The organism is Brevundimonas sp. (genome assembly GCF_035999125.1).
Classification (GTDB): Bacteria; Pseudomonadota; Alphaproteobacteria; order Caulobacterales; family Caulobacteraceae; genus Brevundimonas.
In genome coordinates, this window is the sequence record NZ_DASYGX010000016.1 from 116,442 (window position 1) to 283,169 (window position 166,728).

At 69.7% G+C, this 166,728-nt stretch carries 160 protein-coding genes, 1 tRNA gene and 1 other RNA gene (1 of these 162 cut by a window edge); 76 read left to right on the forward strand and 86 right to left on the reverse strand.

The features are described 5' to 3' along the window. Positions 1-35, forward strand: partial view of a polyphenol oxidase family protein gene (locus VGN45_RS13680; RefSeq protein WP_327463412.1) — the 3' end only. It extends 739 nt beyond the left edge of the window; the window shows 35 of its 774 coding nt (coding positions 740-774); its start codon lies off the left edge, out of view; its stop codon occupies positions 33-35. A gap of 53 nt (positions 36-88) precedes the next feature. On the opposite strand, the gene VGN45_RS13685 is transcribed toward VGN45_RS13680, so the two are convergent. From VGN45_RS13685 to murC, 11 genes are all read right to left on the reverse strand, one after another. Then, the gene (locus VGN45_RS13685; RefSeq protein WP_327463414.1) at positions 89-472 is read right to left on the reverse strand and encodes an endonuclease domain-containing protein; all 384 of its coding nucleotides are present in this window, start codon (positions 470-472) and stop codon (positions 89-91) included. An 82-nt stretch (positions 473-554) separates the two neighbouring features. Then, a complete protein-coding gene (gene lpxC, locus VGN45_RS13690; RefSeq protein ID WP_327463415.1) occupies positions 555-1,454 on the reverse strand; it encodes a UDP-3-O-acyl-N-acetylglucosamine deacetylase in 900 nt (299 codons plus the stop codon). A 231-nt stretch (positions 1,455-1,685) separates the two neighbouring features. Next, the gene (gene ftsZ, locus VGN45_RS13695) at positions 1,686-3,266 is read right to left on the reverse strand and encodes a cell division protein FtsZ (RefSeq protein WP_327463416.1); all 1,581 of its coding nucleotides are present in this window, start codon (positions 3,264-3,266) and stop codon (positions 1,686-1,688) included. 217 nt (positions 3,267-3,483) lie between these two features. Continuing rightward, positions 3,484-6,816, reverse strand: coding sequence for a TonB-dependent receptor domain-containing protein (locus VGN45_RS13700; RefSeq protein WP_327463417.1), 3,333 nt, complete (start codon positions 6,814-6,816; stop codon positions 3,484-3,486). Positions 6,817-7,018: 202 nt separating this feature from the next. Next, on the reverse strand, positions 7,019-8,335 hold the full coding sequence (ftsA, locus tag VGN45_RS13705) for a cell division protein FtsA (RefSeq protein ID WP_327463418.1): 1,317 nt from the start codon (positions 8,333-8,335) through the stop codon (positions 7,019-7,021). Next, positions 8,322-9,248 carry a cell division protein FtsQ/DivIB gene (locus tag VGN45_RS13710; RefSeq protein WP_327463419.1) on the reverse strand — a complete coding sequence of 309 codons (927 nt, stop codon included), beginning with the start codon at positions 9,246-9,248 and terminating at the stop codon, positions 8,322-8,324. The genes ftsA and VGN45_RS13710 overlap by 14 nt, the downstream gene beginning before the upstream one ends. Beyond that, positions 9,236-10,174, reverse strand: a complete 939-nt coding sequence (locus tag VGN45_RS13715) for a D-alanine--D-alanine ligase (RefSeq protein ID WP_327463420.1) — start codon at positions 10,172-10,174, stop codon at positions 9,236-9,238. Before VGN45_RS13715 ends, VGN45_RS13710 begins: the two co-directional genes overlap by 13 nt. Positions 10,175-10,269: 95 nt before the next feature. Beyond that, entirely contained in the window at positions 10,270-11,181 is a 912-nt protein-coding gene (gene murB / locus VGN45_RS13720; RefSeq protein WP_327463421.1) for a UDP-N-acetylmuramate dehydrogenase, read from the reverse strand. Beyond that, entirely contained in the window at positions 11,178-11,573 is a 396-nt protein-coding gene (locus tag VGN45_RS13725; protein ID WP_327463422.1) for a type II toxin-antitoxin system VapC family toxin, read from the reverse strand. Before VGN45_RS13725 ends, murB begins: the two co-directional genes overlap by 4 nt. Further along, complete coding sequence (locus tag VGN45_RS13730; protein ID WP_327463423.1) at positions 11,573-11,818, reverse strand: type II toxin-antitoxin system VapB family antitoxin; 246 nt, start codon at positions 11,816-11,818, stop codon at positions 11,573-11,575. Before VGN45_RS13730 ends, VGN45_RS13725 begins: the two co-directional genes overlap by 1 nt. A gap of 68 nt (positions 11,819-11,886) precedes the next feature. Beyond that, complete coding sequence (murC, locus tag VGN45_RS13735) at positions 11,887-13,332, reverse strand: UDP-N-acetylmuramate--L-alanine ligase (protein ID WP_327463424.1); 1,446 nt, start codon at positions 13,330-13,332, stop codon at positions 11,887-11,889. A gap of 57 nt (positions 13,333-13,389) precedes the next feature. On the opposite strand from murC, the gene VGN45_RS13740 reads away from it, so the two are divergent. The 5 genes from VGN45_RS13740 (at position 13,390) to VGN45_RS13760 (ending at position 19,499) form a co-directional block, all read left to right on the forward strand. Beyond that, positions 13,390-13,854 carry a GyrI-like domain-containing protein gene (locus VGN45_RS13740; protein ID WP_327463425.1) on the forward strand — a complete coding sequence of 155 codons (465 nt, stop codon included), beginning with the start codon at positions 13,390-13,392 and terminating at the stop codon, positions 13,852-13,854. 85 nt (positions 13,855-13,939) lie between these two features. Beyond that, entirely contained in the window at positions 13,940-14,863 is a 924-nt protein-coding gene (locus VGN45_RS13745) for a hypothetical protein (protein ID WP_327463426.1), read from the forward strand. Between the two features lie 64 nt (positions 14,864-14,927). Then, on the forward strand, positions 14,928-16,007 hold the full coding sequence (locus tag VGN45_RS13750) for a site-specific DNA-methyltransferase (protein ID WP_327463428.1): 1,080 nt from the start codon (positions 14,928-14,930) through the stop codon (positions 16,005-16,007). A 134-nt stretch (positions 16,008-16,141) separates the two neighbouring features. Next, positions 16,142-17,254 carry a glycosyltransferase family 4 protein gene (locus tag VGN45_RS13755; protein WP_327463430.1) on the forward strand — a complete coding sequence of 371 codons (1,113 nt, stop codon included), beginning with the start codon at positions 16,142-16,144 and terminating at the stop codon, positions 17,252-17,254. Between the two features lie 97 nt (positions 17,255-17,351). Next, on the forward strand, positions 17,352-19,499 hold the full coding sequence (locus tag VGN45_RS13760) for an amylo-alpha-1,6-glucosidase (RefSeq protein ID WP_327463432.1): 2,148 nt from the start codon (positions 17,352-17,354) through the stop codon (positions 19,497-19,499). 3 nt (positions 19,500-19,502) lie between these two features. On the opposite strand, the gene VGN45_RS13765 is transcribed toward VGN45_RS13760, so the two are convergent. Both VGN45_RS13765 and mutY read right to left on the reverse strand, forming a co-directional pair. Continuing rightward, complete coding sequence (locus VGN45_RS13765; RefSeq protein WP_327463434.1) at positions 19,503-20,162, reverse strand: RNA methyltransferase; 660 nt, start codon at positions 20,160-20,162, stop codon at positions 19,503-19,505. Between the two features lie 61 nt (positions 20,163-20,223). After that, positions 20,224-21,228 carry an A/G-specific adenine glycosylase gene (gene mutY / locus VGN45_RS13770; RefSeq protein ID WP_327463436.1) on the reverse strand — a complete coding sequence of 335 codons (1,005 nt, stop codon included), beginning with the start codon at positions 21,226-21,228 and terminating at the stop codon, positions 20,224-20,226. Between the two features lie 114 nt (positions 21,229-21,342). Here mutY and VGN45_RS13775 point away from each other — a divergent pair, with 114 nt between their 5' ends. The 3 genes from VGN45_RS13775 (at position 21,343) to smc (ending at position 26,286) form a co-directional block, all read left to right on the forward strand. Next, positions 21,343-21,876 carry a DUF721 domain-containing protein gene (locus tag VGN45_RS13775; protein WP_327463438.1) on the forward strand — a complete coding sequence of 178 codons (534 nt, stop codon included), beginning with the start codon at positions 21,343-21,345 and terminating at the stop codon, positions 21,874-21,876. A gap of 283 nt (positions 21,877-22,159) precedes the next feature. Continuing rightward, on the forward strand, positions 22,160-22,819 hold the full coding sequence (locus VGN45_RS13780) for a thioredoxin domain-containing protein (protein WP_327463440.1): 660 nt from the start codon (positions 22,160-22,162) through the stop codon (positions 22,817-22,819). 29 nt (positions 22,820-22,848) lie between these two features. Further along, complete coding sequence (gene smc / locus VGN45_RS13785) at positions 22,849-26,286, forward strand: chromosome segregation protein SMC (protein ID WP_327463442.1); 3,438 nt, start codon at positions 22,849-22,851, stop codon at positions 26,284-26,286. Here smc and VGN45_RS13790 read toward each other — a convergent pair. Further along, positions 26,283-27,134 (reverse strand): WecB/TagA/CpsF family glycosyltransferase, encoded by an 852-nt coding sequence (locus tag VGN45_RS13790; RefSeq protein WP_327463444.1) that lies wholly within the window; start codon positions 27,132-27,134, stop codon positions 26,283-26,285. The two genes, smc and VGN45_RS13790, sit on opposite strands and share 4 nt — an antisense overlap. A gap of 234 nt (positions 27,135-27,368) precedes the next feature. Here VGN45_RS13790 and VGN45_RS13795 point away from each other — a divergent pair, with 234 nt between their 5' ends. Continuing rightward, entirely contained in the window at positions 27,369-27,728 is a 360-nt protein-coding gene (locus tag VGN45_RS13795) for a hypothetical protein (protein WP_327463445.1), read from the forward strand. 21 nt (positions 27,729-27,749) lie between these two features. Continuing rightward, the gene (locus tag VGN45_RS13800) at positions 27,750-28,127 is read left to right on the forward strand and encodes a hypothetical protein (protein WP_327463447.1); all 378 of its coding nucleotides are present in this window, start codon (positions 27,750-27,752) and stop codon (positions 28,125-28,127) included. 3 nt (positions 28,128-28,130) lie between these two features. Here VGN45_RS13800 and murG read toward each other — a convergent pair whose 3' ends face one another. The 10 genes from murG to VGN45_RS13850 all read right to left on the reverse strand — a co-directional run bounded on the left by murG (position 28,131) and on the right by VGN45_RS13850 (position 39,522). After that, the gene (gene murG / locus VGN45_RS13805; RefSeq protein ID WP_327463449.1) at positions 28,131-29,201 is read right to left on the reverse strand and encodes an undecaprenyldiphospho-muramoylpentapeptide beta-N-acetylglucosaminyltransferase; all 1,071 of its coding nucleotides are present in this window, start codon (positions 29,199-29,201) and stop codon (positions 28,131-28,133) included. Further along, positions 29,198-30,394 (reverse strand): putative peptidoglycan glycosyltransferase FtsW, encoded by a 1,197-nt coding sequence (locus tag VGN45_RS13810; RefSeq protein WP_327463451.1) that lies wholly within the window; start codon positions 30,392-30,394, stop codon positions 29,198-29,200. The genes murG and VGN45_RS13810 overlap by 4 nt, the downstream gene beginning before the upstream one ends. Positions 30,395-30,400: 6 nt before the next feature. Then, the gene (gene murD, locus VGN45_RS13815) at positions 30,401-31,840 is read right to left on the reverse strand and encodes a UDP-N-acetylmuramoyl-L-alanine--D-glutamate ligase (RefSeq protein ID WP_327463453.1); all 1,440 of its coding nucleotides are present in this window, start codon (positions 31,838-31,840) and stop codon (positions 30,401-30,403) included. A 1-nt stretch (position 31,841) separates the two neighbouring features. Continuing rightward, positions 31,842-32,951 (reverse strand): phospho-N-acetylmuramoyl-pentapeptide-transferase, encoded by a 1,110-nt coding sequence (mraY, locus tag VGN45_RS13820; RefSeq protein WP_327463455.1) that lies wholly within the window; start codon positions 32,949-32,951, stop codon positions 31,842-31,844. Then, on the reverse strand, positions 32,951-34,354 hold the full coding sequence (locus tag VGN45_RS13825) for a UDP-N-acetylmuramoyl-tripeptide--D-alanyl-D-alanine ligase (RefSeq protein WP_414643435.1): 1,404 nt from the start codon (positions 34,352-34,354) through the stop codon (positions 32,951-32,953). The genes mraY and VGN45_RS13825 overlap by 1 nt, the downstream gene beginning before the upstream one ends. 177 nt (positions 34,355-34,531) lie before the next feature. Next, positions 34,532-35,992: a UDP-N-acetylmuramoyl-L-alanyl-D-glutamate--2,6-diaminopimelate ligase gene (locus VGN45_RS13830; RefSeq protein ID WP_327463459.1), complete on the reverse strand. Its 1,461-nt coding sequence runs from the start codon at positions 35,990-35,992 to the stop codon at positions 34,532-34,534. Beyond that, entirely contained in the window at positions 35,989-37,713 is a 1,725-nt protein-coding gene (locus VGN45_RS13835; RefSeq protein ID WP_327463461.1) for a penicillin-binding protein 2, read from the reverse strand. Before VGN45_RS13835 ends, VGN45_RS13830 begins: the two co-directional genes overlap by 4 nt. Beyond that, entirely contained in the window at positions 37,710-38,114 is a 405-nt protein-coding gene (gene ftsL / locus VGN45_RS13840) for a cell division protein FtsL (protein ID WP_327463463.1), read from the reverse strand. Before ftsL ends, VGN45_RS13835 begins: the two co-directional genes overlap by 4 nt. Then, positions 38,111-39,052: a 16S rRNA (cytosine(1402)-N(4))-methyltransferase RsmH gene (rsmH, locus tag VGN45_RS13845; RefSeq protein WP_327463465.1), complete on the reverse strand. Its 942-nt coding sequence runs from the start codon at positions 39,050-39,052 to the stop codon at positions 38,111-38,113. The genes ftsL and rsmH overlap by 4 nt, the downstream gene beginning before the upstream one ends. Then, a complete protein-coding gene (locus VGN45_RS13850) occupies positions 39,049-39,522 on the reverse strand; it encodes a division/cell wall cluster transcriptional repressor MraZ (protein ID WP_327463467.1) in 474 nt (157 codons plus the stop codon). The genes rsmH and VGN45_RS13850 overlap by 4 nt, the downstream gene beginning before the upstream one ends. Before the next feature lie 321 nt (positions 39,523-39,843). Between VGN45_RS13850 and VGN45_RS13855 the strand changes: the two genes are divergently transcribed. Next, a complete protein-coding gene (locus VGN45_RS13855; protein WP_327463469.1) occupies positions 39,844-40,596 on the forward strand; it encodes an SIMPL domain-containing protein in 753 nt (250 codons plus the stop codon). 47 nt (positions 40,597-40,643) lie between these two features. On the opposite strand, the gene glyS is transcribed toward VGN45_RS13855, so the two are convergent. The 7 genes from glyS to VGN45_RS13890 form a co-directional block, all read right to left on the reverse strand. After that, a complete protein-coding gene (gene glyS / locus VGN45_RS13860; RefSeq protein ID WP_327463471.1) occupies positions 40,644-42,899 on the reverse strand; it encodes a glycine--tRNA ligase subunit beta in 2,256 nt (751 codons plus the stop codon). Next, positions 42,900-43,394, reverse strand: a complete 495-nt coding sequence (locus VGN45_RS13865; protein ID WP_327463474.1) for a YegJ family protein — start codon at positions 43,392-43,394, stop codon at positions 42,900-42,902. It lies immediately after the preceding gene. Further along, the gene (locus VGN45_RS13870) at positions 43,394-44,305 is read right to left on the reverse strand and encodes a glycine--tRNA ligase subunit alpha (protein ID WP_414643436.1); all 912 of its coding nucleotides are present in this window, start codon (positions 44,303-44,305) and stop codon (positions 43,394-43,396) included. Before VGN45_RS13870 ends, VGN45_RS13865 begins: the two co-directional genes overlap by 1 nt. Before the next feature lie 79 nt (positions 44,306-44,384). After that, positions 44,385-45,161, reverse strand: coding sequence for a fasciclin domain-containing protein (locus tag VGN45_RS13875; RefSeq protein ID WP_327463478.1), 777 nt, complete (start codon positions 45,159-45,161; stop codon positions 44,385-44,387). Positions 45,162-45,362: 201 nt separating this feature from the next. Next, complete coding sequence (locus VGN45_RS13880) at positions 45,363-46,253, reverse strand: 4-(cytidine 5'-diphospho)-2-C-methyl-D-erythritol kinase (RefSeq protein ID WP_327463480.1); 891 nt, start codon at positions 46,251-46,253, stop codon at positions 45,363-45,365. 4 nt (positions 46,254-46,257) lie between these two features. Further along, a complete protein-coding gene (locus VGN45_RS13885; RefSeq protein WP_327463483.1) occupies positions 46,258-48,054 on the reverse strand; it encodes a tetratricopeptide repeat protein in 1,797 nt (598 codons plus the stop codon). Positions 48,055-48,109: 55 nt separating this feature from the next. Next, on the reverse strand, positions 48,110-49,867 hold the full coding sequence (locus tag VGN45_RS13890; RefSeq protein ID WP_327463485.1) for an electron transfer flavoprotein-ubiquinone oxidoreductase: 1,758 nt from the start codon (positions 49,865-49,867) through the stop codon (positions 48,110-48,112). Between the two features lie 89 nt (positions 49,868-49,956). Here VGN45_RS13890 and VGN45_RS13895 point away from each other — a divergent pair, with 89 nt between their 5' ends. Further along, the gene (locus tag VGN45_RS13895) at positions 49,957-50,754 is read left to right on the forward strand and encodes a uracil-DNA glycosylase (protein ID WP_327463716.1); all 798 of its coding nucleotides are present in this window, start codon (positions 49,957-49,959) and stop codon (positions 50,752-50,754) included. Between the two features lie 124 nt (positions 50,755-50,878). Continuing rightward, the gene (locus VGN45_RS13900; protein ID WP_327463487.1) at positions 50,879-52,507 is read left to right on the forward strand and encodes a lytic transglycosylase domain-containing protein; all 1,629 of its coding nucleotides are present in this window, start codon (positions 50,879-50,881) and stop codon (positions 52,505-52,507) included. 216 nt (positions 52,508-52,723) lie between these two features. Here VGN45_RS13900 and VGN45_RS13905 read toward each other — a convergent pair whose 3' ends face one another. Further along, positions 52,724-53,389 carry a glutathione S-transferase gene (locus VGN45_RS13905; protein WP_327463489.1) on the reverse strand — a complete coding sequence of 222 codons (666 nt, stop codon included), beginning with the start codon at positions 53,387-53,389 and terminating at the stop codon, positions 52,724-52,726. Positions 53,390-53,525: 136 nt separating this feature from the next. Here VGN45_RS13905 and purB point away from each other — a divergent pair, with 136 nt between their 5' ends. Together purB and VGN45_RS13915 are read left to right on the forward strand one after the other, a co-directional pair. Continuing rightward, a complete protein-coding gene (gene purB / locus VGN45_RS13910; protein ID WP_327463491.1) occupies positions 53,526-54,827 on the forward strand; it encodes an adenylosuccinate lyase in 1,302 nt (433 codons plus the stop codon). 117 nt (positions 54,828-54,944) lie between these two features. Beyond that, positions 54,945-55,562: a fasciclin domain-containing protein gene (locus tag VGN45_RS13915; RefSeq protein ID WP_327463493.1), complete on the forward strand. Its 618-nt coding sequence runs from the start codon at positions 54,945-54,947 to the stop codon at positions 55,560-55,562. A gap of 128 nt (positions 55,563-55,690) precedes the next feature. Here VGN45_RS13915 and VGN45_RS13920 read toward each other — a convergent pair whose 3' ends face one another. Next, positions 55,691-56,014: a DUF1476 domain-containing protein gene (locus VGN45_RS13920; protein ID WP_327463495.1), complete on the reverse strand. Its 324-nt coding sequence runs from the start codon at positions 56,012-56,014 to the stop codon at positions 55,691-55,693. A gap of 249 nt (positions 56,015-56,263) precedes the next feature. Here VGN45_RS13920 and purC point away from each other — a divergent pair, with 249 nt between their 5' ends. Genes purC through purQ form a run of 5 tightly spaced genes read left to right on the forward strand, consistent with a single transcriptional unit; the run spans position 56,264 to position 58,627 of the window. Then, the gene (purC, locus tag VGN45_RS13925; RefSeq protein WP_327463497.1) at positions 56,264-57,022 is read left to right on the forward strand and encodes a phosphoribosylaminoimidazolesuccinocarboxamide synthase; all 759 of its coding nucleotides are present in this window, start codon (positions 56,264-56,266) and stop codon (positions 57,020-57,022) included. Further along, a complete protein-coding gene (gene purS, locus VGN45_RS13930; protein WP_327463499.1) occupies positions 57,022-57,252 on the forward strand; it encodes a phosphoribosylformylglycinamidine synthase subunit PurS in 231 nt (76 codons plus the stop codon). Before purC ends, purS begins: the two co-directional genes overlap by 1 nt. Before the next feature lie 39 nt (positions 57,253-57,291). Beyond that, complete coding sequence (locus VGN45_RS13935) at positions 57,292-57,756, forward strand: YbhB/YbcL family Raf kinase inhibitor-like protein (protein ID WP_327463501.1); 465 nt, start codon at positions 57,292-57,294, stop codon at positions 57,754-57,756. 3 nt (positions 57,757-57,759) lie between these two features. Continuing rightward, positions 57,760-57,936, forward strand: a complete 177-nt coding sequence (locus tag VGN45_RS13940; protein WP_327463503.1) for a hypothetical protein — start codon at positions 57,760-57,762, stop codon at positions 57,934-57,936. Positions 57,937-57,964: 28 nt separating this feature from the next. Then, positions 57,965-58,627, forward strand: coding sequence for a phosphoribosylformylglycinamidine synthase subunit PurQ (purQ, locus tag VGN45_RS13945; RefSeq protein ID WP_327463505.1), 663 nt, complete (start codon positions 57,965-57,967; stop codon positions 58,625-58,627). A gap of 56 nt (positions 58,628-58,683) precedes the next feature. Here the strand turns inward: purQ and VGN45_RS13950 are convergent, their stop codons facing one another. Next, positions 58,684-59,022, reverse strand: coding sequence for a hypothetical protein (locus tag VGN45_RS13950; protein WP_327463507.1), 339 nt, complete (start codon positions 59,020-59,022; stop codon positions 58,684-58,686). Positions 59,023-59,176: 154 nt separating this feature from the next. Between VGN45_RS13950 and VGN45_RS13955 the strand changes: the two genes are divergently transcribed. The 5 genes from VGN45_RS13955 to VGN45_RS13975 are packed head-to-tail and all read left to right on the forward strand — an operon-like array spanning position 59,177 to position 65,711. Further along, entirely contained in the window at positions 59,177-59,989 is an 813-nt protein-coding gene (locus tag VGN45_RS13955) for a hypothetical protein (protein WP_327463509.1), read from the forward strand. A 33-nt stretch (positions 59,990-60,022) separates the two neighbouring features. Then, positions 60,023-62,239 (forward strand): phosphoribosylformylglycinamidine synthase subunit PurL, encoded by a 2,217-nt coding sequence (gene purL, locus VGN45_RS13960; protein ID WP_327463511.1) that lies wholly within the window; start codon positions 60,023-60,025, stop codon positions 62,237-62,239. Continuing rightward, positions 62,239-62,667, forward strand: a complete 429-nt coding sequence (locus VGN45_RS13965) for a DUF305 domain-containing protein (RefSeq protein WP_327463513.1) — start codon at positions 62,239-62,241, stop codon at positions 62,665-62,667. Before purL ends, VGN45_RS13965 begins: the two co-directional genes overlap by 1 nt. A gap of 44 nt (positions 62,668-62,711) precedes the next feature. Beyond that, positions 62,712-64,088 carry a cytochrome P450 gene (locus VGN45_RS13970; RefSeq protein ID WP_327463515.1) on the forward strand — a complete coding sequence of 459 codons (1,377 nt, stop codon included), beginning with the start codon at positions 62,712-62,714 and terminating at the stop codon, positions 64,086-64,088. A gap of 54 nt (positions 64,089-64,142) precedes the next feature. Further along, on the forward strand, positions 64,143-65,711 hold the full coding sequence (locus VGN45_RS13975; protein WP_327463517.1) for an alkaline phosphatase D family protein: 1,569 nt from the start codon (positions 64,143-64,145) through the stop codon (positions 65,709-65,711). 3 nt (positions 65,712-65,714) lie between these two features. Here VGN45_RS13975 and VGN45_RS13980 read toward each other — a convergent pair whose 3' ends face one another. From VGN45_RS13980 to VGN45_RS14010, 7 genes are all read right to left on the reverse strand, one after another. After that, complete coding sequence (locus VGN45_RS13980; protein ID WP_327463718.1) at positions 65,715-66,077, reverse strand: BlaI/MecI/CopY family transcriptional regulator; 363 nt, start codon at positions 66,075-66,077, stop codon at positions 65,715-65,717. Then, complete coding sequence (locus VGN45_RS13985; RefSeq protein ID WP_327463519.1) at positions 66,026-66,481, reverse strand: MotA/TolQ/ExbB proton channel family protein; 456 nt, start codon at positions 66,479-66,481, stop codon at positions 66,026-66,028. Before VGN45_RS13985 ends, VGN45_RS13980 begins: the two co-directional genes overlap by 52 nt. 56 nt (positions 66,482-66,537) lie before the next feature. Next, positions 66,538-67,362, reverse strand: coding sequence for a TIGR00282 family metallophosphoesterase (locus VGN45_RS13990; RefSeq protein WP_327463521.1), 825 nt, complete (start codon positions 67,360-67,362; stop codon positions 66,538-66,540). After that, complete coding sequence (locus tag VGN45_RS13995; RefSeq protein ID WP_327463523.1) at positions 67,359-67,916, reverse strand: 5-formyltetrahydrofolate cyclo-ligase; 558 nt, start codon at positions 67,914-67,916, stop codon at positions 67,359-67,361. The genes VGN45_RS13990 and VGN45_RS13995 overlap by 4 nt, the downstream gene beginning before the upstream one ends. 211 nt (positions 67,917-68,127) lie before the next feature. After that, a non-coding RNA gene (ssrS, locus tag VGN45_RS14000) (6S RNA) lies at positions 68,128-68,289 on the reverse strand. Positions 68,290-68,375: 86 nt separating this feature from the next. Beyond that, positions 68,376-68,693, reverse strand: a complete 318-nt coding sequence (locus VGN45_RS14005) for a cell division protein ZapA (protein ID WP_327463525.1) — start codon at positions 68,691-68,693, stop codon at positions 68,376-68,378. Beyond that, entirely contained in the window at positions 68,693-68,947 is a 255-nt protein-coding gene (locus VGN45_RS14010; protein ID WP_327463527.1) for a hypothetical protein, read from the reverse strand. The genes VGN45_RS14005 and VGN45_RS14010 overlap by 1 nt, the downstream gene beginning before the upstream one ends. Before the next feature lie 97 nt (positions 68,948-69,044). On the opposite strand from VGN45_RS14010, the gene tkt reads away from it, so the two are divergent. From tkt to purT, 3 genes are read left to right on the forward strand one after another with little or no spacing between them, the layout of a single operon-like run. Further along, positions 69,045-71,036: a transketolase gene (tkt, locus tag VGN45_RS14015; RefSeq protein ID WP_327463529.1), complete on the forward strand. Its 1,992-nt coding sequence runs from the start codon at positions 69,045-69,047 to the stop codon at positions 71,034-71,036. Between the two features lie 57 nt (positions 71,037-71,093). Further along, positions 71,094-71,873, forward strand: a complete 780-nt coding sequence (locus VGN45_RS14020) for a hypothetical protein (RefSeq protein WP_327463531.1) — start codon at positions 71,094-71,096, stop codon at positions 71,871-71,873. Continuing rightward, positions 71,870-73,063: a formate-dependent phosphoribosylglycinamide formyltransferase gene (gene purT / locus VGN45_RS14025; RefSeq protein WP_327463533.1), complete on the forward strand. Its 1,194-nt coding sequence runs from the start codon at positions 71,870-71,872 to the stop codon at positions 73,061-73,063. The genes VGN45_RS14020 and purT overlap by 4 nt, the downstream gene beginning before the upstream one ends. Before the next feature lie 33 nt (positions 73,064-73,096). Here purT and VGN45_RS14030 read toward each other — a convergent pair whose 3' ends face one another. Beyond that, entirely contained in the window at positions 73,097-73,753 is a 657-nt protein-coding gene (locus tag VGN45_RS14030; protein WP_327463535.1) for a glutathione S-transferase family protein, read from the reverse strand. A 91-nt stretch (positions 73,754-73,844) separates the two neighbouring features. On the opposite strand from VGN45_RS14030, the gene VGN45_RS14035 reads away from it, so the two are divergent. Beyond that, positions 73,845-74,225 (forward strand): hypothetical protein, encoded by a 381-nt coding sequence (locus VGN45_RS14035; protein ID WP_327463537.1) that lies wholly within the window; start codon positions 73,845-73,847, stop codon positions 74,223-74,225. A gap of 7 nt (positions 74,226-74,232) precedes the next feature. Here VGN45_RS14035 and VGN45_RS14040 read toward each other — a convergent pair whose 3' ends face one another. From VGN45_RS14040 to VGN45_RS14050, 3 genes are all read right to left on the reverse strand, one after another. After that, complete coding sequence (locus tag VGN45_RS14040; protein ID WP_327463539.1) at positions 74,233-75,108, reverse strand: hypothetical protein; 876 nt, start codon at positions 75,106-75,108, stop codon at positions 74,233-74,235. 155 nt (positions 75,109-75,263) lie between these two features. Further along, positions 75,264-76,031, reverse strand: a complete 768-nt coding sequence (locus VGN45_RS14045; protein ID WP_327463541.1) for an ABC transporter permease — start codon at positions 76,029-76,031, stop codon at positions 75,264-75,266. Next, on the reverse strand, positions 76,031-76,966 hold the full coding sequence (locus VGN45_RS14050) for an ABC transporter ATP-binding protein (RefSeq protein ID WP_327463543.1): 936 nt from the start codon (positions 76,964-76,966) through the stop codon (positions 76,031-76,033). The genes VGN45_RS14045 and VGN45_RS14050 overlap by 1 nt, the downstream gene beginning before the upstream one ends. Positions 76,967-77,061: 95 nt before the next feature. Between VGN45_RS14050 and VGN45_RS14055 the strand changes: the two genes are divergently transcribed. The 3 genes from VGN45_RS14055 to VGN45_RS14065 all read left to right on the forward strand — a co-directional run bounded on the left by VGN45_RS14055 (position 77,062) and on the right by VGN45_RS14065 (position 79,881). Further along, positions 77,062-77,958: a DUF1206 domain-containing protein gene (locus tag VGN45_RS14055; RefSeq protein ID WP_327463545.1), complete on the forward strand. Its 897-nt coding sequence runs from the start codon at positions 77,062-77,064 to the stop codon at positions 77,956-77,958. A gap of 61 nt (positions 77,959-78,019) precedes the next feature. After that, the gene (locus tag VGN45_RS14060) at positions 78,020-78,559 is read left to right on the forward strand and encodes a lipocalin family protein (RefSeq protein WP_327463547.1); all 540 of its coding nucleotides are present in this window, start codon (positions 78,020-78,022) and stop codon (positions 78,557-78,559) included. 8 nt (positions 78,560-78,567) lie between these two features. Then, positions 78,568-79,881 carry a sorbosone dehydrogenase family protein gene (locus VGN45_RS14065; RefSeq protein WP_327463549.1) on the forward strand — a complete coding sequence of 438 codons (1,314 nt, stop codon included), beginning with the start codon at positions 78,568-78,570 and terminating at the stop codon, positions 79,879-79,881. Positions 79,882-79,936: 55 nt separating this feature from the next. On the opposite strand, the gene VGN45_RS14070 is transcribed toward VGN45_RS14065, so the two are convergent. Then, positions 79,937-80,503 (reverse strand): hypothetical protein, encoded by a 567-nt coding sequence (locus tag VGN45_RS14070; protein WP_327463551.1) that lies wholly within the window; start codon positions 80,501-80,503, stop codon positions 79,937-79,939. Between the two features lie 345 nt (positions 80,504-80,848). Between VGN45_RS14070 and VGN45_RS14075 the strand changes: the two genes are divergently transcribed. From VGN45_RS14075 to VGN45_RS14105, 7 genes are all read left to right on the forward strand, one after another. Continuing rightward, positions 80,849-82,648 carry a long-chain-acyl-CoA synthetase gene (locus VGN45_RS14075; RefSeq protein ID WP_327463553.1) on the forward strand — a complete coding sequence of 600 codons (1,800 nt, stop codon included), beginning with the start codon at positions 80,849-80,851 and terminating at the stop codon, positions 82,646-82,648. A gap of 84 nt (positions 82,649-82,732) precedes the next feature. Next, positions 82,733-83,602, forward strand: coding sequence for a flagellar motor stator protein MotA (motA, locus tag VGN45_RS14080; protein ID WP_327463555.1), 870 nt, complete (start codon positions 82,733-82,735; stop codon positions 83,600-83,602). 60 nt (positions 83,603-83,662) lie between these two features. Continuing rightward, positions 83,663-83,914, forward strand: a complete 252-nt coding sequence (locus VGN45_RS14085) for a hypothetical protein (RefSeq protein ID WP_327463557.1) — start codon at positions 83,663-83,665, stop codon at positions 83,912-83,914. Between the two features lie 8 nt (positions 83,915-83,922). Next, positions 83,923-84,177 carry a hypothetical protein gene (locus VGN45_RS14090; protein ID WP_327463559.1) on the forward strand — a complete coding sequence of 85 codons (255 nt, stop codon included), beginning with the start codon at positions 83,923-83,925 and terminating at the stop codon, positions 84,175-84,177. A gap of 116 nt (positions 84,178-84,293) precedes the next feature. Beyond that, the gene (locus VGN45_RS14095; protein ID WP_327463561.1) at positions 84,294-84,557 is read left to right on the forward strand and encodes a hypothetical protein; all 264 of its coding nucleotides are present in this window, start codon (positions 84,294-84,296) and stop codon (positions 84,555-84,557) included. A gap of 101 nt (positions 84,558-84,658) precedes the next feature. Further along, positions 84,659-86,458 carry a tRNA (5-methylaminomethyl-2-thiouridine)(34)-methyltransferase MnmD gene (mnmD, locus tag VGN45_RS14100; RefSeq protein ID WP_327463563.1) on the forward strand — a complete coding sequence of 600 codons (1,800 nt, stop codon included), beginning with the start codon at positions 84,659-84,661 and terminating at the stop codon, positions 86,456-86,458. A gap of 18 nt (positions 86,459-86,476) precedes the next feature. After that, positions 86,477-86,893: a DUF6491 family protein gene (locus VGN45_RS14105; protein ID WP_327463565.1), complete on the forward strand. Its 417-nt coding sequence runs from the start codon at positions 86,477-86,479 to the stop codon at positions 86,891-86,893. Between the two features lie 3 nt (positions 86,894-86,896). Here VGN45_RS14105 and scpA read toward each other — a convergent pair whose 3' ends face one another. From scpA to VGN45_RS14120, 3 genes are read right to left on the reverse strand one after another with little or no spacing between them, the layout of a single operon-like run. Next, positions 86,897-89,047, reverse strand: a complete 2,151-nt coding sequence (scpA, locus tag VGN45_RS14110) for a methylmalonyl-CoA mutase (RefSeq protein ID WP_327463567.1) — start codon at positions 89,045-89,047, stop codon at positions 86,897-86,899. Beyond that, positions 89,044-90,435 (reverse strand): methylmalonyl-CoA mutase family protein, encoded by a 1,392-nt coding sequence (locus tag VGN45_RS14115; RefSeq protein ID WP_327463569.1) that lies wholly within the window; start codon positions 90,433-90,435, stop codon positions 89,044-89,046. Before VGN45_RS14115 ends, scpA begins: the two co-directional genes overlap by 4 nt. Positions 90,436-90,482: 47 nt before the next feature. After that, positions 90,483-92,033: a right-handed parallel beta-helix repeat-containing protein gene (locus tag VGN45_RS14120; protein ID WP_327463571.1), complete on the reverse strand. Its 1,551-nt coding sequence runs from the start codon at positions 92,031-92,033 to the stop codon at positions 90,483-90,485. Between the two features lie 120 nt (positions 92,034-92,153). Between VGN45_RS14120 and VGN45_RS14125 the strand changes: the two genes are divergently transcribed. Both VGN45_RS14125 and VGN45_RS14130 read left to right on the forward strand, forming a co-directional pair. Further along, on the forward strand, positions 92,154-92,726 hold the full coding sequence (locus VGN45_RS14125) for a DNA-3-methyladenine glycosylase (RefSeq protein WP_327463573.1): 573 nt from the start codon (positions 92,154-92,156) through the stop codon (positions 92,724-92,726). A gap of 111 nt (positions 92,727-92,837) precedes the next feature. Next, complete coding sequence (locus tag VGN45_RS14130; RefSeq protein WP_327463574.1) at positions 92,838-93,248, forward strand: hypothetical protein; 411 nt, start codon at positions 92,838-92,840, stop codon at positions 93,246-93,248. A gap of 59 nt (positions 93,249-93,307) precedes the next feature. On the opposite strand, the gene VGN45_RS14135 is transcribed toward VGN45_RS14130, so the two are convergent. The 3 genes from VGN45_RS14135 to cpdR all read right to left on the reverse strand — a co-directional run bounded on the left by VGN45_RS14135 (position 93,308) and on the right by cpdR (position 94,524). Continuing rightward, entirely contained in the window at positions 93,308-93,859 is a 552-nt protein-coding gene (locus VGN45_RS14135; protein ID WP_327463575.1) for a hypothetical protein, read from the reverse strand. 110 nt (positions 93,860-93,969) lie between these two features. Beyond that, positions 93,970-94,044 (reverse strand) — tRNA-Val (locus VGN45_RS14140). Between the two features lie 123 nt (positions 94,045-94,167). Beyond that, positions 94,168-94,524 (reverse strand): cell cycle two-component system response regulator CpdR, encoded by a 357-nt coding sequence (gene cpdR, locus VGN45_RS14145; protein WP_327463576.1) that lies wholly within the window; start codon positions 94,522-94,524, stop codon positions 94,168-94,170. A gap of 96 nt (positions 94,525-94,620) precedes the next feature. Here cpdR and VGN45_RS14150 point away from each other — a divergent pair, with 96 nt between their 5' ends. Continuing rightward, the gene (locus VGN45_RS14150; RefSeq protein ID WP_327463577.1) at positions 94,621-95,442 is read left to right on the forward strand and encodes an N-formylglutamate amidohydrolase; all 822 of its coding nucleotides are present in this window, start codon (positions 94,621-94,623) and stop codon (positions 95,440-95,442) included. Positions 95,443-95,670: 228 nt separating this feature from the next. Here VGN45_RS14150 and VGN45_RS14155 read toward each other — a convergent pair whose 3' ends face one another. Next, a complete protein-coding gene (locus VGN45_RS14155) occupies positions 95,671-96,369 on the reverse strand; it encodes a DUF599 domain-containing protein (RefSeq protein ID WP_327463578.1) in 699 nt (232 codons plus the stop codon). 189 nt (positions 96,370-96,558) lie between these two features. On the opposite strand from VGN45_RS14155, the gene ppa reads away from it, so the two are divergent. The 7 genes from ppa to cobT all read left to right on the forward strand — a co-directional run bounded on the left by ppa (position 96,559) and on the right by cobT (position 107,259). Next, positions 96,559-97,128 (forward strand): inorganic diphosphatase, encoded by a 570-nt coding sequence (ppa, locus tag VGN45_RS14160; RefSeq protein ID WP_327463580.1) that lies wholly within the window; start codon positions 96,559-96,561, stop codon positions 97,126-97,128. A gap of 4 nt (positions 97,129-97,132) precedes the next feature. Further along, positions 97,133-98,002, forward strand: a complete 870-nt coding sequence (locus VGN45_RS14165; protein WP_327463582.1) for a TIGR01459 family HAD-type hydrolase — start codon at positions 97,133-97,135, stop codon at positions 98,000-98,002. Positions 98,003-98,154: 152 nt separating this feature from the next. Beyond that, positions 98,155-100,617 carry a PhoX family protein gene (locus tag VGN45_RS14170; protein WP_327463584.1) on the forward strand — a complete coding sequence of 821 codons (2,463 nt, stop codon included), beginning with the start codon at positions 98,155-98,157 and terminating at the stop codon, positions 100,615-100,617. A gap of 91 nt (positions 100,618-100,708) precedes the next feature. Then, positions 100,709-101,170, forward strand: a complete 462-nt coding sequence (locus VGN45_RS14175; RefSeq protein WP_327463586.1) for a MaoC family dehydratase — start codon at positions 100,709-100,711, stop codon at positions 101,168-101,170. A 2-nt stretch (positions 101,171-101,172) separates the two neighbouring features. Beyond that, a complete protein-coding gene (locus tag VGN45_RS14180) occupies positions 101,173-102,120 on the forward strand; it encodes a bifunctional riboflavin kinase/FAD synthetase (protein WP_327463588.1) in 948 nt (315 codons plus the stop codon). A 175-nt stretch (positions 102,121-102,295) separates the two neighbouring features. Beyond that, on the forward strand, positions 102,296-105,223 hold the full coding sequence (gene ileS, locus VGN45_RS14185; RefSeq protein WP_327463590.1) for an isoleucine--tRNA ligase: 2,928 nt from the start codon (positions 102,296-102,298) through the stop codon (positions 105,221-105,223). 143 nt (positions 105,224-105,366) lie between these two features. Further along, a complete protein-coding gene (cobT, locus tag VGN45_RS14190) occupies positions 105,367-107,259 on the forward strand; it encodes a cobaltochelatase subunit CobT (protein WP_327463592.1) in 1,893 nt (630 codons plus the stop codon). 113 nt (positions 107,260-107,372) lie between these two features. Here cobT and VGN45_RS14195 read toward each other — a convergent pair whose 3' ends face one another. Beyond that, positions 107,373-107,873 carry a group 1 truncated hemoglobin gene (locus VGN45_RS14195; RefSeq protein ID WP_327463594.1) on the reverse strand — a complete coding sequence of 167 codons (501 nt, stop codon included), beginning with the start codon at positions 107,871-107,873 and terminating at the stop codon, positions 107,373-107,375. Between the two features lie 3 nt (positions 107,874-107,876). After that, positions 107,877-108,758: a DUF3034 family protein gene (locus VGN45_RS14200; RefSeq protein ID WP_327463596.1), complete on the reverse strand. Its 882-nt coding sequence runs from the start codon at positions 108,756-108,758 to the stop codon at positions 107,877-107,879. A 166-nt stretch (positions 108,759-108,924) separates the two neighbouring features. Here VGN45_RS14200 and VGN45_RS14205 point away from each other — a divergent pair, with 166 nt between their 5' ends. Both VGN45_RS14205 and VGN45_RS14210 read left to right on the forward strand, forming a co-directional pair. Next, positions 108,925-109,542 carry a methylamine utilization protein gene (locus VGN45_RS14205; RefSeq protein ID WP_327463598.1) on the forward strand — a complete coding sequence of 206 codons (618 nt, stop codon included), beginning with the start codon at positions 108,925-108,927 and terminating at the stop codon, positions 109,540-109,542. Next, on the forward strand, positions 109,539-111,860 hold the full coding sequence (locus VGN45_RS14210; RefSeq protein WP_327463600.1) for a putative bifunctional diguanylate cyclase/phosphodiesterase: 2,322 nt from the start codon (positions 109,539-109,541) through the stop codon (positions 111,858-111,860). Before VGN45_RS14205 ends, VGN45_RS14210 begins: the two co-directional genes overlap by 4 nt. Here the strand turns inward: VGN45_RS14210 and VGN45_RS14215 are convergent. Further along, a complete protein-coding gene (locus VGN45_RS14215) occupies positions 111,857-113,095 on the reverse strand; it encodes an NAD(P)/FAD-dependent oxidoreductase (RefSeq protein WP_327463602.1) in 1,239 nt (412 codons plus the stop codon). The genes VGN45_RS14210 and VGN45_RS14215 overlap by 4 nt on opposite strands. A gap of 172 nt (positions 113,096-113,267) precedes the next feature. Between VGN45_RS14215 and zwf the strand changes: the two genes are divergently transcribed. The 5 genes from zwf (at position 113,268) to VGN45_RS14240 (ending at position 118,667) form a co-directional block, all read left to right on the forward strand. Then, complete coding sequence (gene zwf, locus VGN45_RS14220; protein ID WP_327463604.1) at positions 113,268-114,725, forward strand: glucose-6-phosphate dehydrogenase; 1,458 nt, start codon at positions 113,268-113,270, stop codon at positions 114,723-114,725. Then, positions 114,718-115,443: a 6-phosphogluconolactonase gene (gene pgl / locus VGN45_RS14225; RefSeq protein ID WP_327463606.1), complete on the forward strand. Its 726-nt coding sequence runs from the start codon at positions 114,718-114,720 to the stop codon at positions 115,441-115,443. The genes zwf and pgl overlap by 8 nt, the downstream gene beginning before the upstream one ends. Then, positions 115,440-117,332 (forward strand): phosphogluconate dehydratase, encoded by a 1,893-nt coding sequence (edd, locus tag VGN45_RS14230; protein ID WP_327463608.1) that lies wholly within the window; start codon positions 115,440-115,442, stop codon positions 117,330-117,332. The genes pgl and edd overlap by 4 nt, the downstream gene beginning before the upstream one ends. A 10-nt stretch (positions 117,333-117,342) precedes the next feature. Then, positions 117,343-118,320, forward strand: a complete 978-nt coding sequence (gene glk / locus VGN45_RS14235; protein ID WP_327463610.1) for a glucokinase — start codon at positions 117,343-117,345, stop codon at positions 118,318-118,320. Between the two features lie 86 nt (positions 118,321-118,406). Continuing rightward, a complete protein-coding gene (locus tag VGN45_RS14240) occupies positions 118,407-118,667 on the forward strand; it encodes a hypothetical protein (protein ID WP_327463612.1) in 261 nt (86 codons plus the stop codon). An 87-nt stretch (positions 118,668-118,754) separates the two neighbouring features. Here VGN45_RS14240 and VGN45_RS14245 read toward each other — a convergent pair whose 3' ends face one another. Beyond that, on the reverse strand, positions 118,755-119,429 hold the full coding sequence (locus VGN45_RS14245) for a glutathione S-transferase family protein (protein ID WP_327463614.1): 675 nt from the start codon (positions 119,427-119,429) through the stop codon (positions 118,755-118,757). A gap of 56 nt (positions 119,430-119,485) precedes the next feature. Beyond that, complete coding sequence (locus VGN45_RS14250; protein ID WP_327463616.1) at positions 119,486-120,046, reverse strand: ester cyclase; 561 nt, start codon at positions 120,044-120,046, stop codon at positions 119,486-119,488. A 121-nt stretch (positions 120,047-120,167) separates the two neighbouring features. Here VGN45_RS14250 and VGN45_RS14255 point away from each other — a divergent pair, with 121 nt between their 5' ends. Then, complete coding sequence (locus VGN45_RS14255; RefSeq protein WP_327463618.1) at positions 120,168-120,743, forward strand: TetR/AcrR family transcriptional regulator; 576 nt, start codon at positions 120,168-120,170, stop codon at positions 120,741-120,743. A gap of 3 nt (positions 120,744-120,746) precedes the next feature. Here VGN45_RS14255 and VGN45_RS14260 read toward each other — a convergent pair whose 3' ends face one another. The 5 genes from VGN45_RS14260 to VGN45_RS14280 all read right to left on the reverse strand — a co-directional run bounded on the left by VGN45_RS14260 (position 120,747) and on the right by VGN45_RS14280 (position 126,757). Then, complete coding sequence (locus tag VGN45_RS14260; RefSeq protein WP_327463620.1) at positions 120,747-121,541, reverse strand: DUF1295 domain-containing protein; 795 nt, start codon at positions 121,539-121,541, stop codon at positions 120,747-120,749. A gap of 49 nt (positions 121,542-121,590) precedes the next feature. Beyond that, positions 121,591-121,941, reverse strand: coding sequence for a hypothetical protein (locus VGN45_RS14265; RefSeq protein WP_327463622.1), 351 nt, complete (start codon positions 121,939-121,941; stop codon positions 121,591-121,593). After that, a complete protein-coding gene (hmgA, locus tag VGN45_RS14270; protein WP_327463624.1) occupies positions 121,938-123,233 on the reverse strand; it encodes a homogentisate 1,2-dioxygenase in 1,296 nt (431 codons plus the stop codon). Before hmgA ends, VGN45_RS14265 begins: the two co-directional genes overlap by 4 nt. Positions 123,234-123,486: 253 nt before the next feature. Further along, positions 123,487-124,341, reverse strand: a complete 855-nt coding sequence (locus VGN45_RS14275; RefSeq protein WP_327463626.1) for a haloacid dehalogenase-like hydrolase — start codon at positions 124,339-124,341, stop codon at positions 123,487-123,489. Positions 124,342-124,453: 112 nt separating this feature from the next. Then, positions 124,454-126,757 (reverse strand): PAS domain-containing sensor histidine kinase, encoded by a 2,304-nt coding sequence (locus VGN45_RS14280; protein ID WP_327463628.1) that lies wholly within the window; start codon positions 126,755-126,757, stop codon positions 124,454-124,456. Positions 126,758-126,966: 209 nt separating this feature from the next. On the opposite strand from VGN45_RS14280, the gene VGN45_RS14285 reads away from it, so the two are divergent. The 3 genes from VGN45_RS14285 to VGN45_RS14295 all read left to right on the forward strand — a co-directional run bounded on the left by VGN45_RS14285 (position 126,967) and on the right by VGN45_RS14295 (position 129,401). Then, positions 126,967-127,365 carry a metallopeptidase family protein gene (locus VGN45_RS14285; protein WP_327463630.1) on the forward strand — a complete coding sequence of 133 codons (399 nt, stop codon included), beginning with the start codon at positions 126,967-126,969 and terminating at the stop codon, positions 127,363-127,365. Positions 127,366-127,518: 153 nt separating this feature from the next. Beyond that, positions 127,519-127,938: a DUF2141 domain-containing protein gene (locus tag VGN45_RS14290; protein ID WP_327463632.1), complete on the forward strand. Its 420-nt coding sequence runs from the start codon at positions 127,519-127,521 to the stop codon at positions 127,936-127,938. After that, positions 127,938-129,401, forward strand: a complete 1,464-nt coding sequence (locus VGN45_RS14295) for a carotenoid oxygenase family protein (protein WP_327463634.1) — start codon at positions 127,938-127,940, stop codon at positions 129,399-129,401. The genes VGN45_RS14290 and VGN45_RS14295 overlap by 1 nt, the downstream gene beginning before the upstream one ends. 84 nt (positions 129,402-129,485) lie before the next feature. Here the strand turns inward: VGN45_RS14295 and VGN45_RS14300 are convergent, their stop codons facing one another. Genes VGN45_RS14300 through ccmA form a run of 8 tightly spaced genes read right to left on the reverse strand, consistent with a single transcriptional unit; the run spans position 129,486 to position 134,057 of the window. Next, positions 129,486-130,262: a LytTR family DNA-binding domain-containing protein gene (locus tag VGN45_RS14300; RefSeq protein WP_327463636.1), complete on the reverse strand. Its 777-nt coding sequence runs from the start codon at positions 130,260-130,262 to the stop codon at positions 129,486-129,488. A gap of 40 nt (positions 130,263-130,302) precedes the next feature. Further along, positions 130,303-130,539: a hypothetical protein gene (locus VGN45_RS14305; RefSeq protein ID WP_327463638.1), complete on the reverse strand. Its 237-nt coding sequence runs from the start codon at positions 130,537-130,539 to the stop codon at positions 130,303-130,305. Between the two features lie 34 nt (positions 130,540-130,573). Then, complete coding sequence (locus VGN45_RS14310) at positions 130,574-131,125, reverse strand: DsbE family thiol:disulfide interchange protein (protein ID WP_327463640.1); 552 nt, start codon at positions 131,123-131,125, stop codon at positions 130,574-130,576. Further along, positions 131,122-131,268, reverse strand: a complete 147-nt coding sequence (gene ccmD, locus VGN45_RS14315; RefSeq protein ID WP_327463642.1) for a heme exporter protein CcmD — start codon at positions 131,266-131,268, stop codon at positions 131,122-131,124. The genes VGN45_RS14310 and ccmD overlap by 4 nt, the downstream gene beginning before the upstream one ends. After that, entirely contained in the window at positions 131,268-131,990 is a 723-nt protein-coding gene (gene ccmC, locus VGN45_RS14320) for a heme ABC transporter permease CcmC (RefSeq protein WP_327463644.1), read from the reverse strand. Before ccmC ends, ccmD begins: the two co-directional genes overlap by 1 nt. 9 nt (positions 131,991-131,999) lie before the next feature. Next, entirely contained in the window at positions 132,000-132,770 is a 771-nt protein-coding gene (locus tag VGN45_RS14325; RefSeq protein WP_327463646.1) for an LEM-3-like GIY-YIG domain-containing protein, read from the reverse strand. Between the two features lie 4 nt (positions 132,771-132,774). Then, positions 132,775-133,440, reverse strand: a complete 666-nt coding sequence (locus VGN45_RS14330; RefSeq protein WP_327463648.1) for a heme exporter protein CcmB — start codon at positions 133,438-133,440, stop codon at positions 132,775-132,777. Beyond that, positions 133,437-134,057 (reverse strand): heme ABC exporter ATP-binding protein CcmA, encoded by a 621-nt coding sequence (gene ccmA / locus VGN45_RS14335; protein ID WP_327463650.1) that lies wholly within the window; start codon positions 134,055-134,057, stop codon positions 133,437-133,439. Before ccmA ends, VGN45_RS14330 begins: the two co-directional genes overlap by 4 nt. A 311-nt stretch (positions 134,058-134,368) precedes the next feature. Between ccmA and acnA the strand changes: the two genes are divergently transcribed. The 3 genes from acnA to VGN45_RS14350 all read left to right on the forward strand — a co-directional run bounded on the left by acnA (position 134,369) and on the right by VGN45_RS14350 (position 138,124). Beyond that, positions 134,369-137,065 (forward strand): aconitate hydratase AcnA, encoded by a 2,697-nt coding sequence (gene acnA / locus VGN45_RS14340; RefSeq protein WP_327463652.1) that lies wholly within the window; start codon positions 134,369-134,371, stop codon positions 137,063-137,065. A gap of 113 nt (positions 137,066-137,178) precedes the next feature. After that, positions 137,179-137,646: an antitoxin Xre/MbcA/ParS toxin-binding domain-containing protein gene (locus VGN45_RS14345; RefSeq protein ID WP_327463654.1), complete on the forward strand. Its 468-nt coding sequence runs from the start codon at positions 137,179-137,181 to the stop codon at positions 137,644-137,646. A 1-nt stretch (position 137,647) separates the two neighbouring features. Next, positions 137,648-138,124: an RES family NAD+ phosphorylase gene (locus VGN45_RS14350; protein WP_327463656.1), complete on the forward strand. Its 477-nt coding sequence runs from the start codon at positions 137,648-137,650 to the stop codon at positions 138,122-138,124. A gap of 6 nt (positions 138,125-138,130) precedes the next feature. Here the strand turns inward: VGN45_RS14350 and VGN45_RS14355 are convergent, their stop codons facing one another. The 4 genes from VGN45_RS14355 to VGN45_RS14370 all read right to left on the reverse strand — a co-directional run bounded on the left by VGN45_RS14355 (position 138,131) and on the right by VGN45_RS14370 (position 142,958). After that, positions 138,131-139,027 carry a hydrogen peroxide-inducible genes activator gene (locus VGN45_RS14355; RefSeq protein WP_327463720.1) on the reverse strand — a complete coding sequence of 299 codons (897 nt, stop codon included), beginning with the start codon at positions 139,025-139,027 and terminating at the stop codon, positions 138,131-138,133. Positions 139,028-139,086: 59 nt separating this feature from the next. Further along, positions 139,087-141,324, reverse strand: coding sequence for a catalase/peroxidase HPI (gene katG / locus VGN45_RS14360; RefSeq protein WP_327463658.1), 2,238 nt, complete (start codon positions 141,322-141,324; stop codon positions 139,087-139,089). 196 nt (positions 141,325-141,520) lie between these two features. Continuing rightward, the gene (locus VGN45_RS14365) at positions 141,521-142,045 is read right to left on the reverse strand and encodes a hypothetical protein (RefSeq protein ID WP_327463660.1); all 525 of its coding nucleotides are present in this window, start codon (positions 142,043-142,045) and stop codon (positions 141,521-141,523) included. Between the two features lie 52 nt (positions 142,046-142,097). Then, positions 142,098-142,958 (reverse strand): glutamate racemase, encoded by an 861-nt coding sequence (locus VGN45_RS14370; RefSeq protein ID WP_327463662.1) that lies wholly within the window; start codon positions 142,956-142,958, stop codon positions 142,098-142,100. Positions 142,959-143,083: 125 nt separating this feature from the next. On the opposite strand from VGN45_RS14370, the gene VGN45_RS14375 reads away from it, so the two are divergent. Beyond that, entirely contained in the window at positions 143,084-145,252 is a 2,169-nt protein-coding gene (locus VGN45_RS14375) for a M3 family metallopeptidase (RefSeq protein WP_327463664.1), read from the forward strand. Between the two features lie 151 nt (positions 145,253-145,403). On the opposite strand, the gene VGN45_RS14380 is transcribed toward VGN45_RS14375, so the two are convergent. Then, positions 145,404-145,724, reverse strand: a complete 321-nt coding sequence (locus tag VGN45_RS14380; RefSeq protein ID WP_327463666.1) for a UrcA family protein — start codon at positions 145,722-145,724, stop codon at positions 145,404-145,406. 486 nt (positions 145,725-146,210) lie between these two features. On the opposite strand from VGN45_RS14380, the gene ffh reads away from it, so the two are divergent. From ffh to rimM, 3 genes are all read left to right on the forward strand, one after another. After that, positions 146,211-147,740: a signal recognition particle protein gene (gene ffh, locus VGN45_RS14385; RefSeq protein WP_327463668.1), complete on the forward strand. Its 1,530-nt coding sequence runs from the start codon at positions 146,211-146,213 to the stop codon at positions 147,738-147,740. Between the two features lie 25 nt (positions 147,741-147,765). After that, positions 147,766-148,380: a 30S ribosomal protein S16 gene (gene rpsP / locus VGN45_RS14390; RefSeq protein WP_327463670.1), complete on the forward strand. Its 615-nt coding sequence runs from the start codon at positions 147,766-147,768 to the stop codon at positions 148,378-148,380. A gap of 160 nt (positions 148,381-148,540) precedes the next feature. Then, positions 148,541-149,059: a ribosome maturation factor RimM gene (rimM, locus tag VGN45_RS14395; RefSeq protein WP_327463672.1), complete on the forward strand. Its 519-nt coding sequence runs from the start codon at positions 148,541-148,543 to the stop codon at positions 149,057-149,059. Positions 149,060-149,301: 242 nt separating this feature from the next. Here the strand turns inward: rimM and VGN45_RS14400 are convergent, their stop codons facing one another. Together VGN45_RS14400 and VGN45_RS14405 are read right to left on the reverse strand one after the other, a co-directional pair. Continuing rightward, the gene (locus VGN45_RS14400; protein ID WP_327463674.1) at positions 149,302-150,078 is read right to left on the reverse strand and encodes an EcsC family protein; all 777 of its coding nucleotides are present in this window, start codon (positions 150,076-150,078) and stop codon (positions 149,302-149,304) included. Beyond that, positions 150,075-150,251: a YegP family protein gene (locus VGN45_RS14405; RefSeq protein ID WP_327463676.1), complete on the reverse strand. Its 177-nt coding sequence runs from the start codon at positions 150,249-150,251 to the stop codon at positions 150,075-150,077. The genes VGN45_RS14400 and VGN45_RS14405 overlap by 4 nt, the downstream gene beginning before the upstream one ends. A gap of 412 nt (positions 150,252-150,663) precedes the next feature. Here VGN45_RS14405 and mdh point away from each other — a divergent pair, with 412 nt between their 5' ends. Next, complete coding sequence (gene mdh, locus VGN45_RS14410; RefSeq protein ID WP_327463678.1) at positions 150,664-151,626, forward strand: malate dehydrogenase; 963 nt, start codon at positions 150,664-150,666, stop codon at positions 151,624-151,626. 66 nt (positions 151,627-151,692) lie between these two features. On the opposite strand, the gene VGN45_RS14415 is transcribed toward mdh, so the two are convergent. The 3 genes from VGN45_RS14415 to VGN45_RS14425 all read right to left on the reverse strand — a co-directional run bounded on the left by VGN45_RS14415 (position 151,693) and on the right by VGN45_RS14425 (position 154,172). Beyond that, a complete protein-coding gene (locus tag VGN45_RS14415) occupies positions 151,693-152,100 on the reverse strand; it encodes a hypothetical protein (protein WP_327463680.1) in 408 nt (135 codons plus the stop codon). Further along, on the reverse strand, positions 152,101-152,892 hold the full coding sequence (locus VGN45_RS14420; protein ID WP_327463722.1) for an enoyl-ACP reductase: 792 nt from the start codon (positions 152,890-152,892) through the stop codon (positions 152,101-152,103). A gap of 83 nt (positions 152,893-152,975) precedes the next feature. Next, entirely contained in the window at positions 152,976-154,172 is a 1,197-nt protein-coding gene (locus tag VGN45_RS14425) for a cation:proton antiporter (protein WP_327463682.1), read from the reverse strand. 134 nt (positions 154,173-154,306) lie between these two features. On the opposite strand from VGN45_RS14425, the gene VGN45_RS14430 reads away from it, so the two are divergent. Then, positions 154,307-154,861, forward strand: a complete 555-nt coding sequence (locus tag VGN45_RS14430) for a hypothetical protein (protein WP_327463684.1) — start codon at positions 154,307-154,309, stop codon at positions 154,859-154,861. 135 nt (positions 154,862-154,996) lie between these two features. Next, positions 154,997-156,604: a response regulator gene (locus VGN45_RS14435; RefSeq protein ID WP_327463686.1), complete on the forward strand. Its 1,608-nt coding sequence runs from the start codon at positions 154,997-154,999 to the stop codon at positions 156,602-156,604. Between the two features lie 346 nt (positions 156,605-156,950). Here VGN45_RS14435 and fabB read toward each other — a convergent pair whose 3' ends face one another. From fabB to VGN45_RS14450, 3 genes are all read right to left on the reverse strand, one after another. Further along, entirely contained in the window at positions 156,951-158,180 is a 1,230-nt protein-coding gene (fabB, locus tag VGN45_RS14440) for a beta-ketoacyl-ACP synthase I (RefSeq protein WP_327463688.1), read from the reverse strand. A 62-nt stretch (positions 158,181-158,242) separates the two neighbouring features. Beyond that, on the reverse strand, positions 158,243-158,770 hold the full coding sequence (gene fabA / locus VGN45_RS14445) for a 3-hydroxyacyl-[acyl-carrier-protein] dehydratase FabA (RefSeq protein WP_327463724.1): 528 nt from the start codon (positions 158,768-158,770) through the stop codon (positions 158,243-158,245). A 49-nt stretch (positions 158,771-158,819) separates the two neighbouring features. Then, positions 158,820-159,383: an SH3 domain-containing protein gene (locus tag VGN45_RS14450; protein ID WP_327463690.1), complete on the reverse strand. Its 564-nt coding sequence runs from the start codon at positions 159,381-159,383 to the stop codon at positions 158,820-158,822. Between the two features lie 34 nt (positions 159,384-159,417). Between VGN45_RS14450 and VGN45_RS14455 the strand changes: the two genes are divergently transcribed. Then, entirely contained in the window at positions 159,418-160,401 is a 984-nt protein-coding gene (locus VGN45_RS14455) for a D-glycerate dehydrogenase (RefSeq protein ID WP_327463692.1), read from the forward strand. Positions 160,402-160,460: 59 nt separating this feature from the next. Next, complete coding sequence (locus VGN45_RS14460; protein ID WP_327463694.1) at positions 160,461-162,485, forward strand: alpha/beta hydrolase family protein; 2,025 nt, start codon at positions 160,461-160,463, stop codon at positions 162,483-162,485. Here the strand turns inward: VGN45_RS14460 and VGN45_RS14465 are convergent. After that, the gene (locus VGN45_RS14465) at positions 162,452-163,216 is read right to left on the reverse strand and encodes a HesA/MoeB/ThiF family protein (protein ID WP_327463696.1); all 765 of its coding nucleotides are present in this window, start codon (positions 163,214-163,216) and stop codon (positions 162,452-162,454) included. The two genes, VGN45_RS14460 and VGN45_RS14465, sit on opposite strands and share 34 nt — an antisense overlap. 31 nt (positions 163,217-163,247) lie before the next feature. After that, positions 163,248-163,637 (reverse strand): BLUF domain-containing protein, encoded by a 390-nt coding sequence (locus tag VGN45_RS14470; RefSeq protein WP_327463698.1) that lies wholly within the window; start codon positions 163,635-163,637, stop codon positions 163,248-163,250. A gap of 141 nt (positions 163,638-163,778) precedes the next feature. Here VGN45_RS14470 and hslV point away from each other — a divergent pair, with 141 nt between their 5' ends. The 3 genes from hslV to hslU all read left to right on the forward strand — a co-directional run bounded on the left by hslV (position 163,779) and on the right by hslU (position 166,182). After that, positions 163,779-164,330 (forward strand): ATP-dependent protease subunit HslV, encoded by a 552-nt coding sequence (gene hslV / locus VGN45_RS14475; protein ID WP_327463700.1) that lies wholly within the window; start codon positions 163,779-163,781, stop codon positions 164,328-164,330. An 82-nt stretch (positions 164,331-164,412) separates the two neighbouring features. Continuing rightward, positions 164,413-164,790 (forward strand): GxxExxY protein, encoded by a 378-nt coding sequence (locus VGN45_RS14480; RefSeq protein WP_327463702.1) that lies wholly within the window; start codon positions 164,413-164,415, stop codon positions 164,788-164,790. A 96-nt stretch (positions 164,791-164,886) separates the two neighbouring features. Further along, entirely contained in the window at positions 164,887-166,182 is a 1,296-nt protein-coding gene (hslU, locus tag VGN45_RS14485; RefSeq protein ID WP_327463704.1) for an ATP-dependent protease ATPase subunit HslU, read from the forward strand. The last annotated feature ends 546 nt before the right edge of the window (positions 166,183-166,728 follow it).

Consider the following 166,728-nt stretch of genomic DNA (forward strand, 5'->3'; position numbering starts at 1 on the left):
TCGGGCGGATGCTGAGCGCGATCAGGTTGGGGTGAGGACGGTCGATCACCTCTCCGCGCGCGAAGGCGCGTGGGGAGGACAGGCCGCGTCAGCGGCCAGGAGGGGGCGGCTCCGTCGCGGCCCGTCGTGCCCGAACCACTCGCAAGACGAAGTCCAGAACACCTTCCAGATCGTCCCGCACGTCCGTAGCCGCGACACGGATCACGCGCAGACCCCTAGCCTGAAGCCAAGCCGTCCGCCTTTGGTCGTGAGCGGCCTGCGCCGGATCGTCATGAAACGCTCCGTCGATCTCCAAAGCCAATGAGGCGACCGCGCAGTAGAAATCCAGGATGTAAGGTCCGATCGGGTGCTGTCGCTTCCACTTCAGGCCGTTCAGCCGGCCGGCGCGGACCGCGCTCCAGAAGCGGGCCTCCGGCGGCGTCATCCGCCTCCGCATGGCCTTGGCCCGGATGTAACTGATGCTGTCGGCCATGCGTGAGGTCGGCGTCGCCCCCTCCTGACGCTCTGCGAGCGTCTGTCCTCCCCACGCGCCTTCGCGCGCGGAGAGGTGATCCTTATCCCGCCATCGCCAGTTCCGGCACGCGTTCGACCTCGCGCCAGGCGTGGGGTGCGGCCAGAAGGGCGCGGACCAGTTTGTTGTTGATGGCGTGGCCCGCCTTCACGCCCTCGTACCGGCCCAGGATCGGCGCGCCGAGCACGTACAGGTCGCCGATGGCGTCCAGCGCCTTGTGCTTCACGAACTCGCGGTCCATGCGCAGACCGCCGGGGTTCAGGATCTGGTCGCCGTCGATGACGACCGCGTTCTCCAGCGAACCGCCACGGGCCAGGCCGGCCTGACGCAGGGCCTCGACCTCGTGCGCGAAGCCGAAGGTGCGGGCAGCCATGATGTCGCGGCGGAACGTCTCTTCGTTCACGACGAAATCGACGACCTGATTGCCGATGACCTTGGACGGGAAGTCGATCTCGAACCGCATCTCGTAGCGGTCGCAAGGCAGGAGCGCGGCCGACTTGTCGCCGTCAGTCACCCGCACAGGCTCCAGGATTTCGACGTAGCGCACGGCGCGCGGCTGGCGGCGGAAGCCCGCGCGGTCCAGCAGCTGGACGAACGGCAGGGCCGAGCCGTCGAGGATGGGCAGTTCCGGCCCGTCGACCTCCACGACCGCGTTCGACACGCCCAGCGCAGCGAACGCCGCCATCAGATGCTCGATGGTCGACAGGGAAGTACCCGCCGCATTGGCGATCATGGTGTTCAGGCGGGCGTCGACGACCGCCTCGCCCGACACGGGGATGCGGTTGTCCACGTCGGACACGTCGGTGCGGACGAAGACGATGCCGGTCCCGGTCGGCGCGGGACGCACGGCCAGGCGCACGCGACGGCCGGTGTGCACGCCCACGCCCGCGATGATCGCGGGGCCCACCAGGGTCTTTTCGCTATGGTCCTCGACGACCGCCACCAGGTTTCTCTTCGACTGCGCGACACCGCCTCTGCGTGCGGAATTTCGCCCCAAGCCTTCCTAGTCGAAGCGGGTCCAGCCGGTAACCAAAGTCCGGTTTCGGATTGTTTCGGGAGGGAAGGCGGTAGGCGGTAGGCGTCAGGCAGTAGGGAGCGCGGGATCACGAACGCGAAAAGGGCCGCCCTTTCGGACGGCCCTACTGCCTATTGCCTACTGCCTTGCTGATCGGCGTCAGTTCGCCAGTCGCCGCAGGAACGACGGGATCTGCAGGTCGTCGTCGCTTTCCGGCTCGGGCTCATAGGCCGGCTGCATCGCCACAGCGCCGCGGGTCGGCGCGTCGGCGTACTGCGAGGTCGTGCGGGTCGGAGCGCCGTAGCTCGAGGTCTGGGGCTGGGCGCGCTTCTTGCCGAACAGGCTCCAGCCCGACTTGCGGTGGTGATCGCGGTCGTCCCAGTCGTCCTCGTCGCGGGCCTGCGGTTCGGGCTGGGGCTCCGGTCGGGCCTGCGGAGCGGCCGCGTCCATGTACAGATCGCCCTGGGCGACGGCGGCGACCGGCGCGGCCTGGGCCACGGCGGGGCGGGCCTCGTACTCCTCCACCCACGGATCGACGATGGGCTCCAGCTCGCGGGGAGCCTCCTCACGGGCGACGGGCGCCGGCTGGGGAACCGGAGCGGCGGCGAAGGTCGGGACGACGGGCTCGCGGCGCGGCTCGGCCGGGCGGATGATCGGCTCGGGACGCGGCTCGACGCGCGGGGCCGGGGCCTCCATGCGCGGCGGCTGAACCGGCTGGACGCGGCCCAGGCCCAGACCGCCGCGAGCGGCGGTGGGTTCGATGGTCTGCTTGATCGCCTCGTCCATGCCGGTGGCCACGACCGAGACGCGGATCTTGCCGTCCAGGGCCGGGTCGAAGGCGGCGCCGAAGATGATGTTGGCGTCGGCGTCCACCTCGGCCGAGATGGCGTTGGCGGCCTCGTCGACCTCCAGCAGGGTCATGTCCATGCCGCCGGTGATGTTCACCAGCACGGCCTTGGCGCCCTTCAGGCTGGTCTCGTCCAGCAGGGGGTTGGCGATGGCGTTCTGGGCGGCCTGCAGGGCGCGGTCCTCGCCCGCCGCCTCGCCCGTGCCCATCATGGCCTTGCCCATCTCGGACATGACGGCGCGCACGTCGGCGAAATCCAGGTTGATCAGGCCCGGCAGGATCATCAGGTCGGTGATCGACCGCACGCCCGAATGCAGCACCTGATCGGCCATGCCGAAGGCGTCGGCGAAGGTCGTGCGCTCGTTGGCGACGCGGAACAGGTTCTGGTTCGGAATGACGATCAGGGTGTCGACGTAGCGCTGAAGCTCGGCGATGCCGGCGTCGGCCAGACGCATGCGGTGGCGGCCTTCGAAGGTGAAGGGCTTGGTGACGACGCCGACGGTCAGGATGCCGCGGTCGCGCGCCGCCTTGGCGATGACCGGCGCCGCACCGGTGCCGGTGCCGCCGCCCATGCCGGCGGTGATGAAGACCATGTGGGCGCCTTCCAGGTGCCCGGCGATCGTCTCGGCGGATTCCTCGGCGGCGTTCATGCCGACTTCGGGGTGGGCGCCGGCGCCCAGGCCTTGGGTGATCGTCTCGCCCAACTGGATGCGGCGGTCGGTCTTGGCGAAGCCCAGGTGCTGGGCGTCGGTGTTGGCCACCACGAACTCGACGCCTTCCAGACCGGCGTCGATCATGTTGTTGACGGCGTTCCCGCCGGCGCCGCCGACGCCGAAGACGACGATCCGGGGCTTCAGTTCCGTGGCTTGGGGGCGCACCAGCGACAGCGACATGTTGTTTCTTCCGACCTCTTGGACCCTGCCCGACCCGCCAAGCGATCCCCGCCGATTCGCATTGGTTATGAGCGCGTTAAGGAAACACCCCGAGCCGTTAACGGAGTGTTACTCCGCTTAGCGCGAGTCGCGCGAAGGCCAAGCGCGGCAAGGGCGGAAATGCAGAAAGGGCGGCTCTTTCGAGCCGCCCTTCCCGTTTCGACGGTGTCCGGACCGATCAGTACGGACGGTAGTTGAACCCGAAGAAGAAGCGGGTGCCGTACGGGTCGAAGTTCGACGCGAAGCCGAGGTAGGGCTTCTGCTCTGCGTCGAAGGCGTTGGTGACGCCGAGGCGGGCCGTCAGCTCGTCGGTCACGTTGTAGCGGACCGTGAAGTCGTGACGGGCGAAGTCGCCGGTGTCGATCGTGTCGTACGGACGGCTGTCCAGGTTGTTCAGGAAGTCGCGCGGCGAGACGATGTCCTGGGCGGTCTGCCAGTCCATGGTCCAGTTCACGCTCCAGGTGTCGTTCGGCGTGTAGGTCAGCGACGACGTCAGACGAACCCGCGGGAAGAAGACGCCCGAGGACAGCTCCGTTCCGTCCGTCGGATCCGCCGAGTTCAGGAACTGCTCCTGCTCGATCAGCCACAGGCCGCCGACGGAGTAGTCCAAACGGCCCCAGGCGAGACCGAAGGCCTCTTCCAGGTCCAGGCCATAGCGGACGGTGAAGTCCAGGCCGCGGGTGGTCAGGGCCGCGTAGTTGATCGAGCCCTGGATGAAGCCGCCGATCGGGTCGCCAGCCGGAGCGCCGACGTAGAACTGGCGGCCGGCGGTCGGGTCACGACGGAAGATGGTGGCGCAGGCCGCGCTGTTCAGGGTGGTCCCGTTCACGCAGTTGTTGGCCGCCGCCTGGGCCGTCACGGCCGCGATCACGTTCTCAAGCTCGATCTCGTAGTAGTCGAGGATGATCGTCAGGTCCGGGAAGAACCGGGGCGTGAGGACCGTCGAGAAGGTGAAGGACTCGGACTCTTCCGGCTGCAGGAACGGGTTGCCGCCGTTCACGCCGGCGATGCCCGAGGTGTAGACCGGAACGAAGTCGTCGACGTTGGTCGCAGTGGCGCCGGCGAAGTCATAGGCCAGCGTCGTGCCGTTCGCCGTGTTGTACTGCGACAGCAGAGCCGAGCAGTTGGCGATCCGGTTGTTGCGGATCTCCGTGTTGGTCTGGCCCACGATGTTGGCGGTGGCGCAGGGGTCGACGAAGCCGTTGGCGAAGGTCTGGGAGAACGGAGAGAAGTTCTCGGCCAGGTTCGGCACGCGGATCGAGGTGTTGAAGCTGGTCTTGAACGCGATGTCCTCGATCGGACGGTAGACGAAGTTGATGCCGTAGACGTCCTGCTCGCCCACCGTGGTGTAGTCGGCGGTGCGGTAAGAGCCAGACAGCTCGGCGTACTGGCCCAGCCACGAGTCCCGCAGCAGCGGCAGCGAGAGTTCGGCGAACAGTTCTTCCGACTCATACTCCGCGCCCGGGAAGTCCGCGCCGGTGTTCAGGAACAGCAGGCGGTTGCCGGTGGAGGCCGAGCGGCCGACGCCTTCGGCGTATTCACGACGGTATTCGGCGCCCAGGGCGACGCCGATCGGGCCGGCGCCGAAGAAGTCCCACAGCTGGCCGGAAACGACGGCCAAGCCCTGCTCCTGCTCGTTGGTGTGGGCCACGAAAATCGCCGCATCCACGTAGTCGAGCGCAGCTTGCGACTGGTTGCCGGCGCCGAAGACGTTCAGCGGCTGGCACTCGTTCAGCTCACGGCGGCCTTCCACCGTGGCCCGCAGATCGCCGCCGCGCAGGCGGTCGGAGATCAACGGCGTGCCGGTGGCGGCCAGCAGGCGGATGCGGCAGACGACCTCGCCCGGACGGCCGTTGACGGCGCCGGCGGTGTCGACCACGGCGTCGGCGCCGTAGGCGAAGCGCATCACGTCGACGCCGCGCTCGATGTTCTGGTTGCGGGCCTCACCGCGGACGTAGGAGAGTTCCCAGTCGATGTTGTCGACGAACAGGAAGCGGTCGAAGTTGCCGGTCAGGGCCGCGACGTAACGCTCGATCTCGCGGTGGTTGTCCTGGGTCCGCTGCGGGCCGAACATGGCGTGGCGGGCGCGCGGAATGGAAACCGGAGCGCCGGCCACAGACGGAGCCGTCGCGGTCGGCGGCGCGTAGGTGATCGCCGTGTTGGCGTTGATCGCGGCGCGCAGGTTGGCCGGCAGGAAGGCATTGTCGGCGATCCGCAGGTCGAACTGCGACGTCGAACGAACCACGTTCGACTGGGCGGCCGTGTAGGTTTCCTGACCGGTGCCCAGCAGGAAGACGTCGAAGAAGGTCGGCTGCGAGACGTCGAAGGTGTCTTCCTCGATGTACTTGGCCTCGGCGTAGAGCGAGACGTTCGACAGGACGTCGAAGGTCGAGCCCACCTGGAAGCGCTTGGATTCCGACTGCGGAACGCGCGATTCCTGGCCGAAGAAGTTCGGGTTTTCACCGTCGCCGTTGACGTTCAGCGTGCGGTTCAGGCCCGTCGAGCCGACGCGGGTGCCGAAGTCGGCCAGACGCGCGGTCGGGCCGTCGAACACCCAGGTCGAGCCGGGGGCGAGGTTGTAGCAGTTGGCGTTGGTGATGTTGGCCGTCGTCGCCGGGGCCAAGCAGGTGGCGTAAGCGATGTCCGGATCGTTAAGGGCGCTGCCCGGCTGGTTGTTGGCCAGGGTGGTCTGACCCCAGCGCGGACGCGACAGGGTGCGCACGCCCGAGAAGATGCCGGCGTCCAGAATGCCGTCGTTCGGCGTGGCGGCCGGGTCGGCGTCGGTGCCGGCCAGAACCCAGGCGTCACGCAGCCAGTCGACGTCAAGCGTCGTGACCTCGTCCAGCTTCTCGTATTCGCCGTGGACGTAGAAGTTCAGGCGGTCGTCGAGGAAGTTGGCGCCGGCCAGAACCGAGATGCGGCGGGTCAGCTCGCCGTTCTGGTTGATCATGCCCAGGTTGCCGTCGATCTCGAGGCCTTCGAAATCGTCGCGCAGAATGAAGTTCAGCACGCCCGAGACGGCGTCCGCGCCGTACACCGACGAGGCGCCGCCGGTGACGATCTCGATGTTCTCGATCAGCAGGCGGGGGATGGAGTCGATGTCGACCGACAGGCTGCCCTGGGCGGCGCCCACGTGGCGGCGACCGTCGACCAGCGTCAGAGTGCGGCCGGTGCCCAGCGAGCGCAGGTTCGGCAGCGACAGACCGCCGTCGTTAAGGTTCGAACCGGTCGTGTCCGACGGAACGACCGAGTTCGACAGGGCCGGGATGGTGGCCAGGTAGTCGATCACGGTCGACTGACCGGTGGTCAGCAGTTCCTCACGATTGACCTGGATCAGCGGCGTGGGGGCCGTGGCCGGGTCGCGGCGGATGCGCGAACCGGTGACGACGATTTCCTCGACCTCGGTGACTTCCGGGTCTTGAGCGTCCTGCGCGTAGGCCGGAGCCGCCGCGATAGCCATGACGCCCGCGAGGATCGTCGTTCCGAAGAGATGCTTGCGCTTCAACAGCATGAGTCTGGCCCCAATCAGCAATGAGAATGCAACGACGCGCACCTGCTCCCGCAGGCTGCGTCCCCATCGATCACGCTAGCAGCAACGAACCGCACCACAAGGGTTTGTGGCCCGAACATGACCATTGAGCCCGCGGGATGTTACAATCCGGACACACTCTCGCCACGGGAGCGAAACTTTCCCGCATTCGCGGCGTGGCGCTTCACAAGTTGTCGCGGAGCCAGCCGGCGACGCGCGCAGTGAACCCCACGGCCTGAGCGCGCGGTGCGTCGCCTGCGCCGATGCGCCGCGCCATCAGTTTGCGGGCGGAGACCGACTCGCGCGGACCGTAGGCGGCGCGCAGCAGCACGCCGGCGGCGGCGCAAAACGCCGGCCCCGAAGCGGCGTCCGCCAGGTGAGGCGCGCGGAACGGACGGGCCAGGCGGACCGGACGGTCGAACACCCTCAGAGCCAGCTCGCGCACCCCGTTCAACTGGCTGGCCCCACCGGTCAGGACCACCCCGGCCCCCGGCTCAGGGCCCACGCCGGCGGCCTTAAGTCGGTCGCGGATCAGCTCCAGCGTCTCTTCCACGCGCGGGGCGATCACGGTCTTCAGCATGGCGCGCGGCACGTGCACCGTGGCGGCGTCCGGATCCTCGCCCCGCTGCGGGGCCTCCAGCATCTCACGGTCCTCGTTCGCCGACGCCATGGCCGAGCCGTGCAACGTCTTCAGCCGCTCGGCCCCGGCACGCGACGTCGACAGGCCCCGTGCGACGTCCGCCGTCACATGGTCGCCGCCGACGTTCAGGCCGTCGACGTGCAGCAGGCTGCGCCCGCCCCACACCGCCGCCGAGGTCACGCCCGCACCCATGTCGACGCACACGCAGCCCAGGTCCATCTCGTCTTCTTCCAGCGCGGCCAGCGACGACGCCAGCGGGGCGGCCACCACGCCTTGCAGATCGAGGTGCGCCAGCTCCATGCAGTGGCTCAGCGCCGCGAAGGTCGCCTCGGCCATCGACACGACCAGCAGGTCCAGCCCCAGCGTGCGGCCCTTCATGTTGCGCGGGTCGCGCAGGCCGCGTGCGCCGTCGACCGACCAGGCCACCGGCATGACGTGGATCGGCCGGCGGTCCGGCATGTGGATCTCGTCCAGCGCCAGGGCGATGGCCCGCGCCAGATCGGCGTCGCCCACCGGATGGGCGCCCAGCGACACGCGGGTCTGCACCCGGCGGCTGCGCATCTGACCGATCGAGGTGGTCACCACCACGCCCGACACCGGCGAGGCGGCGGCCCTTTCGGCGCGTTCGACGGCGCGGCACACGGCCTGGGCCGCCTCCTCCATGTTGATCAGAGCGCCGCCCTGCACCCCGCGCGACTGCACATGGCCGAAGCCGGCGACGCGGACCGTGCGGTCGGCGTGGCGCGCGCCCTCGGGCTTCATGATGAAGCAGGCGACCTTCGACTGGCCCAGGTCCAGCGCCGCCGTCACCGGCGCGCGGCCGGCCGTTCCCTCGAGTTCCAGACCCTTACGCGGACGCACCCGACGCTCCCTCTTCCGACGGAACGGCCCCCGCCGCGCCGTCGCGAACCACCACCGCGCCCGCCGTGCGCATATCCACCAGATCGAAGCCGCGCTCGAACAGACCGCGCCGGGCGTCCAGGCCGTCCAGCGCGATCAGGGCCGCCTCCTCGTCCTGCGCCGGCAAACGGATCAGCGCGCCGTCCTTCAGCCGCACGTCCCAGCGGCGCTCGTCCACCCGGATCAGGGCGTCGACCCGCGCGGCCAGTCTCGGACGTTCGGCGATCAGCGGCAGGATGGACGGGGCGGCGACGTCCGCGCCCTGCCCCACCACCAGCGGCAGCTCGGCGTGGGCGCCGGCGTCGGCGCCGGGAATCGGTCGGCCCGAGCCGTCGATGACCCAGGCCCGCTCTCCGTCCTGCCAGACGGCCAGACGGTCGTGCTCGGCGACCTGCACCATCAGCAGATCGGGATACAGACGCACCACCCGCACGTCCCGCACCCAGCCGACGGTGCGCACGCGGTCCGCGACCGCGTCCAGATCCAGCGTCGTCATCGGCGCATCCAGCGTCAGGTCCAGCGCCGCCTGCACCTGGGGCCGCACGGCCTCGCTGGCGCCCTCGATCCGCACGCGCTTGAGCTTGAGTCCCATCGCCGCGGTCGCGTCGCCGTAGGCGCCGGAAGCGGCCTCGCCCAGCTTCTCGGCCCGCGAGCCCGTCGCCATGACGAGCGCCAGCACGGCCACGCCGGCCGCGATGGAGATCACCACCGCGCGCGGCGAGAGGTCCAGCCGTCCGATGGCCGCCAGCTTGCCCGGGACGCCGCCGGCCGATCCTTGTCCGCGCCCACGCTTGGGCGCGGGTCCGCGCGGCGCGCCGCTCCGGCCGCCGCCACGCCCTTCCTGCCGCCGACCGCCGCGAACTACCGCGGGCATGAGGCGTCCTCCACCATCCAGGTCACAAGGTCTTCGAACCCGATCCCGACGTACGCGGCCTGCTCGGGAACGAGCGAGGTCGGCGTCATGCCGGGCTGGGTGTTGACCTCCAGAAGGACCAGATCGTCCTTAACGCCGTCATAACGAAAGTCGGCCCGGGTCACCCCCCGACAGCCCAGCGCCGCGTGCGCCTTCTCCGCCTGCCGCAGGCAGGCCTCGAACACCGACGGCGGCAGATCGGCCGGCAGCTGATGCGTCGAGCCGCCGGGCGCATACTTCGCCTCGTAGTCGTAGAATCCCTTGGCCGGCGTGATGTCGGTGACCGTCAGGGCGCGGGGGCCCGAGGCCTCATCCAGCACGGTGACGCACAGCTCCTTGCCGGCGATGAAGGGCTCGACCATCACCTGCTCGCCCCAGGTCCAGCCGTCGGCGCCGACCTCTGCCACCGGAGCGTCGCCCTCGCGCACCAGATGGACGCCGACCGACGACCCCTCGGCGTTCGGCTTGATCACATAGGGGGGCGGGATCACGTGGCCGGCCCCGACCGCGCGCCGGTCGAACAGGCCGCCGCCCGGCACCGGCACGCCCGCGGCCTTCAACACCGCCTTGGACTTGTCCTTGTCCATGGTGAGCGCGGACGGCAGGACGCCGGAGTGGGTGTAGGGGATCTGGAGCGTTTCAAGGATGCCCTGGACACAGCCGTCCTCGCCCCACTCCCCATGCAGGGCGTTGAAGACGACGTCGGGCCGGATCAGCCCCGACAGCACGTTCGAAAGGTCGCGGCCGGCGACGACCTCGGTGACCTGGAAGCCCGCGCGGCGCAGGGCGGCGGCGCATTCCCGGCCGGAAACCAGCGACACCTCACGCTCGGACGACAGCCCGCCCATAAGGACGGCGACGTGGGTGTCGGCGGGATTGCGGGACATGGCGGAACACTCGGGCGCGGGCGAAGCGCCTGTTTCGACCCGGCTTGGTTTACGCCCGGTTTACCGAGCCGAAGATTCCGTGAATCCAGCTCGGGTCAGCCCTGCCGCCCGATGCGCTTGATCTCCCAGTCCAGCTGGACGCCCGTCTTGGCCAGCACGTCGGCGCGCACGGCCTCGCCCAGGCCCTCGATGTCCGCCGCGGTCGCCTCGCCGGGATTGATCATGAAATTGGAATGCAGCTCGCTGAACTTGGCCCCGCCGCCCGTGACGGCGTGCAGTTTCCCGCGCCAGCCCGCCTCGTCGACCAGCTTCCACGAGGAATGGCCGGGCGGATTCTTGAAAGTCGAGCCGCCGGTCTTCTCGCGGATCGGCTGGGTCTGCTCGCGCCGGCTGGTGATTTCGTCGATGCGCGCCTGCACGGCCTCCGGCGCGTCCGGCGTGCCGCGGAAGGTCGCCTCGACCCAGATGATCTCGTTCTCCGGGACGACCGAGTGTCGATAGGTGTAGCCGAAGTCGGCGAGCGAATAGTCGACCCGCTCGCCGCGCCGGGTCAGCCCCCAGGCCGAGACCAGCACGTCCTTCGTCTCCGCGCCGTAGCAGCCGGCGTTCATGGTCAAGGCGCCGCCGATCGTGCCGGGAATGCCGGCGTAGAACTCAAGGCCCGCGATCCCCGCCTTCGCACTGGCCTTCGCCACCATGGCGTCGAGCGCGCCCGCGCCTGCCGTGATGGTCGGGCCGTCCGCCGTCACCTGACCCCAAGCCCGGCCAGCCAAGCGGATCACCACGCCCTCGACCCCGCCGTCGCGGACGATCACGTTCGAGCCGACGCCCAGCACCGTCACGGGCAGGGCGGGGTCCAGGGCCTTCAGAAAGTCGGCCAGATCCTCGGCGTCCGCCGGAATGAACAGCGCGTCCGCCGCCCCGCCCACGCGGAACCAAGTGTAGGGCCCCAGCAGCTCGTTGAGCAGCAGCTTGCCGCGGACGGGAGGAAGGTCGGTCGGCGTCATGCGGCTTCGATGTCGGTTCGAGGGAAGTCACTGCCCTTGTAGAGCATGGGGGCTCGAGCGTGCCGGGCGCAGGCGTAGGCGAAGCAGTCGCCGAAGTTCAGTGCGGCCGGATGGCGACCCTTGCCGAAGCGGGCATGGGCCGAGAGCGCTTCGCGTCGCGCCTCCGCCGGAACGGCAAGAACTTCGATGCCGAAGGCCTGAAGAAACGCCTCAACGGACGCCTCACTTTCACCTAGCTCCAGCTTGAGGCGGCGGGTGACGGCCAACGTCGCTTCCCACACGGCCATGGGGGAAGTGACTCGGCGCGGGTAGGCCTCCATCCGCGCGTAAAGCTCGGCGGCATCGTCCTCGTCGGTCAGGATGGCCGTGAGCGCCGAAGCGTCCACGAACATCAGGAGTCCTCATAAAGGCTGTCGACCCAAGCCTTGTCCACGGGCTGGCCATGTTCAGGATTTCCCCGTGCGATCAGGGCGCGGGTGAACGCCAAACCTCGCTCCACGAACTCGGACGGCGCCTCAACGTGCTCAAGTTCGCGACGAAGGGCGCGACGGACCGCCTCGGTCTTGCTGATCCGGCCGATGCGGCTCAGGCGTTCGGCCATCCGATCGACTTCGGCGTCCTTCACATACAGAGCCATGACAGCCCTCTGGTATATTTAGATATGCGACGATTATATACCGCTTAAGCCGACAAGCAAGCCGTACCTCAGGACAAGGCCGCCAGCTGTCCGGGCAGGGCGTAGGCCCACTGGGTGATGTCGCCGGCGCCCAGCAGGACGACTAGGTCGCCCGGCTTCGCCTCGGCTCCGATTACGCCGGCCAACGCGTCCGGCCCCTCCAGCACCTGCACCGAGCGGTGGCCGAAGCGGCGGATGCCGTCGACCAGGGCGTGCTTGTCGATGCCCTCAAGAGGCTGTTCGCCCGCCGGATAGACGTCGGCCACGATGACCGCATCGGCGTCGCTGAAGCAGGTGGAGAAGTCCTCCATCAGGTCCCTCAGGCGGGTATAGCGGTGCGGCTGGACCACGGCGATCACGCGGCCGGAGTCCTCGCCCCGGTTCGCCACCTGCCGCGCGGCCTTCAGCACGGCGGCGATCTCGACCGGGTGGTGACCGTAGTCGTCGACCACGCGCACCCCGTTGACGACGCCGGTGGTGGTGAACCGACGCTTGACCCCGCCGAAGCCGGCCAGACCCTCGCGGATCGCCTCGTGCGACACGTCGAGCTCCAGCGCGACGGCGATCGCGGCCAAGGCGTTCGAGACGTTGTGCCAGCCCGCCATCGGCAGGTGCAGGGCCTCGATCCGCTCCGGCTCGTCCAGCGCGGCGACGCCCGGCCGCTGGATCAGCACGTCGAAGCGGCAGCCGTCCGGGCCCATGTCGCAGGCGTCGGCGCGCACCATGGCCTGCGGGTTCAGGCCGTAGGTGACCAGCCGCCGGTTGTCGATCGAGGCGACAAGCCGCTGCACCTCCGGATGGTCCAGGCACACCGCGGCGAAACCGTAGAAGGGGATGTTCTCCACGAAGTCGCAGAACGCCTTGCGCACGCCCTCGAAGTCGCCCCAGTGATCCAGGTGCTCCGGGTCGATGTTGGTGACGATGGCCACCGTCGACTTCAGGCGCAGGAAGCTGCCGTCGCTTTCGTCGGCCTCGACCACGATCCAGTCGCCATCGCCGACCTTGGCGTTGGTGCCGTAGGCGTTGATGATCCCGCCGTTGACCACCGTCGGGTCCAGCCCCCCGGCATCCAGGATGGCCGCCACCATGCTGGTGGTCGTGGTCTTGCCGTGCGTGCCGCCGACCGCGATCGAGAACTGCAGCCGCATCAGCTCGGCCAGCATCTCGGCGCGGCGCACCACGGGGATGCGCCGCTCGCGCGCGGCCCGCATCTCCGGATTGTCGGCCTTCACCGCCGTGGAATGCACCACGGCCGAGACGCCCTCGCCGACGTTCTCCGCATCGTGGCCGATGAAGACGCGCGCGCCCAGCTTCTCCAACCGCTCGGTGTTGGCGCTGTGTTTCGCGTCCGAGCCCTGCACCTGATAGCCGATCTTCAGCATGATCTCGGCGATGCCGCTCATGCCGATGCCGCCGATGCCGACGAAGTGGACGGGGCCGAGCTGGAACGGGACGGGACGAAGGCGGGCGATCATGCTGGCGCCTTAGCAAGGGACGTGCAGGATTGCATCACCCGGAAACGAGGCGTCCCCATGCGCGAACCCGACCGCTTTCAGGATCACCGGCCCATGCTGCTGGCCGGCCGCAAGGCGACCTACCCCTTCCGGACCGCCCATGAGGAAATTCCCCGCGACTGGGCCGCCTTCACCGCCGATCGACCCGTCCCGGGCGAGGTGGGCGATTTCAGCTACGGCGCCATGTTCGGCGTCGACATGGCGGCCGAGACCTTCGTCTATATGCCGGCGGTGGAGGTCGGGACCTTCGACGATCTGGACCAGAAATGGGGCCGCATGCGCGTGCCGCAGGCGCATTATGCGGTCTTCGTCCACCCCGGCCCGATCGAAGCCATCCGCGAGACGATCCAGGCCGCCCACGGCTGGCTGGCCGCCAACGGCGTCTGGAGGGACGGAGCCACGCCCGACTTCGAACGCTACGGCCCCGACTTCGACCCGTCCGGCGGCGGCGTCGAGATCTGGCTTCCCGTCGTCCCGGCCTGACGATCAGGTCCGGTCAGGCCGGGCCCGCTGGACCGGCGGCCCATTTCAGCTACCTCTGGTCGCATCACGCCATCCGGGGACTTCCATGCGTCTCATTGCCCTCGCCGCCCTCGCCGCCCTGTTCGCCGCGCCCGCCTCCGCCCAGGTCTTCGCCATCGACCAGCGCGTGCCGCTGAAGGTCGTGGGCGACACGGATGAGTTCGTGACCCTGGCCCAGATCGCGCCCGGCGGGCAGGCGCCGACCGCGCCCTTCGACTCCTGGGTCTGGACCTTCATGCGGGCGCCGCAGCTGTCGGGCGCCGCCCGCTTCGACGCCAGCGCCGTCCTCACCCGGTTCGACTGCCGCGCCGGCACGCGTCAGCGCCTCAGGTACGAGTTCTATCTGGGCGAGGTGGCGGTGAACGACACGGGCCACGACGAAGCGCCGGCCCGGCCGGTTGCGGGCTCTCCCGAGGCCGCCGCCCTGCGGACCGTCTGTGAGCCGACGTTCCAGCCCGAATCCGCCGTATACCCGAACGGCGCGCGGGGGGTCCGTCGCCAGGTGCAGCGGTTCTGGAGCGAGGTGGCGTCCGATGCGTCCGGCTGGGCCATGGACCGTCAGGCGCCGCTGAAGCCGACGGCCGAAACCGGAGAAGCGCTCGGTTTCGTCGAGGTTCCGGACGACGGTCGCGCGCCGACCTCGCCGTTCGAAGCGTGGACGTGGACCTTCACCAAACAGATGCGGCCAGGCCCGGACGGCGCCTGGAACGGGGTGGCCGTCCTGACGCAATACGATTGCGCCGCCGGCACGCGCCGCGCCCTGCGGATGCAGTTCTACGAGGGCGAGACCCTGATCCATGAGATGGAGGCCCCGGCGGAGGCCGCTGCGGCGCCGGCGGACGGATCCATGGACGATTTCGCGCTGAAGACCGCGTGCGACCCGACCTTCCAGTCGAACATGCCGGTGGATCGCCGCGGCTCCCGCGCCGTGCGCACCTCCGTGGCCGGCTACTTCGCGACTCTGCGCTGAGGCTAAACCCCGCCTTAACCGTGATGATTCAGGACTGACGGCTCAGTTTCCTTCCGGGGCCGTCATGTCCGAACTTCCCGTCGATCAGGTCCTGCGCGGCGATTGCCTGGCGGTGCTGCGGACCCTGCCGGACGCGTCGGTCGACATGGTCTTCGCCGACCCGCCCTATAACCTGCAGCTGGGCGGCGACCTGTTGCGGCCGGACAATTCGAAGGTCGACGCCGTCGACGACGACTGGGACAAGTTCTCGGACTTCGCCGCCTATGACGCCTTCACGCGCGCCTGGATGACCGAGTGCCGCCGCGTGCTGAAGCCCGAGGGCACGATCTGGGTGATCGGCAGCTATCACAACGTCTTCCGCCTGGGCACGGCGATCCAGGACCTGGGGTTCTGGGTGCTGAACGACGTGGTGTGGCGCAAGTCCAATCCCATGCCGAACTTCAAGGGCACGCGCTTCACCAATGCGCACGAGACCCTGATCTGGGCCGCGCGGTCGCGGGACCAGAAGCGCTACACTTTCAACTACGACGCGCTGAAGGCTTTCAACGAGGACGTCCAGATGCGGTCCGACTGGACACTGGCCCTGTGCACCGGCGAGGAGCGCATCAAGGGCGAGGACGGCAAGAAGGCGCATCCGACCCAGAAGCCCGAAGCGCTGCTGCACCGCGTCCTTCTGGCGGCGTCGAAGCCCGGCGAGGTGATCCTGGACCCCTTCTTCGGCACCGGCACCACCGGAGCGGCCGCCAGGCGCCTGGGGCGCCGCTGGATCGGCATCGAGCGCGATCCGACCTACGCGAAGGTCGCCGAGGACCGCATCGCCGCCGTGGTGCCCGCCGCGCCGGAGGACCTGGCCGTGATGGGCTCCAAGAAGCAGGAGCCCAAGGTGCCGTTCGGCGCCTTGGTCGAGGCCGGCCTGCTGCGGCCGGGCGACCGGCTGTATTGCCCAAAAGGCGAGCGCGAGGCGCGCGTGCGGGCCGACGGCTCCCTGATCGCCGGCTCACTGACCGGCTCGATCCACAAGCTGGGCGCCCTGATGGAGAACGCCCCGGCCTGCAACGGCTGGACCTACTGGCGCTTCAAGACCGACCAGGGCCTGAAGCCGATCGACGCTCTGAGGGCCGAGATCCGCGCCGGGATGCAATGACGGCCAGCCGATATAGCAGCTTCGCCATAAGCGGCTGAACTCTCGACCGAAAAAGTGATCCCGCGCCCGGGAACGCGGAGGCCCTTTCGCGCCTTATTGCAGCGCCGCATTTCCGCGCTCCGGACGCCCCCATCATGAAGATCGCCCAGGTCACCCCTCTGTACGAAGCCGTGCCGCCCAGGCTGTACGGCGGAACGGAGCGCGTGGTGGCGCACCTGACCGACGCCCTGGTCGATCTGGGTCATGACGTCACCCTGTTCGCCTCGGCCGACGCGGAGACGAAGGCGCGCCTGGTGCCCGTGCGCGATCAGGCCATACGTCTGGACCCCGCGCCGCTGAAGTCCGATCTGGCGGCGCACATGACCCTGCTGTCGGAGGTGCTGGCCCGCGCCGATCAGTTCGACCTGATCCACTTCCACACCGACATGATCCATTTCCCGTTCTTTTCGAAATGCGCGGACAAGACGGTGACGACCCTGCACGGGCGGTTGGATCTGAAGGATCTGCCCGGCGTCTATTCGCGCTGGAACGAGTTTTCGCTGGTGTCGATCTCGGATGACCAGCGTCGGCCCCTGCCGTTCGCCAACTATGCCGCGACCGTTCACCACGGCATGCCGTCCGAGCTGTACGTGCATTCGCCGCAGAGCCAGGGCTATTTCGCCTTCTTGGGCCGCATCTCGCCGGAGAAGCGCCCAGACCGCGCCATCGAGATCGCGACGCGCCTGGGCCGCCCGCTCAAGATCGCGGCCAAGGTCGACGCCGCCGACAAGGTCTATTGGGAGACGGTCATCAAGCCGATGGTCGACGCCAACCCGCTGGTCGAGTTCGTCGGCGAGATCGGCGATCACCAGAAGTCGGCCTTTCTCGGCGGGGCCGAGGCGCTGCTGTTCCCCATCGACTGGCCCGAGCCCTTCGGCCTGGTGATGATCGAGGCCATGGCCTGCGGCACGCCGGTGATCGCCTTCCGCTGCGGCTCGACGCCCGAGGTGATCGAGGACGGCGCCACGGGCTTCATCGTCGACACGATGGAGGATGCGGTGTCGGCCGCGGGTCGCGCCCATCTGCTGGACCGCGACGCCATCCGCGCCCGGTTCGAGCTGCGCTGGTCGGCGACGGCGATGGCGCGGCGCTATCTGGACGTCTACGGCGAGTTGCTGGCGCGCCGTCCGTTCGGCAAGCCCGTGCCCGCGCCCGACGCCTTCATGCTGAACGGCGCCGTCGCGCCCGAAATGCTGGCGACGGCCTGAAACCGACCAAGCTTCGCCGCATTCTGTCGAAGGTCGCCTCACGACCTCCGCATTGTGCGGTGAAGACGCGCCGCTCGCGCCAGCAGTCGGGAAGCCCATGGACGACGCCTATTCGGTACAGACGACCGCCCTCGACGCCGGCGAGCCGGAGCCGGTGGAGCAGCTTCAGGCGCTGAAGTCCGGCGACGCCTTCCTGGTGGCCGACGCCTTCGGCGACGTGCGGTCCGGGGCCGACGGCCTGTTCGACGACGACACGCGCATCCTGTCGCGGCTGGTCCTGACCCTGGGCGGGCGTCGCCCTTCCCGGCTTTCGTCGGGCGTCAGCCAGGACAACGTCTTCTTCACCTTCCACGGCACCAACCGGCCCCTGCCGCCGATGGGCGGACGAACCGCCCCGGCCGGCATCCTGCACATCGAGCGGCGGCGGTTCCTGCACGACCGCCGCCTGTTCGAGCGCGTCCGCGTGACCAATCACGGCGGCGAGGACGTCATGCTGCCGCTGGAGGTCGACTACGCCGCCGACTTCGTCGACATATTCCAGGTGCGCGGCACCGCGCGGGAGAAGATGGGCCGCATGCGGCCCATCCGGACCGACGGCCGCCACGCGCGGTTCGCCTACGACGGCCTGGATGCGGTGACGCGGACGGCCTGCCTGTCCTTCTCCGAGCCGCCGCACCGCATGACCGACGCACGCGCAGACTTCATGCTGACCCTGCGCACAGGACGCACGGTCGATCTGTTCCTGGAATGCGGCGCCGTGGCCTGCGACACCCCGTCGGAGGACCGCTTCCGCCGCAACGCGATGCAGGCCCGGTTGGCCATGCGGTCCAAGCGCCGCCGCGGCGCCTCGGTGCGCGGCCCGCGCAGTCCGCGCTTCAACGACTGGCTGGACCAGAGCCGCGCCGACGTGGCGCTGCTGACCACCGACCTGTCGACCGGGCCCTATCCCTATGCGGGAACGCCCTGGTTCTCGACGCCGTTCGGTCGCGACGGCATCATCACGGCCTGGCAGATGCTGTGGCTGGACCCCAGCCTGGCCAAGGGCGTGCTGACCTATCTGGCCGCGCGTCAGGCGACCGAGCGCTCGGCCTTTCAGGACGCCGAGCCCGGCAAGATCATGCACGAAACCCGGCGCGGCGAGATGAGCGCCTTGGGAGAGGTGCCGTTCGGCCTCTACTACGGCGGGGTCGACACCACCTGCCTGTTCGTGGCCCTGGCCGGCGCCTATGCCCGGCGCACCGGCGACCTAAACCTGATCCGCGCCATCTGGCCGAACCTGATCGCGGCCGCGGGCTGGATCACCGGCCCGGCGGACATGACCGGCGACGGCTTCGTCCGCTACGCCCGCGCCGCCGAGACGGGCCTGTCGAACCAGGGCTGGAAGGACAGTTTCGACTCCATTTTCCACGCCGACGGCCGCTTCCCGGACGGGCCGGTCGCTCTTGTCGAGGTTCAGGGCTACGCCTTCGCCGCCTTCCGGGCCCTGGCCGACCTGTCGCAGTTGCTGGGCCTGCCGGACGCCACGCGATGGCACGACCGCGCCGAAGCCCTGCGGACCCGGGTCGAGAAGGCCTTCTGGCAGGAGGACCTGGGATTCTACGCGATCGCCCTCGACGGCGCGGGGGCGCCGTGCCGGGCCATCGGTTCCAATCCGGGCCACCTGCTGTTCTGCGGCCTGCCTTCGAAAGTGCGCGCCCACGCCGTGACGAAACAGCTGATGAGCGCCCGCTTCCGCTCCGGCTGGGGCGTGCGAACCCTGGCGACCGGTCAGGCGCGGTTCAATCCGATGAGCTACCACAACGGCTCGGTCTGGCCGCACGACACCTCGCTGTGCGCCGCCGGCATGGCCCAGTACGGCGAACGCCACGCCGTGGCCCTGCTGCTCAGCGAGATCTACGCCGCCGCCGCCCATTTCCACCTGCGCCTGCCCGAACTGTTCTGCGGCTTCGAGCGCCAGACGGGCGAGCCGCCCATCGCCTATCCCGTCGCCTGCCTGCCCCAGGCCTGGGCGGCGGGTTCGGTCTTCCTGATGCTCCAGGCCGCGCTGGGCGTGTCCATCGACGCCTTCGACGGCCGCGTCGACGTGGACGATCCCGTCCTGCCACCGGGCATCGAGCGGCTGAACGTCTGGAACCTGAAGGTGGGCGACGCCACGCTCGACCTCGCCTTCCGCCGCCTGGACGACCATACGGTCGTCACCAGCCGCAACAAGGTCGGCGACGTGCGGGTCCGAAGTGCCCGCTGACGCTCATCGCCCTTCGCGCGGCGGCAAGACGGTGGGCAGCGGCTCCTCCCGGGCGCTGCGCTGGTTCCGCTTGCGATACTGGCTCTGATACTCCCGGCGCTGCTTTGCCACCTCGTACAGAACGATACCCGAACTGGTGCCCAGATTCAGGCTTTCGACCATGCCGAACATCGGGACGGAGACGCACATTTCCGCGCGTTCCACGGCGCGGTCGCTGATGCCCGTGTTCTCGCTGCCAAACCACACGGCCAGCTTGGCGTGGGTCGTAAAGTCACCCTCGTGGAGATAGATGCTGGCCTTGCCTTTCACATGAGGCGAGGTGACGATCGACCTGAAATTCTTGCTCTCCAGGTAGTCGAAGCACTCGTCCGTGCTGTCGAACCGCCGCACGAAGGTCCACTTCACGGCCGATACGGACGTCTTGGACATGACGCGGTTTTCACGAAGATCCTGCCATTCGTCAGGAAGGGTTTTGCGCGGATCTACGACGTAGACTTTCTCGACGCCCAGGGCATTAACGTTCCTGATCACCGTGCCGATGTTGCCGATGTCCGCAGGGTCTTCGATGACGGCTATGAGGTTCTTGCAGCGGAACGGCTTGATCTCATCGGCACGTTTTCGCACAGTCCGCTTGGAACGGGTCTCTTCCTGGTCGATCATCATGGCACGCTGAAACTGAAGGATTAGGCAGTCTGGCCGCCGTCTAGGACGGCGTCCAGCAAGGTCAGACCAGCGCTCGCTCCAGGGCTTTCCTGAACACCGTCGGCAAAACGGCCCGCGCCGCCTCAGCCTCGGTCCAGATCAGGTCGCCCCCGTCCCGCCCCACCTGCACCTCCAGCGTCAGACTGAAGTGGGTGAAGACGTGGGCCACCGACCCCGCGTCGCGCCACGGCCCAGAGCCCGGCGGCGCGTCCTCTCCCCCGCCCCAGCCGGCGGTGGGCAAGCCCAGCATGCCGCCCAGCAACCCCTTGTCCGGCCGGCGCACCAGCCCGACGCGGCCCGTCGCGTCCAGCGCCACCCAGACGACGCCCGTTCGCTCCGGCTTGGCCGCCTTCGCCGCCTTGACCGGAAACCGCTCCGGCGCCTCCGAAGCGAGACCCGCGCACCACCCTGACACCGGGCAGCGGGGGCAATCCGGCGAGCGGGGGCGGCACACCGTCGCGCCGAGGTCCATCAGCGCCTGGGCCCAGTCGCCGGGTCGATCGTCGGCGACCAGAGAGGCCGCGAGGCTCCGCAGTTCCGGTCGGGCGGCGGGCAGCGGCGTCTCCACCACGAACAGCCGGGACATGACCCGCTCCACGTTGCCGTCCACCACGTTCGTCGCGCGGCCGAAGGCGATGGCGGCGACCGCCGCCGCCGTGTAGGGCCCCAGCCCCGGCAGGGCGCGCAGTCCCTCCTCCGTGTCCGGAAAGACGCCGCCGTGCTCCCGCGCCACCGCCCGCGCGCAGGCCAGCAGGTTGCGGGCGCGGGCGTAGTAGCCGAGCCCGGCCCAGGCGCTCATGACGTCCGCGTCGTCGGCGGCCGCCAGATCGGAGACGGTCGGCCAACGCCGGGTGAAGGCCTCGAAATAGGGGGCGGCGTGCACCGTCGTGGTCTGCTGCAGCATCACTTCAGACAGCCAGACCCGATAGGGATCGATCGCCTCAGTCGAGCCCGGCGGCGCCCGCCACGGCAGGGTGCGCGCATGGGCGTCGTACCAGTCCAGCAAGGCGCGGCGCAGGCCAGTCATCTCCTCCCCCATATCCCGTCATGGCCGGGCTTGTCCCGGCCATCCAGGATCGGAGTCACCGACCGTTTTCATGGATCGCCGGGACAAGCCCGGCGATGACGGGTATGAAGCGGCATGCGCCGTCCCCTGCCGACCGATGCCGAAGCGCGCGAGATTCTGGCGCGGCGCCGCACGCGCCCGGCGCCCAGGCCCGCGCCCCGCGCCGGCCGGGCCTTGCAGGACTTCATCAAGGAGATGGACCAGCGGTTCGGCCGCGGCGCCGGCGCGCTGGAGCCCCGCTGGCGCGAGATCGTCGGCGAACGGCTGGCCCGCGTCTGCCGCCCGCAAAAGCTGAGCCGCGGCCGCGACGGCAAGGGCGGCGTGCTCGAGCTGCGCGTCGCCGGCGCCGCCGCCCTGCTGGTCCAGCACCAGGCGGAAGAGATCCTGGGCAAGGTGAACCTGTTCCTAGGCGCCGGCTCGGTCGAGAAGCTGCGCATCGCCCAGGGCCCTGTGCCCCCCCTGCCCGAACCGACCGCCCGTCCCGCCCGCCCGAAAGGCCCGCCGCCGCTGAGCGCCGGCGAGGAGGCCGAACTGAAGGCGTCGGTGGCCGCCGCCTCCGGCCCTCTGGCAGAGGCGCTCGCCAAGCTGGGTCGCGCGGTCAGAGTCTAGCGCAACGCCTCTCATTCCCCATCAGGGGAGGGATGTCGGCGCGCAGCGACGACAGGGTGGGAAGGGCCGGGCGATCGACCCTCGGACCTGCGCCATGGTCGCTGCGGCCCTCCCACCCGTCCGATGCTGCGCATCAGCCACCCTTCTCTGACGGGGAGGGAAACCCCGGACGCCGCCGTTCGCCGTTGACAAAACTTCGCCGCACCTGTTCTCGACATGGTCGGGTCGCGCGCTTCGTCGGGAATCGCGCGACGATCCTCGTCCGCATCACGGGAACCCCGCCATGACCTCGCGCTCCTCCTTCCGCTTCGCCGCCATGAGCCGCCGGGCGGCCATCACCGGCGCGGCTCTGGCCGCCATGGCCCTGTCGGCGTGCGGAGGATCGGGCGGGGGCGCGGGCGCGGCCGAGGGCGACATGGCCAAGGGCGCCGCCGAAGGCGCCAAGGTCACCGTGGTCGAATACGCCTCGGTCACCTGCGTCGGCTGCGCCGCCTGGCAGCGGGACGTCTGGCCGCAGATCAAGTCGAAATACGTCGACACCAATCAGATCCGCTTCGTCTTCCGCGAGTTCCCGACCCCCCCGCAGGACGTGGCCGTGGCCGGCTTCCTGCTGGGCCGCTGCGCTGCCGCCAAGTCGGGCAACAGCGAAGACTATTTCAAGGTCGTCGACGACATGCTGGCCAGCCATCCGGGCCTGACGCCCGGCCAGCCGGGCTTCGCCGAGACGCTGCAGCGCATCCGCACCGGCTTGGGCTTCAGTCAGGAAGAGTATCTGACCTGCGTCACCGACGAGGCCGCCATCGCCCAGATGGAGGAGCGAATCCGCGCCGGCCAGGCGGCGGGCGTGACCGGCACCCCGACCTTCATGGTCAACGGCACGGTCGTGGCCGACCGCTCGGTCGAAGGCCTGTCGGCCGCCATCGACGCCGAACTGGCGAAGTAAGACCCGGTCCGGAGGCGCATCCAGACCCGATGCAGTTCCAGCGCCTCCGGCTCGTCGGCTTCAAGTCCTTCGTCGATCCGACGGAGGTCTTCATCGAGCCCGGGCTGACCGGCATCGTCGGGCCCAACGGCTGCGGCAAGTCCAACGTGCTGGAATCCATGCGCTGGGTCATGGGCGCCAACTCCGCCAAGGCCATGCGCGGCCAGGGCATGGAGGACGTGATCTTCGCTGGGGCCAGCGACCGCCCGGCGCGGAACTGGGCCGAGGTCCAGCTGACCATCGACAACGCCCAGCGAAAGGCGCCCCAGCCCTTCACCGACAGCGCGGTGATCGAGGTGTCGCGTCGCATCGACCGCGGCCAGGGCTCGACCTATCGCATCAACGGCAAGGAGGTTCGGGCGCGCGACGTCCAGCTGCTGTTCGCCGACGCCTCGACCGGGGCGAACTCTCCGGCGCTGGTCCGTCAGGGCCAGATCAGCGAGCTGATCGCCGCCAAGCCGCAGAACCGCCGCCGCATTCTGGAGGAGGCCGGCGGCGTGGCCGGTCTGCACACCCGCCGGCACGAGGCGGAGCTGAGGCTGCGCGCGGCCGAGACCAACCTCGAGCGACTGGAGGACATCGGCCGCGAGATCGAGGGGAATCTGTCCCGGCTGAAGCGCGAGGCGCGGCAGGCGGAGAAATACAAGAAGATCAGCGCCGAGATCCGCGCCCTGCAGTCCGCCTTGGTCTGGGTGCGCTGGAACGACGCCCGTCTGGCCGACGAGCAGGCGCGCGAGGATCTGGGCCAGGCGGACCGAGCCGTAGCCGAGACGGCGTCGGCTACGGTTCGGGCCCAGACGGCCGCGCTGAACGCGCAGGAGGCAATGAAGCCGGCGCGGGAGGAGGACGCGGTGGCGGCGGCGCTCCTGCACCGCGCGACGCTGGAACGCGACCGGCTGGACATGGCCGAGCAGGCGGCGAAGGCGGAGATCGATCGGCTGACGTCCGAGCGCGCCCGCATCGCGGCCGACGTGGAGCGGGAGGAAGGCCTGGCCCGCGACGCGCAGGCCGAGCTGGCGCGGCTGGACGAGACGCTGAGCGCCCTGAAGGCCGAAATCGCCGCCGCACCGCAGCGGGGGCCGGAGCTGGAAGCCGCTCTGTCGCAAGCCGAAAGCGCCCGCGCCGAGGCAGACGCCCAGGTCGAGCGCCGCGCCGGGGCCGTCGCCGCCACCGAGGCGCGGGTCGCCGCAGAGACCGCCCGCCTGCGCGACGCCGAGGCGCGGGTGGCCCGGGTGCGCGGCCAGTTGGAGCAAACGACGCGCGAGCAGGAGGCTTTGGGCCCGCTGGAGACGCCGGAATTGGCCGAGGCCCGCGCCGCCGTCGGGACCGCCCAGGCCGAGCTGACCGCTGCCCGCGCCGCCGTGGAGGCCGCCGAGGCTCGGCGCGGCGACCTGGCCCGGGCCGAGCAGGAGGCGCGTACTGCCGCCCGCGCGGCCGAGGACCGGCTGGGCCGCCTGCAGACGGAGGCGCGCGGCCTGGCGCAGTTGCTGACCTCCGCCCGGCGAGACCACGCCCCGGCGCTGGATCAGGTCACGGCCGACAAGGGCTATGAGGCCGCCCTGGCCGCCGTGCTGGGCGACGATCTGGACGCCGCGCTGGACCCGAAGGCCGCCGTCCACTGGGCCGGAGCCGAGCCGACGGCGCCCGTCTGGCCCGCCGGCGTCGAGCCGCTGGCGAAGCACGTGACGGCCCCGCCGCAACTCGCGGCCCGGCTGGCCCTGTGCGGCGTGGCCGACACGAGCGAAGCGGCCGCGCTGGCGAAGTCCCTGCCCGTCGGCGCCCGGCTGGTCACGCGCGAGGGCGACCTCTTCCGCTGGGACGGCTTCGTCGCCCGCGCCGAGGCGCCGCGCCCCGCCGCCGTCCGTCTGGCCCAGCGCACCCGTCTGTCGGAGCTGGAAGCCGAGATCGACGCGGGCAAGCCGGCGCTGGAAACCCTTCAGGCCGAGCTCAGGGCTGCGGCCGACGCCTTCCGCGCAGCCGAGGAAGAGCTGAAGACCGTGCGCCAGGCGCCTTTCGTTGCCGACAAGGCGCTGGCCGCCGCGCGCGATCGCGCCGAGAGCCTGAACCGCGACCAGGCCCGCCGCGAGGCCCGCGCCCAAGCCCTGACGGAGACGACCGCTCGACTGGAGGCAGAACTGGCCGAGGCGGAGGCCGCATTGGCGGCCGCGCGATCGGGCGATGCCCCCTCCGAGACGCTGGACGCCCTGCGCGCCGAACTCGCCGAGGCCCGGACCGCCGCCGAGGCCGCGCGGCAGGCGGCGTCCGCCGCGCGCGCCGCGCGCGACGCGGAGGCCCGCGACCATGCCTCGCGCGAGCAACGCCTGACGGGCCTGGAGCGCGCCCGCGACGGCTGGGCCGCCCGGTCCAAGGACGGCGCGGGGCGGATCAAGGCGCTGGAGGCCGACGCCGCCCGCGCCCTGTCGCTGCTGGAGACCGCCCGCGCGGCGCCGGAGGCCTTGGCCCAGAAGCGGGCGGGCCTGATGGACGCACTGACCTCGGCCGAAACGCGCCGCAAGGCCGCCGCCGACGCCCTGTCCGTGGCCGAGGGCGCGGCCCAAGAGGCGGATCGCGCCGCCCGTGCCGCCGAGGCCGAAGCCGGCAAGGCGCGCGAGGTCCGCGCCGGTCTGGCCGCCCATGCCGAGGCCGCAGCCGCCCGCCTGGCCGAGGCCGACCAGAAGGTGCACGAAACGGCCCAGACGTCGCCGGAAGAGCTGGGCCAGAAGCTGACCGACGAGGCGGTGGCCCGCCCGCCCGACGCCGCCGGGGCGGAGAGCCTGCTGTACGGTCTGGAGCGGGAGCGCGAGGCGTTGGGCGCGGTCAACCTGCTGGCCGAGGAGGAGGCGCGAGAGAGCGAGGACCGGCTGCAGACCATGCGCGGCGAACGCGCCGACCTGACCCAAGCCATCGCCAAGCTGCGCGACGGCATCGACGAGCTGAACGCCGAGGGGCGCGAGCGCCTGCTGGCCGCTTTCGACGTCATCAACGAGAACTTCAAGACCCTGTTCGAGGCCCTGTTCGACGGCGGTCAGGCCGAGCTGAAGCTGGTCGAAAGCGACGATCCGCTGGAGGCGGGGCTGGAGATCTTCGCCTGCCCGCCGGGCAAGCGTCTGGCGGTCATGAGCCTAATGTCGGGCGGCGAGCAGGCCCTGACGGCGGCGGCCCTGATCTTCGCCGTCTTCCTGGCCAATCCGGCGCCCGTATGCGTGCTGGACGAGGTCGACGCCCCGCTGGACGACGCCAACGTCGATCGCTTCTGCCGCATGCTGAACGAGATGCGGAAACGGACCGACACCCGCTTCATCGTCATCACCCACAACCCGGTGACCATGAGCCGCATGGATCGCCTGTACGGCGTCACCATGCCCGAGCGGGGAGTCAGCCAGCTTGTGGGCGTCGACCTGAAACAGGCCGAGACGCTTGTAGCCTAGCGCCCCAGCGCCCGACGCACGTCAGCCAGCGCCGGCCCCGCCAGCGCCCACGGCTCAACCACATATCGGTGAAACAGTCGCTTCGGATCGGCGACCAGGCGGAACAGCCATTCCAGCCCCAGCCGCCCCATCCAGCGCGGGGCGGCCTTCTGCACCCCCGCCTCATAGTCGAAGGCCGCGCCGACGTTCAGCACCACGCAGTCCGGCAAGGCGTCGAGGTGGTCGGCGATCCACAGCTCCTGGCGCGGCATGCCCATTCCGACCATCAGCACGTTCGGTTTGAACGCCGCGATCTCGCGCAGGATCTCCGCATTGTCGGCCGATCCCGCGGTCGCATCGAAATGGCCGTGACGGGTCCAGATACGCGCGCGGGGACGCCGCCTGCCGATCCTCTGCGCCGCCTCTTCCGCCACGCCGGGTGCGCCGCCCAGATAGAAGACCCGCCAACCCTCGCGGTCGGCCAGGCTCCAGAAATGGTCGCGCCAGTCCAGATAGGTGCACCGGTGCATCGGCCGGGCCGACAGCTTCAGCAGGCGCGCAAAGGCCAGCAGGGGGCGGGAATCCACCTCGATCAAGTCCGCGCGCCCATAGAAGCGGCGAAGCTCGGGCCTGGACCGCACCAGGGCCAGGCTGTGCAGGTTGTGGTTGGCGACGACCGCCTTGCGCCCTTCCTGGATCCAACGGCGCAGCCACAGCATGACCTCTTCAGGTCGGACCAAGTCCATGGCCTCGCCCAGGATGGCGACGCGCTCCTCTGGCCGCCGTTCCTGACGATGCGGCGTGCGCGCCCGGCGGCGACGATCCGGAGCCGCGGCGGCGACGGTGAGGGCGAGAGTTTCCTCAAACATGGCCGAACCCTGCCACGCGGCGCTGAAGGTCGGGTTCCCGGACGCGGTTAACGGATCGTCGTCAGATCAGATCAGTGTCGGTCGCGACGCGGTACGGGTATGCGGGTCTTCAGGAGCGCGACGGCGAAGACACAGTCGGCGCGTCTCAACAGCCACGCTGCTGGGCAGAAGCTCACCAAGGCGCCATGGTGGCGTCAGACGCCCCAAGGGCCCGCATCATCGAAAGAGACGACCATGATCCTCGCCGCCCTCGCCGCCGCCGCGCTGTCGGCGCCCGCCCCGCTCGCTGCCGTGCAGGATCCACTGACGTTCGACCAGACCGTCAGCTGCGCCGCCATGTTCTTCGTCCAGTCCAAGCAGTTGACCGTGCCGGAGGAGGTCGAGGCCTTCGAAATGGGCATGGTTGAGATGATCACTCGCGCGGAGGGCATGAACTCCGGCCTGACTCAGGATCAGATCATCGAGCAGGCGGCCATCCAAGCCGACGACATGATGATGCGGATCGATGCCGCCTCGGACGCCGATGCCAAGGCCGGCGTCATCGTCAACTGGGGCCCCGGCATGGTGGCCTGCATCGACGCCGTCCTGGCCTGACCGAAGACGGGAACGATCGACATGTCCCTGACGGCCGCCGCCCTGGCCTCCGCACTCGCCTTCGGACCCCCGCCCGCCTCCGCGCTGGCGCAGGATCCGCTGACGTACGAGAACTACGTCTCTTGCGCCGCCCTGTTTTTCCAGGTCGCCGCCGACACCCAGGACGCCGAACTGAAGGAGGCGCTGGAATCCGCCGTCGGCGTCATGCTGGTCCGCGCCACCCCGCTGGGCGAGGCGAAGGGCAAAACCCAGGATCAGGTCGTAGAGGACGCCGCGATCGAGTCGGTCGGCCTTGAAGACGCCATCGCCAGCCTGTCCGGCGCGGCGCGGGACGACCGCGTCCGCTCGCACGGGCCGGGCATCGACGCCTGCCTGGACGAAGTTCTGACCGAACGCTGAGGTTCAGGCCGCCGCAGTCGCCTCCACCAGATCGGCCAAGCGGGCCGCCGCGTCCGGTATGGCGACCGACCGTGCCCCCGCCGACATGGCGGTCAGGCGCGACGGGTCGCCGAGAATGTCCTCCAGGATCGAGGTCAGCCGTCTCGGCGTCGCTTGTCCTTCCGGCAGGCTGACGGCTGCGCCCACGTCCACGAGAGATCGGGCGTTCAGCGTCTGGTGGTCGTCGGTGGCGATGGCCAAGGGAATCAAAACGGAGGGCATGGCCGCGACCGCCAGTTCGGCGCACGTCGAGGCGCCGGCGCGACCGATCAGAAGGTGCGTAGTGGCCAGCAGTGCTGCCATGTCCCGGAAGAAGGGCGCGACCTCGGCCTTGATCCCCGCCTCAAGATAGACCTGCCGCGCCGCCTCCAGGCTCTCGGTTCTCGACTGTTGGAAGACCTCCAGCCGCGACCTCAGCGTCGCAGGAAGGGCTGCCAGGGCGTGCGGCACGGCCTCGGACAGCAGCCGCGCGCCTTGGCTGCCCCCCGTCACCAGAACGCGGATCGGAGCGTCGCCCGTCGGCGGAGAATAGGCGCGGTCGAAAAGAGGTCGGATCTCCGGCCGCACGGGACTGCCGACGACATGCACCCCCGCACGTCCTCTGATCGAAAAGGTCGAGGCCACCGCGTTCACCCGCTCGGCCAGCATGCGGTTGGTGCGCCCCAGCACCGCGTTTTGCTCATGGATCACGGTCGGCCTTCGATCCATGAGGGCGGCGATCAGCGCCGGCGCCGATGGATAGCCGCCGAAGCCGACGACCACCCGTGCCTCGGCTTCACGGAAGGCCGTCCGCGCTTGACGGGCGCCTCTCAGGATCGCCAGCCCCGCCTTCATCAAACCCACCGGCCCCCGCCCGGTCGCCGCGTCCAGGAACAGCCGGTCGTCGGCGGGGAAGCCATGCGCGAACTTCTCGCCGCGATGGTCGGTGGCCAGGATGACGCGCCAGCCCCGCGCGGACATCTCGCGCGCCAACGCCTCGGCCGGGAACATATGGCCGCCGGTGCCCCCGGCGGCGACGACGCAGGTGCGGCTCATGCCCGGCGCATCCGCTTGGTCATCTCGTCCCACGGCCACTGCATCGGCCCCGGCTCATACGCCCCCGGCCGTTTGCGGGTCAGCGCCAGCGCCAGGCCCATGGTCAGGCCCATGGCCAGCATGGACGAGCCGCCGTAGCTTATGAAGGGCAGGGTCATGCCCTTGGTCGGGATGACGTTCAGGTTCACCGCCACGTTGATGCAGGCCTGCAGCCCGATCAGCATGAACAAGCCCGCCGCCGCCGTCTGCTCGTAGGGGTCGCGCAGCCGCAGCGCCCGGCTGAGCCCCCGCACGACGATGAAGGCGTACAGACCGATGATCAGCAGCGACAGCATCAGGCCGAACTCCTCGGCGCCGACGGAGTAGATGAAGTCGGTGTGCAGGTCGGGCACGTGGCGCTTCATGACGCCCTCGCCCACGCCGCGCCCGACCAAGCCGCCGGCGCGGATGGCCTCCGACGCCCGGTCGATCTGGTGGGTGTCCTCCACGCCCGGCGAAACGAACTTGGCCACCCGCGCCCGCACGTGGTCGAAGGCGAAATACAGGCCGAACACCCCCGCCAGCACCATGCCGCCCAGCGCCGCCATCCACTTGAAAGGCACCCCGGCCATGAAGAACACGGCCATGAAGGTCGTCGTGATCAGCAGGGTCTGGCCGATGTCCGGCTGCAGCAGCAACAGCCCCACGGTCAGGGCGTAGGCGACGAAGGCGATGGTCACGCCCGGCACCCCCTGCCCCTTCTGCGCCTCGGCGAACATCCAGGCGGAGAAGACGATGATGGCCGGCTTGGCGAACTCCGAGGGCTGCAGGCCGAAGGGGCCGATGTTGATCCACCGCGCCGCGCCCTTGGCCTCGTGCCCGATGAACGGCAGCAGGATCATCACCCCGATCGCGCCCAGCAGAGCCAGCACGGCGATCCGCCGCACGCCCCGCGGGCTGAGCAGCGAGGTGGTCAGCATGGCGCCCAGGCCCAAAGCGACGAAGACGATCATCCGGATCGAATAGTGGAAGGGGTCGGTGATCCCGTCCTCGGCCAAAATCGCCGCCGGGCTGGAGGCGAACGACAGCGACACCCCGACGGCCATCAGCGCCAGCGCCGCGCCCAGCAGGCCGCGATCCACCGTCCAGAACCATTTGGCGACGGCGCTCTGGTCGGACCTGGAAAAGGCGGGCGTGTAGGCCTGGCTGGTCATGATTGGTCAACCATGTCCGAAAGGTGTGGCCCCGAGGTTAAGCACCGCGGCGCGGAACGCCTCTCCCCGCGCCTCGAAATCGGGGAACTGGTCGAAGCTGGCGGCGGCGGGGCTGAGCAGCACCACCTCGTCGCGCCCGGTCGCGGCGGCCGCGTGGTAGGCCTGACCGACGGCGGTCGCCATGTCGCCGCTGATCCGGTGCGGCGTGTCGCCCAGCGCGGCGGCGAAGGGGCCCGCCGCCTCGCCGATCAGGAAGGCCTCCTGCACGCGGGGGAACAGGTCGTCGAGGTCGTCGATGCCGCCCGCCTTGGCCCGGCCGCCAGCGATCCAGAAGACCCGGTCGTAAGATGAGAGCGCCTGCCGCGCCGCGTCGGCGTTGGTGGCCTTGGAGTCGTTGACGAAGGACACTTTGCCGAGACGGCCGACGGTTTCCATGCGGTGGGCGAGGCCTGGAAAGGTGAGGAGCCCTTCGATGACTGCTTCATGTTCCAGCCCGAGATTTCGCGCCGCCATGAAGGCGAACGCAGCGTTCTGCGCGTTGTGCCGCCCCGGCAGCGAAATGGCGGGCGTCAGGTCGACCAGCTCGATATGGTCGAAGACGATCTTCCGACCCATGGCTTCCACGCGGCCGCCGGGAACCCAGTGGCTGGGATGATCCTCCTCGTATTGGTCCCCAGGCTGCAACTCCACTTCGCTGTCAAAGGTCACGATTTCCCGGACTTCACGCCCCTCCGCGGCCAGAGACGTCGCGATGGACCGGCCCCACTGATCGTCGACGCCCACCAGCGAGAGCCACGCTTGATTGAACATACGCGCCTTTGCGGCGACGTAGCCCTCCATGCCGCCATGGCGGTCCAAGTGGTCCGGACTGATGTTCGTTAGGATCGCGACGGTTGGCGCGAATGAGGTCGTCAGATCCAGTTGATAGCTGGAGACTTCGATAACGTAGGTCGCCCCTGCAGTCGGAGCGGGCAAGGCGAGGACGCCGATGCCGATGTTGCCGCCGACGTGGACGGTCCATCCCGCCTGTTTCAGCACCCAGCCAATCAGGGCCGTGGTCGTGGATTTTCCGTTGGTGCCGGTAATCGCGATGACGGCTGGCCGCTCCCCCTCCGGCAGCGCCGCGATCGCCCGCGCGAACAGCTCCACGTCGCCGACGATCTCGACGCCCGCGGCCTTGGCCTTGTCGACCGTCCAGTGCGGCTTGGGATGCGTCAGCGGCACGCCGGGGGACAGCACGAGCGCCGCGAACTGCGACCAGTCGGCGGTCGTCAGGTCTTCGACGGCGAACCCCTCGGCCTCGGCCTGCATGCGGCTGGAGATGCCGTCGTCCCACAGGACCGGTTCGGCGCCCCCCGCCTTCAGCGCGCGGGCCGCCGTCAGCCCCGACCGACCCAGGCCGAAGACCGCGACGCGCCGCCCCTCGAAGCCCGGGACCGCGATCATCTCAGCGCAGCTTCAGCGTCGCCAGGCCCGCCAGCGCCAGCATGGCCGACACGATCCAGAAGCGGATGACCACCGTGGATTCCGGCCAGCCCATCTTTTCAAAGTGATGGTGGATCGGCGCCATGAGGAAGACCCGCTTCTTGGTCGCCTTGAAGTAGCCGACCTGGATCATCACCGAGGCGGCCTCCAGCACGAACAGGCCGCCGACGATGCCCAGCACCAGCTCGTGCTTGGTCATCACAGCCACGGCGCCCAGCGCGCCGCCCAGCGCCAGCGAGCCGGTGTCGCCCATGAAGATCTTGGCCGGCGGGGCGTTGTACCACAGGAATCCCGTCCCCCCGCCGATGATGGCCGCCAGGAACACCGCCAGCTCGCCTGCGCCCGGCACATGGTGGACGCCCAGATAGTCGGAAAAGACGAAGTTGCCGGTCAGATAGGCGATCACGCCGAACGCCGCGGACGCCATCATCACCGGCACGATGGCCAGGCCGTCCAGCCCGTCGGTCAGGTTCACGGCGTTGGAGAAGCCCACGATCGTGAAGGCCGCGAAGGCCACGTAGAACCAGCCGACGTTCAGCAGCACGTCCTTGAAGAAGGGGAAGGCGATCGACGTCTCCAGACCTGGCGAGGTGGGGGACACCGTCATCCACAGCACCGTCAGCACGCCGGCGACCACCGCCACGATGACCTGCCAGAACAGCTTTTGCTTCGACGTCAGCCCGGCCGAGGTCTGTTTGGTGACTTTGGCGTAGTCGTCGATGAAGCCCAGCACGGCGAAGGCGGCGGTCACCAGCGACACGATCCAGATGTACGGATTGGTCAGGTCGCCCCACAGGAACACCGCCACGGCGATGCCCGCCAGGATCATCAGACCGCCCATGGTCGGGGTGCCGACCTTGGACAGGTGGCTGACCGGGCCGTCGTCGCGGATCGGCTGGCCCTTGCCCTGCTTCTGGCGCATCCAGCTGATGAAGCGACTGCCCATGGCCACCGCCACGATCATGGCCGTCGCCATGGCCAAGGCCACGCGCACCGTCTGGTACTGGACCAGGTTCAGCAGCGGATAATCCTGCGCCACGTCGGCGTAATAGAGATACAGCAGGTAGAACATCAGGCGGCCCCCTCATCCGTCCGATCCAGATCCGCCAGGGCGCGCGCGATCTGCGACGCCTTCGACCCGTTCGATCCCTTGACCATCACCACGTCGCGCGGCGCGACCAGATCGCCGACCGCGTCGGCCAGATCCGCGGCGGTCTCGCGCCATTCGCCGCGCCGCTCGGGCGCGATCGCCTCGTGCAGGGCCCGCATCGCCGGCCCGGCGGTGTGCACCACGTCCAGGCCCGCCGCCTCGATCGCCTCGGCCAGGCCGGCATGCAGGGCCCGCGACTGGCCGCCCAGTTCCAGCATGTCGGTCAGCATGACGATGCGCCGGCCGCCCGGCTCCACCGCTCGCGCGCCCAGACTGGCGAAGCCGGCCTTCATCGACAGCGGATTGGCGTTGTAGCTCTCGTCGATCAGGGTGAAGGCGCCGCGCGGCAGGCGCACGGTCCGCACTTGGCCGCGGCCGGCCAGCGGCGAGAAGTTCGCCAGCGCCTCCAGCCCGACGTCCACCGGCACGTCCAGGGCGTCCAGCATCAGCAGCACTGCCAGACTGTTGAGTCCCCAGTGGAAGCCGGACTGTCTGAGGCGGAAGACGTGGTCGCGGCCCAGCACGGTCGCCTCGACCCGGGCGCCGTCGGCGTCGGGCGTGAAGTCGATCAGGCGCGCGGCGTCGTCCTGCGACGTGCCGAAGGTCAGCACCCGCGCGCCCTTGCGCAGCGCAGCGCCGCGCAGGACCTCCAGCCAGGCGTTGTCGGCGTTGATCACCGCCGTGCCGCCCGGGCCCAGGCCTTCGAAGATCGCCGCCTTCTCGCGCGCCACCCCGGCCTCGCCGTCGTCGAAGGCCTCGATGTGGACGGGACCGACAGTGGTCACGCAGGCGGCGTGCGGCTGGACAATACGGGCCAGCGGGCCGATCTCGCCCGGCGCGTTCATGCCGATCTCGAAGACGGCGCGCTGCACCCTCGCGGGCATGCGGGCCAGCGTCAGCGGCACGCCGATGTGGTTGTTGAAGCTCTTCACCGAGCCGTGCGCCGGCCCCGCCAGATCGAGACCCGCCTTGATCGCCTGGGTCACGCTGGTCTTGCCGACGCTGCCGGTCACCGCGCCACGTCGGACCTGAGGCGCCCGGTCGCGCGCCGCCGCGCCCAGCCGCTCCAGCGCCTTGAGCGCGTCATCGACGACGATGCAGGGCCTGCCGTCGACCGGCCGCTCGACCAGCGCGCCCGCCGCGCCCACCGCGAAGGCGCTCCCCGCGAACTCGTGCCCGTCGCGCACGCCGCGGAGCGCCACGAACAGGTCGCCGGGTTCGACCTCCTTGCTGTTGAAGGTCACGCCGGTCGCTTCGAACGCCCCGCCCTCGATCCGTCCGCCGGTCGCCAGCGCGATCTCCGTGGCGGTCCACAGAACGGCCATCACCCTTCCCCGCTCGCCGGGGAAGGTGGCAGGCGGAGCCTGACGGATGGGGTGGCTGCCAACGACGGCCTGTTGGGCGAAAGGCGAGCCGACCGGCTCCGACCGCGTTTCACCCCCCATCCGTCTCGCTCCGCGAGCCACCTTCCCCCGCAAGGGGGGAAGGAGATGACGGCGAACTCACGCATGCGCTTCCCTCAGGGCCTCGGCTGCGACGGCGACGTCGTCGAAGGGATGAGTCGTGGAACCCACGATCTGACCCCTCTCATGCCCCTTTCCGGCGACGACGACCACATCCCCCGCGCGGCCCATTTCAACGGCGTGAAAGATGGCCTTGCGCCGGTCGCCGACTTCCTCGGCGCCGACCGCGCCCTTCAGCACCTCCGCGCGGATCGCGGCCGGGTCTTCCGAGCGGGGATTGTCGTCGGTGACCACCGCCACGTCGGCCAGCCGCGCCGCGACCTCGCCCATCAGGGGGCGCTTGCCCTTGTCCCGATCGCCGCCCGCCCCGAAGACGACGATCAGCCGCCCGCGCGCATGGGGGCGCAGCGCCGTCAGCACCGTCTCCAGCCCGTCGGGCGTGTGGGCGTAGTCGACGTAGACCTCGGGCCCGCCCGCCGGTCCGGCCACGCGCTGCAGCCGGCCCTCGGCGCCCTGGATCGTCTCCAGCGCCGCCAGCACGTCCTCCACCTTCGAGCCGGAAGCCACGCACAGGCCCGCCGCCACCAAGGCGTTCGAGGCCTGGAAGGCGCCGGCCAGCGGCAGCAGCACTTCACGCGTCACGCCCCCGGCGTCGATCGTCAGCCGCTGCCCCTCAGGCACGGCCTCGCGTCCGATCAGGGTGAGGTCGCGGCCGCGCTGGCCCACGCCGTAGATGCCCAGACCCGACATCAGGCCGGCCGCGGCGAAGCGGGAATAGGCGTCCGAGTCGGCGTTCAGCACCGCGGTCCGCCCGCGCGGCAGCAGGGTCTCGAACAGCCTCAGCTTGGCGGCGCGATAGGCCTCCATGTCGCCGTGGTAGTCGAGATGGTCCTGGCTCAGGTTGGTGAAGCCGGCGGCCGTCAGCCGGATGCCGTCGATACGGCGCTGGTCGATGCCGTGGCTGCTGGCTTCCAGCGCCAGATGGGTCACGCCTCGCCCGGCCAGCTCCGCCGTCAGGCGCGCCGCGTCGCCGGCGTCGGGGCTGGTCAGACCGGGAGGCGTCAGGGTCTCGACGCCCGCGCCCGTCTGCATCACCGTGCCGAGCGTGCCCATGCTGGCCGAGGCGTGGCCCAAGGTGGCCCAGATCTGGCGGCAGAAGGCGGCGACCGAGGTCTTGCCGTTGGTGCCCGTCACGGCGACGCAGGTCTTAGGCTGGGCGCCGTAGAAGCCACGGGCCGCCAGCGCATAGGCGCGACGCACGTCGGCCGAGGTGACCAGCACCGGCGCGGCTTCCTTCGGCGTGCCGGACGGCGCCAGCACGGCCGCAGCCCCCTTGGCCAGCGCCTGCGGAATGAAGGCTCGACCGTCCGCCGCCGTGCCCGGCAGCGCCACGAACAGCGATCCGGCGTCCACGCGCCGGCTGTCGGCCGTCACCCCGGTGATGACCGGGTCGGCGGGCACGTCTCGGCGCAGGATGTCGGACAGACGCAGCGCGCTCATCCCAGGTCGCGCTCCATGTCTGCGAGCGTCGGGATCTTCTCGCCGTCGGCGGTGCGCCAGCGGTCGGCGCGGCGCTCCACGCCCACCAGCGGCGCGATGCGGTCGGCGATGCGGCCCACCGCCGGCGCCGCCACCGCGCCGCCCAGCCGTGACCCGGCCGACGGCTCGTCCACCAGCACGAAGATGGCGTAGCGGGGGCCGTCCAGCGGCCCGTCGGTGGGGAAGACGGCGGCGAAACTGCCGATGCCGAGGGCGGGATCGTAGCGCGTCCCGGTCCATTTGTTGGCCGAGCCGGTCTTGCCCCCGACGCGCAGGCCCGGCGCGTCGGCGGCGCCGCCCGATCCCCGCACGACGTTGCGCCGCATCAGGTCCAGCAGCAGGATCGACGTCGACGCCTGCAGCACCCGACGCGGCTCGGCCCCCGCCCCGCCCTTGCGGATCGACAGCGGCACGTGGAACCCGCCGTTGGTCAGGGGCAACATGGCGGTCACCGCCTGAACCGGCGTCACCATGATGCCGTAGCCGAACGACAGCGACGCCAGCGTCGAATCCGACCACTCGCGCGGCAGGACCGGCGCGGCGGACTCCTTCAGCTCCAGCGGCGCGGCGTCCAACAGGCCCAGTCGGGTGAAATAGTCCCTCATCCCGGCCGGCCCGACCTGAACGGCCAGCCGCGACGTGCCGATGTTGGACGACTTCAGATAGACGTCCTCCAGCGTCATGACCCGGTTTTGCGCATGGAAGTCGTCGATCGCGCGATTGCCGATCATGAAGGTCTCGGACGCGTCGAACAGGGTCGTCATGTCGGCCAGGCCGCGGTCGACGCCCGCCGCCACGGTGAAGCTCTTGAACACCGATCCCATCTCGTAGTGGCCGGACGTCGCCAGATTCTTGGGCTGGTCGAAGGGCCAGCTGGCCATGGCCAGGATCTCGCCGGTGTGGACGTCGGCCACCACCGCGACGCCGGCCTTGGCGCCCGTCTGGTCCATGGCGGCGGCCAGTTCGCTCTCGACGATGCCCTGGATGCGCAGATCGATCGACAGGGGCACGGCCGAGCCGTCGATTCCGGCCTGTTTCAGCTCGCCGTCCAGAGCCAGCTCCGCGCCCGTCAGACCCTTGCCCCAGGCGTCCGACACCCCGATCACGTGCCGCGCCGATCCGCCCAGCGGATAGACCCGGCCGTCCTCCTGCTCGAAGTCGACCCCGCCCAGGCCCAGGGCGTGCACCCGCGCCTTCTGCTGGGGCGTCATGGCGCCCATGACCAGCACGCGACGGTCGCCGTCCAGCGCGCGACGCAGGCGGCGGGCGTCGACCTCCGGCAGGGCGCGGCGGATCTGGGTGAAGGCGAAGTCCTTGTCCCACACCTCGGCCGGATCGACGTACAGGCCCCAGAAGACGACGTTGGTGGCCAGCAGCCGGCCGTTGCGGTCGACCAGATCGCCGCGCGTCAGCTGACGCTCCACGCCGCCGCCCGCGCCGTCCAGCACCGGCGCGGCCAGCGCGGACCAGGCCGCGCGCAGGCCCAGACAGGCGAAGACGACGCCGAACACGGCAAGGATCAGGAAGATGCGGACCCGCGTGTCCTCCTCCGGTCGGGCCTGCGCCCGCGACCGCTCGAAGGCGTGCTCGATCCACCAGAGGACGGCAGTCAGGCGACGCCACGACGGCGGACGCGGCAGACGTGGCGCGGGACCCGGGCGGTGATGCGGGGTGACCGTCACTGCGCCGCCCCCTCGACCGGAACGAGGGCCGGCGCGGCCTCGTCGGCGGGCGCGACGACCGGGACGGGCACGGGCGCGGGCTCGACCTCGTCCAGCTCGGTCTCCTCCACGCGCTGGTCGGCGTCGATAGGGGCCAGGCCCAAGCTCTTCGACAGGGCGTCCAGCCGGGCGGGGCTTTCCAGCCGGGCGGCCTCGGCGCGCAGCAGGCGCACGCGCTGGCGGTCCTGGGCGATCTCGGCCTCCAGCTCGGCGATGCGCGTCGCCTCGCGTTGGGCGCCGGCCTTCACCAGATAGACCGAACACAGCATGGCGCCGACGCAGACCACGCCGATGATCTCGATCCAGCGGACGCCGCGGATCTTCCAGTCGAACAGTCGGCGGACGACGGCGGGCGTCTTCATGCGGCCATCCCCCAGGCCGGGGCGTCGGTGCGGACGGCGGCGCGCAGCTTGGCCGAGCGGGCGCGGGGATTGGCGGCGATCTCGGCATCCGTCCCCTCGCGCGCGCCCTTGAACAGCAGGGTGAAGGTCGGCGCACGGGTCGAGGCCGCCTGCGGCAGGTGGCGCGACCCCCCGGGCGCATTGCCGCTGCGCTCGGCCAGAAAGGCTTTCACGATCCGGTCTTCCAACGAGTGGAAGGTCACCACCGCCAGCCGTCCGCCGGGCTTCAGGCGCGCCTCCGCCGCCGCCAGTCCGCGCTCCAGCTCGCCCAGCTCGTCGTTCACGGCGATGCGCAGGGCCTGAAAGGTGCGCGTGGCCGGATGGATCGGCGCGCCGCGCCGCCCGCCCAGCGCCTTCTCCACCACCTCGGCCAGGTCCAGCGTGCGCTCGAAGGGGCGTTCCGTCCGGCGGCGCAGGATGGCCGTGGCGACCCGGCCCGACTGCCGCTCCTCGCCGTACTGCTTCAGGACATGCGCCAACGGCCCATGGTCCCACGTATTGACGACGTCCGCCGCCGTCGGGCCTTGCCCCGACATCCGCATGTCCAACGGCCCGTCGCGCAGGAAGGAAAAGCCGCGCCCGGCCTCGTCGAGCTGCATCGATGAGACGCCGATGTCGAAAACGACGCCGTCCAGGGGCTGGTCGACCGCTTCGGCCAGATCGCCGAAGGCCGTCTCGACCAGGCGGAAGCGGCCAGGGAAGTCGTTGGCCACGGCTGCCGCGTGCGGGCGCACGGTCGGATCGCGGTCCAGGCCGATCACCTCAGCCCCCGTCGCCAGGATGGCGCGGGTGTAGCCGCCGGCGCCGAAGGTGGCGTCGACCATCACGTCGCCGGCCTTCGGTGTCAGCGCGTCGAGCACCTGATCGATCAGGACAGGAACATGAGGCGCGGCGCTCATTGGCCGCCCTGCGTCTTCAGCTGCGCCGCTAGCCGCAGGGCGCCCAGTTCGGCCAGACCTTCGCGCGCGACCTTGCGCTGTTCGGCACGGCGGGCGGCCCAGGCCTCCTTGCTCCAGATCTGGAACCGGTCGCCCAGCCCCACGATCATCACGCTGTCGCCCAGACCCGCCTCGGCCACCAGGCTCTCCGGCAGGGTGATGCGGCCGCCGCCGTCGAACGCGAGGCGGTTCTGCTCGCCCAGCACCTGCCATTCCAGCGCCGACCGCTGGGCCGAGCCGAACGGCAGCGACTGGATCATCTCGACGTAGACGGCGAACAGGTGGTCGCCCCCCGCCTCCAGGCAGTCGGCCTCGATGGAGGGGAAGCAGAAGACGCGGTGCTCGGCGCCGTTGTCGGCGGTGCGGAACTCCTGCGGGATCAGCAGGCGGCGCTTGCCGTCCAATTGTTTCTCGAACGTCGAGAGAAACACGCCCCGCCCCACTGAAAGACCCGAAGGTCCGCCCTGAAATCCCTCGAACGCGCCCCGCGCGTCCGCCCTGCCTCGATCAAGGTTTATGGGATATCATGGGATCAGATGGGTCACAATGGGATTGGTTGACGGATTTTTACCTCTTCGACCTCTGCGCGCCGGAACAATACTGGAACATATGAGTATCCACAGAGCTGTGGACTGATTTGGCGGCGGTCGCACACCGGATGAACGGAACCTGCACCGGCGCCCGACGCTCCCGTTCAGGCCGGAACGGCCAAGGTGCGGTCGGTCCAAACTCTCTCTCCGGAGCCTTTCCAAATGACTTCAAAAGCCCTGGCGCTCGGCGTCGCCCTCGCCGCCCTGACCTTCGCCCCGGCCGCCCTGGCCCAGTCCCAGCCCGGCGGCGGCGGCGCGCCGATCGTGGTGCAGGCCGTGGTCGATCGGCCGGCGCTGACGCTGGCCGCCCATGGCGAGGTCAAGGTGGCGCCCGACATGGCGACGGTGAACTTCGGCGTCGTCACCGAGGCCCCGACGGCGCAAGAGGCCATGGCCCAGAACGCCGCCCGCATGGCCGAGGTCACCGCCGCTCTGCGCCGCGCCGGCATCGACCCGCGTCTGGTCCAGACCTCGGGCCTGAACCTGTCGGCGCAATACGACTACGTCGAGAACAACCCGCCGCGCCTGCGCGGCTATCAGGCGTCGAACCGCGTCACCGTGCGCGTCGAGGATCTGGCACGCACCGGTCAGGTCGTGGACGCCGTGGTGGCCGCCGGCGTCAACCAGATCGACGGCATAGGCTTCGGCCTGAAGGATCCGTCGGCGGCCGAGAACGAGGCGCGGGTGCTGGCCGTGCGCGCGCTGCAGGAAAAGGCGGCGCTGTACGCCCAGGCCCTGGGCGTGCCCTTGGGCGGCATCCGCAATCTGACCGAGGGCGGCGGCTACGTCCCGCGCCCGCCGATGCCGATGTACGCCCGCACCGAAATGGCCGCCGACGGCATGGCCACCTCGGTCGCCCCGGGCGAGCTGACGGTCCGGATCGACGTGACCGGGGTGTATGATCTTCAGCGTTGATGTCTGCCGGCTTGCTTCCTGCCTTCCCCGCTTGCCGGGGAAGGAAATCAGCCGCTGATCCGGTCGAAATCCGCCACGCGGCCCATCACCGCGCGGATCTGGCCGAGCAGCTTCAGGCGGTTGTCGCGTTCGGCGGGGACGTCGGAGTTGACCAGCACGGCCTCGAAGAAGGCGTCGACGGGCGCGCGCAGGGCCGACAGGGCGCGCATGGCGGCGGCGAAATCCTCGGTCTCCAGCGCCTGATCCACCGCGGTCTGGGCGGCGGCGGCGGCGAAGGCCAGCGCGGTCTCCTCGGCCGGCTGGTTGGGCAGGCCGGTCTGGACCATGCCCGTGGGAACGTCGCCCTTCTTCGCCTCGGCCTTGAGGATGTTCGAGGCGCGGCGGTGCCCGGCCAGCAGGTTGGCCCCGTCGTCGGTCGCCAGGAAGGCGTCCAGCGCCTCGACCCGCCGCACGATGCGGACCAGATCGTCGTCGCCCAGCGCGAACACGGCGTCGACAAGGTCGTGGCGCTTGCCCTGATCGCGGAGGAGGACCTTCAGGCGGTCGGCGAAGAAGGCGAGGAGGTCACTGAAAAGGGTGATGGCTCGAGGCGTGTTCGTGCGGAGAAACGCGAGGGCCTTGGGTCGGTCGAAGGCCGTATCGGTCTCTCGCCAGATCGCCTCAGCGGCCCGCTGAAGGCCAGCGTCCGATAGCTCCGCCGCTAGCCTGTCGTGCTCATCGATCTGCATCCGCTGCTGCTGGAACATGATGCGTGCGGCAGGAGCGCCGAGTAGCAGGCGCATCGGAGCGCGAGAACCCGATTCTAGGAGAATCCTGATCACCCCTAGCGCGGCGCGGCGGAGGGCGAACGGGTCCTTCGATCCCGTCGGCTTTTCGTCGATGGCGAAGAAGCCGACCAGGGTGTCCAGCTTGTCGGCCAGGGCGACGGCGACCGTGAGCGGCGCGGTCGGAACGGCGTCAGAAGGACCCTGCGGACGGTATTGTTCGCGGACAGCCCAAGCGGTTCGCTCGCGTAGATCATTGGTCCAAGTCACCGAGCCTCTGAGCGACTCGGGCAGTTCAGCAAGCCCGCCCGCGTAGTAGCCGCCCATGATGCCTTGAAGTTCGGGGAACTCGCCGACCATGCCGCTGGCCAAGTCGGCCTTGGCAAGACGAGCCACGAGCGCCGCTTCGTCGGGATCGGCACCCACCAGCGGCGCGATCTCGCGGGCGAGGGCGGCGATGCGCTCGACGCGATCGGCCATCGTGCCCAGCTTCGCGTGGAAGGTGACGCCCTCCAGCTTCTTCAGCCAGGCGTCGAAGCCGGTCTTGCGGTCCTCGTCCCAGAAGAAGCGGGCGTCGTTCAGTCGTGCGGAAAGGACGCGGCTGTTGCCGGCGGCCAGCGTGCGGTTCTCATCGGTCGTCTGGACATTGGCCACCACGACGAAGTGGGGAGCCAGATTGCCCGACTTCGGATCGCGGACGGCGAAGTACTTCTGGTGTGTCTTCATCGACAGCCGGATCACCTCCGGCGGCAGGTCGAGGAATGCGGGGTCCATATCCCCGACCGTGGGCACAGGAAACTCGACTAGGCCCGCGACCTCGTCGGCCAGTCCCTCGTCCTCCACCAGTTCGAGGCCAAGCATGGCGCAGTTGGCACGGCCGACCTCCAGAATCTGGCGGCGACGCTCAGCCGCGTCGATCGTCACGAACCGGCGGGCGAGACCTTCCCGATAGCTGGCGAAGTCGGTCACGCTGAAAGGGGCAAGATCGGCGGGATCTCGCGCCATGAACCGGTGCCCCTCGGTGACTTCGCCGGACGCGACGCCGTCCACGTCGAACGGCACGACCTCGCCGTCGAACAGGCAGACGATCCGCTTCAGCGGCCGCACCCAGCGCAGCGTGCCGGTGCCCCAGCGCATCGACTTCGGCCAGGGGAAGCCGCGCACGATCTCGTCGACCATGGCGGGGATCAGGTCTGCGGTGGCCCGGCCCTTCTGGCTGATGACGGCGAACAGGACGCCGTCGCGTTCGACCAGCTGGTCGCGGGTCAGGCCGGTCTTGCGCAGGAAGCCTTCCAGCGCCGGTTCGGGCGCGGTCGCCTTGGGCCCCTTCAGTTCCTCTTCGCGGTCGGGCGTGGCGGCGGGCAGGCCATCGACGACCAGCGTCAGGCGGCGCGGCCCGGCGTAGGTGGTCAGGGCGTCGAAGGTCAGCCCGGCGGCCTTCAGCCGGTCGGTCGCCATCCGCTCCAGATCGCGCGCGGCGCCCGCCTGCATGCGGGCGGGGATCTCTTCGGAGAACAGTTCGAGAAGGAGTTGGGGCATTTATCGTGATGCAGGCTCAAGAGGCGTGTCGGACAAGTACTGACGCAGTTCGGCGGCGTCGGCCTTCGGAATGTCCGGCAACATCACCCGCAGAGTGTGGCCGCCCCAAAGCCTGCCCTTGAACTCATAGGTCCAGTCGGTGATCCGGTCGGCGTCGAATATGACGGGCGAGCCGGCCCGCAACGCCCGAATGTCGCGCGGCTCGTTAATCAGGACGCCTGCGAATCCCGTGCCCTGCGAACGCACTTCGGCCACCCATATATGCTCAACAGCTCCGCTGTCGGCGTCCAAGGCGACCTTGACGGCAGGATGCCGAACGCCTTCGTCCCCCACGCGGCGCCAGAACACCGGCAACGTCGCCTGCGCTTCCCTGATCGCGGCGTTCATGGCGGCGTCGTCGGCGCTGTAGTCGATGACGTTGTCGGACTGAGCGCGCGCGCCGCCGGCGGCGCCCACGCCCATCAGAACGGCGGCGACCAGAAGAATGAGGCGCATCACGCCCGCGCCCTTTCCTGTTCGACCCACTCCGTCGCGCAGGCTTTGCACAGGTCGCGGATGCGGCCGATGTAGCTCTGGCGTTCGGCGACGGCGATGGCGCCGCGAGCGTCCATCAGGTTGAACAGGTGCGAAGCCTTCAGCACCTGGTCATAGGCGGGCAGGACCAGGCGCTGGTCCTGCGGCCCGCGCATCTCCAGCAGGCGGCCGACCTCGGTCACCATGTCCTCGAACCGGCGTTTCAGCCCGTCGACGTCATAGCCGTGGAAATTGGCCTGGGACTGCTGGCGCTCGTTCTCCAGGAAGACGTCGCCGTAGCTGAGGCCCTCGTCATTGAAACGCAGGTCATAGACGTCGTCGACGCCCTGCACGTACATGGCCAGACGCTCCAGCCCATAGGTCAGTTCGCCGGAGACGACGTCCACCTCTATGCCGCCGACGCCCTGGAAATAGGTGAACTGCGTCACCTCCATGCCGTCGCACCAGACTTCCCAGCCCAGGCCCCAGGCGCCGACGGTGGGGTTCTCCCAGTCGTCCTCGACGAAGCGCACGTCGTGCAGTTTCGGGTCGATGCCGATCTCTTTCAGCGAGCCGAGATAGAGGTTCTGCAGGTTCTCCGGGTTCGGCTTCAGGATGACCTGGAATTGGTAGTAATGCTGGAGCCGATTGGGGTTTTCGCCATAGCGGCCGTCGCCGGGGCGGCGGCTGGGCTGGACGTAGGCGGCTTTCCACGGGCGGGGGCCCAGCGCGCGCAGGACGGTGGCGGGATGCAGGGTGCCGGCGCCGACCTCGACGTCATAGGGCTGCAGCAGGGCGCAGCCCTGCGCGCCCCAGTAGCGCTGGAGCGTCAGGATCAGGTCCTGGAACGAGAGGGGTCTGTCGGCGGCCACGGAACCTCTGGGAGCGGGCATGCGGAAACGGCGGACCCTGATAGGGCCCGCCGCTTCCCAACTCAACCGATGGCCCGAGGACGAAGGACCGAAGACGGACTTACGCCTGAGGGTCGGTCTGCTCCTCGTCTTCACCCGCCGGGGGCGCGGCCTCGACCGGCTGGTCCTCATCGATCGGTTCGGCGGTCGTGGGGGCCTGCTCCTGGCCCTCGGCCGTGGTCTGGGCCGGCGGGGCGGCGTCTTCAGCCGCCGGAGCCGGCTGGGCCGGTTCGGCCGGCGTGACGGACTGCTCGTCGCCCATGGCGGCCTGGCTGGCCGACGGCGTCAGCACCTTGTCGATGGCGAAAACCGCGCCGTTCGAGGCGTCGATGTCGGCCGTCACCACCGTGGCGCCGTCGATCTTGATGGCGTCGCCGGTGCCGTCCAGCTGGACCTGAGCGCCGCCCGCGGTGGGCACGCCGCCGCGGGCGCCGGTGATCTGGCTGGACTGAACGTCGGCCGCGATCACGTGGTAGAGCAGCAGCGCCCGCAGTTCCTCGACGTTGGCCGGGTCCATCAGCCGGGTGCGGTCAGCCTCGGGCAGGGCGGCGAAGGCCTCGTCCGTCGGAGCGAAGATCGACACCGCCGGTTGCGCCTCCAGAACCGTCGTCAGTTGGGCCGCGTCCAGCGCGGACAGCAGGGTCGTGAAGCGGCCGTCGGCGCGCAGCACGGCGACGACGGAGTTCTCCTGCGCCTGAGGGGCCTCGACGGTGGCGGTGGTCGCCTCGGCGGGCGCGGGCGGGGTGGTTTCCGGCGTCGGAGCCTCTTGCGCGAAGGCGGCGGGCGCGGCGAACAAGGCCACCATGGCGGCGGCGGTCATGAGGCGGGTCTTCAGCATCTCGATCTCCTTTTCGAAGTTGAAAAGCCACGCCTTTCGGGGAGGAAGGCGAGGTCAGCCCCCTGTCAGGGACCGTGCTGAAGCAATGCGGTGACTTTCCGTTTAGTTCCGGGCCATCTTCAGGCGGCACGGCATGACCTTTATCTGGCCTTGATCGCGACCATTGAGCGGCGCTGGCGACCAACGACTGACGTTATTTGGTCAATGTCCAGAAGAGTCGTCAGCTTGACTGTCAAGAGATGTTGAGACCGACCACCATTCGGGATGTTGGCGTCTCAAGTTGGCGGCGACGACGTCGGCCGACGACCTGTCCTCATAAAGAGCGAACAGAGTGGCGCCCGAGCCGCTCATGCGAACCAGCCTAGCCTCGCCGACGGCCTCCAAATGCTTGCGGACGTCGGCAATCTCCGGCGTCAGACGCGCCGCCGGCGTTTCCAGGTCGTTTCTCTGATCGGCCAGCCAGCCGACCACGCCCGCGACCGACCAATCGTCGGGTGGAGGCGGCAGGTCGGCCCCCCGTGCGCCGTCGGCGTCGTAAGCGCGGAAGACCGCTCCGGTCGGCGTCGGGACGCCGGGGTTCACCATGACGGCGGGCAGAGGCGGCAGGCGGGGTTCGGGCGTCAGGACGTCCCCCAGCCCCGTGGTCCAGGCCACGCGGGGGAACAGGCACATCGGGCCGTCGGCGCCGATCTCCCGCGCCACCGCCAGCAGGTCCGCGTCGGGCAGATCAGGCGCCAGGACGGCACGCGCCAGCCGCAGCGCTGCCCCCGCGTCGGAGCTGCCCCCACCGACCCCGGAAGCGGGCGGAAGGCGCTTGTCCAGCATCAGGGACAGGCCAGAGACGTCGGCCTTCACCCGCCGTCCGAAGGCGTCGAGCGCGCGGAGCACCAGGTTTTCCGACCCCGAGGGGACGCCAGATGCGAACGGCCCGGTCACGGTCAGGCCGGGCGCCCCCTCGGCGTCCAGCGTCAGCCGGTCGCCGACATCGGCGAAGGCCGACAGGCCGACCAGCGGGTGCATGCCGTCCGCTCGGGGGCCGCCGACGTGCAGGAACAGGTTGATCTTGGCCGGCGCGAAGGCGGTCAGGCGCACGCCGTCAGGTCCCGCCGGTCGCGGGCTCGGTCAGGCCGACCTCCAGCTTGCGCCGCAGCGACGCCTCCAGAGCCGCCCCAGGCATCAGCGTCAGCGCGCGGGACCACTGGAACCGCGCCTCTCGCCGACGTCCGACCTGCCAGTAGGCGTCGCCGAGGTGGTCGTTGACCACTGCGTCGGCGGGCTGGGCGTCGACGACGGCCTCCAGCGTCGTCACGGCCTGGTCGAATAGGCCTTGGCGATACTGTGACCAACCCAGAGCGCCTTGTACCTCGGCGTCGTCGGGACTGGCCTCCGCGGCGCGCGCGATCAGGGCGGCGCCTTCCTGCACCCGACCGGCGTCCAGCCACAGGGCGCCCAGCAGGCTGAGCGCCTCGGGATCGTCGGGTTTGACCGCCAGGACTCCCTCAAGAGCCGTCTCGGCCTCCGTTTCCCGGCCCAGGGCGCGCAGCGCCACGGCTCGGACCCGCAGGGCTTCCGGGGGAACGAGGGTTCCTCTGAAAGCGGCGTCCGAGACGGCGGCCAACGCCTCTTCATGTCGCCCGAGTTCGCTCAGTCGTTCTGCCAGCGCGACCGAAGCGACGGGTGAGCCCTGCGACGCGGACGCGGCGCGGCGCAAAGGCGCCAAGGCCGCATCGACCTCTCCCTCGCGTTCAAGACTTTGGCCGATCGCCAGTTGGGCCGCCGCATAGGTTCCTGCGTCGGCAGGCGTCACGCCGGCGAGGACGTCTCGGCCGGGGCCTTCCAGCCCTGCCGCGATGAGCGCGTCGCCAAGGTTCAGAAGCGTCAGATCGGAAGGAGCAAGATCCTGGGCCAGTCTCAGATAGACTGCGGCGGACTCATGCTGCCCTTCCGACGACGCCTGAAGCGCCGCCGCGCTGAGGGCGTCGGCCGCGCCTTGCCGGAGCTCGACCTGAGCAGGTGCGCGGCTCCGCTCGGCGGCTCGAGCCCGCGCGGGAGCCAGGCGGTCGTCGGTCACCCCTTGCGCGACGGCCTGATCGTAGTGGGTCACCGCCTCCTGTCGCCGTCCCCGGCGCTCCAGGAAGAGGCCATAGTCGAGCGAGAACAGCCGACGTCCCAAGGAAGAGCGCAGGACGACCAGCCACTCGGCCTCAGCCTCTTCATGCCGGCGGCGACGCTCCAAAAGGCGCGCGCGATCGGCCCTTTGGAACAGGGCGGTGGTGTCCGGACCCAGGCCGGTGACCGGGGCCAGAGCGCGGTCCCAGTCGCCGGAAAGCGCGGCCAGCCAGGGCGTCAGCAGTCGCCCCGCACGCTGATGCGGTCGTCCTATCGGGCGGGCGTCCAGGATCGCCAGGGCGGCACGCGGATCGCCGCGGTCCGCGATGCCGACGACCGATACGAGCCGGCCCGCCTCGGTCACCAGGGCGGGGACGTCCTCTCCTTCAGGCGTCACGCGGGCGGCGAAGGCCAAATCGCCGCCGAGCAGGTTCGTGGCGAAGGCCTGATCGCGGACGGCGGGCTGCTCCGGCGTCAGCATCAGGGCACGCCGCAGGTAGACGGCGCCCTCGCCGGCGTCGCCGCGGGCCGCGGCGAGGCGTCCGGCCAGAAACAGGCCGTAGGCGGACCGTCCCTGATCGTCGACCGGAGCCGGCTCCCAAATCTCGGGAATGGCCGGCGGCGCTTCCTCGTCGATCAAAGCCGGACGCGGACGCGGCTGATCCTGCACTTCAGGCGGCGACAGATCCGGAGCGCCTACGCCGGGCGCGGGATCCTGAGCCGCTGCCGGCCCCGTGAAGGCTAGAGCGGAGACGAAGGCGAGAAGCAGGGCGCGCGTGGTCATGGCCGCACCGAACCGCCTTTCCGCGGCGACCGCAAGGTCGGGCTCCGCGCCCGCGTCACATGTTCGGATAATTCGGCCCGCCGCCGCCCTCGGGCGTGGTCCAGACGATGTTCTGCGACGGGTCCTTGATGTCGCAGGTTTTGCAGTGGACGCAGTTCTGGGCGTTGATCTGGAAGCGCGGATTGGACGTGCCGTCCTCGTCGTACAGCACCTCGTACACGCCGGCCGGGCAATAGAGGCGAGCCGGCTCGCCGTACTTCGGCAGGTTGACCCGGATCGGAATCGAGGGGTCCAGCAGCTTCAGGTGCGCCGGCTGCTCCTCGGCGTGGTTGGTGTTGGAGATGAAGACGGAACTCAGCTTGTCGAACGACAGCTTCCCGTCCGGCTTGGGATAGGCGATCGGCTTGTGGTCCTTCGCCAGGCCGGTGGCCGCCGCATCGGTCTTTTCGTGGCCCATGGTGCCGAACGGCGACCAGCCGCCGAACAGGCGCGTCAGGTGCATGTCGATTCCGCCCAGCAACGTCCCCATCGTGGTGCCCCACCTCGCCAGCAACGGCTTCACGTTGCGGACCAGCTTCAGCTCCTTCGCCACGTCCGACGCGTCATAGGCCTCCTGATAGGCGTTCAGCACGTCGCCGGACCGCCCGGCCACCACGGCGTCGAAGGCGGCGTCGGCGGCCATGACGCCGGTCTTGATGGCGTTGTGACTGCCCTTGATGCGCGGCACGTTCACGAAGCCGGCCGAGCAGCCGATCAGGGCGCCGCCCGGAAAGGCCAGCCTCGGCACCGACTGGAATCCGCCTTCGGTGATGGCCCGCGCGCCGTAAGAGATGCGCGTGCCGCCTTCCAGATGTTCGGCGATGGCGGGGTGGTGCTTGAAGCGCTGGAACTCGTCGAACGGCGACAGCCACGGGTTCTTGTAGTTCAGGTGCACCACGAAGCCGACGGACACGTAGCGGTCGCCGAAGTGGTACATCCACGATCCGCCGCCGGTCTTGTCGTCCAGCGGCCAACCCAGGGTGTGCTGGACGTAGCCCGGGCGGTGCTTCTCGGCCGGCACCTGCCACAGCTCCTTGACGCCGATGCCGAACTTCTGCGGCTCCGCGTCGGCGCACAGACCGTGTCGGGCCATGATGGTCTTGGCCAGCGACCCGCGCACGCCCTCGGCGATGAACACGTATTTGCCGTGCAGCTCGATGCCGGGCTGGAAGTCGTCGGTCGGCTTGCCCTCGCGGTCCACGCCGAAGATGCCGGCGACGACGCCCTTCACCGTGCCCGAAGGCTCGTCCCAGACCACGTGGCTGGCGGCCATGCCGGGATAGACCTCGACGCCCAGGCCCTCAGCCTGCTCGGCCATCCAACGCGTCAGATTGCCCAGAGAGCCGGCGTAACAGCCGTGGTTTTTCATATAAGGCGGCTGGGGCAGCCAGCTTATGTCCACCTGTCCTGACGGGCCCAGCACCAGGAAGCGGTCCTCGGTGACCGGCGTTTCCATCGGGGCGCCCCGCGCCTTCCAATCCGGGAAGATGGCCTCCAGCCCCGACGGGTCGATGACCGCGCCCGACAGAATGTGGGCCCCGACCTCGGATCCCTTCTCCAGCACGGCCACCGAGACGTCGCGTCCCTCGGACGCCGCTCGTTGCTTCAGACGGATGGCCGCTGCCAGGCCCGCGGGGCCGGCGCCGACGATCACCACGTCGTACTCCATGACCTCGCGCTCGACGCCGTTCAGCGCCTCCAGCGGCGGCAGGCGGTCGATCACCGCGTCCTGCCAGGCCGTCTTCGCCCCGCCTTCGCGCACGTCTTCGGTCATTCGTGAGGTTTCCCGGTCGTCGTCGTGGTCTTTCGCCCCTTATCGGGAGGTGACGCAAGGACGGTCAAGGATTAGTCCTGAGGCCGATGATCGCCCCCGCCGCCGACTCGCGCGCCGCCGAAGCGTTGATGGCCTTCTGGGCCGACGCCGGAGTCGAGGCCTGTTTCGAGGACGCGCCGGTGGATCGGCTGCGGCCGATCGCGCCGCCGACGCAGCCGCAGGCCCGGCCGGCCGGCGCGCCGCCCGTTCGGATCGTGGCGTCCGGAGGCGGCGTCGCGGAAGCGGTGGCCGAGGCGCGCCGCGCGGCGGCTGCGGCGCTGGACCTGGATCAGCTGCAGGCCGCGATCGCCGCGTTTCAGGGATGCCCGCTGTCGACGCTGGGCGCGCGCCAGGCCGTGTTCGGGCGCGGCGACCCGGCCGGCGGCCTGCTGGTCGTCGGCGAGGGGCCGGGCGCGGAGGAGGATGCGCGCGGCGAACCCTTCGTCGGCAAGGCGGGGCAGTTGCTGGACCGCATGCTGGCGGCGGCGGGGCTCACGGACACGGCCTTCATCACCAACACCGTCTATTGGCGACCGCCCGGCAACCGGACCCCGACGCCCGAGGAGCAGGCGGTCTGCGCGCCGTTTCTGGAGCGGACGTTCGAACTCATCCGGCCGAAGGCCGTGCTGACCCTGGGAGCCGCCGCGGCGCGGCAGGTGCTGAAGATCGACGAGGGGATCACCAGGGCGCGCGGCACATGGGGCGAGTGGCGACTGGCGGAAGGCGACGTGTCCGCGCCGGTCATGCCGACCCTGCATCCCGCCTTTCTGCTGCGGCAACCGCAGGCCAAGCGCGAGGTCTGGACCGACCTGCTGGAGCTCGCGGCGCGGCTCGAAGCCGGGGCGTGACTCAAAACCGCCCCATTGGAACGGAATCTCGGGTCCGTGCTGCGGGTGGCGCCGCGCTTGCCGCAAAGCCGAAGATCACGCGCGGGAGGGTCCGTTTCGGGACGCCGCGCCGGGGAGGGCCGACATGATCCGACGCCTCGTCGCCGGCCTGATCGCCGCGATCCTGACGGCGACCGCCCTGCCCGCCGCCGCGCAGATCCGCGCGCTGAGCCCGTCGGACCGACTGAACTACACCACGGCCTTCGACCACCTGCGACGCGGCGATCTGGACCGGGCGCGGGACACGGCACGCGAGGCGGGCGACCGCATCCTGCTGGGCACGATCGAGTTCGAGCGCCTGTTCCACGCCGACCACGCGGCCACCTTCGAGGAACTGAGCGCTTGGCTGGAGGCGTACGCCGACCTGCCGGAGGCGCCGCGCGCCTATGCCTTGGCCATGCGGCGCAGGCCGGACGGAGCGCCGGAGCCGCGACGTCCGCGCGGCGTGGACTCCGAGGTCGGCTCCGACGCGGGAAAGGCGGCGCGCATCGCCTTCAACGCCGAGAACCTGACCGGCGCCTATGACACCGGGGTCGCGATCGGCGACTGGTGGACCGCCGGACTGTCCGCCTGGCGGCTGGGGCGGTTCGAGGAATCCTATCTGGCCTTCGAGCGGGTGGCGGAAAACCCGGTCGAGGACGCCTGGGTGCGCTCAGGAGCCGCGTTCTGGGCGTCGCGCGCGGCGGAACGCGCGGGCCGGCCGCATATGGTGCAGCCGTTCCTGAGACTGGCGGCGCGTTGGCCCGCGACTTTCTATGGCCAGATCGCCCTGCGCCGACTGGGGGTCGAGCCGGTCATCGAGAACCTGGGCACGGGACCCCAGCCTTATTCCGGACAGGTCGTGGCCGCGCCGGAGTTCGAAGGCTTGCCCGAGGGCCTGTCGATCAACGACCTGCAGGCGTTCGTGGAGCGCGACCCGCAGGCGCGGCGGACTGTCGCCCTGCTGGAGGTCGGCCGCACGGCGGACGCGCGGGTAGAATACACCCGCGGCTGGCGCGACGCGCGCGATCCGGCCGCCGCTCTGATGTGGCGCGGTCTGGGCCGCGCCCTGGCCACCGAGCTGACGCCGCGCAACAGCGAGGCCGAACGCATCGACGCCCGCCGCTATCCCATCCCGGACATTCAGCCTCAGGGCGGCTTCACCATCGAGCGCTCGCTGGTCTACGCCATCGCGCGCAAGGAGACCGGCTTCAACCCGCGCGCGGTGTCCAGCGCCGGCGCCTACGGCATGATGCAGGTGATGCCGACGACGGCGGCCGAGATGACGGGCGACCGGGGCTTCGTGACCGATCCGCAGAGGCTGTTCGAGGCGCCGGTCAACATGCGCCTGGGCCAGGGCTACATCCTGCGCATGCTGGCGCTGGCGGCGTTCGAGGGCGACCTGCTGCGCGTGGTGCCCAGCTACAACGCCGGGCCGGGGCCGATGCTGGGCGCGGTGCGCAAGCTGGGGCCGGACGCCGATCCCCTGCTGCTGATCGAGACGATCGACGTGCCCCAGGCCCGCGACTACGTCGAGAAGGTCGTCGCCGCCTACTGGGTCTACCAGCGGATTCAGGGGCGACCGTTGAACACGCTGGACGCCTTGGCCTCCGGCGCGGATGGCGTGCCGCTGTCTTTGGACTTCGTGCCCGAGCCGCCTGCCCCGGCGACGCCTCCGGGCGAGACGCCAGCGGCGGAACAGCCTGCGCCGACCCAGCCGACGCTGAGGTTCTAGAGCCAGGTCAGATCAGGCTGGCCAACAGCGTGGCCGACAGGCAGCAGGCCACCAGAAGGGCCACGACCACGCTCATGCCGGCCGAGGCGGCGGGAGAGGCGCTGCGAGTGTCGTGCGGCGGACGCATGGCGAAAATCCGGTGACGGGCGGCGAGGATCGCCCCCTCAATGCGGCATGTTGGGGGCCGCTCCCTTAAAACGGCGTTCGGCGAAGCGGTTAACGCGCCGCCGTGGCCTGGCGGACCCACTCGTGGAAGTCGGGCTGGTCCAGCAAGGCGTCGCAATAGGCTTGGGCCGTCCCGTCGTCGCCATGCGCCGCCAGGTCCATCTGATAGTGACGGAAGCGCGTGGCCACCGGGGTGAAGAAGGCGTCGGGGATCGACCACTCGCCGAACAGGTAAGGCTTCCCGGCGCCGAACCGGGCGCGCATCTCGCGGAAGATCTGGACCAGGCGGCGCACGTCGGCGGCCACCGCCTCGTCGGTCGGCTGCGGAGCGCGGTCGGGGCCGACCATAGTGTGGATCACCCCCTCGGCGTCGGGGCCCATGGAGCAGTCCGTGCGCAACGCCGCGAAGCCGGAATGCATCTCGCAGGTCACCGACCGCGCCAGCCACCGGGCGTGGGCGTCGGCGGGCCACAGTTTGGCGTCAGGATATCGCTCGGCGGCCCAGACGGAGATCGACAGGGAGTCCCAGATCGTCTCCCCGTCCACCTTGAGCAGCGGCACCTTGCCCGAAGGCGACACCTCGGCCAGCCGCTCCTTCCAGTCGCCGCCGTAGAGCGGGATTTCGGTGATGGTGAAGTCCGCGCCGCAGCGCTTCAGCACCAGCCACGGCCGGAGCGACCAGGTCGAGAACTCCAGATTGCCGAGAATGAGTTCCATGGGTGCGCCTCCTGCCGATGTGCGTCCGGCATAGCTTCGCCGTCGCGACCGCGCCATCCGTCGAAGCCCGAGATCGCGCCTCCGATCCACAAGCGGCGCTTGACTCAAGGGGCCCACGCTCCGACACGCACGGCCCATGATCAGCCGATACTCCCGCCCCGAAGCCGTCGCCATCTGGTCGCAGGAGACCAAGTACTCGATCTGGTTCGAGATCGAGGCGCACGCCGCGACGAAGATGGCCGAACTCGGCGTGATCCCCACGGAGGCGGCCGCGGCGATCTGGGCCAAGGGCAAGGACGTCGTCTGGGACGCCGACCGCATCGACGAGATCGAGCGCACGACGAAGCACGACGTCATCGCCTTTCTGACGCATGTGTCGGAGACGGTCGGCGAGGAGGCGCGCTTTCTGCACCAGGGCATGACGTCGTCGGACGTGCTGGACACCTGTTTCGCCGTCCAGCTGGCGCGCTCCACCGACCTGCTGCAGGGCGGCGTCGACCGCGTGCTGGCGGCGCTGGAGACGCGGGCCAAGGAGCACAAATACACCGTCACGGTCGGCCGCAGCCACGGCATCCATGCCGAGCCGGTGACCTTCGGCCTCAAACTGGCCGGCTATCACGCCGAGTTCCAGCGCGCCCGCCGCCGCCTGGTCACGGCGCGCGAAGAGATCGCCACCTGCGCCATCTCCGGCGCCGTCGGCACCTTCGCCAATGTCGATCCGGCCGTGGAAGTCTATGTGGCCGAGAAGATGGGCCTGGCCGTCGAGCCCGTCTCGACCCAGGTCATTCCGCGTGACCGCCATGCCGCCTATTTCGCCGCCCTGGGCGTCGTCGCCTCCTCCATCGAGCGGCTGGCCACCGAGATCCGTCACCTGCAACGCACCGAGGTGCTGGAGGCCGAGGAGTTCTTCGACAAGGGCCAGAAGGGCTCCTCGGCCATGCCGCACAAGCGCAACCCGATCCTGACGGAGAATCTGACCGGTCTGGCGCGTCTGGTGCGCTCTGCCGTGGTGCCGGCGATGGAGAACGTCGCCCTGTGGCACGAGCGGGACATCAGCCATTCCTCGGTCGAGCGCGGCATCGGGCCAGACGCCAGCATCCATCTGGATTTCGCCCTGCACCGTCTGGCCGGCGTGATCGAGCGGCTGAACATCTATCCGGAGAACATGAGGAAGAACCTCGACCGCCTGGGCGGGTTGGTCTTCTCCCAGCGGGTCATGCTGGCGCTGACGCAGGCGGGCGTTTCGCGTGAAGACGCCTATGCCGCCGTGCAGGAGAACGCCATGAAGGTGTGGCGCGGCGAGGGCGTCTTCCTCGACTTCCTGAAAGCCGATTCGCGGGTGATGCTGCCGGCGGCGGAGCTGGAGGCCCTGTTCGACCTCGGCTACCACACCAAGCACGTGGACACGGTGTTCAGTCGCGTGTTCGGCGCGACCTGAGCCGACCATGCGGTCACATGCCGCGCCGGATTGCGTGATCCCCGGCGCATCCTTTTCGGTCGCCGTCAGTATCTCCTTCGAGCCGCGAACGAACGCGGCCTTGCCCAGGAGATGACGATGACCTTCCGTTTCGCCGGCTTCGCCGCCGTGTCCGCCGCCGCCCTGCTGGTGGCCGCCTGCTCCCCCTCGACCGAAGAAGCCCCCGCCACCGACGCCGCTCCGGCCGAAGGCGCCATGGCCCCCGCCGCCGGCGATCCCATGGTCGGCGGAGCCGCCATGAGCCCGAACGAGACCATCGTGGCCAACGCCGCCAAGGCTTCAAACCTGACCACTCTGGTCGCCGCCGTACAGGCCGCCGGCTTGGCCGAGACCCTGTCGGGCACGGGGCCCTTCACCGTGTTCGCGCCCGACAACGCCGCGTTCGAGAAGGTGCCGGCCGCCACGCGCGAGGCCCTGATGGCCCCTGCCGGCAAGGCCGACCTGACCAAAATCCTGACCTACCACGTCGTTCCGGGTCGCCTCGACGCGGCGGCGCTGATGCAGCAGATTCAGGCCGGCGGCGGATCGGCCACTCTGACCACCGTCGAGGGCGGCACGCTGACGGCTCGGGCCGCGGCCGGCGGCGGGATCACGCTGACGGACGAGAATGGCGGGACCTCCACCGTCACCCAGGCCGACGTCTATCAGTCGAACGGCGTGGTCCACGTGGTCGACACGGTGGTGATGCCGAACTGACGGCGTTCGTCCGGGGCCGCTCCTGAGGAGGAGGCGGTCCCGGACCGGGCGCGCCCCTCCCTCGCGCCAAAAGAAAAGGCCGCGGTCACGCCGACCGCGGCCTTTTCGATTTCTGACGTGACCAACCGTCAGGCGCCGGCGCGGATCTCATCGCGGGCGATGGAAGCCAGTTCGTCCATTTTGGAGCGTATCTCGCCCTCGGACGCCGTGATGCCCGCGCCCTTGAAGTCGCCGGCGATCTTGCGGAACACGTCCTCGTCGCCCGGCTGTTCGAAGTCGGCGCGGACCACCGCCTTGGCGTAGTCCTCGGCGCTTTCCGGCGACAGGCCCATCTTCTCGGCCGCCCACAGGCCCAGCAGCTTGTTGCGCCGGGCCATGGCCTTGAATTCCTGCTCCTGATCGAGGGCGAACTTGGTCTCGAAGCCCTTTTCCCGATCGTCGAAGGTGGTCATCCGCGTCCGCAAGCTCCTCAGGCGCGGACGACGCCGCGCGATGGGGCGTCTATAGCCCGTCCCGGGACCAACGCAACCGAAGTCGGCGCGGCTCCGGAAAAGCGCGGAATTGTGTCGCAGGGCCGCTTCGTTTAAGGGAGGCGGCGACTTATTCTCCCCCAGCCCGAATCTGCTCCGCGCCGCCCTCGCCCCACCTTCGGCGGCGCGCGATCCGCATTTTCCGGGCCGACCAGTCCGATCGGGACCGCCATGAACGTGAAACGCAAGAAGCTGTACGAAGGCAAGGCCAAGATCCTCTACGAGGGTCCGGAGCCGGGCACGATCATCCAGTACTTCAAGGACGACGCCACCGCCTTCAACGCCCAGAAGAAGGCGACGCTGGAGGGCAAGGGCGTCATCAACAACCAGATCAGCGAGTTCATCATGAGCAAGCTGAACGGGATCGGCGTCACCAACCACTTCATCAAGCGCCTGAACCTGCGCGAGCAGCTGATCCGCGAGTGCGAGATCATCCCGCTGGAGGTCGTGTGCCGCAACGTGGTGGCCGGCTCCATGAGCCAGCGGCTGGGGATCGAGGAGGGCACGCCCCTGCCCCGCTCGATCATCGAATTCTATTACAAGAAGGACGAGCTCAACGACCCGATGGTCACCGAGGAGCACATCACCGCCTTCAACTGGGCCAACACCCAGGAGTTGGACGACATCCTGGCCATGACGGTGCGGGTCAACGACTATCTGTCGGGCCTGTTCGCCGGGGTCGGGATCACCCTGGTGGACTTCAAGATCGAGTTCGGACGGGTGTGGGAGAACGACTTCAGCCGCATCATCCTGGCCGACGAGATCAGCCCGGACAGCTGCAGGCTGTGGGACACGGCGACCGGCAACAAGCTGGACAAGGACCGCTTCCGCCGCGACCTGGGCGACGTGATCGAAAGCTACACCGAGGTGGCGCGGCGCCTGGGCATCATGAAGGGCATGCCGACGGTGATTCAGGGAGGGCTGCACTGATGGCCAAGGTTCGGGTTCACGTCTTCCTGAAGCCCGGCGTGCTGGACGTGCAAGGGAAAGCCGTCGAGGGCGCCTTGAACGGTCTGGGCTGGACCGGCGTCTCGAACGCCCGCGTCGGCAAGCTGATCGAGTTCGACATGGCCGAACCGGACGAGGCCGAGGTCAAGCGCATGTGCGAGACCCTGCTGGCGAACACGGTGATCGAGAGCTACCGGATCGAGGTGGGCTGAGGCACGTTGATCCCGGACACTCGAAGCCGGGAGCGCGCCATGACCTTCACCCTCACCTCGAACGACCTGACCGACGGCGGCACGCTGCCCGACGCGCAGGTGCAGGCGAAGGGGAACACCAGCCCGCATCTGGCCTGGTCCGGCGCGCCCGGGGGGACGAAGTCGTTCGCGATCACCTGTTTCGATCCCGACGCGCCGACGGGCAGCGGCTTCTGGCACTGGACGGTGGCGAACATCCCGGCGAACGTGAGCGAGATTCCCACCGGCGGCCCCGTGCCGCACGGTGCGGTCGAGGGGCGCACCGACTATGGCGAGCCCGGCTTCGGCGGCGCCGCTCCGCCGCCGGGTCACGGCCCGCACCGCTATGTGTTCACCGTGTTCGCAGTCGACGTGGACGCGCTGCCGGTCACACCGGAGGACTCCGGCGCCAAGTTCGGCTTCAACCTGCACTTCCACACCCTGGCCAAGGCGTCGATCACGGCGACCTATGAGAATAAGGGCTGAGGGATGGCCGTCAGCGACCAAGACCTGCTCATCGAAGTTCATCGGCTGGCCGAGCGCGTCGAGGACCTCCGCTTGCACGTGGAGACGGTATTGGCCGAGGCACATCTGACGAGCCTTGAAGCGGAACGTGGGCGCCGGCGCATCGAGGCGATCAAGATTCGATCGGAAACGCTGACTTAATTTCCGAACCCTGCTAAACGCCCGCGCCATGAGCGCCGCCGTCATCGTCTTCCCCGGGTCCAACTGCGATCGCGACTGCAAGGTGGCCGTCGAAAGGTCCACCGGCGAGAAGGTGGAAATGGTCTGGCACGGCGAGACCGAGCTGCCCCAAGGCCTCGACCTGATCGTCCTGCCGGGCGGCTTTTCCTACGGCGACTATCTGCGCTGCGGGGCCATGGCGGCGCAGTCGCCCATCATGCGGGCGGTGAAGCAGGCGGCCGACGACGGGGTCGCCGTGGTCGGCATCTGCAACGGCTTCCAGATCCTGTGCGAGGCCGGGATGCTGCCGGGCGCCCTGCTGCGGAACGCGGGACTGAAGTACGTCTGCAAGCCCATCACGCTTCAGGTCGCCAACGGCCAGACGCGTTTCACCTCGGGCTATCTGGGCCAGCGCGAGGTGATCATGACCCAGGGCAACGGCGACGGAAACTACTTCGCCGACGCCGAGACGCTGGCCCGGCTGGAGGGCGAGGGCCAGGTGGTGTTCCGCTACGTCGACAACCCCAACGGCTCGGTCGCCGACATCGCCGGCATCCAGAACGCGCGCGGCAACGTGCTGGGCATGATGCCCCACCCCGACCGCGCCTTCGAAGCCGAGCTGGGCTCCGCCGACGGGGCGGTGCTGTTCCAGAGCGTGCTGAACGCGGCCTGACGCGAAAACGGGCGACCCGAGGGCCGCCCGTTCGTGAAGTCCGATGGAACCGGGCGTCAGACGCCGGCGCCGTCTTCCTCGTCTTCGTCGCCCTGCACGGCCACGTCGCCGTCCAGAGGTTCGACGTCGTCTTCTTCGTCCTCGTCGTCGACGTCGGTCACCTCGTCCTCGTCGGCGGCCATGTCGACGCCCGGATCGGCCTGGGCGTTCAGCTCGCGGGCGCCCAGGCCGAGGCCCTGCTCGCGGCCGCGGTTGGCCTCGACCGTCTGGTCGAGACCGGCGGTCTCGTCGTCGTCGTACTGGCTGTTCAGCGTGCCGGCGTCGGTCTGGGCGGCCAGCATGCCGTCGCGTTCTGGCTGAGGCTGGGATTGCGGGGTCAGGGTTTCCTGGGCCATCTCTCGTCTCTCTCCTGAAAGCGCCCTTGGGGAGGTGCGGGCGTCGAGGCGAGAACCGCGGCGAATCGCCCTCGTTCCAGCGTCACCGCAAACAAATCTGAACCCGCGTCCGGTCCCGCGCGTATCCATGACGACCATCCAAGCGGAGCCGTGAATGTCCTCCATCGTCCGACCGACCCCCGCCCAGAAGACCCGTCGCCTGGTCGTGCTGGCCGCGACCCTGTTCGCCATCGCGGTCAACTATGGGATCAATGCGCTGGGTTGGGGCCAGAGCCCGGCGGAGTTCTCGCGCGACTCGGACGAGAACCTGCGCGTCGCGACCTATGCCTTCTCCATCTGGGGTCCGATCTTCCTGGGCTTGCTGATCTACGCCGTGCGTCAGGTGCTGCCGCAGACGGGCGAGAGCGATCTGATCCGGCGCATGGGCTGGCCGTCGGTCCTGGCCCTGCTGGCCATCGGCTGGTGGACCGCCGCGGCGGCCGTGGACGCCGAGGTCGTCACCATCGTCCTGATCTTCGGTGCGCTGAGCGTGCTGCTGATCCCGCTGATCCGCAACGCCGGTCTGATCCGCCGGCTGGGCCGGTTCGAGCGCGACCGCATGACGGTGGTCTGGCCGCTGGCGGCGCTGGCGGGGTGGCTTACGGTGGCGTCTCCGGTGAACCTGCTGACCGTGGCGACCGGCAACGGCGACCTGCCCGCCGGGGCGCCCGCGGTCGTCTGGTCCCTGCTGGCGGTGGCTGGTGTGACGCTGCTGGCTTTGTGGGTCACCGAGCGGACGCGGACCCTGGCATATCCGCTGCCCGTCTCCTGGGGTCTGGTCGGCGTCTTCGTGGCAGAGCAGGAGCGAAATCCGACGCTGGCGTTCGCGGCCCTGGCCGCGGCGGGCCTGGTTCTGGTCGGCGCCGTGATCCTGGCCTTCGGACTGAAGCGGGGCGTGGAGCGCGACGACGCGACCGTGCCCGGCTGACAGGCGGGGCGACGCGGGCTAGAAGGCCCGCCCATGAGCGCGCCCCAAAAGACCATGGCCGAACTGGCCGCCGACTACGGCCTGGCCCCCAACGAATATCAGGTCGTGCTGGACCGGCTGGGGCGCGAGCCCAACCAGGTCGAGCTGGGCGTCTTCTCGGTGATGTGGTCCGAGCACTGCAGCTACAAGTCGTCGAAGATTCACCTCGGCAAGTTCCCGACCAAGGGGCCGCGCGTCATCTGCGGCCCGGGCGAGAACGCGGGGGTGATCGACATCGACGACGGCGACGCCTGCATATTCAAGATGGAGTCGCACAACCATCCCAGCTTCATCGAGCCCTATCAGGGTGCGGCGACCGGCGTGGGCGGCATCATGCGCGACGTCTTCACCATGGGCGCGCGGCCCGTGGCCCTGCTGAACGCCCTGCGCTTCGGCGACCCCGAGCATGAGAAGACGCGGCGTCTGGTGTCCGGCGTGGTCTCCGGCATCGGCGGCTACGGCAACTGCGTCGGCGTGCCGACCGTGGCGGGCGAGACGAATTTCCACCGCGGCTACAACGGCAACATCCTGGTCAACGCCATGTGCGTGGGCCTGGCGAAGGCGGACGCCATCTTCTACTCGGCCGCTCCGGCCGCCGGGTTCAGCGTGGTCTATTTCGGCTCCAAGACCGGCCGCGACGGCATCCACGGCGCGACCATGGCCAGTGCGGAGTTCGACGAGGATTCCGACGAGAAGCGCCCGACCGTGCAGGTCGGCGATCCGTTCGCCGAGAAGCTGCTGATCGAGGCGACGCTGGAGCTGATGGCCTCCGGCGCCGTCGCCGCGATCCAGGACATGGGCGCGGCCGGCCTGACCTCCTCCTCGGTCGAGATGGCGGGCAAGGGCGGCGTCGGCATCGAGCTGAACATGGACGCGGTGCCTCAGCGCGAAGAGGGCATGACGGCCTATGAGATGATGCTGTCGGAATCGCAGGAGCGCATGCTGGCGGTGCTGAAGCCGGGCCGCGAGGCCGACGGCGAGCGCATCTTCAAGAAATGGGGCCTGGACGCCGCGACCATCGGCGTCACCACCGACACAGGCCGGCTGGTGCTGAAGCATCACGGCGAGACGGTGTGCGACGTGCCCTTGGCCCCGCTGTTCGACGACGCGCCGCTTTACGACCGGCCCTGGGTCCAGCCCGAGTTGCAGCCACGGCTTGATCCCAAGGACGTGCCAGCGCCCGAAAGCTGGGCCGACGCGGTGCTGAGCGTCGTTTGCTGCCCCGACATGGCGTCCAAGCGCTGGATCTGGGAGCAGTACGACCGCCACGTCATGGCCGACACCTTGCACGACTCGGCCACCGGCGCGGACGCGGGCGTAGTCCGGGTGCACGGCACGGACAAGGGTCTGGCGGTCACCAGCGACTGCACCCCCCGCTACGTCCAGAACGATCCCTACGAGGGCGGCAAGCAGTGCGTCGCCGAAGCGTGGCGCAACCTGACGGCCGTGGGCAGCCGGCCCATCGCCATCACCGACAACCTGAATTTCGGCAATCCGCAGCGGCCGGAGATCATGGGCCAGATCGTGCGCGCCATCGACGGCATGGCCGAGGCGTGTCGCGCGCTGGACTTCCCGGTCGTGAGCGGCAACGTCAGCCTCTACAACGAGACCAACGGCGCGGCGATCCCGCCAACGCCGACGGTGGGCGGCGTGGGCCTGCTTCCGAACTACGACGTGGTCGTCGGCTTCGGCGGCATGGTCGAGGGCGACGTGCTGGTGCTGATCGGCGAGACGCACGGCGAGCTGGGCGCCTCCATCTACCTGCGCGAGGTGCTGGGCCGCGAGGACGGGGCGCCCCCGCCGGTCGATCTGGCGCTGGAGCGCAAGACCGGCGACTTCGTGCGCGACCTGATCGAGGCGGGCCAGCTGACCTGCGTTCACGACCTGTCGGACGGCGGCCTGATCGGCGCGGCGGCCGACATGGCCCTGGCCAGCGACTGCGGGGTCGAGCTGGACGCCACCAGCGAAGCCCACGCCCACGTCCTTCTCTTCGCCGAGGACCAGGCCCGCTATCTGACCGCCGTGGCCGACCCGGTCGAGGTGATCGCCCGGGCCCAGCAGGCCGGCCTGCATGCCAGCGTCGTCGGTAGGGCCAAGGGCAAGGATTTCGCCTCCGCCGGCGAGAAGGGCGAGCTGTTCCGCATCCCGCTGGATCACCTGCGCGAGATGCACGAAAGCTGGATGCCGACCTGGATCGAAGGAAAAGCCTGATGCGCGCCGCCCTGATCGCCCTGCCCGTCCTGCTGCTCGCCGCGTGCGAGGGCGGGGGCGATCCGGTGGAGCAGGCGATGCGCGACGCCTCGGCCGAGCGGCACGCCGCGACGGTGAAGGACGGCGAGGTCTCCGGCCCCGACCACGCCGCCATGGGCCATGGCGCCGGGTCGGCGGGCGCAGGCGACGCGGCTTTCGCGGCGCCGGAGGCGTCGATGCACAGCAAGATGGCTGCGGCCACCGGGGCCACCGTGGACGAGGCCTACGTCGCCAAGATGATCGCCCACCACGAGGGCGCCGTCGAAATGGCCGAGGTCGCCCTGGCGCAGTCCAAGGACCCCGAAGTGCGCCGCATGGCGCAGACGGTCGTGGACACCCAGACCCGCGAGATCGCGGAGATGCGGGCGTGGAAGCCGGCGGCGAACTGACGCGGCGACTTACTCCCGCCGCCGATCGGGCCTAGGTTTCGGCCATGGCCGACGGCTCCCCGACGTTCCGCCCCTGGACCCCCGCCCGGCGCACCAAGCCGCTGGGCCTGATCCCCTTTCTCTGGGTCAGTTGGCGCGATCCGCTGGGCATGTGGTCGGAGCGCCACTTCAAGGAACCGCAGCTCTACGGCCGCTCCCGGCTGGGCGAGATTCTGGTCGTCAGCCATCCGGAGGGCGTGCGCCAAGTCCTGTCGGCCAACGCCACGAACTATGAGAAGGGCGCGCTTCAGCGCCGCGTGCTGGGCCCCATGCTGGCCGACGGCCTGCTGCTGACTGAGGGCGAGGCGTGGCGTCGTGTGCGGCGCATCCTGGCGCCGCTGTTCACCCCGGCGCGCACCGCGACCATGACCGGCCGCATGGTCGACCGCTCGCGGCGGCGGGTCGAGGGCTGGCGGCTGGACCTGGGGCCGCGCGTGCTGAACATGGACACGGAGATGTCGGGCCTGACGTTCGACATCCTGTCGGCGACGCTGTTCTCCGACCAGCTGGATGGAGACGCCGAGGGCTTCGAGAAGGCCCTGAACGGCTTTCTGTCGCTGGCCGCGCGGATCGATCCGCTGGACGTGCTGGCGGCTCCGGACTGGATCCCGCGGCTTGGCCGGGTGACCGGCGCGGGGGCGGGTCGGTTCTTCGAAAGCCGGGTGTCCACACTGGTCGCACGCCGCCGGGCGCAGATCGAGGCGGGCGAGCCCGTCGCCGACGACCTGCTGACCGCCCTTCTGACCGCGCGCGACGAGGAGGGCGGCGAAGGTCTGTCCGACCACGAGGTCGCGTCGAACGTCCTGACCTTCATCCTGGCCGGGCACGAGACCACGGCACGGACCCTGGGCTGGGCCCTGCACCTGATCAGCCGGACCCCGGACGTGGCCGCGCGCCTGCGGGACGAGGCCGACGCCTTCGATCCCGACGCCGCCGACTGGGCCGAGCGGCTGCCGTGGACGCGGGCGGTGATCGAGGAGGCCATGCGCCTGTTCCCGCCCGCGCCGACCCTGGCCCGCCGCGCGCTGGGACCGGACGTGATCGGCGGTCAGGCCATCGGGGTCGGGGCGACGGTGCTGATCTCGCCCTGGGTGCTGCACCGGCATGAACGGCTATGGGATGCGCCTGAGGAATTCCGGCCCGAACGCTTCCTGCCCGAGAACCGCAAGTCGGTGGACCGCTGGGCCTGGATCCCCTTCAGCGCCGGGCCCCGCGTCTGCATCGGCGCGACGTTCGCCCTGAACGAGGCCATGATCGCGCTTGCGACCATCCTGAGGGCGGCCGAGGTGGAGCCGATCGCGCCCGCGGAACCCCGCCCGGTGCACCAGATCACCCTGCGCAGCGCCCAGCCGATCCGGCTGAAGCTGAGAGCGCGGGCCTAGACATCACCGTCACATTCCGTCGCTAATCCGGGCGCAGTTTTCGGAGATCGTCCCATGCGCCTGCCCGTCCCCTCGCGTCGTTCGCTGATCCTGGCCCTGGGGGGCGGGGTGGCCGCGTCCGGCCTGGCGCGTGGCGCCATGGCGGATCCGGTGTGGGCCGAATACCCGTTCCAGCTGGGCATCGCCGCCGGCGACCCGACGCCGGACGGCTTCGTGATCTGGACCCGACTGGCGCCGAAGCCGTTCGAGATCGGCGCCGGCATGCCGTCCGCCCCCGTGCCGGTGAAGTGGGAGGTGGCGACCGACCGCGGCTTCTCGACCGTCGCCCGCTCCGGCGAGTTCGTCGCGCGGCCCGAACTGGCGCACGCCGTTCACGTCGAGGTGACGGGGCTGGAGCCCGGGCGCGAGTACTTTTACCGCTTTTCCTCGGGCCGCGAGCGCACCCCGTCGGGCCGCGCCGTGACCGCGCCGGCCGCCGGCAGCCAGGTCGCCCGCGCCCGCTTCGGCGTCGTCGGCTGCCAGGCCTGGGAGCAGGGCTTCTACACCGCGCACCGCAGGGCGGCGGAGGAGAACCTGGACTTCATCTACTGCTACGGCGACTACATCTACGAGGGGCGCGGCAATCGCACCTACACCGGCTCCGGCGGCACGTCCGAGAACCCGCGCATGCACATGGGCGGCGAGGTCTACAGCCTGGACGACTATCGGCGTCGGTACGCCCAGTACAAGATGGACGCCGACCTGCAGTCGGCCCACGCCTCGACGGCGTGGTTCTGCACCTGGGACGATCACGAGATCGACAACAACTGGGTCTCGGCCCTGGACCAGGACGGCACCGATCCGGCCGTCTTCATGCTGCGCCAGCAGGCGGCGATGCAGGCCTGGTACGAGAACATGCCGGTGCGCCGCTCGGCCTTCCCCAAGGGATCGGCGCTGCAGCTGTATCGCCACGCGACCTGGGGGAACCTGCTGGACCTGAACTTCCTCGACACCCGCCAGTACCGCAGCGACCAGCCCTGCGGCGACGCCTGGGCCACCACCTGCGCCGCCGTGGACGCGGCCGAGGCCCAGGTCCTGGGCGAGGCGCAGGAGCAGTGGCTGTACCGCAATCTGGACCGGTCCGAGGCGCGCTGGAACGTGCTGGCGCAACAGGTCATGGTCATGGACCTGGACCGGCGCGAGGGGCCCGACGTCGGCTACAACGTCGACACCTGGGCCGGATACCGCATCCCGCGCGGCCGCCTGCTCAAGCGGATCAAGGATCGCCGCATCCGGAACGTCGTCGTCCTGACCGGCGACGAGCATCAGAACTATGCCGGCGAGCTGCACCTGGACGGCCGCAACCCGGAGGGCGCGCCGATCGGCTCGGAGTTCGTCACGACCTCGATCAGCTCGTCGGGCAACGGCCAGGACCAGCGCCCGGACATGGCCCGCATCCAGTCCGCCAACCCCCAGCTGAAGTTCAACAACGCCCAGCGCGGCTACGTCGTCTGCGACGTGACGCCGGAAGCCTGGAAGGCCGAGTTCAAGGTGTTGGACAAGGTGTCGGACAAGGAGGGCACGCTGTCGACACGGACGACGCTGGCGGTGCAGTCGGGCGACGCGCGCGTGGTGGCGGCCTGAAACCTACCGGCTCAGGAACGCCTTCAACGCCGCCGCGTCCCCGCCGAACAGGCGGTCGACCAGGTCGCCCACCTCGCCCGCCACATAGGCGTCGCGATCCAGCAGGGCATGGTACCGTTGCCGCCCGTCCTCCTTAACGGACCGCACCGCCCCCTTCTGAACGAGCCGGTGCAGCAGGGTCTTGATGGTGGCGTCGCCCCAAGGCTGCGTCGCCTTCACCGCCTCGATCAGGCTGGCGAAGGACAGCGGCCCCTGGGCCCAGAGCGCGGCCAGGACGGCGCTCTCGGCCTGGGTGACGGCGATGCGGGCGGGCTTCAGGATGACAGCACCGTGCGGTCGATGCGGGCCTCGATGATCCAGTGGCAGACCACGCCGACCACTCCGGCGACCAGACCCAGGAAGAAGATCAGGGCCGCCTCGGCATAGCCGGGCGCCAGGACCGGCATCGGCACGGGCTGCCCGTAGTTGGCCATGCCGATGAAGCCCATCAGCAGGACGAAGACCGCGCCCAGCAGGCCGATCAGGGGTCCGCCGAGGCGCAAGGCCGAGACATAGGCCGACCCGCCGGACAGACGCCGGCCGGACGCCAGTTTGATGAGCGTGACGACGACGGCGGCGACGGCCGAGAGCACCAGAAGGATCATGACCGCCTTCATCGTCTCGTCGGCTTCGGCGAAGACCCCGCCGAGGGTCAGGCGCGGAGCGGCGAGCGCCAGGGTGGGCGCCGCGGCCAAGGCGGCGGCGACGGCCAAGGTATTGATCAGACGCACAACGACCTCCGGATTACGGTTGTAGTCCAGTCAGATTACATGTGTAATATTCAGGGTCAAGAGGCGGCAGGCACCGTCTGTCTGAGCCGCCCGCCCACCCGGATCGGCTCGATCCGGGTGGCCAGTCCCGTGCGGTCGTCCGTCTCGACGTAGACGCCGCAGATCGTGGCCGGACCGCTGGCCGGGCTGTAGCGGCCGCCGGAAATCCGCGTGGTGAAGCGGCGCAGGGGCTCTTCCTTCTCGTTGCCGATGACGCTGTCGTAGTCGCAGCAGCCTCCGGCGTCGGTCTGGTAAGCCGTGCCGCCGGGCAGGATCTGGCAGTCGGCGGTCGGCACGTGGGTGTGGGTGCCGACCACCAGCGACGCGCGGCCGTCGCAGAAGTGGCCCATGGCCATCTTCTCGGACGTCGCCTCGCAGTGCATGTCGACGATGACCGCGTCGGCGGCGACGCCCAGGGGACAGGCGGCCAGTTCCTTCTCCACGGCGCTGAAGGGGTCGTCCATCGGGTCCATGTGGACGCGGCCCAGCACGTTCATGACCAAAACCGTCCGGCCCGAATGGGTCTCGAACAGATTGGCGCCGGCGCCCGGCGCGTCCATCAGGCGCGGGTAGTTCAGCGGCCGGATCAGGCGCGGCTCGCGCACGATGTAGGTCAGGGCCTCGCGCTGGTCCCAGCTGTGATTGCCCAGGGTCAGGCAGTCGGCGCCGGCCATGAACAGCTCATTGGCCGTGTGCTCGGTGATGCCGAAGCCGCCGGCGGCGTTCTCGGCGTTGACCACGACGAAATCGAGCTTCAGGTCGCGCTTCAGCCCCGGCAGGTGATCGGTGATCCCATCCCTGCCCGACTTGCCCACCACGTCGCCGAAGAATGCCAACCTCATGCGAAGGGCCTATAGCCGACCTCGGTCAGAACGCCATGCAGCCGTACGTCGTGGGGTTCGACCGGCAGGCCGGCGACCTCTTGCCCCGCATAGGCCAGGCCGACGCGCAAAGCGGCCGGCAGGGCGGCGAAGGTGCGGTCGTAGTGCCCCCCGCCCTGCCCCAGGCGCCAGCCGCGCGCGTCGTAGGCGAGCATGGGCGTGACGATCAGTTCCGGCTCGACCGTCTCGGCCAGCGGCAAGGGCGCCGGCACGCCGACCAGATCGGGCTCCAGCGGCTCGCCCGGCGCCCAGCGGCGGAAGATCATCGGCGCGTCGGGCTCGACCACGACCGGCAGGCATAGCCGGCGGCCGGCGGTGGCGAGAGCGCTCGCCAGAGGCGCCGCGTCCAGTTCGGTGCCGATGGCGCGATAGACGGCGACGACGGCGGCGGGCGGCAGGTCCCCGGCGTGATCGGCCACGCGGTGGGCGACAGTGGGGTCCAGCCCGCTCAGCCGCTTGCGCTCGGCCCGCATCGCGGCGCGCAGTTCGCGCTTTTCGAGGGGTCGAGAGCTCATCCCATCACACTTAGGCGCGAAGACCGGAGAGGGGTAGAGGAGCCGTCCGGCACGGACGGCGCGACCAGGACATCGAGCGACACAAAACGAGGACAACCGCCTCGATCGCTCCCGCCACAAGCACGACGACGAGGACAAGTGGCGGAGTGGGACGGTCGACCGTGACCCATCCCGGGCACGCAAGCCATGACGCGGAGGAAGGGGCGGGGTGGCGGGGGCCGCGAGGGCCGTGAAGGACGGTTCAATCCCCTCGACCTGGCGAACCAGGTGGGCGCCGTGGTGCCCAGGCCCACGAGCCCGGACAGGGACAGCTCCCTTAGAGACGATTAAGGTCGCTGGGATGTGTTGCCTTCGACGAGAGCCGCAGCCGACCCGCCGGGGAAGAAGATAGGCGCGGACGCGGGGCGGAACAATGGCGGAAGATGCGTCCCTCTCCCGTTGGGAGAGGGCTGCCGGTTCTCAAATCGTCTGCGCCAGTTTTTCCAGTCGCGCCGCGACGGCGTTCAGCGCCTCCGCCACGCCGTCGTTGGCGGGCGCGGGCGGGTCGCCGGCGAGGGTGACGGAGCCTGCGGCAAGCCGCGTCTCGTGCAGGTCGTCGGCCAGCAGCAGCGCGGCCATCAGGAACAGGCGGATGTCGCCGACGTGGCCGACCTCCGACGCCACGTTGCGCACGTGGTCGTCGAACTGGCGGGCCAGCATGCGCACGCGGTCCTCCTGGCCGTCGGCGCATCCGACGGCGTAGGGGCGGCCGTTGACCTCGACGGTGACGGTGGCCATCAGCCGGCCTCCGTTTCGTCTTCGCCAAGCACCTGGCGGATGGCCTGGGCGGCGAGGGCCAGGGCTTCGGACGCCTCCCGGCCCGCGGCTTCCAGCTCGGCGGTGCGGGCGGGATCCGGGCGGGGGGCGAACAGGTCGTCGTCGCTCACGGGGCGGGCGACGGCGGGGCGGGCCTTCAGGTCCAGGACCCTGCGCTCGATCAGGGAAAGGGCGCGATCGACCCGTTCCCGGGCGGCGGCGGCGGCGTCGGCCATGTGCCCTCCTTTCAGAATCCGTATAGAACCCGCCACGCCCGCGCGGTAAAGCGCCGCCGCCTCCCTTTTTTCCGCCTTCCGACGAAAGAGCGTGCCCGTGGCCGATCCCAAAACCGCATCCAAGGCCACCCCGAAGCAGATGGCCGACGCCGTTCGCGTGCTCGCGATGGACGGGGTCGAGAAGGCGAAATCCGGTCACCCCGGCATGCCGATGGGCATGGCCGACGTGGCGACCGTGCTGTTCAGCCGCTTCCTGAAATTCGACGCCGGCCGCCCCGACTGGGCCGACCGCGACCGGTTCATCCTGTCGGCCGGGCACGGCTCGATGCTGATCTACGCCCTGCTGCATCTGACGGGATACAAGGCGGCCACGAAGGATCAGCTGTCGAACTTCCGCCAGTGGGGATCGAAGACCGCCGGCCACCCCGAGTTCGGCCACATGCCGGGCGTGGAGACGACCACCGGCCCGCTGGGTCAGGGACTGGCCAACGCCGTCGGCTTCGCCATGGCGGAGCGTCACCTAGCGGCGAAGTACGGCCCCGATCTGGTCGACCACCGCACCTGGGTGATCGCCGGTGACGGCTGCCTGATGGAGGGCATCAGCCAGGAGGCGATCACCTTGGCGGGCCGCTATCGGCTGAACAAGCTGACGGTGTTGTGGGACGACAACGAGATCACCATCGACGGCAAGGTCGGCCTGTCGGACGCCACGGACCAGAAGGGCCGGTTCAAGTCCGCCGGCTGGGCAGTGAAGGCCGTCGACGGCCACGACATGCACGCCGTCCGCGCGGCGCTGAAGTGGGCGATCAGGCAGGACAAGCCCACCCTGATCGCCTGCAAGACCAAGATCGGCAAGGGCGCCGCGACGATGGAAGGCAGCCACAAGACCCACGGCGCGGCCCTGGGCGCGGCCGAGATCGCCGCCACCCGGCTGGGCCTCAGCTGGACGCACGATCCGTTCGAGCTGCCTGAGGCGGTCGAGAAGGCGTGGCGCAAGGTAGGACGGCGCGGCGCCAAGGTGCGCAAGGCGTGGGAGACGAAGCTGGCCGCCCACCCGCAGGGCGCCGACTTCACCCGGGCCATGAACGGCGACCTGCCGGCCGACGCCTTCAAGGCGCTGGACGCCGGGATCGCCGAGCTGGTCGAGACCCGGCCTGCGCAAGCGACGCGCGCCTCGTCCGGCGCGGCCCTGGCCAAGCTGTTCGACGCCGTGCCGGAGATGATCGGCGGCTCGGCCGACCTGACCGGGTCCAACAACACCTTCGTGGCGGGCACGCCGATCCTGGACGCGCCGACCTATGAGGGGCGCTACGTCAACTGGGGCATCCGCGAGCACGGCATGGCCGCGGCCATGAACGGCATGGCGCTGCACGGCGGGGTGATCCCGTACGGCGGCACCTTCATGGTGTTCTCGGACTACAGCCGCCCGTCGATCCGCCTGGCCGCCCTGATGGGCATCCGCGTGATCCACGTGCTGACGCACGACTCGATCGGCGTGGGCGAGGACGGACCGACGCACCAGCCGGTCGAGCATCTGGCCGCCTTGCGCGCCATCCCCAACCTGCTGGTCTTCCGCCCCGCCGACACGGTCGAGGCATTCGAATGCTGGCGCGTAGCGCTGGAGACGAAGGCCGCGCCCTCGGCCCTGGCCCTGTCGCGACAAAAGACCGACGCCGTGCGGACCACGGCCGCGTCGGAGAACCTGTCGGCCAAGGGCGCCTATGAGCTGCGCGGCGCGTCGGGAGACGCCAAGGCGACCCTGTTCGCCACCGGCACCGAAGTGCCTGTCGCGCTGAAGGCGGCCGACGCGCTGGAGGCCGAGGGCCTGCCCACCCGCGTCGTCTCGGTCCCGTGCGTCGAGCTCTTCGAGCGGCAGGACGCCGTCTATCAGGCCTCGGTCATCGGTCGCGGCACGGTGCGCGTGGCCGTCGAGGCCGGCATCAAGCAGGGCTGGGAGCGCTTCATCGGCGAGGACGGCGGCTTCGTCGGCATGACCGGCTTCGGCGCGAGCGCCCCGGCCGAGGTGCTGTACGAGAAATTCGGCATCACGGCGGAGGCGGTGGTCGAAGCGGTCAAGGCGCGTCTTTGACGAACGCCGTGAGGCCAAGCTAGCCTGAGTGCTAGCGTCGGTTTCGGAGGGGTGACGATGACGAAGCGTTCAGGCGTGATCGGAGTGGTCGCCTGCCTGCTCGGCGCGGCGAGTTTGATCGGTGGGTGCGCCCAAACGGGCGGGACCAGCGATCTGATCTGGACGCCGGAACCGCACATGGACTTCGCGCTGGGCCCCCGGCTGGCGGGACCGGGCGTAGACGGGATCAATTCCGCCCTCGAAGCCATCGATGGGCAGGCCCAGGCCCAGCGCGCCGACTGCCTGGCCGCGGCGGGCGATCTGGGGTCGTGGATCCGGACGGTCTGGACGCCTTATGTCGGCCCTCGGTTCCTGACCGTGGCCGTCAGCGACCAGATGAACTGCGGCGGCGCCCATCCCGGCGGCGACATCGCCTACTACACGTTCGACCGGACGCTGGACGACGTGCCCGACTGGGCGACCCTGTGGCCGGGCTCCGGCATTGCGGCCAGGGGGATCGGCGCTGGCGGACTTGCTGCGCGGACCGGCTCGCCCGCCCTGTGGACCTGGTACGTCGACGCGGTGCGGCGCGACGCTTCCATCGATCCCGAGCTGAAGCGGATGTGCATGGATCGGCTCGGTCCGGCGCCGGAGGGTGAGGATCTGGCCATCTGGCTCGACGGCGCCTCCGGGGGTCTGGGCATGAAGCTGACCGACCTGCCTCACGCCGTGAAGGCCTGCGGGTTCGTGCAGGTCATGCCGGCCGACGAGATGGCGCGGCTGGGCGCAAGCGATGCGCTGCTGCGCGAGGTCCGCGCCGCGCCGGCGGCCTTCGACTATTCCGAAATGCCGCGATGAACCGCCTCGGCACCCCCCTGTCCGACACCGCCGTCCGCGTCATGCTTCTGGGCGCCGGCGAACTGGGCAAGGAGGTGGCGATCGAACTGCAGCGCCTGGGCGCCGAGGTGATCGCGGTCGATCGATACCCCAACGCCCCCGCCATGCAGGTGGCGCATCGCAGCCATGTGATCCCGATGACGGATCCGAATGTGCTGAACGGCGTCATCCTGGCCGAGGCGCCGCACATCATCGTGCCCGAAATCGAGGCCATCGCCACCGACGTGCTGGCCGAGATCGAGGCGGCGGGTCTGGCGACCGTGATCCCCACCGCACGAGCGACGCAACTGACCATGAACCGCGAGGGCATCCGCAGGCTGGCGGCGGAGGAGCTGGGCTTGCCGACGTCCCCCTATGCCTTCGCCGGATCGGCGGCGGAACTGGCTGAGGCCGCGCACCGGATCGGCCTGCCGGTCTTCGTCAAGCCGGTGATGTCGTCGTCCGGCAAGGGCCAGTCGATGATCGACGCCCTGGAGGACGCCGGGAACGCCTGGACCTACGCCCAGTCCGGCGGGCGCGTGGAGACCGCGCGGGTCATCGTCGAGGGCCGCATCGACTTCGACTTCGAGATCACCCTGCTGACGGTGCGGTCGATGCGCGACGGTCAGGTCGTGACCGATTTCTGCGATCCCATCGGCCATCGTCAGGTGAAGGGCGACTACGTCGAGAGCTGGCAGCCGCAGGCCATGTCGGCGGCGGCGCTGGCCGCGTCGCAGGACATCGCCGGCAAGGTCACCGAGGCGCTGGGCGGGCTGGGAGTGTTCGGCGTCGAGCTGTTCGTGAAGGGCGACCGGGTCTGGTTCAGCGAGGTCAGTCCGCGTCCGCACGACACCGGGCTGGTGACGCTGGCCACGCAGGTCCAGTCGGAGTTCGCCCTGCACGCCCGCGCCATCCTGGGTCTGCCGGTAGACGTGACCCGCCGCGACGTCGGCGCCAGCGCGGTGATCTATGGCGGCATGGACGCGGTCGGCGTCGCCTATGAGGGCGTCGCCGAGGCCCTGTCGGTCCCGACCGCCGACCTGCGCCTGTTCGGCAAGCCCGAAGCCTTCGAGCGTCGCCGCATGGGCGTCGCCACGGCGCGCGGCGAGACGACCGATCAGGCCCGCGAGCGCGCGAGAGAGGCGGCGGCGCGAGTCAGGGTGGTGAGATGATACGGCCAGCCGTTCCCGGAGACGGACATCGCGTCAGTCCTCCGCCGGGGGGGCCGGCATGAGGTCGCCATAGGGCGCCGCGTCCTCCAGCGTGCGCTTGAACGACGGTCGCGCCATCAGGCGCGCGTGCCAGGCCCGCAGCCGGGAACGGTCGCCGAACGGGACCAGCCGGCGGGCATAGGTCATCAGCGGGGCGGCGGCGCAGTCGGCCAGGGTGAAGGTCGAGCCCGCGCCCCATTGACGGCCGTCCGACAGCCGGTCCTCCAGCATGTCCCAGGCCGTGGTCAGCAGCTCCTCGTCCTGCCGCATGGCCACCGGATCAGGGGTGCCCGCGCGGCCCAGGCGGTTGAAGACGAGGCGGTTCATCGGAACGCCGACGTAGAAGTCCAGCACCCGGTCCATGAACCGCGTCTCCAGCGCCGCGTCCGGATCGACGGGGATCAGGCGGCCACCGCCGGCGTGCCGGTCCATCCATTCCACGACGATGCTGGATTCCAGGAAGACGCGGCCGTCGGCGTCGACCAGCACCGGCATCTTGGCGAAGGGCGACAGACGGGCGAACTCGGCCATCGCCTCAGCGTCTGCGTGATCGACGATCCTCAGGGTGAATGGGAGATCCAGTTCATAGGCGGCGGTCGACGCCTTCTGGCCGTAGGCGGAATAGGGGTGGTGCCAGAGGGTGAAGCTCATGGCCGCACTTGGCCCGCCCAACGCCAAGACCGCAACCCCCCGTTAAGCGACGCGGCGCACCCTCCGCTCAGTCGGAGTTCGGAAGGCCGCCATGTCCACGATCCAGACCCAGAGCTATCGCCGCGCGCGCGACCACTTCGAGCCGCAGGACATCGATCCGCAGGAGCAGCGCCGCCTGCGCGGTCAGTTGGAGCAGATCGACTATGCCGCCTTCGTGGCCAACCGCGAGGTGATTGGCCAAGCCCTCCAGGGGGTCGAGCCCGCCAGCTTTCAACGGCTGGCCGTGCTGACCGCCACGGCTCGGGCGCGCTGGGCGGGGGAAGCGCTGCGTCAGTCCGAGTCCGGCGCGCCGTCCACGCCTGACCAGATCGCCCGCCTGGCCTCGGCCCGCGCGGCGTACGAGGAGCTGGCGGAGGCCTATGAGGGCCTGCGCCGCATGGTCGAACGCGGCTACGTCACGCTGAAGGGCTGACGCCGCCTCAGCGCGGGCCCGTCACGATGGTGTCGCCTTGGGTGCGCGGCGTGGGCTCGGCCGGAGGCGGCGGGCCTTCGGTCACGGCGGGGGCCGGCTGCTGAACCAGCGGTGCGGCGTCGATCGCGGGAGCGGGAGGCGAAGCCTCGGCGACCGGCGTGGCGTCCGTTTGGGGCTCAGGCGCCGAACGTTCGGCGCGAGGCGCTGCCGCGACCGCGGGCGCAGGCGTCCGCGTGGAAGAGGGCTCCGGCGCAGCGGTTTCGACGGGAACCGGGGTCGCGTCGACCGGCACGGCCTCGACGAGAGGGGCGGGAACGGAAGCGGCCTCGTCCGGCGCCGTCGCGAGCAGAACCGAGGGCTGCGACGCTTCCGCCGGCGTCTCCATGGGGCGCGGCGCGAGGGCCCAGACGCCCACGCCGACGGCCAGAACCGCGGCCAGCGCGCCGCCGACGATCAGCTGACGGGACGGTCCGGCGCGCCGCGCAGGCGGGGCGAAGGCCGGCACGACCAAGGTTTCCGATTCCGGCTCAGCACGTGTGGTCGGCTTGGCCGGAATCGGGAAGTCCGAACCCTCGACCGGCGGCGCCGCGACTGGTGTGGGGAGTGGCCGGACCGTGGCGTCGGGATCGGGTGGACGGATCGGCTCAGGCACAGTTCGCGGTTCGGGCGTCGGCACTCGCGGCGCGACCGGCACGAGGGAGTCGCGGAACAGGTTCACCGGTCGCTGGGGCGCGGGCGGCGCGGCGGCCCGGGGTCGGGGCGGCGTAGGGATCGGGTCCAGCCGCTCGCCAGTCGGCAGCGGGCCGGCGCGGAAGACGGGGGCCGCGGACCGGCGCCAGTCGATGGGCGCGGGGGACGGCGGGCGGCGATCATCGTCGGACATGGGGCACTCGAAGCGGGGACGCGAACTGAAAGCGCGCGAGCGTGCCGCCCGATCCCGACGATTTCGGGGCCGCTTCGTTTGGAGCGCGGACCTCCAGGTCCGCGACATGCACGGTTGCCGGGGTCGCGGACCTGGAGGTCCGCGCTCCTTTCGGGTCAGTTTTTCAGGCGCCAGCCCGTCTTGAAAATCCAGCCGACGAAGGCCAGCAGGATCAGGAAGAAGCCCAGCGTGGCGGTCAGGCTGATCGCCACAGGCACGTCGCCGACGCCGAAGAAGGCCCAGCGGAAGCCGCTGATCAGATAGACCACCGGATTGAACAGGCTGACCGTCTGCCAGGCGGGCGGCAGCATGTCGATCGAGTAGAAGGCGCCGCCCAGAAAGGTCAGCGGCGTCACGATCAGCATGGGGATGAAATTCAGCTGTTCGAAGCTCTGCGCCCAGACGCCGATGATGAAGCCGAACAGGGCGAAGGTCGCCGAGATCAGCACCAGGAAGGCCAGCATCCAGAACGGGTGCAGGATCTCCAGCGGCACGAACAGGGCCGCCGTGGCCAGGATCACCAGCCCCAGCACCACCGACTTGGTCGCCGCCGCGCCGACGTAGGCGAGCACCGTCTCGAAAGGCGAGATGGGCGCCGACAGCAGTTCGTAGATCGTGCCGGTGAACTTCGGGAAATAGATGCCGAAGCTGCCGTTGAAGATGGAGTTGGTGAACAGGCTGAGCATGATCAGGCCGGGAACGATGAAAGCGCCGTAGGGCACTTCGCTGACGCCCCCCATGCGGCTGCCGATGGCCGAGCCGAAGACGACGAAGTACAGCGCCGTCGTCACCACAGGGGTGATCAGCGACTGCCAGACGGTGCGCAGGCTGCGCGCCATTTCGAACCTGTACAGAGCCCAGACGCCGTGACCGTTGAAGCCCATCAGGCGGCCTCCCTCGACTGGTGGACCAGGCCGACGAAGATGTCCTCCAGGCTGGACTGGCGCGTGGACAGGTCCTTGAAGCCGATGCCGAGGTCGGACAGGCGCCGCATCAGCGAAGGCACGCCAGTCTTCTCGGCGTTGGAGTCGAAGACGTATTCCAGCTCGGACCCGTCGGCCTTCAGCTCAAGCGTCCACTCCGACAGCTCGGGCGGCAGGGCGGCAAGCGGCTCCTGCAGCTGAAGCGTCAGGGTCTTGCGCCCCAGCTTCTTCATCAGGGCGGTCTTCTCCTCGACCAGCACCAGGCGCCCCTTCAGGATCACGCCCACCCGGTCGGCCATCTCCTCGGCCTCCTCGATGTAGTGGGTGGTCAGGATGATGGTCACGCCGCGCTCGCGCAGCTTCCTGACCATGGCCCACATGTCCTTGCGCAGCTCGACGTCCACGCCGGCGGTGGGTTCGTCCAGGAACAGGATGTCGGGCTCGTGGCTCAGCGCCTTGGCGATCATGACCCGGCGCTTCATGCCGCCTGACAGCGTCATGATCTTGCTGTCCTTCTTGTCCCAGAGCGACAGATCCTTCAGCAGCTGCTCGATGAAAGCCTTGTTGGGGGCCTTGCCGAACAGACCGCGGCTGAGGGTGACGGTGGCCCACACGGTCTCGAACGCGTCGGTGGTCAGTTCCTGCGGCACCAGGCCGATGGCGGAGCGCGCCTTGCGATAGTCCGACTGAATGTCGTGTCCGGCGGCGGCGACCGTGCCGGACGTCGGCGTGACGATGCCGCAGACGATGGAGATCATCGTCGTCTTGCCCGCGCCGTTGGGACCCAGCAGGGCGAAGATCTCACCCCTGGAGATCGACAGATCGACCGCGTCCAGGGCCTTCAGCCCGGACTTGTAGGTCTTGGTCAGACCCTTGATCTCGATGACGTCGGCCAAAAGCTCCTCCCCCGCGGTGCGGCCCACATATGCCGCCTGCGATCTTCCGCAAGGGCAAGCGGAGCCGTTGGAGGCTCGATGCGTTCTGGCCCGGCATGACCATGATCCCCCTGCCCGTCCGTTCGCGCCTCGCCCGGCTGGGGGCGTGGTCGCGCCGGCGGTTCCCTTTCCTGGCGCGGACGCCGGAACTGAAGCACTGGATCGAATGGGCGGCGCGGGTCGGGTTCGGGGCGCGGGGGTTCGTCTATCTGTCGGTCGGGGCGCTGACGCTGCTGGGCGTGTTCGACGTGGCGGGCGAGGCGGTGGGGACCGGCGGGGCGCTGGCCTGGCTGGTGACGCGCCCGTTCGGGCGGGTCTGGCTGATCCTGGTCATCCTGGGGCTGGCGGCCTTCGTGATGTGGCGGCTGATGCAGGCGGTGTTCGACGCGGACAATGAGGGCAGGGACCGCGAGGGTCTGATGACCCGCGTCGGTCAGTTCATCAGCGGCCTCGGCTATGCCGCCATGGCCTGGGGCGCCGCCGGGCTGCTGATCGACAAGCCGGAGAACGCGCGCATGGAGGGCATGACCTCCAGCCGCGAGACGGCCGAGACGGTGATGGCCTTGCCGTGGGGGAACTGGCTGCTGGCGGCGGGCGGGCTGGCCATCCTGGGCATCGGCATCGCCAACGTCGTGCGGGCCTGGCGCGAGGATTTCACCGAACACCTGGCCTGTTCCGAGAGTCTGTGCCGCAAGGTCGCCCCGCTCGCGCGCTGGGGCCACATGGCGCGCGGCCTCGCCTATCTGCCGCTGGGGGTCATCGTGGTGCTGGCCGGACTGCACGCCCAGGCGTCGGACGTCACCAGCCTGGGCGCGGCGCTGGAAGCGGTGGAGCGCCAGCCGGCGGGGCCGTGGGCTCTGACGGCCATGGCGACGGGGCTGATGGCGTTCGGCGTCTTTTCCTTCATCGAGGCGCGCTGGCGCCGGATCCGGCCGCCGCGTGAGGTGCTTTGACGCGCCTCCCGCGCGGAACCTTGGCCGTATCTTGGCGCTGAACTGCAAACGGAGCCGTCGCATGCGCCTGTCCGCCCTCGCTGCCCTCGCCCTGGCCATGACGCTGGGGGCCTGCGTCACCGCCCCATCTCCGTCGCAATATCGCGCGCCCCAACCCACCAAGCCGGTCGACGCCGAGCGCTTGTGGTCGGGCCGCTGGCTGGAGATCGCGCGCACGCCGATGTCGATCACCGACGGCTGCGTGGCCGGAGCCTCGAATTATCGCCTGACCGCTTCGACGCGGGTCGCGGTGCGCGACACCTGTCAGCGGGACACGCCGACGGGCCGCGAGGTGGCGGTCGAGGGGCGCGGCGAGATCCTGGACCCCGGCACGAACGCCAAGCTGAGGGTGAAGTACTTCTGGGGCTTCGTGACCTGGGACTATTGGGTGCTGGACCGGGCCGACGACTATTCCTGGTTCATCGCCGCCAGCCCGACCCTGGACAAGGCCTTCATCTACACGCGCGAGGTTCCCGGCCGGGCCGAGCGCGACGCCCTGGTCCGCCGGTTGGGCGAGCTGGGGTATGACGTGACCCGGCTGGAGTTCCCCGAAACCCCATGAGGTTCGCCATGCGCCCCGTCGCCGCCGCAGCCTGCCTGTCGCTGTCCCTCGCCGTCTCCGCGTGCGGTGGGCCGCGGGCACTGCCGCCCGAGGCGGGATATGGGCCCAGCCCCACCCTGCCGGAGCCCGCGCCGGAGCGCATCCCGTCGATCAAGATCGCCGAGGCCGTCGGATGGCCGACCGGGCGGGCGCCGACGCCGGCCGCGGGCCTGAGCGTTCAGGCGTTCGCGACGGGGCTGGACCATCCCCGGTGGCTGTACCGCCTGCCCAACGGCGACGTCCTGGTGGCCGAGAGCGCCGCGCCGCCTAAGCCGGAGGACAAACAGGGCGGCATCCGCGGTTGGTTCCAGAAGATGTTCATGTCCAGGGCTGGCTCCGTCGTGCCCAGCGCCAACCGGATCACCCTGCTGCGCGACGCCGACGGCGACGGCGTGGCGGAGGTGAAGACGCCGTTCCTGACAGACCTGACCTCGCCGTTCGGGATGGCTCTGGTGGGGTCGACGCTGTACGTCGCCAATGCCGACGCGGTGGTGGCCTTCCCCTATCAGACCGGCCAGACGCGGATCGACGCGCCGGCGCAAAAGGTCGCCGACCTGCCTGCCAGCCGGAACCACCACTGGACCAAGAGCCTGGTCGCCTCGCCCGACGGGTCGCGGCTGTACGTCGGCGTCGGCTCCAACTCCAACATCGCCGAAAACGGCATGGAGGAGGAGGTCGAGCGCGCCGCGGTGCTGGAGATCGATCCGGCGACCGGCGCGCGGCGCGTCTATGCCTCGGGGCTGCGCAACCCCGTCGGCATCGACTGGAACCCGGCGTCGGGCGCCCTGTGGGTGGCGGTCAACGAGCGGGACGAGCTGGGGCCCGACCTGGTGCCGGACTATATGACGTCGGTCCGGCCCGGCGGTTTCTACGGCTGGCCGTGGAGCTATTACGGCCAGATCGTCGACGAGCGGGTGAAGCCGGCCAATCCGGACATGGTCGCCCGCGCGTTGAAGCCCGACTATGCGCTGGGAGCCCACACCGCCTCGCTGGGCCTGGCCTTCTCGCAGGGGACGTTGCTGCCCCAGCGGTTTCGCAGCGGCGCCTTCGTGGGCCAGCATGGGTCGTGGAACCGCAAGCCGGCCAACGGCTATCAGGTGATCTTCGTGCCGTTCGCCGGGGCCATGCCCAACGGCATGCCGATCCCGGTGCTGACCGGCTTCCTGGACGAGGAGGGCCGCGCCATGGGCCGGCCGGTCGGCGTGGCCTTCGACGGCCAGGGGGCCCTGCTGGTCGCGGACGACGTGGGCAACGTCATCTGGCGCGTGTCGCCCGCCGCCTGAGCCAAAAAAGAACCCCGGCCGAAGCCGGGGCTCTCTTCGTCAGACGTCACTCAGATCACTGGCCGGTGAAGGGCTGAACCTGAATGGTCGGGGCCGACGGCGTGACCATGGGGGTCGGCCCCGGGGTGGTGGTCGGGGCGGGCGAGGTGGCCTGGGCCTGCGCTCGGTTCAGTTCGGCGGTCGCCTCGTCGCCCGTATCTTCGGCAGGCGCGGCGGCGGGAGCCGTGGCGACGGTCGCGCGGCGGACCGGCGCGGCGCGGCGCTCGGCCGGGGCGGCGCGGACCGAAGCCGGAGCGGCCGCAGGCGCGGGGACGGCTTCCACCGGCGCGGGCGTCGCCAGCGACGAGGTCTCCGCGACCAGCGGAGTCAGCGGGGCGGCCGGAAGCGGGGCCGAGGTCATCTCCGCCGTCTCGACGGCCGGAGCGGCCTCTTCGGCCGGAGCCATCATCATGGCCGCGGCGACGCCGCCGACGGTCAGGACGCCCAGCGGGGCCAGCACCATCCAGGCCTTGAAGCCGCCGCGACCGGCCGCGCCGCCCGTGCGGCGTTTGCGGGCATAGACGGGCACATAAGCCTCGGTTTCGGCATGGGTCATTTCGTGGTCGGTATAGGTGACGCTCATGATCAGTCCTCCTTGCGGTGGTTGAGACAACCCCGATATCGGACCTCCGTTCCGCCGGAACCAGGACAGCCGCCAAGTTACCTTGGCGTCGCCACAGTCAAGGCGGCCATGCGGCGGATCGATCATCTTGAAACGACTGAGCGTCGGTACATAACGTCGGAAACGTGACCATAAATGTCGCGGCCTTTTGGAGGTTTACCTTGCGTAAGTCTCGTTCTGGGACGTGCCGATGCGGCCACAGGGTCGTGACATCCGCGCCGAGGCATTCCCCTGACGGTTGACCGCCCGCTCCGGGCCCGCCACTACCGAGGCGAGGCGTCTATTGCTGCGAGGAATCACCGACCGATGGGCCTGATCGCGGACATCCGGCGCGACCTGCGGTTCGCGAAGGGGCTGGGCCGCCTGCTCAAGCGCATCAAGCCGGTCAACCTGGACGGGCTGGACCTGGTCTGCGACGACCTCGAAGAGGCGGTGGACAAGTTCGGCGACCGCGTCGCGGTCGAGGACGAGCGCCGCAGCCTGACCTATCGGGAGTTCGACCAGCTGGCCAACCGCTTCGGCCACTGGGCGCGCGGGCGCAATCTGAAGCGCGGCGACGTCGTGGCCCTGATGATGGCCAACCGGGTCGAGTATCTGGCGGCCTGGTACGGCTTCTCGAAGGTCGGGGTGACCACGGCCCTGATCAACACCAACCTGACGGGCCAGGCGCTGGCCCACTGCATCGCCATCGCCAACACCAGCCAGATCGTCGCCGACGAGGACTGCTGGCGAAAGGTCGAGGACGCCCGCGCCCACGTGGACCGGCACCTGATGCTGTGGGTCATGGGCCTGAACGACGCCGACGAGACCAGCGACCGGCGGGATCTGGACAAGCCCGTGCGCGGCGCCAGTTCCGTGCGCCCGCCGCGCAACCTGCGTCAGGGGCTGACCAACCGGTCGACGGCGCTGCTGATCTACACCTCCGGCACCACAGGCCTGCCCAAGGCGGCGCGGATCACCCATGCGCGGGCCCGCACCTACATGCGCGCCTTCGCCGGCTGCACGGAGGCCACGGACAAGGACGTCACCTTCAACGTCCTGCCGCTGTATCACTCCACCGGCGGCTTGGTGGGGGTGGGGCCGGCCCTGCTGAACGGCGGTCGGCTGGTGCTGCGCAAGCGCTTCTCCAGCACCAACTTCTGGGCCGATGTGAAGAGCTCGGGCGCCACCCTGTTCGTCTACATCGGCGAGCTGTGCCGCTATCTGGTCAACGCGCCCGCCCAGCCGGCGGAGAAGGACCACAGCCTGCGCCTGGCCTATGGCAACGGCATGCGCCCGGACGTGTGGGAGGAGTTCCAGCCCCGCTTCGGCATCCCGCGCGTGCTGGAGTTCTACGGCTCGACCGAGGGCAACGTCTCGGTCTTCAACTTCGACGGAAAGATGGGGGCGATCGGTCGCGTGCCGGGCTTCCTGAAGAAGCAGATCAACATCCGCCTGGTGGAGTTCGACCTGGACACCGAGCTGCCGGTCCGGGGGAACGACGGCCTGTGCCGCCTGGCGCGGCCGGGCGAGATCGGCGAGGCGATCGGCCTGATCGCCGACGACAACCGGCACGACTTTTCCGGCTATGCCGACAAGGCCGCCAGCCAGAAGAAGGTCCTGACCGACGTCTTCAAGACGGGCGACCGCTGGTTCCGCACCGGCGATCTGATGCGGCAGGACCGGCAGGGCTATTTCTATTTCGTCGACCGCATCGGCGACACCTTCCGCTGGAAGGGCGAGAACGTCTCGACCGCCGAGGTCGAGCAGCGCCTGGCCGACGCGCCGGGCGTGAAGGAGGTGGTGGCCTACGGCGTCCCCGTGCCGGGGCAGGAGGGCAAGGCCGGCATGGTCGCCCTGGTCACCGACGGCAAGTTCGAACCCGCCGCCTTCGCCGAATGGGTGGACCGGGAACTGCCGCCCTATGCCCGCCCCTGCTTCGTGCGTCAGCTTAAGTCGGCCGACACCACCGGCACGTTCAAGTACCGCAAGTCCGACCTGGTCGCCGACGGCTTCGACCCGGACAAGGTGCCTGGCGGCGTCTGGGTCAAGGGCGGCAAGAACGGCTACACGAAGCTGTCGGCCAAGACGCGCGACGCGATTTTGACGGGCGAGACGCGGCTGTAAGCCCTCGCGGCAACTCCGGATTAAGCATTAACGGGCCAATGTTCGACGGACGTCCTTTTCCCGGCCGAAGGCTCACCCGCGACCATGTTTCAGATCATCGGCATCGTCCTGTTGTTCGCCATGGTGTTCGGCAGCTACATCCTGGCCGGGGGCAAGATGGAGGTGATCCTCCACTCCCTGCCGTACGAGCTGATGGCCATCCTGGGCGCGGGGGTGGCGGCGTTTCTTATCGGCAACTCGGTGGGCACGATCAAGGCGACCCTGGGCGGCTTCGGCAAGGTGTTCGCGGGGCCGAAGTGGAAGCGGCAGGACTATAAGGATCTGCTGTCGCTGCTGTTCCAGCTGACCAAGACGATGAAGTCCAAGGGCGTCATCGCTCTAGAGAGCCACATCGAGAAGCCGGCGGAATCCACGATCTTCCAGAAGTATCCGAAGATCCTGAAGGACCACTTCGCCACCGACTTCATCTGCGACACGCTGCGCATGATGACCATGAACCTCGAGGATCCGCACCAGATCGAGGACGCCATGGAGAAGCAGCTGGAGAAGCACCACCACGAGGGTCTGGCCGGGGCGCATGCGCTGCAGACCATGGCCGACGGCCTGCCGGCGCTGGGCATCGTCGCCGCCGTGCTGGGGGTCATCAAGACCATGGGCTCGATCACCGAGCCGCCGGAGGTTCTGGGCGGGATGATCGGCGGCGCGCTGGTCGGCACCTTCCTGGGCGTGTTCCTGGCCTATGGTCTGGTCGGGCCGATGGCCAGCCGCCTGAAGGAGATCGTCGACGGCGACGGCGCCTTCTACAAGATCATCCAGTCTGTGCTGGTCGCGCACCTGCACGGCAATGCGGCGCAGATTTCCGTCGAGATCGGCCGCGGCGACATCCCTTCCGGAGCCCAGCCGAGCTTCGTCGAGATGGAAGAGACCCTGTCCAACGCGCCGACCGAAGCCTGAGGCCGGGAACGGTCAAGCCGTCCGGCCGTTCACCCGTCCACACGACGGGAGACCGCAGACATGAGCTTGAAGTTCCTCAGCCCGCTGGCCCTCACGGCCGTCGCGACGGCGCTGACCGCCTGCCAGCCCTCCGCGGAAGAGCCCGTTCCGGCGGAGACCGCGCCGGTCATGGAGCCACAGCCGGAGATGGATCCGACGACCAACGACGCCGTCGCCGACGTTCAGCCCGGCGAAGCGCCGGCGCCCACGACGAACGAGACTCCGCCGTCGGCCACGCCGGATTCCGATCCGCAGCAACGCACCGTGCAATGAGGTCGACGATGAAGACCGCCTTCGTTCTCGTCGCTTCGACGCTGGCCTTGAGCGCCTGCGGTCGGCCGGCCGAGGAACCCACGACGTCCGAAGCCGCCGCCGTTCCCGAGGCCGAGACCTCCGCGATGGCCGAAACGCCGTCGGCGACCCCGCCCGTCGACGCGCCCTCGCCGGGCACGCAGCCGCCGCCCCAGATCAATCCCGGCCCTGGCGACCCGCCGCCGACCCTGCCGACGGAGCCAACGTCTCCGCCTCCGCAGTGAAGCAAAAAAGGTGATCACGAAGCCGTGAGAATTCGCTTGCGGAGCGGCTCACGATTCCGTTATTGCAGGGGTGCGGGGATTCATGACCCCGTGATCCTCCTGCAAGGAAATTTCCAATGCGCATCACCGCTCTGATCGTGGCTTCGGCCGCCGCCCTGGCTCTGGCCGCTTGCCAGCCCGCCGCCGAAGACAAGGCCGCCGAGGCCGAAGCCGCCGCCGGCGAAGCCACCGAAGCCGCCGCCACGGCCGAAACCGCCGCTGCTGAAGCCGGCGCCGCCGCCGCGACCGCCGAAGGCGCCGCCGCCGAAGCCGGCGCGATGGCTCCGGCCGCCGAAGGCGCCGCCGCTGCCCCGGCCGCCGAGGCCCCGGCCGCTCAGTAATGAGCTGACGAACCCCTCGGGGTTCTGACGGAAAGGGTCGCTCCGAAAGGAGCGGCCCTTTTTCGTTGCGCGACGCCCGTCGCCGATGGCACGGCCGGGCGGTGAGCGAAGACCGATCCCCACACCTGACCTGGAGCGACGCCGGCGCGCCCGCCTCCGGCCGGTTCGGCGACGTCTATTATTCGAAAGAGGATGGACTGGCGGAAGCGCGCGCCGTCTTCCTGACCGGCTGCGGCCTGCCGGGAGCCTGGAGGGGCCGATCTCGGATCGTGGTCGGAGAGCTGGGATTCGGAACCGGACTGAACGTCGCGGCCCTCATCGCGCTGTGGCGTCGGGAAGGACCGCCGAACGGACGGCTGCACGTCTTCAGCGTCGAAGGATTTCCGCTGACTGGCGAAGAAGCGGCGCGCGCCTTGTCGGCATGGCCTGAACTGGGGGAAGAAGTCGCCGCCCTGATCGCCGCCTGGCCCGCGCCGACGCCCGGCTTTCACCGATTGGACCTGCCCCCCGACTGGCGGGTGACGCTGGACCTCGCCATCGGGCCGGTGGCGTCGATGCTGAGTCGTTGGCAGGGGCAAGCCGACGCCTGGTTCCTGGACGGGTTCGCGCCCGCGACCAATCCGGACATGTGGAGCCCGACGGTTCTGGCGGGCGTGGCCGAGCGATCCCGGCCCGGCGCCCGCATAGCGACCTTCACCGTCGCCGGCGCCGTGCGACGCGGTCTGACCGACGCGGGGTTCAGGGTCGAGAAAAAGCCGGGCCATGGGCGCAAGCGCGAGCGGCTGGAGGCCACGCTTCCCGGAACCTCGCCGCCTGAGACTTCGTGCCGTCGCATCGCGGTGGTGGGGGCGGGCATCGCCGGGCAGGCGACGGCGCGCGCGCTGCTGGCTTTGGGGGCCCAACCCGTTCTGATCGACGGCGAAGCGCCCGGGGCCGGGGCCTCCGGCTTCCCGGCCGCCCTGGTCACGCCCCGACTGGACGTCGGCGACCCCGGCCTGGCCGCCCTGTTCGCCCAAGCGCTGGAGCGGGCGGCAGGGCTCTATGACGTCATTCCGGGCGCGGTGACGGCGCGAGGCGTGACGCAATTGGAGCAGACCGCCCGAGATGCAGCCCGCTTTCGTCGGATCGCCGAACAGACCGTCTGGCCGCACGGCGCCATGCGACGGCTCGACGCCTCCGGCGCGAGCGAGGCGCTGGGCGAGACCGTGGGAATGGGCGGCCTTGAGATACGCGGCGCTCGCGTGGTGGCTCCCGCCGTCATCCGAGAGGCCTGGATGCGGGGCGTCGAGGTTTTGAAGGCCGCCGTCGGCGGAATCGACGCGACGCCCTCCGGCGTCCGACTGATCGACGCCGGCGGCGCCACCATCCTGGAAGCCGAAGCGGTGATCCTGACGGCAGGCTGGGGCACTGCCGTCCTGGCCCCAGAACTGGGCTTGCGCCCCGTCCGCGGTCAGGCCGATTGGGCGGAAGGCGTCGCCGCGCCGGCCGCCGCCTGGGGTGGCTATGTCGTTCCGACGGACGGGGGCGCCCTGTTCGGCGCCACCCACGACCGTGACCGGATCGACGTCGTCTCGGACCCGGCCGACATGCGGCGCAACCTGGCGACCCTGGCGAGTCGCCTGCCGACCCTGGCCCGAAGGGTGAAGGCGTCAAAGCTGAAAAGCCGAGCCGCCATCCGGGCCACCACGCCCGACCGCCTGCCCCTTGCTGGACGGCTCGGCGACCGGACCTGGGTCATAGGCGGGCTGGGGTCGCGCGGTTTCGCCTTGGCCCCGCTCCTCGCCGAACACGTCGCGGCACAGATCATGGCCGCGCCCTCTCCGCTTCCCATCGATCTCGCCTCGCGCGTCGATCCGTCAAGACTTGCGGAACGTGCCCACGCGGCCGAACGTTCGACCTGACGAAAAATGGAGCTCGCCATGATCCGGTCGCTGCCCCTTGCCGCCGCCCTCGCCCTGCTCGCCGCAGGTTGCGCGCCCACCCCAGGAGGTGACGGCGCGACGCAGACCGCGAGCCGCCCGGAGCGGGCCTGCTTCAGCGTCGATCAGGTCCGTAACTTCAGACAGGGCGGCGTGGGACAGGTTTATGTCCGAGCCGCAGGGGGCGATGTTTTCCAACTCGATTCGGCCGGCGGATGCCAGGATCTCGGGTTCGCCCAGCGGCTGGCGATTCTGCCGGACGGGGCGGGACTGGCGGGAGGGCGAGTCTGCACCTCCGACGCCGTCCGCATCGCGGTCCCGGGATCGACCACGTCGACCGACGTCTGCCGGGCGCGCGTCACCCGCCGATTGACCGAGGCCGAGGTGGCCGCCCTGCCCAGCCGCGAGCGTCCCTGACCGTCAGCAGTCTGGTCCGCTTTGGGCGTAGCCCAAACGACGGTTCAGCTTCTCGATCAGGTCCACCGCAGTGTCGGCGATGACCGAACCGGGCGGATAGACGGCGGCCACCCCTGCATCCAACAGCGGCTGCACGTCGGCCGGCGGGATCACGCCGCCCACCACGACCATGATGTCTTCGCGGCCCAATTTTTTCAGTTCGGCCAGCAGTTCCGGCGCGAGGGTGAGATGACCCGCCGCCAGGGATGACGCGCCCACGGCGTGAACGCCTTTCTCCACGGCCTCGAGGGCCGCCTCGGCCGGGGTCTGGAACAGCGACCCGGCGGTGGCGTCGAAGCCCAAGTCGCCATAGGCGGTGGCGACGACCTTCTGGCCTCGGTCATGGCCGTCCTGGCCCAGTTTGGCGATCAGGATGCGCGGCGGGCCGCCGTCGTTCTCGACGAAGGCGGCGACCATGTCGCGGGCGCGGCTGATCTTCGGATCGGCCCCGGCTTCTCGGGCATAGACGCCCGAGACGGTCTGGACCGTCGCGACGTGACGTCCGAAGGCGGCCTCCAGCGCGTCGGAGATTTCGCCCACGGTGGCCTTGGCGCGCGCCGCGTCTATGGCCAGGGCCAGCAGGTTGGCGTCCCCTTGGGCACCCACCGTCAGGGTGTCCAGGGCGGCCTGGGTGACCGCCTCGTCGCGCTGGGTGCGAAGCCGCTTCAGCTTGTCTAGCTGGGCGGTCAGGACGGCGGCGTTGTCGACCTTCAGCACCGGGATGTCGTCGATCTGGTCGGACAGATAGCGGTTCACCCCCACCACCGTCTGCTGGCCCGTGTCGATCCGGGCCTGGGTGCGGGCGGCGGATTCCTCGATGCGCAGCTTGGGCACACCGGCCTCGATGGCCTTGGCCATGCCGCCCAGGGCCTCGACCTCGGCCATGTGGGCGCGGGCCTTTTCCGCCAGATCGTGGGTCAGGCGTTCGACGTAATAGCTGCCGCCCCAGGGATCGATGACCCGGGTCATGCCCGTCTCCATCTGCAGCAGCAGCTGTGTGTTCCGCGCGATCCGAGCGGAGAAGTCGGTCGGCAGGGCCAGGGCCTCGTCCAGCGAATTGGTGTGCAGGCTTTGGGTCCCACCCGCCGTGGCGGCCATGGCCTCGACCATGGTCCGGGGCACGTTGTTGAACACGTCCTGCGCCGCCAGCGACCACCCCGAGGTCTGGCAATGGGCGCGGAGCGCCAGCGACTTGGGATCCTTGGCGCCGAATTTCGCGACCGCCTCGGCCCACAGCAGGCGGCCGGCGCGCAGCTTGGCCACCTCCATGAAATAGTTCATGCCGACGGCCCAGAAGAACGACAGGCGCGGCGCGAACCGGTCCACATCCATGCCGGCGTCCACGCCCGCCTTCAGATACTCGATCCCGTCGGCCAGGGTGTAGGCCAGTTCAAGGTCGGCCGAGGCCCCGGCCTCCTGCATGTGATAGCCGCTGATCGAGATGGAGTTGAACTTGGGCGCATGCTCCGCGGTCCAGGCGAAGATGTCCGAAATGATCCGCATGCTGGGCTGGGGCGGATAGATGTAGGTGTTCCTGACCATGAACTCCTTGAGGATGTCGTTCTGGATGGTCCCGGTCAGCTGGGCGGGCGAGACGCCCTGCTCTTCCGCCGCCACGACATACAGCGCCAAGATCGGCAGCACGGCGCCGTTCATCGTCATCGACACCGACATCTGGTCCAGCGGGATGCCGTCGAACAGGGTCCGCATGTCGTAGATGCTGTCGATGGCCACCCCGGCCATGCCGACGTCGCCCTTCACGCGCGGATGGTCGCTGTCGTATCCGCGGTGCGTGGCCAGATCGAAGGCGATCGACAGCCCCTTCTGACCGGCGGCCAGATTGCGGCGGTAGAAGGCGTTGGATTCCTCGGCGGTGGAGAAGCCCGCGTACTGACGCACCGTCCATGGGTTCTGGGCATACATCGTCGGATACGGCCCGCGATGATAGGGCGCCATGCCGGGCAGGCCGTGGATGAAATCCAGCCCGTCCAGCGTCGACGCTTCATAGGTCGTCGCGACCTTGATCCCCTCGGGCGTGGTCCAGGCTTCGCGCGCGAGGCCGGCGCCGACGGGCGACAGATCCAGCATGATCTTGGAGAAGTCCGGCGCGCTCATCGGGTGGCTCCTTCCTCGATCGAGGCCGCAAGCCGGACAGGCGTCAACGGCACGCAGGCGTCGCCGCCACCCTCGGCGGGCGCAGGCTGGCGCTGCGTGGCGCCGACGGGTCTAGGTTCCGGATCGACGAATTTCGTCACCCCGATCAAGTGTAAGTCGCCGGCAGCGAAGGCCTCCTCCATCGCCTGACGCGCCCGCGCCACACGCGGCTGGATCAGATGGCCGCGCAGGCACTCCACGACCCCGCCTTCGGACTGGATCCACTGGAACTCGGTCCATGCCGCCTCGGCCAGCTCCCGCGTGCGCTGGTCCAGATACCAGCTGCCGGCCGCCGGATCGTCGACCCGACCCAGGTTCGCCTCTTCCATGAGCACCAGCTGGGTGTTGCGGGCCTGCCGCCGGGCGAAGTCGTCAGGCAGGCCTGCGGCCCGCGTGAAGGCGTCGAGCACCATCGCGTCCGCCCCGCCGACGGCCCCGGCGAAACCGGCCGCCGTCAGCCGCAGCAGGTTCGGCCAGGAATCGCGCGCCGCCAGAATGCGCCGCGACGACCGGGCTTCGATCACGGCGTCAGCCTCGACGCCATAGGCCGAACAGATCGAGCGCCACATCAGCCGCAGCGCCCTCACCTTGGCCAGGCCGTCGAAATACTCCTGGTCCACCACGACGCTGAGGACCGTGCCCCGCAGCGCCTGCTCCGCCGACATGCCGGCGCCGACGGCCGCCTGCACCAAGGCCAAGGCGTTCGCCGTCGCGAACGCCAGCTCCTGAACGATCGACCCGCCGGCTTCATGCACGACCCGTCCCGACGCCATGAAGAACCGCGCCTCCGGATAGGCGCCCGCATGCCGCGCGGCCGTGTTGGCCGCCAAGGTCAGGTGTTCCTCCATAGACCGCGACGCGGCTCCCGTAGCGGCGAAGGCCGACGCCGGATCCATGTGGAACATCAGCTTCGCGCGCGGCGCGCCCTTGGCCGCCACCGCCAGGGCATTGGCCGCGTCCGGCCCAGCCAGCCCGGCGTCCAACCCGACGGGCGCCAGCTCCAGCGTCACGCCGTCCAGCGCCCGGCCCAGCGGCGCGCTGTCGGTCAGCACGGCGCCCGACAGGATCACCGAGGCGGCGCCACCTTGCAGCTCCGCCAGCACCTGCCGGTTAGCTTCCGCCGGATCGTCCGCCTCGACCTGTGCGCGCAGGTCCCAGGCGCGGCCGTCGGCGTGGGAGGGCCGTGGCGCGAACACCGGCGTCACCCCGGTCGCGGCGGCATAGAGCGGCCGCACCGCGAGGCCGTCGGCGTCCAGATGGATCAGGCTTTCCAGCGGCCGATCCTTCAGGGCACGAAGCGCAAGGGACCGCCACTGATCCGGAGTCGGCCTGTCGTTCAACATGGACATGCGGGGGTGATGCCTCGCCCTGCGTCCCCGGTCCAGCCCGTCCGCCATCAGGGGCGATCGGCTCCCTCGACGCCTAGTCCTCGATCGGTGGAAAGGGTCGCAGCGGCCCGTGGCGGCCTGGCCCGCGACCAGCTGACCGAATTGCCCTGCACGATCGCCCGTCGTGGTCCGCCGCGCCGCACGCTGGGCAGAGTCGTGCGCGCGTCCGGCGCGAACAGCGTGACGCCAGTTTGTTGATCGACGCCGACGCCCCGTCCTCCGGGATCCACGATGACGTTGTCCTCAATCGTCGCCGAAGTGGCCACGCTGCACAGGATGCCCGCATGGCCGGCGCCCATGATCCGGTTCCCACGCACGACGCCGCCGAAGTCGGTCAGGAACACCGCCGCCGTGGTGGATCGCCCCCGAGTGTCGATTCGATTGCGCAAAACCTCGGCTCTCAAGGCGCGTTGCATGTAGATCGATTCCGCACGGACGCCGTCGAAGGCGTTGTCCTGAACTCGCCAGCCCTCGGTGACGATCTCTCGCCCATCGACCATGACGGTGGACATATGGCCGAAGCCGTGTCCGCAATCCTCGATCCGGTTGTTCTCGAACAGGCCGCCCTTGCGCGTGTTCAGTGGTGAGACGCGCCAGTTCGCGCTCACCGGATTCCGACCCGACCGGTGGGAGCGGACGCATTCCAGCAGACGATCTTGATGCCGGACCAGATCGCCGACGGCATAGCCGACCCCCGTCCTCCAAAGCGCGCCGATGTATTGTCCCGCATAGTTCTCCAGCTGTTCCTTGAACGCCAGTTGCCGCGTGCCGATGAAGACATTTCCCGTCGCGACCAGATCATCGTTCTCGATGCCGTAGACCCCGTGCTGCCCGGGACAGGGTCCGATCTCATTGCCCTGAAGCAGGCAGGTCCGTGACTGGACCACCTGGATGCCGAACGCGTGGTCCCGGCAGCGATTGTTCACGAAGCGATGCTCGTGGATCCAGCCCGCGGCGGCGTTCCCGGGCAGGCACATGATCGAGAAATCCGATCCGTTGCCCTGGTTCGACTGCCGGATCGGATCGATCCAGGGCGAGCCGATCCCCTGCGACACCACGCCCTCGAAATCGCGAACCCGCCCGCCCCGAACCACGAAGCCACCACCGGCGTGCTGAAACTCCTGAGTGCGGCGGACGCGTACGACGTCGCAGTCGTCGAACAATACGGCGGCGACCCCGTTCCAGGACGAGCTCGCCCCTGCGAATTCGCCGGCGCCGCCGCCCAGGCCCTGAAAACTGCCGTCGTTGACCTCGACCGAGCCACACCGTTCGAACGACAGGGTCCGCGAAAGTCTCGCCGTCTGCTGAAATCTGGCGCCCGCCAGGCGCGCTTGGATCACACGGACGTCTTTGAAGACGACGGAAGATCCGCTGATGCGGTACTGTCCCTGAGCCTCGACCATCACTTCCGGCACCCCCCGAGCCGCGGCGGCGAGGGCGGCCCACCCGGCGGTGTCCCGGGCCACGTCGCCGCGACCGGCGCCGAACGCCTCCGGCCGCAGCACGGTCGGGTTCGCCTTGACCCGTCCGGCCATGCCGAACGTCAGCAGGGGCGCCATGGTCAACAGTGTCCGTCGCGTCGTCATCACAGCTACATGGGCTTCCCAAGATCGACGCACCATGCCTTTTCCATGTGAACGGCGCTTGACCGACGTCCGTCCGAACGGCAGCAGCCGGACATGACTGGCCATGCTCCCGATGACGCCTTGTTCGGCCGCCCCGTCGATGTGGTCGCCCGATCGCTGATCGGGGCGCTGCTGACGGTCGACGGGGCCGGCGGGCGCATCGTCGAGACCGAAGCCTACGACGCCGGCGACCCCGCGTCTCACAGTTTTCGGGGCCCCACGTCGCGCAATGCGGCCATGTTCGGCCCCGTCGGCCATGCCTACGTCTACCGCATCTATGGGCTTCACTGGTGCCTGAATCTTGTGTGTGGCGACGCGCCGGGCGGGGCGGTGCTGATCCGGGCCCTGGAGCCGGTCAGCGGCCTTGACGTGATGCGGGCACGCCGAGGGATGGAGGCTTCGAGCGCCCTCTGCTCGGGTCCCGCGCGCCTTTGCCAGGCGCTGGGCGTCGACGATCGTCTGAATCATCTGTCCATGTTGCGGACGCCCTTCACCCTGACGGCGCCGGCGGCGCCCGTTCCCGTCGTGAGGGGGGCTCGCATCGGCATCAGCCGCGCGGTCGACCTGCCGCGTCGCTGGGGAGAGGCCGGCTCCGCTTGGCTCAGTCGCCCCTTCGCAACATGCTGAATAAACCGCTCGCCCCTCAGGCGAAAGCTGGAACGAACGATTGACGATCGGCGTAACCCTGTGCTCGTTAACCATGCCTCGGATACCGGGGTTCGGCTGGAGGGGATGCCCATGATCGAGTTGATTTCGACGGCGCTTACGTTTTCGCTGACGGCGGGCATGGCGGCGACCGCCCCTGATCCCGTCACGGTTTATGACCCGGACTGCACCTGTGTGCGTGTGGTGGACTTCTACCGCCCCACGGCTCCCGGCGGTCCGCCGATCCGCATCACGCCGCCGGGCATCCGAGTGGTCGGTCGTCCGGTCGAGGTCGCAGGTCCGGTGATCCACATCGCCGGCCCGCCGGTCTACGTCGATGCGCCGCCGGTTCGCGTGCGTCCGGCCCAGATCGTGATCGACCGTCCCGAGGTGATCGTGCGGCCTTCGGAAGTCATCATCGATCCGCCGGAAGTGCGCTTCGGCGACTGTCGTGACGTGCGCGTCGGCGGCCCGGGAGGTCCGGTCTGCGTCGCGCCGGAATGATCCGGATCTGATCGCGGAACAGGCGCCGGGAAACCGGCGCCTTTTTCGTGGACGGAAATCTATTCGCCGCAGAAGGTGCGGGCCTCGCGCGCCAGGTTCAGATGCCCGGCCTCGAGCGCGCTGGTGACCGCCAAATCGCATCTTCCCTGGGCGAGAGAGGCCGTGACCTCACGCCTGACCGTCTCGTATGCGGTCGAGGCCTCACGAAGTTCACGCGCCCGGCGCCGATCTCCCGGCAAACAGAGCGACAGCCAGCCCGCGTCGGCACAGCGGGCGACCAGGGCGCGATCCGCGTCGGTGAGCACCCCGACGTCGGACGGGCTTCCCGACCCTCCGGCGGCTGGAACGACGCTCAGCCGCGTCGGCGCCTCCTCCACCACCCGGATCTCCGGCATCTGATAGCGACAGACCCAGCGGCCGTCCTCCATGGCGCAGCCTTGAAGGGTGGCGACCGCGGAACCTTCCGTCGTCCCACTCGCCGTGGACCCGGAACCGGGCGGTTGAGCAGGCTGAGCGGCGCCTGTCGGCGGATCCTGCGGCTCGGTGCGCGTTCCTGGGTCCGCATCCTGCACCGGCAAGGCGAGCATCAAGGTCAGTGCCAGGGCGAGCATCGGGTCGGCTCCGTCCGGAAGCGGCAACCCTGCTCTCTGAAGCTCCGCCTGACAAGCAGGAACGGCCTGCAGTCAGCCGCGCATGGATGACGCTCAAGCTGCCGAAAGAATGGTGGACGCGACAGGGATTGAACCTGTGACCCCTACGATGTCAACGTAGTGCTCTCCCGCTGAGCTACGCGTCCGCCGTGACGGTCCGGAACGGGTCCGGACGGGAAGGCGGGGTCCATAACCCGGCCGGTCGAAGGCCGCAAGCCCCGCCTGCCCTCAAGCAGCGAGCCGCCGTGCGGCGAGCGGCGGCGCCGAAACTATGCCGCGATCATCTTCTCGACCTCGCCCACCAGGTCCCGCAGATGGACGGGCTTGGACAGCACCTTGGCCTGCGGCGTTGCCTGGGCGGCGGAAAGGGCGACGGCGGCGAAGCCCGTGATGAACATGATGCGCAGGCCCGGCTGGCGCTGAGCGGCGACGCGCGCCACCTCGATGCCGTCGGCGCCGGGCATGACGATGTCCGTCAGCAAGAGGTCGTAGGGGCCATGCTCCAGGGCGTCGATGGCGTCGTCGCCGTTCTCGCAATCGACCACGGAATGGCCCGCCCGCTCCAACGCGCGGGTCAGGAAGCCGCGCAGGGAGGAATCGTCTTCGGCCAGAAGGATGCGCGCCATGTCGTTCTTGGTCCCCGATCTTGGTCCCCACCCTAGCCCCACAGGCGTAAACCGGCCATGAAAACCAGCGGATTCGAAAGGCTTGGTTCCAAGAGCATGAGCGAGACGGAAGGACGGGCGGAAGACGCCGCCGGCGTCGGCCGGACGCCGGCCACGCCGTGGGTGTTCGCCTCTCCTCATTCCGGCGCCGACCTCCCGTCCGACATGCGCCCGGCGGCCGGCCTGTCTCGACGCAGCCTGAGGAGTGCGGAGGACGCTCTGGTCGATCGCCTGATCGAGGGCGCGGAGGCGCGAGGGGCGGCGCTGCTGCGCGGCACGGTCAGCCGCGCCTACCTGGATCTGAATCGCGATCCGGCGGAACTGGACCCCTTGCTTGTCGAGGGCATGGACGAAGGGCCCGTCTCACCTCGGGCAGCGGCGGGCTACGGCATCGTGCCACGCCTGACGGGTGACGGCCGTCCGCTCTATGCCCGGCGGCTGTCGCAGGTCGAGGTCGAGGCCCGGATCGCGGCTCACCATGCGCCCTATCACGCGAAGCTGGCGACCCTCATGGACACTGCCCGTGCGGCGCACGGCCGGGGTTTTCTGATCGACTGGCACTCGATGCCCGCCGCGCGCGGCCGCGACGCGCCCCAAGTCGTGATCGGCGATCGCCACGGCGAGACCTGCTCGCCGGCGCTGACCCGACGGCTTCAGACCCTTTTCGAGGCGGAAGGCTGGCGGGTGGCGCTGAACGTCCCTTATGCCGGCGGCTGGTCGACGATCCGCTGGGGCCGCCCCGCCGAAAAGTTCGAAGCGGTTCAGATAGAGCTTGATCGCGGGCTGTATCTCGACGCCGCCACCCTGCGGCCAGGCCTGGGCTGGGACCGCTGCAAGGCAGGCGTGGAGCGGGTGATCGCCGCCCTGCTGGCGGGATGAAAAAAGGGCCGCGCCCGGAGGCGCGGCCTTGAAAGTCTATAGGGAGGAAACGCCCAGGAAGGGCATGACGCCCGAAGGCGTCACCCTCAAGTTAGGGTGCAATGCACAATCCGTCAAGGCGCAAGCTGCGACCGCCGTTCACGCTAAGTTACGGCAAAAGCTTGCGCGATCGGCACCTGTAACCGATTTCATCTGCGATCTTCGTGCGTTCTTGCTGCGCATGCGAAATCAGCGGCCCGCGTCAGGGTCCAAAAGCCGCCGAGCCTGTCGGATCGCACGCGCCGCCGGTGAGCCCGCCTGCCGCCACAACAGAAGCCCGAACGCCAGCAGCGCTCCTCCCGCCAGCCACAGCGGCCCGAACAGCCACGCCGCGGCCGCCAAGGCGAAGTAGTAGGCCCGCACACCCTGGCTGAAGGCCGACAGGGCGGGGTTCAGAAGATCCGCCGCCGCCCGCCCCAAGGCCATGCGGTCCGCCTCGGTGTGCGCTTCCGGCGAGGCCCCGATCAGCGCCAGGGCATAGTTCATCTGACGGATCGACCAGATGAAGTCGAGCAGACCCCGCACCAGGCACAGCAGGATCAGCCCCAGCTTGATCTCCAGCAGGCGGCGCGGCACGCCCTCCGCGCCGACGGCCGCGAACCCGTCCAGCGCCTGCTGCCCGCCGAACAGGATGCCGGCCACGGCCGCGATCAGCAGCAGGTTGGTGGAGGCGAAGAAGCCTCCGGAATTGATGGTGTGGCCCATCAGCTGGCTGTCGACCAGACGCGGCGCCTCGCGGTGGCTCATGGCCGTCATCCAGACGCGTCGGATGACCATCATGTCGTCGTTCAGCGTGCCGGTGCGCCGCGCCAGCACCTCCAGCAGCGGTCCGTAGCCGAGCCAGCACAGGGCGAAGAGCGAAAGGGCGAGGGCGTCGAGGAGGGTCATCTGCAGGGAATTGGGGACTGGGGATTGGGGGCTGGGTTCATCTGGGCCTCCGCGTCTTGGGGCACATTAAGGGGACCGGACTCGCTTCACTAATCCCCAGTCCCCAATCCCCAGTCCCTCCCCGCCTTGCCTCCGCCACGACGCGGGCCTATCACGCCCGCCTCCCCTTCGCAGCCGCACAATAGACTCATGAACATCGACGCCATTCCCGTCGGCCCCAATCCGCCCTGGGACCTGAACGTCATCATCGAGATCCCGCAAGGGGGCCTGCCGGTCAAATACGAGATGGACAAGGCGTCGGGCGCCCTGTTCGTCGACCGCTTCCTGCACACGGCCATGTACTATCCGGCCAACTACGGCTTCGTGCCGCATACCCTGTCGGCCGACGGCGACCCGTGCGACGTTCTGGTGCTGAACCCGACGCCGGTGGTGCCCGGCTGCGTGATCCGCTCGCGCCCGATCGGCGTGCTGATCATGGAAGACGAGAAGGGCATGGACGAGAAGATCCTGGCCGTGCCGGTGGACGCCCTGCATCCCTACTACACCGACATCGCCAGCTATCGTCAGTTGCCGGCGATCATGATCGAGCAGATCCAGCACTTCTTCACCCGCTACAAGGATCTGGAGAAGAACAAGGAGACCGCGGTCAAGCGCTGGGGCGACGCCGGCGAGGCCGCGGAACTGATCGCCCAGGGCATCCGCGCCCATCAGGACAAGCTCAAGGCCGCCGGCAAGTCCGGCGCGGCCAACGCGGCCTGAGCCGATGACCGTGCCGCCCGCGCCCCTGCCCCATCTGGAAGCGGTCGCGGGCGATTACGACGTCCTGTTCTGCGACGTCTGGGGCGTGATCCACAACGGCCGCGAAAGCTGGCCGGGGCCGCTGGCGGCGCTGACGCGGTTCCGCGAGGACGGCGGCCGGGTGGTGCTGGTGTCGAACTCGCCGCGACCCTCGTCGGACGTGATCGCCCAGTTGGACCGGCTGGGCGTGCCGCGCGAGAGCTGGGACGCCTTCGTCACCTCCGGCGACGCCACCCGCATGGTTCTGGCCGAGCGCGCGCCGGGGCCGGCCTGGGTCATCGGCCCCGACCGCGACTGGCCGCTGTACGAAGGGCTGGGCCTGGAGACGGCGCACGGGGCTGAGGACGCGGCCTTCATCTCGGTGACCGGCCCCTATGACGACGCCATCGAGACGCCCGAGGACTATCGCGAGCGTTTCCTGCCGGCCGCCGCGCGGGGGATCGAGATGATCTGCGCCAATCCGGACAAGGTGGTGCGCAAGGGCGACGACCTCATCTATTGCGGCGGAGCGCTGGCGGACCTGTACGCCGAGCTGGGCGGGCCGGTGACGCTGGCGGGCAAGCCGTTCGCGCCGATCTACGACCTGTCGATGATCGAGGCGGAGCGGCTGCTGGGCCGCCCGGTCGATCGGGCGCGCGTGCTGTGCGTCGGGGACGGCGTCGTCACCGACGTGAAGGGCGCGAACGATCAGGGTCTGGACTGCCTGTTCGTGGCCGCCGGCATCCACGACGCGGCGGCAGGCGACGATGGCATGCTGGATCCGGCGCGGGCGCGCGCCCTGCTGGACGCCGAGGGACTGACGGCAAAGTACGCGGCGCTCGACCTCGCGTGGTGACCGCCGTCGGGCTGATCTGCGACCGGATCAACTGACGCGGCTCCGACTCGGAACGTTCCGATAACTATGTCCGAACCGTCGCCGTTGCGACGTCGTTCCCGACGGGTCGACCCGGCTATCGCTTCTCCATACGCACAGCGGGGAGATGCGACGTGAGCGACTACATCCTGACCGGCAAGCACAGCGACGGCGACATCGTCATGAACACGTCGGACAACCCGACGCTGGAAAGCCTGGTCGAGGCGCGCGGGGGCTCGCGCCGCACGGTCCTGGGCGGCATGTTCGCCTTGGCAGGCGCCTTCAGCCTGGCGGGCTGTTTCGACGACGACGACGACGCGGCCGCCGCTACCATTTCCGCCGGCGCCGACGGCGCGAGCAGCTCAGGCAAGGTCGTGACCCTGTCGGGCAGCGGCGAGGGCATCGTCAGCGCACAGTGGGTCCAGATCTCGGGCCCGCCGGTGACCTTGAGCCCGGCCTCCGGTCCGGTGGTGACCTTCCTTGCGCCCGCCGTGGCCGCGGCGACGCAGCTGGTGTTCGAGTTCCAGGCGCTGACCGCCGGGCGACGCACACAGACCTCACGCACCACCGTGACGCTGAACCCGGCGACGCTCGGCTTCACGGCCGTGGCCAAGAACCTGAACGACCGCGTGACCGTGCCCGACGGCTATACCGTCAGCGTGCTTTACGCGTTGGGTGACCCCATCGCGCCGGGCGTGGCCCCTTCGGCGAACAACGGCACCGACACCAACTATGCCCAGCGCGCGGGCGATCACCACGACGGCATGTACTTCTTCGGCCTGGCCGCCACCGGCTCGGCGCGGGACGACTCGTCCAACACCCGCGGCCTGCTGTGCGTGAACCACGAGAACATCACCGAGCAGTACCTGCACGTGAACGGAACCCTGACCTTCGTCGGCGGGGTCCGTACCGTGCAGTCGGAGGTCGACAAAGAGATCGATTGCCATGGCGTGGGCATAGTCGAGGTGGCCCGCAACGCCGCCACCGGGGCCTGGGCCTATGACCAGAACTCGACTTTCAACCGCCGCATCACGCCCAACACGCCCATGGCCTTCAACGGGCCGGCGCGAGGCGCGGCGCGGATGCGCACCCGCTTCTCGCCGACCGGCACAGCGGGTCGCGGCACGGTCAACAACTGCGCCAACGGCTATGCGCCGTGGGGCACCTATCTGACCTGCGAAGAGAACTGGGCCGGTTACTTCAACCGCAACGCCGGCGACAACGCCCTGCGTCCGGCCAAGGAAGGCGTCGCCTACGGCCGTTACGGCGTGGCGGGCGGCCCAGTGGCCGGCCTGAACTGGGGCACCCTGGCGGTCGCCGACCCCGCCAACACGACCTATGCCAAGTGGAACGCCTCGGTCGTCGCCGGCCCCGCCGACGGCACCGGGGACTTCCGCTACGAGCCGAACCAGTACGGCTGGATCGTCGAGATCGACCCCTATGACCGCACTTCGACGCCGCGCAAGCGCACGGCGATGGGCCGCATGGCTCACGAAGGCGCCTGGCCGGCGAACTTCGTCGCCGGCCGGCCGCCGGTCTACTACATGGGCGACGACTCTCGCGGCGAGTATTTCTACAAGTTCGTCTCGGCCACGCCCTGGGTCGCGGCCGACGCCAACCGGTCGGACCGCCTGGCCGTCGGCGACAAGTATCTGGACGCCGGCACGCTGTACGTCGCGCGCTTCGACGCCTCGGGCTCGGGCGCCTGGATCCCGCTGACCTTCGGGACGGGGGCCATCACCGCGACCAATCCGACCTATGCCTTCGAGGACCAGGCCGACGTCCTGATCAACACGCGCCTGGCCGCCGACGTGTCGGGCGGCACGAAGATGGACCGGCCGGAATGGGCGGGCGTCAACCCGGCCAACGGCGAGGTCTATCTGACCCTGACCAACGGCAACGCCAGCTCGCGGCCGCTGGCCGGCACGGATGCGGCCAATCCGCGCCACTACAACGACCCGCGCGGCGCCACGGCCCAGCGCGGCAATCCGAACGGCCACATCATCCGCCTGCGCGAGACCGGGGACAACCCGACCTCGACCAGCTTCACCTGGGACATCTATCTGTTCGGAGCGGGGTCGGACCTCGACGCCACAAACATCAACCTGTCCTCTCTGGACGCCACCAACGACTTCTCCAGCCCGGACGGCCTGTGGTTCTCGCGCCCGACCAACGTCGGCGGCCAGATCAATCCGCTGCTGTGGATCCAGACCGACGACGGCGCCTTCACCGACCAGACGCACAACCAGATGCTGCTGGCCATGCCGGGCCGGGTCGGGGACGGCGGCGCCCGAACCATCACCAACACGGACGCCGGCGGCGCCACCCGCACCCAGGCCACCATCGTCGGCCGCGCCCCGGGAATGACCCTGCGCCGCTTCCTGACCGGTCCGCGCAACTCCGAGATCACCGGCATCGACTCAACGCCGGACGGCCGCACCGTCTTCGTCAACATCCAGCACCCGGGCGAAGGCGGCCCCACGGCCACGCCCAGTTCGAACTGGCCGTCGAATCAGTCGGGGACGGCCAGCACGGCCCGTCCGCGCTCGGCGACCATCGTGATCACCAAGAACGACGGCGGCGTCGTCGGCCTCTGACGTCGAGAGAGGGCGGCCCGGATCGTGGGCCGCCCTCTGCCCCGAGCCGACGACGGTTTGCAAGCGGCGCAGCTCGGTCTAAGCCCGCCTCATGACCCACAGCGTTCAAGCTCACCCGTCGGGCGGCTACATTCTCGATGAACTCCACGTCGGCATGACCGCCGAAAAGGCCGTGCCCGTCGACGCGGCGCGCATCCTGCAGTTCGCGGAAGCCTCCGACGACTTCAATCCGCTGCACGTCGACGAGGCGTTCGCGTCCAAGACCGCCTATCGGGGGCGGATCGCCCACGGCCTGCTGTCGGCCTCGTTCGGGTCGGCGGTGGTGGGGATGATCCTGCCGGGCGCCGGATCGATCTTCTTGAGCCAGAACACCAGCTTCCACAAACCCGTCCGCATCGGCGACGTCGTGACGGCGCGCGTCACGGTGGCGGCGATTGATCCGGAGAGCGCGCGGGTCACCCTGAAGTGCGAGGGGCTGGTGGGCGACGACGTCGTGCTGGACGGCGAGGCCACAGTGCGCGTGCCGCGACGCCGGCGGCCGGCGAAGGACTGAGCATGGCCGCCCGCATCGTCCGGGCCTGGCGGGACCTGCCGGCTGAGCTTAGGGGTGCGGCCGTGGCGCTGGGCGCCTTCGACGGCGTCCACCGCGGACATCAGGCGGTGATCGGCCGGGCGCGCAAGGCGGCGGAGGCGATCGGCGCGCCGCTGGCCGTCGTCAGCTTCGATCCCCATCCCCGCCGCTGGTTCCAGCCTGACGCGGCCCCCTTCCGCCTGATGACCGCCGACCAGATGGCGCGCGCGCTGGGCGATCTGGGCGTCGAGACCCTGCATCTCCTACCATTCGACGGCGAGATGGCGGCGATGAGCCATGAGCGGTTCGCCGAAGAGGTTCTGGCGGACGGTCTCGGCATTCGCCACGCCGCCGTGGGCTTCGACTTCACCTTCGGCAAGGGGCGCACTGGATCGCCCGAGGCACTGAGAGAGTTGGGGGAACGGCTGGGCTTCACCGTCTCGACCGTCGACCGGATCGACGACGCCGGCGGGCTGAAACTGTCGTCCTCGGCCGTGCGCGAGGCGCTGAACGCCGGCGACATGGCGCGCGCCGCCGCCATCCTGGGCCGGCCGTTCGCGATCCAGGGCGAGGTGATCCACGGCGACAAGCGGGGCCGCACGATCGGCGTGCCGACCGCCAACGTGCCGCTGGGCGACTACATGCGGACGGCCTTCGGCGTCTATGCGACACGGACCCGGCTGGCGGACGGCCGCGTCGTCGACGGGGTCGCCAACCTCGGCCTGCGCCCCATGTGGCGACTGGAGGAGCCGCTGCTGGAAGTCTGGCTGTTCGACGTCGACGGCGACTTGTACGGCCAGACGATCGAGACGGAACTGGTCGCCTTCCTGCGGCCGGAGATGAGCTTCGAGGGGCTCGACGCGCTCAAGGCGCAGATCGAGGCGGACGCCGCCGCGGCGCGGTCTGCACTGGCGAACGCCCCGCGCGGCTGATAGACCGACTGCACCATGACCGTCCGCGTGATCCGTGTGATTTCGATTAGCCGCCCGGCGTAGCGCCGCAGGGGCTTTCCCCGCGCACGCCGGGACCTCCGCTCAAGCAGCGAGCCTCCGCGAGGCGAGCGGTAGCGGAAACGAACCACGCGAACGATCGAACGACGAGAGACTCATGGCCGACGCCGGCGACACTGCTGCCCCCTCCACGCGCGACTGGCGCGAGACCGTCTTCCTGCCGGAGACGCCGTTTCCCATGCGCGGCGGCCTGCCCCAGAAGGAGCCGGAGATCCTGGCGAAATGGGGAGACCTCTACGGCGACCTGCGCAAGCTTCGTCAGTCGCAGGGCGCGCCACTGTTCGTGCTGCACGACGGCCCGCCCTATGCCAACGGCGACATCCACATCGGCCATGCTCTGAACAAGACGCTGAAGGACTTCGTGGTCAGGTCGCAGTTCCTGCTGGGCAAGGACGTCGACTATGTCCCCGGCTGGGACTGCCACGGCCTGCCGATCGAGTGGAAGATCGAGGAGCGGTTCCGGTCCGAGGGCAAGCGCAAGGACGAGGTGTCCAAGGCCGCCTTCCGCGCCGCCTGCCGCGAGTATGCGACGGGCTGGATCGACGTGCAGGTGGCGCAGTTCAAGCGGCTGGGCGTGCTGGGCGACTGGGCGAACCGTTACGCCACCATGGACTTCTCCACCGAGGCGGCGATCGTCGCGGAGTTCCACAAGTTCAAGAATTCGGGCCAGCTGTATCGCGGCTCCAAGCCGGTGATGTGGTCGCCGGTCGAGCGCACCGCCCTGGCCGACGCCGAGATCGAGTACCACGACCACGTCAGCCCGACCGTCTGGGTCAAGTTCCCGGTCACGGGCATGAGCGACGACCACGACGACGACCTGCTGGCCTTCCGCCACGCGACGCCGTCGGTGGTGATCTGGACCACCACGCCGTGGACCATCCCGGCCAACCGGGCGATCAGCTATGGCCCGGAGATCAGCTATGGCCTCTATGAGGTCGCGGCCATGGAGACGGGGCTGGAGTTCGAGCCCTGGGCCAAGGCGGGCGACCGGCTGATCCTGGCCGACAAGCTGGCGCAAGAGGTGTTCAAGGCGGCGAAGATCGCGAGCTGGACCCGCGTGGGCGACCTGAACCCTTCGGGTCTGGAATGCGCCCATCCGCTGGCGGAGCTGCACTCCGGCTACGGCTTCTCCGTGCCGCTGCTGGCCGGCGACCACGTGACGGACGACGCGGGCACGGGCTTCGTGCACACCGCGCCCGGCCACGGCGCCGACGACTATGAGGTGTGGAAGGCGCACGGTCATCACGAGGTGCCCGACACCGTCGATCCGGACGGCGCCTACTATCCCTCCGTGCCGCTGTTCGCGGGCCTGAAGGTCATCGAAACCGAGGGCAAGAAGGACAAGATCGGCAAGTTCGGCCCGGCCAACAAGGCGGTGACCGAGGCCCTGATCCAGGCGGGGAACCTGCTGGCGCGCGGGCGGCTGGAGCACAGCTATCCGCACAGCTGGCGCTCCAAGGCGCCGGTGATCTTCCGCAACACGCCGCAGTGGTTCATCCGCATGGACAAGCCCCTAAAGGCGGGTGAGACCCTGCGCGAACTGGCGCTGAGCGCCATCGACGACACCGCCTTCCACCCGTCGGCGGGCAAGAACCGCATCCGGTCGATGGTCGAGGGCCGGCCCGACTGGCTGATCAGCCGCCAGCGCGCCTGGGGCACGCCCCTGGCCATGTACGTCGACAAGCACACGGGCCAGCCGCTGCATGATCCGGAGGTGGACGCCCGCATCCTGGCCGCCGTGCGCGAAGGCGGGGCCGACGCCTGGTTCGAGCGGCCCGACGCCGACTTCCTGGGCGTCCACGACCCGGCCAACTACGAGAAGATCACCGACATCCTGGACGTCTGGTTCGACAGCGGCTGCACCCACGCCTTCACGCTGGAGGGACGGGCCGACAGTCACTGGCCGGCCGATCTGTATCTGGAGGGGTCGGACCAGCATCGCGGCTGGTTCCAGTCCAACCTGCTGGAAGGCTGCGGCACCCGCGGCCGCGCGCCGTATCGCGCCGTCCTGACCCACGGCTTCACCCAGGACGAGAACGGGGAGAAGATGTCCAAGTCGAAGGGCAACACCACCGACCCCGCGACCGTCATCAAGGAGTCCGGCGCCGACATCCTGCGCCTGTGGGTGGCGCTGGTGGACTATGCCGAGGACCAGCGGATCGGGAAGCAGATCCTGCAGACCACGGTCGACGCCTATCGCAAGCTGAGGAACACCGTCCGCTATCTGCTGGGCGCGCTGAACGGCTTCGACGAGGCTGAGCGGATCACCGACTACGAGCAGTTCCCGCCGCTGGAGAAGTTCATCCTGCACCGCCTGTGGGAGCTGGATGGGCAGGTGCGGACGGCCTATGCCGAGTACCGCTTCCAGGACGTGGTGCGGCCGGTGCTGGAGTTCTGTTCCGGCGACCTGTCGGCGCTTTATTTCGACGTCCGCAAGGACAGCCTGTATTGCGACCGCCCCGACGCGATCCGCCGCCGCGCCTGCCGCACGGTGATGCACGAGGTCTTCCTGCGCCTCACCGCCTGGCTGGCCCCGCTGACGCCGTTCACGATGGAAGAGGCCTGGGGCACGTTCGCGCCGGAGGGCGGCTCGAACTGCGCCCGGGTGATCCCGGAGACGCCTGCGGCGTGGGAGAACGCGGCGGAGGCGGAACGGTGGACCAAAGTCGAGCGCGTCATCTCAGCAGTCAATGACGAGCTGGAGCTTAAACGACGGGATAAGGTCATCGGCGGAGCCTTGGACGCAGCCGTGGAAGTCGATCTCGACTCCACAAGCTTGGCGGCTTTTGAAGGCCTCGACGCTGCGGAAGTCTTCCGGACAAGTTTGGCGACGCTGAAGCCGGGAGTGAACGTTGATTTGCCGAACACCGACTTCGTTGGAGTGCGGGTGTCGACGGCTGACCACCCCAAATGCGCCCGCTCCTGGCGGCGCGTGCCGGACGTCGGCTCGGATTCCGATTACCCCGAGCTCAGCGCGCGCGACGCCGACGCCGTGCGGTGGCTGGACGCGCGGAAGGCCGCCTAGTGCGTTCGGCCACGAGACAGGCCCGCCGCCACAGAGGAGCGCGGACCTCCAGGTCCGCGACCGCGCAGGCGGCCGCAAGTCGCGGACCTAGAGGTCCGCGCTCCGTGACGCGCCGACTCCAGAGACGAAGGGTCTAGACGCCCATGGCCGACGACAGCCCGCAGGAGGTCTTCAAGCGCGCGCTGGCCCATGCCGCGCGCGCTCTGGCCGAGCGGGCGGAGCTGGAGGTCAGCTACGGCTCCGACGGGCCGCGGCTGACCGCCGACGGGCTGATCCTGCCGCATCCGCCGCGCGATCCGTCGGGGCCGGAGGCGGCGAACCTGCGCGGGCAAGCCGACCGCATGGCCCTGCGCCTGGCCAATCACGACGAGGCTCTGCACGGCCGGTCGCGGCCGTCCAATCCGCAGGCGGCCGAGGTCTATGACGCGCTGGAACAGGCGCGGGTCGAGGGGCTGGGCGCGCGGGTGATGGCCGGGGTGCGGGCCAATCTGGACGCCGCCACCCTGACCCGGCTGGAGCGGACCGGGGCGCTGCGGGTTACGGATGCGGAGCGCGTGCCCGTCAACGAGGCCGTGGCCCTGATGGTGCGCGAGCGCCTGACCGGCACGCGGGCGCCGGATGGGGCGGGCGCCCTGCTGGACCTGGTCCGCGACGGGCTGGAGACGCGAGCGGGCAGGGAGCTGGACGCCCTGGTCGACGCCGCCGACGACCAGACGGTCTTCACCGAGCGGATGAAGGCGGTGCTGCGCGCGCTGGACCTCGATCCCGGCGACGGTCAGGGCGACGACGCGTCGGACGACGTGGGCGACGACGAGCCGGACCCCCAAGACCCGGACGCGGCCGACGATCAGGACGAGGAGGACGAAGATCCCGGCGGCGGCGACGGCCAGTCGATGGAGGGCACGGCCGACGACGAACAGTCCGATCAGGAACGGCAGTCCCGTCCGGACGGCAGCCCGGTGGAGAGCGACGGCGACGCCTCGGACATGGGCGAGGAGATGCCCGACGCCCCGCCCCAGCGGTCGGGCAAGGGGGCGAACGGGCCGGACCCCGCCGCCTATCGCGTCTTCACTGTCGCCTTCGACGAGACGATCGACGCGGCCGATCTGTGCGACCCGGTCGAGCTGGGGCGGCTGCGCGCCCTGCTGGACCAGCAGCTGTCGGCCCTGTCGTCGGTCGTGGCCCGACTGGCGAACAGGCTGCAACGCCGCCTGATGGCGCAGCAGAGCCGCAGCTGGACCTTCGACCTGGAAGAGGGCGTGCTGGACGCCGCGCGCCTGAGCCGGGTCATCGTCGATCCGACCAGCCCGCTTCTGTTCAAGGCCGAGAGCGACAGCCCCTTCCGCGACACGGTGGTGACCCTGCTGCTGGACAACTCCGGCTCCATGCGCGGGCGGCCGATCATGGTGGCGGCGGTCTGCGCCGACATCCTGGCGCGGACGCTGGAACGCTGCGGCGTGAAGGTGGAGATCCTGGGCTTCACCACCCGCGCCTGGAAGGGCGGTCAGGCGCGCGAAGCGTGGATCACGGCCGGAAAGCCGGCCAATCCGGGCCGCCTGAACGACCTGCGCCACATCGTCTTCAAGGCCGCTGACGCGCCGTGGCGCCGGGCCAAGAAGAACCTGGGCCTGATGATGCGCGAGGGACTGCTGAAGGAGAACATCGACGGCGAGGCCCTGATGTGGGCCCACGACCGGCTGATGGCGCGCCCGGAGCAGCGGCGCATCCTGATGGTCATCTCCGACGGTTCGCCGGTGGACGACTCCACACAGTCGGCCAATCAGCCGCTGTATCTGGACCGGCACCTGCGCGAGGTGATCGCCGAGGTCGAGACTCGGTCCCCCGTCGAACTGCTGGCCATCGGCATCGGCCACGACGTGACCCGCTGGTACCGCCGCGCGGTGACCCTGGCGGACGTGGAACAGCTGGGCGGCGCCATGGTCGAGAACCTGGCCGCGCTGTTTGAAGCGGAAGGATCGCGCCCCTCTCCCGGCGGGAGAGGGCTTGAGGCTCGCAGAGCGTCAGCGATGCGCTAAGCCGAAAGGGAGAGGGGCTCCCTGTCGCTCGTAGCCCCTCACCCTTTCGCGCAAGTCCGATCGCCCTGCCGGGCTCTCGGGCGCTCAAGCCCTCTCCCGCCGGGAGAGGGTCGCTAGCGCGTCACAGTGTCCCGGTGCATCGGGGCGAGCTTGGCCAGGAACCGGTTCTGCACGTGGAACGGGATGCTCTCGTCCCGCATCGCCGCCTGCAGATGCTCGACCAGCGCGCCGAAATCCGACGCCTGGAGCCCGATCTCGTCGTGGGCGTCGGCCATCGACCGGCCGGTGTAGATGCAGCCCCCGCCCAGGATGAAGCAGAACTGTTCCCTCAGCGTGCGGCGCAGGCGGACCATGTCGGTGGCGCGGAAGATGTCGGCGGTGCGCGGGTCGGTGGTGGAGCGCTCCAGCATGCCGTCGACGATGCGGCTGACGCCCTCGGCGCCGCCGAAGGCCGTCCACATTTCGTCGCCTTCGAAGGGTTCCGCGCCGGCGTTGGCCGGGCTGGCCTCATAGGGGTCGACGGCTTCCTCTCCCGCACGGTGATGCGGCGCGTTCTGGGCCAGGGCCGGCACGGCGAAGGCGGACAGGGCCAGGGTCAGGGCGAGCAGGCGCATGGGTCAGAATCCCGCTTGCAGCGACAGGTACAACCCGCGCTGGTCTTCGAAGGTGGCGATGGAGCCCAGATCGACCCAGGCGGCCGTCACCGAAATGTTCTTGTTGATCGCCCAGGCGGCGTAGACGTCCATCCAGTCGTCCTCGCCTGCGAAGGACAGGTTGTCGGGCTTGGTCCGATATTCGGCGCCGATCACCAGATTGGGACTGAGCAGGTATCCCACCGAGCCCTCGAACTGGGCCGTGGCGTCGCCCTCGGCGTCGCCGCCGAAGCCCAGAAGGCCGGTCTGGTTGGCCTCGGTCCAGCGCACCGTGCCGGACACCAGCAGACTTTCCGCCAGGAACAGCTTGGTCGCGGCGACGTAGACGTCGGTGCCCTCGTCGTGCTGACCGCCCAGCAGGCCGATCACTAAGCCCTGGTCCGCGACCTTGTGCTGAACCCCGACCGAGATCTGGGGCATCCAGGTGTCCTGGTCGTAGACGGCGTCGCCGGTCAGCCGGACCTTCAAGCCATAGACGTCCTGGCCGAAGGTGAAGCCGGAGCCCACCCCCAGCAGGGCTCCGGTGGCCCCGGTGTCGAACTCCTGCCGGGCCACCGACAGCTCGACCCTGTCCCACAGGCCGACGGCGAGGCCCCAGGTGCGGAACTCATAGTCCGGCAGATCGACCCAGGTGGCATGCAGGTTCGCGCCGATGCCGTCCCGATTCCCGTAGCCCGTGGTGGTGGCCCATGTGGCCAAACCCCCACCGCCGGAGCCCTCGATCGTGGACACGCCTCCGGTGAGCAGGAGCTTGCCGCCCGGCCGACTTTCCGGAATCCAGGATTGCGCGTGCGCGACGTTCGCGCACATCGCCAGCACCAGACCCATGCTCAAAGGTTTCAGCATTCGCACCCCCACCGTTCAGCGAACACTGTCGGGTTATGGTTAATGGTTGACTAAATTGGCGATGGCCAACGCGCTTTCTTCCCGAGATTTCTGTAACTTGATAAAACAACTAGGACGGGAGTTTCAGTTTACCCTGACTTCATTCACTCGCGTTAAGACGGGCATCATGCGCTTTCTTTCAGTCTTGGCCGCCCTGATGCTGACCTGGACGCCGGCTTTTGCCGGCGACCTGACGGTGTCCGTGCGAGACGCCCAGGGGCGGCCCGTGCGCGACGCGGTCGTGACCGTCCACCCCGCCGCCGGCGTGCCCCGCGGCCCGATCCGCTTCCCGTGGGCGCTGCGGATCGCCCAGCAGGACGTTCAGTTCCAGCCCTACGTCCTGGTCGTGCCGGTCGGCGGCACGGTGGCCTTCCCGAACCTGGATCGGGTGCGCCACCATGTCTATTCCTTCTCGCGCGGGCAGCGGTTCGAGATCGAGCTGTACGGCCGCGACGAAACGCGCAGTCACACCTTCCGCACCGTCGGCGTCGCCGCCATCGGCTGCAACATCCACGATCAGATGGTCGGCTACATCAAGGTGGTCGACACGCCTTGGGCGGCCAAGTCCGGCACAGACGGGAACGTGACCCTCAACGACGTGCCCGCGGGCGGCGCGACGATGCGCGTCTGGCATCCTCAGCTCAACGTACGCGGCAACGAGACGGCGACGGCGATCACCGTCGCGGCCGCAGCGGGCCGGCGCACCTTCAGCGGCGACTTCTCCGCCCGGGCCGCCGTCCGGTGATCCGCTTCCGCAGCCTGCGGACACGGCTGACGGTCGTCTTCGTGGCGCTGTTCGTCTTCGCCATGGCCGTGGTCGGCGTGGCGGTGACGGCTGCGATCAGCGGCGGCGCGCGCACTGTGGTTCGGGATGAACTCGCCGCAACGGGCGCGGTGTATGAGAAAATCTGGTCCACCCGCACCGACCAACTGCGCCAAGGTGCGGGCGTCCTGGCTCAGGACTTCGGCTTCCGCGAGGCCGTGGCCACAGCGGACGAGGCCACGGTCAAGTCCGCGCTGGACAATCTGAGGGCGCGTCAGGGCGTTGACGGCGCCCTCATGATGGCGACGGACGGCTACGTCACCGCCGCCGGGGCCCCGCTGGACGACGCGGCGGCCGACTCGCTGTGGACCGGCTTGAACGCCGGCACGGAAGCGGGCGTGCTGACTGCCTCCGGTCGCCCCTTCCAGGCCGTCGCGGCGCCGATCATGGCCCCGACGCTGATCGGTTGGGTCATCTTCGTCGATCGTCTGGACCAGGCGGAAATGACCGGTCTTCAGGATTTGTCGGCCATTCCGCTGACGGCCTCGGTCGTCAGCCGGGAAGACGGCGTCTGGCGCGACGGCGCCGGCGTCGCCCTGCCCGCCTCGGTCGCCAACGCCGTCACCGGCTCCCTGGCCGAAAAGGACGCCGGACCGGTCACCCACGACGCGCCGGCGGGCGAGTCGATGACCCTTGCGCGGCCCCTGCCCAGCTTCGACGCTCGACGCCCGGCCGCTCTGGCCCTGACCTATCCCCTCAGACTGGCGCTTGCGCCCTACGGCGACTTGTTCTTCTGGCTGGCCATGATCGGCGCGGCCAGCGCGGCGCTGTTGGGCTGCGGCGCCTGGGCCCTCTCCCGGTCGGTGACGCGCCCCATCTCGGAGCTGGATCAGGCCGTCCACGCGCTGGAGCGTGGCGAACACGCCCTGGTGCCCGTCACTTCCCAGGACGAGATCGGTCGCCTGGCCGCCGGCTTCAACGCCATGGTCGGCGGATTGAAGGACCGGGAAGCGCGCCTGACCCACCTCGCCTTGCACGATCAGGAGACGGGACTGCCCAATCGGCGGATGCTGGAGCGCCAGGTCGCCCGCACACCCAAGGCCCATGTGCTGCTGGTCGGCGTCGATCGCTATGAAGTGGTGCGCAACGCCATCGGCCACGACGCCATGTCCCAGATGATCCAGGTTCTGGGCATGCGCCTGTCTGCCCTGGCGGCGGGCGAGACCATATCGCGCGTGGGCGTCGACGCCCTCGGTCTGGTGCTCGCAGGATCCGATGCCGGGCGCATCCAGATGACCATGGAGCGCTTGCTGGAAGCCGCCGGCACGCCGGTCGTCGTCAACGGCGCCCCCATCGACGTGGCCCTGACGATAGGGGTGGCCGACCGCGGGGGCCCCGGCGCCCACATCGATTCCGCCATCGACCGGGCCGCCGTGGCGGTGGATCAGGCCCGCGCCGCGCGTCGTCCCTGGATGCTCTTCGACGAGACGGCGTATGGCGACCCGGGCGGCAACCTGTCGCTGATCAGCGAGCTGATGACGGCCTTGAACCAGGGCCAGGTCACCCTCTCCTATCAGCCCAAGCACGACTATCGCGCGCGGAAGATCACCGGCGTCGAGGCCTTGATGCGCTGGACCCACCCGCGCCGCGGCTTCGTGCCGCCGGACCTCTTCATCGGCATGGCCGAGGAGACGGGCCACATCCGGGCCCTGACGGAGTGGGCCGTGCGACGCGCTCTGGACGACCAGCGCGCCCTTGCCGAGGCGGGGCATCAAGTCACCATGTCGGTGAACCTGTCGGGACGCCTGCTGTCGGACGAAAGCTTCGTGGACGTGGTGCTGGACGCCACGCGCGGCGCGGCCGGCCGCCTGTGTCTGGAGATCACCGAGACCGCGGTGATGCACGATTCCGAGGCGGCCCTGCGGATGATCTCGCGCTTCGCCGACGCAGGGGTTTCCGTGTCGCTTGACGATTACGGATCAGGCCTGTCTTCGCTGGCCTACCTGAAGCGGATCCAGGCCGACGAACTGAAAATCGACAAGGCGTTCGTCATGGGACTGGACCAGTCTTCGCGCGACGCCCTGCTGGTCAAGTCGACCATCGACCTGGCCCACGGCCTGGGCATGAAGGTCACGGCCGAGGGCGTGGAGACCGAGACGGCGCTGGCCCTGCTCAGCGGCATGGGCTGCGACATGGCGCAGGGGTACTTCATCGGCCGCCCGATGCCGCTGAACGACCTGATCACGCGGCTTCAGGACGACGTCGGCACGAACGGCGGCTCGGCCAGCGCCGTCGCCTAGGCGACCCCGACCGCCTTCATAGGCACGGACGGATCGGCCAGTTTCGCCGCGTCCACGGCCTGACCCTTCTGGATCAGCATCCGCCCGCCCATGAACTCGGCGCCGGCGTTCACGGCCTCGACGCAGACGATGCGGTCGCCCTTCAGGTGGAAGACCGCGAAGCCGCCGCCGATCTTCGACGGATCGACCTCGCCGCGCACCACGCGCGAGTCGGCGCCCACCGGCAGGCCCGCGATCTGGATCTTCAGGTCGTACTGATCGGACCAGAACCACGGCACTTCCGCAGGCGGCGCGGGCCGGCCGACGATGGCGGCGGCGGCCTGCTTGGCCTGCTCCAGCGCGCTGGGGACGCTCTCCAGCCGGACGTCGGTCAGACCCAGGGCCGGCACGGGCCGCCGCGTAATGTCGCCGATGGCGAAGATCGCGGGGTCGCCGGTCCGCGCCTGATCGTCGACGATCACGCCGTCGCGGCAAGCCAGCCCCGCCGCCTCGGCCAACTCGGTCGCGGGACGGGCCCCGACGCCGACCAGACAGACGTCGAACGGATGGACGGCCGCGCCGTCGGTGCGCACGTCGGCGCCCTTGCCGTCGGGATAGACATGCACGCCTCGCACCTCGGTGAAGGGCAGAACCTCGACCCCGCGCCGGTGGTGATAGGCGGACAGGAAGTTCCCGACGACGTCGGACGCCACGCGCGACAGGGCGCGGCTCTCGCGCTCCAGCACCACGACCTGCGCCCCCAACGAGCGGGCCGAGGCCGCCACCTCCAGCCCCACGTAGCCCGCGCCGACGACGACCAGACGCCGATCCGGCTTCAGCTCCGTCTTCAGCGCCTCCGCATCGGCCATGTCGCGCAGCACACGGACGCGCGGGTCGTCCCAGCCGGGGCCGTGCAGCCTTCGCGCTTCGGCCCCCAGCGCCAGAATCAGGTGGTCATAGGCCTCAGTCGTGCCGTCGGCGAAGGCGACGGTTTTCTCCGCCCGGTCGATCGCGGTGGCGACGGCGCCCCGACGCAGGTCGATGGATTGTTCGGCATAGAAGTCGTCGGCGCGGAGCAGCAACGCCTCCTCGCCCGCCTCGCCCTTAAGCCAGGCTTTGGACAGGGGCGGCCGCTGATAGGGGGCTACCGGTTCGGCGCCGGCCAGAACGATCTCCCCCTCGAACCCGTACTGCCTCAGGAAAGCGGCGGCCGAGCCCCCCGCATGTCCTGCGCCGACGATCAGAACCTTGGTCATGTGCCGCAGATAGGGCGCCGCGCGCCCCCACGCCAAGCAACGGATGGACCGGCGCCACGTTGGCTTTGCAGGCCGGCGGCCGTCACTTGCTGTTTCACCGATCGGCGAAAGCTTGGCGGGACGGGGCTTCGCGGCCTAACAGGCTTACAGGAACCGAGGGAAAGGAGCGTGCATGGCGGCCCTGGTGCTGTTCGGCGGCGGCGGCGATCTGGCCATGCGGATGCTGCTGCCCTCGCTCTACTTCCTTGAGCACGACGGCCTGCTGCCCGACGGCCTCAAGATCATCGGCGCCGCCCGCTCCGAAGAGACGCCCGCCGAATACGTCGCCAAAGTGAAGTCGTCCGTCGAGGGCAAGGCGAAGGCCGACGAGGCATGGTCGGACCAGGTCTGGGAGCGGTTCGCCGCGCGGCTGGACTATCTGGCCGTAGACGCCACTTCCGCCGAGAGTCTGAAGCCGCTGAAGGACAAGGTCGGATCGGGAACCTGCACCAGCTTCCTGGCCGTTTCGCCGTCGCTGTACGCCCGCATCGTCACCGCCATGCGCGCCGCCGGTCTGGCCGAGGCCGGCGACCGGGTGGTGCTGGAAAAGCCCGTCGGCCGCGATCTGGAAAGCTTCCGTGAGATCGACGACGCGGTGTCGGACGCCTTCTCCGAACAGCAGGTGTTCCGGATCGATCACTATCTGGGCAAGGAGACGGTCCAGAACCTGATCGCGCTGCGCTTCGGCAACACGGTGTTCGAACCGCTGTGGAACAGTCAGAACATCGACCACGTGCAGATCACGGTGGGCGAGACCGTCGGCGTCGGCGACCGCTGGCCATACTACGACGAGTACGGCGCTTTGCGTGACATGCTGCAGAACCACATGCTGCAGCTGCTGTGCCTGGTCGCGATGGAGCCGCCCAGCGATCTGGAGCCGGACTCGGTGCGCAATGAGAAGGTGAAGGTGCTGCGGTCGCTGCGCCGGATCACGCCGGAGGAGGCCGAGCGCGTCACGGTGCGCGGCCAGTACGTGGCGGGGACGTCGGACGGCAAGCCGGTCACCGGCTACGACGAGGAGCGGGGCCAGGCCTCGGACACCGAGACCTTCGTCGCCATCCGGGCTGACGTCGACAACTGGCGTTGGGCCGGGGTGCCGTTCTTCATGCGCACGGGCAAGCGCCTGCCGGAGAAGCGGACCGAGATCGTGATCCAGTTCAAGGAGGTGCCGCACAGCATCTTCGACGGCGGGCGCGGCCTGATCCAGGCGAACCGGCTGGTGATCGAGCTGCAGCCCGAGGAGGACATCAGCCTGTCGGTCATGAACAAGCGGCCGGGGCTGGACCAGAAGATGCAGCTGCAGCCCATCCGCATGTCCCTGTCCTGGGGGCAGGAGGACAAGACGGCCAAGCCGCCCCGACGCCGCATCGCCTATGAGCGGCTGCTGCTGGACGCGCTGAACGGCGACTCCACGCTGTTCGTCCGCCGCGACGAAGCGGAGCAGGCCTGGAAGTGGGTGGACGAGGTGTCCGAAGCCTGGGCCGAGGGTCAGGTGAAGCCCATCGAATACGCCGCGGGAACGTGGGGGCCGCGCGAGGCGTCCTACCTGCTGGGCCGCACCGGCCGAGGCTGGAACGTCGGCGATGAGTGAGGTCGAGACCTTCGCAACCCGCGACGCCTGGGCCGACGTCTGCGCGGCCCGGCTGGCGGATGCGCTGGAGAGCGGCGCGCGGGAGGCCGGGGGCCTGTCCTCCCTTGCCGGCTCCGGCGGGTCGACGCCGGAGCCGGTGTATCGTCGGCTGTCGGACCTTCGATCCGCGCAGGACTGGCAGCACACGACCGTGACTTTGGTCGATGAGCGCTACGTGCCCGAAAACCACCCGGACTCGAACGCGGCCCTGATCCGTAGTGCGCTGCTGACCGGGGCGGCCGCCCACGCGGAGTTCTTGCCGCTGTTCAGCCCGGAGGTGACGGTCGATCGTGCCGCCGCCGTCGCCACGCGGCGTCTCGCCGTCGAACTGGACGGCCGGCCTTTGGACGCCGTCCTTCTCGGCATGGGGGAGGATGGCCATATCTGTTCCATGTTTCCTGAAAGCCCGACGCTGAAGACCCTGCTGACCCCCACGCTGAAGCCCGCGATCCTCGGCGTCCCGCCGGGTCGCGACGGCCTGGCGCCAAGCCGCGAGCGGCTGTCGATGAACCTGCCCTGGCTGATGACCGCGCGGCGCGTGGTGCTGGCCATCACCGGCAGGCAGAAGCGCGCCGTGTTCGAGCGCGACGCGGCCGGCGATCCGAAGGTCACGCCGATCGCCGCGCTGCTGGCCGCGAACGTCCCGCTCGACGTCGTCTGGACGGAGGCCGCGAAATGAAGCCGCTCAACCCCGTGGTCGCGGAGGTCACGGACCGCATCCGCGAGCGCAGCGCCGCAACCCGGGCCGACTATCTGCGCCGCATGGACGCCGCCTCGGGCCACGAGCCGGGCCGGGCCAAGCTGTCCTGCGCCAACTGGGCCCATGCCTTCGCGGGTCAGACGATCGCCGACAAGCTGACCATGATGGGCGGCAAGGCGCCGAACCTGGGTGTGGTCACCGCCTACAACGACATGCTGTCGGCGCATCAGCCGTTCGAGCGCTTCCCCGAGGTGATCCGCAAGGCGGCGCGCGAGATGGGCGCCACCGCCCAGGTCGCCGGGGGCACGCCCGCCATGTGCGACGGCGTCACCCAGGGGAGGCCGGGGATGGAGCTGTCGCTGTTCAGCCGCGACGTCATCGCCATGTCCACCGGCGTGGCCCTGACGCACGACGCCTTCGACGCCGCCCTGATGCTGGGCGTCTGCGACAAGATCGTGCCGGGCCTGTTCATGGGGGCGCTGGCGTTCGGCCACCTGCCCGTCGTCTTCGCGCCCGCCGGGCCCATGCCCAGCGGCATCCCGAACGCCGAAAAGGCCCGCGTCCGGGCCGAGTACGCCCAGGGCAAGGTCGATCGCCAGACCCTGCTGGAGAGCGAGATCGGCAGCTATCACTCGCCCGGCACCTGCACCTTCTACGGCACGGCCAACTCCAACCAGATGATGATGGAGACGGCGGGACTGCACATGCCCTCGACCGCCTTCGTCCACCCCGAGACGGGCCTGCGCGACGCCCTGACGGCCGCGGCGGCCAAGCAGGCGATCCTGCTGGCGCAGGAGGGGCGCGGCCGCATGGCCGACGTGATCGACGAGCGGACCATCGTGAACATGATCGTGGCCCTGCTGGCCACCGGCGGATCGACCAACCACGCCATCCATCTGGTCGCCATGGCGCGCGCCGCCGGCGTCCTGATCGACTGGACCGACATGGATCGGCTGAGTTCGGTCACGCCCCTGCTGGCGCGGGTCTATCCGAACGGCTCGGCCGACGTGAATGCCTTCCAGGCGGCGGGCGGCGTCGCCTTCGTGATCCGCGAACTGGCCGAGAACGGCCACATGCACGCCGACGTCACCACCATCATGGGCGACGGCGTCCAGGCCTATTTCAAGGAGCCCACCCTGCAGGACGGCGAACTGGTCTGGATCGACGGCGTGCGCGAAAGCCTGGACCTCGACATCCTGCGCCCCGCCTCGGACCCGTTCCAGCCGGACGGCGGCCTGCGTCTGCTGCAGGGCGATCTGGGCCGCGCGGTGATCAAGGTGTCGGCCGTCAAGCCGGAGCACCGGATCATCGAGGCCCCCGCCGCCGTCTTCGAGAGCCAGGAGGCGGCGCTGCAGGCCTTCAAGGACGGCGAGCTGGACCGTGACGTCGTCGTGGTGCTGCGCTTCCAGGGTCCGCGCGCCAACGGCATGCCGGAACTGCACAGCCTGTCGCCGGCGCTCAGCGTGCTGCAGGACAAGGGGTTCAAGGTCGCCTTCGTGACCGACGGTCGCATGTCCGGCGCCTCGGGCAAGACGCCCGCGGCCATCCACGTCAGCCCCGAGGCGCTGGCCGGCGGGCCGCTGGCGCACGTGCGCGACGGCGACGTGATCCGGCTCGACGCCGTGGCCGGAACCTTAAGCACGGTCGACGCGGGCGATCTGCTCATCCGGCCGGCCGCGGAACGGTCGCCGGACCACGCCCTGGGCTCGGCGTGGGGCTATGGGCGCGAACTGTTCGGCGCCTTCCGGCAGTCGGTGTCGACGGCGGAAGAGGGCGCCTCGGTCTGCTTCGCCGCGCCGACCCATGCCCCGCAGCGCCACGACGTCCCGCCGGATCCGAACCTGGTCGACCGTGCCGTGGACGCCTGAGGAGACCGCCATGACGATACACTGGGACAAGACCCTGCTGGTCGGGGACGTGGGCGGCACCAACGCCCGCTTCGCCCTGGCGCACATGATCGAGGGTCGGCCGGTTCTCGAGCACCACCGCAGTTTCAAGGGGGTCGACCATCCGACGTTCCTGGGAGGGGTGAAGGCCTTCATCGACGGCTGCGAGGAAAAGCCGACGGGAGGCGTGATCGCCGTGGCCGGGCCGGTGACCGACGGGGCCATCGACCTGACCAACTCGCCGTGGCGCGTGTCGGAGGCGGAACTTCAGACCCTGGGCCTGAACCCCGTTCGTCTGATCAACGACTTCGAAGCCCTGGCCTGGGGCGCCCCGGCCGTGCCGGAGGAAGACCTGGCCTGGCTGGGGGGGCCGGTGGACGGAGACCCGGACGCGACGATCGCCGTGCTCGGACCCGGAACCGGCTTCGGCATGTCCGCCTTGGTGCGCGATGGGCGCGGCGGCGAGATGGCCATGCCGTCCGAAGGCGGCCACGCCTGCTTCGCGCCGGGCGACGCGGTGGAGGACGAGATCCTGCGAATCCTGCGCCGCCGCTATGAGCGCGTTTCGATCGAGCGGCTGATCTGCGGGCCCGGCCTGCTGAACATGCACCGCGCCCTCGCCGAGATCGACGGGCGTGAGACGCACATCGACGACCCCGCTCAGATCACGAAGGAGGCGCTGGAGAACCCCAACAGCCCATGCGGCGCGACCTTGGCCAGGTTCTGCGCCATCCTTGGGGCCGTCGCTGGGGACATCGCCCTGACCACCGGAGCGCGGGGCGGGATCTATGTCGCCGGCGGCATCGCGCCGCGCATCCTGTCCTTCCTTCAGGCCAGCCCGTTCCGCGAGCGCTTCGAGCGCAAAGGACGCTTCGCCGACTACGTCCGTGCCATTCCCACGCGCGTCATCACGCACGAGCACGCCGCTCTGCTCGGCGCGGCCAGGGTGGCGTTCGGGCTACAAGCTTGACGGTTCACGGAATTCTCACGCGGACGTGAACCGATCCGCCTGCGGCGCATTGTCCATGCTCCACTCTGGAAGGGAGCACCCCCACTATGCGTAAACTGATGATCGCCTCCGTCGCCGCCTTCGCCCTGGCCGGCCTGGCCGCCTGCGAGAGCCCCGAGGACGCCGCCGCCGAGAAGCAGGCCGACGCCCTGGAAGAACAGGCCGCCGCCGCGCCGACCGAAGCTCAGGAACAGGCCCTGAACGAAAAGGCCGACATGATCGAGCAGGAAGCCGGCAACGCCGACGGCGGCGCGACCACCGAGAACACGCCGAACACCTCGCCGACGACGGCCGACAAGTCGATGTGATTCCATTCCGAGGGGTCATGACCCTCGGAAAGGAGACACAGAGGATGGACCCCCGTCGCGAACGCGGCGGGGGTTTTCCTTTGCGGCTCACGTGCCCGGCGGCAGGCCGAAGTTCGGCACCGGCGCCTGGGTCGCGACCAGACTGGGCCGCTGCGACGCGCGCGCGAACCAGTCCGAAAGCGCCGGCCGACGCGCCAACAGCGCCTGCCCGGCCTCCACCATGGCCAGGTTCTGGATCATGGGCGCCAGCACCGCGTCGGCGGCGCCGAACCTCTCGCCGTGCAGCCACGGCCCCTTCGTGGCCGCCAGCAGCTGCGCCACCAGATCGTCCATTGCCCCCAGCACCGGATCGGCGGCGGTCGCGGCCTCGGCCACGGCGGCGTCGATCGGGGTTCCGCCATTGGCCAGCACATAGGCCTGATTGAAGAACACCCCCATCACCGCCGTCGGATAGAGATAGGCGGAGGCGGCCGAGACGACGGCGGTGGACAGGGCGTCCGCCAGAGGATCGTCGGCGTGCAGACGCGGCCCGTCGAAGGCGCCGTCGATGTAGCGCAGGATCGCCGGCGTCTCACGGAGACGTACGTCGCCGTGCTCGAACACCGGAATGCGGCCGAAGGGGCTGAGCTCACGCCCTTCCGGCGTGGCCAGATCGGGTGGGGAAAGCGGGCGATGCTCATGTGCGACGCCTTTTTCGTTCAGGGCGATGCGCACGGCGCGGACATACGGGCTGAACGCCCAGCCATGGACGGTCACGGTCATGGAGTGTCTCCGGGTTAAGTGGCGGGCGGGGCGCGACGGCCCCGCCCGGAGGGGGGTCAGCGGTCGTAGGGACGCGCGGCGACGTCGACGAAGGGCTGGGGCAGGCCCTGCACGCCCAACTGGACGAAGGCGCGCGGCCAGTCGAACTGGTCCCAGTGCTCGTACAGCTGGCCGTCGCGCACCGACCAGACGTCGATGACGTCGAACTCGACCTTCTGGCCGCGCGGCGCGATGCCCAGGAAGCCCTCGCCCGTCAGGGTGCCGGTCCAAGTCCAGCGCGTGACCACCCGGTCCTCAGTGGCGAAGACGTCGTGCAGCGTGAACCGGGCGTCGGGCATGGCCTGATAGATCACCGGGATGAAGTCGATCAGCCCCTGCCGGCCCTCGGGCACCAGCGGATTGTGCTGAATGTAGTCCTCGGCGACGATGACGTTCAGGATTTCGATGCGGCGGTCCTGCGACCGCTCGTTCAGCAGCACCTCCGAAAAGGTGCGGCCCAGCCATTCGTTGTAGGCCACGGTGCCTTCGGGCGCGGGCGGGGTCAGAGACTGGGCGGTGGCCTGGCTGGCATACAGCGTCACGGCCAGGACGGCCCCCGAGAGAAGCACTTTCAGCATGGTCGTCGGTCCTCATGGATCGTCGCGAACGGCCGCGACCCGGCCTATTTGTTGATCGTTCGATCAATAACAAGAGGCGGCGACCACTTTTTTTGATCGCACGATCCACTATCTTGTTCGCATGAGCCGACCGCGCACCTTCGATCCCGACGTCGCCGCCGAACAGGCGATGGGCGTCTTCTGGAAATCCGGCTATGCCGTCGCGTCGATGGCGGACCTGTATGCCGCCACCGGACTGAAGCCCGGCAGCGTCTACGCCGCCTTCGGCGACAAAGAGGGGCTGTTCCGCCGCGCCTTCGAAACCTATGCCGCCCATTTCCGCGCCACCCTGCCCGAGGGGCTGACCGGGCTGGCGGCGATCGAGGCGTGGATCGGGGTGCAGGCCGATCTGGCGATCGAGGATCCGGAGCGGCGCGGATGCCTGATCGTCAACACCGTGGCGGAGCGTCAGGCGCACTCAGCGGAGACGCAGGCCCTGGCCCAGGCCCGGCTGGACGAGATCCGCGCCTTCTTCCGGAACGCTCTCACGCAGGCGGTGGAGGCGGGCGAACTGGCGCCCTGCGCCGATCCGGACCTGTGGGCCGACTCCCTGACCGGCACGGTGATCAGCCTGATGACGCTGGGCCGAGCCGCCGCCGACGCCCGCACGATCCGCAACGTCGCCCAGGCCGCGCTCGCCTCCCTGCCCCGCGCCTGAGGCTCAGGCCTTCTTCGGCGGCAGCGGGATGAAGGCCGACGTGCGCCGCACATAGTCGGCATAGCCGGGCCGGCTGTCGCTCATGCCCTTCTCAGTCAGGCCAATGCCCGACCATTTCGTCAGTGTGAAGGTCAGGAAGATCGGCCCGGCGGCCGACCACAGGCCCGGCGTGGTCTCGGCGGCCAGCGCATACAGCCCCCACCAGACGCAGGCTTCGCCGAAGTAGTTGGGATGGCGCGACCAGCGCCACAGGCCGCGGTCCATGACCTGGCCCTTGTTCGCGGGATCCTTGCGGAAGGCCGCCAGCTGGGCGTCGGCCACCGCCTCGAAGACGATGCCGAACACCGCCAGGGCCGCGCCCGCCCAGCCGATCCAGCCGACGGCGGGGGTAGCCGCGACCTGCCCCAGCTGCACCGGCAGGCTGTTCAGCCAGGCGAACGCGCCCTGGGGCAGGAAGACGAAGACCAGGCTGGCCACGGCGAACCCCCTGCCCTTCTCGGCCTGGCCGTCCAGCAGCGTCTTGTAGCGCCGGTCCTCGCCATGGCCCCGCCAGCGGATGAACAGGTGCCCGCCCAGCCGCAGCGCCCAGACGGCGCACAGGCCGACCAGCAGCAACTTGCGCGTCGCGTCGCCGTCGGTGCGCGGCCAGGTCGCCAGCGCCAGCAGCAGCATCGCCATGGGCCAGACCGCGTCGATGAAGCTGACGTCCTTCAGACGCAGGGCGACCAGCCACAACCCGGCCATGAGGGCCAGGGCGAGGGCGAGGTTGAGGGAGATCAGGGTCAGCGCGTCGATCATGGCTCAAGAAACGCCATGGCCACGCTTGCGGATGCGCGCGCCCACGCGGTCAGTCGACGCATATCGCGGCGGTGGCCCGGCCGTCCTCCACACGAGTGTAGCAGCCGAAACGGTCGCTGGTGGCGGCGCACTGGCCGGCGACCGAACGGCCGTCTTCGACGATGACCCCACCGGGGACGCGGCAGTCGCCCAGGCAGTCGCCGCCGTCGCGGCAGGTCTTGCCCGCGTCCGGATAGGCGATGACGCACTGCAGCGTCTGGGCCCGGCCGACGCGCTGCATCTTGCCGCCCTGGGCCGCGCAGTCGCGCTCGGCCAGCTGCTGGGGCGTCATCGAAGGCGTGCAGGCCCCCGCCAGCGTCAGGGCGACCACCGCCGCCATCAGGAGTTCGCCTCGCATCATGTCAGCCTTCCCTTGTCGAACCCGGTCCAGACGTCGTCGTAGTCCAGCTGCATCGTCGGGCTGGACTGAGCCCACTGCGTGGTGCGGATCGGCATGCGGGTTTCGAACATGAAGGCCAGGGTGTTCTCGATCTTCACCGGCCTGAGATCGGCCTTCACCGCCTTGTCGTAGCTGGCCTGGTCCGGGCCGTGGCCGCTCATGCAGTTGTGCAGCGACGCGCCGCCGGGGGCGAAGCCGCCCTCCTTGGCGTCGTACTCGCCGAACACCAGCCCCATGAACTCGCTCATGACGTTCCGGTGGAACCACGGCGGTCGGAAGGTGTCTTCGGCCACCATCCAGCGTGGCGGGAAGATGACGAAGTCGCAGTTGGCCGTTCCCGGCGTGTCGCTGGGCGACGTCAAAACCGTGAAGATCGACGGGTCCGGATGGTCGAAGCTGACCGTGCCGATCGTGTTGAAATTCGCCGTGTCGTATTTGCAGGGCGCATAGTTGCCATGCCAGCCGACCACGTCCAGCGGCGAGTGATCGAAGGTCGTGGTCCACAGTCGACCGCCGAACTTCTGCACGCACTCCGTCGGACGGTCGACGTCCTCATAGGCGGCCACCGGCGTGCGGAAGTCCCGCGGATTGGCCAGGCCGTTCGACCCGATCGGCCCCAGGTCCGGCAGGCGGAACGCCGCGCCGTAGTTCTCGCAGACGTAGCCGCGGATCGGCCCGGCGCATTCCACCCGGAACCGCACGCCGCGCGGGATCAGCACGATCTCGCCAGGACGGGCGTCGATGCGGCCCATTTCGGTGACGAAGGTCTGATCGCCCTGCTGCGGCACGATCAGCAGCTCGCCGTCGGCGCAATAGAAGACGCGGTCGGTCATCGACCGATTGGCGGCGTACAGGTGGATGCCCGTGCCGATCCCCGCCTCGGGGTCGCCGTTGCCGCCATAGGTGACCAGCCCCTCGACCCAGTCGGTCGGTTCGGTCGGGATCGGCAGCGGATCCCACCGCATGCGGTTCGGGCTGGGCGGCGCCTCGGTGAAGGGCCCGGAGCGGACGCGGCCCTGATCGAAGGGCTTGTACGCCGGATGCTGCGCCGACGGCCGCAGGCGATACAGCCAGCTGCGCCGGTTCTCGGTGCGCGGCGCGGTGAAGGCGGTGCCCGACAGCTGCTCGGCATACAGGCCCAAGGCGTGCCGCTGCGGCGAGTTGCGGCCTTCGGGCAGGGCTCCGGCCACCGCCTCGGTGGCGAAGTGGTTGCCGAAGCCGGTCATGTAGCCGGGCGCGTTGGTTCGCGTCATCTGGATCTCCCTGCACCGGTTCTAGCGCGTCACGCGGCGGCCCGTGAAGTCGATCCGTCAGCCAACGGCCTTGGCGCGTTCGCCGTGAGAGAGTCACAAAAAAATTTCTATCATTTCCATCACGCCGCTTCGCCGAGCGGCAGACGGGCGAGCAGCATATAGGAACATCATCCTATAGGCAACCAGACCGTTCAGGCGCATGGAGATGTCGCCGTCGCCAGAGCATCCCCGAGGCCTCTGCCTGCGGAGCCGTTCAAACCCCCGCCGGCATCGTCCCGGCGGTGATCGCGATGCGGCCCAACAGGCCCTTCACGATCAGGTCCAGAGGCCGGCCCTCGCGATAGTCGGCGGCGGCGACGAAATTCACCCGGTCCTCCGAGATCAGCGAATAGATCTTCTGCTGATCCCGCTCTGAGTTGCGCGGGTCATAGACGGCGATCGAGAAGCCGCCCTTGGTGTGCATCATCTTCATGGTCGGCACGTCGGTGTCGCCGTCGCCCAGGAAGATCATGCGCTCGAACGGGACCGGGCGGGCGTCGTCCGGCATGAAGCGGTTGATCGCCTCATGCTCATAGTGGTTCAGCACGCCCTTGTTGATGCGGAACAGGTACTGGGTCTTGGTCGTGTAGTTCACACCCACCGCCGGCCAGACGGCCACGCCGTCGGCGTCATAGGCGAAGTGGCTGGCGAAGACGTGCGTGAAGGCGTCGCGGATCGGACAGCCCTCGATCATCTCCTCCAGCCCGGCGGAGACGATGTAGTGCTCGATCTCCAGGCCCCATTCGGCGCCCAGCGCATTGATCCGGTCGAACCAGCCCGGACCGGTCAGGTCGGTCTTCAGCCCGTCGAACAGCTTCACGTCGTGGCCGTGCTCGCGCAGGGTCGCGCGGGTGATCGGCGCGCCGTTCTCGCGCGCCCGCTGCAGCATCAGCTGCATGTACATCAGGATGTTGTCGCCGTCGGCCTCGCGCGTCAGGCGATCGGCCTCTCCCCAGAAGTCGCCGATGCCCATGCCGACGGAGGGGATGAAGGTCACCTCCTGCATGTTGCCGCGCGCGAGCGTGCCGTCGAAGTCGTAGATCAGGGCGGTCTTGAGGGGGGCGGCCATGGTGCGCCTTGCGAGGTGGGGGAAGGCAGTAGGCAGTAGGCAATAGGCAGTGACGCCTTGCGGCTCAAGCCACGACCAACTCCGCCGTCACCTACTGCCTACTGCCTACTGCCTAAGCCCGGAGCTCCAGCTCCGGGGCGGACACCTTGCCGGCGGCGCGGCGCGGCAGGTGCAGGATGAAGGTCGCGCCCTTGCCGGGTTCGCTCTCCACCTCGGCCCAGCCGCCGTGCAGTTCGACCAGCGCCTTGACCAGCGCCAGCCCCACGCCCGGCCCGCCCCGCTCGCGCCGGACGAAGCGGTCGAAGACGTGCGCCTGCAGGTGGTAGGGGATGCCGCGCCCGGTGTCGGAGACGCGCAGGCGCACCTCCTCCGATCCGGCCTGGGCTTCCAGCTTGACCTCGCCGCCTTCGGCCACGGCTCGGGCGGCGTTCTCCAGCAGGTGATCAAGCGCTTGGGCGACCCGCCGTCCGTCGGCCTGGACGGCGCCGGCGGCAGGGTCGATCACCACCGTCAGATGCGCGCCGCGCCCCTCGACCCGCGCGCGGATGCGCTCGGCCGCATCCTCGATCAGAACCTTCACCGAGGTGTCGGCGTGGACCAGCTCCATCTCGCCCGCATCGATCTGGGCCATGTCCAGCACGTCGTCGATCGAGCGGGCCAACTGCTGGGCCGCGGTGCGGATGGCTCCCGCATGCTGGCGCCCCCGCTCCGACAGGTCCGTCGCGATCTCCAGCAGTTCGGAATAGCCGACGATCGTCGTCAGAGGCGTGCGCAGCTCATAGCTGACGCTGCCCACGAACTCGCGCTTCAGCGCCTGGCTGGCCTCCAGCGCCGCCTCGCGGTCCTGCAGCGCCCGCTCCAGGCCCCGCCGGGCCGTGACGTCGGAGAAGGCCACCAAGGTCGCGCCGTCCGGAAGGGGACGCGTCTGCCACGCGGCGCGGCGGCCGTCGGCGGTCGCCGCCTCGCCCGAGATGGGCACGCGGCTTTCGGGATCGGGGTCGGCGATCCGCGCCTTCAGCCCCAGCCACAGGCCGGGGTCCGGCATGACGCGGCGGCACAGCTCGGCCACGGCGTCGAAGTCGCCGGCGCCCTTCAGCGCCTCGGCGTCCAGGCCCCAGAAGGTCTCGAAAGCCTCGTTGTGCAGGCGCATCCGTCCGTCCGAGCCGAACACGGCGACGGCGTCGTTCAGCTTGTCCAGCGTCGCCGTCTGCACCTGAAGCTGGGCGTTGAACCGGCTGCGCAGCTTCAGCTCGTCGGTGATGTCGGTGAACAGCAGGAGCAGGCCGCCCAGCGGATGCGGCTGACGCACGACGCGTAGGGTGCGGCCGTCCGGCAGGGACCAGCTGTCGTCCGGGCTGGCCTCGGCGGCGCCGTAGAACTCCAGCTCCGCCGCCTTCCAGCCGGCGTAGTCGATCACTTCCGGCAGCTGGCGACGTTGCCGCAGACTGTCCAGCAGCTCTCCATGCGTCGGCCGGTCGTTCAGCCAGGCCGCGTCCAGATCGAACAGCTGCTGGAAGGCGATGTTGTGAAAGGCCAGCTTCTTGGACGGACCGAAGATGGCGACCGCGTCGGCCAGGTGGTTCAGCGTCTCGTCGTGGGCGGTGACGTGACGCCGCAGGGTGTCGCGCGTCTCCTCCGCCTCCGTCACGTCCAGAGCATAGACGGTGGCGGCGCCGCCGGGCGTGGGCTCGGCCACCACCCGCCAGGCCCGGCGGCGCCCGTCGGCGGCGGTCCAGCGGAACCCCTCCTGTCTCTGGCCCAGACGCGCGGCCTCCAGCGCGAGGGCGTCGGCGCCGCGGTCGAAACTGAGGCCCCGCGCCACGGCATCGTTCAGATCGGCCGCCCGCACCGCCGCCAGCCAGGCGCGGTTGGCCCAGACCAGACGCCCCGCGCCGTCCAGCGCCCAGGTCGGCACGGGAGAGGCCTCCGCCACGAAGCCGGCTGCGCCCTCCACCGGTCGGGCCGTCGCCGGCGCGGGCGAAACCGCCAGCCAGGATTGCCCGCCGTCGACGTGGCCGGCCACGCGCCAGGTCTGGTCGTCGGCATGGACGGTCGCTTCGAATCCGCGCCCCTCGGCGATCAGGGCGTCGATCTGGGCGGCGAGATCCTGACGCAGCCGCTCAACGACCTGATCGGGACCGGCGACGTCGCCGCCGGCCAGCGCGCGGGCGGTGTCGTGGGCGCCGAACGCCATCGGCGCGTCCAGTTCGCCCATCGGCCCGATCCGCAGGTCGCCCGCGCCGGCCAGAGCCGACCCGATCAGCCCCATCCGGCGGCGCTCTTCCTCGAGGACTCGACCGAGGGCGGCCATGCGATCGCGGCTGCGGGCCGCGAAACGCCACGACCAGGCGCCGACCGCCAGCGCCAGCCCGGCCGCCCCCGCGGTCGCCCAATAGGCCATGTCGGCGTCGGCCATGCCCCTCGATCAGCTCCCATCCTGATTCGGTAACCATAACGCAGGGGGAGGGGTTAGGCAGTAGGCAGTAGGCAGTAGGGTGGTGGGACGGCGGGACGCGGGCGCCTTGATCGGTCGGCGGCCGCGACGAACCGCTTTGTCCGACGCTCGACCTCCCCTACTGCCTACTGCCTACTGCCTACTGCCTACTGCCTACTGCCTCGGACGCCATGGACTGGATCCACGCCCCCGCCCCGTCGCTCGACGACTTCGCCGCCCTGGCGCGCGCGGCGTTCGACGCCCTGCCGGAACCCTTCAAGGGGCTGGCGGGCGACGTCGTGATCCGCGTGGACGACTTCGCCGACGAGGAGACGCTGGCCCTGATGGAGATGGAGGATCCGTTCGAGCTGACCGGCCTCTATCACGGCGTCGACGTCGGGCGGCGCGACGAGATGGGGCCGGCGGCCGAACCGTCGCGAATCTTCCTGTATCGCCGGCCGATCCTGGACGAATGGGCCGAACGCGGCGACGTCGCCCTGGGCGATCTGATCGCCCACGTCCTGATCCACGAGATCGGCCACCACTTCGGCCTCACCGACGACGACATCGACGAGATCGAGGCCGACTGAAGCGGTCGTCGGCGAAGCGCGAACGGACGGGCGCGGTCGTCGGCGAAATCCGGACGGTCGGCGGCGCATGTCCGCTGGCGGCGCGGCGGGGCCCGGGACAAGGTCGCCCCATCGACGCACGCCGACCCGGCGCCGCCTCTGGAGGACGCACTCATGAAGACCCTGCTCACCGCCGCCGCCCTGCTGCTGACCGCCGGCGCCGCCCAGGCCCAGGACCCCGGCAAGATCACGTTCGAGTTCCAGACCGCCCAGACCCGCGGGACCGTCATGGTCGCCCTGTTCGACGGTCCCGACGCCTATGCCGGCCGCGGCGCTCCGGTGGCGACGCAGGCCGTGCCCGTGGTCGGCGACACGACCGCGGTGGTGTTCGAGAACCTGCCCGTCGGCGACTATGCCATGAAGGCCATGCAGGATCTGGACGGCGACGGGGAGATGGACGCCAATCCGTTCGGCATGCCGACGGAACCCTATGCCTTCTCCAACAACGCCGTGGGCAACATGGGCCCGGCCGGCTGGGACCGCGCCCACTTCCGCGTCGAAGGCGCGGTCACCCAAGCCATCGAGCTGAAGTGATGACCAGTCGCCGTTCCTTCCTGACCGGCTGCGCCGCCCTGTCGGCCGCCGTGATCACGCCCGAGATCGTCCGCGCCGCCGCCCTGGGCCAGGCCGCCCAGGACTGGAGCCTGGCCAGCCGCGACCTGGAGGGCGACGTCGCCCGCCACGCCATGACGCGGCTGCGGGGCCGCGCGCCTGCGGGGCTCGAGGGCACGCTGTTCCGCAACGGGCCGGGCAAGTTCCGGCGCGCGGGCGGCAGCGCCACCCACTGGTTCGACGGCGACGGCCTGATGCGGGCCTTCCGCGTCTCCGACGGCCGCGCGACGTTGGAGGCCCGCTTCGCCGACACGCCCAAGCGCCGCTGGGAGACGGAGATGGACGCCGTCGTCACGCCCGGCTTCGGCACGGTCGGCGACGCCCGCGCGCGACTGGGGTCCAACGACGACGCCAACGCGGCCAACACCTCGGTCATGGCCGTGGGCGACAAGGTCTGGGCCCTGTGGGAAGGCGGCTCGCCGATGGCCATGAGCGGCGACGACCTGGCCACCGAAGGGTTCGTCACCCTGCGCGACGACCTGAAGGGCATGCCGTTCCAGGCCCATCCGCGCCGGGCCCCGGACGGCACGGTCTGGTGCGTCGGCTCCGCCGGCGACCGGGCGGTGATCTGGGCGCTGCGGCCCGACGGCGGCCTGATCGACGCGCGCGTGGTCGCCCTGCCGCGCGCCAGCTACATGCACGACTTCACCGCCACGCACCGTCACCTGATCTTCGTGCTTCAGCCATGGGTCTTCGCGCGCGAGACCATGCCGTTCACCGCGCGGCTGGACTGGCGCCCCGAGATGGGGACGCAGGTGTTCGTGGTGGACAAGGACGACGTGACCCGTACCCGCATCTTCGACCTGCCGTCGTTCAGCCATTTCCATCTGGGCGACGCCTGGGAGGAGGCGGACGGCACGATCCGTTTCGACGTCTCCGCCGGCCCGGACGTGACCTTCGCGATCGAGGGCGCGCGCGTGATCGTGCAGGGACATGGGACGGTGCCCGGCGAGCCGAACCGGCTGGCCATGGTCACGCTACATGCCGACGGCCGCGCGGACTTCGATCAGACGGAGACGGTGGCGGAGTTCGTCAAGGGCGATCCACGACGCGAGGGCCTGAGCCGCGATCTGTCGGTTCACCTCACCGGCGACGGACGCGAGCGGCCGCTGCCCAACGCCGTCGCGCTGCGCGACTGGGGCCGAGGCGAGACCGAGACCTTCGTCTTCGGCGACCGCCAGGTGGTGGAGGAGGCGATCTTCGTGCCCAAGCCGGGCCGCTCGGCCGAGCGCGACGCCTGGCTGGTCGTGCCCTCGATCGACCTGACCGCCGCCCGCACCGAACTGCACGTGCTGGACGCCGCCCGGATTGCCGACGGTCCGGTCGTCAGCTGGCGCGCCGACGTCGCCCTGCCGGCGGGGTTCCACGGGACGTGGAGGGCTTAGGGCTTAGGGCTTAGGGCTTAGGGCTAGTAAGGATGTGGCCGCATCGCCCCTAAGCCCTAATTCCTAAGCCCTAAGCCCTCCCCTTCACCACCACCCCGCCGCCCTCAGCGCCCGCGCGTGCCGTCGGCTGACCGGCGCGGTCAAGCCGCCGTCCAGCGTCAGGCTGGCGCGGCCGTCGCCCCGGTCGACGTCGCGGACGGCGTCCTTCGCCACCCACCAGCTGCGGTGGGTCTGGGCGCCCTCCAGCCCCTCCAGCTCGGCCAGGGCGTCGGTCAGGCGCATCAGGATCAGGTCCGAGCCCCGGTCGGTGTGCAGACGCAGATAGTGATCCTCGGCCTGCACGGCGATCAGCCGCGCTCCGCACAGCTTGGGCGGCAGCCTGTCCAGGAACCGGGCCGGCGCGGCCTGCGGCTCGGCGCGCTGGTGCGTCTGCACCACTCGCCCCCGCCCCAGGAAGACGTTCAGCGTGCTGATCGTCGCCGTGATGGTCAGCACGGGGACCAGCAGCTGGGGCAGAACCCTGAGCGGATAGACCTCTCCCTCGAAGATCAGCCCGGTGGCCGCCCAGACGTAGACGCACATCGGCCCGGTGATCAGCGCGGTCAGCAGGGCGATGGTCAGCCACGGCCGCTCGTACATGTCCACGACGCGGTCGACGATGCGTGAAGCCAAATGCCCCCACAGCCCGCCCGACAGCATGACGAAGACCCAATAGCCCAGCCTCTGCATCAGAGGCGCGTCGGTCGTCTCGAACGCCCCCATGACCGCCAAGACGACGCCGGCGACCCCTGCCACCAGCAACCCCTTCCACATGTCGGCGCGCGGCCGGGGGGCGGGTGCGGGAACGTCGGCCTGGCTCATGATCGCGTTGAAACCACGAACGGCGTCGCCTGCGAAGGGGTCAGACGCGGATGTCCAGCAGCGCGCCGGGCCGGGTGGGTCGGATCTGTTCGGCCTCGTCCGTGGGCGCGGTCCTCACCTGAGGCGCCGGCGCCGGCACGGGCGCGATCGGCTGGATCGTCTGGGCGGCCGCCATGGCGGTGCGGAAGAAGGCGGCCTGGGCGGCGCGCGCGCCGGGGGCCGCGCCGGTCTGGACGGGAGTGACGACGGGGGCGAAGCCGGGTCCGATGGCGGTCATGCCCGCAGGGTTAACGAAATCCGTCGCGGAACGGTTAACGCCGCGCCTGGGGCGCGACGTCCTGCATCGCCGCGACCAGCCGCGCCACTTCGGCGTCCTCGACCAGGGCGCCGGAATGCTTGGCCGTGACCGTGCCCATGGCGTTGACCGCGAAGGTCTCGGGCGCGCCGGTGATGCCCAGGTCCAGACCCGCCTGGCCGTCCGCGTCCACCAGCACGAAGGCGAAGGGGTCGCCCAGCTCGGTCAGGAAGGCGCGCGTGTCTTCCGGCCGGTCCTTGTAGGCGACGCCGATCACGGTGACGCCCTGTTCCTTGAGCGCCAGCAGTTTCGGGTGCTCCACTCGGCAAGGCGCGCACCAGCTGGCGAAGACGTTGATCAGCATCGGCCGCCCGCGCCCGGCGGTCTTCAGGTCCAGCACCGCGCCCGTGCCGTCGGCCGCGAGCATCGGCAGCACCGTCTCCGGCACGGGCCGGCCGACCAGGGCGGCGGGCTTCACGTCCGGATCGCGCTTCAGCGACCAGCCGATGAACAGGGCCGCCAGCGCCGCCAGCACGACCAGCGGCAGGAAGGCCAGCCAGCGGCTCATTCGCCGTCCTCCAGTTCCTTCAGCCGCGCCCGCACCCGACGCGCGGCCAGGACCGCCCGCCCCGCGACGACGGCCAGCACGACCGCGCTGACGCCCCAAGCGACGGCGACGTACTCGACATAGCTGCGGGCGATCTCGGGCATCAGGCCTCCATCGCGCGGCGGGCGCGCAGGGTCCGCAGGCGGCGGTTCAACACCTCGGTCCGGATGCCGGTGATCCACACCGCCGCGAACAGGACGCCATAGGCCGCCATCATCGTCAGCAGCGGCGTCAGATAGGTGGCCGTCATGGCGGGCCCGTCGGCCCGCAGCAGGCTGGCGGGCTGATGCAGGGTGTTCCACCAGTCGACCGAGAACTTCACGATCGGCAGGTTGATCAGGCCGACGAGGCCCAGCACGGCGGCGGCGCGCGCGGCCTTGGCCTCGTCCTCGATCGCGGCCCTCAGCGCCAGCCAGGCCAGATAGAACAGGAACAGCACCAGCACCGACACCAGCCGCGCGTCGCCCCAGGTCCACCAGGTGCCCCACATCGGCTTGCCCCACACCGCCCCGGTGATCAGCGCCAGCCCGGTATAGGCCGCGCCTGGCACGGCCGCGGCGCGCGCCGCGGCGTCGGCCAGCGGGTGACGCCACACCAGCGAGAACAGGCAGCTGATCCCCAGCGCCGCATAGGCCATCAGCCCCATCGAGGCGGCCGGCACGTGCACGAACATGATCCGCACGCTGTCGCCCTGCTGATAGTCGGGCGGCGCCGTCAGCGACAGCCAGGCCCCCACGGTCAGCAGCAGCCCGGCCGCGATCCACAGCGGCCCGACCAGCGGCGCCGAAAAGCGCATGAAGCGCTCGGGATTGGCCAGACCGAACATGATCGCGCCTTACCGCCCGGCCTTGTCAGGCTCAAGCGTCGTCAAGTCGGACCCAGCATACTTGATCGGATTTGCCGCACCCTTCTGCCGGAATCGATCCGGTACGCGCTTTCGCTCGTAGAGTTTGCGGATGTCGGCCGGCGCTTCCCGACCGTAGAAGCCAAGGCGATCGGGACGGTCGGGTTTGTTTAGGAAGTTTGCCGAAGTGGCAGGTAGCCATCGATCCGCGACGAACGCACCGACGACCATCCCCTTCACCACTGCAAGGACATACTCGGCAGCCTCCGCCTTCGAGCGGCTGATCTTCCATGCAAACCGGACGGCCTCATAAACCGACTGGTCGGCCGCAGTCTGGTTAATGGTGATCATGACGACACGGTGCCCGAAAACCACTTCGGGAGCTGCATATCGTTCGATTATCTCGTCCGCATGAGCGACCCCGAAATCCGAAGATCCATGGCCGCCTTGCTGATTAGTCAAGCCGGGGTAGGCGTCCATCACCGCCGCCTCGACCTCTAGGGCTACCTCATTCGCCAAGCCATGCCGGTGAATCACGTGGGCGACATCAAAGCCAGCGAGCCGGATTTTGCGGATGCGGGCCAGCTTTTCCGCGGTCTCGTCTCCCTGGGATCCCAAGTCACCCGCAGCGTGATGGAAGACTCGATCCCCCTGGCCTTTCCCCACATAGAATGTCTCGCCGTTTCGGGGGTCGATCAGTCGGTAGACGTAATAGCCAAGTCGTTCGGCAACCTCAGACGAGAATGTTTGCTTGGTCGTCATTCCACTACCCTTGCGCGTTGCGGATGGCCGCCGCGCCGGCGAACGGGGCCAGGGCGCAGGCGAACAGGGCATAGGCCGCAAGAAGCGCCAGCGCCGGGCCGACCGGCGTGCCCTCCTGCGCCGCCGTCACCGCGCCGGCGCCGAAGATCACCGGCGGCGCGTACAGCGGCAGGGCGATCACGGCGACCAGCAGGCCGCCGCGCTTGGACCCCAGCGACAGGGCCGCCGCCAGGGCGCCCACGGCCGCGAACGCCAGCCCCGCCAGCGCCGCCGCCCCGGCCGTCAGCGGGGCCAGCGCCGGCTCCAGCCCCAGCGACAGGGCCGCGACCGGCGCCGCCAGCGCCAGCGGCAGGCCGACGGCCGTCCACTGAGCCGCCGTCTTGAGCGCGAACACAGCTTCCAGCGTCAGCGGGCCCAGCGCCAGCAGGTCGAGGGCCCCGTCCTCGTGATCCCGCTCGAACAGGCGCTCAAGGGAAAGCAGCGACGCCAGCGCCAGCACGATCCACGTCGCCCCCGCCGCGATCGGGACCAGCCGCACCGGCTCCGACCCGATGGCCAGCGGCAGGGCCGCGGTCACCGCCAGCGCGAATCCACACGCCAGCAGCGGCCCCCCGCCCCCGGCCCACAGCAGCGCGACCTCGCGCCGATACAGCAGCGACAGCGCGCTCATGCCGGCGCCCCCACCACGATCTCGCGCGCCGCGACGGGCAGGGGATCGTGCACGGCGGCCAGGATCATTCCGCCGCCGTTCAGATGCTCGGCCATGATCTCCGCGGCCTGCGCCCGGCGCCGCGCGTCCAGCGGGGCCAGCGGCTCGTCCAGCAGCCACAGCGGCCGGTTCGCCGCCACCAGCGAGGCCAGCGCCAGCCGGCGCCTCTGCCCTGCCGACAGCACCCGAACCTCGAGATCGAGGAGGGGGATCAGGTCCAGTCGCTTCGCCGCCGCCGTCACCGCGGCTTCCGTCGCGCCGAACCACCGCGCCTGAAACGCCAGCTCCGCCCGGGCCGTGCGGCCGGGCCGGAATCCCTCCTGATGCGCCAGCATCTGCACGGCCGACGCCCGCGCCGTGCCGGGATCGATCGCACCGGCGGCGCCGTCGAACCTCACCTGCCCCGCGTCCGGCCGCAGCAGGCCCGCGACGGCGCGCAGCAGCGACGTCTTGCCCGCCCCGTTGGCCCCGGTCAGCTGCGCCGCCTCGCCGGCTTTCAGGTCGAACGACAGTCCCTCGAACAGTCGCCGCTCGCCGCGCGTGATGGACAGGTTGGTGATGTGCAGGGCGGTGATCACGATATCTCCCTCCCCTTCATGGGGAGGGACGGCGAGCCTTGGCGAGCCCGGGTGGGGTACACAGACATCGCCCCACCCTGATCGCTGCGCGATCTTCCCTCCCCATGAAGGGGAGGGAGAGAAGAAATGAGAACCCTTCTCAATGTCCATGACGGCGTCGGGGACTCATGGACGGGCGCGCGCGGGGGGATTATGACCGCCGCAGCCGCAGCAGGCCCTGAGCGCGCGCGGCGGGGACCTGTGCGCCCCGTCGATATGCGCGGGAGGGTGCGACCGGATGTTCGGGCGGCGATGACCAGAGGAAGCCTCCCATGCCGTCAGTCGACAGCCTGAAAACCCGCCGGGACATGACCGTCGGGCGCAAGAAATACGCCTATTACAGCCTTCCCGCCGCCGAGGAAGCCGGTCTGACCGGCATCTCGCGTCTGCCGCGCTCCATGAAGGTGCTGCTGGAGAACCTGCTGCGCAACGAGGACGGCGTCTCGGTCACCGAGGCCGATCTCAAGGCCGTGGCCGCCTGGATCGAGAACAAGGGCTCGGTCGAGCACGAGATCGCCTTCCGCCCCGCGCGCGTCCTGATGCAGGACTTCACCGGCGTGCCGGCAGTCGTCGACCTGGCGGCCATGCGCGACGCCATGACCGGCCTTGGCGCCGATCCTTCGAAGATCAATCCGCTGAACCCCGTCGACCTGGTCATCGACCACTCGGTGATGGTCGACCACTTCGGCACGCCGGGCGCCTTCGAAGCCAACGTCGAGCGGGAGTACGAGCGCAACATCGAGCGCTACAAATTCCTGCGTTGGGGCTCGTCGGCCTTCAACAACTTCCGCGTCGTGCCGCCCGGCACCGGCATCTGCCACCAGGTCAACCTGGAGAACCTGGCCCAGACCGTGTGGACGGACGCGGAAGGGAAGGCGACCATCGCCTATCCCGACACCGTCGTGGGCACCGACAGCCACACCACCATGATCAACGGCCTGGCCGTTCTGGGCTGGGGGGTCGGCGGCATCGAGGCTGAGGCCGCCATGCTGGGCCAGCCGATCCCGATGCTGATCCCCGAGATCGTCGGCTTCAAACTGACCGGCAAGCTGCCCGAGGGCGCCACGGCCACCGATCTGGTGCTGACCGTCACCCAGATGCTGCGCAAGAAGGGCGTGGTCGGCAAGTTCGTGGAGTTCTTCGGCGACGCCCTGGCCGGCATGACGCTGGAAGACCAGGCCACCATCGCCAACATGGCCCCGGAATACGGCGCGACCTGCGGCTTTTTCCCGACCTCGCAGGCGACGATTGACTATCTGACCGCCACCGGCCGCGACAAAGCGCGCGTCGCCCTGGTCGAAGCCTATGCGAAGGCGCAAGGACTGTGGATCGAGCCGGGCTCGGAGGAGCCGGTGTTCAGCGACGTGCTGGAACTGGACCTGGGCTCCGTCGTGCCGTCGCTGGCCGGTCCGAAGCGCCCGCAGGACAAGGTCGAGCTGACCTCGGCCGCCGCCGAGTTCGAGGCGCACCTGACCGGGACCTTCGCCCGCCCGGCCGACGCCGCGCGCGTCGCGATCGAGGGTCAGAAGTTCGACGTCGGTGACGGCGACGTGGTGATCGCCGCCATCACCAGCTGCACCAACACGTCCAACCCCTCGGTCCTGATCGCCGCCGGCCTGGTGGCGCGCAAGGCCAACGCCCTGGGCCTGAAGCCCAAGCCGTGGGTCAAGACCTCGCTGGCGCCCGGTTCGCAAGTCGTGACCGACTATCTGACCGACGCCGGCCTGACCAAGGATCTGGACGCGCTCGGCTTCAACCTTGTCGGCTACGGCTGCACAACCTGCATCGGCAACTCCGGCCCGCTGGATCCGGCGATCTCGAAGGCCATCAACGAGAACGGGCTGGTCGCCACCAGCGTGCTGTCGGGCAACCGGAACTTCGAGGGTCGGGTGAATCCGGACGTGCAGGCCAACTACCTGGCCTCGCCGCCGCTGGTGGTCGCCTATGCCTTGGCCGGCTCGATGCGCATCGACCTGGCCACCCAGCCGATCGGCCAGGACAAGAAGGGCAAGGACGTCTTCCTGAAGGACGTCTGGCCGACGTCGCAGGAGATCGCCGACATCCAGAAGAAGTCGGTCACCCCGGCCATGTTCGCCAAGCGCTACAAGGACGTCTTCAAGGGCGACAAACACTGGCAGGCGATCTCGGTCGAGGGCGGCCAGACCTATCAGTGGGACGGCGCCTCCACCTATGTGCAGAACCCGCCCTATTTCGACGGCATGTCGATGGAGGCCGCGCCGGTCAAGGACGTGGTCGAGGCCCGCATCCTGGGCATCTTCGGCGACAGCATCACCACCGACCACATCAGCCCCGCAGGCTCGATCAAGGCGTCGTCGCCGGCCGGCAAGTATCTGGTCGACCACGGCGTCGACCCGCTGGACTTCAACAGCTACGGCGCGCGCCGCGGCAACCACGAAGTCATGATGCGCGGCACCTTCGCCAACATCCGCATCCGCAACAGGATCACGCCCGAGATCGAGGGCGGGGTGACGAAGCACTTCCCGTCCGGCGAGGTCATGTCGATCTACGACGCGGCCATGCGCTATCAGGCCGAGGGCCGTCCGCTGGTGGTGTTCGCGGGCAAGGAATACGGCACGGGCTCGTCGCGCGACTGGGCGGCCAAGGGCACGCGTCTCTTGGGCGTTCGCGCGGTGATCGCGGAGTCCTATGAGCGCATCCACCGCTCCAACCTGATCGGCATGGGCGTGGTCCCGCTGCAGTTCAAGCAGGAGGGCTGGACCCGTCTGGGCCTGACCGGCGAGGAGATCGTCACCATCCGCGGACTGTCCGACGCCAACGTCGGCAAGCTGAAGCCGCGTCAGGACCTGTGGGTCGAGCTGTTCCGCGCCTCGGACGGCAAGATGGCCCGCTTCCCGGTCCGCTGCCGCATCGACAACCAGACCGAGCTCGACTACTTCCGCGCCGGCGGCGTCATGCCCTACGTGCTGAGGAACCTGGCGGCGGGCTGAAGGCACAATCCAACACGATCAAGGCCGGCGGAGACCCCGCCGGCCTTTTTCGTGCCCCATGTTGTGCACGCGCCATATGACGCCCATTATGTCGTCATGCGACGGAGACAACGATGACCGCCCTGGACATCTATTCGGAGCCTCAAACTCTACCGAGCGGCGACGCCGCACGCATAGGCCGCCTGCTGGGACTCGACGACGGGCCGGCTCTGAATGACGTGACCCTGGCGGATCGGGTGGCGAGCGGACTCCGCCCCGCGTCGGCGGCAGCCTTGGGCGACGTCATCGGCATGCCCCAGGTGATCGGGCGGGTCATCCCCGAGGCGACGCTGCGGCGTGCCCGCAAAGCCCGGAAACCCCTGTCGCGAGAGATGAGCGAGCGGCTGTATGAGGTCGGTCGCGTGGTCGATGCCGTCGGCCGGGCCTATCACGGCGACGCGGCGCTGGTGTCCCGTTTTCTGGGCGACCCGCATCCGCTGTTGGGGGGACGCACGCCGCTGGACATGGCCCGGTCAAGTTCGGCCGGCGCCGACGCCGTGATCAATCTGGTGCGGCGCGCCTCGGCGGGTTTCGCGGTCTGACATGATCCGCCGGCTGGACGATTCCCTCGTCGGCCACCGCATAGGCGATCCCCTGGGCGAGTTTCCGATCTGGAGCGACGGGGGCGCACGCAACGCTTCGGGTCGATGGCACGAGGCGGGCGATCGCGTGATCTATGCATCGGAGCACTATTCCACCGCCATGCTGGAGAAACTGGTGCATTTCTCCGGCGCCCTGCCGAGCGGCCAGCATTTCGTCCGCATTCACATCCCGGCCGGCACGTCCTACGAAGTCGTCAATCCGGATCTGCTCGCCGGCTGGGCCGAGGCCGGTGGCGGCGCGTCGCGCGCCTTCGGACGCGCCTGGTGCGCCCAGGGACGTTCAGCCGTTCTGATCGTTCCCTCGGTCGTCGCGCGGATGGAGCGCAATTTCGTCTTCAACACCGCCCATCCCGACTTCGCGGGCGTCGCGCCCGGTCTGGAGACGCCGGTTTGGTGGGACGCGCGGTTGTTCGATTGACCGATTTCAATCCAGCCGCAGTTCCTCGGCCAGCAGCCGCGCCTCCGCCGCGCGGCTGGAGCCCTTGCGCCAGGCGACCACGATCTCGCGGCTGGGCGCGCGGCCCTCGCCTCCGGCCAGCGGCCGGACCACGACGCCGGGCATGTCGGCCAGACCGGCCCGCACCGCCATTTCGGGCAGGAAGCTGACGCCGAGGCCGGACGAGATCATCTGAACCAGGGTGTGCAGGCTGGTCGCGGCGAAGACGTCGTCGCCCTTGGGCGCCTCCAGCGAGAGGGCGGCCAGCGCCTGATCGCGCAGGCAGTGGCCGTCTTCCAGCAGGATCAGGTCGTCCGACGTCAGGGCGCCGGACCTGACCGGCCCCTCGCCCGCCAGCCGGTGTCCCGCCGGGGCGGCGGCCAGGATGGCGTCGTCCCCGATGCGGGCGTGATCCAGTCCCGACGCGGAATACGGCAGGGCTATCACCGCGGCGTCCAGCCGCCCGCCCTTCAGCTCGCCGACCAGCCGGGGCGTCAGGTCCTCGCGGATGAACAGCTTCAGTTCCGGATGCGCCGTCTTCAGCGCGGGCAGGCGCGCGGGCAGCAGGAAGGGCGCGATGGTCGGGATCACGCCGAGGCGGAACCTGCCCGACAGCGGCTTGCCGGCGTTGCGCGCGGCCTCGACAAGATCCTCGGTGCGGGCCAGCACGTCCTCGGCCCGGCGCACGGCCTCGGCGCCGACGGCGGTCAGGGTCACGCGGCCCCGGGTGCGTTCCACGACCGGGGCGCCCAGGATGCGCTCAAGCTCCTGCACCCCGCTGGACAGGGCCGGCTGGCTGACGTGCGCGGCCTCGGCCGCCCGACTGAATGAGCCGTGCTCGGCCAGCAGCTTCAGATACTGCAGCTGTCGAAGGGTGGGCAGCACGGCGCCGGACATGGGGATCCCCTATGCCCGACGCCGCGCCGACCGATCGGATCGGGCGATCAGACCTGACCCGCTTCCTTGGCGGCCTTGCGGGCGCGCGGCAGGTCGTAGCGGTCGTTCTCCATGACCTTGACCCAGGCGGCCACGAAGTCGCGCACGAACTTTTCCGTCGCGTCGGACGAGGCGTAGACCTCGGCCAGGGCGCGCAGCAGGGAGTTCGAGCCGAACACCAGGTCGGTCCGCGTCGCGGTCCAGCGCTGCTCGCCCGTGACGCGGTCCGTGCCGACGAACGTCTCGTCGCCGGAGTCGTCGACCTGTTTCCAGCCCGTTCGCATGTCCAGCAGGTTGACGAAGAAGTCGTTGGTCAGCTGGCCCTTGCGCTCGGTGAAGACGCCGTGGGCGCCGTCGCCGTGGTTGACGCCCAGCACGCGCAGGCCGCCGACCAGGACGGTCATCTGCGGGGCGCTGAGGCCCAGCAGTTGAGCCCGATCGATCAGCAGTTCCTCGGTCGGGACGTTGAACTTGACCTGCAGATAGTTGCGGAAGCCGTCGGCGCGGGGTTCCAGCACCTTGAAGCCGTCGACGTCGGTCTGTTCGGCCGTCGCGTCGGTTCGGCCCGGGGTGAAGGGCACCACCACGTCGTGACCGGCGGCCTTGGCCGCCTGCTCCACGCCCACGCCGCCGCCCAGCACGATCAGGTCGGCGATCGAGACGTTGAGGCCCGACGACGCCTTGACGTCCTCATAGACGGCCAGGACCTTGGCCAGCTTGGCCGGCTCATTGACGTCCCAGTCCTTCTGCGGGGCCAGTCGGATGCGCGCGCCGTTGGCGCCGCCGCGGTGGTCCGAACCGCGCCAGGTGGCGGCCGAGGCCCAGGCCGTGCGGACCAGGTCGGCGACCGACAGGCCGGACGCGGCGATCCTGTCCTTCAGCGCCTTCACGTCCGCGTCGGTCAGCTGCGGGCCGACATGCGCCGGGATCGGATCCTGCCAGATCAGATCCTCGGCCGGAACGTCCGGGCCCAGGTAGCGGGCCTTGGGGCCCATGTCGCGGTGGCACAGCTTGAACCAGGCGCGGGCGAACTGGTCGGCGAAGTACGCCGGATCGGCGCGGAACTGCTCCAGCACCTTGCGGTACGACGGGTCGACCTTCATCGCCATGTCGGCGGTGGTCATCATCGTCGGCACCTTCTTGCCCGGGGTGTGGGCGGCCGGGGCCAGGGTTTCCGGCGGATTGCCGACCGGTTGCCACTGCTTGGCGCCCGCAGGCGAGCGGACCAGCTCGTATTCGTGGTCCAGCAGCATGTCGAAATAGGTCATGTCCCAGGTGATGGGCGTCGGCGTCCACGACCCCTCGATGCCCGAGGTGATTGTGTGGTCGCCCATTCCGCTTTCGTGGCCCGAGACCCAGCCCATGCCCTGCTGGGCGATGTCGGCGCCTTCAGGGCTGACGCCGACCTTCGAGGCGTCGCCGTTTCCGTGCGCCTTGCCGAAGGTGTGGCCGCCGACGGTCAGGGCGACCGTCTCGACGTCGTTCATGCCCATGCGGGCGAAGGTCTCGCGGATGTCGCGCGCCGACTGAATCGCGTCCGGGTGACCGCCGGGCCCTTCCGGATTGACGTAGATCAGGCCCATCTGGATGGCGGCCAGCGGCTCTTCCAGCGCCATCTCCTTGTCGGGCTGGATGCGGGTCTCCTCGCCCTTCACCCAATTCTCTTCGGTGCCCCAGTAGACGTCCTTTTCCGGCTCCCAGACGTCGGCGCGGCCGCCGCCGAAGCCGAACACCGGCCCGCCCATCGATTCGATCGCCACGTTGCCGGCCAGGATGAACAGGTCGGCCCAGCTGAGGGCGGCGCCGTACTTGGCCTTGATCGGCCACAGCAGGCGGCGCGCCTTGTCCAGGTTGCCGTTGTCCGGCCACGAGTTCAGCGGGGCGAACCGCTGCTGGCCCGAGTTGGCGCCGCCGCGGCCGTCGCCGGTGCGATAGGTGCCCGCCGCGTGCCAGGCCATGCGGATGAAGAAGGGGCCATAGTGGCCGTAGTCCGCCGGCCACCACGGCTGGCTGTCGGTCATCAGGGCGTGCAGGTCGCGCTTGACCGCGGCGTGGTCCAGCTTCTTGAACGCCTCGGCATAGTCGAAGCCGTCGCCCATCGGATCGCCGGTCCGGCCCTGCTGGTGCAGGATGTCGACGGACAGGGTGTTGGGCCACCAGTCGCGGTTGGTCCGGCCCAGAAGGGACCGCAGAGCGGCGGACTTCTTGCTGGGATCGCTGAGCGGGCTGCGGTCGTTTCCGTCCATGACTGGCCTCATTGTGAAAGGTGAGGCCCGCCTTCTAGGCCCGAACGGCCCAAAAGGAAAATCGATAAACCTTGTCGCCGACCATGGCTGAGGTTATCGCACATGAGAAAGGAGCGCGGACCTCCAGGTCCGCGAAATCCCTTCGCCGCAAGACGCGGACGTGGACGTCCGCGCTCCTTAGATCCGCGCTACGACATCACTCCGGGTGCGGCTCGCCGTACTCCAGGAACCGGACCCAGCGCTGGAACCCCGCCTCCATGACGCCGTGGACGGCATCGGCCATCGCACCGACGCCCGGTCCCTCCACAACCATGGTCCAGGTCACGTCCCAGCCCCGGTTGGCGCCGGGCCAGGTCACGATCAGGTCCGCCGTCGTCGCCTTGCCGCGCAGGGGCCCGAACGGCGCGCTGAACTTAATGCGATCCGCCGCGACCGAGACCGTGCGGCCATGATCGAAAGCCGTGCCGTCCGGCATCTTCTCGCACCAGCACCCGCCGGGGCTCAGATCCAGGCTCAGATTGGCCGCGTCGCCGGTGTAGCTGTGGTCCCCGTCCCACCACAGGGCCACGTCCTCAAGCGCCGTCGGAATGTCGGCGGGATCGATGTCCGTCGATGACACGAACTTCAAGGTGAAGCCGTTCTCGCTCCGCGACACGATCTCGGCCGCGGCGGGTGCGGCGAAGGCGAACGACGCGGCGACGGCGATCAGAATGGCGCGCATGGCGACCTCCCTTCGACATGGGCGCCGATCCAGCGCCCGGCGAGGCGACCCGTCAAGCCGGATCGAAGGTCAGCGGCGCGCCCCAGAAGCGGGCGACGCGGTCGCTTTGCGGCCCCGCCTGCCCGGTCGTCAGGAACACCCGCCCCGCGCTCGTGCCCAGACCGTACTCCGGGTGATGGGCCACGTAGCGATCCAGCGCGTCCGCCACCGCCGACGGCTGATGGATCAGCGGCGTCCCCTCCGGCAGCGCGCGGGCGAAGACGTCGGCGACGATCTCGTAGTGGGTGCAGCCCAGGATGGCCTTGTCCGGATGGCGGCCGACGCGGCGGCGCAGGGCGTCGACGTGGTCGCGGACCACCACCTCCAGCTCGTCGTCCGGCGCGCCCAGTTCGATCAGGCCGGCCAGACCGGGACAGGGCTCGGAAAAGACCGCCAGGTCGTCGCGGCGCTTGTCGATCTCGATCTCATAGACCCGGCTCATCGCCGTGGCGGCGGTGCAGAAGACGCCGGTGATCTCGATCGCCTCGCGCTTCTCGCCCTCCTCGCGCAGGCTTTCGGCCTCATAGGTCCAGGGCAGGCCGGTCGCCGCCTCGATCGTCGGCACGATGATGCCCAGCACGTTGATCGGCCGGCCCGTCCGCTCGCGCACGACCGGAACCCAGGTCTGCTGCAGACGGCGCAGCGCGATGGCCGAGGCGGTGTTGCAGGCCAGCACGATCAGGCTGGCCCCCGCCTGCACCAGCCGCTCGCAGCCCGCGCGGGTCAGATCGACGATCTCCTCGCCGCCGCGGCCGCCGTAGGGGGCCATGGCCTGGTCGGCCAGATAGACGAAGTCCGCGGTCGGAAACCGCCGGGTCAGCTCGCGATGGACGGTCAGCCCGCCCACGCCGGAATCGAATACGCCCATGGCCATGGCCGCCCCTTTAGCGACCGACGGCCGCAGGCGCCATGGCCGAACATTACGGCCCGTTCAGGTGACAGTCAGGCGGCTACGGTCCAAGGTCCGCGACCGATTTCGACACACGGAGCCCCTTCGTCATGCAAAGACGCCATTTCCTGATCGCCGGCGGCAGCCTGTTCGCCCTGGCCGGCTGCGCCACGGCGGGGGCCTCCGGCTCCGTCCCGGCCGCCACCCTGGAGGCCGACGCCGCCGAGGCCAAGGCGATCCTGCCGGTCCAGACGCCGCGCGCCGAACTGCTTCAGGAATGGACCGGTCCGTACGACGGCGTGCCCCCATGGGACAAGGTCACGGCCGAGAAGCTGAAGGTCGCCATCGTCGAGGGCATCGAGCTGCAGCGCGCCGAGTACCTGGCCATCGCGAACAATGCGGCCCCGCCGACCTTCGGCAACACCCTGGTCGCCAACCAGATGGCGGGCGAGCCGCTGGGCCGCGCCCTGGCCCTGTTCGGCGTGATGACCGGCAACATCGGTTCGGCAGACTATCAGGCCCTGCAACGCGAGGTCTCGCCGCTGCTGACCCAGGCGTCGAACGAGATCACCTTCAATGAGAGGCTGTTCCAGCGCATCAAGACGGTGGCCGACGATGCCGACGCTCTGGGGCTGACGGCCGAGCAGAAGCGCCTGGCCGAGCGCAGCCGCGACGGCTTCATCCGGTCGGGCGCCCAGTTGGACGCCGCCGGCAAGGCCGAGCTGGGCCGCATCAACACCGCCCTGTCCCAGGCCTTCACCAGCTTCGGCCAGAAGGTGGTCGAGGACGAGAAGACCTGGACCCACATCCCGAACGAAAGCGGCGTCGCCGGCCTGACCGCCTCCGACAAGGCCGCCGCCGCCGCGGCCGCCCGCGCCCGCAATCTGCAAGGCTGGGCCGTCGTCAACACCCGCTCCAGCGTCGATCCCTTCCTGACCACGGCCGACGACCGCGCCCTGCGGGAAGCGGTGTGGCGCAAGTTCGTCAACCGCGGCGACAACGGCGACGGAAACGACACCAATGCGACGATCGCCGAGATCGTGCGTCTGCGCGCCCAGCGGGCGAAGCTCCTGGGCTACGCCAACCACGCCGAATGGCGGATGCAGGACACCATGGCCAAGACGCCTGCGGCGGCCATGGACCTGATGATGCGCGTCTGGCGTCCGGCCGTCGCCCGCGTGGCCGAGGAGGTCGCCGACATGCGCGCCATCGCCGGTCACGACATCGAGCCGTGGGACTATCTGTATTTCGCCGAGAAGGTCCGCAAGGCGAAGTACGACCTGGATCAGAACGAGATCAAACCGTATTTCGAGCTGAACGCCGTCAAGCAGGGCGCCTTCTACATGGCGGGCCGGCTGTACGACTTCGAGTTCACGCCGGTCCCGGCCGGGTCGGTGCCGGGCTTCCATCCCGACGTCGAGGTGTTCGAGGTCAAGACCAAGTCCGACGGGCGCCACGTGGGCCTGTTCTATTCCGACGACTTCGCCCGCACGGGCAAGCGTTCGGGCGCCTGGGCCACGACCTACCGCAGCTATTCGACGTACGATGGCGTCAAGAACGTCCTGTCGTCGAACAACAACAACTTCATCAAGGCCGAGGGCGGCGCGCCGCTGCTCATCTCGCTGGACGACGCCGAGACCCTGTTCCACGAGTTCGGCCACGCCTTGCACAGCCTGTCGTCGAAGGTGACCTATCCGTCGCTGGCCGGCACGCCGCGCGACTACGTCGAATATCCGTCGCAGGTGCACGAGCACTGGGTGCTGAGCCGGCCGATCCTGGACGGCTACATGAAGCACGTGGAGACCGGCCGGCCGATGCCGCAGTCGCTGGTCGACAAGATCGAGGCGGCGGCCACCTTCAACCAGGGCTATGCGACGGTCAGCTATCTGTCGTCGGCGCTGGTCGACATGGACCTGCACACCCAGGCGACGCCGCCGACCGACGTCGACGCCTTCGAACGCGAAAGCCTGGCGCGCTACGGCATGCCGAAGGAGATCGTGATGCGGCACCGCCTGCCGCAGTTCAATCACCTGTTCACGTCGGACGCCTATTCGGCCGGCTATTACAGCTATCTGTGGTCCGAGGTCATGGACGCCGACACCTGGGCCTATTTCGAGGAGTCGGGCGACGTCTTCAATCCGGAGATCGGCCGCCGCTACAAGGAGATCATCCTGGCGGAGGGCAACACCACCGACCGCGCCGAGGCCTACCGCCGCTTCCGCGGCCGCGACCCGGACGTGACGGCGCTGCTGAAGGTCCGGGGCTTCCCGACCTCCTGAGTGGCCCTAGCGCTCGCGACGCGGTCGCTCGCTGCTTGAGGGCGCCGCGCTGAACGCGCTCAAGCAGCAAGGCTCCGCGAGCCGAGCGGCAGCGCAAACAAGAAGGCCCCGGCGGTTTCCCGCCGGGGCCTTTTCACGTCCGTCGACCCGATCACCGTTCGGCGGCGGGCGCGCGGGCCGTCAGCAGGTCCGTGGCGCGGACGTAATCGGCGCGGGCGCGACGCGGCAGGGCGTCCATGACCTCGGCGCGCACGCCGGCCTCGCACCAGGCGCGGTCCGACAGGCGGCTGCCGGGGCGGCGCGCGTCGCGGCACAGGGCGTCGGCGGCGGCGTCGATGCGGGCGTCCAGCGCGGCGGCTCCCTGGACGGTGCCCAGGTCGAGGTCGGCCAGCGAGATGCGCAGCGGGTCGGCGGCGACGGCCGGAGCCGCCATCGAAAGGGCCGCGGAGGCGGCCAGGATCAGCGTCTTCATCGGGGTCTCCTGAGGAGGAATCGTCGCTCTTGCCGGCGACCCCGCCCTAATGGCGACGCTTCGTTGCAGGACGTTGCGAAACCGAAGGCGGAATGGTGACGCCGCGTGAATTCGAGGACAGACGCCGCGCCGCGCCGGGCCCCGCGAGCGACACATCGGCAGAGACAATCCAGGGACTTTCGCAGGCACACCGCCCGCCACAACGGCGACAACATGGACATCCGCGTCGCCACGCCCGGCGACGCGTGCCAGGGCGCCGCCTTGCCTCCGCCCCCCTTTTCCGCCATAAGCCGCCGCTTCCGGCGCAATCTTCCTCGCGCCTCCTCCCGGACGACCCCTGCATCACGTCAGGACGAGCCGGGAGAGGACCCCAGTCGACGTCATACGTCCACTGGGGCTGAGGTCGTTTTGCGCCCGCTGTTTGGGTTTGCCCATTGCCCTGAGATCAGGTCTTCGACCTGACCCGGGAATGGGCGAGGGATTTGAATGTTCGAGGCTCTGAACGAGCGGCTGACAGGCGTCTTCGACCGGATCACCGGTCGCGGCGCCCTGTCCGAAAAGGACGTTGCCGAGGCGATGCGCGAGGTGCGCGTGGCCCTGCTGGAGGCCGACGTCGCCCTGCCGGTCGTCAAGGACTTCATCGCCTTCGCCACCGAGCGCGCCACGGGCGAAGAGGTGATCCGCTCCGTCAAGCCCGCCGATCAGGTGGTCAAGATCGTCTATGACGGCCTGATCGAAATGCTGGGCGGCGAGGAGCCGGTCCCGCTCAACGTCAACGCCACCCCGCCCGCCGTCGTGCTGATGGCCGGCCTGCAGGGCTCGGGCAAGACGACGACCTCGGCCAAGCTGGCGCTGCGCCTCACGAAGTTCGACCGCAAGAAGGTCATGATGGCCTCGCTGGACACGCGTCGTCCGGCGGCGATGGAACAGCTGGCGACGCTGGGTCAGCAGATCGAGGTCGCGACGCTGCCGATCGTCCAGGGCGAGAGCGCTGTCCAGATCACGCGGCGCGCGCTGCAGTCGGCGAAACTTCAGGGTTTCGACGTCCTGATCCTGGACACCGCCGGGCGCATCACGCTGGACGAAGGGCTGATGGCCGAGGTGGCCGAGGTCGCCGCGATCGCCAAGCCGGTCGAGACCCTTCTGGTCGCCGACAGCCTGACCGGCCAGGACGCGGTGCGGACCGCCAAGGCCTTCCACGAGCGGCTGCCGCTGACGGGTCTGGTGCTGACGCGCGCCGACGGCGACGGGCGCGGCGGGGCCATGCTGTCGATGCGGGCGGTGACCGGCCTGCCGATCAAGTATCTGGGCGCGGGCGAGAAGGTCGACGCGCTGGACGTTTTCGACGCCCGCCGCGTCGCCGGACGGATCCTGGGTCAGGGGGACATCGTCGCCCTGGTCGAAAAGGCCAGTCAGGAGCTGGACCAGGCCAAGGCCGAGAAGATGGCCAGAAAGCTGGCCAAGGGCCAGTTCGACCTGGACGACCTGATGGGCCAGCTGCAGCAGATGAAGCGCATGGGCGGGCTGCAGGGCATCATGGGCATGCTGCCCGGCGTGGCGAAGATGAAGGCCCAGATGGCCGACAGCGGCGTCGACGACCGCATGATCGCGCGTCAGGAAGCCATCATCTCCTCGATGACCAAACAGGAGCGCAAGAAGCCCGACCTGCTGAACGCCAGCCGCAAGCGCCGCATCGCCGCCGGCGCCGGCGTGGAGGTGCAGGAGGTCAACCGGGTCCTGAAGCAGCACCGCCAGATGGCCGACATGGTGAAGTCCCTGTCGCGCGGCGGACCGAAGAAGATGCAGCAGATGGCCGCCATGCTGGGCGGCCTCGGCGGCGGCCCCGGCGGCATGGGCGGCCCCGACATGGCGCGCCTGAAGGCGATGGGCGGCGGCAAGATGCCCGAGCCCTCGGCCGACGACCTGAAAGCCATCCAGGACCGGCTCGCCGGGCTGGGCGGCGGACAACTTCCGGGGGGCCTTCCGGGTCTGCCGGGCTTCCCTCCCAAGAAATAAGACCGACTAGAGAAAGAGACCGAAAATGCTGAAGATCCGTCTGGCCCGCGGCGGCGCCAAGAAGCGCCCCTACTACTACATCGTCGTCGCCGACTCCCACTCGCCGCGCGACGGCAAGTTCATCGAGCGCGTCGGCACCTACAACCCGATGCTGCCGCGCGACGGCGAGCAGAAGCGCGTTGCCCTGAAGGTCGACCGCATCGCCGAATGGCTGGGCAAGGGCGCCCAGCCGACCGACCGCGTCGCCCGCTTCCTGAGCCAGGACGAGACGCTCGGCGCCAAGGTCAAGTGGACCCAGGGCCAGAACATGAAGAAGGCCGAGCCGGGCAAGAAGGCCCAGGAACGCGCCGCCGAGCGCGCCCAGCGCGAAGCCGACCGTCTGGAGGCCGAAGCCCAGGCCAAGGCCGACGCCGCCGAAGCCGCCGCCCGCGCCAAGGAAGAAGCCGCCGCCGCCGCCGAAGCCGCCAAGAACGCTCCGGCCCCCGAGCCCGAGCCCGAAGTGACCGAGGAGGCCCCGGCCGCCGAAGCCGCCGCGGAAGAGGCCCCGGCCGAAGCCGCCGCCGAGGAAGCTCCGGCCGCGGAAGCGACCGAAGAAGCCCCGGCCGCCGAGGCGACCGAGGAAGAGAAGACCGAAGCCTGACCTTGAACCCTTCTCCCCTCGGGGGAGAAGGTGGGCGGCGGAGCCGCTCGGATGAGGGGGCTGTTGGCCGCATGACGAACGGATGGGGTGGGCCTGGCCCGACCGGCCCCCTCATCCGTCTCGCTCCGCGAGCCACCTTCTCCCCCAAGGGGAGAAGGACGTGCCTGAAAACCTCATCCTCGTCGCCCAGGTCGCCGGCGGGTTCGGCGTGAAGGGGGAGGTGCGCGTCACCGCCTGGACGGCCGATCCCATGGCGCTGCTGGCCTATGGCCCCCTGCTGCGCGCCGACGGCTCCGTCGGCCTGACCCTGACCTCCGGCCGGCCCGAGAAGACGGCGATCGTCGGCCGGGCGAAGGAGATCGCCACCAAGGAACAGGCCGACGCCCTGCGCGGGCTGAAGCTGTTCGTCCCCCGCGACCGCCTGCCGCCGCCCGAGGACGAGGACGAGTTCTATCTGACCGACCTGATCGGCCTGACCGCCCGCGACGCCGAAGACCGCGTGATCGGCACGGTGAAGTCCGTTCCCAATTTCGGCGCCGGCGACATGCTGGAGATAGCTCCGGCCGAGGGCGGCCCCACCTGGTACCTGCCCTTCACCCGCGACGCCGTGCCCGATGTGCGCCTGGCCGACGGCTGGCTGCGCGCCATCCGCCCGGCCGAGGTGGACGAGCGGGACTGAGCCCTTCTCGCGGCGTCCGGCGCGGCCGTCTCCAAATGTTGGTTCTTCACGAAGGACACCAAGGAAGGAAAGCCACCAAGAACACGAAGGGGGAGGCGACCCTGGCCGCGCGCAGCGCCTTCATTCTCTGCGGGGTTGGGTCGCCTGCGGCGCCGCCACGCCAAGTCTCTTCGTGTCCTTCGTGGGTTCTTGGTGTCCTTGGTGACGAACCAGCGCCTCCGCCCGCCCGCACCGGTGCGGGCCTAAGGGCCCTCCGCCAGCCACCGCATCCGGCAGGCCATGATCGCCGTCTCACCCAGCCGTTCGGTCAGGCGCCAGTTGACCACGGCTCCCACGGGCGCCCCCACCACCGGCAGCATCTGCGCCAGCTTGGCCAGGTCGATGTGGTCGCGATACTCGATCTGGAAGGTGCGCCAGTCGTAGTCGGCCACCAGATCCGGCTGGTTCACGCCCGCGATCCAGTCGTCCAGCGCCCGCAGCGCCTCCGGCCGTCGCCGCGCGCCGGCGAAGGCCAGATGGAAGACGTGCAGCAGGAACAGCCGCTCCCGCGCCGAGCCGCCGCCCCAGCCGTGTGCGGCCACGATCTCGGCCAGCATCCGCACCTTGATGGCCATCAGGGCGGGGAAGTCCGCCGCGGCCAGCAGGAAGCCCCCGGCCCCGGCCACGCCGCCCTCGACGCTGGCGGCGTTCCGGTGCGCCTTCAGGACCGCCCGCGACCGCGCCTCGGCCGCCGCCAGCGAGCCGCGAGGCGCCGGCCGGGCCAGCACGTCGGCGCCGGTCAGGATGCCCTTGGTCATGGCCTCGACCCCGGCCGTGATCGCCGCGTGCACGCGCTCCGGGATCACCCGATTGATGCGGTCCTGCGTGCCCCGGGTCGCCCGGTCCCACAGCCCCGGCGGCCGCAGCAGCCGCGCCCGCCAGGCCTCCACCTCGGCCCGCACGGCGCGCGCGTCGGCGACCCGGACGAGGTCGGCGGGGACCGCGTCCGGGGGAACCAGTTCGCCGCCCTGGCCGGTCAATCGACGTCGACGACCTCGGCGTCGCCGACGTGCTTCCTGATCGACTCGATCGCCCGCTTGGCCCCCGACTTGTCGGAGTATCCCTCGGTCGAGAAGATGACTTCGGAGTTGTATTTGAATCGGACCCGAAACTCGCCGGCCTTGTCCTTGTAGACCTCGAACCTGTGCGCCATTCGCTCGCTCCCTCGGCCGCCATGGCCACGGCGACGCTGACACGCGGGGCGCGGGCGGGACAAGGCGGCAAACGTCGGCCAGCGGACACAGCCGCGTGAACCTGCGGCGTTGGCGGGGCCCAAGGGGCACGGGTTCAGCAAGGGCGGGTTCATCACCAAGGACACCAAGGAAGGAAGTCACCAAGGACACCAAGCGGTCCGAGCCTCGAAGCCGCGCGCAGCGCCTCACTTCTGCAAGGAGTTGACCGCCTGCGGCGCCTCGCGCCCGATCCCTTCGTGTCCTTCGTGGACCCTTGGTGTCCTTTGTGATGAACCAGCAAGACTCGCCGCTCTGGTCGGGTTGCAGCCACGCCGCACGGGGTCTAGACCCGCGCCCATCCTCCTCCCCATCGAACCTTCGGAGAACCACCTGATGGCACGCGCCAAGATCGCCCTCATCGGCGCCGGCATGATCGGCGGCACCCTGGCCCACGTCTGCGCGCGCGAGGCGCTGGGCGACGTGATCCTGTTCGACATCGCCGAGGGCACGCCCCAGGGCAAGGCGCTGGACATCTTCCAGGGCTCGGCCGTCTTCGGTCAGGACGTGTCGCTGAAGGGCGCGAACGACTATGCCGACATCGCGGGGGCCGACGTCTGCATCGTCACCGCCGGCGTGCCGCGCAAGCCGGGCATGAGCCGCGACGACCTGATCGGCATCAATCTGAAGGTCATGAAGGCCGTGGGCGAGGGCATCAAGGCGCACGCCCCGAACGCCTTCGTCATCTGCATCACCAACCCGCTCGACGCCATGGTCTGGGCCCTGCAGAAATTCTCGGGCCTGCCGAAGGAGATGGTCGTCGGCATGGCCGGCGTGCTGGACTCCGCGCGCTTCGCCGCCTTCCTGGCCGAGAAGACCGGCGTGTCGATCCAGGACGTCCACGCCTGGACCCTGGGCGGCCACGGCGACGACATGGTGCCGATGGTGCGCCACTCCACCGTCGGCGGCCTCAGCCTGCCCGACGCGGTCAAGGCGGGCTTCCTGTCGCAGGCCGATCTGGACTCGATCGTCGAACGCACCCGCAAGGGCGGCGGAGAGATCGTGGCCCTGCTGAAGACCGGCTCGGCCTTCTATGCCCCGGCCGAAAGCGCCGTGGCCATGGCCCGCTCCTACCTTCTAGACCAGAAGCGCGTCCTGCCCTGCGCCGTCTGGGCGTCCGGCGAATACGGCCTGAACGACCTCTACGTCGGCCTGCCCGCCCTGATCGGCGCCGGCGGCGTCGAGAAGATCGTGGAGTTCACCACCGACGACGCCGAGAAAGAAATGCTCGGGAAGTCCGTGGCCTCGGTTCAGGGGCTGATCGAGGCCTGCAAAGTGGCGGATGCGTCGCTGGCCTGACGTGTTGTGGCGGGCCAGCGCTGGCGCACGGGTCCGCCAGCAACACGCTGAGGCATTCAGCTGCAACTACTCGTATTCGAACGAGTCTGGTTCCGGATACAGAAGTCCGTAGACCTCTTCGCATAGCCCTTCGCCCGCCCTTTTGGCGTAATCGCTCCTACAGGCTAGATTCTCGATTTCTTCGTATGCATCTCGCAGCTGAAATCGCTCGTTCAAACTGTATCCTGCTTGAATAACGATTATGCCCCCAAGAATTAAGACGCCGCGTTCAATATCAGCTATTCTATGAAACCTCGCATAGTATGCTGCCGTAGCGACCACGCCGAATGGCCAAGCGAACGTAAACAGCGTGTACTTTTCCGGCAGGAGCGCACTTAGAAGCAGGGCTACGAATATCGCCCAGCTGCCGTTTCTGTGAAGCTTCGCGTCGCCCTCGACGTCGCTCCTAGGGGAAGGGGGGCGCGTCTCTGCCACTCACTCCTCCGCCGCCATGCCCATCATGTGGAAGCCGGCGTCGACGTGGATGACTTCGCCGGTCGTCGACAGGCCGAGATCCGAGCACAGCCACAGGGCGCAGCCGGCGACGCCCTCCATGCTGGTGTCCTCCTTCATCGCGCTCATCTCGCGGCCCTTGGACAGCATGCCGCGTCCGCCCGAGATCCCCGCCAGCGACAGGGTCCGCATGGCGCCGGCCGAGATGGCGTTGACGCGGATGCCCTTGGGCCCCAGGTCGCGCGCGACGTAGCGGGTGGCGGCTTCAAGCCCGGCCTTGGCCACGCCCATGGTGTTGTAGTTCGGGATGGCGCGTTCCGAGCCCAGATAGGTCATGGTCACGATCGACCCGCCGTTCGGCATCAGCTTCGCCGCGCGCTTCGATACGTCCACGAAGCTGAACACCGAGATGTTCATGGCCAGAAGAAAGCTGTCGCGCGTGGTGTTGTCGACGAACGACCCCTGAAGCTCGTTCTTGTTGGCGAAGGCGACGGAGTGGACCACGAAGTCCAGGGCGCCGAAGGTCTTTTCCAGCTCGGCGAACAGGGCGTCCATGCTCGCGTCGTCGGTGACGTCGGCGGGCAGGATCAGTTTCGCATTCACGCTTTCGGCCAGCGGGCGCACGCGGCGCTCCAGCCCCTCGCCCAGATAGGTGAAGGCCAGTTCGGCCCCCTGCGCGGCCAGCTGCTGGGCGATGCCCCAGGCGATGGAGTTGGCGTTCGCCACCCCCATGATCAGGCCCTTCTTGCCCTTCATCAGCTCGCCCGCGGGCATGTTCCAGCCGGACTCCGACGCCATAGGTCTTCTCCTCGAAAATCAGGCGGCGAGGGGTAGCAGCCCGCGCGGCGACGCGAAAGTCAGGCCGCCTTGGCCGTTCGCCACCGGGCCAGCCGCTCCAGCAGGGGCGTGGCCGTCACGCCGTGGATGACGATGGAGGCCAGCACGATGAAACCGACCACGGACCACAGCCGCTCGCTGTCGCCGAACTGGCCGTGATTGATGCCGTAGGCGACATAGTAGACCGACCCCACGCCCCGGATGCCCAGGAAGGCCAGCAGCAGCTTCTCCCGGAACGGCTGGGGCGCGCCGACCAGCGACAGCAGACCCGCGACCGGCCGCACGACCAGCAGGATCACCAGCGCCACCGCCGCGTCAATCCACGTCAGGCTCGCCAGCAGCCCGTTCGCCAGCGCCCCGCCGAACAGCACCAGCAGCAGCATCATCAGCAGACGCTCGATCTGGTCGGACAGGTCGTGCATCTCCTCGTGGAAGTCGTGGTCGCGCTCCCAGTTGCGGATGGTCACGGCCGCGACGAACACCGCCAGGAAGCCGTAGCCATGCGCCAGCTCGGTGGCCGCATAGGCGATGAAGGTCGCCGCCAGCGCGATCAGCCCGTCGCCCAGATGCGACAGCTTGCGGTCGGAATCCCGGAACAGCAGCCAGCCGAACGCCGCGCCCACCAAGGCGCCCACGCCCAGGCCCGCCGCGATCTTCCACCCGACCTTGACCAGGCCCCAGTCCATCAGCGCCTGCTGCGACGCCAGCCCGCCCAGCGACGCCAGTATGGCCAGGTGCACGAAGGGAAAGGCCAGGGCGTCGTTCAGACCCGCCTCCGACGTCAGGCCGAACCGCACCTCGTCCTCCTCGCCCGAGCCGGGCGGCCCCACCTGCACGTCGGAGGCCAGCACCGGATCCGTCGGCGCCATGGCCGCGCCCAGCAGCATCGCCATGGGCAGGGCGAACCCCAGACCCCACACGCCCAGCACCGCCACCGCCGCGATGGTCAGCGGCATGGCGATGGCCAGCAGCCGCCAGGTGACGCCCCAGGTCTTCCACCCCAGCTTCCGGTCCAGCTTCAGCCCACAGCCCATCAGGCTGATGATCACCACCAGCTCGGTCAGCTTCTCGGTCGCCGTGTCCCAGGTGCGCGGATCCGGGTCGAACGCCAGCAGACCGGTCGAGAACACGCCCACCCCGATCGCGACGCACAGGATCGCCAGCGTCAGCGGCAGCCTCTTCAGCCCGACCGGCGCCCAGCTGACCAGCAGCACCACCAGCCCGAGGCCCAGCAGGAACAGGATGTAGGGATCTGCGGTCAGGGCGGGCTCCGCGCGTCGTCAGGTTCGAACGGTTAGGCTTGCGTCGGAATCCGCGCAAGGATGGCTCAAACGCCCGCAGGAGCCGTTCGATGCGCACCCTCGTCCTCAGCCTTGCCCTCGCCGCCGCCGCCGGCCCCGCGTCGCCGGCCCTGGCCCAGACGGCGTCTCAACCGATCGCGGTCGCCGTCCTGCCGCTGGACGAGCTGCGCCGGGGGCAGGAGGCCTATGCCCGCTCGACCCTGGCCGCCGTCGGCGACGAACTGGGCCTCGTGCCCGGCCTCCTGCCCGCGACGGTGGAGCGCGACTGCGCCGAAGATCGGATGGGCCTGCGCCTGGACTATTGCGTGCGCTTTTACGTCACGCGGGCCGAGCCCGCGCCGGGAACGGCGACGGTGGTGGTGGCCTTCGACGACTGGCCCGCCGGTCGGGACGGCGGTCGCGGCGACGGCGCGCTGCGCGTCACCTGCTTCGGCCGCGGCGTGGCCGCCGCCGATCCGGCGGCCCAGGACACCTGGCTGTGGCCCGACGCGGCGCGCATGCACGGCATGCGCGACCTGGAACGGGACCGGGCCGCCTTGGCCGACTGCATCCGCGCCGCGGCGTCGGAGCCCTTCACCGGCCTGCGTCAGCCCGATGTGGACTGAGCCTCGAAAGTCGTCCGGGTTCGGACTTACTTTGCTGTATTCATTGGAAAAGTTTCACATTCGACCAACCGGTCGTTAAGCGCCCACGGCTAAGCCTCTCGCCCGTGGGCCCGCGTCTTGGGGCCGGGAGGGCGCATGGCGCGGATCGGCGACTACATCGAGGCGGCGGCGCCGGTCAGCCCCACCACGCGGGGCGCCGAGGTCTATGAGCGCTTCCTGGCCGAGCCCAACACCCTGGTCGTCGCCGTTGTCGACGACGACCGCCGCCCACTGGGCCTGATCGAGCGCAACGCCTTCACCCTGACCATGGCCGGCGCCTTCGGCCGCGAGCTGTACGCCAAGCGTCCGGTGTCGGCGCTGATGAACGATCGCCCGACGATCGCCCGCGCCGCAGACGGCGCCGAGGCCTTCTTCGCCACGATCGATTCCAGCGAGGCGGCGTCCCTGCTGGGCGGCTTCATCGCGGTCGACGGCGACGGCCGCTACGTCGGCGTCGGGGCGATCCTGCAGGTGCTCCAGGCCGGCAGCGCCCTCTACAAACGCCGCGCCGAGGAGATGGGCGAGCTGGCCCGCGGCCTGGCCGCCGCCGAGGCCCGCGCCCGCGCCTCCAGCCGCGCCAAGTCCGAGTTTCTGGCGGTCATGAGCCACGAGATCCGCACGCCCCTGAACGGCGTCCTGGGCGTCGCCGCCCTGATGCAGCGCCTGCTGACGCAGGAGGAGCTGCGTCCGCACGTCGACACCATCGTGCAGTCCGGCCAGGGGCTGCTGCGCCTGCTGACAGACGCGCTCGACATGTCGCGCGCCGAGGCGGGACTTCTGGCGCTGGAACCCGCGCCGCTGAGCCTGGCCGAACTGGCCCAGGATCTGGATCGGCTGTGGCGTCCGCGCGCGGAAGAGAAGGGCCTCTCCCTCACCGTCCATACGGACCTTGTCGGTGCCACGGGCGTCATGGCCGACGCCGTGCGGCTGAAGCAGCTGTTCAACAACCTGATCGGCAACGCCATCAAGTTCACGGACACGGGCGGCATCCAGGTGTCGCTGACCACGGGCTCGACGCCCGACGGCGTCCGCGTCACGGGCACGGTGGACGACAGCGGGCCGGGCGTCCCGGCCTCGGCCGCCGCCACCATCTTCGAGCCCTTCAACACCGGCAATGCAGGCCGATCCAGCGCGGGCGCCGGGCTGGGCCTGGCCATCTGCCGCCAGATCGTGGAGCGGATGGGCGGACAGATCGCGCTGGCGGCCGCCTCGTCCGGCGGCGCGCGCTTCAGCTTCCACGTCACGGTCCCGGCCGTTCAGGTCGAAGGCGCCGCCGGCCCCGCCATGGCCGAGCCCACGCCGCACGACACCCTCCACGTGCTGGTCGCCGACGACAACGCCACCAACCGCTTCCTGGCGTGCAAGCTGCTGGAGATGTTCGGCTGCACCGCCGACATGGTCGAGGACGGCCGCGCGGCGGTCGAGGCGGCGCAGGCGCGGTCCTACGACCTGATCCTCATGGACATCAAGATGCCGGTCATGGACGGGGTGGAGGCCACGCGCGCCATCCGCGCCCTGCCCGGCCCGATCGGCCGCCTGCCCATCCTGGCGCTGACCGCCAACGCCGACGACCGCGACGCCGAGACCTATCTGGCCGCCGGCATGGACGGCGTGGTCCAGAAACCGATCCAGCCCGACGTCCTGCTGAACGCCATCCGACGGGTGCTGACGCCGTCGGAAGACGCCGCGCGGGCGGCGGCGTGAAGCAGGAGGAGCGCGGACCTCCAGGTCCGCGAAATCGTCGACCATCCAACCGCGGACCTGGAGGTCCGCGCTCCTTTGAAGGCGCTAGGTCAGGCACGATTACGCATTGTCATCCCGGAAATCGCGCCAGCGATTATCCGGGACGGGTCATGCAAGTGTTCGAGACCCCGGAAGACACGAAGCGTCTGTCCGGGGGAAGGTCAAGGGCGCGTCCGGCAGCCTCCCGGACAATCGCCGACGCGATTTCCGGGAGCTTGCGGTCTCAGCGTCGGCGTCCCGGCCCTCCCCCGGCCTTCGCCGGGGGAGGGCCGGGATGACAAGGGCCGGAGCCTGACGTCGGCTTCACCTAAACCTTCGACAGGATCAGGCATCCGTTGGTGCCGCCGAAGCCGAAGCTGTTGGACATGACGTGCGTCAGCTCGCCGTCGTGCCGCTGGCGCAGGATCGGCATGCCCTCGAACTCGGGGTCCAGGTTTTCGATGTGGGCGCTCTCGGCGGCGAAGCCGTGCTTCATCATCAGCAGGCAATAGATCGCCTCCTGCGCGCCCGCCGCGCCTAGCGAATGGCCGGTCAGGGACTTGGTGGAGCTGATCATCGGCAGGGCGTCGCCGAAGACCTCGCGCACCGCGCCCATCTCCTTGCTGTCGCCCACCGGCGTGGAGGTGCCGTGCGGGTTCAGATAGTCGATCTTCGGATTGCCGGCCATTTCCAGGGCGATCCGCATGCAGCGCGCCGCCCCCTCGCCCGACGGCGCCACCATGTCGTAGCCGTCGGAGTTGGCGCCGTAGCCGGTGACCTCGGCATAGATGGTCGCGCCACGCGCCTTGGCCCGCTCGTATTCTTCCAGCACCACGATGCCCGCGCCGCCGGCGATGACGAACCCGTCGCGATCCTTGTCATAGGCGCGGCTGGCGACCGACGGCGTCTCGTTGAAGTTGGACGACATGGCGCCCATGGCGTCGAACATGTTGGACATCGACCAGTCGATGTCCTCGACCCCGCCGGCGAACACGACGTCCTGCTTGCCCCAGGCGATCTGTTCCGCCGCCGCGCCGATGCAGTGGGCGCTGGTCGCGCAGGCCGAGCTGATCGAATAGTTGATGCCCTTCAGCTCGAACCACGTCGCCAGCACCGCCGACGGCCCCGAGGCCATGGCCTTGGGCACGGCGAACGGGCCGATGCGCTTGGGCGAACCCTTCTCCTTGGTGGTCTCGGCCGCCTGCAGGATCACCTGGGTCGAGGGACCTCCCTCGCCGACGATCAGGCCGATGCGCTCATCCTTGATCTCCTCGGCGGTCAGGCCGGAGTCCTTCAGCGCCTCCTCGAAGGCGATGTGCCCCCAGGCCGTGCCGTTGGCCAGGAAGCGGGCGGCGCGGCGGTCGACGTGCGGCGCCCAGTCCTCTGCCGTATGCCCAAGCGCGGGCGGGGCCCAGACTTGCGAGCGGAAGCCGTGGTCGGCGTGATCCTGAGCGAACTTCACGCCCGACTTCGCCGATTTCAGCGAGGCCGCGACCTCGTCCTGGCCGGTGCCGATGGAGGAGACGATGCCCAGTCCGGTGACGACGACGCGCCGCATGTTTCAGTCCCTTGTCTTCAGCTTCGATCGCCGCTCTTCGGTCGGCTGACCTTAGAACGCGCTCAGCCCTGTCCGGACGCGCCGAACAGGCCCACCCGCATGTCGGTGGCCGTATAGATGGGGACGCCGTCGGCTTCGAGAACCCCGTCGGCGATGCCCATGACCAGCTTGCGGTTGATCACCCGCTTCAGCTCGATCTTGTAGGTGACCTTCTTCACGTCCGGCAGGACCTGGCCGGTGAACTTCACCTCGCCCACGCCCAGCGCGCGCCCTTTTCCCGGCCCGCCGATCCAGCCGAGGTAGAACCCCACCAGCTGCCACATGGCGTCCAGCCCCAGGCAGCCCGGCATCACCGGGTCGCCGATGAAGTGGCACTGGAAGAACCAGAGCGACGGATCGACGTCCAGCTCGGCCTCGATCCGGCCCTTGCCGTGCGCGCCGCCGTCGCCGTCGATGTGGACGATGCGGTCGAACATCAGCATCGGCGGAGCCGGCAACTGGGCGTTGCCCGGGCCGAACAGCTCGCCGCGGCCCGAGGCCAGCAGTTGATCGTAGTCGTAGCTGGAGCGGCGGTTGGCCGGGTCCGACATGGGGGTCGAAATGCTCATGCGCGGGGATTGCACCCCGGCGCGCATGCGGTCAACCGGCGGCGGGCCCCGCCGGGCGGCGCCAGTCGCACTGGGCCTTGGCCGCCGTGCCATGGACGGCGCTTTCCTTCACCCACCCCCTAAGCCGCCCGTCGCGCACCTTGCACCAGCCGTCCGCGCAGTCCTCGGCCGAGATCAGGCTGCGCGGACCCAACCGCGCCTTGACCGACGAATTCGCGTCCCGGCTCGAATGGATCGACACGGCCTCGGCGCCCATGTTGAACACCCGACGCCGGCCGCTGGTCACCGTGCGGTGGATCCAGGCGACGGAGCCTTCCGGGTCGCAGACCTTCCGCCACTCGCGCGTCTCGGCGATCACCTGAACCGGCAGACCCCGCGCCGTGTATTTCCACAGGATCGGCTGATCTGCGCCGGGCCCGCGACGGGCGTGGACCTCTTTCGAGCTCAGCGCGATCCAGCGCGGCACCTCGAAACCCGTCGGCGTCGGCCGCCCGTCGGGCATGGTCGTGCCGGCGCCCAGCACCAGGGCGACGCCGGTCAGCAGCAGCGGACGTTTGATCGCGCCGAGGGCTTTGCTAAGCGTGGGGGGCGACACCGGCGCGCTCCGGACGAAGGGATTCCGCCGTCAGATGTCGGCCCGCAGCCTTAAGGTCACCTTAACCAGACGCCTGCCGGACGCGGTCGAGACCCGCATGCGCGAGCTGTTCGACGCGCGGCTGAACCTGACCGACCGACCGATGACGCGCGAGGAGCTGGCCCAGGCCATGGCGACCAGCGACGTGCTGGTGCCCACCATCACCGACCGCATCGACGCCGACCTGATCGCCGGCGCGCCCGACGCGTTGAAGATGATCGCCAACTTCGGCGCGGGGACCGAACACATCGACGTGGCGGCCGCCCAGGCGCGCGGCATCCTGGTCACCAACACGCCCGGCGTCCTGACCGAGGACACCGCCGACCTGGCCATGACCCTGATCCTGGCCGTCTCGCGCCGCGTGGTCGAAGGGGCAGAGGCCCTGCGCGCCGGTCAGTTCGCCGGCTGGACCCCCACCTGGATGATGGGGCGCAAGCTGTGGGGCAAGCGGCTGGGCATCGTCGGCATGGGCCGCATCGGCCAGGCCCTGGCCCGGCGCGCCCGTGCCTTCGGCATCCAGGTCCACTATCACAACCGCAAGCCGCTCAGCCCGATGATCGAAGAGGAACTGGGCGCGACCTACTGGGACGACCTGGACGCCATGCTGCCCCGCATGGACCTGGTCTCCCTGAACACCCCGGCCACGCCGGAGACGCATCACATCCTGTCGGCCCAGCGCCTGTCCCGCCTGCAACCGCACGCCATCGTCATCAACACCGCGCGCGGCGAACTGATCGACGAGGCGTCTTTGGCGAAGGCGTTGAACGAGAACCGCCTCGGCGGCGCCGGCCTCGACGTCTTCGAGCACGAGCCGGCGGTCCACCCCGACCTGCTGCACAGCCCCAAGGCCGTCCTCCTGCCCCACCTCGGGTCGGCCACGGTCGAGTCGCGTCAGGACATGGGCGACCGGGTCATCCTGAACGTCATGACCTTCGCCGGCGGACACAGGCCGCCCGATCGGGTACTGCCTGCAGCCTGAACCCTTGACCCCTCGCAGGCCCTCAGGTTGTGATCGGGGCAGTTCGGGGGAGTTCAGGCATGAGCGGAACGTTCAGGCGTCGCGTCGGTCCGGTGACCACGCGGCGACGGATGATGGTGGGCGCGACGGCGCTGGGACTGGTCGTGGGAGCCGGCCCGGCCTGGGCCCGCCGCACGGCATATCCGATAGAGGCGTTTTTCCGTCCCGAGCGAACTGTGGGAGTGGCCCTGTCGCCTAACGGAGCCCGGCTCGCCTGCCTCGAACAGCTGGGCACGGCCGCCGCGCCGCAAGGCGCGATCGACATCGTGGACGCCTCCGATCCCGAAGGCGCCCGCAGCCGAATCGACATCGGGCCCCTGGAGGTCCAGAGCGTCACCTGGGCCAACGACGAGCGCCTTCTGGTGCGCGTCCTCCTGCGCACGACCGCCAGCGGGCGAGCCCCCACCGGCAGCAACATCAGGTCGGACGATCTGGAGCTGGTCCAGCGGCGGATTCTGTCCCTGGACGTTTCCGGAGCGTCGCCGCCCGTCGTCCTTTTCCAGGACCAGCGCCGTCGCATGCGCCAGAATTTCGACCTCGGCCGCATCGTCGACATGCTGCCGGCGGAGCCCGACCATGTCTTGATGACCGCGCGCGAGAACGACGGCGTGCTGGGCCTGCACCGCGTCGACGTGCGCGACGGGTCGGCGGTGCGCATCGAGCGCGGCGCGAGCGGCACCTATGCCTGGAGAACCCAGGGCGGCGTCGCGGTCCTGCGGCACGACGTCAATGCGCGCGGCAACGTCGAGACGGTCTACGGCCGGGCTCCGGGCGAGAGCGAATGGCGCTTCCTCCGGCGCAACTGGATCGCGGACGCCCCCGACTTCTCCTGGGTCGCCGAAACCGACCGACCGGGCGTGGTCCTCGTCACCGCCCGTCAGGAAGGGGAGGACGTGGAATCTCTGCGGGAGCTGGACCTCGCCACCCTCGCCTTCGGACCGCCCCTCCAATCCCGCGAAGGGCGGGATGTGCTGGGCGGCCTGACGGATTCCTCCGGCCGGCACGTCGGGGCGGCCTTTTATGGCGACCGTCTGGAGTACGCCTTCGTCGAAGAAGGGCTGGCGGCCCACCACCGCGCGCTGGACCGGTTCTTCGACGGCGCTTGCGACGTGGCGATCCAGGCCGTGGACGCCGCCCGCAACCGTTTCCTCGCCTATGCCGTCGGCCCGCGGGAACCCGGCAGCTGGTGGCTTTACGACCGGGCGGCTCGCGCCGTCACCAACGTCGGCTGGCGGCGCGATCTGGAGCCGGAAAGACTGGGCGATGCGGAAACGCTGAAGGTCGCCACGCGCGACGGAGCGGGCATCGAGGCCTATCTGACCGCGCCGCCGGACGCGAGACCGGGCCCGCTGGTCGTCCTGGTCCACGGCGGACCCGAGGTCAGGGACCATCGCGTCTGGGACCGTCAGGCCCAGATCCTCGCCGCCCAGGGCTGGTGGGTTCTGCAGCCCAATTTCCGCGGCTCAGGCGGCTATGGCCGCGCTTTCGCCGAACAGGGGTGGCGTCGCTGGGGCGACCTGATGCAGCACGACGTCGAGGACGCCGTGGCGCACGCCATCTCGGCCAGGGGGCTGGACGCGGCCCGCGTCGGCATCATGGGCGTCAGCTACGGCGGCTATGCGGCCCTGATGGGGGCGGTGCTGAGGCCAGACCTCTACAAGGCCGCCGTCGGCATTTGCGGCGTCTACGACCTGCCCGACATGATGGAATGGGAGCGTCGGCTGGACGACACGCCGGGCGCCCAGATCGTGGAGTTCTGGACCCGCCGGATCGGCGACGTGCGGATGGACGGGCCCCGTCTGGAGGCGGCCTCGCCCCGCCGGCGCGCGGCCGAGGTCGGCTGTCCGGTCCTGCTGGTCCACGGCGTCGAGGACGGGGTCGTGCCGGTGGCCCAGTCCCACCGGATGCGCGACGCCCTGCGCGCCGCCCGCAAGCCGGTGGAATACGTGGAGATCCCGGAATTCGGCCACGCGGACTGGGAGGACGACCAGGAGATGGCCCTCATGCGGCGCTACGTCGACCTGTTCCGCACCGCCTTCGCCTGACCGCAGTCGGAGCAGGCGGGGTCGGCGGCGACCTTCACGGTCCGCGCCTGTCCGCTCAGGCCGTCGAAGACCAGCAGTCGCCCGCTCAGCGGCTCGCCCGCTCCGGCGATCAGCTTGACCGCCTCCAGCGCGCACAGGCTGCCGACCAGCCCGGCCAGGGCCCCGATCACGCCCACGCGGGCGCAGGTCTCGACCTCGGGCGGGGTCTCGGGCACCAGGCAGGCCCAGCAGGGGCGGCCCGTGAACACGCCGACCTGACCGCTCCATCGCCCCAGCGCCCCGGACACCAGCGGCACGCCCAACGCCAGACACGCCGCATTCACCGCCCGGCGCGCGTCGAAGTCGTCGGTGCCGTCGATCACCACGTCGCAGCCGGCCAGCAGGTCGCCGGCCGTCGCGGGCGTCGCCGCCTCGGGCCGCGCCTCGATCGACGCATGAGGGTTCAGCGCCACCAACCGCTCCGCCGCAGCCTCGACCTTGAGCCGACCGACGTCGGCGCTGGCGAACTGCACCTGACGCTGAAGATTGGACAGGGACACGACGTCCGGGTCGACCAGCCTCAGGGCGCCCACCCCCGCCGCGGCCAAATCCAGCGCCGCCGGGCCGCCCACGCCGCCCACGCCGACCACGGCCACGCGCGCGGCCTTCAGCCGCCGCTGGCCCACGCCGCCGACCTCGGCCAGCATCAGGTGGCGCGCATAGCGCTCGATCTCGTCGTCGGAGAGGGTCACGCCCTCGACATAGGATCCGAAGCGACCGCCGTCACGCGGCGAGGCGGCGCTCCAGGACGTCCTGGGCCATCTCCGCGGTCAGCAGGGACAGGCACGGGACGCCCACCGCCCGCAGAAAGGCCTCGGGGTCGTCGCAGACGGCCATGGGCTCATTCAGCGCACGGGAGGTCACCGGCGCGTCGAGGATCACCTCGACGTCCGTATGCCGGGGATCGGCGTGGATCCGCTCCAGCGCCCGCGCGATCACGTGATCGGGGCCCTCCATGGCCTCGACCACCCGATCGCCGTGCAGAACCATGCCCGCCGTGACGTCGGCCTGACGGTTGTTCCGCTCGGCGGCGCCGAGGATGTGGGCCAGCGCCATGGTGCTGAGGCCCGCGGGGCTGAGCGTCCGGCTGATGAAAACGACGCGACGTAGCACTGAGATTCCCCATAGCGGCGTAATCTTGGGTAGATTGTGTCGTTGTAACGGGTTACATTGGTCAAAATGTGACTCTTCGGTGACCTTGAAATCGCTCACCTTTCGCTTGCCGCGCCGCATTTCCGTCGCCATCTGCAACGGATGATGAATTCCACCTTTCCCGACTGGCATGGCACGACCATCCTCGCCGTGCGCAAGAACGGCCGCACGGTGATCGCCGGCGACGGCCAGGTCTCGATGGGCCCGACCATCGTCAAAGGATCCGCGCGCAAGGTGCGGGTACTGGCCGGCGGCAAGGTGCTGGCGGGCTTCGCCGGCGCCACGGCGGACGCCCTGACTCTGATCGAACGGCTTGAGGCCAAGCTGGAGCAGTTTCCGGACCAGCTGGCCCGCGCCTGCGTCGACCTGGCCAAGGACTGGCGCACCGACCGCTACCTGCGCCGGCTGGAGGCCATGCTGCTGGTGGCGGACCGGGCCTCGATCTACACCGTCACGGGCGTCGGCGACGTGCTGGAGCCCGAGCACGGCGTGGCCGCCGTCGGCTCCGGCGGCAATTTCGCCCTCGCCGCCGCCCGCGCCCTGATCGACAACTCCGACCTCGACGCCGAAGCCATCGCGCGCAAGTCCATGGCCATCGCCGCCGAGGTCTGCGTCTACACCAACGGCAATCTGACGGTGGAGACGCTGGAGTAGACGTCGCTCCTCGATGTCGATGTCTGCTGGTTCATCACCAAGGACACCAAGGATGCACGAAGGACACCAAGAGACCGAGCCCGTGACGAACGCCGTTGACCAAGTCGGCCGTACCGTCGTCGATGCCGCGCTCACCGTCCATAGAGCCTTGGGCCCTGGGCTGCTGGAGTCCGTCTACGAAGCCTGCCTCGCCGAAGAGCTCACCAAAAGGGGCCTACGGGTGCAGCGCCAGGTCAGCGTGCCGGTGATCTATGGTGACGTTCGCATCGACGTGGGGTTCCGCCTTGATTTGCTGGTGAACGACGCGGTCGTCGTGGAAATCAAATCGATCGACGCCTTGGCGTCGATCCATACGGCCCAGGTTTTGACCTACCTTCGCTTCTCCCGTGTTCGGCTCGGCTATCTGATCAATTTCAATATTGTGCTTCTCAAGAACGGCATCCGCCGACTCGCCCTCTGAACCCTTGGTGTCCTTGGTGTCCTTGGTGGTCCTTGGTGCCCTTGGTGATGAACCAAGCCTCGCCAACGCCAGACGCCGACCCACCTAACGGCCTCCATGACAGATCTTTCACCCCGCGAAATCGTCTCCGAACTGGATCGCCACATCGTCGGTCAGGCCGACGCCAAGCGCGCCGTGGCCGTGGCCCTGCGCAACCGGTGGCGGCGCAAGCGCGTGCCCGAGGGGCTGCGCGACGAGGTGACGCCCAAGAACATCCTGATGATCGGCCCCACCGGCGTCGGCAAGACCGAGATCGCCCGCCGTCTGGCGAAGCTGTCCGGCGCGCCCTTCCTCAAGGTCGAGGCCACCAAGTTCACCGAGGTCGGCTACGTCGGCCGCGACGTGGACCAGATCATACGCGACCTGGTCGAGGCCGCCCTTGTCATGGTGCGCGACCGCCGCCGCGCCGACGTCCGGGCCAAGGCCGAAGCGGCGGCCGAGGAGCGCATCCTCGACGCCCTGGTCGGGCCGGGCGCCCAGCCGGCGACGCGCGACAGCTTCCGCACCAAACTGCGCGCCGGCCAGATGGACGACAAGGAGATCGAGATCGCCCTGGCCGACACCACGTCCCCGATCCAGGGCATGGATCTGCCCGGCGGGAACGTCGGCCTGCTGAACCTGTCGGAAATGCTGGGCAAGCTGGGCGGAGGCCGCACCAAGACCGTCCGCACCACCGTGCGCGAGGCCGTGGCCCCGCTGACGTCGGAGGAAGCCGACAAGCTGCTGGATCAGGACGGCCTGACGCGCGAGGCGGTGACGCTGGCCGAGCAGGAAGGCATCGTCTTCCTCGACGAGATCGACAAGGTCGCCGCCCGGTCGGAGGCGCGCGGCGCCGACGTGTCGCGCGAGGGCGTCCAGCGCGACCTGCTGCCCCTGATCGAGGGCACGACGGTCTCGACCAAGTATGGCCCGGTGAAGTCGGACCACGTGCTGTTCATCGCCTCGGGCGCCTTCCACGTCGCCAAGCCGTCGGACCTCCTGCCCGAACTGCAGGGCCGCCTGCCGATCCGGGTCGAGCTCAAGGCCCTGACGCGCGAGGACTTCGCCCGCATCCTGACCGAGCCCGAGGCCAACCTGATCCGCCAGAACCAGGCCCTGATGGAAACCGAGGGCGTCGATCTGACTTTCACCGACGAGGCGATCCAGGCTTTGGCCGACGCCGCCGTCGCCGCCAACACGGCGGTCGAGAACATCGGCGCCCGTCGCCTTCAGACCGTGGTCGAGCGCGTGCTGGAAGAGCTCAGCTTCACGGCCCCCGACCGCCCCGGCCCCTTCGTCGTCGACGCCGACCTGGTCCGCGCCAGCGTCTCCGACCTGGCCAACGACGCCGACCTGGGGCGATACATCCTTTAAGGTGGACCGCGACCTCGATCGCCGTCCGGCTCGCGTTCATGGAGCCCGTCTGAGCCGTCCCTTACTTGTGAGGCACGGGCTCCCAAATCCTCCCCCCGCGCACCCTCTCCCGCCGGGAGAGGGAACGGCGACTTGGGTCGGGAAGTTGTGACGACTTCTCCCGTCTTTCTTTGCCCTTTCAACGCGGTGCGTTTTTCCATCCGCGACTTTCCGACGTCGGTTGGGGCGTGCGGCAGCATCTGGGGGTTCCGTCGCGGGGGAGGGCGCAAGGCCTTGCGAGCTTGTCGCGGCGGGAGCGGTTCGAGCGGGGGCTGCGTCGGGAACTCCTATGTTCCTGAGCGGCCGGTGCTGGTCTCGACGCGGGTTCCGCGGTCTTCCTGCCCTCAAGCAGCGAGGCCCCGCGGGCCGAGCGATAGGGCCAAAAAAGAGCATCATGGCGCGTCACGGGAAGGCGCGCGTCCGGGTCCGGGGTTCGCAAGTCTCCCGCCCGCCCGCCAGGGGCGCGTCCGTTAGTCGCCAAGCAGCGGCCCTATGCGGTGGTTCCGG

Bases quoted from the DNA above. Each gene is read 5' to 3' on its own strand.
- VGN45_RS13715 (WP_327463420.1), bottom strand. From the start codon at position 10,174: ATGTCCCGCAATCCCGCCGACACCCACGTCGCCGTCCTTATGGGCGGG.
- VGN45_RS13970 (WP_327463515.1), top strand. From the start codon at position 62,712: ATGGCCGACGGCTCCCCGACGTTCCGCCCCTGGACCCCCGCCCGGCGC.
- VGN45_RS13745 (WP_327463426.1), top strand. From the start codon at position 13,940: ATGCGTCTCATTGCCCTCGCCGCCCTCGCCGCCCTGTTCGCCGCGCCC.
- purS (WP_327463499.1), top strand. From the start codon at position 57,022: ATGGCCAAGGTTCGGGTTCACGTCTTCCTGAAGCCCGGCGTGCTGGAC.
- VGN45_RS14105 (WP_327463565.1), top strand. From the start codon at position 86,477: ATGATCCGGTCGCTGCCCCTTGCCGCCGCCCTCGCCCTGCTCGCCGCA.
- VGN45_RS13940 (WP_327463503.1), top strand. From the start codon at position 57,760: ATGGCCGTCAGCGACCAAGACCTGCTCATCGAAGTTCATCGGCTGGCC.
- VGN45_RS13875 (WP_327463478.1), bottom strand. From the start codon at position 45,161: ATGCTGAAGACCCGCCTCATGACCGCCGCCGCCATGGTGGCCTTGTTC.
- VGN45_RS14295 (WP_327463634.1), top strand. From the start codon at position 127,938: ATGACCAGTCGCCGTTCCTTCCTGACCGGCTGCGCCGCCCTGTCGGCC.
- VGN45_RS14115 (WP_327463569.1), bottom strand. From the start codon at position 90,435: ATGTCCATGTTGAACGACAGGCCGACTCCGGATCAGTGGCGGTCCCTT.
- VGN45_RS13865 (WP_327463474.1), bottom strand. From the start codon at position 43,394: ATGCGCCTCATTCTTCTGGTCGCCGCCGTTCTGATGGGCGTGGGCGCC.
- VGN45_RS14095 (WP_327463561.1), top strand. From the start codon at position 84,294: ATGCGCATCACCGCTCTGATCGTGGCTTCGGCCGCCGCCCTGGCTCTG.
- rsmH (WP_327463465.1), bottom strand. From the start codon at position 39,052: ATGAGCGCCGCGCCTCATGTTCCTGTCCTGATCGATCAGGTGCTCGAC.
- murD (WP_327463453.1), bottom strand. From the start codon at position 31,840: ATGATCGCGGTCCCGGGCTTCGAGGGGCGGCGCGTCGCGGTCTTCGGC.
- VGN45_RS13775 (WP_327463438.1), top strand. From the start codon at position 21,343: ATGCGCCGTCCCCTGCCGACCGATGCCGAAGCGCGCGAGATTCTGGCG.
- VGN45_RS14155 (WP_327463578.1), bottom strand. From the start codon at position 96,369: ATGACCCTCCTCGACGCCCTCGCCCTTTCGCTCTTCGCCCTGTGCTGG.
- purQ (WP_327463505.1), top strand. From the start codon at position 57,965: ATGAGCGCCGCCGTCATCGTCTTCCCCGGGTCCAACTGCGATCGCGAC.
- VGN45_RS13800 (WP_327463447.1), top strand. From the start codon at position 27,750: ATGTCCCTGACGGCCGCCGCCCTGGCCTCCGCACTCGCCTTCGGACCC.
- ppa (WP_327463580.1), top strand. From the start codon at position 96,559: ATGAACATCGACGCCATTCCCGTCGGCCCCAATCCGCCCTGGGACCTG.
- purB (WP_327463491.1), top strand. From the start codon at position 53,526: ATGATCAGCCGATACTCCCGCCCCGAAGCCGTCGCCATCTGGTCGCAG.
- purC (WP_327463497.1), top strand. From the start codon at position 56,264: ATGAACGTGAAACGCAAGAAGCTGTACGAAGGCAAGGCCAAGATCCTC.
- VGN45_RS13750 (WP_327463428.1), top strand. From the start codon at position 14,928: ATGTCCGAACTTCCCGTCGATCAGGTCCTGCGCGGCGATTGCCTGGCG.
- VGN45_RS14255 (WP_327463618.1), top strand. From the start codon at position 120,168: ATGAGCCGACCGCGCACCTTCGATCCCGACGTCGCCGCCGAACAGGCG.
- hslU (WP_327463704.1), top strand. From the start codon at position 164,887: ATGACAGATCTTTCACCCCGCGAAATCGTCTCCGAACTGGATCGCCAC.
- VGN45_RS14120 (WP_327463571.1), bottom strand. From the start codon at position 92,033: ATGGCGCCCCTGCTGACGTTCGGCATGGCCGGACGGGTCAAGGCGAAC.
- VGN45_RS13795 (WP_327463445.1), top strand. From the start codon at position 27,369: ATGATCCTCGCCGCCCTCGCCGCCGCCGCGCTGTCGGCGCCCGCCCCG.
- VGN45_RS13885 (WP_327463483.1), bottom strand. From the start codon at position 48,054: ATGACCACGCGCGCCCTGCTTCTCGCCTTCGTCTCCGCTCTAGCCTTC.
- VGN45_RS14350 (WP_327463656.1), top strand. From the start codon at position 137,648: ATGATCCGCCGGCTGGACGATTCCCTCGTCGGCCACCGCATAGGCGAT.
- purT (WP_327463533.1), top strand. From the start codon at position 71,870: ATGAACCGCCTCGGCACCCCCCTGTCCGACACCGCCGTCCGCGTCATG.
- VGN45_RS13685 (WP_327463414.1), bottom strand. From the start codon at position 472: ATGGCCGACAGCATCAGTTACATCCGGGCCAAGGCCATGCGGAGGCGG.
- motA (WP_327463555.1), top strand. From the start codon at position 82,733: ATGTTTCAGATCATCGGCATCGTCCTGTTGTTCGCCATGGTGTTCGGC.
- ileS (WP_327463590.1), top strand. From the start codon at position 102,296: ATGGCCGACGCCGGCGACACTGCTGCCCCCTCCACGCGCGACTGGCGC.
- mutY (WP_327463436.1), bottom strand. From the start codon at position 21,228: ATGACTGGCCTGCGCCGCGCCTTGCTGGACTGGTACGACGCCCATGCG.
- glk (WP_327463610.1), top strand. From the start codon at position 117,343: ATGACGATACACTGGGACAAGACCCTGCTGGTCGGGGACGTGGGCGGC.
- cpdR (WP_327463576.1), bottom strand. From the start codon at position 94,524: ATGGCGCGCATCCTTCTGGCCGAAGACGATTCCTCCCTGCGCGGCTTC.
- VGN45_RS14460 (WP_327463694.1), top strand. From the start codon at position 160,461: ATGAGCGGAACGTTCAGGCGTCGCGTCGGTCCGGTGACCACGCGGCGA.
- VGN45_RS14045 (WP_327463541.1), bottom strand. From the start codon at position 76,031: ATGGGCTTCAACGGTCACGGCGTCTGGGCTCTGTACAGGTTCGAAATG.
- rpsP (WP_327463670.1), top strand. From the start codon at position 147,766: ATGCTGAAGATCCGTCTGGCCCGCGGCGGCGCCAAGAAGCGCCCCTAC.
- VGN45_RS14215 (WP_327463602.1), bottom strand. From the start codon at position 113,095: ATGACCAAGGTTCTGATCGTCGGCGCAGGACATGCGGGGGGCTCGGCC.
- VGN45_RS13700 (WP_327463417.1), bottom strand. From the start codon at position 6,816: ATGCTGTTGAAGCGCAAGCATCTCTTCGGAACGACGATCCTCGCGGGC.
- katG (WP_327463658.1), bottom strand. From the start codon at position 141,324: ATGGACGGAAACGACCGCAGCCCGCTCAGCGATCCCAGCAAGAAGTCC.
- mdh (WP_327463678.1), top strand. From the start codon at position 150,664: ATGGCACGCGCCAAGATCGCCCTCATCGGCGCCGGCATGATCGGCGGC.
- murC (WP_327463424.1), bottom strand. From the start codon at position 13,332: ATGATCGCCCGCCTTCGTCCCGTCCCGTTCCAGCTCGGCCCCGTCCAC.
- VGN45_RS14265 (WP_327463622.1), bottom strand. From the start codon at position 121,941: ATGATGCGAGGCGAACTCCTGATGGCGGCGGTGGTCGCCCTGACGCTG.
- VGN45_RS13870 (WP_414643436.1), bottom strand. From the start codon at position 44,305: ATGCCCGCTCCCAGAGGTTCCGTGGCCGCCGACAGACCCCTCTCGTTC.
- cobT (WP_327463592.1), top strand. From the start codon at position 105,367: ATGGCCGACGACAGCCCGCAGGAGGTCTTCAAGCGCGCGCTGGCCCAT.
- VGN45_RS13915 (WP_327463493.1), top strand. From the start codon at position 54,945: ATGACCTTCCGTTTCGCCGGCTTCGCCGCCGTGTCCGCCGCCGCCCTG.
- VGN45_RS14060 (WP_327463547.1), top strand. From the start codon at position 78,020: ATGCGCCTGTCCGCCCTCGCTGCCCTCGCCCTGGCCATGACGCTGGGG.
- VGN45_RS14005 (WP_327463525.1), bottom strand. From the start codon at position 68,693: ATGGCCACCGTCACCGTCGAGGTCAACGGCCGCCCCTACGCCGTCGGA.
- VGN45_RS14260 (WP_327463620.1), bottom strand. From the start codon at position 121,541: ATGATCGACGCGCTGACCCTGATCTCCCTCAACCTCGCCCTCGCCCTG.
- VGN45_RS14075 (WP_327463553.1), top strand. From the start codon at position 80,849: ATGGGCCTGATCGCGGACATCCGGCGCGACCTGCGGTTCGCGAAGGGG.
- VGN45_RS14195 (WP_327463594.1), bottom strand. From the start codon at position 107,873: ATGCGCCTGCTCGCCCTGACCCTGGCCCTGTCCGCCTTCGCCGTGCCG.
- murB (WP_327463421.1), bottom strand. From the start codon at position 11,181: ATGACGCCGACCGACCTTCCTCCCGTCCGCGGCAAGCTGCTGCTCAAC.
- VGN45_RS14240 (WP_327463612.1), top strand. From the start codon at position 118,407: ATGCGTAAACTGATGATCGCCTCCGTCGCCGCCTTCGCCCTGGCCGGC.
- mraY (WP_327463455.1), bottom strand. From the start codon at position 32,951: ATGTTCTACCTGCTGTATCTCTATTACGCCGACGTGGCGCAGGATTAT.
- VGN45_RS13935 (WP_327463501.1), top strand. From the start codon at position 57,292: ATGACCTTCACCCTCACCTCGAACGACCTGACCGACGGCGGCACGCTG.
- VGN45_RS13825 (WP_414643435.1), bottom strand. From the start codon at position 34,354: ATGGCCGTTCTGTGGACCGCCACGGAGATCGCGCTGGCGACCGGCGGA.
- VGN45_RS14430 (WP_327463684.1), top strand. From the start codon at position 154,307: ATGCGCACCCTCGTCCTCAGCCTTGCCCTCGCCGCCGCCGCCGGCCCC.
- VGN45_RS14380 (WP_327463666.1), bottom strand. From the start codon at position 145,724: ATGAAGACGCTGATCCTGGCCGCCTCCGCGGCCCTTTCGATGGCGGCT.
- ccmD (WP_327463642.1), bottom strand. From the start codon at position 131,268: ATGCCCGAGATCGCCCGCAGCTATGTCGAGTACGTCGCCGTCGCTTGG.
- VGN45_RS13740 (WP_327463425.1), top strand. From the start codon at position 13,390: ATGCGCGAACCCGACCGCTTTCAGGATCACCGGCCCATGCTGCTGGCC.
- VGN45_RS14065 (WP_327463549.1), top strand. From the start codon at position 78,568: ATGCGCCCCGTCGCCGCCGCAGCCTGCCTGTCGCTGTCCCTCGCCGTC.
- VGN45_RS14280 (WP_327463628.1), bottom strand. From the start codon at position 126,757: ATGGCCGACGCCGACATGGCCTATTGGGCGACCGCGGGGGCGGCCGGG.
- glyS (WP_327463471.1), bottom strand. From the start codon at position 42,899: ATGCCCCAACTCCTTCTCGAACTGTTCTCCGAAGAGATCCCCGCCCGC.
- VGN45_RS13920 (WP_327463495.1), bottom strand. From the start codon at position 56,014: ATGACCACCTTCGACGATCGGGAAAAGGGCTTCGAGACCAAGTTCGCC.
- VGN45_RS14250 (WP_327463616.1), bottom strand. From the start codon at position 120,046: ATGCTGAAAGTGCTTCTCTCGGGGGCCGTCCTGGCCGTGACGCTGTAT.
- hslV (WP_327463700.1), top strand. From the start codon at position 163,779: ATGATGAATTCCACCTTTCCCGACTGGCATGGCACGACCATCCTCGCC.
- VGN45_RS14175 (WP_327463586.1), top strand. From the start codon at position 100,709: ATGACCCACAGCGTTCAAGCTCACCCGTCGGGCGGCTACATTCTCGAT.
- murG (WP_327463449.1), bottom strand. From the start codon at position 29,201: ATGAGCCGCACCTGCGTCGTCGCCGCCGGGGGCACCGGCGGCCATATG.
- VGN45_RS14040 (WP_327463539.1), bottom strand. From the start codon at position 75,108: ATGTCCGACGATGATCGCCGCCCGCCGTCCCCCGCGCCCATCGACTGG.
- VGN45_RS13990 (WP_327463521.1), bottom strand. From the start codon at position 67,362: ATGAGGTTGGCATTCTTCGGCGACGTGGTGGGCAAGTCGGGCAGGGAT.
- VGN45_RS14275 (WP_327463626.1), bottom strand. From the start codon at position 124,341: ATGGCCGCCCCCCTCAAGACCGCCCTGATCTACGACTTCGACGGCACG.
- hmgA (WP_327463624.1), bottom strand. From the start codon at position 123,233: ATGACGCGAACCAACGCGCCCGGCTACATGACCGGCTTCGGCAACCAC.
- VGN45_RS14165 (WP_327463582.1), top strand. From the start codon at position 97,133: ATGACCGTGCCGCCCGCGCCCCTGCCCCATCTGGAAGCGGTCGCGGGC.
- VGN45_RS14455 (WP_327463692.1), top strand. From the start codon at position 159,418: ATGTCGGCCCGCAGCCTTAAGGTCACCTTAACCAGACGCCTGCCGGAC.
- VGN45_RS14070 (WP_327463551.1), bottom strand. From the start codon at position 80,503: ATGAGCGTCACCTATACCGACCACGAAATGACCCATGCCGAAACCGAG.
- VGN45_RS13760 (WP_327463432.1), top strand. From the start codon at position 17,352: ATGGACGACGCCTATTCGGTACAGACGACCGCCCTCGACGCCGGCGAG.
- acnA (WP_327463652.1), top strand. From the start codon at position 134,369: ATGCCGTCAGTCGACAGCCTGAAAACCCGCCGGGACATGACCGTCGGG.
- VGN45_RS14310 (WP_327463640.1), bottom strand. From the start codon at position 131,125: ATGAGCCGCTGGCTGGCCTTCCTGCCGCTGGTCGTGCTGGCGGCGCTG.
- VGN45_RS13830 (WP_327463459.1), bottom strand. From the start codon at position 35,992: ATGAGCGCGCTGCGTCTGTCCGACATCCTGCGCCGAGACGTGCCCGCC.
- VGN45_RS13950 (WP_327463507.1), bottom strand. From the start codon at position 59,022: ATGGCCCAGGAAACCCTGACCCCGCAATCCCAGCCTCAGCCAGAACGC.
- VGN45_RS13730 (WP_327463423.1), bottom strand. From the start codon at position 11,818: ATGGCTCTGTATGTGAAGGACGCCGAAGTCGATCGGATGGCCGAACGC.
- VGN45_RS13755 (WP_327463430.1), top strand. From the start codon at position 16,142: ATGAAGATCGCCCAGGTCACCCCTCTGTACGAAGCCGTGCCGCCCAGG.
- ccmC (WP_327463644.1), bottom strand. From the start codon at position 131,990: ATGTTCGGTCTGGCCAATCCCGAGCGCTTCATGCGCTTTTCGGCGCCG.
- VGN45_RS14345 (WP_327463654.1), top strand. From the start codon at position 137,179: ATGACCGCCCTGGACATCTATTCGGAGCCTCAAACTCTACCGAGCGGC.
- VGN45_RS14135 (WP_327463575.1), bottom strand. From the start codon at position 93,859: ATGCTCGCCCTGGCACTGACCTTGATGCTCGCCTTGCCGGTGCAGGAT.
- VGN45_RS14285 (WP_327463630.1), top strand. From the start codon at position 126,967: ATGGACTGGATCCACGCCCCCGCCCCGTCGCTCGACGACTTCGCCGCC.
- VGN45_RS13855 (WP_327463469.1), top strand. From the start codon at position 39,844: ATGACTTCAAAAGCCCTGGCGCTCGGCGTCGCCCTCGCCGCCCTGACC.
- zwf (WP_327463604.1), top strand. From the start codon at position 113,268: ATGGCGGCCCTGGTGCTGTTCGGCGGCGGCGGCGATCTGGCCATGCGG.
- VGN45_RS14125 (WP_327463573.1), top strand. From the start codon at position 92,154: ATGACTGGCCATGCTCCCGATGACGCCTTGTTCGGCCGCCCCGTCGAT.
- VGN45_RS13900 (WP_327463487.1), top strand. From the start codon at position 50,879: ATGATCCGACGCCTCGTCGCCGGCCTGATCGCCGCGATCCTGACGGCG.
- VGN45_RS13725 (WP_327463422.1), bottom strand. From the start codon at position 11,573: ATGTTCGTGGACGCTTCGGCGCTCACGGCCATCCTGACCGACGAGGAC.
- VGN45_RS13975 (WP_327463517.1), top strand. From the start codon at position 64,143: ATGCGCCTGCCCGTCCCCTCGCGTCGTTCGCTGATCCTGGCCCTGGGG.
- fabA (WP_327463724.1), bottom strand. From the start codon at position 158,770: ATGTCGGACCCGGCCAACCGCCGCTCCAGCTACGACTACGATCAACTG.
- VGN45_RS13955 (WP_327463509.1), top strand. From the start codon at position 59,177: ATGTCCTCCATCGTCCGACCGACCCCCGCCCAGAAGACCCGTCGCCTG.
- smc (WP_327463442.1), top strand. From the start codon at position 22,849: ATGCAGTTCCAGCGCCTCCGGCTCGTCGGCTTCAAGTCCTTCGTCGAT.
- pgl (WP_327463606.1), top strand. From the start codon at position 114,718: ATGAGTGAGGTCGAGACCTTCGCAACCCGCGACGCCTGGGCCGACGTC.
- VGN45_RS14030 (WP_327463535.1), bottom strand. From the start codon at position 73,753: ATGAGCTTCACCCTCTGGCACCACCCCTATTCCGCCTACGGCCAGAAG.
- VGN45_RS14180 (WP_327463588.1), top strand. From the start codon at position 101,173: ATGGCCGCCCGCATCGTCCGGGCCTGGCGGGACCTGCCGGCTGAGCTT.
- VGN45_RS14305 (WP_327463638.1), bottom strand. From the start codon at position 130,539: ATGACCGCCATCGGACCCGGCTTCGCCCCCGTCGTCACTCCCGTCCAG.
- VGN45_RS13905 (WP_327463489.1), bottom strand. From the start codon at position 53,389: ATGGAACTCATTCTCGGCAATCTGGAGTTCTCGACCTGGTCGCTCCGG.
- VGN45_RS14020 (WP_327463531.1), top strand. From the start codon at position 71,094: ATGACGAAGCGTTCAGGCGTGATCGGAGTGGTCGCCTGCCTGCTCGGC.
- VGN45_RS14370 (WP_327463662.1), bottom strand. From the start codon at position 142,958: ATGGCCATGGGCGTATTCGATTCCGGCGTGGGCGGGCTGACCGTCCAT.
- VGN45_RS14085 (WP_327463557.1), top strand. From the start codon at position 83,663: ATGAGCTTGAAGTTCCTCAGCCCGCTGGCCCTCACGGCCGTCGCGACG.
- VGN45_RS13710 (WP_327463419.1), bottom strand. From the start codon at position 9,248: ATGCCCGCGGTAGTTCGCGGCGGTCGGCGGCAGGAAGGGCGTGGCGGC.
- VGN45_RS14435 (WP_327463686.1), top strand. From the start codon at position 154,997: ATGGCGCGGATCGGCGACTACATCGAGGCGGCGGCGCCGGTCAGCCCC.
- fabB (WP_327463688.1), bottom strand. From the start codon at position 158,180: ATGCGGCGCGTCGTCGTCACCGGACTGGGCATCGTCTCCTCCATCGGC.
- VGN45_RS13810 (WP_327463451.1), bottom strand. From the start codon at position 30,394: ATGACCAGCCAGGCCTACACGCCCGCCTTTTCCAGGTCCGACCAGAGC.
- VGN45_RS14365 (WP_327463660.1), bottom strand. From the start codon at position 142,045: ATGCGCGCCATTCTGATCGCCGTCGCCGCGTCGTTCGCCTTCGCCGCA.
- VGN45_RS14245 (WP_327463614.1), bottom strand. From the start codon at position 119,429: ATGACCGTGACCGTCCATGGCTGGGCGTTCAGCCCGTATGTCCGCGCC.
- VGN45_RS13890 (WP_327463485.1), bottom strand. From the start codon at position 49,867: ATGACCGAAGACGTGCGCGAAGGCGGGGCGAAGACGGCCTGGCAGGAC.
- ftsL (WP_327463463.1), bottom strand. From the start codon at position 38,114: ATGAAGACGCCCGCCGTCGTCCGCCGACTGTTCGACTGGAAGATCCGC.
- VGN45_RS13965 (WP_327463513.1), top strand. From the start codon at position 62,239: ATGCGCGCCGCCCTGATCGCCCTGCCCGTCCTGCTGCTCGCCGCGTGC.
- VGN45_RS14205 (WP_327463598.1), top strand. From the start codon at position 108,925: ATGCGCTTTCTTTCAGTCTTGGCCGCCCTGATGCTGACCTGGACGCCG.
- purL (WP_327463511.1), top strand. From the start codon at position 60,023: ATGAGCGCGCCCCAAAAGACCATGGCCGAACTGGCCGCCGACTACGGC.
- VGN45_RS14090 (WP_327463559.1), top strand. From the start codon at position 83,923: ATGAAGACCGCCTTCGTTCTCGTCGCTTCGACGCTGGCCTTGAGCGCC.
- VGN45_RS14150 (WP_327463577.1), top strand. From the start codon at position 94,621: ATGAGCGAGACGGAAGGACGGGCGGAAGACGCCGCCGGCGTCGGCCGG.
- VGN45_RS14300 (WP_327463636.1), bottom strand. From the start codon at position 130,262: ATGAGCCAGGCCGACGTTCCCGCACCCGCCCCCCGGCCGCGCGCCGAC.
- VGN45_RS14420 (WP_327463722.1), bottom strand. From the start codon at position 152,892: ATGCCCGCGGGCGAGCTGATGAAGGGCAAGAAGGGCCTGATCATGGGG.
- VGN45_RS14375 (WP_327463664.1), top strand. From the start codon at position 143,084: ATGCAAAGACGCCATTTCCTGATCGCCGGCGGCAGCCTGTTCGCCCTG.
- VGN45_RS14055 (WP_327463545.1), top strand. From the start codon at position 77,062: ATGACCATGATCCCCCTGCCCGTCCGTTCGCGCCTCGCCCGGCTGGGG.
- VGN45_RS14330 (WP_327463648.1), bottom strand. From the start codon at position 133,440: ATGAGCGCGCTGTCGCTGCTGTATCGGCGCGAGGTCGCGCTGCTGTGG.
- VGN45_RS14290 (WP_327463632.1), top strand. From the start codon at position 127,519: ATGAAGACCCTGCTCACCGCCGCCGCCCTGCTGCTGACCGCCGGCGCC.
- ftsZ (WP_327463416.1), bottom strand. From the start codon at position 3,266: ATGTCGCTGTCGCTGGTGCGCCCCCAAGCCACGGAACTGAAGCCCCGG.
- VGN45_RS14405 (WP_327463676.1), bottom strand. From the start codon at position 150,251: ATGGCGCACAGGTTCGAGGTCTACAAGGACAAGGCCGGCGAGTTTCGG.
- scpA (WP_327463567.1), bottom strand. From the start codon at position 89,047: ATGAGCGCGCCGGACTTCTCCAAGATCATGCTGGATCTGTCGCCCGTC.
- ffh (WP_327463668.1), top strand. From the start codon at position 146,211: ATGTTCGAGGCTCTGAACGAGCGGCTGACAGGCGTCTTCGACCGGATC.
- VGN45_RS13790 (WP_327463444.1), bottom strand. From the start codon at position 27,134: ATGTTTGAGGAAACTCTCGCCCTCACCGTCGCCGCCGCGGCTCCGGAT.
- VGN45_RS14325 (WP_327463646.1), bottom strand. From the start codon at position 132,770: ATGACGACCAAGCAAACATTCTCGTCTGAGGTTGCCGAACGACTTGGC.
- VGN45_RS14035 (WP_327463537.1), top strand. From the start codon at position 73,845: ATGTCCACGATCCAGACCCAGAGCTATCGCCGCGCGCGCGACCACTTC.
- VGN45_RS14200 (WP_327463596.1), bottom strand. From the start codon at position 108,758: ATGCTGAAACCTTTGAGCATGGGTCTGGTGCTGGCGATGTGCGCGAAC.
- VGN45_RS14130 (WP_327463574.1), top strand. From the start codon at position 92,838: ATGATCGAGTTGATTTCGACGGCGCTTACGTTTTCGCTGACGGCGGGC.
- edd (WP_327463608.1), top strand. From the start codon at position 115,440: ATGAAGCCGCTCAACCCCGTGGTCGCGGAGGTCACGGACCGCATCCGC.
- VGN45_RS13765 (WP_327463434.1), bottom strand. From the start codon at position 20,162: ATGATGATCGACCAGGAAGAGACCCGTTCCAAGCGGACTGTGCGAAAA.
- VGN45_RS13780 (WP_327463440.1), top strand. From the start codon at position 22,160: ATGACCTCGCGCTCCTCCTTCCGCTTCGCCGCCATGAGCCGCCGGGCG.
- VGN45_RS13995 (WP_327463523.1), bottom strand. From the start codon at position 67,916: ATGAGCTCTCGACCCCTCGAAAAGCGCGAACTGCGCGCCGCGATGCGG.
- VGN45_RS14010 (WP_327463527.1), bottom strand. From the start codon at position 68,947: ATGGCCGACGCCGCCGCCGCCGCCCGGGAACGGGTCGATCGCGCCCTT.